At 65.6% G+C, this 225,557-nt stretch carries 204 protein-coding genes, 3 tRNA genes, 12 pseudogenes and 3 riboswitches (2 of these 222 cut by a window edge); of the genes and pseudogenes, 97 read left to right on the top strand and 122 right to left on the bottom strand.

Annotated features, from left to right (window positions below; all coding sequences use genetic code 11):
* Positions 1–448 carry the 3' portion of a hypothetical protein gene (locus ROSELON_RS02755; RefSeq protein ID WP_156945730.1) on the top strand. The gene continues 116 nt to the left of window position 1, outside the view, so 448 of the gene's 564 nt are visible here — the last part of the coding sequence; its start codon lies beyond the left edge, outside the window; it ends in the stop codon at positions 446–448.
* 334 nt (positions 449–782) lie between these two features.
* Here ROSELON_RS02755 and ROSELON_RS18050 read toward each other — a convergent pair whose 3' ends face one another.
* The 3 genes from ROSELON_RS18050 to ROSELON_RS02745 form a co-directional block, all read right to left on the bottom strand.
* Entirely contained in the window at positions 783–1,070 is a 288-nt protein-coding gene (locus ROSELON_RS18050) for a hypothetical protein (RefSeq protein WP_156945727.1), read from the bottom strand.
* Between the two features lie 117 nt (positions 1,071–1,187).
* Positions 1,188–2,654 (bottom strand): AMP-binding protein, encoded by a 1,467-nt coding sequence (locus tag ROSELON_RS02750; RefSeq protein ID WP_025310920.1) that lies wholly within the window; start codon positions 2,652–2,654, stop codon positions 1,188–1,190.
* Between the two features lie 238 nt (positions 2,655–2,892).
* Positions 2,893–3,852 carry a DUF4424 domain-containing protein gene (locus tag ROSELON_RS02745; protein WP_217520191.1) on the bottom strand — a complete coding sequence of 320 codons (960 nt, stop codon included), beginning with the start codon at positions 3,850–3,852 and terminating at the stop codon, positions 2,893–2,895.
* Between the two features lie 239 nt (positions 3,853–4,091).
* On the opposite strand from ROSELON_RS02745, the gene ROSELON_RS02740 reads away from it, so the two are divergent.
* The 3 genes from ROSELON_RS02740 to ROSELON_RS02730 all read left to right on the top strand — a co-directional run bounded on the left by ROSELON_RS02740 (position 4,092) and on the right by ROSELON_RS02730 (position 7,352).
* Entirely contained in the window at positions 4,092–4,817 is a 726-nt protein-coding gene (locus ROSELON_RS02740) for a hypothetical protein (RefSeq protein ID WP_025310918.1), read from the top strand.
* Positions 4,818–4,893: 76 nt separating this feature from the next.
* On the top strand, positions 4,894–5,907 hold the full coding sequence (locus ROSELON_RS02735; RefSeq protein WP_025310917.1) for a type I glyceraldehyde-3-phosphate dehydrogenase: 1,014 nt from the start codon (positions 4,894–4,896) through the stop codon (positions 5,905–5,907).
* The gene (locus ROSELON_RS02730) at positions 5,904–7,352 is read left to right on the top strand and encodes an NAD-dependent succinate-semialdehyde dehydrogenase (RefSeq protein WP_025310916.1); all 1,449 of its coding nucleotides are present in this window, start codon (positions 5,904–5,906) and stop codon (positions 7,350–7,352) included. Before ROSELON_RS02735 ends, ROSELON_RS02730 begins: the two co-directional genes overlap by 4 nt.
* 144 nt (positions 7,353–7,496) lie before the next feature.
* On the opposite strand, the gene ROSELON_RS17300 is transcribed toward ROSELON_RS02730, so the two are convergent.
* The 11 genes from ROSELON_RS17300 to ROSELON_RS02675 all read right to left on the bottom strand — a co-directional run bounded on the left by ROSELON_RS17300 (position 7,497) and on the right by ROSELON_RS02675 (position 20,846).
* Positions 7,497–8,186 (bottom strand): GntR family transcriptional regulator, encoded by a 690-nt coding sequence (locus tag ROSELON_RS17300; protein WP_025310915.1) that lies wholly within the window; start codon positions 8,184–8,186, stop codon positions 7,497–7,499.
* A gap of 47 nt (positions 8,187–8,233) precedes the next feature.
* Positions 8,234–10,240 carry a 3'-5' exonuclease gene (locus ROSELON_RS02720; RefSeq protein WP_025310914.1) on the bottom strand — a complete coding sequence of 669 codons (2,007 nt, stop codon included), beginning with the start codon at positions 10,238–10,240 and terminating at the stop codon, positions 8,234–8,236.
* 76 nt (positions 10,241–10,316) lie between these two features.
* On the bottom strand, positions 10,317–10,850 hold the full coding sequence (locus tag ROSELON_RS02715) for a hypothetical protein (RefSeq protein ID WP_025310913.1): 534 nt from the start codon (positions 10,848–10,850) through the stop codon (positions 10,317–10,319).
* Between the two features lie 16 nt (positions 10,851–10,866).
* Positions 10,867–12,681, bottom strand: coding sequence for a DUF294 nucleotidyltransferase-like domain-containing protein (locus ROSELON_RS02710; RefSeq protein WP_025310912.1), 1,815 nt, complete (start codon positions 12,679–12,681; stop codon positions 10,867–10,869).
* A gap of 103 nt (positions 12,682–12,784) precedes the next feature.
* A complete protein-coding gene (locus ROSELON_RS02705) occupies positions 12,785–14,566 on the bottom strand; it encodes a sodium:solute symporter family protein (RefSeq protein ID WP_025310911.1) in 1,782 nt (593 codons plus the stop codon).
* Positions 14,567–14,584: 18 nt separating this feature from the next.
* Positions 14,585–14,842: a DUF4212 domain-containing protein gene (locus ROSELON_RS02700; protein ID WP_025310910.1), complete on the bottom strand. Its 258-nt coding sequence runs from the start codon at positions 14,840–14,842 to the stop codon at positions 14,585–14,587.
* Between the two features lie 102 nt (positions 14,843–14,944).
* Positions 14,945–15,643 (bottom strand): adenylate kinase, encoded by a 699-nt coding sequence (locus ROSELON_RS02695; RefSeq protein ID WP_025310909.1) that lies wholly within the window; start codon positions 15,641–15,643, stop codon positions 14,945–14,947.
* A gap of 8 nt (positions 15,644–15,651) precedes the next feature.
* Positions 15,652–17,601: an acetate--CoA ligase gene (gene acs / locus ROSELON_RS02690; protein ID WP_025310908.1), complete on the bottom strand. Its 1,950-nt coding sequence runs from the start codon at positions 17,599–17,601 to the stop codon at positions 15,652–15,654.
* A 552-nt stretch (positions 17,602–18,153) separates the two neighbouring features.
* Entirely contained in the window at positions 18,154–19,125 is a 972-nt protein-coding gene (locus ROSELON_RS02685) for a LysR family transcriptional regulator (RefSeq protein WP_038650094.1), read from the bottom strand.
* 11 nt (positions 19,126–19,136) lie between these two features.
* Positions 19,137–19,847: an Ldh family oxidoreductase gene (locus ROSELON_RS17295; protein ID WP_156945721.1), complete on the bottom strand. Its 711-nt coding sequence runs from the start codon at positions 19,845–19,847 to the stop codon at positions 19,137–19,139.
* Positions 19,848–19,907: 60 nt separating this feature from the next.
* Complete coding sequence (locus ROSELON_RS02675; protein WP_025310905.1) at positions 19,908–20,846, bottom strand: hydrogen peroxide-inducible genes activator; 939 nt, start codon at positions 20,844–20,846, stop codon at positions 19,908–19,910.
* A gap of 522 nt (positions 20,847–21,368) precedes the next feature.
* Here ROSELON_RS02675 and ROSELON_RS02670 point away from each other — a divergent pair.
* From ROSELON_RS02670 to mnhG, 7 genes are read left to right on the top strand one after another with little or no spacing between them, the layout of a single operon-like run.
* Positions 21,369–23,618 carry a putative monovalent cation/H+ antiporter subunit A gene (locus ROSELON_RS02670; protein ID WP_038650796.1) on the top strand — a complete coding sequence of 750 codons (2,250 nt, stop codon included), beginning with the start codon at positions 21,369–21,371 and terminating at the stop codon, positions 23,616–23,618.
* 1 nt (position 23,619) lies between these two features.
* Entirely contained in the window at positions 23,620–24,042 is a 423-nt protein-coding gene (locus tag ROSELON_RS02665; RefSeq protein WP_038650093.1) for a Na+/H+ antiporter subunit B, read from the top strand.
* A complete protein-coding gene (locus ROSELON_RS02660) occupies positions 24,043–24,411 on the top strand; it encodes a Na+/H+ antiporter subunit C (RefSeq protein WP_025310902.1) in 369 nt (122 codons plus the stop codon). It begins immediately after the preceding gene.
* Positions 24,408–25,946: a Na+/H+ antiporter subunit D gene (locus ROSELON_RS02655; RefSeq protein ID WP_025310901.1), complete on the top strand. Its 1,539-nt coding sequence runs from the start codon at positions 24,408–24,410 to the stop codon at positions 25,944–25,946. The genes ROSELON_RS02660 and ROSELON_RS02655 overlap by 4 nt, the downstream gene beginning before the upstream one ends.
* On the top strand, positions 25,943–26,419 hold the full coding sequence (locus tag ROSELON_RS02650; protein WP_025310900.1) for a Na+/H+ antiporter subunit E: 477 nt from the start codon (positions 25,943–25,945) through the stop codon (positions 26,417–26,419). Before ROSELON_RS02655 ends, ROSELON_RS02650 begins: the two co-directional genes overlap by 4 nt.
* Positions 26,416–26,751 (top strand): monovalent cation/H+ antiporter complex subunit F, encoded by a 336-nt coding sequence (locus ROSELON_RS02645; RefSeq protein WP_051508344.1) that lies wholly within the window; start codon positions 26,416–26,418, stop codon positions 26,749–26,751. Before ROSELON_RS02650 ends, ROSELON_RS02645 begins: the two co-directional genes overlap by 4 nt.
* Positions 26,748–27,080: a monovalent cation/H(+) antiporter subunit G gene (gene mnhG / locus ROSELON_RS02640; protein ID WP_025310898.1), complete on the top strand. Its 333-nt coding sequence runs from the start codon at positions 26,748–26,750 to the stop codon at positions 27,078–27,080. Before ROSELON_RS02645 ends, mnhG begins: the two co-directional genes overlap by 4 nt.
* A 2-nt stretch (positions 27,081–27,082) precedes the next feature.
* Here the strand turns inward: mnhG and ROSELON_RS02635 are convergent, their stop codons facing one another.
* The 3 genes from ROSELON_RS02635 to ROSELON_RS02625 all read right to left on the bottom strand — a co-directional run bounded on the left by ROSELON_RS02635 (position 27,083) and on the right by ROSELON_RS02625 (position 31,186).
* Positions 27,083–27,901, bottom strand: coding sequence for a metallophosphoesterase family protein (locus ROSELON_RS02635; protein ID WP_025310897.1), 819 nt, complete (start codon positions 27,899–27,901; stop codon positions 27,083–27,085).
* Between the two features lie 67 nt (positions 27,902–27,968).
* The gene (locus tag ROSELON_RS02630) at positions 27,969–30,491 is read right to left on the bottom strand and encodes an ABC transporter permease (RefSeq protein ID WP_025310896.1); all 2,523 of its coding nucleotides are present in this window, start codon (positions 30,489–30,491) and stop codon (positions 27,969–27,971) included.
* On the bottom strand, positions 30,488–31,186 hold the full coding sequence (locus ROSELON_RS02625; RefSeq protein ID WP_025310895.1) for an ABC transporter ATP-binding protein: 699 nt from the start codon (positions 31,184–31,186) through the stop codon (positions 30,488–30,490). The genes ROSELON_RS02630 and ROSELON_RS02625 overlap by 4 nt, the downstream gene beginning before the upstream one ends.
* A gap of 43 nt (positions 31,187–31,229) precedes the next feature.
* On the opposite strand from ROSELON_RS02625, the gene ROSELON_RS02620 reads away from it, so the two are divergent.
* A complete protein-coding gene (locus tag ROSELON_RS02620; protein ID WP_025310894.1) occupies positions 31,230–31,889 on the top strand; it encodes an arylesterase in 660 nt (219 codons plus the stop codon).
* On the opposite strand, the gene ROSELON_RS02615 is transcribed toward ROSELON_RS02620, so the two are convergent.
* Positions 31,873–32,634, bottom strand: coding sequence for a DeoR/GlpR family DNA-binding transcription regulator (locus ROSELON_RS02615; RefSeq protein ID WP_025310893.1), 762 nt, complete (start codon positions 32,632–32,634; stop codon positions 31,873–31,875). The genes ROSELON_RS02620 and ROSELON_RS02615 overlap by 17 nt on opposite strands.
* A 102-nt stretch (positions 32,635–32,736) precedes the next feature.
* Between ROSELON_RS02615 and glpD the strand changes: the two genes are divergently transcribed.
* The 5 genes from glpD to ROSELON_RS02590 all read left to right on the top strand — a co-directional run bounded on the left by glpD (position 32,737) and on the right by ROSELON_RS02590 (position 38,347).
* Positions 32,737–34,308: a glycerol-3-phosphate dehydrogenase gene (glpD, locus tag ROSELON_RS02610; protein WP_025310892.1), complete on the top strand. Its 1,572-nt coding sequence runs from the start codon at positions 32,737–32,739 to the stop codon at positions 34,306–34,308.
* A 60-nt stretch (positions 34,309–34,368) separates the two neighbouring features.
* Positions 34,369–35,865, top strand: coding sequence for a glycerol kinase GlpK (gene glpK / locus ROSELON_RS02605; protein WP_025310891.1), 1,497 nt, complete (start codon positions 34,369–34,371; stop codon positions 35,863–35,865).
* Positions 35,858–36,697, top strand: a complete 840-nt coding sequence (locus ROSELON_RS02600; RefSeq protein ID WP_025310890.1) for a carbon-nitrogen hydrolase family protein — start codon at positions 35,858–35,860, stop codon at positions 36,695–36,697. Before glpK ends, ROSELON_RS02600 begins: the two co-directional genes overlap by 8 nt.
* A gap of 116 nt (positions 36,698–36,813) precedes the next feature.
* Positions 36,814–37,497 carry a fumarylacetoacetate hydrolase family protein gene (locus tag ROSELON_RS02595; RefSeq protein ID WP_025310889.1) on the top strand — a complete coding sequence of 228 codons (684 nt, stop codon included), beginning with the start codon at positions 36,814–36,816 and terminating at the stop codon, positions 37,495–37,497.
* A 58-nt stretch (positions 37,498–37,555) separates the two neighbouring features.
* Positions 37,556–38,347, top strand: a complete 792-nt coding sequence (locus tag ROSELON_RS02590) for an endonuclease/exonuclease/phosphatase family protein (RefSeq protein WP_025310888.1) — start codon at positions 37,556–37,558, stop codon at positions 38,345–38,347.
* A 16-nt stretch (positions 38,348–38,363) separates the two neighbouring features.
* Here ROSELON_RS02590 and ROSELON_RS02585 read toward each other — a convergent pair whose 3' ends face one another.
* The 3 genes from ROSELON_RS02585 to ROSELON_RS02575 all read right to left on the bottom strand — a co-directional run bounded on the left by ROSELON_RS02585 (position 38,364) and on the right by ROSELON_RS02575 (position 42,071).
* A complete protein-coding gene (locus ROSELON_RS02585; RefSeq protein WP_025310887.1) occupies positions 38,364–39,863 on the bottom strand; it encodes a glucan biosynthesis protein in 1,500 nt (499 codons plus the stop codon).
* Positions 39,863–41,428 (bottom strand): glucans biosynthesis glucosyltransferase MdoH, encoded by a 1,566-nt coding sequence (gene mdoH / locus ROSELON_RS02580; RefSeq protein WP_025310886.1) that lies wholly within the window; start codon positions 41,426–41,428, stop codon positions 39,863–39,865. Before mdoH ends, ROSELON_RS02585 begins: the two co-directional genes overlap by 1 nt.
* 85 nt (positions 41,429–41,513) lie before the next feature.
* Positions 41,514–42,071, bottom strand: coding sequence for a cytochrome b (locus tag ROSELON_RS02575; RefSeq protein WP_025310885.1), 558 nt, complete (start codon positions 42,069–42,071; stop codon positions 41,514–41,516).
* 198 nt (positions 42,072–42,269) lie between these two features.
* Between ROSELON_RS02575 and ROSELON_RS02570 the strand changes: the two genes are divergently transcribed.
* The 10 genes and pseudogenes from ROSELON_RS02570 to ROSELON_RS02520 all read left to right on the top strand — a co-directional run bounded on the left by ROSELON_RS02570 (position 42,270) and on the right by ROSELON_RS02520 (position 57,758).
* On the top strand, positions 42,270–42,923 hold the full coding sequence (locus ROSELON_RS02570) for a CDP-alcohol phosphatidyltransferase family protein (protein ID WP_245605403.1): 654 nt from the start codon (positions 42,270–42,272) through the stop codon (positions 42,921–42,923).
* An 80-nt stretch (positions 42,924–43,003) separates the two neighbouring features.
* Complete coding sequence (locus ROSELON_RS02565) at positions 43,004–44,581, top strand: sulfatase-like hydrolase/transferase (RefSeq protein ID WP_245605441.1); 1,578 nt, start codon at positions 43,004–43,006, stop codon at positions 44,579–44,581.
* Between the two features lie 5 nt (positions 44,582–44,586).
* Positions 44,587–45,573, top strand: coding sequence for a lysylphosphatidylglycerol synthase transmembrane domain-containing protein (locus tag ROSELON_RS02560; protein WP_084613610.1), 987 nt, complete (start codon positions 44,587–44,589; stop codon positions 45,571–45,573).
* 55 nt (positions 45,574–45,628) lie between these two features.
* Positions 45,629–46,630 carry an ABC transporter substrate-binding protein gene (locus ROSELON_RS02555; RefSeq protein WP_025310881.1) on the top strand — a complete coding sequence of 334 codons (1,002 nt, stop codon included), beginning with the start codon at positions 45,629–45,631 and terminating at the stop codon, positions 46,628–46,630.
* Positions 46,591–47,421 carry an ABC transporter ATP-binding protein gene (locus ROSELON_RS02550; RefSeq protein ID WP_025310880.1) on the top strand — a complete coding sequence of 277 codons (831 nt, stop codon included), beginning with the start codon at positions 46,591–46,593 and terminating at the stop codon, positions 47,419–47,421. Before ROSELON_RS02555 ends, ROSELON_RS02550 begins: the two co-directional genes overlap by 40 nt.
* 68 nt (positions 47,422–47,489) lie before the next feature.
* Positions 47,490–49,011: pseudogene (locus ROSELON_RS19155) on the top strand (ABC transporter permease).
* Entirely contained in the window at positions 49,008–50,051 is a 1,044-nt protein-coding gene (locus tag ROSELON_RS02540; protein ID WP_025310879.1) for a glycosyltransferase family 4 protein, read from the top strand. Before ROSELON_RS19155 ends, ROSELON_RS02540 begins: the two are co-directional and overlap by 4 nt.
* 1,269 nt (positions 50,052–51,320) lie before the next feature.
* Positions 51,321–52,337, top strand: coding sequence for an App1 family protein (locus ROSELON_RS02530; RefSeq protein WP_025310877.1), 1,017 nt, complete (start codon positions 51,321–51,323; stop codon positions 52,335–52,337).
* Between the two features lie 335 nt (positions 52,338–52,672).
* A complete protein-coding gene (locus ROSELON_RS17290; protein ID WP_025310876.1) occupies positions 52,673–57,394 on the top strand; it encodes a PAS domain-containing protein in 4,722 nt (1,573 codons plus the stop codon).
* Between the two features lie 4 nt (positions 57,395–57,398).
* The gene (locus tag ROSELON_RS02520) at positions 57,399–57,758 is read left to right on the top strand and encodes a response regulator (RefSeq protein ID WP_025310875.1); all 360 of its coding nucleotides are present in this window, start codon (positions 57,399–57,401) and stop codon (positions 57,756–57,758) included.
* A 280-nt stretch (positions 57,759–58,038) separates the two neighbouring features.
* On the opposite strand, the gene ROSELON_RS02515 is transcribed toward ROSELON_RS02520, so the two are convergent.
* Positions 58,039–58,926, bottom strand: a complete 888-nt coding sequence (locus ROSELON_RS02515) for a DUF1206 domain-containing protein (protein WP_025310874.1) — start codon at positions 58,924–58,926, stop codon at positions 58,039–58,041.
* A gap of 720 nt (positions 58,927–59,646) precedes the next feature.
* Between ROSELON_RS02515 and ROSELON_RS02510 the strand changes: the two genes are divergently transcribed.
* Together ROSELON_RS02510 and ROSELON_RS02500 are read left to right on the top strand one after the other, a co-directional pair.
* Positions 59,647–60,462: a DUF6538 domain-containing protein gene (locus ROSELON_RS02510; RefSeq protein ID WP_025310873.1), complete on the top strand. Its 816-nt coding sequence runs from the start codon at positions 59,647–59,649 to the stop codon at positions 60,460–60,462.
* A 29-nt stretch (positions 60,463–60,491) separates the two neighbouring features.
* A protein-coding gene (locus ROSELON_RS02500) for an IS3 family transposase (RefSeq protein ID WP_156945632.1) occupies positions 60,492–61,591 on the top strand; the annotation gives its coding sequence in 2 pieces (ribosomal slippage) (positions 60,492–60,744 and positions 60,744–61,591; 1,101 coding nt in all).
* A 104-nt stretch (positions 61,592–61,695) separates the two neighbouring features.
* On the opposite strand, the gene ROSELON_RS02495 is transcribed toward ROSELON_RS02500, so the two are convergent.
* The 12 genes from ROSELON_RS02495 to ROSELON_RS02440 form a co-directional block, all read right to left on the bottom strand.
* Entirely contained in the window at positions 61,696–64,797 is a 3,102-nt protein-coding gene (locus ROSELON_RS02495) for a type I restriction endonuclease subunit R (protein WP_025310872.1), read from the bottom strand.
* A complete protein-coding gene (locus ROSELON_RS02490; protein ID WP_025310871.1) occupies positions 64,794–65,771 on the bottom strand; it encodes a DUF4268 domain-containing protein in 978 nt (325 codons plus the stop codon). Before ROSELON_RS02490 ends, ROSELON_RS02495 begins: the two co-directional genes overlap by 4 nt.
* Positions 65,768–66,301 carry a hypothetical protein gene (locus ROSELON_RS02485; protein WP_025310870.1) on the bottom strand — a complete coding sequence of 178 codons (534 nt, stop codon included), beginning with the start codon at positions 66,299–66,301 and terminating at the stop codon, positions 65,768–65,770. Before ROSELON_RS02485 ends, ROSELON_RS02490 begins: the two co-directional genes overlap by 4 nt.
* A complete protein-coding gene (locus ROSELON_RS02480; protein WP_025310869.1) occupies positions 66,298–67,653 on the bottom strand; it encodes a restriction endonuclease subunit S in 1,356 nt (451 codons plus the stop codon). The genes ROSELON_RS02485 and ROSELON_RS02480 overlap by 4 nt, the downstream gene beginning before the upstream one ends.
* The gene (locus tag ROSELON_RS02475; RefSeq protein WP_025310868.1) at positions 67,650–69,710 is read right to left on the bottom strand and encodes a type I restriction-modification system subunit M; all 2,061 of its coding nucleotides are present in this window, start codon (positions 69,708–69,710) and stop codon (positions 67,650–67,652) included. The genes ROSELON_RS02480 and ROSELON_RS02475 overlap by 4 nt, the downstream gene beginning before the upstream one ends.
* Before the next feature lie 229 nt (positions 69,711–69,939).
* Positions 69,940–70,014, bottom strand: a tRNA-Gln gene (locus ROSELON_RS02470).
* Between the two features lie 87 nt (positions 70,015–70,101).
* Positions 70,102–71,448, bottom strand: coding sequence for a mechanosensitive ion channel domain-containing protein (locus ROSELON_RS02465; RefSeq protein WP_038650767.1), 1,347 nt, complete (start codon positions 71,446–71,448; stop codon positions 70,102–70,104).
* Positions 71,449–71,524: 76 nt separating this feature from the next.
* Complete coding sequence (gene kdsA, locus ROSELON_RS02460; RefSeq protein ID WP_025310866.1) at positions 71,525–72,358, bottom strand: 3-deoxy-8-phosphooctulonate synthase; 834 nt, start codon at positions 72,356–72,358, stop codon at positions 71,525–71,527.
* Positions 72,359–72,398: 40 nt separating this feature from the next.
* Entirely contained in the window at positions 72,399–74,192 is a 1,794-nt protein-coding gene (locus tag ROSELON_RS02455; protein WP_025310865.1) for a capsule biosynthesis protein, read from the bottom strand.
* A complete protein-coding gene (locus tag ROSELON_RS02450; RefSeq protein WP_025310864.1) occupies positions 74,170–74,829 on the bottom strand; it encodes an ABC transporter ATP-binding protein in 660 nt (219 codons plus the stop codon). Before ROSELON_RS02450 ends, ROSELON_RS02455 begins: the two co-directional genes overlap by 23 nt.
* A gap of 220 nt (positions 74,830–75,049) precedes the next feature.
* A complete protein-coding gene (locus ROSELON_RS02445; RefSeq protein ID WP_025310863.1) occupies positions 75,050–76,075 on the bottom strand; it encodes a permease in 1,026 nt (341 codons plus the stop codon).
* Positions 76,068–76,412 carry an ArsR/SmtB family transcription factor gene (locus ROSELON_RS02440; protein WP_025310862.1) on the bottom strand — a complete coding sequence of 115 codons (345 nt, stop codon included), beginning with the start codon at positions 76,410–76,412 and terminating at the stop codon, positions 76,068–76,070. Before ROSELON_RS02440 ends, ROSELON_RS02445 begins: the two co-directional genes overlap by 8 nt.
* Positions 76,413–76,488: 76 nt before the next feature.
* Between ROSELON_RS02440 and ROSELON_RS02435 the strand changes: the two are divergent.
* Both ROSELON_RS02435 and ROSELON_RS02430 read left to right on the top strand, forming a co-directional pair.
* A pseudogene (locus ROSELON_RS02435) lies at positions 76,489–77,081 on the top strand (uracil-DNA glycosylase family protein).
* Positions 77,078–77,851 (top strand): SseB family protein, encoded by a 774-nt coding sequence (locus ROSELON_RS02430; protein ID WP_025310861.1) that lies wholly within the window; start codon positions 77,078–77,080, stop codon positions 77,849–77,851. Before ROSELON_RS02435 ends, ROSELON_RS02430 begins: the two are co-directional and overlap by 4 nt.
* 115 nt (positions 77,852–77,966) lie before the next feature.
* On the opposite strand, the gene ROSELON_RS02425 is transcribed toward ROSELON_RS02430, so the two are convergent.
* The 7 genes and pseudogenes from ROSELON_RS02425 to ROSELON_RS02395 all read right to left on the bottom strand — a co-directional run bounded on the left by ROSELON_RS02425 (position 77,967) and on the right by ROSELON_RS02395 (position 86,439).
* The gene (locus tag ROSELON_RS02425; RefSeq protein ID WP_025310860.1) at positions 77,967–78,908 is read right to left on the bottom strand and encodes a 2-hydroxyacid dehydrogenase; all 942 of its coding nucleotides are present in this window, start codon (positions 78,906–78,908) and stop codon (positions 77,967–77,969) included.
* A 57-nt stretch (positions 78,909–78,965) separates the two neighbouring features.
* A pseudogene (rodA, locus tag ROSELON_RS02420) lies at positions 78,966–80,106 on the bottom strand (rod shape-determining protein RodA).
* Positions 80,103–82,076: a penicillin-binding protein 2 gene (mrdA, locus tag ROSELON_RS02415; protein WP_025310859.1), complete on the bottom strand. Its 1,974-nt coding sequence runs from the start codon at positions 82,074–82,076 to the stop codon at positions 80,103–80,105. Before mrdA ends, rodA begins: the two are co-directional and overlap by 4 nt.
* Before the next feature lie 19 nt (positions 82,077–82,095).
* Positions 82,096–82,626 (bottom strand): hypothetical protein, encoded by a 531-nt coding sequence (locus ROSELON_RS02410; RefSeq protein ID WP_025310858.1) that lies wholly within the window; start codon positions 82,624–82,626, stop codon positions 82,096–82,098.
* Positions 82,623–83,570 carry a rod shape-determining protein MreC gene (mreC, locus tag ROSELON_RS02405; RefSeq protein WP_025310857.1) on the bottom strand — a complete coding sequence of 316 codons (948 nt, stop codon included), beginning with the start codon at positions 83,568–83,570 and terminating at the stop codon, positions 82,623–82,625. Before mreC ends, ROSELON_RS02410 begins: the two co-directional genes overlap by 4 nt.
* A gap of 47 nt (positions 83,571–83,617) precedes the next feature.
* Positions 83,618–84,621 (bottom strand): annotated as a pseudogene (locus ROSELON_RS02400) (rod shape-determining protein).
* A gap of 255 nt (positions 84,622–84,876) precedes the next feature.
* Positions 84,877–86,439: a 2-isopropylmalate synthase gene (locus ROSELON_RS02395; RefSeq protein ID WP_025310856.1), complete on the bottom strand. Its 1,563-nt coding sequence runs from the start codon at positions 86,437–86,439 to the stop codon at positions 84,877–84,879.
* A 270-nt stretch (positions 86,440–86,709) separates the two neighbouring features.
* Between ROSELON_RS02395 and ROSELON_RS02390 the strand changes: the two genes are divergently transcribed.
* Entirely contained in the window at positions 86,710–87,375 is a 666-nt protein-coding gene (locus ROSELON_RS02390) for an SDR family NAD(P)-dependent oxidoreductase (RefSeq protein ID WP_025310855.1), read from the top strand.
* Positions 87,372–88,907 carry a cryptochrome/photolyase family protein gene (locus ROSELON_RS02385; RefSeq protein ID WP_025310854.1) on the top strand — a complete coding sequence of 512 codons (1,536 nt, stop codon included), beginning with the start codon at positions 87,372–87,374 and terminating at the stop codon, positions 88,905–88,907. Before ROSELON_RS02390 ends, ROSELON_RS02385 begins: the two co-directional genes overlap by 4 nt.
* A gap of 78 nt (positions 88,908–88,985) precedes the next feature.
* Here ROSELON_RS02385 and ROSELON_RS02380 read toward each other — a convergent pair whose 3' ends face one another.
* The gene (locus ROSELON_RS02380; RefSeq protein ID WP_025310853.1) at positions 88,986–89,402 is read right to left on the bottom strand and encodes a metallopeptidase family protein; all 417 of its coding nucleotides are present in this window, start codon (positions 89,400–89,402) and stop codon (positions 88,986–88,988) included.
* A 67-nt stretch (positions 89,403–89,469) separates the two neighbouring features.
* Between ROSELON_RS02380 and gltX the strand changes: the two genes are divergently transcribed.
* From gltX to ROSELON_RS02365, 3 genes are all read left to right on the top strand, one after another.
* Positions 89,470–90,792 (top strand): glutamate--tRNA ligase, encoded by a 1,323-nt coding sequence (gltX, locus tag ROSELON_RS02375; RefSeq protein ID WP_025310852.1) that lies wholly within the window; start codon positions 89,470–89,472, stop codon positions 90,790–90,792.
* A gap of 263 nt (positions 90,793–91,055) precedes the next feature.
* Complete coding sequence (locus tag ROSELON_RS02370) at positions 91,056–91,853, top strand: carbon-nitrogen hydrolase family protein (RefSeq protein ID WP_025310851.1); 798 nt, start codon at positions 91,056–91,058, stop codon at positions 91,851–91,853.
* 27 nt (positions 91,854–91,880) lie between these two features.
* Complete coding sequence (locus tag ROSELON_RS02365; RefSeq protein ID WP_245605402.1) at positions 91,881–92,585, top strand: MSMEG_1061 family FMN-dependent PPOX-type flavoprotein; 705 nt, start codon at positions 91,881–91,883, stop codon at positions 92,583–92,585.
* Positions 92,586–92,760: 175 nt separating this feature from the next.
* Here the strand turns inward: ROSELON_RS02365 and ROSELON_RS02360 are convergent, their stop codons facing one another.
* Complete coding sequence (locus tag ROSELON_RS02360) at positions 92,761–93,339, bottom strand: gamma-glutamylcyclotransferase family protein (protein WP_025310849.1); 579 nt, start codon at positions 93,337–93,339, stop codon at positions 92,761–92,763.
* 78 nt (positions 93,340–93,417) lie between these two features.
* A riboswitch (glycine riboswitch) is annotated at positions 93,418–93,516 on the top strand.
* 3 nt (positions 93,517–93,519) lie between these two features.
* A riboswitch (glycine riboswitch) is annotated at positions 93,520–93,585 on the top strand.
* A 46-nt stretch (positions 93,586–93,631) separates the two neighbouring features.
* Between ROSELON_RS02360 and gcvT the strand changes: the two genes are divergently transcribed.
* The 3 genes from gcvT to gcvP all read left to right on the top strand — a co-directional run bounded on the left by gcvT (position 93,632) and on the right by gcvP (position 98,147).
* The gene (gene gcvT / locus ROSELON_RS02355) at positions 93,632–94,780 is read left to right on the top strand and encodes a glycine cleavage system aminomethyltransferase GcvT (protein WP_245605401.1); all 1,149 of its coding nucleotides are present in this window, start codon (positions 93,632–93,634) and stop codon (positions 94,778–94,780) included.
* A 45-nt stretch (positions 94,781–94,825) separates the two neighbouring features.
* Positions 94,826–95,188: a glycine cleavage system protein GcvH gene (gene gcvH, locus ROSELON_RS02350; RefSeq protein ID WP_025310847.1), complete on the top strand. Its 363-nt coding sequence runs from the start codon at positions 94,826–94,828 to the stop codon at positions 95,186–95,188.
* Between the two features lie 121 nt (positions 95,189–95,309).
* Complete coding sequence (gene gcvP, locus ROSELON_RS02345) at positions 95,310–98,147, top strand: aminomethyl-transferring glycine dehydrogenase (RefSeq protein ID WP_025310846.1); 2,838 nt, start codon at positions 95,310–95,312, stop codon at positions 98,145–98,147.
* A 73-nt stretch (positions 98,148–98,220) separates the two neighbouring features.
* Here the strand turns inward: gcvP and rsgA are convergent, their stop codons facing one another.
* The gene (rsgA, locus tag ROSELON_RS02340) at positions 98,221–99,303 is read right to left on the bottom strand and encodes a ribosome small subunit-dependent GTPase A (RefSeq protein ID WP_025310845.1); all 1,083 of its coding nucleotides are present in this window, start codon (positions 99,301–99,303) and stop codon (positions 98,221–98,223) included.
* A 243-nt stretch (positions 99,304–99,546) separates the two neighbouring features.
* On the bottom strand, positions 99,547–100,086 hold the full coding sequence (locus ROSELON_RS02335) for a DUF4329 domain-containing protein (protein WP_025310844.1): 540 nt from the start codon (positions 100,084–100,086) through the stop codon (positions 99,547–99,549).
* Positions 100,087–100,234: 148 nt separating this feature from the next.
* Between ROSELON_RS02335 and ROSELON_RS18045 the strand changes: the two genes are divergently transcribed.
* The gene (locus ROSELON_RS18045; protein WP_156945715.1) at positions 100,235–100,399 is read left to right on the top strand and encodes a hypothetical protein; all 165 of its coding nucleotides are present in this window, start codon (positions 100,235–100,237) and stop codon (positions 100,397–100,399) included.
* Between the two features lie 234 nt (positions 100,400–100,633).
* Here the strand turns inward: ROSELON_RS18045 and ROSELON_RS02330 are convergent, their stop codons facing one another.
* From ROSELON_RS02330 to ROSELON_RS02315, 4 genes are all read right to left on the bottom strand, one after another.
* Positions 100,634–101,170, bottom strand: coding sequence for a histidine phosphatase family protein (locus ROSELON_RS02330; RefSeq protein WP_025310843.1), 537 nt, complete (start codon positions 101,168–101,170; stop codon positions 100,634–100,636).
* Positions 101,171–101,260: 90 nt separating this feature from the next.
* Positions 101,261–101,707, bottom strand: coding sequence for a thioredoxin family protein (locus ROSELON_RS02325; protein WP_025310842.1), 447 nt, complete (start codon positions 101,705–101,707; stop codon positions 101,261–101,263).
* Positions 101,708–101,843: 136 nt separating this feature from the next.
* Positions 101,844–102,050, bottom strand: a complete 207-nt coding sequence (locus ROSELON_RS02320; RefSeq protein ID WP_025310841.1) for a cold-shock protein — start codon at positions 102,048–102,050, stop codon at positions 101,844–101,846.
* A gap of 275 nt (positions 102,051–102,325) precedes the next feature.
* Positions 102,326–102,532, bottom strand: a complete 207-nt coding sequence (locus ROSELON_RS02315; protein ID WP_025310840.1) for a cold-shock protein — start codon at positions 102,530–102,532, stop codon at positions 102,326–102,328.
* Positions 102,533–102,819: 287 nt separating this feature from the next.
* Between ROSELON_RS02315 and ROSELON_RS02310 the strand changes: the two genes are divergently transcribed.
* On the top strand, positions 102,820–103,023 hold the full coding sequence (locus ROSELON_RS02310; protein WP_025310839.1) for a YgaP family membrane protein: 204 nt from the start codon (positions 102,820–102,822) through the stop codon (positions 103,021–103,023).
* Between the two features lie 24 nt (positions 103,024–103,047).
* Positions 103,048–103,668 (top strand): REP-associated tyrosine transposase, encoded by a 621-nt coding sequence (locus ROSELON_RS02305; protein WP_407059669.1) that lies wholly within the window; start codon positions 103,048–103,050, stop codon positions 103,666–103,668.
* A 135-nt stretch (positions 103,669–103,803) separates the two neighbouring features.
* Here the strand turns inward: ROSELON_RS02305 and ROSELON_RS18040 are convergent, their stop codons facing one another.
* The 3 genes from ROSELON_RS18040 to ROSELON_RS17285 form a co-directional block, all read right to left on the bottom strand.
* Complete coding sequence (locus ROSELON_RS18040) at positions 103,804–104,460, bottom strand: hypothetical protein (RefSeq protein WP_156945712.1); 657 nt, start codon at positions 104,458–104,460, stop codon at positions 103,804–103,806.
* 72 nt (positions 104,461–104,532) lie between these two features.
* Positions 104,533–106,188: an energy-dependent translational throttle protein EttA gene (gene ettA, locus ROSELON_RS02300; RefSeq protein WP_025310837.1), complete on the bottom strand. Its 1,656-nt coding sequence runs from the start codon at positions 106,186–106,188 to the stop codon at positions 104,533–104,535.
* A gap of 125 nt (positions 106,189–106,313) precedes the next feature.
* Entirely contained in the window at positions 106,314–106,715 is a 402-nt protein-coding gene (locus ROSELON_RS17285; protein ID WP_198020783.1) for a DUF2059 domain-containing protein, read from the bottom strand.
* 238 nt (positions 106,716–106,953) lie between these two features.
* On the opposite strand from ROSELON_RS17285, the gene ROSELON_RS02295 reads away from it, so the two are divergent.
* Positions 106,954–107,553 carry a nicotinate-nucleotide adenylyltransferase gene (locus ROSELON_RS02295; RefSeq protein ID WP_025310835.1) on the top strand — a complete coding sequence of 200 codons (600 nt, stop codon included), beginning with the start codon at positions 106,954–106,956 and terminating at the stop codon, positions 107,551–107,553.
* A gap of 137 nt (positions 107,554–107,690) precedes the next feature.
* Here the strand turns inward: ROSELON_RS02295 and ROSELON_RS02290 are convergent, their stop codons facing one another.
* The gene (locus ROSELON_RS02290) at positions 107,691–108,032 is read right to left on the bottom strand and encodes a hypothetical protein (RefSeq protein ID WP_025310834.1); all 342 of its coding nucleotides are present in this window, start codon (positions 108,030–108,032) and stop codon (positions 107,691–107,693) included.
* A 196-nt stretch (positions 108,033–108,228) separates the two neighbouring features.
* Here ROSELON_RS02290 and dacB point away from each other — a divergent pair, with 196 nt between their 5' ends.
* The gene (gene dacB, locus ROSELON_RS02285; protein ID WP_245605399.1) at positions 108,229–109,680 is read left to right on the top strand and encodes a D-alanyl-D-alanine carboxypeptidase/D-alanyl-D-alanine endopeptidase; all 1,452 of its coding nucleotides are present in this window, start codon (positions 108,229–108,231) and stop codon (positions 109,678–109,680) included.
* A 28-nt stretch (positions 109,681–109,708) separates the two neighbouring features.
* Here dacB and ROSELON_RS02280 read toward each other — a convergent pair whose 3' ends face one another.
* The 3 genes from ROSELON_RS02280 to ROSELON_RS02270 all read right to left on the bottom strand — a co-directional run bounded on the left by ROSELON_RS02280 (position 109,709) and on the right by ROSELON_RS02270 (position 112,694).
* On the bottom strand, positions 109,709–110,083 hold the full coding sequence (locus ROSELON_RS02280; RefSeq protein WP_025310832.1) for a hypothetical protein: 375 nt from the start codon (positions 110,081–110,083) through the stop codon (positions 109,709–109,711).
* 35 nt (positions 110,084–110,118) lie between these two features.
* Positions 110,119–110,321, bottom strand: a riboswitch (cobalamin riboswitch).
* A gap of 35 nt (positions 110,322–110,356) precedes the next feature.
* Positions 110,357–112,168 carry a PHA/PHB synthase family protein gene (locus ROSELON_RS02275; protein WP_025310831.1) on the bottom strand — a complete coding sequence of 604 codons (1,812 nt, stop codon included), beginning with the start codon at positions 112,166–112,168 and terminating at the stop codon, positions 110,357–110,359.
* Between the two features lie 106 nt (positions 112,169–112,274).
* Complete coding sequence (locus tag ROSELON_RS02270) at positions 112,275–112,694, bottom strand: tellurite resistance TerB family protein (RefSeq protein ID WP_025310830.1); 420 nt, start codon at positions 112,692–112,694, stop codon at positions 112,275–112,277.
* Positions 112,695–112,809: 115 nt separating this feature from the next.
* On the opposite strand from ROSELON_RS02270, the gene ROSELON_RS02265 reads away from it, so the two are divergent.
* From ROSELON_RS02265 to ROSELON_RS02250, 4 genes are all read left to right on the top strand, one after another.
* The gene (locus tag ROSELON_RS02265; RefSeq protein WP_025310829.1) at positions 112,810–114,456 is read left to right on the top strand and encodes a lysine--tRNA ligase; all 1,647 of its coding nucleotides are present in this window, start codon (positions 112,810–112,812) and stop codon (positions 114,454–114,456) included.
* A 3-nt stretch (positions 114,457–114,459) separates the two neighbouring features.
* Positions 114,460–115,191 carry a DUF4336 domain-containing protein gene (locus ROSELON_RS02260; protein ID WP_025310828.1) on the top strand — a complete coding sequence of 244 codons (732 nt, stop codon included), beginning with the start codon at positions 114,460–114,462 and terminating at the stop codon, positions 115,189–115,191.
* A 66-nt stretch (positions 115,192–115,257) separates the two neighbouring features.
* Complete coding sequence (locus tag ROSELON_RS02255; protein WP_038650079.1) at positions 115,258–115,674, top strand: DUF4864 domain-containing protein; 417 nt, start codon at positions 115,258–115,260, stop codon at positions 115,672–115,674.
* Between the two features lie 103 nt (positions 115,675–115,777).
* Positions 115,778–116,662: a homocysteine S-methyltransferase family protein gene (locus tag ROSELON_RS02250; RefSeq protein WP_025310826.1), complete on the top strand. Its 885-nt coding sequence runs from the start codon at positions 115,778–115,780 to the stop codon at positions 116,660–116,662.
* On the opposite strand, the gene ROSELON_RS18595 is transcribed toward ROSELON_RS02250, so the two are convergent.
* Both ROSELON_RS18595 and ROSELON_RS18590 read right to left on the bottom strand, forming a co-directional pair.
* Positions 116,640–117,092, bottom strand: a complete 453-nt coding sequence (locus tag ROSELON_RS18595) for a homocysteine S-methyltransferase family protein (RefSeq protein WP_245605440.1) — start codon at positions 117,090–117,092, stop codon at positions 116,640–116,642. The two genes, ROSELON_RS02250 and ROSELON_RS18595, sit on opposite strands and share 23 nt — an antisense overlap.
* Before the next feature lie 25 nt (positions 117,093–117,117).
* A complete protein-coding gene (locus ROSELON_RS18590) occupies positions 117,118–117,363 on the bottom strand; it encodes a hypothetical protein (protein WP_245605398.1) in 246 nt (81 codons plus the stop codon).
* A gap of 378 nt (positions 117,364–117,741) precedes the next feature.
* On the opposite strand from ROSELON_RS18590, the gene ROSELON_RS02235 reads away from it, so the two are divergent.
* Together ROSELON_RS02235 and ROSELON_RS02230 are read left to right on the top strand one after the other, a co-directional pair.
* Positions 117,742–120,033 carry a glycosyl hydrolase family 28-related protein gene (locus tag ROSELON_RS02235; RefSeq protein WP_025310823.1) on the top strand — a complete coding sequence of 764 codons (2,292 nt, stop codon included), beginning with the start codon at positions 117,742–117,744 and terminating at the stop codon, positions 120,031–120,033.
* Between the two features lie 268 nt (positions 120,034–120,301).
* On the top strand, positions 120,302–120,718 hold the full coding sequence (locus ROSELON_RS02230) for a DUF427 domain-containing protein (RefSeq protein ID WP_245605397.1): 417 nt from the start codon (positions 120,302–120,304) through the stop codon (positions 120,716–120,718).
* Positions 120,719–120,721: 3 nt separating this feature from the next.
* On the opposite strand, the gene ROSELON_RS02225 is transcribed toward ROSELON_RS02230, so the two are convergent.
* From ROSELON_RS02225 to ROSELON_RS02215, 3 genes are all read right to left on the bottom strand, one after another.
* Positions 120,722–121,267, bottom strand: a complete 546-nt coding sequence (locus ROSELON_RS02225) for a hypothetical protein (RefSeq protein WP_025310822.1) — start codon at positions 121,265–121,267, stop codon at positions 120,722–120,724.
* 72 nt (positions 121,268–121,339) lie between these two features.
* Positions 121,340–121,819 (bottom strand): HugZ family pyridoxamine 5'-phosphate oxidase, encoded by a 480-nt coding sequence (locus ROSELON_RS02220; RefSeq protein ID WP_025310821.1) that lies wholly within the window; start codon positions 121,817–121,819, stop codon positions 121,340–121,342.
* A 39-nt stretch (positions 121,820–121,858) separates the two neighbouring features.
* On the bottom strand, positions 121,859–122,545 hold the full coding sequence (locus tag ROSELON_RS02215; protein ID WP_156945706.1) for a hypothetical protein: 687 nt from the start codon (positions 122,543–122,545) through the stop codon (positions 121,859–121,861).
* Positions 122,546–122,765: 220 nt separating this feature from the next.
* Between ROSELON_RS02215 and ROSELON_RS02210 the strand changes: the two are divergent.
* The 6 genes and pseudogenes from ROSELON_RS02210 (at position 122,766) to ROSELON_RS02185 (ending at position 125,817) form a co-directional block, all read left to right on the top strand.
* Positions 122,766–123,634, top strand: a pseudogene (locus tag ROSELON_RS02210) (DUF6206 family protein).
* Entirely contained in the window at positions 123,627–124,127 is a 501-nt protein-coding gene (locus tag ROSELON_RS02205; protein WP_084613606.1) for a tRNA (cytidine(34)-2'-O)-methyltransferase, read from the top strand. The pseudogene ROSELON_RS02210 and the gene ROSELON_RS02205 overlap by 8 nt, the downstream one beginning before the upstream one ends.
* A 146-nt stretch (positions 124,128–124,273) precedes the next feature.
* Positions 124,274–124,744, top strand: coding sequence for a hypothetical protein (locus ROSELON_RS17710; protein ID WP_025310818.1), 471 nt, complete (start codon positions 124,274–124,276; stop codon positions 124,742–124,744).
* A gap of 132 nt (positions 124,745–124,876) precedes the next feature.
* Positions 124,877–125,203 carry an antibiotic biosynthesis monooxygenase family protein gene (locus ROSELON_RS02195; protein ID WP_025310817.1) on the top strand — a complete coding sequence of 109 codons (327 nt, stop codon included), beginning with the start codon at positions 124,877–124,879 and terminating at the stop codon, positions 125,201–125,203.
* An 88-nt stretch (positions 125,204–125,291) separates the two neighbouring features.
* Positions 125,292–125,549, top strand: coding sequence for a DUF5665 domain-containing protein (locus ROSELON_RS02190; protein WP_025310816.1), 258 nt, complete (start codon positions 125,292–125,294; stop codon positions 125,547–125,549).
* Between the two features lie 34 nt (positions 125,550–125,583).
* Entirely contained in the window at positions 125,584–125,817 is a 234-nt protein-coding gene (locus ROSELON_RS02185; RefSeq protein WP_025310815.1) for a TFIIB-type zinc ribbon-containing protein, read from the top strand.
* A gap of 52 nt (positions 125,818–125,869) precedes the next feature.
* Here the strand turns inward: ROSELON_RS02185 and ROSELON_RS02180 are convergent.
* Positions 125,870–125,945 (bottom strand) — tRNA-Ala (locus ROSELON_RS02180).
* Positions 125,946–126,091: 146 nt separating this feature from the next.
* Between ROSELON_RS02180 and ROSELON_RS02175 the strand changes: the two genes are divergently transcribed.
* The gene (locus ROSELON_RS02175) at positions 126,092–126,691 is read left to right on the top strand and encodes a rhodanese-like domain-containing protein (protein ID WP_025310814.1); all 600 of its coding nucleotides are present in this window, start codon (positions 126,092–126,094) and stop codon (positions 126,689–126,691) included.
* A 130-nt stretch (positions 126,692–126,821) separates the two neighbouring features.
* Here ROSELON_RS02175 and ROSELON_RS02170 read toward each other — a convergent pair whose 3' ends face one another.
* On the bottom strand, positions 126,822–127,394 hold the full coding sequence (locus tag ROSELON_RS02170) for a hypothetical protein (RefSeq protein WP_025310813.1): 573 nt from the start codon (positions 127,392–127,394) through the stop codon (positions 126,822–126,824).
* A gap of 238 nt (positions 127,395–127,632) precedes the next feature.
* Here ROSELON_RS02170 and ROSELON_RS02165 point away from each other — a divergent pair, with 238 nt between their 5' ends.
* Positions 127,633–127,983, top strand: a complete 351-nt coding sequence (locus tag ROSELON_RS02165) for an SH3 domain-containing protein (protein WP_025310812.1) — start codon at positions 127,633–127,635, stop codon at positions 127,981–127,983.
* A gap of 659 nt (positions 127,984–128,642) precedes the next feature.
* Here the strand turns inward: ROSELON_RS02165 and ROSELON_RS18035 are convergent.
* Complete coding sequence (locus ROSELON_RS18035) at positions 128,643–129,089, bottom strand: hypothetical protein (protein ID WP_156945704.1); 447 nt, start codon at positions 129,087–129,089, stop codon at positions 128,643–128,645.
* Positions 129,086–131,279 (bottom strand): annotated as a pseudogene (uvrB, locus tag ROSELON_RS02160) (excinuclease ABC subunit UvrB). Before uvrB ends, ROSELON_RS18035 begins: the two are co-directional and overlap by 4 nt.
* A gap of 376 nt (positions 131,280–131,655) precedes the next feature.
* Here uvrB and ROSELON_RS02155 point away from each other — a divergent pair.
* The 7 genes from ROSELON_RS02155 (at position 131,656) to trpB (ending at position 136,361) form a co-directional block, all read left to right on the top strand.
* Complete coding sequence (locus ROSELON_RS02155) at positions 131,656–131,967, top strand: ETC complex I subunit (protein WP_025310811.1); 312 nt, start codon at positions 131,656–131,658, stop codon at positions 131,965–131,967.
* 4 nt (positions 131,968–131,971) lie between these two features.
* The gene (locus tag ROSELON_RS02150) at positions 131,972–132,436 is read left to right on the top strand and encodes a GNAT family N-acetyltransferase (protein ID WP_025310810.1); all 465 of its coding nucleotides are present in this window, start codon (positions 131,972–131,974) and stop codon (positions 132,434–132,436) included.
* 266 nt (positions 132,437–132,702) lie between these two features.
* Positions 132,703–132,990, top strand: coding sequence for an integration host factor subunit beta (gene ihfB / locus ROSELON_RS02145; RefSeq protein WP_025310809.1), 288 nt, complete (start codon positions 132,703–132,705; stop codon positions 132,988–132,990).
* A 31-nt stretch (positions 132,991–133,021) separates the two neighbouring features.
* Positions 133,022–133,381 (top strand): LapA family protein, encoded by a 360-nt coding sequence (locus ROSELON_RS02140; RefSeq protein ID WP_025310808.1) that lies wholly within the window; start codon positions 133,022–133,024, stop codon positions 133,379–133,381.
* A gap of 11 nt (positions 133,382–133,392) precedes the next feature.
* On the top strand, positions 133,393–134,049 hold the full coding sequence (locus ROSELON_RS02135; RefSeq protein WP_025310807.1) for a phosphoribosylanthranilate isomerase: 657 nt from the start codon (positions 133,393–133,395) through the stop codon (positions 134,047–134,049).
* A gap of 26 nt (positions 134,050–134,075) precedes the next feature.
* Positions 134,076–135,053 carry a hypothetical protein gene (locus ROSELON_RS02130; RefSeq protein ID WP_025310806.1) on the top strand — a complete coding sequence of 326 codons (978 nt, stop codon included), beginning with the start codon at positions 134,076–134,078 and terminating at the stop codon, positions 135,051–135,053.
* 78 nt (positions 135,054–135,131) lie between these two features.
* Positions 135,132–136,361, top strand: a complete 1,230-nt coding sequence (trpB, locus tag ROSELON_RS02125; RefSeq protein WP_025310805.1) for a tryptophan synthase subunit beta — start codon at positions 135,132–135,134, stop codon at positions 136,359–136,361.
* Between the two features lie 66 nt (positions 136,362–136,427).
* Here trpB and ROSELON_RS02120 read toward each other — a convergent pair whose 3' ends face one another.
* The 3 genes and pseudogenes from ROSELON_RS02120 to pth all read right to left on the bottom strand — a co-directional run bounded on the left by ROSELON_RS02120 (position 136,428) and on the right by pth (position 138,623).
* The gene (locus tag ROSELON_RS02120) at positions 136,428–136,823 is read right to left on the bottom strand and encodes a DUF2237 family protein (protein WP_038650066.1); all 396 of its coding nucleotides are present in this window, start codon (positions 136,821–136,823) and stop codon (positions 136,428–136,430) included.
* Between the two features lie 120 nt (positions 136,824–136,943).
* Positions 136,944–137,852: pseudogene (locus ROSELON_RS17705) on the bottom strand (DUF2332 domain-containing protein); the annotation flags it as partial.
* Between the two features lie 80 nt (positions 137,853–137,932).
* A pseudogene (pth, locus tag ROSELON_RS02115) lies at positions 137,933–138,623 on the bottom strand (aminoacyl-tRNA hydrolase).
* Positions 138,624–138,747: 124 nt separating this feature from the next.
* On the opposite strand from pth, the gene ROSELON_RS02110 reads away from it, so the two are divergent.
* Together ROSELON_RS02110 and ROSELON_RS02105 are read left to right on the top strand one after the other, a co-directional pair.
* On the top strand, positions 138,748–139,785 hold the full coding sequence (locus ROSELON_RS02110) for an alcohol dehydrogenase catalytic domain-containing protein (protein WP_051508337.1): 1,038 nt from the start codon (positions 138,748–138,750) through the stop codon (positions 139,783–139,785).
* Positions 139,786–139,826: 41 nt separating this feature from the next.
* The gene (locus ROSELON_RS02105; protein WP_025310801.1) at positions 139,827–140,552 is read left to right on the top strand and encodes an FkbM family methyltransferase; all 726 of its coding nucleotides are present in this window, start codon (positions 139,827–139,829) and stop codon (positions 140,550–140,552) included.
* A 63-nt stretch (positions 140,553–140,615) separates the two neighbouring features.
* On the opposite strand, the gene ROSELON_RS02100 is transcribed toward ROSELON_RS02105, so the two are convergent.
* On the bottom strand, positions 140,616–141,248 hold the full coding sequence (locus ROSELON_RS02100; protein ID WP_025310800.1) for a 50S ribosomal protein L25/general stress protein Ctc: 633 nt from the start codon (positions 141,246–141,248) through the stop codon (positions 140,616–140,618).
* A gap of 112 nt (positions 141,249–141,360) precedes the next feature.
* Between ROSELON_RS02100 and ROSELON_RS18995 the strand changes: the two are divergent.
* Together ROSELON_RS18995 and ROSELON_RS18580 are read left to right on the top strand one after the other, a co-directional pair.
* Positions 141,361–141,939: pseudogene (locus ROSELON_RS18995) on the top strand (hypothetical protein); the annotation flags it as partial.
* A 112-nt stretch (positions 141,940–142,051) separates the two neighbouring features.
* Positions 142,052–142,579 (top strand): MFS transporter, encoded by a 528-nt coding sequence (locus ROSELON_RS18580; RefSeq protein WP_051508334.1) that lies wholly within the window; start codon positions 142,052–142,054, stop codon positions 142,577–142,579.
* Positions 142,580–142,688: 109 nt separating this feature from the next.
* Here ROSELON_RS18580 and ROSELON_RS02090 read toward each other — a convergent pair whose 3' ends face one another.
* From ROSELON_RS02090 to ROSELON_RS02080, 3 genes are all read right to left on the bottom strand, one after another.
* Entirely contained in the window at positions 142,689–143,852 is a 1,164-nt protein-coding gene (locus ROSELON_RS02090; protein ID WP_025310799.1) for an alpha-hydroxy acid oxidase, read from the bottom strand.
* Positions 143,853–143,945: 93 nt separating this feature from the next.
* On the bottom strand, positions 143,946–144,737 hold the full coding sequence (trpA, locus tag ROSELON_RS02085) for a tryptophan synthase subunit alpha (RefSeq protein WP_025310798.1): 792 nt from the start codon (positions 144,735–144,737) through the stop codon (positions 143,946–143,948).
* 71 nt (positions 144,738–144,808) lie between these two features.
* Positions 144,809–145,231 carry a VOC family protein gene (locus ROSELON_RS02080; RefSeq protein WP_025310797.1) on the bottom strand — a complete coding sequence of 141 codons (423 nt, stop codon included), beginning with the start codon at positions 145,229–145,231 and terminating at the stop codon, positions 144,809–144,811.
* Positions 145,232–145,331: 100 nt separating this feature from the next.
* Between ROSELON_RS02080 and ychF the strand changes: the two genes are divergently transcribed.
* Positions 145,332–146,429, top strand: coding sequence for a redox-regulated ATPase YchF (ychF, locus tag ROSELON_RS02075; protein ID WP_025310796.1), 1,098 nt, complete (start codon positions 145,332–145,334; stop codon positions 146,427–146,429).
* 17 nt (positions 146,430–146,446) lie between these two features.
* Here ychF and ROSELON_RS02070 read toward each other — a convergent pair whose 3' ends face one another.
* Positions 146,447–148,000 carry an ASPIC/UnbV domain-containing protein gene (locus ROSELON_RS02070; protein ID WP_156945702.1) on the bottom strand — a complete coding sequence of 518 codons (1,554 nt, stop codon included), beginning with the start codon at positions 147,998–148,000 and terminating at the stop codon, positions 146,447–146,449.
* 380 nt (positions 148,001–148,380) lie between these two features.
* Between ROSELON_RS02070 and ROSELON_RS02065 the strand changes: the two genes are divergently transcribed.
* Positions 148,381–148,470: transfer RNA gene (locus ROSELON_RS02065), tRNA-Ser, on the top strand.
* Between the two features lie 166 nt (positions 148,471–148,636).
* Positions 148,637–149,005, top strand: coding sequence for a putative periplasmic lipoprotein (locus ROSELON_RS02060; RefSeq protein ID WP_038650061.1), 369 nt, complete (start codon positions 148,637–148,639; stop codon positions 149,003–149,005).
* A 59-nt stretch (positions 149,006–149,064) separates the two neighbouring features.
* Here ROSELON_RS02060 and ROSELON_RS02055 read toward each other — a convergent pair whose 3' ends face one another.
* The 7 genes from ROSELON_RS02055 to ROSELON_RS17245 form a co-directional block, all read right to left on the bottom strand.
* Entirely contained in the window at positions 149,065–150,105 is a 1,041-nt protein-coding gene (locus ROSELON_RS02055; protein ID WP_025310793.1) for a L,D-transpeptidase, read from the bottom strand.
* A 26-nt stretch (positions 150,106–150,131) separates the two neighbouring features.
* Positions 150,132–150,437 carry a hypothetical protein gene (locus ROSELON_RS02050; protein WP_025310792.1) on the bottom strand — a complete coding sequence of 102 codons (306 nt, stop codon included), beginning with the start codon at positions 150,435–150,437 and terminating at the stop codon, positions 150,132–150,134.
* Positions 150,438–150,465: 28 nt separating this feature from the next.
* Positions 150,466–150,642, bottom strand: coding sequence for a hypothetical protein (locus ROSELON_RS18030; RefSeq protein ID WP_156945699.1), 177 nt, complete (start codon positions 150,640–150,642; stop codon positions 150,466–150,468).
* A complete protein-coding gene (locus ROSELON_RS02045; protein WP_025310791.1) occupies positions 150,639–150,911 on the bottom strand; it encodes a hypothetical protein in 273 nt (90 codons plus the stop codon). The genes ROSELON_RS18030 and ROSELON_RS02045 overlap by 4 nt, the downstream gene beginning before the upstream one ends.
* 76 nt (positions 150,912–150,987) lie before the next feature.
* Entirely contained in the window at positions 150,988–151,302 is a 315-nt protein-coding gene (locus ROSELON_RS17255) for a hypothetical protein (RefSeq protein ID WP_156945696.1), read from the bottom strand.
* A 39-nt stretch (positions 151,303–151,341) separates the two neighbouring features.
* A complete protein-coding gene (locus ROSELON_RS17250) occupies positions 151,342–152,274 on the bottom strand; it encodes a hypothetical protein (protein ID WP_025310789.1) in 933 nt (310 codons plus the stop codon).
* A gap of 81 nt (positions 152,275–152,355) precedes the next feature.
* The gene (locus ROSELON_RS17245; RefSeq protein ID WP_217520189.1) at positions 152,356–154,404 is read right to left on the bottom strand and encodes an SH3 domain-containing protein; all 2,049 of its coding nucleotides are present in this window, start codon (positions 154,402–154,404) and stop codon (positions 152,356–152,358) included.
* 335 nt (positions 154,405–154,739) lie between these two features.
* On the opposite strand from ROSELON_RS17245, the gene ROSELON_RS17240 reads away from it, so the two are divergent.
* The gene (locus tag ROSELON_RS17240) at positions 154,740–155,699 is read left to right on the top strand and encodes a helix-turn-helix transcriptional regulator (RefSeq protein WP_025310787.1); all 960 of its coding nucleotides are present in this window, start codon (positions 154,740–154,742) and stop codon (positions 155,697–155,699) included.
* Between the two features lie 67 nt (positions 155,700–155,766).
* Here the strand turns inward: ROSELON_RS17240 and gph are convergent, their stop codons facing one another.
* The 5 genes from gph to ROSELON_RS01995 all read right to left on the bottom strand — a co-directional run bounded on the left by gph (position 155,767) and on the right by ROSELON_RS01995 (position 159,433).
* Positions 155,767–156,423, bottom strand: a complete 657-nt coding sequence (gene gph, locus ROSELON_RS02015) for a phosphoglycolate phosphatase (protein ID WP_025310786.1) — start codon at positions 156,421–156,423, stop codon at positions 155,767–155,769.
* Positions 156,420–156,974 carry a thioredoxin family protein gene (locus ROSELON_RS02010; protein ID WP_025310785.1) on the bottom strand — a complete coding sequence of 185 codons (555 nt, stop codon included), beginning with the start codon at positions 156,972–156,974 and terminating at the stop codon, positions 156,420–156,422. Before ROSELON_RS02010 ends, gph begins: the two co-directional genes overlap by 4 nt.
* A gap of 81 nt (positions 156,975–157,055) precedes the next feature.
* Positions 157,056–157,742, bottom strand: a complete 687-nt coding sequence (gene rpe / locus ROSELON_RS02005) for a ribulose-phosphate 3-epimerase (protein ID WP_025310784.1) — start codon at positions 157,740–157,742, stop codon at positions 157,056–157,058.
* Positions 157,743–158,009: 267 nt separating this feature from the next.
* Entirely contained in the window at positions 158,010–158,975 is a 966-nt protein-coding gene (locus ROSELON_RS02000) for a murein L,D-transpeptidase catalytic domain-containing protein (RefSeq protein ID WP_025310783.1), read from the bottom strand.
* Between the two features lie 140 nt (positions 158,976–159,115).
* Positions 159,116–159,433, bottom strand: a complete 318-nt coding sequence (locus tag ROSELON_RS01995; RefSeq protein ID WP_198020782.1) for an alpha/beta fold hydrolase — start codon at positions 159,431–159,433, stop codon at positions 159,116–159,118.
* A gap of 116 nt (positions 159,434–159,549) precedes the next feature.
* On the opposite strand from ROSELON_RS01995, the gene ROSELON_RS01990 reads away from it, so the two are divergent.
* Both ROSELON_RS01990 and ROSELON_RS01985 read left to right on the top strand, forming a co-directional pair.
* Positions 159,550–160,467, top strand: coding sequence for a ring-cleaving dioxygenase (locus ROSELON_RS01990; protein WP_025310781.1), 918 nt, complete (start codon positions 159,550–159,552; stop codon positions 160,465–160,467).
* Positions 160,467–161,132: an alpha/beta hydrolase gene (locus ROSELON_RS01985; RefSeq protein ID WP_025310780.1), complete on the top strand. Its 666-nt coding sequence runs from the start codon at positions 160,467–160,469 to the stop codon at positions 161,130–161,132. The genes ROSELON_RS01990 and ROSELON_RS01985 overlap by 1 nt, the downstream gene beginning before the upstream one ends.
* Before the next feature lie 94 nt (positions 161,133–161,226).
* Here the strand turns inward: ROSELON_RS01985 and ROSELON_RS01980 are convergent, their stop codons facing one another.
* Complete coding sequence (locus ROSELON_RS01980; RefSeq protein ID WP_025310779.1) at positions 161,227–162,597, bottom strand: aspartate aminotransferase family protein; 1,371 nt, start codon at positions 162,595–162,597, stop codon at positions 161,227–161,229.
* Positions 162,598–162,840: 243 nt separating this feature from the next.
* On the opposite strand from ROSELON_RS01980, the gene ROSELON_RS01975 reads away from it, so the two are divergent.
* Genes ROSELON_RS01975 through ROSELON_RS01965 form a run of 3 tightly spaced genes read left to right on the top strand, consistent with a single transcriptional unit; the run spans position 162,841 to position 166,334 of the window.
* Positions 162,841–164,019, top strand: a complete 1,179-nt coding sequence (locus ROSELON_RS01975) for a M24 family metallopeptidase (RefSeq protein WP_025310778.1) — start codon at positions 162,841–162,843, stop codon at positions 164,017–164,019.
* A gap of 60 nt (positions 164,020–164,079) precedes the next feature.
* Positions 164,080–165,609: an ATP-dependent DNA helicase gene (locus ROSELON_RS01970; RefSeq protein ID WP_025310777.1), complete on the top strand. Its 1,530-nt coding sequence runs from the start codon at positions 164,080–164,082 to the stop codon at positions 165,607–165,609.
* A complete protein-coding gene (locus ROSELON_RS01965) occupies positions 165,606–166,334 on the top strand; it encodes an SDR family oxidoreductase (protein ID WP_025310776.1) in 729 nt (242 codons plus the stop codon). Before ROSELON_RS01970 ends, ROSELON_RS01965 begins: the two co-directional genes overlap by 4 nt.
* A gap of 68 nt (positions 166,335–166,402) precedes the next feature.
* Here the strand turns inward: ROSELON_RS01965 and ROSELON_RS01960 are convergent, their stop codons facing one another.
* The 15 genes and pseudogenes from ROSELON_RS01960 to trpS form a co-directional block, all read right to left on the bottom strand.
* Positions 166,403–167,161 carry a TIGR02186 family protein gene (locus tag ROSELON_RS01960; protein WP_025310775.1) on the bottom strand — a complete coding sequence of 253 codons (759 nt, stop codon included), beginning with the start codon at positions 167,159–167,161 and terminating at the stop codon, positions 166,403–166,405.
* Positions 167,161–168,081: a sulfite exporter TauE/SafE family protein gene (locus tag ROSELON_RS01955; RefSeq protein ID WP_025310774.1), complete on the bottom strand. Its 921-nt coding sequence runs from the start codon at positions 168,079–168,081 to the stop codon at positions 167,161–167,163. Before ROSELON_RS01955 ends, ROSELON_RS01960 begins: the two co-directional genes overlap by 1 nt.
* Positions 168,082–168,163: 82 nt before the next feature.
* Positions 168,164–169,129: an ABC transporter permease gene (locus tag ROSELON_RS01950; protein ID WP_025310773.1), complete on the bottom strand. Its 966-nt coding sequence runs from the start codon at positions 169,127–169,129 to the stop codon at positions 168,164–168,166.
* Complete coding sequence (locus ROSELON_RS01945; protein ID WP_156945690.1) at positions 169,129–169,545, bottom strand: hypothetical protein; 417 nt, start codon at positions 169,543–169,545, stop codon at positions 169,129–169,131. The genes ROSELON_RS01950 and ROSELON_RS01945 overlap by 1 nt, the downstream gene beginning before the upstream one ends.
* A 5-nt stretch (positions 169,546–169,550) precedes the next feature.
* Entirely contained in the window at positions 169,551–170,720 is a 1,170-nt protein-coding gene (locus ROSELON_RS01940) for an ABC transporter permease (protein WP_025310771.1), read from the bottom strand.
* A 3-nt stretch (positions 170,721–170,723) separates the two neighbouring features.
* Entirely contained in the window at positions 170,724–172,262 is a 1,539-nt protein-coding gene (locus tag ROSELON_RS01935) for an ABC transporter ATP-binding protein (RefSeq protein ID WP_025310770.1), read from the bottom strand.
* A gap of 130 nt (positions 172,263–172,392) precedes the next feature.
* Positions 172,393–173,388, bottom strand: a complete 996-nt coding sequence (locus ROSELON_RS01930; protein ID WP_025310769.1) for a BMP family lipoprotein — start codon at positions 173,386–173,388, stop codon at positions 172,393–172,395.
* Between the two features lie 171 nt (positions 173,389–173,559).
* Positions 173,560–174,000 (bottom strand): GNAT family N-acetyltransferase, encoded by a 441-nt coding sequence (locus tag ROSELON_RS01925; protein ID WP_038650056.1) that lies wholly within the window; start codon positions 173,998–174,000, stop codon positions 173,560–173,562.
* Positions 173,997–174,635, bottom strand: coding sequence for a tRNA (adenosine(37)-N6)-threonylcarbamoyltransferase complex dimerization subunit type 1 TsaB (gene tsaB, locus ROSELON_RS01920; RefSeq protein WP_342665328.1), 639 nt, complete (start codon positions 174,633–174,635; stop codon positions 173,997–173,999). Before tsaB ends, ROSELON_RS01925 begins: the two co-directional genes overlap by 4 nt.
* Before the next feature lie 10 nt (positions 174,636–174,645).
* Complete coding sequence (locus tag ROSELON_RS01915) at positions 174,646–175,209, bottom strand: NifU family protein (RefSeq protein ID WP_025310766.1); 564 nt, start codon at positions 175,207–175,209, stop codon at positions 174,646–174,648.
* 78 nt (positions 175,210–175,287) lie between these two features.
* A complete protein-coding gene (locus ROSELON_RS17235; RefSeq protein ID WP_217520187.1) occupies positions 175,288–176,781 on the bottom strand; it encodes a S1C family serine protease in 1,494 nt (497 codons plus the stop codon).
* 27 nt (positions 176,782–176,808) lie between these two features.
* Entirely contained in the window at positions 176,809–177,264 is a 456-nt protein-coding gene (locus ROSELON_RS01905) for a universal stress protein (RefSeq protein ID WP_025310764.1), read from the bottom strand.
* 70 nt (positions 177,265–177,334) lie between these two features.
* The gene (locus ROSELON_RS01900) at positions 177,335–178,198 is read right to left on the bottom strand and encodes a branched-chain amino acid aminotransferase (RefSeq protein WP_025310763.1); all 864 of its coding nucleotides are present in this window, start codon (positions 178,196–178,198) and stop codon (positions 177,335–177,337) included.
* A 38-nt stretch (positions 178,199–178,236) separates the two neighbouring features.
* A complete protein-coding gene (locus ROSELON_RS01895) occupies positions 178,237–178,440 on the bottom strand; it encodes a hypothetical protein (protein ID WP_025310762.1) in 204 nt (67 codons plus the stop codon).
* A 203-nt stretch (positions 178,441–178,643) separates the two neighbouring features.
* Positions 178,644–179,670 (bottom strand): annotated as a pseudogene (trpS, locus tag ROSELON_RS01890) (tryptophan--tRNA ligase).
* Positions 179,671–179,748: 78 nt separating this feature from the next.
* Between trpS and ROSELON_RS01885 the strand changes: the two are divergent.
* Complete coding sequence (locus tag ROSELON_RS01885) at positions 179,749–180,459, top strand: rhomboid family intramembrane serine protease (RefSeq protein ID WP_245605396.1); 711 nt, start codon at positions 179,749–179,751, stop codon at positions 180,457–180,459.
* On the opposite strand, the gene murJ is transcribed toward ROSELON_RS01885, so the two are convergent.
* The 3 genes from murJ to ROSELON_RS01870 are packed head-to-tail and all read right to left on the bottom strand — an operon-like array spanning position 180,456 to position 186,030.
* Complete coding sequence (gene murJ / locus ROSELON_RS01880; RefSeq protein WP_025310760.1) at positions 180,456–182,066, bottom strand: murein biosynthesis integral membrane protein MurJ; 1,611 nt, start codon at positions 182,064–182,066, stop codon at positions 180,456–180,458. The genes ROSELON_RS01885 and murJ overlap by 4 nt on opposite strands.
* A gap of 2 nt (positions 182,067–182,068) precedes the next feature.
* Positions 182,069–184,837 (bottom strand): [protein-PII] uridylyltransferase, encoded by a 2,769-nt coding sequence (locus ROSELON_RS01875; RefSeq protein WP_051508333.1) that lies wholly within the window; start codon positions 184,835–184,837, stop codon positions 182,069–182,071.
* Positions 184,813–186,030, bottom strand: coding sequence for a penicillin-binding protein activator (locus tag ROSELON_RS01870; protein WP_025310758.1), 1,218 nt, complete (start codon positions 186,028–186,030; stop codon positions 184,813–184,815). The genes ROSELON_RS01875 and ROSELON_RS01870 overlap by 25 nt, the downstream gene beginning before the upstream one ends.
* A gap of 130 nt (positions 186,031–186,160) precedes the next feature.
* On the opposite strand from ROSELON_RS01870, the gene rsmI reads away from it, so the two are divergent.
* The 3 genes from rsmI to gshB all read left to right on the top strand — a co-directional run bounded on the left by rsmI (position 186,161) and on the right by gshB (position 188,633).
* Positions 186,161–187,090, top strand: a complete 930-nt coding sequence (gene rsmI / locus ROSELON_RS01865; RefSeq protein WP_025310757.1) for a 16S rRNA (cytidine(1402)-2'-O)-methyltransferase — start codon at positions 186,161–186,163, stop codon at positions 187,088–187,090.
* Positions 187,091–187,218: 128 nt separating this feature from the next.
* Positions 187,219–187,611 carry a YraN family protein gene (locus ROSELON_RS01860; RefSeq protein ID WP_025310756.1) on the top strand — a complete coding sequence of 131 codons (393 nt, stop codon included), beginning with the start codon at positions 187,219–187,221 and terminating at the stop codon, positions 187,609–187,611.
* Positions 187,612–187,691: 80 nt separating this feature from the next.
* Complete coding sequence (gene gshB / locus ROSELON_RS01855) at positions 187,692–188,633, top strand: glutathione synthase (protein ID WP_025310755.1); 942 nt, start codon at positions 187,692–187,694, stop codon at positions 188,631–188,633.
* 4 nt (positions 188,634–188,637) lie between these two features.
* On the opposite strand, the gene ROSELON_RS01850 is transcribed toward gshB, so the two are convergent.
* The 4 genes from ROSELON_RS01850 to cobU all read right to left on the bottom strand — a co-directional run bounded on the left by ROSELON_RS01850 (position 188,638) and on the right by cobU (position 192,164).
* Positions 188,638–190,179, bottom strand: a complete 1,542-nt coding sequence (locus ROSELON_RS01850) for a YifB family Mg chelatase-like AAA ATPase (RefSeq protein ID WP_025310754.1) — start codon at positions 190,177–190,179, stop codon at positions 188,638–188,640.
* 117 nt (positions 190,180–190,296) lie between these two features.
* Positions 190,297–190,977, bottom strand: a complete 681-nt coding sequence (locus tag ROSELON_RS01845) for a glutathione S-transferase (RefSeq protein ID WP_025310753.1) — start codon at positions 190,975–190,977, stop codon at positions 190,297–190,299.
* A 57-nt stretch (positions 190,978–191,034) separates the two neighbouring features.
* Entirely contained in the window at positions 191,035–191,613 is a 579-nt protein-coding gene (locus ROSELON_RS01840; protein ID WP_025310752.1) for a histidine phosphatase family protein, read from the bottom strand.
* Entirely contained in the window at positions 191,607–192,164 is a 558-nt protein-coding gene (gene cobU / locus ROSELON_RS01835; protein ID WP_025310751.1) for a bifunctional adenosylcobinamide kinase/adenosylcobinamide-phosphate guanylyltransferase, read from the bottom strand. Before cobU ends, ROSELON_RS01840 begins: the two co-directional genes overlap by 7 nt.
* A gap of 102 nt (positions 192,165–192,266) precedes the next feature.
* Between cobU and ROSELON_RS01830 the strand changes: the two genes are divergently transcribed.
* From ROSELON_RS01830 to ROSELON_RS01795, 9 genes are all read left to right on the top strand, one after another.
* Complete coding sequence (locus tag ROSELON_RS01830; protein ID WP_025310750.1) at positions 192,267–193,148, top strand: RNA polymerase factor sigma-32; 882 nt, start codon at positions 192,267–192,269, stop codon at positions 193,146–193,148.
* Positions 193,145–193,315 (top strand): hypothetical protein, encoded by a 171-nt coding sequence (locus tag ROSELON_RS18025; RefSeq protein ID WP_156945687.1) that lies wholly within the window; start codon positions 193,145–193,147, stop codon positions 193,313–193,315. Before ROSELON_RS01830 ends, ROSELON_RS18025 begins: the two co-directional genes overlap by 4 nt.
* Before the next feature lie 101 nt (positions 193,316–193,416).
* Positions 193,417–194,229, top strand: a complete 813-nt coding sequence (locus tag ROSELON_RS01825; RefSeq protein ID WP_025310749.1) for a ChaN family lipoprotein — start codon at positions 193,417–193,419, stop codon at positions 194,227–194,229.
* 15 nt (positions 194,230–194,244) lie between these two features.
* Positions 194,245–195,009 carry a hypothetical protein gene (locus ROSELON_RS01820; protein ID WP_025310748.1) on the top strand — a complete coding sequence of 255 codons (765 nt, stop codon included), beginning with the start codon at positions 194,245–194,247 and terminating at the stop codon, positions 195,007–195,009.
* 29 nt (positions 195,010–195,038) lie between these two features.
* Positions 195,039–196,235, top strand: a complete 1,197-nt coding sequence (gene coaBC, locus ROSELON_RS01815; protein ID WP_025310747.1) for a bifunctional phosphopantothenoylcysteine decarboxylase/phosphopantothenate--cysteine ligase CoaBC — start codon at positions 195,039–195,041, stop codon at positions 196,233–196,235.
* 37 nt (positions 196,236–196,272) lie between these two features.
* Complete coding sequence (gene dut, locus ROSELON_RS01810) at positions 196,273–196,740, top strand: dUTP diphosphatase (RefSeq protein ID WP_025310746.1); 468 nt, start codon at positions 196,273–196,275, stop codon at positions 196,738–196,740.
* The gene (locus ROSELON_RS01805) at positions 196,740–197,798 is read left to right on the top strand and encodes a HesA/MoeB/ThiF family protein (RefSeq protein ID WP_025310745.1); all 1,059 of its coding nucleotides are present in this window, start codon (positions 196,740–196,742) and stop codon (positions 197,796–197,798) included. The genes dut and ROSELON_RS01805 overlap by 1 nt, the downstream gene beginning before the upstream one ends.
* Before the next feature lie 173 nt (positions 197,799–197,971).
* Entirely contained in the window at positions 197,972–198,406 is a 435-nt protein-coding gene (locus ROSELON_RS01800) for a DUF4399 domain-containing protein (protein ID WP_025310744.1), read from the top strand.
* 75 nt (positions 198,407–198,481) lie between these two features.
* The gene (locus ROSELON_RS01795) at positions 198,482–200,500 is read left to right on the top strand and encodes a M3 family metallopeptidase (protein ID WP_025310743.1); all 2,019 of its coding nucleotides are present in this window, start codon (positions 198,482–198,484) and stop codon (positions 200,498–200,500) included.
* A 91-nt stretch (positions 200,501–200,591) separates the two neighbouring features.
* Here ROSELON_RS01795 and ROSELON_RS01790 read toward each other — a convergent pair whose 3' ends face one another.
* On the bottom strand, positions 200,592–201,083 hold the full coding sequence (locus ROSELON_RS01790; RefSeq protein WP_038650708.1) for an SH3 domain-containing protein: 492 nt from the start codon (positions 201,081–201,083) through the stop codon (positions 200,592–200,594).
* Positions 201,084–201,373: 290 nt separating this feature from the next.
* Between ROSELON_RS01790 and ROSELON_RS01785 the strand changes: the two genes are divergently transcribed.
* The 4 genes from ROSELON_RS01785 to ROSELON_RS17230 all read left to right on the top strand — a co-directional run bounded on the left by ROSELON_RS01785 (position 201,374) and on the right by ROSELON_RS17230 (position 206,303).
* Positions 201,374–202,360 (top strand): 2-hydroxyacid dehydrogenase, encoded by a 987-nt coding sequence (locus tag ROSELON_RS01785; RefSeq protein ID WP_025310741.1) that lies wholly within the window; start codon positions 201,374–201,376, stop codon positions 202,358–202,360.
* Positions 202,357–203,241 carry a hypothetical protein gene (locus tag ROSELON_RS01780; RefSeq protein WP_025310740.1) on the top strand — a complete coding sequence of 295 codons (885 nt, stop codon included), beginning with the start codon at positions 202,357–202,359 and terminating at the stop codon, positions 203,239–203,241. Before ROSELON_RS01785 ends, ROSELON_RS01780 begins: the two co-directional genes overlap by 4 nt.
* A gap of 121 nt (positions 203,242–203,362) precedes the next feature.
* Entirely contained in the window at positions 203,363–205,876 is a 2,514-nt protein-coding gene (locus tag ROSELON_RS01775; RefSeq protein ID WP_025310739.1) for a GcvT family protein, read from the top strand.
* A gap of 43 nt (positions 205,877–205,919) precedes the next feature.
* Positions 205,920–206,303 (top strand): hypothetical protein, encoded by a 384-nt coding sequence (locus ROSELON_RS17230; protein WP_025310738.1) that lies wholly within the window; start codon positions 205,920–205,922, stop codon positions 206,301–206,303.
* On the opposite strand, the gene ROSELON_RS01765 is transcribed toward ROSELON_RS17230, so the two are convergent.
* From ROSELON_RS01765 to xdhA, 13 genes and pseudogenes are all read right to left on the bottom strand, one after another.
* Positions 206,304–208,115: a patatin-like phospholipase family protein gene (locus ROSELON_RS01765; RefSeq protein WP_025310737.1), complete on the bottom strand. Its 1,812-nt coding sequence runs from the start codon at positions 208,113–208,115 to the stop codon at positions 206,304–206,306.
* A 141-nt stretch (positions 208,116–208,256) separates the two neighbouring features.
* Positions 208,257–208,595 (bottom strand): carboxymuconolactone decarboxylase family protein, encoded by a 339-nt coding sequence (locus tag ROSELON_RS01760; RefSeq protein ID WP_025310736.1) that lies wholly within the window; start codon positions 208,593–208,595, stop codon positions 208,257–208,259.
* 77 nt (positions 208,596–208,672) lie between these two features.
* The gene (locus ROSELON_RS01755) at positions 208,673–209,329 is read right to left on the bottom strand and encodes a DUF938 domain-containing protein (RefSeq protein ID WP_025310735.1); all 657 of its coding nucleotides are present in this window, start codon (positions 209,327–209,329) and stop codon (positions 208,673–208,675) included.
* Positions 209,330–209,338: 9 nt separating this feature from the next.
* On the bottom strand, positions 209,339–209,800 hold the full coding sequence (locus ROSELON_RS01750; protein WP_025310734.1) for a hypothetical protein: 462 nt from the start codon (positions 209,798–209,800) through the stop codon (positions 209,339–209,341).
* Between the two features lie 58 nt (positions 209,801–209,858).
* Positions 209,859–210,962: an NAD(P)/FAD-dependent oxidoreductase gene (locus ROSELON_RS01745; protein WP_025310733.1), complete on the bottom strand. Its 1,104-nt coding sequence runs from the start codon at positions 210,960–210,962 to the stop codon at positions 209,859–209,861.
* A gap of 217 nt (positions 210,963–211,179) precedes the next feature.
* Entirely contained in the window at positions 211,180–212,262 is a 1,083-nt protein-coding gene (locus ROSELON_RS01740) for a BMP family ABC transporter substrate-binding protein (RefSeq protein WP_025310732.1), read from the bottom strand.
* Positions 212,259–213,032, bottom strand: a complete 774-nt coding sequence (locus ROSELON_RS01735) for an ion transporter (RefSeq protein WP_025310731.1) — start codon at positions 213,030–213,032, stop codon at positions 212,259–212,261. Before ROSELON_RS01735 ends, ROSELON_RS01740 begins: the two co-directional genes overlap by 4 nt.
* Positions 213,033–213,093: 61 nt before the next feature.
* Complete coding sequence (locus ROSELON_RS01730; protein WP_025310730.1) at positions 213,094–214,017, bottom strand: ABC transporter permease; 924 nt, start codon at positions 214,015–214,017, stop codon at positions 213,094–213,096.
* Positions 214,014–215,101, bottom strand: a pseudogene (locus ROSELON_RS01725) (ABC transporter permease). Before ROSELON_RS01725 ends, ROSELON_RS01730 begins: the two are co-directional and overlap by 4 nt.
* Entirely contained in the window at positions 215,098–216,618 is a 1,521-nt protein-coding gene (locus ROSELON_RS01720; protein WP_025310729.1) for an ABC transporter ATP-binding protein, read from the bottom strand. Before ROSELON_RS01720 ends, ROSELON_RS01725 begins: the two are co-directional and overlap by 4 nt.
* Before the next feature lie 13 nt (positions 216,619–216,631).
* On the bottom strand, positions 216,632–217,399 hold the full coding sequence (xdhC, locus tag ROSELON_RS01715; protein ID WP_025310728.1) for a xanthine dehydrogenase accessory protein XdhC: 768 nt from the start codon (positions 217,397–217,399) through the stop codon (positions 216,632–216,634).
* Positions 217,396–219,834, bottom strand: coding sequence for a xanthine dehydrogenase molybdopterin binding subunit (xdhB, locus tag ROSELON_RS01710; protein ID WP_025310727.1), 2,439 nt, complete (start codon positions 219,832–219,834; stop codon positions 217,396–217,398). Before xdhB ends, xdhC begins: the two co-directional genes overlap by 4 nt.
* A pseudogene (xdhA, locus tag ROSELON_RS01705) lies at positions 219,831–221,203 on the bottom strand (xanthine dehydrogenase small subunit). Before xdhA ends, xdhB begins: the two are co-directional and overlap by 4 nt.
* Before the next feature lie 272 nt (positions 221,204–221,475).
* Here xdhA and ROSELON_RS17225 point away from each other — a divergent pair.
* A complete protein-coding gene (locus ROSELON_RS17225; RefSeq protein ID WP_156945684.1) occupies positions 221,476–222,276 on the top strand; it encodes a DUF6544 family protein in 801 nt (266 codons plus the stop codon).
* Between the two features lie 104 nt (positions 222,277–222,380).
* A protein-coding gene (dnaE, locus tag ROSELON_RS01695; RefSeq protein ID WP_025310725.1) for a DNA polymerase III subunit alpha crosses the window boundary here: on the top strand, positions 222,381–225,557 show its 5' portion. 354 nt of this gene lie beyond the right edge of the window; the window shows 3,177 of its 3,531 coding nt (coding positions 1–3,177); it begins with the start codon at positions 222,381–222,383; the stop codon falls past the right edge of the window.

The raw sequence follows: 225,557 nt of genomic DNA, 5'->3' as shown, positions 1-225,557 counted from the left end.
CGCCGTTCTGAGCTACAGGGAACAGGTAAATCAAGCCAAGCGCGAAGCGGCTTTCCAGTTCGTCGCGGCATTCAACGATGGTGCCCTGCTTGACGCACAGCGCCGCTTCGGGGCGGAAATGGCACGGGTCGATATCCGAGGGCTGCGGGACGTGACAGTCCCCCGCGAGACGATGGCCACGATCATCGACCAAATGGTGGACACCAGCAGCTCCCCGAACACGCTACAGCAGGACATCATTTCCATCATCGGCTATTTCGACAGCGCACAGGTCTGTATCGACAGTGATACATGCGATGGCGCCATCATCTTGGGCAACCTGACCGAGATCGGAGGTCGCTACGCGTGTCTCCTGCTGCCCTATTCCGACCTCATCAGCCGTGACTCCCTGTTCGACGGGTTAGGTGACGGCTTGCGCCGGCTCATCGACTACGAGACTCGGTGTTGACTGGGGTGCCTGGCCGATAGCGCCGAACACGGCGTCCGGGGCCTTAGGCGCCACGATAGGGCCCCGGTGGAACTGCTGCGCGATGCGCTCCGCCGACGGCCATGCCCGAGCCGCGCGCGAGCGACGAGGGCCTGTGGATCGCGTTGGGGGGTTGCTCTTGCCGACAGGTCGAACGGGATCAGGCCGCCGACTGTAGTGGCTGCAGCGAAGACCCTTGAGGTATAGTCACGGCAGCCGGCGACCGATGCCCCTGTGGCTAAATGGTGGAATCGTCGGATGCCGTGCTCTACGCCATCCGCGAGCGTTCGCCCTGGCGCAGAGGGACCCCGAGCAATTACACCGTCGCATCAAAGTCCAGACGGGTGGGGTGCGCCACGGTTGCCGTTGGTTGCGGGGTAGTAACAGGAGAACTGCGGAATGGCCAATTGCTGCGACGCGGGGTGTGATATTTCGCCTGCCGTATGCGCTCAACCGCATCCGTCCGATCGATTTCAACCATCGGGCGCGCCCTCCAGATCGTTTGGGTCATGAACGGACGGTAGTTCGAAGTGACCCCGGAACAGCGCTTCCGGTCCTTGCCCTTTTCTCCGAACGTCTCAAGCTGGATGATCTCTTCGGCCAAGCGTTCACGTCGAGGGCTTCGCCTTCAATCAGGAAGTAGCGATCAGGCAGACCAGAGGCGCGGGGCGCGCGCGCGACGTTTTTCCTGCGCTTCGCGGGGCCATGCAACGATCCGGAATTAGCTCTGTTCGGCCGCCTCCTTGCGCAGTTCGGCTTTCTGGACCTTGCCCATGGCGTTGCGCGGAAGCTCTGGCATGATCCGTATGCTGCGCGGGATCTTGAAGCGGGCCAGTCGCCCTGACAGCGCCGAGATGATCTGCGCGGCGTCGGTCCGGGCCCCTGGTTCCAGAACCACCGCTGCGGCAACGGCCTCGCCAAGGTCGGGATCGGGTGCGCCGTAGACGGCGCTTTCCACCACACCGGGCAAGGCGTCGATTTCGGTCTCGACCTCTTTGGGGTAGATGTTGAAACCGCCCGAGATCACCAGATCCTTCGCGCGCCCCACGATCGAGAGATAGCCGTCATCGTCGAATTGCCCCAGATCGCCGGTGATGAACCAGCCATCCTCGGTGAAGCTTTCGGCAGTTTTCTCGGCGTTCTGCCAGTAGCCTGGTGTCACATTCGGGCCCTTGACCTCGATGCCGCCGATGCCCTGATCGTCGGGATCGACAAGGCGCACCGAGACCCCGGGCAAGGGGTGGCCGACCGTCCCGGCGCGGCGCGGGCCATCATAGGGGTTGGTCGTGATCATGTTGGTTTCCGTCATGCCGTAGCGTTCCAGAATGGCATGGCCGGTGCGCGTTTCGAACGCGGCATGCGTCTCGGCCAAAAGGGGCGCCGAGCCCGACACGATCAACCGCATATGGGCCAGGGCCGCCCGGTCGAAGCGGTCATCCCCGAGCATCCGGCTGTAGAAGGTGGGCACACCCATGATGGCGGTCGCACGCGGCAGGTCACGGGCGATCTGATCGAGATCGAAGCGCTGATGAAAGATCATGCTCGACCCCGACAACAGGGCGATATTCGTCGCGACGAACAGCCCGTGGGTATGAAAGACCGGCAGCGCATGCAGCAAGACGTCCGAGCGTTCGAAGCGCCAGGCATCGCACAGGGTTTTTGCGTTCGAGATCAGGTTTTCATGGGTCAGCATCGCCCCTTTCGAGCGGCCCGTGGTGCCGGATGTATACAGGATCGCGGCGAGATCGTCCGACTTGCGCGCAAGCGGGTCGGACAAGGGCGCACTGTCCAGAGCCATCAACTCCGACGCGGTGACAACCGCGACGCCGCGCGCGTCGGCTACGGGGCGGGCCCCGGCGGTGCTGTCATCGACAACCAGCAGCACGGGGGCGGCATCGTCAAGGAAATAGGCCAACTCGACCGGGGTGTAGGCCGTATTGAGCGGGATGAAGACGCCGCCGGCGATGGCCGTGGCAAGGTACAGGATCAGCGCTTGCGGCGATTTCTCGATCTGGCACAGGACGCGATCGCCCGGGCCCATGCCTTGCGCCTGCAGGGCGCCTGCCATCTGCGCGACCCTGGCGCGCAGCCCGCCATAGGTCAATGTCCCGCCATCGGGCGTCATCAGAAACGGGTCGCCTTCGGGCTGACCGGTCAGAAAGGCCTCGTGAATCGGGTTTGTCGCCATCGCTCGTTGTCTCCGTTCGTGCCGTCGTTCCCATGCGCGGCGATGGTGCCGACGGCCACGCAGGGCACGGGAAAGGCGCGGCTTGCCGCAGGTTCCCTAGGCATCGTCGCGGGATCGACCGGGGTCAAGCGGGGAAGGGCCGTGATCTGCGGGGCGCTGCCCCGGTCGCATGATGCGCGCCCGGTTGAACGGGGCGTGACGACTTGCGGTTGCCCGAGTGGTCGCACGCAACGATCCGTTACTCCGCCGGGAGCTGAACTGCCCTGTAGACATACACCTCGAGGTCATCATCGGGGACGAAGTTATCGGCTTCAAACTCGGCGCGAGATTGCGACACGTAGCGGACGCCGGGCAGACACAGCGACACCATGTCCGCGTCGCTTTCGCCTTCGACGACCAGTGAAAACCGCCCGATGGGACCGGCCCAGTTTCGCCCCGTTGTCAGGATATAAGGGATTTCCGAGCTGATATAGGTCACCTCGGCCTCTATATCGGGGATGCCCTGCGCCAGGCGTGCGTCGCGGGCGGCCATGGCCTCATCCCAGCAATAGCGATCGCTGACCGCCACTTGCCAGTCGGCCTCGGGCGCGGTGCGGTCGAACCCGGGATCCAGCGGTGGCCCGAGGCTGACGCCCGCGACAGGCGTATAGCGATGTTCGATGGTGATATCGCGTCCAACCGGAAAGGTCTGCTCGCGCAGAAAGGTCGCCCTGAGTTCCCATTGGGGAAAAAACCCCTCCCAATCGAGCATGCCGGCCGCTTGCAGCCGCGCGACATCCTCGACCGGCAGCGCCTCGAGCGCATCGATCGTCGCCCAGTAGACAGGGATGGGCGGAATGCCCAACTCGGTCAGAAGGTCGGCGTGATCCTCGCCATCGACCAACGCCTCGACATGCGGCGTCAACTCGACCTGTTGTCCATCGACATGGGTGGTGAAGCCCACGAAATTCGTCTGATCCGGTAGCGGGATCGTGGGGTTGAAGTCATCGCTGAAATCGGCCAGCGGCGGCAGGGGGAAGCCCACCGTCAACGTCACGGGGGCATCGGTCAGATTGCGCATGACATAGGTGACACGCACTTCATCAGGGCTCAGGTAAAGCTCTTCCGATACCATGGCGACGCGGTCGGTCTCGGCAAACTCCAACCCGCCCATGCGCAGCATCACGGAACTGTCGTTCGCAGCGCTTTGGCCGGCCATCATGAGGCCCGCCCCGGCGGCAACAAGTGATTTGGCTAAGGTGGGGTTCATTTCGGTTCTCGCTGAATGCGCCCGCTCAACAGGGACGCGGTATCATCCCGCGCCGACCAGCGTGGCGTCAACAGTTGCCCGGAGCAAGTGCTTTTGGCCCCGACCCGTTGCGGCGGCGGGTTCGACAATGCCGTTGCGGCGGTGTAGGTCAGTGCGAAAGGCCGTTTTCCTGCCCCGAGTGTCCCGCCGTGATCTACCTGACCGCGCCCAAAATCCTGTTTCTCAAGCCGCGCAAGGTTGCGGGCACCTCGCTCGAGATCGCGTTGTCGCGCTTTGCCGGACCGGATGACATCATCACGCCGATCACCAGCACCGACGAAAAGGCCCGTCGTGCCCGCGGCTTTCGCGGGGCGCAGAACTATGCCTGCAAGATCGGGGAAATCGCCAGCGACCCCAAGGGGCTGCGGCGCGTGGTCACGAAACTGGAATGGCCCCGGAAGTACCGCAACCATATAGGGGCATCCGATATCCGTGACCGGCTGGGTGCGGCTGCGTTCGACGGGGCCTTCAAACTGTCCATCGTGCGCAATCCGTTCGATACGATCGTTTCGAAATACTACTGGTCCAACCGCCACGAAACCGTTGGCCTCGGTTTCGACGACTGGATCCTGTCCGAGCGTGCGACCAAGTGCCTGGAACAGAACGAGGCGCAGTACTTCATCGGGGACCACATCGTCGTCGACTTCTTCCTGCGCTATGAGGCATTTGCCGAGGACATCGCCGAACTCGAAAGACAGCGGCCCGCGTTGGCCGGGCTTGGCGAAACTTTTGCCAGCACGCGCGCCAAGGGCGGGCATCGTCCCAAAAAGGCCACACCGGCCGAGATGTTCGCCCCCCATCCGCAGCGTGTCGCCGAGATCCGCGCGCGGTTCGCCTGGATGTTCGAGCGCTTCGGCTATCGCGACACACCCTGATCCTGCGCCCGCCCTTGCAGGTCACCCGGCGGCGGGGCAGTGTGCGCGCAACGAGATCCGAGGGGCAGGGGGCGGCATGACCATCCGCGTAGCAATCAATGGGTTTGGCCGCATCGGCCGCTCGGTTCTGCGGGCATGGGCCGGCGCGCCGTCTGCCTGGCCCGAGGTCGAGATCGTCGCCATCAACGATATCGCCCCGTTGGACACCTGCGCCTACCTGTTCGAATACGACAGCGTCTTCGGCCCCTGGCGCGGCTCCGTCGCGTCGCGGGGCGATGCCCTGATCGTCGACGGGCATGTTCTCCGCTTCAGTACGGAACGCGATCCGTCACGGATCGACCTGAGCGGTATCGACGTTCTCATGGAATGCACGGGCCGTGCCACCGACCGCAGCTTTGCCGAGGCCGGACTGGCCGCCGGGGCCGGTCGCGTCCTTGTCTCCGGGCCATCGCCAAAGGCCGATCTGACCGTTGTTCTGGGGGCGAATGACGACCGCCTCGCGTCAGAGCATCGGATCGTTTCCAACGCCTCTTGCACGACCAATGCCATTGCGCCGCTCGTTCGCCTGATCGACGAGGAATGGGGGCTCGATTCCGCTCTGATGACGACGGTGCATTGCTATACCGGCAGCCAGCCAACGGTGGACACGCCCATGGCCACGCCCGCGCGGTCCCGCGCCGCGGCGCTGTCGATGGTGCCCACCACCACCAGCGCCGAAAAGCTGGTCGATGTCGTCCTGCCGCATCTTGCGGGGCGGGTCACCGGGTCGGCCGTGCGGGTGCCATCGGCCAGCGTCTCCTGCGTGGATCTCGCCGTGATGACGCGGGACCGCCCCGCGGTGGAGGCGGCCCGCGCCCATCTCGCACAGCGGGCCGGCCCGGTCATCGGTTGGACGGACAAGCCACTGGTCAGCAGCGATCTGCGTGCCCGGCCCGAGAGCCTGATCATCGCCGGGCCCGAGATCAAGCGGTCCAAGGGCGGCATGCTGCGCGTTTTCGGGTGGTATGACAACGAATGGGGTTTTTCCTGCCGCATGCTCGACGTGGCCACACGCATGGGCCGGCAGATGACAGAGGAGGGAACGACATGAGCGACTGGACAACCCGGATGCGCGAGGCGAATTTCGTCGGCGGCGCATGGGTCGCCGCCGATAGCGGCGCAACGATCGAGGTCACCAACCCCGCCACCGACGAGGTGATCGGCACCGTCCCGGCATCGGGCGAGGCCGAGACGATGCGCGCCATCGATGCCGCCGCCGCCGCCTTCCCCGATTTCGCCGCGATGGATCTGATGAGCCGCGTGGGCCTTTTGTGGAAACTGCATGACGCGCTGATGGACAACCAGCAGGCGCTGGCCGAGTTGCTGACCATCGAGATGGGCAAACCCATCACCGAGGCCAAGGGCGAGATCGCCATCGGCGCGCAATATGTCCGCTGGTTCGCCGAAGAAGCCCGCCGCGCCAAGGGCGAGATCGTGCCCGCCGGCGTCAACGGCCGCCGCATCCTGGTCACGAAACACCCCGTGGGCGTCGTGGGCATGATCACGCCGTGGAATTTCCCCTCCTCCATGCTGGCGCGCAAGGTCGCGCCGGCGCTCGCCGTGGGCTGCCCCATCGTCGCCAAACCGGCCACCGCCACCCCCTATTCGGGCCTCGCCTGGGGGGCGTTGGCCGAAGAGGTGGGCTACCCCAAGGGCACGGTGAACGTGGTCACCGGCTCGGCCCGCAAGATCGCGGGGGCCATGATGGCGCGCGAGGAAGTGCGCAAGATCACCTTCACCGGCTCGACCGAGGTCGGAAAGGAGTTGATCCGGCAGTCTGCGGATACCGTCAAGAAGGTGTCGATGGAACTGGGCGGCAACGCACCCTTCATCGTCTTCGACGACGCCGATCTCGACAAGGCCGCCGAGGGCGCCATCGTCTCGAAATACCGCAATTCCGGCCAGACCTGCGTCTGCGCCAACCGCATCTACGTGCAGGCGGGTGTCCATGACGCCTTTGTCGAGAAACTGGTCGAAAAGACCCGCGAGTTGAAGGTCGGCGATGGCCGGAACGCGGACGTGGCGCAAGGCCCGTTGATCGACACCGACGCCGTGAAGAAGGTCGAGGAACTGCTCGACGACGCCAAATCCAAAGGCGCCGAGGTTGCGCTGGGCGGCTCGCGCCATCAGCTTGGCGGCACCTTCTTCCAGCCCACCATCCTGACCGGGGCGACGCAGGACATGGCCTTCGCCAAGGAAGAAATCTTCGGCCCGCTCGCCCCCGTCTTCAGGTTCGAGACCGAGGAAGACGCCGTGCGCATGGCAAATGACACCGTGTTTGGTCTTGCCTCCTACGTCTACACGCAGGATCTGTCCCGCGCCTTCCGCCTGAACGAGGCGCTGAATTACGGCATGATCGGCATCAATTCGGGCCTCATCACCACGGTCGAGGCCCCCTTTGGCGGCGTCAAGGAGTCCGGCCTCGGAAAAGAGGGCGGCAGCCAGGGGCTCGAGGATTACCTCGACACCAAATACGTCTGCATCGACGGGATCTGATCGCGCGGGGTGGGGCCGTGACGGACCCGCCCCCATCTTTATCCTTCAAATATGCAGCTGCGACAGCAGCCGCTTTGGCGGGGGCTCGATGCCCCCGCCAAAGCGCCCCACGGCGACGGCAAAGCCGGCGCAAACCCTCCGGATTCACCCCCCCGGTCGATACTCAAGGTCCGGATCGGCCACGCGCAACACCTGCCGTCCGATCACGGCCCCGTCGCCACCCCGCGCCACACGTCTCAAGACCATCAGCGGCGTGTGCCGGTCACATGACAGGGTCACCGACTCGCCCATCGTGGTCATCGACACGCCGAGCGCATCCTCGATCCGAGCGACCGACAAGGCGTGCGCGGACAGGAAATCGTGCAAATCCACCGGGGCGTCCTCGTCGAGGGCCGGGGCCAGCGCCTCGGGGACTGCGATTTCGTCCAGCGCGGCGCGGTCGCCGCCCAGTCGCAATACACGTTCGCACACCGCAAGGCGGGCTGTCCCGAACAGGGCCACCTCGTCGCTGTCGGCGGCGCGGGTCAGGGCCTTGGCGCGGTAGATCTCGAATTGCGGGGGCGTTCCGTCCGGCGTCACCAGACCGCCGGATGGGCTGCCATCCGCCCGTGCGCCGGAGGCCTCGGCCACGATCGTCCCGCGTCCGGGCTTGCGGCTCAGCAATCCCATAGCTTCCAGCGTCATCAACGCGCGCCGCATGGTGCCCTGGCTTACGCCGAACTCCTCGGCCAGTTGGAACTCGTTCCCCAGACGGGTGCCGACAGGCCAGACGCCGTGTTCGATGCGTCGGATCATTTCGGTTTCGGCGGCCTTGTAAAGCGGCGTGCGGGCCATGGCGGATATCCCTTTTGCTCAAGCGCTCCGCGTCTCGGGCGCTGCGGTCAATTCAGATGTTCGATCAATCTGGTGTGCCGGTCGAAAGCCTGGATCAATGCCCCCAGATTGGGCAGCTCTGCCGCTTCCAGCATCGGGATCATCTTGCGAAAGGCCTCGCCGGTGCCGATGGCATCGCCGATGGCCGTGTGCCGTGCCTCGTCGGGGATGGACACGCCCAGCCGTGTGGACAGCGCATCCAGCGTGTGTTCCGCCGATTGGCCGTACAGGATCGCCGAACACAGAACCGTATCGAGGATCGGCTGGTCGAAGCGCTTGCCGATTTCCCGTTCCCGTCGCCGCAGGAAGCTCATGTCGAACGGCGCGTTATGCGCCACGAGGACCGAGCCGTCGGCAAAGGCGTGAAACCTCTCGATCGCCTCGGAGACATCCACAGCGTCCGCAACCATCGCATCCGTGATGTGGTGCACCGCGGTCGAGGCGGCGGGGATCTTGCGCCCCGGATTCACCAGCATGTCGAAGCGTTCGCCATCCACGAGACGCCCGTTGACGACCCGCACGGCGGCGATCTGGCAGATCTCGTCGACCTGCGGGTTCAACCCCGTCGTCTCGGTGTCGAAGATGACATAGGACAGATCCCGCAAGGCCGCCGCCGCCAGATCGTCGGGAATGGCCGCATTCAGCAGCTCGAAATCGTACAGAACCACCCGCGAGGGGACTGGCGGTTTGGGATCCGCCAAGGGCAGCCTGAGGCGCAGCGCGGCGTGGCCGGGCCCGGCCGGTTCCGGCAACAGGCGCGTGCCATGCGAGGTCAGCACATCGCGCCCGGAGAACCGCGTCAGACCGGGGGACAGGGGGGTCTCCAGCCAGTCGGCGACCTCGGCCTTCGCGGGCGCGTCGCCCGCGGCCTCGAGGCTGAGGACGACATGATCGGGCGCTTCGGCGACGATGCGCAGGCTCAGGTCCTTGCCACCGATGCCGGACCATTCCAGCGCCAGCCGCTCCAACAGGCGCGTGATCGCGAACCCGTCACAGCGCACGCCGGTGTCGCCCAGGGCATTGTCCAGGGACAGGCCCTTGCGTGTAAGACGGGTCGACAAGGCGGTGCCCAGATCGCGCGCGCTCAGCGCCTCCATCGGCCACCATTGCGTATCCGTCGGTGCTTTGCGGCGGTCGGTCTCCTCGGTCAGGGTGGCCAACCGATCCCGCGCCATCCCCTCGGGCAGGTCGGGCAGGGTGTCTTTGACACCGTCGAGGAACGTGTCGAACAGATGCGCCCGCTCGGCATGGGTGGCCAGATCCGTCGTCAGGTCGCGCAGGGTCAGGACATAGCCCGGTGTCTCGGTTTCCTGCCCCTCGAGGCGGAGCAGGCGCATGCGTGCCTCGAGCAACCGTGCCCCCGCCCGCGTTGTCACCAAAAGGTCGGTGCCGTCCTCGGCCTCACCATCCACAAGGCGGGCATAGGCCTGCTCGATCGGGCCGGGCTTCAGCAACCCCATGACCGAACGGCCCAGGCCCACGGCCTCGGTTTCGCCAAGAATGTCGCGGCAATGGCCGTTATAAAGGGCGATCCGGTGATCCGGCGTGCAGAACAGCACCCCGTCCGGCATCTCGGCCAACAGGGTTTCCAGCCGTGTCTTCTCGGTCGTCAGCCGCGCGGTTTCGCGCCCGACCGCCAGGGCCATGGCATTGCGCGTTTCAGTCAGGTTCGAGGCGACGGCCGCCGCGGCCGAGCCCAGATCGCCCAGGAACTTCGCCTCGCCATGGTCGATCTCGCCCTCGACATCGGCATGGGCGCGGGCGCGCATTTCGGCGGCCAGCCGTTCCACGGGTTTGGCCACGTTCTCGTCGAACAGCACCCAGACCCATGTCGTCAGGGCAAAGATCGCAAGAACGGCGATCACGCCCGCGATCACGAAGGCCGAAAGCGCGTGCGCCTCGCCCAGCCGTGAATAGCCAAGCGCCAGTCCCGCGATCGCCAGGATCGAACTGGCCATTGCGAGAAAGGCGAAGAACAGGAATATGCGCAAACGCAGGGACAATCTGGTCAACATGTCTCGGGGCCTCCTCCTTGCCCCTGGTCTTGCCAGGCCGTCTTGGGGTGGTCGCGCCTCACCCCGTCGGGCGGTTTCAGGTCTCGTCCGCGGCCTCCCCGCCGCAGACGCTGCTCAGGATCGGGTCGTCTCCCGCGACCGTCAGCCATTCGGCACCGGCAATGGTGCCGTCCTCGGAAAAACTCACCTCGTCCGTGATCTCGGCCCGTGCGCCCGCGCCGCAATCAATGAGGACGGGCAGCACGATGGCGGGTTGCCAGCGTTCCATTACCTGCATCTGGACCACGTAAATGCCCGAGTCCGCGCCGATCTCGACCGTTTCCGCAGGGTCATAGGCCACGAAGCCGCGGGTAAAGGGGCGCAGGTAGGTCCAAGGTTGCCACCAGGCCTGTTGTTCGCGGGTCTGGATGACGGTGACATCCCCCATCGTGGCGCGGGCGCTGCCGAACCAGCCGTATTCCTGCCCGATGGTTGCGGCCAGCATGAAGCCGCCCGCGAAAACAGGCGTGATCCATTTCGGCAGGCGACGGCCTGTCGCGCGATTAAGCAGCATCGCGATGCCGGCCCCGGCAAGGCCGGCGAGTAGGGTTGCGATCAGCGACCAGAACATTGGCGGTCGGTTCCTTTCAGTTCAGTATGCCACGGCCCGAGCCGGCCGCGCTCTGCATGGTTTTGATGACGACGAAGGCGTCGCGCAGGTGGCTGCGCTCGAAATCGCTCAGGTCGCTTGGGGCCATGTAATTGTCGGGCGCCGCGCCCTTGCGGATCTGGGCGGCCTGATGGGCCAGCCGGGTTTCGGCGATCATGTCATAGGCATCGAGCAGGTCGCGCCCCCCGGTGCTTGAAACGGCCCCGGCCTCGATGGCGGCCTGCAGCCGGGCGCGGGTGTTCACCTCGGTCAAGCCGCCTTGCAGCGCATAGATCCGGCCAAGGTCAACCACCGGCACGACGCCGTTCATCTTCAGGTCGATCTGGTTCTTGTGCTCGCCCGAGCGCACGGTGGCAAAGCCCCGGAACAGGCCCAGGGGCGGATGATGCTTGAGCGAGTTGGCGATCATATGCGCCACGAAGATCGAATTCTTGCCCGCCGCCTCCAGCGTCTCGGCCTGGAGGTTGGAGAACAGGCTGAAATCGCCGCCGATCGGGCGCAGGTCGAACATGACGCTGGCCAGCATCTGCGCCTCGGGATTGGGGGTGTTGATCCAGCCGCGGAAATAGTCGCGCCAGACCCGCAGGGGTTGGCGCCACTTGATGTTGGTCGCCATCATGTCGCCGGGGCAGTAGAAATACCCGGCCTCGTCCAGCCCGTCCGACACGAATTTCGCCAGCTCCGCGAAATAGGCGTCGTCGGGGGGTGTGGCCGCATCGTCGAGGATCAGGCAATTGTCCTGGTCGCTGACGCCGGTCTGTTCCTGCCGCCCCTGGCTGCCGCAGGCCAGCCACAGGTAGGGCACCGGCGGTGGGCCCAGTTTCTCCTCGGCCAGCGCCAGCAGGCGGCGCGTCGCGGCATCGGCGATGTCGGTGATCAGGCGTGTGACCACCTGGTGCGCGTTCTGCTGCGCGACGAGTTGCACGAGCAATTCTGGAATACGCCCCACGAAACCGGCCAAGGCCGTGCTGTCGGGGGCGCGCGCGATGTCCTGGATCAGCGCCGCGGAGGAGGTCGCCTGGAACCGGATCAGGTCGGTCTGAGTCAGAATGCCGGTCAGTTTGCCGGCATCGACCACCGGCATGTGGGTGATGCCGCGCTCCATCATCGTGTGCAGGACATCCGCCACCAGCGAACTGGAGGGCAGGGTCACCGGACCGCGCGTCATGACCTCGCGCACCGGGGTTTCATAGGGCACGCCCTCGGCGAGGACGCGGTTGGTCAGGTCGCGCGCGGTCAGGATGCCGGCGACCTTGCCGCTGTCGGTCACGATGATGCACGACACCCTGAGATCGCGCATCTTGCGCGCGGCCTCGATCAGGGGCGTCTCGGGCGGGCAGGTCAGGGGGTTGGGTGTCATCAACTCGGCCAGCGCCATCGTGGTCACGTCCTTGCGGCGCGGCCGGGCGGGGCGGGTGCGGTCGAAGAAGCGGTTGATCTCGGGGTGTTCCTTGACCAGTTGGTGGAAGATCTCGGCCGGGATGGTCAGCAGGCGGCAATCCTCGGCGGCCTTGGCGGTCACCGCGGCGATCCCGTCGCGCATCAGACCCCGTTCGCCGAAGGAATTGCGCGGCCCGAGGATCGACAGCACCTCGCCGTTCGCATCGGTGATATCGACGCGTCCCGACAGGATCAGGAACAACTCGGCCTGGGGGGCGCCCTGTTCATAGATCGTCTGACCTGCGGCGATCTCTTCCAGACCGACCTTGGCGGCCAGCGTGGTGCGTTCGGCCTCGGTCAGCACGTCATAAGGGTGTGTATGGGACAGGAGGGCTTCGATATCGAGTGCCATGGCGGGACCCCAGGAAAGTGAAACGGCGCACCCCGAAGGTGTCGGGATGCGCCGGTGTCGTGAACAGGGCCCGCGGTGTCGCAGGCCCCGTCTTTGTCAGGTCTCAGTGACCCGTGGCGGCACCGGCACCGCGCGGCACGCGGATCGATTCCACCAGGTCCTGGATTTCCTGCGGCGGCTCGGCGGTGGCCTTGGACACCAGGTAGGCGACGACGAAGTTCGCCAGCGCGCCGATCGGGCCGAAGGATGCCGGCGGGATGCCGAACAGGTAGTTCGAGGCGGTGTTCTCCAGCATGTTGGTGCCGGGGATGAAGAACCAGCCAAGGTAGGTGAAGAGATACAGGCAGGTCGTCAACAGACCGGCCAACATCCCCCAGGTTGCCCCGGCCGAGTTCATCCGCTTGGAGAAGATGCCCATCATCAGCGTCGGGAAGAGCGATGCCGCCGCAAGGCCGAAGGCCAGCGCCACGGTCTGCGCCGCAAAGCCCGGCGGGTTCAGACCCAGCCATGTGGCCACCGCGATGGCCCCGATCATCGAGATCCGTGCGGCCAGAAGTTCGCTCTTTTCCGAGATGTTGGGGTTCAGCGTGGACTTGATGAGGTCGTGGCTGATGGCCGACGAGATCGCCAGCAACAGACCCGCCGCCGTTGACAGCGCCGCTGCGATACCGCCCGCCGCGATCAGCGCGATCACCCAGCTGGGCAGTTGCGCAATCTCGGGGTTGGCCAGCACGAGAATGTCACGGTTGAAGGTGACAAGTTCGTTGCCTTCCCAGCCACGCTCGGCAGCCATTGCAGCCATCTCTTCCGAGCTTTCGTTGTAGTACTGGATGCGGCCGTCGCCGTTCTTGTCCTCGACCGCCAGAAGGCCGGTCACGGACCAGGTTTCGAACCAGTCGGGCAGGTCTTCCTGTGCAACGGCTTCGCCTTCGACGCCTTGGGGCCACATGGTGGTCATGATGTTCAGGCGGGCCATCGCACCAACAGCCGGGGCCGTCAGATAGAGAAGCGCGATGAAGACCAGCGCCCAACCGGCGGACCAGCGTGCGTCGGCCACTTTCGGCACGGTGAAGAAGCGGATGATCACGTGCGGCAGACCGGCGGTGCCGATCATCAGCGACAGCGTGAACAGCGCCATGTTCACCGGGCTGGTGCCCTCGGTGTACTGGTTGAAGCCCAGATCGGTCAGCAGACCGTTCAGGGTGACCAACAGGGGCTCGCCCGCGCCGGTGGTGCCTTCGGACATGTTCGAGAACAGGCCCAGACCCGGGATCGGGTTGCCGGTCAGTTGCAGCGAGATGAAGATCGCCGGGATGGTGTAGGCGATGATCAGAACGCAATACTGCGCCACCTGCGTGTAGGTGATGCCCTTCATGCCGCCCAGCACCGCGTAGACCAGCACGACGCCGGCCGCGATGAAGAGGCCCAGGTCCCGGTCCACTTCGAGGAAGCGGGCAAAGGCCACGCCAGCGCCCGACATCTGGCCGATCACGTAGGTGATCGAGATGACGATCAGGCAGACCACCGCCACGATGCGCGCGGTGGTCGAATAGTAGCGGTCACCGATGAATTCGGGCACCGTGAACTTGCCGAACTTCCGCAGGTAGGGGGCAAGCAACAGCGCCATCAGCACGTAGCCGCCAGTCCAGCCCATCAGGAAGGACGAGTTGTTGTAGCCGACAAAGGCAATCAGGCCCGCCATCGAGATGAACGAGGCCGCCGACATCCAGTCGGCCGCCGTGGCCATGCCGTTGACGACGGGGTTCACGCCGCGGCCTGCGGCGTAGAATTCACTGGTCGAGCCCGCGCGCGCCCAGATCGCGATACCGAAGTAGAGCGCGAATGACAGCCCCACGACGATGATATTGAGTGTTGTCTGATCCATTGTTCCGATCGTCCCTTCTTACTCGTCCACGCCGTGTTCGCGGTCGATCTTGTTCATGCGCCAGGCGTAGAAAAAGATCAGGACCAGGAAGACGAGGATCGATCCCTGCTGGGCAAACCAGAAGCCCAGATCGGTGCCGCCCACCGCGATGCCCGAAAGCAGCGGACGCAGCAGGATCGCAAAGCCGTACGAGACAAGCGCCCAGATCACCAGACAGTAGGTGACAAGACGAATGTTCGCAGACCAGTACGCATTGTTGTTCGGCTGTTCTGCCATTGAGGTTCTCCCTTCGAGTAGGCCCGGACGTAAATCTGTGTCCCCGCCGGGTATGGACCCGCCGCCGCCCGACCCCTCTGTCGGACGGCGGCGAATTTTGTGTTACGCGTCCGTCGTCTGACCCGTATGCGTGCCGACGATGGCGGCAAGCCGGGCAGCGATCTGATCGATGTCGCCCATGGCGGGCACCTCGGTCAGGGCGCCACGGGCGCGGTAGTAATCGATCAGCGGCGCGGTTTGCGCGTGATAGGCCTCAAGGCGCGTGCGCACCGTTTCGGCATTGTCGTCGGGGCGACGTTTCATTTCCGTCCCGCCGCATTTGTCGCAGACGCCGGCGACCTTGGGTTGCTTGAACTGGTCGTGATAGCCCTCGCCGCAGGCCGCGCAGGTATAGCGGCCCGACACGCGGGCGATCATCGCCTCATCCTCGACCTCGAGGCTGATGGCCGCGTCGATCGTCTGCCCCCGCTCGGCCAGAAGCGCATCCAGCGCCTCGGCCTGTGCGGCGGTGCGCGGAAAGCCATCGAGGATGGTTCCCGCCGCCACGTCCGGTGCATCCAGCCGGTCTTTCAATACGGCCAGCACGATCTCGTCCGAGACCAGTTCGCCTGCTTCCATCACGGCCTTGGCGGCCTTGCCGGCCTCGGTGCCCGCGGCAACGGCGCCGCGCAGCAGATCGCCCGTGGACAGCTGGACGAGGCCAAAGCGCTCCTCCAGCATGCGGGCCTGCGTGCCCTTGCCGGCCCCCGGAGGGCCCAGCAGGATCAGGTTGACGGCGCGTGTTTCGGTCATGTCCCCCATGGCCCCGCTCACTTGTTCGCGCGGTTTTCGATGAGGTCATCGACGACCGAAGGGTCGGCGAGGGTCGACGTGTCGCCGAGGCTGCCGAAATCGTTCTCGGCGATCTTGCGCAGGATGCGGCGCATGATCTTGCCCGAGCGCGTCTTGGGCAGGCCAGGGGCGAACTGGATGACATCGGGTTTCGCAATCGGGCCGATTTCCTTGCGGACCCAGGTCTGAAGCTCTTTCACCAGCTCATCCGAGGGCGTCTCGTCCGACATCAGGGTCACGTAGCAGTAGATGCCCTGGCCCTTCAGTTCGTGCGGATAGCCGACCACGGCGGCCTCGGAGACGGCGTCATGGGCGACCAGCGCCGATTCAACCTCGGCCGTGCCCATGCGATGGCCGGACACGTTGATGACGTCATCGACGCGGCCCGTGATCCAGTAATACCCATCGGCATCCCGGCGACAGCCGTCACCGGTGAAGTAATAGCCTTTGTAGTCGCTGAAATAGGCCTGAACAAAGCGTTCGGGGTCGCCCCACAACGTGCGCATCTGCCCCGGCCAGCTGTCTTTCATGCACAGGACGCCCTCGGCCTCGGTCTCGTGGATTTCCTCACCGCTCGTCGCATCCAGCAGCACGGGCTGCACGCCGAAGAACGGCTTGGTGGCCGAGCCGGGTTTCAGATCCGTCGCGCCGGGCAGCGGGGTGATCAGGTGGCCGCCGGTTTCCGTCTGCCACCAGGTGTCGACGATGGGGCATTTCCCCTTGCCGACCACCTCGTTGTACCAGTTCCAGGCTTCGGGGTTGATCGGCTCGCCGACCGAGCCCAGCAGTTTCAGGCTGGACAGGTCGTACTTGGTCACGAACTCGTCCGACTGGCCCATCAGCAGGCGAATGGCCGTGGGCGCGGTGTAGAACTGGTTGACCTTGTGTTTTTCGCACACGGCCCAGAAGCGGCCCGCATCGGGGTAGGTCGGAACACCCTCGAACATCAGCGTGGTCGCGCCATTGGCCAGCGGACCATAGACGATATAGCTGTGGCCCGTGACCCAACCCACGTCGGCCGTGCACCAGAACACGTCGCCGTCATGGTAATCGAACGTGTATTGATGGGTCATTGCCGCATAGGCGAGGTACCCGCCCGAGGTATGGACCACGCCCTTGGGTTTGCCGGTCGAGCCCGAGGTATAAAGGATGAACAGCGGGTCCTCTGCGCCGACCTCGGCCGCGTGGCAGAAGGTCGAGACATTGGCCGCGATGTCGTCATACCACACGTCGCGCCCCGCGACCCAGGCGACCTGCTGGCCGGTGCGCTTGACGACAAGGCATTTGACGTGGTCGTCGCAATGCAGCAGCGCCTTGTTCACGTTGTCCTTCAGCTCGGTGACGCGGCCGCCGCGCGGCGCGCCGTCCGAGGTCACGACGACCTTGGCCTGCGAGTCGTTCACCCGGCTCGACAGGGCGTCGGGCGAGAAGCCGGCGAACACGACCGAGTGGATTGCGCCGAGGCGCGCGCAGGCCAGCATGGCATAGGCCGCTTCGGGGATCATCGGCAGGTAGAGGACGACACGATCGCCCTTTTCCACGCCCAGTTCCTTGAGCACGTTGGCAAAGCGGCCGACTTCTTCGTGCAGCTGCTTGTAGGTGATGTGCTGGGCCTCTTCGTCGGGGCTGTCCGGCTCGAAGATGATGGCGGGCTGGTCGGCCTTGGTGGCCAGGTGACGGTCGATGCAGTTCTCGGCCACGTTCAGCGTGCCGTCCTCGAACCAGCGCACATGCACGTCGTCATGGGCAAAGGACGTGTCCTTCACCTTGGTAAAGGGCTTGATCCAGTCCAGGCGCTTGCCGTGTTCGGCCCAGAAAGCTTCGGGGTTTTCGATCGAGTCCGCATACATGCGGTCATAGGCGGCTGCGTCCACATGCGCGCCAGCCAGAAGATCGGGGTGGGTGGTCGTATCCTTGGGCAAGGTCATTCCTCCGCTGAGACGGCCCTCTTGCCATCGGCGTGGACGCACCGAGCCGCCCGTGGGGTCCCGAAGGGATCCCGCGCGTCCTGCCGATCTGCCTCGGCATTCCGGGCGCGAATGGGCCGGAACGCGTCTGGCGACGGATCACCCCAAAAGGTGGGGCGTATGATGTCGGGTCAGCCTCCCCCAACCAAGTGCCGCTCGCCTGTGACGGGAATACCCTTGCGCGCTCCTGTTCCCTTCGCGTCCGGTCCGTCACCAGCTTTGGCCTACTGGTATGCGCTGGGCAAGGCACGAGTCGCACGCCCCGGCCGCAGCGCAATTGCAAGATGACAGGGAAATGCCCGACTCTGAACAGTTTCCTGTGAGGAGGGTCTCATTCTGTCACGGGTTTTCACGAGGTCGGGATATCGGTGAAAAGAAATTTTCTGACGGCGCATATGGCAATGATAACAATATGAATTTTTGGACCGTTCGCATTGTCAACGAGTCGTTTGGCATAGCGGGCGTGGCGCATGCCTGCGACAATTTCACCTGACGCGATCGGCAAACCGCGCGTCAGTCACCCCCCAAAACGGCAAAGCGGTGCCCAAGCCACGGCATCCGGGCATGGGCGTCGGCCACGAAATGCGCCTCGATCAACTCACGGGCGAGTGACGCGATCTGGGCCGGGATCGCGCCGGACCAGTCCGCGCCGGCCAGAAGCACGATGTCGCGCGCGATGTCCGCATCCGGCAGCGGGTGCGCATCGATGCCGCCGGCAAAGCGGCCGGCGCGCAGCAGGCTGAGCGGAGTCGTGATCGTCCAGCCGGTGCCGCTGGCCACCAGTGCACTGATCGACTGGTTCGAATCCATCTCGAAGCGCTGTGGCAGGTCCAGCTGCACACGGGTCAGGTAGGTCTCGATCTGGCGGCCCATGACCTGGGTCAGGTCGCGCCGCAGAAACACCAGGTGCGACAACCCGGTCAATCCGCCGGTCATGTCGGTGCCTTGGGGCACCGCGACGATATAGGGATCGGTGAGGATCGGATACGCTGTCGTGCCGCCGGGATGTGCGCCCGGACTGGCGCACATCGCCATGTCGAGGTCGCGCGCGACGACGCCGGCCACCAGGTTGTGGCTGGCGCCGGTGCGCAGGCGAAAGGCGCATTGGCTTAGCGCTTCGGCCAGGCGGGCGGCAAGGCGCGGCGTCACCTCGTTCTCGAAATCCTCGATCACCCCGAGGGAAAGCGCGCTCAGCCCGCTCAGGTCCAGCGCGGTCAGGTCGCGTTGGCCACTGCGCAGGGCGCTCAGCGCCGCTTCGGCCCGCGGCAGAAAAAGGCGCCCCGCGGGGGTGGGGATCATCGGTCGCCGGGAATGGTCGATCAGATCGACGCCAAGGACCTGCGCAAGGTTCTTCATCTGTTGCGAGACGGCGGGCGCCGACATGCCCAGTTCCGCCGCCGTGGCGGCGACCGAGCCGGTGCGCGCCAGGGCTTCGAACACCTCCAGTCCGCGCAAGGTCAGGCCTTTGTGCAAGGGCGCCGGCATGGCGGGTGTCCTCAACTGGTAACGATCTGTGCCAGAAGGTCGGTGGGCAATGCGACGCGCGGTGCCGGGGGTTCCATGCTGCCGGTTGGCAACTCGCCGATCAGGTGAACCAGTCCGGTCGTGTTGGGATCGGCGGCCAGAAACCAGCCGCGATGCGCGACCGGGTCGCCCAGGGGGCTGTCGGGCGGGCTGTCCTGATCCTCCAGCACGCCCAGCAAAACCGCAAGGGCCGGACGCGCCGGTGTCAGGACGGGCCGTGGCGCGGGGTGGTCCGGGCTGGCCATGCGGGCGCTGCCGTCCTCGGTCATCGAAACGGCCAGCATGCCGTCGGCGGCGGTATCCTTGAGCGCCCCGAACAGGCCGGCGGGGTCGCTGGCGTTTTCCAGCCGCAACAGCGCCAGACCGCTTTGCCGGGCCATGCCTGTCAGATCCGACCGCACGTGATCGAGCGCTGCGGCCGCGAACCCGTGCCGCGCATCGACCTTGAGCACCGTGGGGGCCGTCGGGGTGATGTCGGGCACGGCCGTGGGCCGCAACCGCCCGTATCGGATCAGCCGCAAGTCGCGCAGCAGCGCCTCGAGGCCATGGGCGCGGTCGCCCCGCGCCTCGGCGGCGACGACATCGCGAGAGACGCATCGCGCGACGGTGTGCGGAACCCCGGCGCGCGTAAGGCAGTCTGTGGCGAGCGCCTCGAGGTCCTCAAGGCTGAGGGCTTCGGTCATGTCGGCCAGTTTTGACACAGGGTCTGCGGGCGTCAATGCGCAAAGCTGCGCTCGGCGTGTCTATGCCTCAATGACAAGTTCGGGAAACCGGCGCGCCGTGGCGCGGATGGCGTCGGCCAGCTTGTCATATGACGGACCCGCGCCGGACGAGGCGCGCCACACCAGCCCGATCGACCGCGAAAAACGGCGGCGCCGAAAGGGGCGCACGATGACATCCTGTGCCCGCCCTTCGATTTCCGAGCGCACGTAGAGCGCCGGCAGAAAGGTCAGGCCCATATCCATGGCGACCATCTGCCTGAGCGCATCGAGCGACGTGCCCTCATAGTCGCGCGAGACATCGGCGCCGATGTCGTTGCACAAGGCCGCGATCTGGTCGTGCAGGGCATAGGCCGGCGACAGCGACAGCACGGTCTGGCCGGCCAGGTCGGGGGCGTCCAGCTCGGGCCGGTCGGCCAGGGCATGATCCGTTGGCAGGGCAACGGCCAGCGGCTCGCGGAACAAGCGGGCGCTCGACAGGCGCGCGCCGGGAACGGGCAGTTGCGTCAGGATCAGGTCATGCGTGCCGTCCTGCAATTCGCGCAACAGGTCGCGCGGCGCGGCCTCGCGGATATAGAGGCGCAGATCGGGGTGGGTACGGTGCAGGTCGCCGACGACATGCGGCATCAGGTAGGGCCCCAGCGTCGCAGACGTGCCCAGCCGGATCGTTCCGCCCAAGCCCGATTTCAGCGTGACCGACAGATCGAGAATGCCTTGTCCGGCATCCAGCATCTCGCGGCCGCGCCGCGCCACCTCGCGTCCCGCAAGGGTCAGGCGTACCGGGCCGCGCCCGCGCTCGACAAGCACAAGGTCAAGCGCCTCTTCCAGGGTCTTGATCTGAACCGAGAGCGAAGGTTGCGAGATGCCGCAGCTTTCCGCCGCCTCGCGGAAATGGCCGGTCTCTTCCAGCGCGGTCAGATACCGCAACTGACGGAGCGTGAAGGGAAGGATGGCATTCTGCATGCGTAGCCCCTGTGATGATCCCATGACAATAGCTTTTTCCAATCGAAAAATAAAGTAGCGCCGCCTTTTCCCTATTCAACAGCCGCACTAATTGTGTGGCACCGAAGAACAAGGATCGGCGGTTCATGGGCACGCATGGACGCCGCTGGCCGCTCTGCCAAGCTGGATGCAGTCCCGTTCAGCGATCACGGACAGGCAGAGAGGGCTTCCCGGTCGGTCGCGCCACGGGTCTTGCCGTCAACCGTGGTGCGATCGACCGGGTCTTCGGGTTTGTCGCAACGGGTGGTCGCGGATCGCTCGGCCGCAACAGGTGGTCGCGCCGAGCGGTGCGGCTGGTAAAAATGAAGGGCTTGTCTTGGGTGGGCAGGTCTGGACGGGCTTGCCCCGTGATACAGTTAATGGTGACAAGGTGCGACCGCAGCCGTCCGGCCGCGCGTGCCGAAGTCAGGGAAGAAGGGTAAGCGAGGGTGGCCAGCAACACGAACGAGGTGCCCCGCACGGCCGGGGGGCCGTGCGGGGTGGATATCGGTAGCGATTCCGATCGCCCTGTTTCTTTGGTTTGCGCAGTTCGCGCCCTCTGTGGCGGCGGGACAGCCGGTGCTCTTGGGCATCGACTGGGTGCCGTCGATGGATATTCGGCTGTCGGTTCTGATCGACGGCCTGTCGCTGACCTTTGCCTTGCTGATCACGGGGATCGGGGCGTTGGTGACGCTCTATTCGACGGCATATCTGGGCAAGCATCCTGACTATCCGCGATTCGTCCTGTTCCTGATGATGTTCATGGTGGGGATGTTGGGCCTGGTTCTGTCCGATAACCTGATCGCGCTGTTCGTCTTCTGGGAAGTCACGACCATCTCGTCCTACCTTCTGATCGGGTTCGACAACGGCAGCGCGAAATCGCGTCGTTCGGCGCTTCAGGCGCTGTTGCTGACGGGAACGGGGGGGCTGGCCCTGTTGGCGGGGATGATCCTGCTGGGCAATGTGGCAGGCACGTTCGAGTTGTCCGAGATCCTCCAGCGTGGCGAGGTGATCCACAACGATCCCCTGTATGTGCCCATCATGATCCTGTTCCTGGCCGGGGCCTTCACGAAATCGGCTCAGTTTCCGTTTCATTTCTGGCTGCCCAACGCCATGGCCGCACCGACGCCTGTGTCGGCCTATCTGCACTCGGCCACCATGGTGAAGGCCGGCGTCTATCTGATGGCGCGCGTGAATCCCGTGCTGGGCGATAGCGAGCTGTGGTTCTGGACACTGGTGCTGGCGGGCGGGTTCACCACCGTCTTCGCCTCGGTGCTGGCGGTGCGCCAGACCGATATCAAGCAGGTCCTGGCCTACACCACGCTGATGGCGCTGGGCGCACTGACCCTGTTCATCGGCACCGGGTCGCCCGACGCGATCAAGGGCATGATGGCCTTTCTCGTGGTCCATTCGCTCTACAAGGCGGCGCTGTTTCTGATGATCGGCATCGTCGATCACGAAACCGGCACGCGTGACGTGGACCGGCTGCGCGGACTGGGCCGAAAGATGCCGCTGACCTTCCTCGGGGGTGCCTTGGCCGCGATTTCGATGGCGGGTATTCCGCCCTTCGTCGGCTTTATCGGCAAGGAGTTCCTCTACAAGGCGGGCCTGGGGCACGAGCAGGCGACGTTCTGGATCACCGGCACGATCTTTGCGGCCTCGGCGCTGATGTTCGTGGCGGCGGGCATCTCGGTCCTGCGTCCCTTTCTGGGAAAGCCGGGCGATACGCCCAAGCCCGCGCATGAGGGGCCGTGGGTCATGTGGATTGGGCCGATCATCCTGGGGGCCTTTTCGCTGGGCTTCGGCCTGTTTCCCAACACGGTCGAGGCGTGGCTGGTCGCACCGGGCACCTGGGCCGTGTACGGCGATTACGATTATACCGTCGATCTGTACCTCTTCCGCGAGGTGAACGCCGCCTTCCTGCTGTCGCTGGCCACCTTTGCCACGGGCACGGTCCTGTACCTCGTGCATCGTCCGATGCGAAACTGGCTGGGCCGCGTGTTCGAGGCCAACCCGATCAAGTTCGATCCGGGGTGGGACCGGGTGCTGGACGGGGTCAAGGCGCTGGCGGCGTGGCAGACCCGGCACCTGCAATCGGGGGTGCTGCAACGCTATCTGCTGATCGTCTTCGTCACCCTGACCGTGGCCGTAGGGGGCACGATCTGGGCCCAGGATGCGCTGGATTTTCGCATCGATTTCGCCGCCCAGATGGACGGGCTGCTGTTCAAGCACTGGGCCGTGCTGATCTTTGTCACCGCCGGGGCCCTGCTGACCGCCTATACCGGCAGCCGCATGACGGCGATCGCAGCTTTGGGCGTCGTGGGCATCGGGGTTGCGCTGATCTTCATCATGTTCAGCGCGCCGGACGTGGCCATCACGCAGTTGCTTGTGGAAACGCTGGTCGTGGTGCTGGTCGCGGTGGCGATGCTGAAACTGCCGAACCTCAATCTCGGGGACGAGCCGCGCCGACCGGGTCATGCCGTTCTGTCCATCGCGACGGGGGCCGTGGTCACCGCAGTTCTGATCGGTGTGCTGCAAAGCGATCTCGACCGGCGCATCACCGACTATTTCGAGGTCGCCAGTTGGCCCGATGCCTATGGGCGCAACATCGTCAACGTGATTCTGGTCGATTTCCGCGCCCTCGACACCTTCGGCGAGATCGCCGTGGTCGTGATCGCGGCGCTGGCGGCCTATGCGCTGCTGCGGGGCACGCGCTATGGCGGGGATGCCGCCGACAAGGACGGGGGGCGCTGAGATGGTGAACTCGATCATTCTGAATGCAGCCACGCGGCTCTTGGTGGCGCTGTTGCTGCTCTTTTCGGTCTTCATGCTGCTGCGCGGTCACAACCTGCCCGGGGGCGGCTTTATCGGCGGGCTGATCGGCTCGACCGGGTTCATCCTCTACGCGATTGCGCAAGGGGCCGAGGCGACGCGCGCCGCCCTCCGGGTCGAGCCGCAGAATATCGCGATGATAGGGCTGGGCATCGCGCTGTGTGCCGGTGGCTATGCGGTGTTCTTCGGCGATGCCTTCTTTACCGGCCAATGGTGGTTCATCGGCGAGACCGAGGATGACAAGGGCCTGCCGATCAGCAGCGTCCTTGTCTTTGACATCGGCGTGTATCTGGTGGTGTTCGGGTCGATCCTGACCCTTGTTCTGGCCCTTGAGGAGGAAGTCTGAATGGAGCTGATGGTGGCCATCATGGTTGGCGTCCTCACGGCCGCAGCGGTGCATCTGATGCTGGCGCGCAACGTGTTGCGATTCCTGTTCGGGCTTATCCTGATCTCGAACGCGGCGAACCTGACCATCTTCGTGGCGGGGCGGCTGACGCCACAGGCCCCGCCCCTGATCCCCGAGGGGGCGGATGCGCCCATTGGCGACGTGGCCAATGCCCTGCCGCAGGCGCTGGTGCTGACCGCCATCGTGATCGGTTTTGGCCTTTTTGCCTTTGCGCTGACGCTGGTCTATCGCACCTACCAGAACCTCGGCACGCTCGATTCCGACGAGATGCGTCTGGCCGAGCCGCGTGAGGCGGAGGACAAGGCATGAGCTGGGTTCTCGCCTCGCCCATCATCATCCCGTTTGCCACGGCGGTGTTATCCTTCCTGTTCCGCAAGGGGCCCGAGGGGCGCTGGCTGTCGGTTCTGGGGTCGGCCGCGCTGCTGATTGCGTCGGGCATCCTCATGGCCGAAGTACTGGCCGAGGGCGTGATCGCCGCGCAGATGGGCCAATGGGCCGCGCCCTTCGGCATCACGCTGGTGGCCGATCTGCTGAGCGCGGTGATGGTCGTCATCACCGGCATCACCGGTCTGGCGGTGTCGATCTATGCGCTGGCCGATATAGACGAACGCAAAGAGGCGCTGGGCTATCATGCCCTGTTCCAGGTGCTGCTGGCCGGTGTCGTGGGGGCCTTCCTGACGGGGGACCTGTTCAACCTCTATGTCTGGTTCGAGGTCATGCTGATTTCCAGCTTCGGCCTGCTGATCCTGGGCGGCCAGCGGGTGCAACTGGACGGCGGCATCAAGTACGTCACGCTGAATCTGGTCTCGACAATCCTGTTCCTCGCCGGTGTTGGCCTGCTCTATGGCATGACCGGCACGCTGAACATGGCGGACCTGCACGGCGCCGTGCAGGACATCGAAAACCAGGGCCTGCTGGTCGTGGTGGCCGTGATGTTCATGGTCGCTTTCGGGGTGAAGGCGGCGGTGTTCCCGCTGTTTTTCTGGCTGCCGGCCAGCTACCACACGCCGGCGTTCAGCGTGTCCGCCATCTTTGCCGGCCTGCTGACCAAGGTGGGGGTCTATGCCCTGATCCGGACCTTCACGCTGATCTTCACCAGCGACATCGCGTTCACGCACACGATCCTTTTGTGGGTGGCCGGGTTCACGATGGTGACGGGCGTTCTGGGCGCCGCGGCGATGAACGATTTTCGCCGCATCCTGTCGTTCCACATCGTCAGCCAGATCGGCTACATGATCCTTGGCCTCGCGCTGTTCACGCCCTTGGCGATAGTGGGGGCGGTATTCTACCTCGTCCACCACATCATCGTGAAGGCGAACCTGTTCCTTGTCGCCGGTGTGGCCAAGCGGATCGCAGGCTCGACGGAACTGTCGGCGATCGGCGGCCTTTACAAAACGGCGCCGTTCCTGGCGGTCCTGTTCCTGATCCCGGCCTTTTCGCTGGCGGGGTTTCCGCCGCTGTCGGGGTTCTGGGCGAAATACGTTCTGGTCAAGGCGTCCCTTGATATCGAGGCCTACTGGATTGCCGGTATCGCCCTGGCGGTGGGCCTGATGACGATCTATTCGATGACCAAGATCTGGGGCGCGGCCTTTTGGACACCCCACCCAACCGGGGTCGAGCCGAGCCTGAGCAGCCTGCCCGCCCGCGATCGTGCCGCCCTCCTGGTGCCGATCGCATCGCTGGCGGTCCTGACCTGCATCATCGGCTTCTACCCCGAGCCTTTCGTGGCCTTTGCCGAGCGTTCGGCCGCGCAGTTGCTGGACCCCAGCCAATACGTGGCCACGGTTCTGGGTGAGGCGCCGATGGTGGCAAGCGGTCTGGCGCAGTTGGAGGGCGGCCAATGAATATCTTCACCCTCAACATCGCCCTTGCCGTGGCCTGGGCCGCGCTGACGGGCAATATCACGCTGTCGGGGCTGGCGGTGGGCTTTGCGCTCGGCTCGGCCGCGCTGTTCGTGACCAAGCCCCTGTTTCCGGGGTGTGATCGCTATTTCAAACGCGTCTGGCGGTGGTTCAAGCTTTGCGTGCTGTTCCTCTACGAACTGGTGGTCAGCTCGATCCAGGTCGTTTGGGATGTTCTGACGCCGACGCACAAGGCGCGCCCGGGCATCATCTCGATGCAGTTGGAAGCCAAGGGCGAGATGGAGATCCTGCTCGTCACCAACCTGATCTCGCTTACGCCGGGCACGCTCAGCCTCGATGTGACCGAGGACTGCAACACGCTGTATATTCACGCCATGTTCGCGGACAATCCCGAAGAGATCCGGCAACAGATCCGGGACGGCATGGAGCGTTGGGTCATGGAGGCCATGGAATGACCGAGTTCAACATTCTCGAAATCGCGGTCGACGTGTCGTTCGTGCTGGTCATGCTGGGCGTCGCCTTTGGCTTTGTCCGGCTGATCAAGGGCCCCAGCCTGCCCGACCGGATCGTGGCGCTGGACATGATGACGGTCCTGATCGTCAGCTTCTGCGGCCTTTATGCGCTCCTGTCGGGCGACACGGCGTTCGTTGATGTGGCGATCGTGCTGGCGTTGGTGGGCTTCCTGGCGACGGTGGCCCTGGCCCGGTTCGTCGACCGCCGCCGGTCCGGGATCGGGGATGCCGGGCCGACGACCATGCGTGACCACAGCGAAAGGCAGAAACCATGATCCTCGACTATGTGATGGCGGCGCTGGTCCTGCTGGGCGGCTTTTTCTGTTTCGTGGCCGGTCTGGGGGTGTTGCGCCTGCCCGACGTGCTGATCCGGATGCATGCCTCGACCAAGGCCGGAACGCTGGGCGCCGGCCTGATCCTGGGGGCGGTGGCGCTCTATTTCGGAGATACGGGCGTTGTCACGCGGGCCTTGGCCACGATCCTGTTCCTGCTGATCACCGCGCCGGTCGCGGCCCATATGATGGGGCGGGCGGCCTTCCGCGCGGGGGTCGATCTTTGGAACACCACCGTCGAGGACGGGGCCGAGACGCGGCTGAAGCGGTAGGGTCAGGTCTGCAGGAAATCGTGGCGTCCGTCGGGCCGGATCGCACAGGCTGTCAGGCGGCCTGACGACCAGGCTGCCGTGTCCACCGCGATGCGCCCATCGCGGGCGTGGGGCAGTTCCGCCTCGACATGGCCATGTACGATCCAGACGCCATCGCCGCGCGGGTCGCTTTCGAATTCGGGATGGCCCCACAGCAGCACGCGCGCCGATTGATCCTGCATAGGGTGGGCCGGATCGGCACCGGCATGGACCACCCACAGGTTCCCGGAATGCCAGGACAGGGGCAGATCGCTCAGCCACGCCTCGTGCCCCTCGGGCAAGGCATCGCGTAATTGCCGGCCCACCGCGCGGTAGGTGTCGGGGGATGTCCCAGACCCGAGCGGGGTCGGGTCGATGCCGAAACTGGCCAGCGTTCGCGTGCCGCCCGCGCGCAGCCAGCGCGGGCCGCGCGTGGCCGGATCCTTCAGGAAATCCAGCATCATGCGGTCGTGATTTCCCATGAGGCAGGTCACATTCCGGGGTAGATCCCGCGTCAGTTCGCGCAGGCGCAACAGAACCTCGGCACTGTCGGGGCCGCGATCGACATAATCGCCCACGAAAACCAGCCGTGGGTCGCGCGCCCCCGTGCCACCGATATGGGCGTCGATCAGTTCCAGCATCAGTTCCAGCAGGTCCGCACGGCCGTGAATATCGCCCACGACATAGGTCGGGCTATCGGGGCGGGGGGCGTCCGCATCCCTGCGCGCGGTCGCTTCGGGCGCCTCGGTCGCGGGAACGGGGCGGTCCTTGCGGCCCAGAAGTGAACGAACGGAACGGAGCATACCTGTCAGGTGCGACTTGGCGGCCCGCTTGGCAAGGGGGAAAGGCGCATGCGTCGCCCCGCGGCTGCTATTCGCGTGCGCGCAGCACACGCGCCGGGCGCGCGGACAGGGGACGCCACGCGAAACTGAGGCCAGCCAACAAGGTGGCGAGGGCGCCGCCGATCACGATGGCCCCGGCCGAGACCGGTTCGAACGTATAGCTTGCGTCCATCACGAAGGTCAGCACCGCCCACCCCCCCAGCGCGCCGGCGGCTATCGCGACGATGCCGGCCGCGGCCCCCAACAGGGCGGTTCTCAGGGCAAAACTGCCCAGGATGGTGCGCCGCGATGCGCCGATGGTCTTGAGCACGGCGGCCTCGTAGACGCGTCCACGCTCGCCCGCGGCCGCCGCCCCGATCAAGACGACGAACCCGGTCACCAGGGTGGCGGCCGCGCCATAGGACGTGGCCGCCGCCAGACTGCGAAGCGCCTCGGCCACCCGATCGATCGCATCGCGCACCCGGATCGCGGTGATATTGGGCGCGGCGCCGGCCACGTCACGCAGGATCGCGGCCTCGGCCTCGGGCGCGGCGTAGACGGTGGCGATATGGGTGTGCGGTGCCCCGCGCAGGGCGTTGGGCGACATCGTCAGGATAAAGCCGATGCCGGCATTCTCGAATTCCACCTGTCGAAAGGCCGTGACCTCGGCGGTGATATCGCGGCCAAGGATGCTGACCGTGATCGTATCGCCCAGTTGCAGGCCGATCTCCATGGCTTCCTCGGCGGCGAAGGCCACTTGCGGCGGGCCGTCATAGCCCTCGGGCCACCACGCCCCTGCCGTGATCTCGCCGTCCGGGGGGGCGGTGTCGAGATAGGTCACGCCCCTGTCCCCCTGTATGACCCAGTGATCGCCCGCCACCTCGGCGGCCGGGCGGTCGTTGATGCGCGTGATGACGCCGCGCAACATGGGCGCGGTGTCGACGCGGCTGACGGCGGGATCGGTCTCGACCCGGTCGAGAAAGGGTTGCAGCTGATCGGGCTGAATATCGACGAAGAAATAGGTCGGCGCGACCTGCGGAAGATCGCGTTGAATGGCTGCGCGCAGGTTGGCGTCAATCTGGCCCACGGCGGCAAGCACGGTGAGGCCCAACCCGAGGGAAAGGACGACGCTCGTCGCCTCGGAGCCCGGTCCGCCCACCGCCCCGAGGGCCATGCGCAGCGCACTGCGCCCCCGGATGGCACGGGCGCGGGCAAGCCGCCGGGCCCCGGACTTGATCCCCAAGGCCGCAAGGGTCAACAGCAAGAGGGCGACCAGAATGCCCCCGGCGGTGCCAAGGGCGGTTTGGGGAATGCCCGACAAGAGGACAGCGGTGCCCACCAGCGCGACAACGAGCAGGGCCATGACGATCAGGTAGGGCGCACGCGGCCAGGCGCGTGGTCCCGCAGCGTCGCGGAACAGGGTCGCCGCGCGTACCTGTTCACTGCGCGCCAAAGGCCAGAGCGTGAAGATCAGCGCCGTCAGCAGGCCATATCCCGCCGCTTCGGCCAACGGCCCGGGGTAGACCGAGATGGCCACCGGTACGGGCAACTGGGCCTCAATCAATGGCGAGAACCCGATGGGCAGCAGCGCGCCTAGGATCACGCCCAAGCCGATGCCGATCAGCGTCAACAACCCCACTTGGGCGAAATAGATGGCAAAGATCGTCCGGCTTTCGGCCCCCAGCGTCTTGAGCGTGGCGATGGTGGCGATCTTGCCTTCGAGATAGGCGCGCACGGCGGCGGATACGCCCACACCGCCCACGGCCAACCCGGCAAGACCCACCAGCACAAGAAACGCCCCGATCCTTTCGACAAAGGTCTGCACCCCCGGCGCGCCGTTGCGCGCATCGCGCCAGCGCATGCCCTGTTCTGCAAACAGCCCCTCGGCCTCGTCCTTGACGTTGGCAAGGTCCGTGCCCTCGGGCAGGGCAAGACGATAGTCGCTGTCATACAGCGTGCCGGGCTGGATCAGGCCCGAGCCGGACAGCCCCTCAAGCGACACGATCGTGCGCGGCCCGAGATTGAAACCGCCACCTGCGCCATCTGGTTCAACGGTCAACTCGGCGCGCAGCTCGAAGCTTTGCGTGCCAAGGCGGAAGGTGTCGCCGATCTCCAGCGCCAATCGGTCGATCAACAGGCGCTGCATCACCGCACCGGGCAGGTCGCGTGTCTCCAGCGCTTGTGAGATGGGCATTTGAGGGGACAGGCCAACCGTCCCGTAAAGCGGATAGGCGTCGTCGACCCCGCGCACTTGTGTCAGGGCGCGCTCGGGTCCGTCGGGTCCGTCAATCACCACCATGGACCGGAAATCGACGGTTTCCGAGATGCGGGTGGCGTTGTCCTGCATCCAATTCAGTTCGGCCTCGGAGGCGCGGCGAAAGGGAAAGGCCATTTGCGCATCGCCGCCAAGGATCACCGCACCCTCGCGGGTCAGCCCCTCTTGGATCGAGCTGCGGACCGAGCCGACGGCAGCGATCGCCGCCACGCCAAGCGCCAGGCATGCAAGGAAGATGCGAAACCCCTTAAGCCCGCCACGCAGTTCACGCCGGGCGATCCGCAGCGCGACGCTCACTCGGCGGCCTCTTGTGCGGGGGCGGTCATGTCCAGCCGTCCGTCACGCAGCCGGATCTCGCGGTCGCAGCGCTGCGCAAGGTCTGGGGCATGGGTGACCAGCACCAGGGTCGCGCCGTGCTGCGCCGACAGGTTCATCAGCATGTCCATGATGGCCGCGCCATTCACCCCGTCGAGGTTGCCGGTCGGCTCGTCCGCCAGCAGGATTTCGGGGTTCGGGGCCAGCGCACGGGCAAGGGCGACGCGCTGTTGCTCGCCGCCCGACATCTGGGTCGGGTAGTGACCCGCGCGATGGGCCAGGCCCACGGCGCCCAGTTCCGCCTCGGCCCGGTCGAACGCGTCGGGGTGGCCGGCCAGTTCCAGCGGCGTTGCGACATTTTCCAGCGCGGTCATCGTCGGGATCAGGTGGAAGGATTGGAACACCACCCCCATATGTTGCCGGCGAAAACGGGCAAGCTGGTCTTCGTTCATCGCGGTCAGGTCGTGGCCAAGGGCCTTGACCGACCCGCCGGTGGCACGCTCCAGACCGCCCATCAGCATCAGGAGAGACGATTTGCCCGATCCAGACGGCCCCGTCAGCGCCACCGCCTCGCCCCGGTTCACGGACAGCGTGATGCCGTGCAGGATATCGACACGCCCCGCATTGCCGGACAGCGACAGGCGGGCATCGGTCAGCGACAGGACGGGATCGGACATGGCTAAACGCCTCGGTTCACTTTGCTACAGGGCATATGGGGCCATGCGCATCTGGGGCAAGGCCGCCATCCTGGCCCTTGCCGTCGCAGGGCCGGTGGCCGCGCAGGATCGGCCGGTCAGCATCGTGGCACTGGGCGACAGCCTGACGCAAGGGTATGGGCTGATGGATGGGGACGGGTTCGTGCCGCAGTTGCAGGCCTGGCTGACGGATCGCGGGCATGCCGTGCGCATCGAGAACCATGGCGTGTCGGGCGATACCACGGCGGGCGGCCTGGCGCGGATCGGATGGGCTTTGGGCACAGGGGTCGACGCCATGATCGTGGCGCTGGGGGGCAACGACCTGTTGCGCGGCATCCCGCCCGAGGCGAGCCGCGCGAACCTTGCCGGGATTCTCGACGAGGCGGCGGCGCAAGGCATCGAGGTGCTGCTGGTGGGGTTGCGCGCGCCGGGCAACTACGGGCCTGAGTATCAACAGGCGTTCAACGCCATGTATCCCGAGTTGGCGCAGGAGTATGGCACGCTGTACGTCGAAAGCTTTCTCGCGCCCCTCAGCGCGGCGGCCGAAACCGATCCGAACGGCGCGCGCGCGGCCTATATGCAAAGCGATGGCATCCACCCGAATGCGCAGGGCGTTGCGGTGATCGTCGAGGCCCTTGGCCCGGAGGTTCAGGCATTGATCGAGCGGGTCAGCCCGCAATCGTGATTTCGGTCTCGTTCTCGAGGCAGCGCTCGAGCAGTGCGTCGGGCGGCTCCGCATTGGTCACCCAACGGTCGAGATTGGCAAGATTGGCGATGCGAACGGGGGCGTTCCGGGCCAGTTTGCTGTCGTCGGCGACCAGGATCGTGCTGCGTGCCTTGGACAGAAAAGCCCGGCTGACGCGCACCTCCTCCGGGTCGAAGTCCAGAAGCTCGCCATCCAGATCGACGCCCGAACAGCCGAGCACGGCAAGATCCGCCTTGAACTGGTTGATGGTCGCCGTCGCCCTTTCGCCAACAAGGCCGTTGTCGGCCCGGCGCAACCGCCCGCCGGACACGATCACCTCGGCCGAGGGGTGACCCGAGAGAATATGCGCGACGTTGAGGTTGTTGGTCACGACCAGAAGGTTGGACACATCGCGCAAGGCCCGTGCGACAGCTTCGGTCGTGGTGCCGATGTTGAGGAAAACGCAGGCGCCCGGCGGGATCAGGGCCGCGGCGGTGCGTCCGATCGCGTCCTTCGCACCGGCAGCGGTCCGACGGCGCTCTTCGTAACCGATATTCGTGATGCCGGAGGGCAGAACGGCGCCGCCATGCACGCGGTCGAGCAGACCCGCCTCGCACAGATCGGTCAAATCGCGGCGGATCGTCTGCACCGTAACCTCGAAGCGGGTCGCCAGGTCCTCGACATTGACTCGGCCGGATTCGCGGGCAGCGCGCAGGATATCATCTTGTCGGATCGAAATGGGCATGATCCTGCATCATATCGAAAGAAAGCGAGTATGAAAATTGACAAATCGAACATGAGATGAAAATAACTCGAACCACTGCGGACTCGACGCGCGAGGCCACCCATGAACGACCAGACCTACGACGTCTTTGTGATCGGCGGCGGCATCAATGGCTGTGGCATCGCTCGTGATGCGGCCGGGCGCGGCCTGTCGGTGTGCCTGGCCGAGATGGGCGACCTTGCCGGCGCGACCAGTTCGGCCTCGACCAAGCTGTTTCATGGCGGGCTGCGGTACCTCGAGTTTTTCGAGTTCGGCCTCGTGCGCCATGCCCTGGCCGAACGCGAGACGCTGCTGCGCGCGATGCCGCATATTTCCTGGCCCATGCGGTTTGTCCTGCCGTTGTCGCGCGACATGCGGTTCGATTCCGAGACGCCGACCTCGCGCATTCTGACCGCCATCATGCCGTGGATGAAGGGGCGGCGGCCCGACTGGCTGATCCGGATGGGGCTGTTTCTTTATGACCATCTGGGCGGGCGCAAGATTTTGCCCGGCACATCGACCTTGCGCCTGCAGGGGACGCCCGAGGGCAAGGGGCTCAAGCCGAAATTCGCAAAGGCCTTTGAATACTCGGATTGCTGGGTCGAGGATGCGCGCCTTGTCGTGCTGAACGCCCGCGATGCCCAGGCGCGTGGTGCAACGATCCTCACGCGGACACGGGTGATATCGGCCACGCGCGAGGGTGATCTGTGGCGCGTGACGGTCGAGCGGGAGGGCGTGCGGTCCGATCATCTGGCCCGCGCGCTGGTCAATGCCGGGGGGCCATGGGTGGCCGATATCGTGCGGAATGTGGCGCGGCAAAACTCCAGCGAAAACGTCCGCCTCGTGCGTGGCAGCCATATCTTGACGCGCCGCCTGTTCGACCACGACAAATGCTATTTCTTTCAGGGTTCGGACGGGCGCATCATCTTTGCCATCCCCTATGAGACGGATTTCACCCTGATCGGCACCACCGACCAGGAACATCACGGCGACGCGACCGAGGCCGTCTGCACACCCGAAGAGCGTGATTACCTGATCCGGTTCATCAACGACTACCTCGCCGATCCGATCAGCGCCGAGGATGTCGTCTGGACCTACTCTGGCGTGCGGCCCCTCTATGACGACGGGGCGAAAAGCGCCACGGCGGCGACGCGCGACTACGTGCTGTCGCTGGACGATGCGGGCGCGCCGATGCTGAACGTCTTTGGCGGCAAGATCACCACCTATCGCAAGTTGGCCGAGGATGCGCTGGCCAAGATCGCGCCCTTCTTTCCCAAGGCGGGCGGTGTCTGGACGGCGGGGGTGCCGCTGCCGGGTGGGGAATTCCCGGTCGACGGGGTGGCGCGGCTGGTGGCCGACCTGCGCGCGACGTATCCGTTCCTGACCGAGCGGTGGGCGCTGCGCCTGGTGCGCGCCTATGGGACCGAGGCGGCGCAGATCATGGGCGACGCGCAGAGTGCCGAGGATCTCGGGCGTGATTTCGGCGCGACCCTGACCAAGGCGGAGTTGCGCTGGCTGATGACGCGGGAATATGCCCAAGTGGCCGAGGACGTGGTCTGGCGGCGCTCGAAGCTGGGCCTGCGGTTGAGCGCCGCGCAGATCGCCGCCATCGACGCCTGGATGCGGACCGAGCGGCAGGCGAACGCCGCCGAATGACTTGCAGACCGGCCCATGGCCAGTAGGCTGATTATTCGTGACGACGAGGGGAGGCACGGCATGACGCAGGTTCTGGCGATCGACCAGGGAACGACTTCGACGCGGGCCATCGTCTTTGGTCCCGATCACCGGCCCGTGGACTCGTCCCAGCAGGAATTCACCCAGCATTTCCCGGCCTCGGGCTGGGTGGAACATGACGCGATGGAGATCTGGGACACGGTTTTGTCCACCGTGCGCGGCGCGTTGGACAAGGCCGGGACCAGCGCCGAAAAGATCGCCGCCATCGGCATCACCAACCAACGCGAAACGGTTGTCCTGTGGGACCGCGAGACCGGCCAGCCGGTGCATCGCGCCATCGTCTGGCAGGATCGGCGCACGGCGGCCATGACCGCCAAGCTGCGCGACGCCGGGCACGAGCCGATGGTGCAGGACAAGACCGGCCTGCTGCTCGACCCGTATTTCTCGGGCTCGAAACTGGCGTGGCTCTTGGAGAACGTCGACGGTGCGCGCGCAAAGGCCGAGGCAGGAAAGCTTGCCTTCGGCACGATCGACAGCTGGCTGATCTGGCATTTGACGGGCGGTCAGCGGCACGTAACCGATGCCACCAACGCGGCCCGCACACTCTTGTACAATATCCGCGAGGGGCAGTGGGACGAGGACATCCTGCGCCTTTTCGACATCCCGCGCGCCCTTCTGCCCGAGGTTTTGGATTGCGGGGCCGAGTTCGGCACGACCGACCCCGCGCTGTTCGGGGCCGGGATCGCGATTCGCGGGGTGGCGGGCGACCAGCAGGCCGCGACGCTGGGCCAGGCCTGTTTCCAACCGGGGATGCTGAAGTCGACCTATGGCACGGGCTGCTTTGCGCTGCTCAATACCGGCGACACGCTGGTCAGTTCGCAAAACCGGATGCTGGGCACCATCGCCTACCAGTTCGATGGCAGGCCGACCTACGCGCTGGAAGGGTCGATTTTCGTGGCCGGGGCGGTGGTGCAATGGCTGCGCGACGGGTTGCGGTGCATCGACGCCGCCGCCGACAGCCAGGCCCTGGCCGAGGCCGCCGATCCGTCGCAAACGATCTACCTCGTCCCCGCCTTCACCGGGCTGGGCGCGCCCTATTGGGACCCCGATTGCCGCGGCGCGATCTATGGTCTGACCCGCAACACCGGGCCGAACGAGATCGCGCGCGCCGCGCTGGAATCAGTCGGCTACCAGACCCGCGACCTGTGGCAGGCGATGGAGGCCGACTGGCAAGGCGCAGGCGGGGCCGAAAACGTGCTGCGCGTCGATGGCGGCATGACCGCCTCGGACTGGACGATGCAGTTTCTCGCCGACATCCTGGGGGCCGATGTGGACCGGCCCGAGGTTCTGGAGACAACGGCGCTTGGCGTGGCCTGGGTTGCGGGGATGCAGGCGGGCGTCTACCCCGGCTTCGACGCTTTCGCCGCGGATTGGGCGCTGGAGCGCACCTTCAAACCGCAGATGGACGCCGCTACGCGCGAGGCGCGTTATGCGGGCTGGAAAGACGCCGTGTCGCGCACGCTCAGCACCCGTGGCTGAGCGCGATACCCTCCGTGTCGCTCTGGCGCAGATGTGTTCGGCCGATACCCATGCCGAGAACATCGCCACCGTGACCGACCTGGCCGCGCGCGCGGCGGCCGAGGGGGCAGACCTGCTGTGCCTGCCCGAGGTGGCGGGGCTGATGAACCGCAACGCGGCTGTGGCCCGTGCCCAGGTCGTGCCGGCAGCCGATGATCCCTTTCTGCTGGCCTGCCGCGATCTGGCCGCCGCACATGGTGTGTGGATCCACGCGGGCTCGACCCCCGTTCTGGCGCCGGACGGGCGGTTTCTGAACCACTCGGCCGTCATCGACGACACCGGGGCGATCCGGGCGGCCTATGACAAGGTGCACCTGTTTGACGTGGCCATCGAGGGGCAGGCCCCCATCGGCGAGTCGAAGCGCTTTGCCCCCGGCGAGGCGGCGGTGATGCTGGACACGCCTTGGGGGGCTTGGGGTCTGTCGATCTGCTATGATCTGCGCTTTCCCCATTTCTATCGCCGCTACGCGCAGGCGGGCGCGTGCGTCCTTTTCATTCCCTCCGCCTTCACCGTTCCGACCGGCCGCGCGCATTGGGAGGTTCTGCTGCGTGCCCGCGCCATCGAGACCGGCGCCTTCGTTCTTGCCGCCGCACAGGCCGGCGCGCATGCGGACGGTCGCCAAACCTGGGGTCACGCCATGGCGGTCGACCCGTGGGGCGGGGTCCTGGCCGATCTCGGGCAAGAGGCGCCGCGCATGCAGATTGTCGATCTGGACCTGTCCCGCGTCACCGCCGCACGTGATCAGATCCCGTCGTTGAGAACCGGCCGCGATGTGCCCTTGCGGCGTGTCTGAGCCGGCAGCGCGATGGTTGCGGGCCGCGGCGTCGCGCGCCGCTCGGCACAGGATGCAAGGGGTGGTATACGCACCTGTCGCCACTGCTCCGACCCTGTTTCTTCGAGAGGAATTCCATGTCCAACCATGTCATCCCCGCACCGGCGCCTTGCGTGATCCCGACATCGGGCGGCGGCACATTTCCGGTGCGGCGTGTCTATTGCATCGGGCGCAACTTTGCCGCGCATGCTGTCGAGATGGGGCACGACCCGGATCGTGAGCCGCCTTTCTTCTTTCAGAAAAACCCGGAAAACCTGGATGCATCGGGCGAATTTCCCTATCCGCCACACAGCACCGATGTGCATCACGAGGTCGAGCTTTTGATCGCCTTGAAAACAGGTGGCCGCCAGATTCCCGTCAGCACCGCGCTGGACCATGTCTGGGGGTATGGCGTGGCGCTGGACATGACGCGGCGCGATCTTCAGGGCGCAGCCAAGAAAGCGGGCCGCCCGTGGGAAATCGGCAAGGCGTTCGAGCGGTCGGCGCCGGTCGGCGCTTTGCGCCCGGTGGCCGAGGTGGGGCACCCGGACCACGGGCGTATCGCCCTGACGGTGAATGGCGCGCTGCGGCAAGAGGGTGATCTGAACCAGATGATCTGGAAAGTGCCTGACATGATTGCCTACCTGTCGGACTATTTCGACCTTGCCCCCGGCGATGTGATCATGGGCGGCACGCCGTCGGGCGTTGGCGCGGTTCAGGCCGGCGACGAGATGGTGGCGCGCATCGACGGTCTGGGGGATTTGACGGTTCGGGTGATCTGATCCGGCGGCCGATCAGCCAAGGGCCATCGAACCGGGTGCCCCGAGTCATGTGCACCCTATGTTTCGGCGCAGCGCCGTGCGGGCAGGCCGGTTTCAAACAGCGAGACATCTTCTGACACATCTGTCGATCACCAGTTGGAATATCCACCGGGGGCGTGGCGAAGACGGCCGGATCGACGCCGCGCGCACGGCCGATGTGCTCTGCCATGAGGTTTTTGCGCGCCCTGCCGATATCCTTGTCCTGCAGGAGGCCGACGCGGAACACCCGCCGCATGGCGGCATCCTGGATCTGGCCGATGTCGAGATCCGCACCGGGTTGCGCCATGTTCATCGCGACCGGACCCGGCGCTGGGGCAATGACAGCCACGGTTTTCTTGGCGTCCTGTTCCTGGCCGGGGCGGGGGTCGAGGTCGAAGACCTGACGTTGCTGGATCTGCCGGGGCATTGCCATCGCGGTGCCGTCATTGCCGATATCCGAAAGGATGGATGCCCAATGCGCATCGTGGGAACGCATCTGTCGCTGTCGCAAGTCTTGCGGATCGTGCAGATGCGGACGCTGGGGCAGCATCTCTTGCGCCGAAGCGCCCGCCCGACCGTGCTGTGCGGTGACCTGAACGAATGGCGGCCATGGGGTGGCTTCGCCTTTTCGCGGGCCGTGCTGGGCGGGGCCTACACCGGGCCGGCGCCGCGCACCTTTCCGGTGCGGCGCCCGATACTGCCGCTGGACCGTGTTCTTGCTGGCGGCGGGGCGCGTGTGGTTGCGGCACAGGTTCTTGACGGGGCGGGCATCCGCATGGCGTCGGACCATCGGCCGCTGCATGCCAGGATCGAGGTCGCGGCATCGCGCTAGGTCAAACCCGGGGCGCCTAGACCCCCCCGTCGCGCGCCCGGGTCCAGCGATGGACCCAGACCGGGGGCGGGGTGCGGCCGCCGTCGTCTCGCAGGACGATCCGGATATCGGCGACCTCGGCCATGCCCGGTGTCAAAAGGAAAGTCAGGCGCGTGTCCTGCCCGCCCGGCAGGGCGAACAGGCTGATCCCGTCGATCTGCACCGGGCCTTGGCTGGTGATCTCGGGCGCAAGGCTGCCCGGCTGTCCGCTGATGTCGATCACATAGCGCCGTGCGCCTGGACGGTCGTGCTCGCGTCCACTGCGGCTTTGGAGGATCGCGCGACCCGGATGCGCGCTGGGCGCTGTGCGTGTCCATGCGATCGAATAGGAAAACCGGTGGACGCTGCCCGCCGCGAGCGGTGTTTCGGGCCGCCAGAAGGCGACGACATTGTCCATGAATTCGTCGCCGGTGGGGATTTCCACCAGGATCACCGCGCCGCGCCCCCAGGCCCCGGACGGGCGCACGACCGCCGATGGCCTGTCGTGATAGCGCGCCTCGGTATCCTCGAAATCGGCAAAGTCGCGGCGGGTCTGATAGAGGCCGAAGCTGACCGGCCCATCGTCGAGAAACGCCGATGCCTCGACCCGTGCAGGGTTCGAGATGGGGCGCCAAATGCGTTCGCCCGCGCCATTCTCGATCAAGAGCAGGTCGCTGTCATGGACACGCGGGCGAAAATCATCGCTGACCGAGGCGCGCAGCGGCCCCTTGAGATACATCGATGTCAGCGGCGCAACGCCGATATCGGCGATCTCGCGCCGCGGGAAAAGGGTGACGGCCATGTCGGTGACCGTGTCCTGACCCGGGCGCAGCGTCATATCGAGATGTCCCGCCAGCGAGGGGCTGTCGATCACCCCTTCGATCCGCAAGGTTGCGCCCCGGGCGGGATGCAGACGCAGGTGGGTAAAGCGCGGGAACTCTTCGGGGCCGGGGCGGCCGGTCCCCAGCGCCACGGTACGGGCCGACAGGCCATAGACCATCGCCTGCCCGATGGCGCGAAAATAACTCGCGCCCTGCATCACCAGCAATTCGTCCATCCGGTCCGCAGCGTTCAGCGGGTGACGCACCCGCAGGCCCGAAAACCCCGCGCCGGGGGCGGTCTGCGGGATGGTGCCGAAATACCGGTCGTCGAACGCGAACAGATCCGGCGCAAAGGCGATCTCCTGCGGGCCATTTCCGGTGTCGCGGTCGATGCGCACGGGATCGGGAAAGAACAGGCCGGGCGGCAGCAGATCGACCCTGAACTCGGCCCCATGATCCAGCATCGCCGCGCGGCCCGGAATCGGGCGGATGCCGCGATAGGCATCATAGCTCAGACCGGCGAACGGGGGCGGCAGGGGGGGCGATGCATCATCAAACGGGCGCGCGGCCAGCCGGCGTGCCGCATCCAGCAGGGTCGGCGCGGCGTCGGCCCTGACCGGGCGCGGCCGCAGAAGGCCCGCCGCTGCGACCCCGGCCATGAAACTGCGCCGTCGCATCAGGCCGGCGCATCCAGAACGCGCACGATCACGGGCGCGAGACACAAGGGAAGGGCCAGCGGCGCCAGCCAGAGGGCCGATGGGCCCGAGATGACCACGGCCGCGCCCACAAGGGCCCATCCGCCCATCGCTTCGGCAAAGCCGGGCAGGAGCGAAAACCGCGGCCCGTGCCCCGTTTTCCATCCGCAGTCGCGCCCCAGGCATACGGCAAAAACGGCCATGGCTTGCCGCAGCATCACAAGGGGGGCGATGACGCTGGAGGTGGCGAGTTCCCCGATCGTGGCCCGCAAGACGATTCTGCGGCGGCGCGATGTCCGGGCCGAACGCCACCAGCCCGCCAGCGCGCAGAGCTTCGGCAAGAGCAGCACCGCCGCCACCATCGCCAGTGGCAGCAGTCCAACCAAGGGCACGCCGCCAAAGGCCATCAATGCCACGAGGACCAGCCAGACGGGGGCCACCAGATAGCTGACCACGCCCATCACAAGGTGAAGGCGGCTGATAGGTGAAAGGCCCGGTTCGGCGATCAGGCGCAAGTGCTGCAGGTTGCCTTGGCACCAACGCCGGTCGCGTGCGTGAAAGGCGTGCAATTTCTGCGGGGCTTCTTCCGCGCTGCCGCCGGTGGCGGGATCGAGGGCCACCGCCCAGCCCGCGCGCCGGATCCACGCGGCCTCGATGAAATCGTGGCTGAGGATCGAGCCACCCCAAGGGGCCTTGCCCGGCAGAAGCGGCAAGGCGGTCGCGGCACGGAAGGCGGCGATCCGAATGATCGCATTATGCCCCCAGTAATTCCCGCTATCCCCTGTCCAGGCGGCAAAGCCGGGCCCGAATCCGCGCGACAGCAGTCGTGCGGCCACCCGCTGATGGCGGCCGAACCGGGTCTCTCCCGGTCTGAGGGCGATGCCTGCCTGCAAAAGCCCCAGATCGCCGCGCCGTTCCATCTGCGCGATCATGTGGCGGATACGCCGGGGTGTCATGCGGCTGTCTGCGTCGAGCACCAGCATATGATCGAAGGCCGAGCCGTGCCGTCCGACCCATTCAGCGATATTTCCAGGCTTTCGGCCCGTGTTCCGGGGCCGGCGCCGATAGGTCAGACGCCCTGCCGCGTGCAGGGGACGAAACGCGGCCTCTTCCACTTCGACAAGGTCGGGGCCTTGGGTATCGGACAGCACGAAAACCTCGGTCGCCGCGCCAAGTCCCGCGCGGATCAACCCCGCGCGCAGCGCATCGAGATGGGTGGCCAGAGGCTGCGGTTCCTCCTTGCAGATCGTCACCAGGATCGCCGTGCGGCTGGCAGGGCGCCATGTCTCGGGCGGCGTGGGTGACGGTTCAGCGGGTCGGATCAGCCCCAAAAGGGCCGTCGCCGCGCCGCCCGAAATCCACATCGCGGTCAGGGCCACCAGTGGCAGCGCGCCAAGGGCGGCCGGTGTCCATGCGGCGATACTGAACGCAAAGGCCAGAACGATGCCGAGCGTCAGCGCGACCGCCAAAGTGGCGGCCAGGGCACGCGGGCCATGCCAGCGGGGCCGCGCAATCGGCACCGTCAGGTGGGGTTCTGCAAGCGACATGGTGGGGCCTGCGCCTTTCCAATAGGGTCAACCGATCCCCGGTCACCCTTTCAGCTATCGCATGCATCCGACAGGACAAGGCACCTTAGCCACCGTGTTTGGCAAAGGGCGGCCACATGCGCGAAAATACGCCATCGCGGCGGATGATGCCGTGATAGGCAGCAGCCGCGATATGCGTTGCGATCAGCAGGGCGAGCGCGATCCCGCCGAAATAGTGAACCGTCTTCGCCACCTCGGCCAGCGCATCCGACCGTGGCACCAACGAGGGTACGCCCAGCCAGTCCAGCGTTTCGATGGGAAAGCCACCGGCCATCACGCGGATATAGCCGGCGATCGGCACCAGAAAGAGCAATGCGTAGAGCGCGACATGTGACACCCCGGCGGCGCGGTGCTGCCATGCCGGAAGATCGCCGGGCAGCGGCGCGGGCGGGTGACGCCAGCGATAGAGGGCGCGCAGCACGATCAGCAGGAGCAACACCACCCCGACGTTCTTGTGAAACAGGAATAGCGCATTCTGGACGGATCGCTCGATACCGGGCTGAACCATCGCCACGCCGGCCGGGATCATGCCGAGAACCAGGATGGCCATGGCCCAGTGAATCAGGCGCGCGGTGCGGCGATATCGCGTGTCGGGGTTGGGCACAGGACTACCTCGTCGTTGGGCATGAGCTAGGCTCCGCTTGTCGGCCTTCAAGTCCATGTATGGTGGGTTGACTGTTTCTGATGCGCGTTAGTTGATTATCCGATGGCATTTACACGCACTCATACTCACAGGCGCTGGCCCCACGGCTTACAGCACTTCATCAGCGTGCCGCTGGGGGAATGGGCCCTGTCGACATTCATGTTCGCAGGCGTGGTTGCCGCCCTGACGTTGGTCCCACTCGGGACCGATGTCGGCCCGAGCCTTGCGGCCCTGCTTGTGTTCGGCACGGGCGCGGTCATCGCAGGGCGGGCGCTGCAGCTGGGCTACCCGCACGCGCATTTGGGCCTGTGCAACGTCATCACCCTTTTTCGACTGGCTTTGACCGCTGCCCTTGTCGCGCCGCTTTTGATGGCGAGCGGGCCATCCTGGGCGGTCTTTGCCATCGCCTTGGTCGCCTTGAGCCTGGACGGGGTCGACGGATGGTTTGCGCGGCGGCAGGGGTATGTGTCGCGTTTTGGCGCGCGTTTCGACATGGAGGTCGACAGCCTGCTCGCGCTGGTCCTGGCCCTTGGTGCGGCGATATCGGGGGGGGTGGGTCCGCTTGCCATTCTCCTCGGCCTGCCACGCTATGCTTTTGCGTTGGGGGCGTGGCGCCTGTCCTGGATGCGCCGCGACCTGCCCGAACGACAAAGTCGCAAGACTGTCTGCGTCATCCAACTTGGCGTGTTGATCGCGCTTCAGGCTCCGATCGTGCCTTGGGGCCTTGCCGTGGTCCTGGTGGCTGTGGCTTCGGGCGCGCTTGTCTGGTCCTTCGCCCGCGACCTGATCTGGCTGTGGCGACGGCGCGGATGACGACGCTGGGTGCCCCCGTTCAGGCCGCCTCAGCCCCCCGGCAAACAGTGCGTTTGGTACTGGCGGGGCTCGTGCTGCATATGGTTCTGATCCAGCCCAACCACCCCGCTGCGATGACATGGGCCGCCTTGTTGGTCTTTCCGCTTGAATTGCCGGCCATCCTGCTGGGGCTGATCGCCATGCCGCGTCGGGGATGGGGGCGGCTGTTGCGCGCCGCGCTCGTGGTGGTTCTCACGCTGATCGCGGTGCTGAAGGCGGCGGATTTCGCGATGTTCGTCGCGCTTGGGCGCGGTTTCAACCCGGTGGCGGACCTCGCCTTGATTGAGGCGGCGTTCCGGCTGAGCACCGGGGCGATCGGGCTGTTGCCCAGCATCGCCGCTGCATGCGCCGCCCTGATCGCGGTGGTCGGTGTGGGGCGTGCCCTGTGGTGGGCGACCGGGGTCTGGGCAGGTATCGCGCCGCCGTCGCATATGGCCAAGGGGCTGGCTGTGGCCGGGATCCTGTGCGCCGGTGTGGCTGTGGCCGAGATTGGACATGCCATGGGGCGCTGGACCCTGACGCTCCCGCCGCCGGGGGCGGCCTTTACCGCCCGCGTGGGCGTCGAGCGGGTTCAGATGGCCCGTGCGACGCTGGCGGATCTGCGCGCCTTCGAGGCCGCGGCTGCAAACGACCCCTATGCCGGGCGCGATACCCTGCTGCGCGGTATCGACCGGGACGTTCTGGTCGTGTTCGTCGAAAGCTATGGCCGCACAAGCCTCGACACGCCCTTTTATACCGACACCCATCTGGCCACGTTGCGCCGCGCGCAGGACCGTCTTGCTGCACAAGGCCTTTCCATGCGGTCGGGGTTTCTTGCGGCCCCCACACGCGGCGGGCAAAGCTGGCTCAGCCATGCTACCTTTGCCAACGGCCTCTGGATTGCGGATCAGACAAGTTACGGTGCCGTGCTGGCCAGTGGCCGGCAGTCGCTGTTTCATCTCGCCTCGGAGGCGGGGTTTCGAACCGCCGCGGTGATGCCACAGATCACGTTGGATTGGCCCGAGGCCGCGTTGATGGGCTTCGAAACCGTTCTGGCCGCCGAGGATCTGGGATATGCGGGACTGCCGTTCAACTGGGTGACGATGCCCGATCAGTTCACCTTCGCCGCGCTGGATCGCCTGCTGCGCGATGGCCGCGATGACCGGCCGCTTTTCGCGCAACTTGCGCTTGGCTCGTCGCACGCGCCCTGGGTGCCGGTGCCAGACCTCGTCGCCTGGGACGAGATTGGAGACGGGACGGTCTTCAACGCCATGGCCCTGTCCGGCGACCCGCCCGAAGTTGTCTGGCGCGACCGCGACCGGGTGCGGGATCAATATCGCCAGGCCGTCGACTATGCGCTGCGCGTCGTCTTCGACTATGTGGCCCGCCATGCCGACACCCCTCCGCTGATCTTCGTGATCGGCGATCATCAGGCGGCCGGTTTCGTCGCCCTGGATGACCGCCCCGATGTGCCGGTCCATGTGATCGGGCCCGACCATCTGGTGGCCGAGACCGCGCTGTGGGGCTGGTCCGAGGGTCTGATCCCCGATGCCGAGACCGAGGTTCGGTCGATGGCCGACATGCGCAATCTGATCCTGGACTCCTATTCCCATCCGCCGCGACCGGGGGGCGGCAGTTGAGCGGTGTGCGCCTGCATATCCCCCGTTGGGTCGTCAGGCTGTTGCAGGGTCTGGTGGCGGTCGGCCTGCTTGCGCTGTTGTGGAGGGCGGCCGACGGGCCGGATGCCGCCCGCCGCCTCGCTACCGCGGATTGGCGGTGGCTCGCCCTCGGGTTTCTTGCCCTCAGCGCGCAGACGCTTTTGTCGGCGTTGCGTTGGCGGCTGACCGCCCGCCAACTGGGTATCGCACTGGGCAAGGCGCAGGCCATATCCGAGTATTATCTGTCGCAGATCGTGAACCAGTCGCTGCCGGGCGGCGTGATCGGCGATGCCGGTCGCGCGCTGCGCTCGCGCGGGCAGGCGGGGTTGATGGCTGCAGGGCAGGCGGTGGTGTTCGAGCGTCTTGCCGGTCAAATCGCGATGTTCCTCATGCTGGCCACCGCGTTTGTTGCCACGCTGGTGGTTCCGGGCGGGTTGGATTGGCCGCGCTGGCTGGCCTGGCCGGTGGCGATCTTTCTGGCGTGCGGGGCGTGCCTGCCGCTGCTGGCCATGGCGGCGACGCATCTGCCCGGGGCTGCGGGTCGCAGCGGGCGCAGCCTTTGGCAGGCCCTTCACAGGGCGCTGGCCGCCCGTGGGGCGCTGTTGGGTCAGGTCCTGCTGAGCGTTGGGACGACCGTTTGCAATCTGGCTGCCTTTGCCTTCTGCGCGCGCGCGGTCGGGATCGACCTTGGGCTTGCGGCGATTGCGGCGCTGGTGCCTCTGATCCTGTTCACGATGCTCGTGCCGATCTCGATCTCGGGCTGGGGTCTGCGCGAAGGCGCGGCGGCCGCGCTTTTTCCGCTGGCCGGCGCCACGGCAAGCGGTGGTCTGGCCACCAGCGTCGCTTTCGGCCTGACCTTTGCCGCCGCCGTGCTGCCGGGGTTTCTGATGCTGCTGCTCGGACCGCGGGCAAAGCGGTGGAAAACCGGGCAAGAGCGTACGGAGGACCCCAACGGGACGATGCGACGCGCTTAACCGGGTTGTTTCTGATCAGCCCGCCTTTAGCCTTGGGTCATCACGCGAAAAGGACATGACCATGCGACCGACCTTGACCCGAAGAACCCTGCTCGGCACGGGGGCCGCGGCCCTTGGTGCCGGAACGCTTGGCCTGAGCACGCGCCCCGCGCTGGCGCAAACAGCCGTCAGCCTGCAGCTTTCATGGCTCCACTCGGCGCAGTTCGCGGGCAGCTACATCGCGCTGGATCGCGGATTGTGGTCGGAAAACGGGCTTGCGGTTTCGCTATTGCCCGGCGGGCCGAACGCGCCGGTCGAGCCGCCCGTCGTCTCGGGGTCGGCGCTGGTCGGGATTTCCGCCGCCGACTACACGGCCGCCGCCGTCGAACAGGGGGCCCCGTTCAAGATTCTGGGCGTGGCGATGCAGAAGAACCCGTTTGTCGTCGCATCGCTACCGGCCAACCCGGTGAACGAGCCCGCCGATCTGGTGGGCAAACGCATCGGCATGGCGTTGGCGAATACACCGGTTCTGCAGGCGCTGTGCACGCTGAACGGCGTCGATATCGACGGGATCGAGATCGTGCCGACGCAGTATTCGGCGCAGCCGCTCTTGGCCGGAGAGGTCGATTGCCTGCTGTGCTGGGAAACCGACCTGCCCGTGGCGATGGCGATGCAGGGCGTCGAAAGCCTGACGATGCTGATGGCCGACCACGGCTATGCCGTGCATTCGCAGACATACATCGCGACCGAAGACAGCCTTGCCAACCGCCGGTCGGACCTGGTCGCGCTGATGTCGGGCGAGGTGCGGGGATGGGAAGCCTATCGCGAAGACACCGACGCGGCGGCGGAACTGACCCTCGAGATGTATCCCGATGCCGGTCTCGATCTCGAGACACAAAAGCTTCAGGCCGCCCGACAGGTGCCGCTGATGTTCTCCGATCTGACCGATGCCAATGGCTTTGGCTGGTGGACCGATAACACCGTGGCCGCGAATATCGAGACCCTTGCGCTTCTGGGCCGGACGGTCACCCCAGACCTGTGGGATCGCTCGATCCTCGAAGAGGTCCATGGCACCTGACGTCACGCCCCCCGCCCGAGGTCATCTGCACCTCGCTGGCCAAGACCTTCGCCGGGGGAACCGAAGCGGTGCGCCCGGTCGATCTGACCTTTTCGGCGGGCCGGACGACGGCGCTGGTCGGCCCGTCGGGCTGTGGCAAGTCGACCCTTCTGCGCATGATCGCCGGCCTGGAAACGCCAAGCGCGGGGGCGATCGAAATCGGGGGCGAGCCGCCCTCGCAAACGCTTCGAAAGGCGGGGCTTTCGGTCGCGTTTCAGGATCCGTCGCTGCTGCCGTGGCGCAGCGTGCGCGGAAACATCGAGCTTGCGCTGGGGCTTGCGCGGCGCAGGCCGGGGCCCGACGAGGTCGATCAACTCATCACGCTGGTGGGGCTGGACGGGTTCGGCGATGCCCGTCCCGCGGAACTGTCGGGCGGCATGCGTCAACGCGCGGCCATTGCGCGTGCGCTGGCCACGCGACCCGGCCTGTTGCTGTTGGATGAACCCTTTGGCGCGGTCGATGAACTGACCCGGACCCAGTTGGCGCAGGATCTGCCCCGCATCTGGGAGGCGCGAGGCACCACCACGATCCTCGTGACCCATTCCGTCAGCGAGGCGGTGCATCTGTCCGACCGGGTGATCGTCCTGTCGCCGCGCCCGGCCGAGATCGTCGATGACATTGCCATCGACCTGCCCCGTCCCCGCCCCGAGACTGCAACGCGCAGTGACGAGGCCGCGGCCCTGGTTGATCGTGTCTTTGCGGGTCTGGCCAAGGGGATGGCCATGGATCGCCCGACGCTGGCTGCGCAATGACACAGGCGGCGCGCGTGCGGGTCCCACCGGCGGGGGTGCGACCGGGCGGGTCTGTCAGGTATGGCCCCATGATCGGGGTTGCCCTGATCCTCGCCGGGTGGGAACTGGCCGCGCGGCTCTTGACCGAAGCCTATGTGCTGGCCGCGCCGACGGAGGTCACCGCCTACCTGATAGACGACTGGGCCCTGATGTTGCGCGCGCTTGGCGTGACGCTGGGCAATGCGGCCGCCGGGTTCGTCCTTGGCAACCTTGCGGCCTTGCTTCTGGCGGGGATCGCCCTGGTCTGGCCGCGATCCGAGCGCGTGATTACCGGGCTGGCCCTGTTGGTGTTCTGTTTGCCGCTGGTGGCCACGGGCCCGATCCTGCGCGTCCTTTTCGGCCCGGGTCCGGGGCCGCAAATCGTGCTGGCGGCGCTGGCGGTGTATTACACGACGCTGATCCCCCTGTTGGTAGGCTTGCGCGCCGCCCCCGAGAGCTGGTTCGACCTTGTCCGCAGCTACGGGCGCGGGCGCATGGCGGCGCTTGTGCATGTGCGGGCCATGGCGGCGCTGCCCTATCTTTTCGCGGGGCTGCAGATCGCGGCGCCGGCGGCGTTTCTGGGGGCCATGGTCGGCGAGTTCACCGGCGCCGAGCGCGGCAGTGGGGGTCTTGACGATCCGGGCCATCCGGGCGCTGGATGTCGAGATGACCTGGGGGCTGGCGACAGTGGCGACGGCGGTGTCGATCCTGGCCTATGTCGCCATCGGCGCGCTGGCCCGCCGCGTTTTGCTGGATGCCCCCCCGGTGATCCTGGCGGCCCCGTCGTCCACCGGTCGGCGTTCGGCTGTGTGGCTGGATTCGCTTCTCGTGCCGGGCTTGGCCCTTGGGGCCTGGGCGGGGACGATCTGGCTATTCGATCTGAATCCGTTCTTTGCGAAGGGGCCGGGCGATGTCTTGGCCGCCCTCGTTTCGGCCCCGGACGCGGGGGAGACGCGCGCGACCATCGCCACCGCCTTGGGCGAGACGGCGCTCTTTCTCTTGCCCGGTTATTTTGCCGGCCTCGTGGCGGGTGCGGCCTTGGCGATGCTGCTGGTTCTCGTGCCGTCGCTGGCCGGAACGGCCATGCCGCTGGCCATCGCGTTGCGCTCGGTTCCCATTGTCACGACGGCGCCGCTCGTGGTGCTGTTGATCGGGCGTGGCGCACTGGGAACCATCGTTCTGGTGGCGGTCATGGTTTTCTTCCCGACCTTCGTTGCCTGCCTGCAAGGCCTGCGGCAAGCGCCGGGCCAGATCATGGCGGTGCTCGACAGTTACGCGGCGGGGCCTGTCACGCGTCTGATCCGCGTGCGTGTTCCGGCCATGCTGCCGGCCTTTTTCGCATCCGCGCGGATGGCCGTCCCGGCCTCGGTGCTTGCGGTCACGGTGGTTGAATGGCTGGCTACGGGATCGGGGATCGGCAGCCTGATGGCTCTGTCGGCCTCGCTATCCGACTATGACATGCTGTGGTCGTCGGTGGTGTTGGTCGCGGTGCTCTCGGCGCTCAGCTATCTTGCCGTCGGGTGGGTCGAGCGGCGCATTCTGGCGCGCTATGCCCCGGAGCAGCTGGCATGACCCTGCGGCGCGCGGCCTTTGCGATTCCGGGCGACCTTTCGACCCCGACCGGCGGGTATATCTATGAACGCCGCCTGCTGGAGGGGTTGCGCGCACAGGGGCGCGACATGCGCTATCTCAAGCTCGGCCCCTCGTTCCCCGACGCGACGCCAAAGGACATGGCCGACGCGATCGCGCAACTGGCCAGCCTCGAACCCGACCGGGCGGTGATCCTGGACGGGTTCATTTCGGCCACGCTCGAGACGCGGGCCCTGGCCGCGCTGCATGTCCCTAGCTTGGCGATGGTGCATCATCCCCTCGCGCTGGAGTCGGGGCTGGATCAGGCGCGCCGCGACCATCTCTACCGGCTGGAACGGGCCAACCTGGCCCATGTCAGCCATGTCCTGGTTCCCAGCCCGGCCACGGCCGCCATGCTAGTCGCCTCCTACGGCGTGACAGCCGAGCGCATCACCATCGCCCGCCCGGGCACCGACCGACCGACCCACCCCCGCGCGCCGGTCTCGCCGCCGCTGATCCTGTCGGTCGGCATTCAGCATCCGCGCAAGGGGCATGACATCCTGCTCAAGGCGCTGGCGCGGCTAACGCATCTGGAATGGACCGCCGTGATCGCGGGAAAGGTCTATGATGCGGACCACGCGGAAGAGCTGGCGCGCCTGCATCGGGATCTCGGCCTTTCCGGGCGCGTCCGGCTGGCAGGCTACGTGTCGGATGCGGACCTTGCCGCGCTATATGCGTCGGCCTCGGTGTTCGCCCTTGCGACCCGCTACGAGGGGTATGGGCTGGTCTTTGACGAGGCGCTGGTGAACGGCCTGCCGATCGTCAGTTGCCAAACCGGCGCGGTGCCCGACACGGTCCCCGCAGATGCCGGCCGCCTTGTCCCCACCGATGACGCGCAAGCCTTCGCCGACGCATTGGCGGGCCTGCTGGAAAGTGAGACCACCTATGCCCGCTGCGCCCAGGCGGCCAGGGCCGCGGGGCAGACGCTGCCCGATTGGGCGGACACGGCAGAAACGGTTGGCCGCGTGATCGACCGGATCTGAGACGAAGGCCCCATGGGATGCACCGTTAAGCGGCATGCCGTCCACTTCATCGATGGTCAGCGAGGCAAGTTCGACGGCCTCGGTGACTTCGGGCAGATCGCCCATGGTGCCACCATTGGCCTCGGTCGATGATGCATCGGCCGTCCTTTCGCTGTCGGTCATGCGGGTGTCGTCGTCAGCGCCTGCATCGGCTTGTGCGAACTCATCGTTGACTTTGCCTTCGATGGCCTCACCCGCGGTATCGGCCGCCGTCGCGACGCCTTCGGCACTTTGCTCCAAGGTGTTTTCGGCTTCGGCCAGTTCGGAAACCATGCCGTCATCGCCGTTCATCGGCATCGCACCATCTGCGTTGGCCTCGTCGAAATCCTCGCCAGCTTCACCGGACCGGCGGATCGTCACCGTCGGGTCACCCACCGACGTGAACTCGATCGTCGGTTCGCCCGCTTGTGTGAAGTTCAGCTGCGGTTCGGCGCGTTCATAGTTGATGGTCGGCTCTGCGCGGCTGATGGTGACGTTCGCGTCGTCTTCGTCACCAGCTTCTTCCATGCGGATGATCGGCTCCGCGCGAGCCACGCCTACGTTGGCCTCTTCTTTCGGCATTTCGCGGGTTTCGCCCATGGCGAAACCTTCGCCGGTGGTACGGTCTTCGACCTTGCCCCCCCACGAGGTTTCGGGGGCTTCCGCGATCTGCAACTCAAGATCGATCGAGGGCGAGCCTTGGGTGACTTTAACCGTCACGTCTGCATGACGCATTTCGATCTGCGGCTCGGCATTGGCCACGTCGACGCCGGGTTCGGGCATGGTGATGACGATTTCCGGTGCCGGCTGCGCCATCTCGATGAACACTGTGGCAGGCTGTTCCCGCACGGTGATCTGCGCGGCCTATTCCGTTACATCAACCGAGGGCTGACCGCACGTGACCATCACTTCGGGCAAGGTGGTCTCTCTCTCTCTCTCTCTCTCTCGTTGCGGGAGCCTGCTAAACGGCAGGTCGGCAGATGTGGTTCCATCGCTCGGGTCGGGCCATGTCCTGACGTCCCCGCCCCGCGTCACGGACAACCACCGACAAAGGCCAGTTGGACATGGGTTGACGCGCGGTCCCAACGTCATTTCGTAGTCCGGATTGATGATGAACACATGTAAACGGAACGGGCATTGGCCGAGAGCGTTAACGTCAGGAAACCGGGACCGGGTGTGCGGTGGCAAAAGCGCTGCGCCGGTCGGACCCACGCCTGTCATCCTGCCCTCAGCGGCCAACTGATCCTGCCCATGCGACTGATCCACACCCTCATTTACAAGCTCGATTCCGCGTTCGGCAGACACCGGGCCAGAACACCCGGCGCCATCGACCCTCATATCGGCTATGCCACCGAGACCGGGATCGTTCTGCGCGGCCGGGTTCTTGCGCGGGAGCCGAAGCGCGTTCGAACAGGCAAGTCCGGACGTTTGGGCAACCTGCGCGCGATGGTGGGGCTTTTCCGCACGAAAGAGGTGTCCGCGGTTACCGTGGCTTGCGGCGGTCGAACGACGGTCACTGACGAGGAAGGGTATTTCAGTCTGACCGTGCCCCGCGACCATGCTGCCGGCTGGCATACGGCCAGCGTTGCGCTGCCCGACGGGACCGAGACGCCCTGTCCCTTTTTCGTCCCCGACCCGGACGCGCCTGCCATTCTGATCAGCGATATCGACGACACCGTCCTTGAAACCGGGGCATGGTCCCTGTTTCGGAACCTCTGGACGACGTTCACCGGCAACGTCGAGACGCGGCGCATTTACCGCGATGCGGTTGATGTCTACACCAAGCTGCGCAAGGCCGCGAACATCCCCGTTTTCTTTGTCAGTTCCTCGCCGTGGAACATTCACGGGTTTCTGCTTGCCATTTTCGAACGCACAGGCCTGCCCAGGGGGCCTCTCTTCCTGCGCGATTTCGGCGTCGACCGGGACAAATTCATCACCGCCGGTCACGGCGATCACAAAGGCAATGCGATTGACCTGATCCTGCAAGCCAATCCCGGATGCCCGGCGGTCCTTGCCGGCGATACGGGGCAGGAGGATGCCCGCATTTATCGCGCCGCAATCGCGCGGTACCCTGGGCGCATCAAAGCCGTGATTTTGCGCACGCCAAAGCCGGGGGTCGATCCCCGAACCGAAAGAGACCTTGACGCGCTGCGCGCCACGGGCGTTCCGGTCTTCGCCGGGCGCGACTTCACCGCATTTGGAACGGAGTTGCAGCGATCGCTGCGTGACCAACCCGTGCCTGCGGGCAATCGTCATCGCCGGCGCTAGAAAAAGTACGCGCTTGTCACGCCTACGGGGACGAGGGGGCGCAAGCCCCAGCGCGGCCATATCGGTGGTAGGCGCCAGCATGGCGGGGTGAATGATGCCCGAGGGCAGGGCCTTCGGAAGACCGATACAGCGACCGGGCGCGAGTTCGGGCGGGGCAAATCTCCGAGCCTTCGGTCGATCCGAGGCCCTTGGCCGCCGCGCCTTGCGCGTCCCCCGAGGGCGCAGGACGCGGTGTTCGATTGCAGCGGCTCAACACCCTGCGCAGGGGGCGAAGCCAGCCCAGGGAAGGCGAAATCAAGCCTTGTCGCGACGTGTTGTCCTGATACGCTTTTTCGATGGATGATACTTTCCCCATCGTCGGGATCGGCGCATCGGCCGGCGGGCTCGAGGCGTTGCAGTTACTTGTCCGGGCGATTCCGACGGACAGCGGCCTGGCTTATGTCATCGTCCAGCACCTCGCGCCCGAGCATCCGTCGATCATGGACAAGCTGCTGGGCGAACATACCGCCATTCCCGTCACCCGCATCGAAGACGGCGAGCCGGTTGAACCCGACCATATCTATGTCATTCCGCCGGGTCCGTTCCTGACGATCGAAGGCGGAAGGTTCCGGCTTGAGGATCATGGCCGCGAAACCGGGGTCCGCACGCCGATCAATCGGTTTTTCACGTCGCTCGCCCATGAATGCGGACGCGATGCCTTTGCGGTGGTTCTGTCGGGGACCGGGTCGGACGGCACGCTGGGGGTGCGGGCAATCAAGATGGCGGGCGGCGTCGCGATTGTTCAGGAGAGCCAAAGCGCGCGCTTTCCCGGCATGCCGGACAGCGCGGCGGCGACAGGACTGGTGGACCTGATCCTGCCGCCCGACGCGATGCCCGCCCGAATTCTCGATATCCTCGATCACAGGCGCGGCCTGATCGGCGCGTCGTCGGGCGAGTCGATGCAGGACAGGATCGACCAGCGTCTGTCCGATGTTCTGGCCGCGCTCGATCCCGAGGCTGCGCACGGGTTCGAGAACTACAAGACACCGACACTGGTCCGCCGCGTCCTGCGCCGGATGAGCCTTTTGCGCATGTCCGGCGTCGACGCCTATATCGACCTGCTGCGCAACGATGCCGGCGAAGCCGATACGCTGCGCAACGATTTCCTGATCGGCGTCACAGAGTTCTTCCGCGATCCCGAGGTCTACGCCGCCGTCGAAAGAGAGGTCGTCGCGCGCCTTGTGGCCGCCGACGAGAAGGGCGACACGATCCGCGTCTGGGTGCCGGGTTGCGCCACCGGCGAAGAGGCCTACTCGCTGGCCATGCTGCTGGTCGAAGAGATGGAGCGCACGGGTTTGCACCGCGCGTGCCAGGTCTTTGGCACCGATATCGACATGACCGCGCTGCGCCATGCGCGGTCGGGCATATACAGCGCCGCGGCGGTTTCTCACCTGTCCGACGAGCGGCGAAAACGCTTCTTCCACGAGGACAGCGGCAGCTTCACGATCCTGCCGGCGCTGCGCGAGATGTGCATCTTCGCCCCGCATGACATCCTGAGCGATCCGCCGTTTTCCCGGCTCGACATGATCTCGTGCCGCAACGTGATGATCTATCTGACGGGCGACGCGCAGCACGGGATCCTGCCGCGGTTTCACTATGGGCTTCGGCCCGGGGGCTACCTGCTGCTGGGGCCATCGGAATCGCTTGGCCGCAACGACGGGCTGTTCGATACGGTGGATCGAAACGCGCGGCTGTTCCAGCGCAACGATCGCGCGCGGCCAGGCTACTCGGTTCTGAGCAACGGGGCGGCGCGCCCGCCGAAACCGGCGCTCGAACGGGCCACGCCCGCAGAGGCGTGGGGCGTTGCCGCGCCCGGCTTGAACGATGCGTCGAACCTCGAAACCCAGGCCGAGCAGGCCTTTCTGACCCATGCCGCCGCGCCGTTCGCCGTGATCGATGCGCAAGGTACGATGCTTTACCTGTCGGAGGGGATGACGCGCTACGTTCGGCCTACGCGCGGCAGGCCCGATATGGGTGTCGACAGTTTCCTCGACCGGGCCCTACGGCTGCCCGTGCAGGCGGCCCTGGCGGAGGCGCGCGATACCGGGCAAGCGGCCGAAGTGCATAACGTCGTGATCGAGATCGATGGAGAACGCTTGTTGTTCGACGTGGTCGCCACGCCGATGCCCGACGCAGGCGGTGCGACGCTTGTCGTTCTGCAAGAGGTTCGCCTCCGCGACAGCGCGGATATCGTGCCGACCGAGGACCGGGCCGCCGATGCGGAATATGTCGAGCGCAAGCTGGACCTCGCGAACCGTCAACTTGCCATGATGGAACGGGAATACTCGGGCACCGAGCAGCAGCTGCGCAGTGCCAACGAGGAACTCCTTTCGATGAACGAGGAGCTGCAAAGCTCGAACGAGGAGCTCGAGACCAGCCGTGAGGAATTGCAGTCGATCAACGAGGAGCTCGAGACGATCAATGCCGAGTTGACCGAGAACAACCGGCAGCTGTCGCGCGCCAACAGCGACATGCGCAACCTTCTTGAAAGCACCGATATCGCGACCCTGTTCCTCGATCCGCAGCGAAGGGTGCGTTTGTTCACGCCCAAGCTTACCGAACTGTACGGTATCCGCGAACGTGATATCGGGCGCCCGATCGCGGATCTGGCAACGCGGATTTCGTACCCCGAACTGGCCGAGGATTCCGAGCAGGTGATGCAGACGCTGCAACCCGTCGAGCGTGAGGCGGAGGTGGCGGTCACCGGCCAGATCTTCGCGGTCAGCGTGCGTCCCTATCGCACCATCGACGACCGTATCGATGGAACGGTGATCACCTTCATCGACGTGACCGCCCGGCGCCGCGGCGAACGCCAGCTGGAAGAAAACGCACGGATCCTGCGCGAGCAGTTTGCCGAGTTGGAGACGCTCTATGACAGCATTCCGGTCGGCCTGTCGTTGGTTGATCGCGATCTGCGGTACTTGCGGATCAATCCGTCTCTGGCCGAGATCAACGGCTTTCCGCCCGCCGACCATATCGGCAAGCGGCAGGAAGACCTGATCCCCGATATCGATCAGCGCGTTCGCGACCTCCAGCATCAAGTCCTTGAAACCGGCACACCGGTGCGCGGCCTCGAGGTAACCGGGCAAACGCCCAGTCAGCCGGGGGTGGAGCGGACCTGGCTGGTCGATTTCTACCCGGTGTTCGACGACGGATATATCTTTGCCGTCGGGTCCTGCGTGATTGAAGTCACCGAGCAACGCGCACTGGAACTGAAGGCCGCGCGCGCTGCCGCCGCGGTCATCGAAAGCGAGGCGCGCCTCAAACGGCTATTCGACAACGTGCCGGTCCTGATTTCGATGCATGAGGGGCCCGATCACGTCTATGTCTATTCCAACCCGGCCAATGATGCGATGATCGGGCAATTGAAGCCCATCGGCAAACCGTTCGCAGAGGTGTTCGGTACCGAAACGTCCAAGTACATCCTGCGCGCCCTCGACGAGGTCTTCGAAACAGGCAAGCCGGTCACGCGCGACGAGGTACACAGCGAGCGCTTGGACGAAGACGGCAATCCGACGGGCGAAACGGTGCAATTTTTCCACTCGGCCGTACCCTATTTCGACGACGAGCAGCGCGTCCTTGGCGTGATGAGCTTTGCCTATGACATCACCGAACACGTCGAAGCGCGAAAGCAGGTCGAGGACATCGCCATACGTCTGACCGAAAGCGAGGCGCGCATGGCACGGCTGTTCGACCATGCGCCGGCGATCATCTCGATCTTCGAAGGGCCGGAGTTCCGATATTCCTACGTGAACCCCGAACACGACCGCGCAACCGGCAAGGCCGGCGATACCCTGATCGGCCGCCCCCTGCGCGAGGCGATGCCGAAACTGGCCGGGCAGGGCATCATGGAACGATACGAGCAGGTCTACGAAACCGCCAAGGCGCAGGTCACCGATGAACTGGCCGCACAGGTCGACGGCCCCGGGGGCAGGACGACCTACTACAAGCAGATCATCGAACCGTGGTATCAGGGCGACGGCTCGGTCGGCGGGGTCATGTCGTTCAACTACGACATCACCGAGCTGGTCGAGGCGCGCGAGAGCGTTCGGACGGGCGAGCGGCGGTTGCGGACGATCCAGGACAGCCTGCGGTCCTTTGTCGGGCTGCTCGATACCGAGGGCACCCTTTTGGAGGTCAACGAACTGGCCCTGACACGGGCCGGGTTGCACCGGGACGATGTCATCGGCAAGCCGTTCTGGGATTGCTACTGGTGGGGCCATGACGCCGACTTGCAGGCGCGGTTGCGCGGCTGGTTCGACGCTGCCCTGTCCGGCGAAACGATCCGCGAGGAATGCCAGGTGCGCATGGCCGAGGGTGTGCTGATCACCATCGACTTCAACTTGATGCCGTCGCGCGACGAGACCGGCCGCGTCGTCGAGGTGATCCCTTCGGGGATCGATGTGACCGACTGGCGCGCCGCGGAGGAACGCAAGGACACGCTTTTGGGCGAGTTGCAGCACCGAGTGAAGAACTCGCTGGCGACGGTGCAGTCCATCATGCGGTTCAGCGCCCGCACCGCGGCCACCAAGGAGGTGCTGATCGAAAGCCTGCAGGACCGGCTGGCCGCAATTTCGCGGACGCATGATGCGCTGACCCGCAGCGATTGGTCGGGCAAATCGCTGCACGAAATCATCTCGGAAGAAGTCGCGCCCTATGCCGACGCAGTATCCGAACGACTGCGGATTGACGGCCCCGATGTTCTTTTGCCGCCCGATATGGCGCTGTCTGTCGGCCTCGCGATCCACGAAATGACCACCAACGCCGCGAAATACGGGGCGCTTTCGGCGGCATCGGGAACTGTTTTCGTGACCACCGAGGCGGAAAACGGACGTCTGACATCGCTCGAGTGGCGTGAACGGGGCGGACCGCCGGTAAACAAGCCTGAAACCAAGGGGTTCGGGTCGTTCCTCCTTGAACGCGTTCTGACAAACGATTTGGAGTCGACGGTGGATATGCAGTATGCTCCCGATGGGTTGCGATGCAGGATAGCCTTCGATCACGAGCGGGAGCAGTAGTCTGATGTCTTTGCGGCGCAAGGTTTTGATCGTCGAAGACGAGATTCTCGTCGGCATGGACCTTGCGATGTCGATCGAGGATGCAGGGTTCGTGGTGTCGGGGCCTTACAAATCGTCCGCCAAGGCCTTGGCTGCGCTCGAGGCGGACGAACCGGATCTTGCGGTTCTGGACCTGAACCTTGGGCGTGACGAGACCAGCGAAAAGGTCGCCGAGCGGCTGGAGCAGTTGGGCCGCCCGTTCGTGTTTTTGACGGGCTACAGCGCCGCGTCCCATCCCGTCACGCGGCGCTTCCCGCGCGCGCAATGCCTGTCGAAGCCGGTGCGGATGGACGCGGTGACCGCCTTCTTGCGCCAGGCGTATTGACGCCCGTCACGCGGCGCGCATCAGGACCAATGCTTACTGCCATAAAACGGGCAGGGTCTGGTCGTATAGGTGCGAGTTCGGGCCCATTGTCCAGGTGCTGCTGTCGAGCCACGCGAGGCGATTTCCTGGCAATAGGCGGCGACTTCGCGCATGAGGCTGACGGCGGTTTCATCGGTCGAGAGGACGCCCCGGATTGATCCCTCCAACCTGAGAGACAAGGGCGATACCGAAGGTTCCGGGGAGTCCCCGCGTTTTCGGGGGAAACGCGGGCGTCGGGCGGTTACGACGTCGCGCGCTTGAGATGTGCGGCCAGCGTCTCGCCCGAGCCGTCATAGGCTTTCGGGACAATGCGATAGACCGCGTTGACGGCGCAAAAGATGGCGAAGGCGACGAGGCCGACGCAAAGAACGATCACCAGGATCCGACCGAATGCCTGGCTGCGCAACCATTCGAATGCGGCGTCCAAACCAACGGATTGGCTCGCATCGGCCTGAAGCGCCGCATACAGGATCAGGATGCCGATGATGCCGACAACCACGCCTTGCGCGATCACTCCTGCCTTGAGGATCGTGTTCCAACGGGTGGTGAACCTGTTGGCCACAAGGTGCGCGCGGTATTTGCCCTTGATGCCTTTGTCAAAATAGTAGGCTGACGCACAAAGCGTCAAAGCGCCTGCAGCCCCGATGATCCAGCGCCCACCTTCGAGTTGCATCACCGTCGCAACGATGCCGCCGGTCCCTCCGCCCGACGATGATCCGATAAGCGTCCCCAACGCAAGAAGCCCGATGCCGAGGTGAATGACGCCGGTCACCAGCATGCCCGCGCGCGCGATCAGCCCCTTGCCGTCCGTACCGTAGGCTTCGAGGTCGGCCAGACTGTCGATGAGACGCCAGATCGCATAGGCGGCCATGCCAACGGCGATCAGCACCAGAATTGGCCAGCCGCTTCCGGTAAGCGACTCCATGACGCTTTTTGTCCCCTCCGCCTGGCCGCCCTGGGCGATGGACCAAAGCGAAAAGCCCGCGACGACGACATAGACCAGTGCACGTCCGGCATAGCCGGCACGCATGAACGGGATGGCCCATTTGAAGTCATTCGGGTTGACGTCTTCGAGACGTTTTGCCCGGATGGAATTGCTGTCGAGGGCCAATGCATCCGAAATCGCCATTTTGTCTCTCCAAGCAACAGGTGTGTGGAAAGAACGGCCATCCTGCGCATGGGTTCCATGAGTTGCGGTGTCCGGCAGAGCGTTCACGGTATTGCAGATACGCGCGGCGGCCACCGGCCGCGCCCCGACGGGACAGGCGGCCGAGTCGCCCCCAGTCGCACGCGACGCAGCCGCTTTGGCTGGTCAATCCACTGTCCAGGCGCCCGTCATCACCGGCTTTTTCCTCGGCAAAGGTCCATGCGGCCTCGGCCTCGCTGGCGTCGCCTGCGGGGACGACGACTGGCATCACCTTGTCGGACCATTCAAGCATTGCTGCCCCGCGTCGGGCGCACCGATGACGGCACCGCACCGGGGAGGACATCGGCACGAAGCGAGACGGCAATGAATGGTGGGGGCCGATATTTCCGAAAGACGCTGGCCAACACCGCCGAAAGGACAAGATTCCATTTCTGCGGATAAGGCGAAGACCTCATTTCCAGCCCGCAGGCGCCCGTTTGCGGGGCGCGATGATAAGCAGTGTGTTGCAAACAGGAGGGGAGGCCACCTAATCAGCGGCTAATCCACCGGTAAATACGGTCTGGTCTTTCTGTGCGAATTTGGCTGGGGTGGTAGGAGGAAAAGTAGCGCGACCTCCAACCTGCTGAAAGCAAACAGACTTGTTGATCTTCAATGGGTTGCGTGCCATCTGGTTGTACCATCAACCTGTACCATCGAGGCGCTATGGCTGGCAGTCTGCACTACCTCAAGAAACGTGGTCACACTTGGTACTTCCAGCGAGCCGTGCCGCGTGACCTTCGTCAGAAGTTGGGCCGCGATCAGATCGTCGAGACGCTCCGGACCCGAGATGTAAGCGAGGCGATGTCCAGAAGGACAGAAAGGGCGGCGCATTGGGAGGCTGTCTTCTCGCAGCTACGCGGTTCTTTGCGCCCCGATGCGAGTGTGTCGCCTAGGGAAGTGTATCAGGACACCATTGGCTACCTCAGAAGCGCCGACGTCGATGTTGAAGCAGCCAACGCCAACCGCTCGCCGGACGACGAGCAGTTTACCGAATACGACCTTCTTCAGGATCGTCTTCTTACCGAAGCTGGTGATCAGCATGGTCTGGACGAGGAGGGACGGCCCTTGGCTATGTCTCCAGTCCAACAGGCAAGGTGGGATGCTCTTCAGGACTACCGGCGTGAGCGACGGGGCAAGCCGCTGCAAGCAGAGAGCCGCTATGGTCTGAAGATCACGGAGGCGCGTGATCGCTACCTTGCCCGTGCCTCGCTGGACGGAGACGAGCAGACGATCCGCCAACACAGGACCACGCTTTCGCGTCTCGCTGAGTTCCTATCTGATAAACCCTTGCAAGCTGTGACGAAGGCAGATGTTGGGCGTTTCATGGGTGCGCTGGAGACACTCGATCCGAAATGGGGGAAGTCTCCAAGCGACAGCGAGAGATCATTCGAAGAGATCCGTCAGCGTTACAGCGGTACTGGGCGGCAGCTTTCTGATGCCACTGACCTGAGACCCGTTTCCTCATCCATTTTGAGGTAGAGTCCGTCCCAACGAAGGAGACGGACGGAATGAAGAGATCACGGTTCAGCGAAGAGCAGATTATCGCGATCCTGAAGCAGCAGGAGAGCGGCCTGGCGACGGCGGATGTGTGCCGGGAACATGGGATCAGCTCGGCCACGTTCTACAAATGGAAAGCGAAGTTTGGTGGGCTCGAAGTGTCGGATGCCCGGAAGCTGAAGGCGCTTGAGGACGAGAACACAAAGCTGAAGAAGCTGTTGGCCGAGCAGATGCTGGACAACGCGATGCTGCGAGACGTTGCATCAAAAAAATGGTGACGCCCGCGGCCAGGCGGGAAGCCGTGGCGCATCTGTGCGAAGCGCACCAGGTGAGCCAGCGGCGGGCGTGTTCAGTTGTCGGGGCGGATCGGTCGAGCGTACGCTATCAAAGCGTGCGCCCGGACGATGCCGATCTACGCAAGGCGATGAAGGCTGTGGCGGCCGAGCGCCGTCGGTTCGGCTATCGGCGGGTGCATGTGATGCTGGAACGACAAGGCTGGCAAGTGAACCTGAAGAAGCTGAGGCGGCTTTACCGCGAGGAGAAGCTGCAGGTGAGGAAGCGCGGCGGTCGCAAACGGGCGCTCGGGACACGCAGGCCGATGCTGGTTCCGGAACGGCCCAATGAGCGCTGGAGCCTGGATTTCGTCTCGGACGCCTTTACAGATGGACGCAGGTTCCGGGTTTTGGCCATCGTGGACGACTTCAGTCGCGAATGTCTGGCATTGGTTGCGGACACTTCGCTTTCGGGGCTGCGGGTCACACGAGAGCTGTCAGCGATCATGGCCAGACGCGGACGACCCAGAACGATTGTCAGCGACAACGGCACGGAACTAACCAGTATGGCGGTGCTCAGATGGTGCCAGGAAACGCGGATCGGCTGGCACTACATCGCGCCGGGAAAGCCGATGCAGAACGGCTTCATCGAATCGTTCAACGGCAGCTTCCGGGACGAGCTCTTGAACGAGACCCTGTTCTCAACGCTGGCCGAAGCCCGTGAAAAGATCGGCGCATGGAAGGAGGACTACAACCGAAACAGACCCCACTCATCCCTGGGCAATCTCACGCCGCAGGAGTTTGCAATGAAATCGAGACTGGAAACGAAGGCCGCATGAGGCCAGAAATCAACCGACGGATTCTCCTGAAGGCTGGAGGGAAGTCGGGTCTCAGGTCAGGACGAAGACGCCTTCGTAATTCTATCGTTGGTTTTCGGATCGACCTAGCGAGCCGCTTCACGGAGCTTATCCCAGAGTTGCCCGGGTCCGAGCAAAATGTCCTTTATCCTCTCACGAACCTTCTCGCTGTCCAATGCTTGCTTGCTCATAGCGGTGTGGGCGGCGAAGGAGTCTATGATTGCGTTCAGTAACTCCTCTGACAGGTTCGGCGAGGCCGCAAACTGCTCCTTGCTGTTGTTGCGCGCCTGTTGGGCAAGGACCTCGGACTCCATCAGCTTCTTGCGCAGGACCTCGTTGACGTAGACGAGCTTGTCGGCGTCGGTGAGGTCGCCCTCGAACAGGTCATTCACCCGCTCAATGATCTCGGCGAGCCGCACCTTTTCGGGATCGCCGGCCTGACCTGACCCAAGTTCGGTCGCAGGTTTCAGCTTGGTGTCCTCGCCATCTGGTGACAGTGAACGCCCGCCCTTGGACGACAGCTTGTGGTGGGTAAGCACGACCTTGGACAGATCAACCTCTTCTCGTTCTCTCCCGAACTCCAAGAGCTTCACGAGGTACCTGAAGAAGATCGCCCGCTTCTCGACTGCCGTATTCCCGTAGTCGAAGATCTGCGAGAGGAACGCGTAGACTCTGAGGTAGGTCTGCATGTCGCCCTTGAGCAGCTCCAGACTGCTCATGGTGTCCCGTGCCTCTTTCTCGACTGCCTCGTCCTTCTTGGACCTGGCTTCAATCCAGCGACGCTTCGCTTCTGCGTAGGTCTTCACGATGCGCTGGGCGACTGGCTCAACCGCCTTCACAAGGTCGCTCTGCTTGGATGCCGGGTCGAGTTCCGCACGGACGACGCGGTCGACCTCGAACTCGTCGTAGTGACCAGAACCGTCCAGCTTCGCCTTGAGATCGTAGATCAGGTTGGGGTCGGTCACGTCTTCCAACTCGGCGCGACCGTAGTACTGGCTGAACGCCTTCAGCACTTCCTCTGAGCTGTCCGAGAAATCGAGGACATACGTTGTATCCTTGACCACGCCACCCTTTGAGTAGGCCCGGTTCAGACGCGACAGGGTCTGTACTGCCTGTACGCCCGCGAGCCGTCGATCCACGTACATGGCACAGAGTAGAGGTTGATCGAAGCCGGTCTGGAACTTGTTCGCCACGAGAAGGATGTGGAAGCCGTCGGTGTCGAACGCTTCCTTGATGTCACGCCCCCGCAGATCCGGGTTCATCGATGCGCCGGTCTCGCTGAACGGTTCCGGCCCGCTCTCCTTGTCGTTAACCTCGCCGGAGAACGCGACCAGTGTCCCGATCGGGTATCCTTGGTCCTTGATGTACTTGTCGATCGCGAGCTTCCAGCGAACGGCTTCCTTCCGCGACTGAAGCACGACCATGGCCTTAGCGCGACCGTCGAGGAGGTGGGTGACGTTCGCCCGGTAGTGTTCAACGACGATCTTCACCTTCTGGCTGATGTTGTGGGGATGCAGCCGTACCCAGCTCATCAGGCCCCGCATGGCCGCGTCACGTTCAACTTGGTCGCTTTCCAGTTCCTTCCCTTCTGACGCGAGTCGGAAGGCGAGGCTGTAGGGCGTGTAGTTCTGCAAGACGTCGAGGATGAAACCCTCCTCGATGGCTTGACGCATCGAGTAGACGTGGAATGGCTCCGGGAGGTTGTCTTTGCCCGTAGGTGCGTTCGGATCGGGACGACGCCCGAACAGCTCCATGGTCTTCGCCTTCGGCGTGGCCGTGAAGGCAACGTAGGTCACGCCCTTATCGCTGGCCCGTGCCTTCATTTGTGCAGCGAGGATGTCCTCGCTGCTGTACTCCCCGCCGTCCTTGAGGTCTTCCAGCTCTTCTGGCGACAACGCCGCCTTGAGCTTCGACGCAGCCTCGCCGGTCTGGGAGCTATGGGCTTCGTCTGCGATCACAGCGAAGGTCTTGCCCTGAGACGCTGAAAGCCGCCTCACCTCGTCAAGCGCGAAGGGAAAGGTCTGGATCGTACAGACGACGATCTTCTTTCCGTCTGCCAGGGCTTGGGCAAGTTGCCCACTCTTGCTACCTCCATCGCCCTTGATCGTCTCGACAACGCCGAGCGTTCTCTCGAAACTGAAGATCGCCTCCTGAAGCTGTCCGTCAATGACCCGTCGGTCGGACACGACGATCACCGTATCGAACATCTTTCGCTTGGACGCATCGTGGAGATCCGCCAGGAAGTGTGCCGACCATGCGATCGAGTTCGTCTTCCCAGATCCAGCCGAGTGCTGGATCAGGTACTTCTGCCCCGGCCCTTCCTGCAGAACTGTGCGAACCAGTTGCCGGGTGGCGTCAAGCTGGTGGTACCGGGGGAAGATCAGCGCGCTCGGCTGACCTTTCTTGTCCTTCTGGGCGATGATGTAGCGACCGATCAGCTCCAGCCAGCTTTCGCGCTCCCAGACTTCTTCCCAGAGATAGGAGGTCCGATGCCCGTTCGGGTTCAGCGGGTTCCCAGCGCCGCCTTCATCGCCCTTGTTGAACGGCAGGAAACGGGTGGACTTGCTGTCCAATCGGGTGGTCATGAACACTTCCGCGTTGCTCACCGCGAAGTGGACCAAGGCCCCGCTTGGGAAGCTCAGGAGCGGCTCGGTCCGGCCACCGTGTCTTGGAGGGCGATCGTATCGGTACTGATCGACAGCATCACCGACGCTCTGTGTGAAGTCGGTCTTCAGCTCTGCTGTGGCCACAGGGATGCCGTTGACGAACAGGACGAGGTCGATCGAGTTCTCGTTTGCCGTCGAGTACTTCACCTGCCGAACGACCCGCAGCCGATTCGCCTGATATCGCGCAACGATCTCGGGGTTCTCTGCCAGTGCGGGCTTGAACTCGGCGAGCTTCAGAGTGCCGCGAAAGCCGATCATGTCGATGCCGTGCCGTAGGACATCGAGAGTTCCCCGCGCGTCGATCTGCTTGCGTACCCGGTCGAGAAGAGCGGCTTCTCCAGATCCGGCGATGGCCTCCCATGCCTTGGGCTGAGACGTCTTCACCCATTCGATGAGGTCAGGGGCATAGAGCGCCCGCACCCTGTCGTACCGCTTCGCATCCTCGCGATCGTGGAGCCAGCCATGAGCGGCGAGGTACTCGCAGATCTCGTCCTCGAAGCTGATCTCCTTATGGATGTTCATCCGAGGGTCTCGGAGTTCACACCGCCCATCTCCCCACCGCCATCAAGGATTTTCACGGCTTTCAGGTGCGGACGGACGGCGTTGACCAACCTGTTCATCGCGTCCGTCATCCGATCATGGGTCGCGGCCCAAGTGGTCTCGGGGTCACGGAAGCCGCCGCCGACTTTCGCGCTGATCCGACAGGCCCTCCGGCCTTCAAGACGCTCCCACGTGAGGGAACCGCCGAAGGCTTCTTCAATGGCATCCTTCTTCGCATAGAGCTGGTCGAAGATCTGGAGGTTCTCGTCGTTCATGTCCTTCCCGCGATCGATGTAGACCTCCGCCTGTGCACCACCCTTCGACACGGCGTAATTGAAACTGACGCCACGGATGATGCCCGAACTTACGCCCTGCCAAGTGTGTCGTCCCGGTGTCGTATGTGCGTGGAGCTTGGCATTCGGATGTTCAATAAGCTGCGTCCAGAAGCGAAGCCGCTCGTGATCTCGCTCGCTCATCTCCGCTTTGCTGCGCCCGATTGACTTGCCTTCTTCCGATGGCCCCACGATCAGTGTCAGCAAAGGGGCCGGAGGGGAGTTCTCAATCCGGATCGCTTCGAGCTTCAGCAAGAAGAAATCCGCGTTGGTGGACTCGTTCAGCCATGCCAGCGCTGCCACATGCTCAGGGCGCGGCTCGGCAACGATCCAGACAGCCGTGTTGGCTTGCATGGCTGTCAGGTAGGTGATGAGCTTGCCGAGGTGGTCGTGGTTGCTCTTCTCGAGCTGGTTCTCGATGATGATGGCGGACCCGGCCTCGTCCTCGCCGACGAGATCCACGCTGAAGGTACTCTCGGTCTTCTTCTCACGCTCCACGTTCACGATGTTGCGGTCGATCGCATCACTCAGGACATCGATGTTCTCTTCGAGCCATTGGGTGAAGTCATAGGCCTCGTGCGGCCAGACCTCGCGCAGCGGAACACGTTCGATCTTCGCGATCATGGCTTCTCCTTGGTGGCTATGCCCAGCTCCGCGAAGGCAGCGACAACATCAGGCTTCAGGGTGAACAGTGAACCGTTTGGATCGAATTCCGCGAGGATGCCTGAGTAGAAGCTGGCTTCGCGTTTTTCCGATCGCTCGGCTGGCCAGAGGTAGACTTCCCGATCGAAGCACATCTTGCCGAAATGCATGTGCCACGCTTGGCCCTTCCAGCCTATTGCCGCACTGAGGGTCGCAGAGGTGGAACTTGGGTTGTCCAATAGGGCGCGGACCACCTTGACGTCAGTCTCGCTGGGCGGGAGCGCCCGAAACGCCTCGACCACCCTTGCGGCGGCGGGCAGATCCTTCAGCCGATCGTAGAGGGCCTTGAGTTCCGCTTCAGCCGCTCTATCGAGTGCCGCAAGGAGCTTCTCGGCGTCCGTCTTCTGCTGGGCCGTGCCGGTCTCGCTCAGACGCTTGGCGTTTTCACGCATCTTGTCCCGGTCGGCCTCGGACTTTTCGGGGATCGAGGCGATGATCCTATCGATGCTCATGCCGCCTCCGTCGTCTCGGGGACTTCGCCATGCACGTCGATCTTGCCGGTGACGGCGGCGGAGATCAGGGCGCTACGGCGTTCTTGTAGGAGGGCGATGGCCTTTTCGGCTTCGGACACCAAAGCATCGAGCTTGGTGGTCTCTATCCCGACAAACTCAAGAACCTTGACTTGTTCAGCTTCGGGAGGGACTGGCACGTGCAGTGAGGTCCACGCGTCCATCCTCAAGGCTTTCGTTCCATGCCCAGCTTCGTCCACTCGCGCCAAAGACACGTCAGACAGACCACGCAACGCGAGTGCGAGGTAGTCATTCGAGATCGAACTGTTGCTGTTAAGGGCTTTTAAGTCTTGATTGATCGCCATTGGCCGTCCAGCAAGACAGACGGGGAATGTGTGAGCAAGGGTCATGCCTCGCACAAGCACAACAACGGAACCCTGTGGAACAAGATTTGCGGCCCCCGAAGACACAGCGTGCTCGGTGATCTGCAACGTGCTGTCATTAATCGTCTCGCTTTTGAGATCCCGCGCCGAAACCCATGGGACATCGCCGTCCCAGTAGTCCGGGTTGCTCTTGTCAGGAGTTCCGCCGCTTCTGAAGGTAACGAGGTACTTCAGCGGCGTTGCTTCCCAATGCACTGGGATCTCGCCTAGCCACTCCACCGCCGATTCTTTCATCCGGACATCCGGATCGAGACCCTTGGTAACGGCGTGGGAGATGACGGCCTGGCGCTTTTCCTTCAGAAGCGCGATCAACCGCCGCTGCGCCTCCACCAGCGCATCGATCTTCCCCGTCTCCCGGTCAAGAAACGCCGCGATGGCGCGTTGTTCGGGGAGGGGTGGGACAGGGGCGATGAAGTCGCGTACGAAACTGTCCGGTACGCGCTTCTGCCCTCCAGCGCCGTACATACTGGCCTCGCCAAGAAGCCTGAACTCCGGGGCAGAGATCAGCCAGAAGACAAAATCGCTCTCTGTGATCCCGGCGCGAGGGCGCAGCACGGTCAGCTCGGTCGTCCCGAAACCGCAGCCGCTGACCAAGCCACGCATGATGGCCCGCTTGCCATTCTCGAAGCATGGCGTGATCTTCGCGAACGTTACGTCCCCGTCTCTGAAGTAGGTGTAGCCGTTCTCGACCTCAGCAATCGGTCGCACACGATTAAGGGCGAGTTCCCCCTGTTCTCCAACCGCCTCCATTGGGATGAAGGACACAACGTCATCGCGGTCGAACTCGGCGATCTCCGACTTCGAGGGGTTCAGCGTCACCAAGAAGCGTAGACGAGCAGTAGCCCAAGTGCTCGGGATGTCTCCAAGCCACGCAACACCACTGTCGGTGTAGCTTGGGTGGCTCTGGCTCATGCCGCCAGCTCCGCCAGCATTCGTTGGATGTTGCGCGTAACCTGCTCCAGTTCCGCATCGATCTCCTCCAGATCACGCGGCCGCTGGAAAACGTAGAAATGCCGGTTGAACGGGATCTCATAGCCGATCTTGGTCTTGTCGTTATCGACCCAGGCATCGGGGACGTGGGGTACCACTTCGCGCTTGAAATAGGCCTCCACTTCCTCTGCCAGAGGCACGATCTCGGTGTCTCTCAGCTTGGGGTTAGGCTTGGGCTGTCCGCGTGTGTCTCTTGCGACCTCGCCTTCATCATCCGGCACCTCGGAAAGTCGCAGAATGGTCCGCTTTAGGGACTGAGAGAGAAGTGGACCCTGCATCACCGACCCGCTTGAGAGGTCCTTCAGGAATGAACGCTTGTCCAGATACCGTGCGCCGTACATCCGGTCCGAGAGTAGCTGGGCAAGCATGTCTTGCTCGGCATAGTCCAGTTCCTCGAACTGGCGAAGCGCCTGCAGTCGGGGAAAACTGCTGTCATTCCACTCGTAGGCAACCCTGAGTGGGCGCTCGACGGTGATCTGACGGTAACCGAATGCGTTGTTGGGCAGCAGGAGTGACAGTGGCATCACCCTTACTTTCCCTCCGTCGGGGCAGTCGGGCGCAGGTTCATCGCCCGTCAAGATCTCCGACGCCTGAACATCGCCGTTCGAGTCGAGGACGGTGGCGTGTCGCGCCTCGGCGCAATCACCGAAAAGGCGGGTGACGATTGAAATGCCCTCGTCACTGATCTCGCGCCGTTTGGACCCGAGGGACTTGCGCATCTTCTGCCAGAGTGAACTAGCGTCGATCAGCTGCACGAGGCCTTTGCGATGCTCGGGCTTACGGTTTGACAGGACCCAGACATACGTCGCGATCCCGGTGTTGTAGAAGAGGTCGGTCGGCAGTCCGATGATCGCTTCGACAAGGTCGTTCTCCAGCACGTACCTGCGGATCTCGCTCTCGCCCGACCCGGCGCCCCCGGTGAAGAGTGGGGAGCCGTTCAGGACGATCGCGAAGCGCGAGCCACCGTCCTTCGTGGCGCGCATCTTGGACAGGAGATGCATGAGGAACAGGAGTGACCCGTCCGAGACGCGGGGAAGGCCGGGGCCGAAGCGACCATTGAAGCCTTCAATTTCGTGTTCCCGTTTCACCTCCTTTTGGACCTTCTTCCACTCCACGCCGAAGGGCGGGTTGGACAGCATGTAGTCGAACTTGGTGTCGGGGTGGCCATCGTCTGAAAGGGTGTTGCCCGCGACGATGTTGCGAACGTCCTGTCCCTTGATCAGCATGTCAGCCTTGCAGATCGCGTAGGAGAGGTCGTTCAACTCCTGCCCGTACATGGTGAGGCGGGCATCGGGGTTGTGTTCGGACAGGTACTCGTCGGCCACCGAGAGCATCCCGCCAGTCCCCGCTGTGGGATCATAGATCGTGCGGACGACACCTGGATTGGACAGAACATCGTCATCCTCGACGAAGAGGAGATTGACCATGAGCCGGATGACCTCGCGCGGAGTGAAGTGTTCCCCTGCGGTGTCGTTCGAGGCCTCGGCGAACTTGCGGATCAACTCCTCGAAGATCAGGCCCATCTGCATGTTCGACACGCGGCCCGGATGCAGGTCCAAGCCCGCGAACTTCTCGGTGACGAGGTAGAGGAGCTTGTTCTTGGTGAGCCGATCGATCTGCTCGGCGAAGGCGAAACGGTCGAAGATGTCCTTCACCTCGGGTGAGAAGCTCTCGACGTAGGACAGGAGGTTCGGCCCGATGTTGTCCTGGTCTCCGACAAGGCGGCGCATGTCGAGGGATGAGGCGTTGTAGAAGGCGGCCCCGGAGACACGGCGCATGAAGGGGTCGGGGTTGATACCTTCTTTTGCCTTCTCCTCCTTCTCGCGGAGGACGGCTTCCTTGGTCGGCTCAAGGACGCAGTCGAGGCGGCGCAGGACGGTGAAGGGGAGGATGACGCGCCCGTATTCTGACTGCCGGTAGTCACCTCGCAGAAGATCAGCGACAGACCAAATCAGCGAAGAGAGCTCCGATTGTGACATACTCGACACCGTCCAACGAATAGAGAAACAATGATTTTTCGTGAGGGTACGGTTCTGTGGCTTCAAGCTCAAGTCGTATGGCGCTGGGCTTAGGGGCCCCAGCGCAGACTCGTTTGTTCTTAAGGCGTGCTGAATGGGAAATCAGTGCCAAGCAGCTGTACCAGATCCCTGTACCATCACGCGCCGCTCTCGGCACGTAAGATATTGATTTTAAATGTAAATGGAGAACTGGCTGGGGTGGTAGGATTCGAACCTACGGTACACGGTACCAAAAACCGCTGCCTTACCGCTTGGCTACACCCCAACCGTGCCGCGCTAGGTATCCAATAGGCGCGGGGGGATCAAGTGCCATCCCGCACTTTTTGTGTCGATACTACGCGCGATGATCGGGCTATTCTTGCGGGGCTTCGCGTTGCAGCAGGTCTTCGCCCGGCAAGGCCTCGCGTTCGGCTTCAATGATGTCTTGCAAGGCGCGTGTTTCGCCGACCCCGACCTGTTGGGCCTCGACGGGTTCGGCGCCGGCAGGGGGTGGTGTCGGTATCGGTCGGGTCGGCTGATCGGTGATGATCGTCTCGATCGAGCCGGTGCCGGTCAGACGATAGGTCGGTTCGGGCAGGGTGATCCCTTCGGCCTCGAGGCGGGCCTTGACGACGCGAATCGTCTCTCCCTTGGCCATGCCGATCGATGTCTTGTGCTGCAGGATCCAGGCCGCGGCGGTGATGTCGATGGTCGAGGCGCCCAGCCCTTCGACCCAGACGGCGGGGGGCGGCGTCTCGAGCGTGAAGGGCAACTCGTTCAAGGCATCCAGGACGATCTGCTGGGCGCGCGCGATATCGGCATCGGGATGCACCCCAAGAAGAAAGGTGAAACGGCGTTCGTCATTGCGCGTGTAGTTGATGATCTTGGCCTTGAAGACCATCGAGTTCGGCAGACGAATATGGTTACCATCAAGGCTGAGCAGGATCGTCGCACGACTGGTCAGGCGGATGACGTGGCCCATCTCGCCCTCGATCTCGACCAGGTCCTTGGGGCGAAAGGGTTGGCGGATCGACAGCATGATCGACGAGATGAAGTTCTCGACCGTGTCGCGCACGGCAAACCCGATGGCGAGGCCGACGATACCGGCCGCCCCGAGGATCGTCCCCAGCAACGCCGTCAGGTTCAGCAGATCCAGCGTCAGGACGATCCCGCCGATCACAAAGACCAGGCGGATGATCTGGCGGTAGATATCGGCGATGAAGGCATTGGGCGCGATCCTGTCCCAGGGCCAGCGCCGCCGCGCCAGAAAGAACCCCAGATACATGACGAACAGACCGGCGGTCGCCGCGACGATTATCAGGGGCAGGAAGGCGACGAATTGCGCGATCCGCCCCTCGATGCGCTCGATGGCGGGGCTCAGGCGTTCGACGACATCGGTGGATTCGACCACCTCGTTCTCGATCGCCACGACGCCCTCGACACGCCCGACAAGCCCGTTGAGCGCATCGACCTGCGCGGCCTCGAGCACGGTGCCCCGCAGCGTCACGATTCCATCGGCGACCGAGACCGACACATCCCGATAGCCATCCAACTGGCGCAGGATATCGCGGATGCGTTCGGCCATGGCGGTGTCCTGGCCGATATCGCTGTCCACGGATATGGCGCCACCGGGCTGGTCGGCGCTTTCCTGGGCGGTGACAATTGCCGGCAGGCTTGCCGCCAGGCCGATCACCAGAAGAAAGGCAAGAACACGTATCATGACCAGAACCGAAAAAACTCGCGCCATCGGTGCAGGTTAGGCGCGTTTGCCCGGGGTCGAAAGCCCCTGGTGCGGCCTAAAGGCGGATCGGGTCGGCCTTGGCCAGGCGGTCGAACGCCATCAGGCCCTGCACCAGCGCTGCCATCTGATCCAGCGGGATCATGTTCGGCCCGTCCGAGGGGGCGGTGTCGGGCGCTTCGTGGGTCTCGATAAAGACCGCCGCGATGCCCAGGCTGACGGCGGCGCGGGCCATGACGGGGGCAAACTCGCGCTGCCCGCCCGACGATCCGCCCTGGCCGCCGGGTTGCTGAACCGAATGGGTCGCATCCATCACGACCGGATAGCCGGTTTTCATCATTTCCAGCAGGCCACGCATGTCGGCAACCAGCGTGTTGTAGCCGAAACTGGTGCCGCGTTCGGTCAACAGGATGCGGTCATTCCCGGTTGCGGCGACCTTGTCGGCGACATTCGCCATGTCCCAAGGCGCAAGGAACTGGCCCTTTTTGACATTGATCGCCGCGCCGGTTTCCCCGGCGGCCAGCAAAAGGTCGGTCTGACGGCACAAGAAGGCGGGGATCTGAAGAATGTCGCAGACCTGCGCGGCGGGTGCGCATTGTTCGGCGGTATGCACATCGGTCAGGACCGGGCAGCCGATCTCGGCCTTCACGGCGGCCAGGATCTCGAGGCCCGCCGCCATGCCGACGCCCCGCTTGCCGGTCAGGCTGGTGCGGTTCGCCTTGTCATAGCTGGCCTTGAAGACGTAGCCCGCCCCGGCCTTGGCGCAGACCCCGGCCATGTGCCGCGCGATCATCAGCGCGTGGTCGAGGCTTTCCAACTGACATGGCCCGGCAATCACGGTCAGCGGGCGGTCATTGCCCACGGTCAGCGGGCCGATATCGAACTCGTGCATGGGGGGCCTTTCGATGCAGGCGGTCGGTGGGTCTGCGCGATCAGGAGGAGACCTGTTCGCGCAGCACCGATACCGTCATCGAGACCATGAGGTAAATGCCCGAGAAGATCAGCAGCGCCAGAAGCGTGTTTTCGAAGGCGCGCGGATAGGCCGGTGCATCGGGCGGAATCGGATAGACCCCCATCGACAGGTAGAGCGACTGGCGGTTTGCCTCGAGACGCGAGGTTTCCATCTGTTGCAGCGCCTGCGCCAGCATCATCTGCCGGGTTTCCAGATCCGCCTGCGCGATCAGCAATTCGGACTGGATGCGCGCCAACGAGGCCGATCCATCCGACGCCTCGGTCAGGCCCGCGCGCAGATCCTCGATCAAGGCTTCGAGCCGCGCGATGTTGCGTTCGGCCACCTCGACGCGCGTCTGGTTCGGGCGGGTGACCGACAGCATCTCGTCCAAACGCAGCCGCTCTTCCTGCAATTGCATCTCAAAGCTCGAGATCTGACCAAAAACGGTCGAGACCTCGGCCTCGGTGTTCAGCACGCCCCGGCGTTCCTGCAACTCGAGCACGCGGGCCTGGGCGTCGATGACACGCGCTTCGGCGTCTTCATAGCTTTCCCGCGCGCCGGCCATCTGGTCCTCGCGCAGGCGCTGGCTCATCTGGTCCACCCGTTCTTCGGCGTAGCGGATCAGCGCCTCGGAAAAGGCCTGGCTCACTTGCGGGTCGGCGGCGGCCACTTCCATCCGCACCAGTCCTTCGGTCGGGTCGTAGCCGATCTGCAGGTGGCGGCGATAGACGGAATAGACATCCTCGACGCTGGCATCCTCGGGGATGCGGGTCAGCGGGTCGATGTCGGGCGCCGAAAAATGCGCCCGAAAGCCCAGTTCTTCCTCCAGCCGCAGCATGGCCTCGCGGCTTTCCAGATAGGCCTGAACGGTGATGCTTTCCTGCACGGTGGCGAAACTGGACCCGCCCAGCAGACTGCCCAGGCCGCCGCCCGTGCCGCCGCTCTCGGCCTTCTGGATCACGAACTCGGTGTTGGTGGCATAAAGCGGCGTCGCCACGCGGTAGTAGTAATACGCCACCAGCAGCGTCGGCAGCAGCACGAAAAACGCGAGGCGGGTGGCCAGCAGAACGAGGCGTTTGCGCCTGCGGCGCGCGATGTCGCGCTGCACGCGCATGATCTCGTTCGCGCGTTCATCCTCGCTCATCGGGGGCAGGCGGCCCGGCGGGGTGGCGGCGGGCTGTCGGGCGGGCTGTGTCTGGCGCGCCTGTGCGGGCAGGTTGCGCGCACCGCCACCGTCCATCGTCACGAGGGCGCCGGAATCTGCGCCGCGCCCGCCGCCGCCCTGCTGCGCCTGTTTCGCGCTTTCATCGACCACCAGTTCCAGCATGGTCGAGCGGGTGAACGGATCGATGCCGCGCGCCCGCAACAGGCGGACGGCGTCGAAATCCGAGCTTGGCGACAGGCCATGCTTCTGGGCGGTCCGGCGCGCCATGCGCAGTTGGCGGCCCGTCAGCCCTTCGGCACGGATTGCAGCCAGTTCCTGCTCGACACTTGGGGTGCCGGCCGGTTGTGGCGGCGCCTGCCGTTGGGTGGCCTGTTGCTGACGGTCATGGGCCGCAGACCCGGGAAAGGGCGCATCCCCGAACCCGTCTTCGACGCGGCGTCGCGTCGGTTCCAGAATGGCAGGCGCAGCGGCAGGGGCAGCGCCGGCGGCCTCCGGCCGAACGTCCGCAGCCACCGCACCATCGTCGATGGTGCCGCGGCCGAGGTCGGACGACCCCAAGCCGTCGCTGCGGCGGATGCGGAATTTCCTAGCCTTGGGTTTCGTAGTCATAAAGCTGCTTTGCCTCTTCGAGCGTGTCGAATTGCACCAATTGGCCGTTCACCAGCACCGCGGCACGGCGGGCGAATTTCTCCAAGGTTTCGGCCTGGTGCGAAACGATGATCACGGTCGAGTTCTTAAGTCGTTCTGCCAGAATGCTGCCTGCTCTGCGGTTGAATTCCGCATCGGTCGATGCGGGCATTCCCTCGTCGATCAAGTATACGTCGAATTCCAGGGCCAGCAGGAGCGAAAAATTGAAGCGTGACCGCATCCCGGAGGAATAGGTCCCAAGCGGCATGTCGAAATATTCGTCGATCCCGCAGACCCACCGGCTGAAAGCTTCGACATAATCGGGGTCCAGCCCGTAAAGCTGGGCGATGTAGCGGGCGTTTTCCGTGCCGGTCAGCTTGGAAATGACGCCACCCATGAACCCCAGCGGAAAGGACACGCGGCAATTGCGATAGATCTTGCCCTCGTCGGGTTTCTCGAGGCCTGCCATCATCTTGATGAGCGTCGTCTTGCCCGTCCCGTTGGGGGCCATCACGCCCAGCGAATAGCCCAGATCGACGCGGAAAGAGGCCCGGTCGAGGATCACCTTGCGGCGTTCCCCGGTCCAGAACGACTTGGAGACATCGACAAATTCGAGCATGTTCGCCCTTCTGCTCAGATCCTTGGTTCGCTGGTGCTGCGATCGCGGTCTTGGTGCCGCGCGTGATGTCAGCACGCTAGTGGATCAATGGGGCGGCATTGTGTCGAGATGACCGGCGAAATCCAGACATTTTTCTGAAACTGGCCTAGATCGACGGCACCGCGATTCCGGTCCTGTCGTCGCGGTGGCCGTGCGCCCGCGTCGGACGCCCGCAGCGCCATCAGGCAATGGCGGACCAAGCCAGCCCTGCCAGAACCGCGCCCACGAACGCAAACCCGAGATAGGCGGCGAAGACGCGCGGCTTGACCAGGGCCCAGACCGCGACGGCGGCCGGAATGCTGCTCACGCCACCCGCAATGACAAAGGCCATACCGGCCCCGGGGTTCATCCCCTGCTCCAGAAGCCCTGCAATCAGCGGTACGGCGGCATAGCCGTTGAGATAGGCAGGCGCCCCGACAAGCGCGGCCAGCAGCACCGGGCCAATCCCCTCGCCGCCGATGACGCGGGCGATCAGATCGGCGGGGACGTAGCGGATCAAAAGCGCCTGCAGCAGATAGGCGAACAGCAACCATTTCCCGAGGAAAAGCATGTTTTCCAGGGCCGCGTCCCCAAAGATGCGGCGGCGCTCGCCCTCCTGCCAGAAACGCCAGTTGAGCGTCAGTTTCTTGGCAGAACAGCATCCTCCGATCTTGGGCTGTGTCCTGAGCGGGTCGGCAAACAGCGCCGACTGGCTCAGCAGTTTGACGCTCAGACCCCCGCCGATCCCGAGAGCGACGGCGGCCACGGTCTTGGCGATGGCGAATTCGGGGCTGATCCCGCCGGCCGTGATCGCGAACATCGCCGGATCCATCAGCGGCGAGGCCAGCCAGAAGGCCATGACGGCCGAAAGCGGCGCCCCCGCGGCCAGAAGGGCCGCGATGAAGGGGATCACCTGGCACGAGCAAAAGGGCGAGAGCCCGCCCACCACCGCCCCGAGCAGGATCATCCGCCCCTCGCGCCCCTGAAAGGCCCCGTCCAGCAGCCGTTCCGAGCCGCTGGCCCTCATGATTGCAATGGCGGCGACGGCGAACAGGATGAAGGGCAATGTGCCCATGAAGTGCTCGCCCATCTCGACCAGGGTCGGCGGCACGGCCGGCGCGTCGAACGCAAACTGGATCAGGACGATCGCGATCCCCGTCAGCAGGACCTTGTCGATGCGGGCCCAGACGGTGCCGAGGGGACGAAGCGTTGTGGACAGGTCAGTCATGGGGGTCATCCGGTATCACATGCCCGCCAAGGTCGGCGCAGCATTCATCAAGGAGAAAGCGAGACAGGTCTTCGACCCGCGCATGATCGATCGAGCACAGGATCCGGCGTCCATCGCGCCGCTGCACCACCAGACCGGCGGAGACCAGTTGCTTCAGATGATGGGTCAGAACCGAGCCGGTCACCCCCACATCCTCGCCGAGTTGTCCGATGGGCAGACCCTTTGGGCCCGCGCGCACAAGACGGCGCAGGATCGCCAGCCGGGCCTCGGACCCCAAGGCCGCAAAGGCCGTCGCGGCCAGTGTGAGTCGGGAAAGGGATGGGTCGCTCTGTTTCATCATTCTATATTTATAGAAATATCGAGTATGCGTCCAGTCCTTTTCCTTTCTCCCGCACGCGCCTAGCTGCGGGGGTATGGATGCATCGACCTTGCTAGACGACATCGCGGCCTGCAGGCTTTGCGCCGACCGCTTTGCGGCCACCGCGACGGGCCATCGGCCCAACCCTGTGGTGTGGTTTCGGCCCGGCGCGCGGGTGCTGATCGCCAGCCAGGCCCCCGGTCTGCGCGTGCATCAGGCCAATACCCCGTTCTGGGATCGCTCGGGTCAGCGGCTGCGCGACTGGATGGGGGGTGGACGAGGGGGACATTCTACGACCGCAGCCGGGTGGCGATCGTGCCCATGGCTTTTTGCTTTCCGGGCTATGACGCCGCGGGCAGCGACCTGCCGCCGCCCAGGATCTGTGCCCAGACCTGGCGTGCGCGGGCGATGGCGGCCCTGGAGGGGATCGAGTTGACGCTACTGATCGGGGCCTATGCGCAGAGCTGGCATTTGGGCGGCCGCAAGGGCGTGACCGAGCGCGTCGCCGCATGGCGCGACCATGCGCCCGAGGTCTTTGCCTTGCCGCACCCGTCCTGGCGCAATACCGCATGGCTGAAGAAGAACCCGTGGTTCGAGGCCGAGGTGCTGCCGGTCCTGCGCAGCCGGGTCAAGGAGGTGCTGACATGACGACCCCGCTGGATCAGGCCCATGCCGACATGCAGGCCGCGCCCGACGACGACGCGGCGCGGCTGACCTATTATGATCGGCTTGCGGCCTCGGAACTGTTCCTGCTGCTCGCGGAGGAGGCATCGGGCGACCGCATCCGTCCGCGCGTCTTTCCAACGGCCGAGGCGCAGCTTGTCCTGGCGTTCGATCGCGAGGAGCGGCTGTCGGCCTTTGCCGGGGCCGCGGCGCCCTATGCGGCGCTATCCGGGCGCGCCCTGGCGGGGCTGTTGGCCGGGCAGGGTCTGGGTCTTGCGGTGAACCTGGATGCTCCGTCGGAAACGGTTCTGGATGATGCGGCGCTGGGCTGGCTGGCGGAAACGCTGGAAAACCGTCCCGAAGAGGTCGAAGAACGCCCCGAAGAGATCACCGCGCCCGCCGGCCTGCCGGATCGGTTGCTGGCCGCGTTGGACCGGCGCTTGGCCGCGGCCGAGGGGTTGGCGCGCATGGCGTATCTGGTGGGCGTCACTTACGGCAATGGCCGCCGCGCGCATCTGTTGGGGTTTGTCGATCCGATCCCGGGGGCAGAGCCGTCGCTGGCCCGCGCGGTGGGCGAGGCGCTGACCTTTTCGGGGCTGGAGGCCGGGGTGCTGGATGTGGGGTTTTTCCGACCCTCCGACCCGGTTTGCGCCCGCTTCGCCCGTGTTGGCCTGCGCTTTGATCTGCCGGCGGCGCCGGTCAATGCCGGGGCGAACCCTGGCAGGGACCCCGACAGGCCACCGAAACTGCGCTAAGGTGTTGCGCCGCGCTGTCGCGCGTCGCCCGGGGGCAAGCGCGACAAGGGGCATCGAGCCCCTTGCCGCGCTGACGCCTCCGGCGGGCATATTTTCGGGATAAAGAGGGGGCGGGTCAGTAGCCCAGGTCACGGTCCACGAGGTGCAGCAAGGGTTCGCCCGCCTCGCCTCGGCGGATGTTTTCGGCAATCACGCGGCTGGCCGAGGCGGCGCGTGTTTCCGAGGCGATATGAGGGGTCACCGTCACCTTGGGGTGCGTCCAGAACGGATGCTCGGGCGGCAGCGGTTCGGTGCGGAACACATCCAGCGTGGCATGGCCGATCCGGCCGGTATCGAGGGCTGCCAGCAAAGCGTCGTCGTCGATCAGCGGCCCGCGTCCGGGATTCACGACGATGGCGCCAGTGGGCATCAGGGCGAGCGTGTCTGCGTTCAGCACGTTCTGCGTATCGGACGTATCGGGCAGCAACAGGACAATGATTTCGGCCTTGCCGAGGGCGTCAGCCAACCCCGCTTTGCCGCTGTGGGTGGTGATGCCGTCGATGGTCTTGGGGCTGCGCGACCAGCCATGCACGTCGAAATTCAGCGCCGCAAGCGCCCCCGCGCACGCCGCGCCGAGCGCGCCGAGCCCAAGGATCGTGACGCTGCGGTCGCGGGCCAGCGGCGGCACGATGCCGGCCCGCCAGACCCCATCCTGTCCATGGATATGCGCATCCATCCCGAGATGATGGCGCAGGACATGGCCGGTGACCCATTCCACCATACCCTCGGTCAGGCCGTGATCCACCATGCGCGCAAGGGGGACGCGCAAGGTGTCGTTGCCCACGACATCCTCGACCCCGGCCCAGAGGTTCAGAACCGCCTTGAGACGCGTGTAGGGCGTGAAATCCTGCATGCGGCTGTTGGGCGCATAGACGATGTAGTCGACCGTTTCGGGGGCGGCCTGCGTGGTCAGCACCGCATCGGACAGTCCGACCTCGGACAAAGCGGTGCGCAGGGGATGTTCGTACTGATCCCAGCGTTCCGATTTCGCGGCGAACAGGATGACGGGGCCGGGCATGGCGATCTCCTTGGGGCGAGGGTTGGCCCGAGGGCTAGCAGCGCCTCGTGATCGCGTCTAGCGGGGGCGATGGACATGGGCCGATTGCACCAGGCCGAAGGCCGCCATCAGCACCAGCATCGCCGACCCGCCGTAACTGACGAGGGGGAGTGGTACACCAACCACCGGCGCCAGCCCCATGACCATGGCCATGTTGATCGCGAAATAGAGAAAAAAGGACCACAGCGATGCCCATGACCAACAACGAGGCGTAGCGGTCGCGCGCCGTGATCGCGGTCACAATGCAGAAGGCCAGAATGAGGATGTAGAGCAACAGGAGAGAGGCCGCGCCGACAAAGCCGAACTCCTCGGCCAGTGTGGTGAAGATGAAATCGGTATGCTTCTCGGGCAGGAAATTCAGGCGTGATTGCGTACCTTCCATGAAGCCGCGCCCCGTCCAGCCGCCCGACCCGAGCGCGATCTGGCTTTGCGTGATGTGATAGCCCGCGCCGAGCGGGTCGGATGTCGGATCAAGAAAGGTGTCGATGCGCCGGTACTGGTAATCCTGCAACAGCTGCCACGAGGTCCCGCGCGAGGCAAAGACAGCCCCGACCGCCCCCGCCCCGGCCGCGATCACCACCGCGAAATAGGCCCAGTGGACGCCGGCGATGAACATGACCGCGCCCCCACCCATCAACAAAAGCAGCGCCGTGCCGAGATCGGGCTGTCGCAGCGTCAGATATGTGGGCACGGCGATCAGCACCAAGGGCAGGGCGACGTAGACGGGGCGCGAGACCTTGTCGAGATCGAGCCAGTCGTAATAGGCCGCAAGGATCATCACGAGGGTGATCTTGGTCAGTTCCGAGGGTTGCAGGCGCATGAACCCCAGGTCGATCCAGCGTTGTGCGCCCATGCCGACCGTCCCGAAGAACTCGACATAGAGCAGCAGCAGGATCGACAGGCCAAAGGCCACGCCCGACATGTTGCGCCAGAACCAGATCGGCACCATCGCCACCGCGATCATGGCGACCAGCCCAAGGCCGAAGCGCTGCATCTGGGGTTCGGCCCAAGGCGTCATCGAGCCGCCCGCAACCGAGTAGAGCATCAGAAACCCGACGCTGGCCACAGTGGTCAACAGCAGGATCAGCGCCCAGTTCAGGTGCAGGATCTTGCGCCAGCCCGTCGGCGTGGATTTGACGTTGTATTCCAGAAAGCTCATGCGCGATCCCCTTGGGGCGGCGTGCGGCGTGTCGCCTCGCGGCCCGAGGGGCGCGGCGGCTCGGGCAGGATCGGCAGGCGGCGGTGCATCTCCTCGATCTCGCGGCGCTGGCTGACGGGGTAAAGCGCGGGTGGCGGCACGTCACCGACCTGCGCGCGCAGCAGGATATCGCGGGCGATGGGCGCGGCGACGGCGGCCCCGCCGCCGCCATGTTCCACCACCACCGAGACGGCATAGCGCGGCGTTTCGGAGGGGGCATAGCCCACGTAAAGGGCGTGGTCGCGGCGTTCCCAGGGCAGGTCTTCGTTCGCGATCACGCCCGCGGCGCGTTCGGCGGCCGTAATGTTGCGGACCTGGCTGGTTCCGGTCTTGCCGGCGACCGCGTAGGCGTCTTCCATCACGCGGCTGCCAAAGGCGGTGCCGCGCCGGTCGTTGGTGGCCGCCCACATGCCGCGATGGATGAGCGCCAGGTTCTCAGCCGACAGGCCCAGATCGGCCGCCTCGGGGCGCGGTTCGGGAACACCGTCGATCGACCGGACCAACCAGGGCGTGATGGCCCGCCCCGTGGCCAGGCGCGCCGTCATCACCGCCAGTTGCAGGGGCGACGTCAAGACGAAACCCTGCCCGATCGAGGCATTCAACGTATCGCCCACCACCCAGTCGGCGCCGCGGTTGGCGCGTTTCCAGGCCATGGTGGGGGCCAGCCCCTCGGCGATGCCGGACAGGGGCAGATCGTGGCGGATGCCGCACCCGAGCCGCACCGCCATGGCCGAGATCGCCTCGATCCCGACGCGTTGCGCAAGGTCGTAGTAGAAGACATCGCAGCTTTGCGAGAGGCTTTCGATCAGATTGACACGGCCGTGGCCGCCGCGCTTCCAGCAATGGAAACGGCGGTTGCCAAGCTCGATGCTGCCGGTGCAGGTCACCGTTTCATCGGGGTCCAGCACACCGGCCTCGAGCCCGGCCAGGGCGACGATCATCTTGTAGGTCGATCCGGGCGGGTAAAGGCCCTGCGTCGCCTTGTTGGCCAGCGGGCGATAGGGGTCCTCGTTCAGGCCGCGCCATTGCGTGGTCGAGATGCCGCGCACGAACAGGTTGGGGTCGAAGGTCGGGGCCGAGGCCACGGCCAGAACCTCGCCCGTCTGGCAGTCCATGACCACGGCACCGGCGCTCTGGTCCGACAGCCGCGCCTCGACATAGTTCTGCAGCCCCGCATCGATGGTCAGTTGCACGTCCGAACCCGGCGTGGCCGGGTCGCGGTCCAACTCGCGCATGACGCGGCCGCCGGCATTCACCTCGACCCGCCGGCTGCCCGCGCTGCCGCGCAGGGGTTGCTCCAGCCGCGCCTCGACATTGTAGCGGCCGACCTGGAAATCTGGGATCTGCAGCACCGGGTCGGTGTCCCCGGTCTGATCGAGATAGTAATCGCTGACCGGGCCGACATAGCCGACCACATGGGCGAAATCAGCGCCCATCGGGTAGACGCGGCTCAGGCCGACCTCGGGGTTCACGCCGGGCAGGGCCGGGGCGTTCACCGCGACCGAGGACAGCTCTTCCCAACTCAGCCGGTCGGCGACCGTCACCGGCACGAATGGCGGGCGGCGGGAGATTTCCTCGCGGGCCCGTTCCAGCGCCACGAGATCGAGGTTCACGACGCGCCCCAGTTCCGCCAGCACGGCGTCCACGTCGCCAGCATCCTCGCGCACCAGCGTGATGCGGTAATTCTGTTCGTTGCCCGCCAGCAGCACGCCCGAGCGGTCGAAAATCAGGCCACGGGCCGGGGGAAGCAGGCGGATGTTGATCCGGTTCTCTTCGGCCAGCAGGCGGAAGTCATCGGCACGCTCGACCTGAAGATGTCGCATGCGCGCGGCCAGGATCCCGCCCGTCGCCACGAAAAGGCCGCCCAGAACGACACTGCGGCGCCCGATGGTGCGGGCGCTGAATTCCATCTCGCCTTGGGTGCGTTTCATGGGCGGTGCCCCCCGACAGTCAGAGCGGTTCAAGCTCGGCCGGGCCGAGTTTACGCAAACCGAACAGATATTTCGAGATCGCCACGACCAACGGGTAGATCGCAACGGTTACGATTGCGTGAGCCAGCGTCAGGCCAAGCGGGTCGAGATCCACCATCAGGACCCACAGGATAAGGCGTTCGACCACCACCATGGCAAAGACCGTGCCGCCAATGGCCGACCATTCCACGAGGAACGGAAACTCGGTCATTTGCAGGCGTCGTCGACGCAGGCTTTCCGAGCCGAGGATCACCATCAGGGTCCACAGGCCCGGCGGCCGCTGTAGCAGAAAATCCGCCAAAAGAAACACCATCAGAATCGACAGGATCGGCACCACCGCCGGCTGCCGGATAAGCCAGGCAAAGGTCAGTGCCACCAACAGGTCAGGGCCGGGCAGGCCCGTATCGGCCAGTCCCAGCGGCAAGAGCCGCCCGATCACGATCGCCCCGCACAACGCAAGAAAGATCACGCGATAGGCCCAGATATGACGCGCCGAGGTGGCCGCACTCATTGCGACACCCCTGCGCCGTCTTCGGCGGCGACGGATTCAGGATCGATCACCAGGCGCTCTGCGGCCTCGGTCGCCTGGCCGGGCAGGGGCCAGGGCGGGCCGATCAGGTCGCCGGGGTCATCCAGTGCCGTGCCGGGATGGCTGCGCATCACGCGCAGAAACCGCAGGCGCGCCAGGTCGGCGGCCAGTCGCGCGCGCAGGCGTCGGTCGGAGGTGACGATCACCTGTCCCACCAACAGGCCGGGGGGAAACAGCCCGCCATCGCCCGATGTGATGATGCGGTCGCCGGCATTGATGTCTTCGGGCGCTTCGAGGAAATCCAGCAGCGGGGTTTGCGAATTGTCGCCCATCAAGAGCGCCTGTTGCCCGGACGGCTGGATCGTCACCGGGATACGGCTGTTCGAATCGGTCAGCAGCAAGACCCGCGCCGTGCGCTCGCCCACGCCTGAGATTCGGCCGACGACGCCAAGGCCGTCCATCGTCGCCCAACCATCCAGAATGCCGTCGCGGGCGCCGACATTCAGCAGGACCGACCGGCGAAAGGGGCTGCCGGAATCGGCCAGGACGATGCCGGTGACAAAGGTCAGTTCCGGGTTCAATTGCACCCGGTTGAGATCGAGCAGGCGGGCGTTCTCCTGCTCCAGTTGCAAGGCCGCTTCGCGCCACGCGCGCATCTGCTGAAGGTCGCGGCGCAACTGCTGGTTCTGTTCGAACAGGCGCGAATAGCTCTGGAATTCGTCCAGCATGCGGCCCATGCCGGTGATCGGCGACATGGCCCATTCCATGTTGGGCACGACGCGGTCGGTGATCGCGGCGCGGATGCGTTCGACGCGCGGATTGTCGATGCGCCAGACCAGAACCAGCGCGATCAACAGCAGGATGAGCACCGCCAGAACCAGGCGACGCACCGGCCGGCCGTAACTGTCATAGCGTTCGCGTGCCATGGCGCTCCCTCAGATGCGCCTTGCGGCATCCGCCGCAGGAAAGGACGTCAGCTGTCGTAATCAATGGCGTGCCGCAGGAGCTTTTCATACTCCAGCGCCTTGCCAGTGCCCAGTGCGACACAGTTCAGGCTTTCATCGGCGACCGATATGGCAAGGCCGGTCTGTTCGCGCAGGGCCAAGTCCAGTTCGCCCAACAGCGCGCCGCCGCCGGTCAGCATGACACCGCGATCCACGATGTCGGCGGCCAGATCGGGCGGCGTCGCCTCGAGCGCGCCCATCACGGCCTCGCAGATCTGTTGTACAGGTTCGGCCAGCGCCTCGGCCACCTGGGCCTGGCTGATCTCGGTTTCCTTGGGCACGCCGTTCAGCAGGTCGCGGCCGCGGATGCGCATCGACGCGCCGCGCCCGTCATCGGGCATGCGTGCCGTGCCGATCGACGTCTTGATGCGTTCGGCCGTCGCCTCGCCGATCAGAAGGTTATGCTGGCGACGCAGGTAGCTGATGATCGCCTCGTCCATGCGGTCGCCGCCGACACGGACCGATCGGGCATAGACGATATCGGCCAGCGACAGGACCGCCACCTCGGTGGTGCCGCCGCCGATATCGACGACCATGGACCCGGTCGGGTCGGTGATCGGCATGCCCGCGCCGATGGCCGCGGCGATGGGTTCGGCGATCAGGCCCGCCTTGCGCGCGCCCGCGCCCAGAACCGACTGGCGAATGGCGCGCTTTTCCACGGGTGTCGCGCCATGCGGGACGCAGACGATGATCTGGGTTTGGTGAAGGTCGTGCGCTTGTGAACCTTGCGGATGAAGTGCTTGATCATCTCTTCGGCCACGTCGAAATCGGCGATGACCCCGTCGCGCATGGGCCGGATGGCCTGGATGGACCCGGGCGTGCGGCCCAGCATCAGCTTGGCATCCTCGCCAAAGGCGAGCGCCTTTTTGACGCCGTCCTTGACCTGGTAGGCCACCACCGACGGCTCGTTCAGGATGACGCCACGCCCCTTCACATAGACCAGCGTATTCGCCGTCCCGAGGTCGATCGCCATGTCCGACGAAAAGAGATTGCCCAACAAGCCGACCATTTGGAACCCGCCTACCTTCATTCAAAGCGGGCGCCCTGACTCAGCAGGCCGCCCGATAGAGAGTCGCATATAGACGCCGTGCCCCCCGCGCGGCAAGGGGGCGTGGCGCGCGCAATCAGCGCGTTTTCGCCACTTTGGGCCGAACGGGGTGTTAAAGGGGAACTGCAGGAAAACTCGAGTTTTCCTGTCCGAAAAACTCGAGTTTTTCGGTTTCCTGTCTCAGCCAACGTCCTTGTAGGAGACTTCCTTGACGTCCGAGCCCAGCTTTTCGCGGCGCACCTTCAGGCGGTTGAGCGCGTTCACATAGGCCTTGACGCTGGCCACCACGGTGTCGGTATCGGCGGACTGGCCCGTGGCGATGCGGCCCTCTTCCTCCATGCGGACCGAGACGGTGGCCTGGGCATCGGTGCCTTCGGTAACGGCATGCACCTGGTAGACCTGCAGCCTTGCGCTGTGGGGGTAGAGCGCCTTGACCGCGTTGAAGGCCGCATCCACCGGCCCGTCGCCCTTGGCGGTCACCTGCTTGTCCTCGCTGCCCACGCGCAGGGTCAGATCGGCCGATTGCGGGGCCTCGGTGCCGCAGATGACGCGCAGGAATTTCAGCTCGAGGTGATCGGCCTGATCGGCGGCGGCGGCATCGGTGACCAGCGCGATCAGATCGTCGTCAAAGACCTCTTTCTTGCGGTCGGCCAGCGCCTTGAACCGCACGAACAGGTCGTTGAGCTGGTTGTCCACCATGTCGAAGCCCAGATCCTTCAGCTTCGCACGCAGCGCAGCGCGGCCCGAATGCTTGCCCAGCGGCAGCGAGGTGCCGGCCAGGCCCACATCCTCGGGGCGCATGATCTCGAACGTGTCGGCCGATTTCAGCATCCCGTCCTGGTGGATGCCGGATTCGTGTGCAAAGGCGTTCTTGCCGACGATGGCCTTGTTGGGCTGCACGTTGAACCCCGACACCGTGCTGACGCGGCGCGAGATATGCATGATCTTGGTGGTGTCGATGCCGGTGGTGAACGGCATGATGTCACCCCGCACGCGTATCGCCATCACCACCTCTTCCAGCGCGGTGTTGCCCGCGCGTTCGCCCAGACCGTTGATCGTGCATTCGATCTGCCGCGCGCCGCCCTCGACCGCAGCCAGCGCGTTGGCCGTCGCCATGCCCAGGTCATTGTGGCAATGGGTGGCGAAAACCACCTCGTCCGCGCCGGGCACCTCGGCGATCAGGCGGCGGATCAGATCGGCGCTTTCACGCGGGGCGGTGTAGCCCACCGTGTCGGGGATGTTGATCGTGGTGGCGCCCGCCTTGATCGCGATCTCGACGACGCGACGCAGATAATCCCACTCGGTCCGTGTAGCATCCATCGGCGACCACTGCACGTTGTCGCAGAGGTTGCGGGCATGGGTGACCGTGTCGTGGATGCGATCGGCCATCTCGTCCATGCTGAGATTCGGGATGGCCCGGTGCTGCGGCGAGGTGCCGATGAAGGTATGGATGCGCGGGGATTTCGCGTGTTTCACCGCCTCCCAGCAGCGGTCGATATCCTTGAAATTGGCGCGTGCAAGGCCGCAGATCGTGGCGGATTTCGCCAGTCCGGCGATCTCGGACACGGCTGCGAAATCGCCCTCCGAGGCAATGGGAAAGCCGGCCTCGATGATGTCGACGCCCATCTCGTCGAGCAGGGCGGCGATCTCCAGTTTCTCGTCATGGCTCATCGTTGCGCCGGGCGACTGTTCGCCATCGCGCAGGGTGGTGTCGAAGATCAGGACACGGTTCTTGTCGGTCATTGTCTGGATTTCCTTAGCTGAGTGCATGTCTCCGGCGCTGTCCCTCCCCTGAGCGGTCGCGCCGAATGGCACGCTCAGAGGCGGCTAAGGAGAAGCAGGCCAAGCAGGGCGAGCCGCGCGCGGGGCGCGGCGAGGGTCGTCGTATGGGCCTGCATGATCATGGGGTGGAGAATACGCATCCCGCCGCCGTTGAAAACCCCAAATGAAGGTCAACGCATTTGACCTGCCGAGCGACTGGACGTGCCCGCCGGCCGCCTTACCTGACCGGCCATGATTGATGCTCTCGTGATAGGTGCCTCGGGCGGGATCGGCCGCGCGATGTCGGATGAAATGCGCGCCCGCGGTGGTCATGTCACGGCCCTGTCGCGCTCGGAGAACGGGTTGGACGTGACCGACCCGGCCGCGGTCGCGCGCGTGATGGGGGGGCTCGAGGGGTCGTTCCAGACCGTGTTCGTTTCGGTCGGCATCCTGGCGCCCGAGGGCGTATCGCCCGAAAAACAACTGTCGGCCATAGACCCCGCCGAGATGGCCCGCGTCTTTGCCGTCAACACCGTCGGCGTGGCGCATCTGCTGTCATACTTGCCGCGGCTTCTGCCGAAACAGGGCCGCTCGGTCACGGGGGTCCTGACCGCGCGCGTCGGCTCCATCGGCGACAACCGGATCGGCGGCTGGCATTCCTACCGCGCGTCCAAGGCCGCGTTGAACCAGATCGTGCATGGCGCCGCGATCGAACTGAAACGCTCGCACCGCGACGCGATCGTGGCCGCGCTGCACCCCGGCACCGTCGCCACGCCCTTCACCCAAGGCTACGATCCCAAGCACGGCAAGCTGGCGCCCGAAGAGGCCGCGCGAAATCTCTGCGATGTGATGGAGCGGCTGACCCGGGACCAGTCCGGCGGGTTCTACGACTATGCCGGCAAGGAGATCGTCTGGTGAGCGACACCCCCCGCCTGATCCTTGTGCTGGGCGACCAGCTTTCGCCCGAGCTGTCCGCCCTGGCCGAGGCGGATAAATCTCGCGACGTGGTCGTGATGGCCGAGGTCGCGGACGAGGCCTCTTACGTCCCGCACCACCCCAAAAAGATCGCCTTTCTCTTCGCCGCCATGCGCAAATTCGCGGCGCAACTGCGCGATGACGGCTGGCGGGTCGAATACACGCGCCTTGATGATGCGCAGAATACCGGCTCCATCCCCGGCGAGCTTCTGCGCCATGCCGAAGGGATCGGCGCCAAGGAGGTGTTGGCCACCGAGCCGGGCGAGTTTCGCCTGATCGCCGCGCTGGAAGAGTGCCCCATCCCCGTCCACCAGTTCCCCGACACGCGCTTCCTCGCCTCGCATGGCGAGTTCGAAGAGTGGGCCGAAGGCCGCAAGGACCTCAGGATGGAGTGGTTCTACCGCGAGATGCGGCGCAAGACCGGCCTCTTGATGGACGGCGACAAGCCCGAGGGCGGCAAGTGGAATTACGACCACGATAACCGCAAACCAGCGCCCGACAAGATCACCTTCGGCGGCCCGATGCAGTTCACCTCCGACGACACCGTCGAGGAGGTTCTGGACCTGGTCGAGCGCCGTTTCGATAACAATTTTGGAGAGCTGCGCCCCTTCTGGTTCGCCACCGACCGGGGGCAGGCACGGCAGGCGCTCTCGCATTTCATCCGCAACGCGCTGCCCGATTTCGGCGACTTCCAGGATGCGATGCTTGCCGAGAACCGGTTCCTCTACCACTCGGTCATCTCGATGTACCTGAACGCGGGCCTGCTGACATGGCAAGAAATCTGCGATGCGGCGGCCGACGCCTACGCCAAGGGCGACGCGCCGCTCAACGCGGTCGAGGGGTTCATCCGCCAGATCATCGGCTGGCGCGAATACATGCGCGGCATCTATTTCCGTGAAGGCCCCGACTACACGCGCAAGAACTGGCTGAACCACCAGCGCAAGCTGCCTGGGTTCTACTGGGATGCGCAGACCGACATGCTCTGTGTCGCCAAGGCGGTCGAGCAGACGCGGGACGAGGCCTATGCCCACCACATCCAGCGCCTGATGGTGACGGGCAATTTCGCGCTGCTTGCCGGGATCGACCCGCATCAGGTGCATGAATGGTATCTGGCCGTCTATGCCGATGCCTATGAATGGGTCGAGGCCCCGAACGTGATCGGGATGAGCCAGTTCGCCGATGGCGGCATCGTCGGGTCGAAACCCTACGTCTCGGGCGGGAACTACATCAACAAGATGTCGAACTACTGCAAATCCTGCCGCTACGATGTCGCCGTCAAGACGGGCGAGGGGGGCTGCCCCTTCAACTACCTCTACTGGGGCTTCCTGCACCGCCACCGCGACCGGTTCGGCAAGAACCCCCGCATGGCCCAGATGTATCGCACCTGGTCGCGCATGTCGGATGACAAGCGTCAGGCCACGCTCGACAGCGCCGAGCGATTTCTCCAGCGGATGTCGCAGGGCGACCGTGTCTGACGGGCCGAGCGCCCGCCCCTGGCATCTTTATCCTGAAAAAATGCATCGCGCGCCACGCGCCACGCCGCCTTGGCGCGCCTAGTCCCACCATGGATCGACGCGGGCGATATCCGCGTCGGACCATCCGAAATGGTGCGCCAGTTCATGGACCAGAACATGCGTCACCAGCTCGCCCAGCGTCACGTTCCCCCGCTCGACCCATTCATCCAGGATCGGACGGCGAAACAGCCAGATCGTGTCCGGTCCCATGGGTTGATCCATCACCGATTTTTCGGTCAGCGGGATGCCCTCGTAAAGACCCGTCAACTCGAACGGGCTGTCCATCTCCATCTCTCGCAGCATCTCCTCGGGCGCAAAGTCCTCGACCCGCAGGACAACCGCGCGCGCAGCCGCCGCGTAGACGCCGGGCAGCGCCGCGATGGCGGCCAGCGCCAGCGCCTCGATCTCGCCCAATCCGGGCGCCTGCCAATCGGCGATATCCGACCCCTCGCTCATGCCCGACTTATGGACTCTGGCGCGCGCATGTGAAAGAGGACGCAGCGTTCCAATACGAGGCCCCGAGATGACCGTCACCCGCTTTGCGCCCTCGCCCACCGGCTATATCCATGTCGGCAACCTGCGCACCGCGCTGTTCAACTTCCTGATCGCGAAAAAGGCGGGCGGAACATTCATCCTGCGCCTCGACGATACCGACCCGGACCGCTCCAAGCCCGAATATGCCGACGCCATCCAGGAAGACCTCGAATGGCTGGGCCTGACCTGGGATCGGTTGGAACGTCAGTCCGACCGCCTCGACCGCTACGCCGCCGCCGCGGACGAGCTGCGTGAAAAGGGCCGTTTCTACGAGGCGTGGGAGACACCGACCGAGCTGGACCTCAAGCGCAAGAAGCAGCTGAACATGGGCCAGCCGCCGGTCTATGACCGCGCCGCGCTGAAGCTGTCGGACGAGGACAAGGCCCGCCTGCGCGCCGAGCGGGGGGCCGGTGTCTGGCGCTTCAAGCTCGATCACGAGCGGATCGAGTGGGAGGATGGCATCCTCGGCCCGCTCTCCATCGACGCGGCCAGCGTGTCCGACCCGGTGCTGATCCGCGCCGACGGGCAGGTGCTTTATACCATCGCCTCGGTCGTCGATGACACCGATATGGGGATCACCCATGTCGTACGCGGCTCGGATCACGTGACCAACACCGCGACGCAGATCCAGATCATGGCAGCGCTTGGCCATGACGCCCCGAATTTTGCCCACCATTCGCTGCTGACCGGCCCGCAGGGCGAGGCGTTGTCGAAGCGCCTCGGCACGCTGTCCCTGCGCGATCTGCGCGCGGCGGGGATGGAGCCGATGGCGCTGCTATCGCACATGGCGCGGATCGGATCATCGCAGCCCGTGGACCTGGCCCGGTCCATTGACGAACTGGCCGAGGGTTTTGATCTCGGTCATTTCGGCTCGGCCCCCACCAAGTTCGATGTCGATGACATCTGGCCACTCTCGGCGCGCTACCTGCACGGGCTGGAGTTCGAGGCGGTGAAGGACGAGATCGCGGCGCTGGGCGTGCCCGCCCCCCTCGCGCCGACCTTCTGGGACGTGGCGCGCGCCAATATCGCCACCCGCGCCGATCTGCCCGGTTGGTGGGCGCTGTTCCGCGATGGGGCGGAGCCGCTCGTTGCCGAGGAGGATCGCGAGTTCGTGGCCCAGGCCTTCGCCATGCTGCCCGAGCCGCCCTATGACGAGACGACGTGGGCCACCTGGACCGCAGCGGTGAAAGAGGCGACAGGCCGCAAGGGCAAGGGCCTTTTCATGCCATTGCGCAAGGCCGTGACGGGCCTGGAGCGCGGCCCCGAAATGGCCGACGTGATGCCCCTGCTGCAGAAAAAGCCCAGCCTCTGAGACCCGCGCCTGGGCCGGATGCATCGTCTTGCCGTTGGCACCTGCGCATCTGCAAAAAAGCCCACTGTCCGCCACGTGCGAGGGGGTGTCCGGCAATGTCTGCCCTGCCAGGCAAGGCGGGATCTACAGCGCTTTTTTATGGCTTTTCCCGCCTCTGGGGGGCAAGCTGGCTGCCATCCAGAGGGTTGCCGTGTGACGACATTGGCTTTGGTGTTCGCTCGAGAACCCAATCATGCACGCCGAGCCGCACATTGGAGAAGCAGATGAAAATCAGTGTCGTGCAGCATAATCCACAAGACGATCTGAGCGCATCCCTGAACGTTCTGTTCGAAACTGTAAAACGCGCGGCCGATGACCGCCCCGACCTCATCGCCCTTCCCGAATATTTCGCCTATATGGGAGACGGATCGAAGAGCCTCGCGGCGAGTGGCGCCTGGTTCGATGACATCAACGTGCAGGTTTCGGAGCTTGCAAAGACCCTGGGGATAGCAATCCACGCAGGCTCGCTCGCGGAAAAACGCGAAACCGGCACGTTCAACACCACGGTCGTCCACGGAGCGGATGGTTCCGAGATTGCGCGGTACTCCAAAATTCACCTCTTCGATGTCGACTTGGCCGATGGGACCCAGTTCAGGGAGTCGGATCTGATTTCAGCCGGGTCCAGCGTCGAGGTTTATGAACTCAATGGTTGGAAGATTGGCTGTACCATCTGCTACGATCTCCGCTTTCCCGAGCTGTTTCGCCGCCTTCGCGATATGGGGGCAGAACTCATCCTCGTTCCTGCAGCCTTCATGCGCGAAACCGGTCGCGCGCATTGGGAGGTCTTGCTGCGTGCGCGCGCCATCGAGACGGGAACATATATCGCGGCGCCGGCCCAGGTGTTCTCGTTCAACGATGGCAAGGGGCATTGCTACGGTCACAGTCTGATCTGCGATCCTTGGGGCAACGTCCTTGCGAACGCGTCGGATGTCTTGGGGCATGTCGATGCCCGGCTCGACAAGGACTATCTCAACGATGTCAGGGCGCGCGTCCCCGTCCATCTGCACCATGTCTTGACATGATCCAAAGCCTTGCTCCGGGGGCCGAGCATGCCGAGGAACAGCTATTCCGCGACCGCCATCCGAAGAGGGCGCGGAGCGGACCACAGGGAGAAAGGGATCATGTACGAACCAAGCGATGTCGTGACGTCAGAGGCCGAAATTCGCGCCGTCATCCCCGGCACGATCGAGCGGCAGGTCCGCAAGGTCATCGATCACATTGACGACCATGTCCGTATCTGGATCGAGCACTCGCCGTTCATGACAATGGCGACGTATTCGTCGACAGGTGCCATTGACGTTTCCCCCAAAGGCGACCCGCCGGGCTTCGTGAAGGTTCTCGACACAAAGACGCTGGCCATTCCCGATCGGCCCGGAAATCATCGATTCGACAGTTTCCTCAATATCCTGGAAACCGGCCGGGTGGGCCTGATGTTCCTGGTGCCAAACCGGCTTGAAGTCGTGCGGGTCAGCGGTCGTGCGCAGGTGGTGCGTGATGCCGCGCTGCGCGAAACCATGGCCGTTGACGGAAAGATCCCGGATTTCGCCATCGTCGTGTATGTTGAAGAAGCCTTTTATCATTGCGGCAAAGCGGTCATCCGGTCGGCCTTGTGGGAGCCCGACAAGGCCATCTCCGTAGAGAACTTGCCGACCTACGGCCGCGCGTTGAAAGACCATGGGGCTTTGGAAACACCGCTCGAAGAGGTTGAGCGCCTGACGCAAGACAATCTGAAGTATCGGCTATACGACGAATAGTCTGGTCGTTGAGCCTGAACGCGCCTTCGCCACGGGCCGATCGCGGGCACCTCGCCAAGCCGTGAAGGTCGGTGTTGGGCGGCGCAGTGCCGCACATCTGGAAAGGGGCCCGTCCGGTATGCGCGGTGTTTGAAATCTGGGAAAACGGCCCGAACACCGCGCGTTTTCCGCCTGCCTAGAGGCGGGTCAGCCGCCGCACGCCCAACGCGCGCAGGGCGTCGTCCACGAACAGGGTCTCGTCGGGCGACAGCCGTTGGTGACGCGGATAGACCGGCGCGGCACGGTCGTCGAAGACCGGGGCCTCCCATCCATGCGTCGTCTCGAAGAACCGCTGCGCGCCCGCCTCTCCGAACTCGCGCAGATAGCCCTGTACCACCGTGTCGAGATAGCTCAGCAGGACGGGGTGCTCTTCGGAGGCATCGGTATGATGCTCGGGCTTGGTGGCGTAGATCTGGACCGTGACGGGATGGGGGTGATCGTGATCGACCCGCTCGACCCCGTGGCGGTCATAGGCATATTCGCGCGCGTCCAGCGTGGCCCAATCGGCGCCGGGAACCGCCGCGATCAGCCCCTCGATCATGGCGCCGTCGTCGCGCACGGCGGTCAGGAACGCCACCTTGCGCAGGCGCGTGCGTTTCCAGGTGCGGGCCCAGCCGGTGACGCGGGCGCGCGCGGCGCGCGGAAAGTCATGCGTGGCGCGGTTCACAAGGCTGCCGTAGCCGAAGAAGAACGGGTCAGGGGGGCTGTCGGACATGGTCGTATCTGTGGCCCAATGCGTCGAGTCTGTGCAAGCCCCCTTGCGGGGGCGCGCATTCCCGCTATTGTGCCCCCCATCCGCGCGAGGGAGACGCTGCCCCCCAGATCATCGGGGTCAGGGCCGAAGGAGCAACCGCCCCGGTAAACTCTCAGGCAAAGGGACCTTGGCGGACCAAGACTCTGGAGAGAGGCGTGCCGCGACACGTCCGCCGAAGGGATAACGATCTCAGGCGAAGGGACAGAGGGGGCATCGGGCGGGCGCATCAGCGCCCTGCGAAACGGTGCCGGGCATGTCCCGGAGAGATGGGGGCGACATGGCCGAAACCGGGACCGCGACCGGGGTCGATCCGAGGCAATTGCCACTCAGGGCGCTCCATGCCGAGCACGGGGCCAAATTCGTGCCCTTCGCCGGGTGGGAGATGCCGGTGCAATTCGCCGCCGGGGTCATGGCCGAACACCTGTGGTGCCGCGAAAAGGCGGGGCTGTTCGACGTCAGCCACATGGGACAGCTGCGCCTGCCGCTGTCGGCTGATGCGGCGCTGGAAACCCTTGTTCCGGTCGATGTGCTGGATCTGGCGCAAGGCCGCCAGCGCTATGCGTTCTTCACCAACGAAACGGGCGGGGTGCTGGACGACCTGATGATCGCGCGGCGCGCCGACGACCTGTTTCTTGTCGTGAACGCGGCCTGCCGCGAGGCCGACATCGCCCATCTGCGCGCCCATATCGACGGGGTCGAGGAAATCGCCGACCGTGCGCTGCTGGCCTTGCAAGGGCCGATGGCCGAGGCCGCCTTGGCCGCGCTGATGCCGGGTGTTGCGGGCATGCGTTTCATGGATGTGGCGGTGATCGAATGGCAGGGCGTGGCGCTCTGGATCTCGCGCTCGGGCTATACGGGCGAGGACGGGTTCGAAATCTCCGTGCCGGCCGAGATGGCCGAGGCTTTCGCCCGTGCGCTTCTGGCCGATGACCGGGTTGCGCCCATCGGTCTTGGCGCGCGCGATTCGCTGCGGCTCGAGGCCGGCCTGCCGCTGTATGGGCAGGAGATGACGCCCAACATTTCGCCGGTCGAGGCAGGGCAGGGCTGGGCCATCCAGAAGGTGCGCCGCACGGGCGGTGCGCGCGCCGGGGGCTTCCCAGGTGCCAAGGTGATCCTCGACCAGCTTGCCCATGGCGCGCCGCGCCGCCGCACGGGCCTGTTGCCCGAGGGGCGCGCGCCGATGCGGGCGGGCACCCCCGTTTTCGACAGCGCCGATGGTGGCGCGCAGGTGGGCACCGTCACCTCGGGCGGGTTCGGCCCCTCGCTGGGCGGGCCCATCGCGCTGGCCCTGATCGAGGCCGCCGTGCCCACGGACGCGCGCCTTTGGGGCGAAGTCCGGGGTAAACGCCTGCCTGCGACCCAAGCGCAGCTGCCCTTCGTGACACCCGGCTACAAACGCTGAGATCGATCATCCTTTTGCCCCAACCCCAATCCAGATGAGGGACAGATGAAGTTTACCGAAGATCATGAATGGCTCCGCCCCGATGGTGACGTGATCGTCGTCGGCATCACCGAACACGCCGCGACCCAGCTGGGCGACGTGGTGTTCGTCGAATTGCCCGAGATCGAGACGCAGGTCGCCAAGGGCGACGAGATCGTGGTGATCGAAAGCGTCAAGGCCGCCTCCGACATCGTGGCGCCACTGGACGGCGAGATCGTCGCGGTGAACGAGGCGCTGACCGATACGCCCGGACTGGTGAACGAGGATCCGCTGGGCGAGGCGTGGTTCTTCAAGATCAAGGTCGATGACATGTCCGCGCTGGACGCATTCATGACCGAGGATGAATACAAGGACCACGTCGGCGCGTGACACCGGCCGTCGCGCCGCCGGGGGCCAGCCCCCGGACCCCCGGCATATTTCAAGGATAAAGATGGGGGCGAATGCGCCCGCATCGCCCCCGCACCCCGCCAGACCCGAGGATGACCGGCCCATGCCCTGGACGCTTTCAGACTACGCCCCGACCGATTTCGCAAACCGCCGCCATATCGGCCCCTCGCCGCAGGAAATGGACGAGATGCTGTCGGTCGTTGGCGCCGACAGCCTCGACACGCTGATCGAGCAGACCCTGCCGGGTTCGATCCGGCAAAAGGCCCCACTGGAATGGGACCCGATGTCCGAGGCCGAGTTGCTGGATCACATGCGTTCCATCGCAGCCAAGAACAAGCCGATGGTGTCGATGATCGGACAGGGGTATTACGGCACCCACACGCCGCCCGCGATCCAGCGCAACATCCTGGAAAACCCCGCCTGGTACACGGCCTACACGCCCTACCAGCCCGAGATCGCGCAAGGACGGCTTGAGGCGCTGCTCAACTACCAGACGATGGTGGCCGACCTGACGGGGCTGGAGGTGGCCAACGGCTCGCTGCTGGACGAGGCGACGGCCTGCGCCGAGGCGATGGTCATGGCCGAGCGCGTGGCGAAATCCAAGGCACGCGGGTTCTTCATCGACCGCAACTGCCATCCGCAGAACATCGCGGTGATGCAGACGCGCGCGGCACCGCTTGGGATCGAGGTGATCGTCGGCGACCCGGCCGATCTGGAACCTGACGCCGTCTTTGGCGCGATTTTCCAGTATCCGGGCACCTATGGACATGTCGCCGACCCGACCGATCAGATCGCGGCCCTGCATGCGGCCAAGGCCATCGGCATCGTCGCCACCGATCTGTTGGCGCTGACGCTGCTGAAAGAGCCGGGCGCGATGGGGGCCGATATCGCCGTGGGCAGCGCGCAGCGCTTTGGCGTGCCGATGGGCTATGGCGGGCCGCACGCGGCTTTCATCGCGTGCCATGACAAGATCAAGCGCGCGCTGCCCGGGCGCATCATCGGCGTGTCGGTGGACAGCAACGGCAACCCGGCTTACCGGCTGTCGCTGCAAACGCGCGAGCAGCATATCCGCCGCGAGAAAGCCACGTCGAACGTCTGCACGGCGCAGGCTTTGCTGGCCGTCATGGCGGGTTTCTTTGCGGTGTTCCACGGGCCCAAGGGCCTGCATGCCATCGCGCAGCATGTGCATCTGAAGGCCGCACGGCTGGCCGCCAGCCTGCGGGCCGGGGGCTTTGCGCCCGAGAACGGCGCGTTTTTCGACACGATCACCGTGCCGGTCGGTGGCAAGCAACACCGTATCATGGCCGCCGCGGTGGCGCGCGGGATCAACCTGCGCGATGTGGGCGCGGACAAGATTGGGATCTCGGTCGATGAAACCACGACCGAGGATCAGCTCGAGGCGGTGTGCCGCGCCTTCGGCGTGCTGTTCGCCGGGCCGCAGACGCTGCCCGCCATTCCCGACGCACTGCTGCGCGACAGCAGATACCTGACACATCCGGTCTTTCACATGAACCGATCCGAGGCCGAGATGACGCGGTACATGCGCCGTCTGGCCGACCGCGACCTGGCGCTGGACCGCGCCATGATCCCGCTGGGGTCCTGCACGATGAAGCTGAACGCCGCGGTCGAGATGATGCCGATCACCTGGCCCGAGTTCGCCTCGCTCCATCCGTTCTGCCCCGCTGACCAGGCCGAGGGCTATGCCGAGATGCTCGAGGACCTGTCCGCGAAACTCTGCGAGATCACCGGCTATGACGCCATGTCGATGCAGCCCAATTCGGGCGCGCAGGGCGAATATGCCGGGCTGCTGACGATCTCGGCCTATCACCGGGCGCGCGGCGACATGGATCGCGATGTCTGCCTGATCCCGGTCTCGGCGCATGGCACCAACCCGGCCTCGGCCCATATGGCGGGGATGGAGGTGGTTGTCGTGCAGGCCGCCGATAACGGCGATATCGACCTCGAAGATTTCCGCGCCAAGGCCGCTGCCGCGGGCGAGCGCCTGGCGGCCTGCATGATCACCTACCCCTCGACCCATGGCGTGTTCGAGCGCACCGCGCGCGAGGTCTGCGAGATCACGCATGCCCATGGCGGGCAGGTCTATCTGGATGGGGCTAACCTGAACGCGATGGTGGGCCTGTCGAAACCCGGCGAGATCGGGGCCGATGTCAGCCACCTGAACCTGCACAAGACGTTCTGCATCCCCCATGGCGGGGGCGGCCCCGGCATGGGGCCGATCGGGGTCAAGGCGCATCTGGCGCCCTTCCTGCCCGGCCATCCCGAAACCGGCGGGACCGAGGGGCCGGTCTCGGGCGCGCCCTTTGGGTCGGCATCGATCCTGCCGATCTCCTACGCCTATATCCGGCTGATGGGGGGCGAGGGGATCACGCAGGCGACCAAGGTGGCGATCCTCAATGCCAACTACCTGGCCGCGCGGCTGTGCGAGGCCTACCCGGTGCTTTATACCGGCAAGTCGAACCATGTGGCGCATGAGCTGATCCTCGACACCCGCCCGATGGCCGAGTGTGGCGTCACCGTGGACGATATCGCCAAGCGGCTTATGGATTACGGCTTCCACGCACCGACGATGAGCTGGCCGGTCGCGGGCACGTTGATGATCGAGCCGACCGAGTCCGAGCCCAAGGCCGAACTGGACCGCTTCGTCACCGCGATGCTGTCGATCCGCGAGGAGGCCCGCGCCATCGCGCAAGGCAAGATCGCGGTCGAGGACAGCCCCCTGCGCCACGCCCCCCACACGATGGAGGATCTGGTGCAGGACTGGACCCGGGCCTATAGCCGGGAAGAGGCCTGTTTCCCGCCGGGTGCCTTCCGCGAGGACAAATATTGGCCCCCGGTCAACCGCGTCGACAACGCCTATGGCGACCGGAATCTGGTCTGCACCTGCCCGCCCATGGCCACATACATGAACGCCGCCGAGTAGGTCGCGCGCAAGGGCCCCACCGAAACGGGGCCATCCCAGACCGGGGCGGCCCCTTTGTCATGCGCGGGACAGATCACTTGCCCAGCTTGCGGTGCAGCGCCTTGACGTTGCGCACCATCTTGCCAAAGGATCTGTCCCCGGCGCGACGCTCGGCCAACGTGGCCGAGTTGAAGCGATCCTCTGCCGCCAGCTTGCGCCACCGCACCAACCGGGCCGGGTCGATCTCGCCGGCCTCGACCGCGGCCAGAACGGCGCAGCCGGGTTCGCTCTGGTGCTGGCAATCGTTGAACTTGCACCGCGTCGCCAAGTCCGCGATGTCGGCGAAGACATCGTCGATCCCATCGCGGGCGTCGGTCAATTGCAACTCGCGCATACCGGGCGTGTCCAGCACGGCGCAGCCCCCGGGCGTGATGTGCAGCTCGCGCCGGGTCGTGGTGTGGCGCCCCTTGCTGTCATCCTCGCGGATGGCTTGCGTGGCGGCCCGGTCCGCATGGAACAGCCCGTTCACCAGCGTGGATTTTCCCACACCGGACGACCCCAGAAAGGCGACGGTCTGACCGTGTTTGCACCAGTCGGCCAGCGCCTCGGCCGGCTGATCGCCGCGCGCGTTCAAGGCGATGACCTGCACCCGGTCCGAGATCGCGCGCGCCGCGGCCAGATACCGGGCCACATCCGCGCAGAGATCGGTTTTGGTCAGCACGATGACCGGCACGGCCCCGGCCTCGAAACTCAGGGCGACGTAGCGTTCCAGACGCGCGGTGTTGAAGTCGTGATTGCACGATGAGACGAGAAAGGCCGTGTCGATATTCGCGGCGATCAACTGCACCTTGCGCGCGGTGCCGGGGGCGCGCCGCTTGAACAGGCTGAGGCGGCGCAACACGCGGCTTTTGCTCGGCACATCGCGGTCGAACAGCAGCCAGTCGCCCACCGTCGCGTCGGGGCCGGTCGGGATCAGTGTCTCGATGTCGTCGCCCATGACCTGCAGGCCATTGCGATGCACGGCCATCACGCGCACCGGCGGGGTCGTGGCCATGTCCTCGACAGCGATCTGTTGGGCAAGACCCGGCCGCCAACCCAGCGCACCGAGGCGCGAGGCAGGCTTTGTTCGTGGGTTTTCGGCGGTGTTTGGAAGGAATTGGGAATAGTCCCGAACCATTGTCTTGCTCTTTCATGGGCAGACCCGGCATATCCGGGCGTCGTAACAGGTGAGGCGATGGCACAGGACATGTGGGCGCTGCCGCCAGGCGGTCGCGCGCATGTGCAGTGCCGTGTATCGGGAGGCCGCGTGCCTCCCCGCTTCACCGGGCCATGAAATCTCCGTGGTTCGTGGCTGCAGGGATATGAGACGCCGCGTGAGCCGTCAATTCCCGTAGAGACCGTTGCTGTGGCGCGGGCGGCTTCAGCGCGACCGGCCGAACCGCGCATACAATCCGTCCAGCGTATAGGTCTGGTTGGGAGCGCTGTGCACCTCGTTGACCGAGGCCGGATCACTGGGCAGGCAATCGGGGCCGCAGACCTGGCGGATGGTGCCGCTGCGGCCATGCACGAACCACAATCGGCCGCCGGGTGTGCCGACCCACCCATTGACCCCCATGCGCATGTCGCCTTCGACATCCTGGATCGACGGCACCTCGTTGTCATATTGCCGCGCCCAGGCCGCATGCGTGTGCCATGACGAGACAACGGTCGCGCCTTGTTGCAACGGCAGTGACGCGCAGGACGCATGCCCCCCCCAGCTGACTTTGGTCGAGCTGAAATTCCCCGCGTCATCCACCAGAACAAAGCCGCAGACCTCGCGATTGAAGCGCACGGACAGTTGGTTCATCGCTTCCATCAGGCCCATCATGAACTCGGTTTCCGCCTCGCTCTGGGCGGTGGCGGCCATCGGCACGGGCAGCGCCATCGCAGCGGCAAGGGCGAGGGTGGCAAGTCGGCGCATCGGTGTCTCCTTCGCTGGTCGCACAACGATGATAGCCGACAATCGGCGGTGTGCCAGCAAAAGAGCGCGCTGTTGATCCAGATCACTGGACGTCGCGACACGCCGCGCTAGATTGAGTCTTCGTGTGTAATCTGGAGGCTTAGACAACATGTCCCGAACAGAAGTGTTCGATCAGGCCGCCCCCGTCACTGACGAGGACGACGATCTCATCGAGAAATGGAATGCCCTTGGCCGCATGGCTATGTTTTTCTGCATGTGGGCTGCCATGGCTATTCCGGTTCTTCTCGTCATCTACGCGCGGCTTTCCGGTTGACGCAAACCGCCATTGACGGCATTCACATCTCGCCCGTTCGGGAACGGTCTGGCGGCGCAGTCTGATCTGCGCCTTGGCCTTTTCCGGGCGGGCGTTTTCTTGGCCAATCCGATCCGCACACGCCTTGCCCAAGCCCCCCCTTCTGGTGATGGGGCACGGGGGACAGGTCGCGCACCCTGCAGCGGCCTTTCCCGGCATGTGCCGAATGGCCTGCAGATGCCGCCGTTTGGTGCGTCAGTCGGTGCTTGGCCGGGGTCCGAAGCGCCGGCGCTCGACGGTCAGGCGACGGGCGGGGGCAGCCTCGACAACGGCAATGTCGCCATAGCCAAGGCGGGGGGGGGCGCCCGGCAGCGACAGGACATTCCAGATCTCGGCGAGGTTGCCCCTGTTTCCAACCCAGATGATCGACCGTCCCGCCGCCAGTCCAGGCAGCGACCCTGGCGCACGATCGAGGTCGATCAGCGTCATCTCGATCGCCCTGGCCTGGGCGAGGGGCCGCGCGCTATCGACATTGCGCCGCAGATCGTGCGTGTAGATGTCATCGAGCGGAATATCGGCGATCGCCGCGACCAGATCCTGGGCACGCTGCAGCCCCATCGCGTTCAGCGTGCCATTGTCGCGGTCCATGTGGCGGACAAGAACGATCCGGCTTCCTTCGGGCAGATCGCTGGCGATGCCCGTGCCTGCGCCGCCGATCGGGGTGCAGGCCGCCATCCCTGCCGCCGCCGCCAGCCCTGGCGCCAGTGCGGCGCGTCGCGTGACCCCTGCCATCACATCACGTCTTTCCCAACATCAGGTCGGCCCATCACAGCCCGGCGTCGGGCTAGCACCCCGCGGGCCGTTCCGAAAACCTTTTCCGCGTCAGGCCGTGGGCGCGGCGACGTGCCCCTGCACAAACGCGACGATGTCGCGGCTGGCGCGGGCCCCCGCGATCCGTCCGCGTTCCTGCCCGTTCTGGAACAGGATCAACGCCGGAATGCCCCGGATGCCGTAGTGTTGCGTCGCATCGGCATGGATCTGCGTGTTGATCTTGGCCAGGCGCGCGGTCGGCACCAGCGCCTTGGCGGCGGCCTCGAAGTGCGGCGCCATCATCCGGCAGGGGCCGCACCACGGGGCCCAGAAATCGACCAGCAACGGCAGGCTGTCGGTTCTTTCCGCCTTGCGCAGCGTGGCGCTGTCGATGTCGCGCACGCGGGCCTCCATCAGCTTGGTGCCGCAGGTGCCGCATTTCGGATGCGCCGACATCTTGTCTGCGGGCACGCGGTTCACGCTGGCGCAGGTCAGGCAGGTCAGCTTGTGATCGGCCATGGCGGGCCTCCTTTGATTGACTTAGTCAATATATTGGGTGCCGCCGTGCCCGTGCAAGAGGTCTGCGTAGCGGGCATGAAAAAGGGGCGCTGCCCGGCCCGGGCGCGCCCCTTCGAATTCGATGCGACTGCCGACCTTACTGGGCCTGCAGGTTCACCGCGCTTTCGCGGCCGTCGCGGCCGGCTTCGAGGTCATAGCTGACCTTCTGGTTGTCGGCGAGGCCGGTCAGGCCCGACCGCTCGACAGCCGAGATATGGACGAAAACGTCCTTGCCGCCGCCATCGGGTGCGATGAAGCCGTAGCCTTTGGTGGTGTTGAACCATTTCACGGTGCCAGTGGCCATATCCGTGGTCTCCTAGTCTTTTGTTCTCCGCCCGCGAGATTGCGGCGGCGTGGCGTCAGTCGGTAGCAGGGTCGAGACTGAAGCCTTGTGTAGAGGAGACAGTTGGTCGAGTGCGGTAACGATCGCAGTGTTGATATGGGAGGAGTCGCACGCAAAAGCAAGGAAAAGCTGTGTCCGTCCGGCCTGTCGGCGCGGTTTGGGACAGGAAAAAAGGGCAGCCGCGGCCGCCCTTTCCCAAGCTTGATCGGCGGCGCGCTGCACCGCCCCGGCAGGCTTCAGGCCAGTGCCAGGTTGACGGCGCTTTCGCGCCCGTCACGGCCGGCTTCCAGGTCATAGGTGACCTTCTGCCCGTCCGACAGACCCGTCAGGCCCGAGCGCTCGACGCCCGAGATATGCACGAACACGTCCTTGTGGCCGTTTTCGGGCTCGATGAAGCCGAAGCCTTTGGTGGTGTTGAACCATTTCACGGTGCCTGTGGCCATCGTGAGATCTCCTCAATGAATGCCGCCCGCGGAATGCGGCGGCCCGGCTCAGTCAGTGCAAGATCGAAAGACTGTGGCCGGTGAGGGAGAACAGCAGGTCGAAAGAGAATAACAGTGCACCCGCTATATGGACGTCGCGCGCCCGAAACACAAGCGATAGTTGAACCCGTAGCAAAGATTTCGCCATCTCTACTGAGCACAGTTAAAAGTTGACATAAGCAAACAAAAAGCGCATCTTCGTGCGTCCTCGGGTCTTGCCCGACCACCAGACAGGAGATCGACCGACCATGAGCCTCGACCGTGCCGTTCTCGCCTTTGCCGGCGTGATGATCCTTCTCAGCGTGGCCCTGACCGTCTGGGTCAGCCCGCTGTTCATGTGGTTCACCGTCTTCATCGGACTGAACATGCTGCAATCGGCCTTCACCGGCTGGTGCCCGGCGGTGATCGTGTTCAAGAAGCTCGGCGTGAAAGAGGGCCACGCGTTCAGCTGAAGCGTTTACGGCGCATTAACCGGCATGGGGCAAATTCCCCCCATGCCGAATTATCGCCGCCCCAGCCCGTCGACCATGCCCGTGTTTTTCACGGTATGCCTTGTGCAGCAGGGGTCGACGGCGCTCATCGACCATCTCGATATCCTGCGAGAGGCCGTGCGCCTGACCCTCAGGGATCGCCCCTTCGACATCCTCGCCTGGGTCGTCCTGCCCGATCACATGCTCGCGGTCTGGCGCTTGCCGGAAAGCGATCCGAACTATTCGCAGCGTTGGGGGCGGATCAAATCGCGGTTCACCAGGGATTTGCGCGTGCGATTGCGTAGACCGGGCCTTGGCCCGGAGTCGTTTCCAACCGAGTTTCCGGAAATTTCAAAGGGCAGGTTTGCCGGACTGAAGCCCGGTCTACGGACGGACAAGCGCGAGCAGGCGGTGTGGCAACGCCGGTTCTGGGAACACCATTGCCGCGACGACCGCGACCTTGAGGCGCACATCCGCTATTGCTGGGGCAACCCGGTCAAGCACGGGTTTGTCACCCGTCCTGCGGACTGGCCTGCATCCTCGATCCACCGCGACATCCGCTTGGGCCGGGTGGAGCCGGAATGGAGCGGGGTTGAGCCTGTGGGGGCGTTTGGAGAGATGGCGTAGACCGGGCCTTGGCCCGGGTTTGTGGCGGAGGGGTTCCCGGGCCAAGGCCCGGTTCCTGGTCCGTAGGATTTTGCCGACGCAAGACGAGCAATAAAGAAAGAAAGTTCCAGCCCGACAGAGGAGTTCGCGGTCGCGCTACAAGCACTCGGAGAGTATTCCCACCTCATGTTCTAGATATCGAAATCCATGAGAATTCAAGTTCCTCAAAACCGCCATTCGTTCAACGAACAGTGTGATGTTGAGATTTGACCGTAATAGTTGTCTCGTGAGCTCATATACATCAGCAGAAGGTGTCAATACGACCCCTGGCGCAGTAGATGTAAATCCAAACGGTGTGCCGCCTATTCTATCAATAACGCGCATCGGAACGTTTACCACGACGCCATTAGAAAGATGAAACGCAAAATCGAGATATTCAGAGCCACCTTGCCTGTCGAGCGTGGCTCTGGCTAGAAGCGCGCGACTAACATTGCTTCTCAGATCAAAAAAAGATGTCAGAACAATAACTTCATCGTGGCAAGCGAACATCAAATGCGGCTCATCCGCGGCATGGCGATTTCCGATGGAAGAATACGGGGCCTCAAGGTCGAGGAACCATTGTTGCTCAGTCGGCGCACTTATTGGTTGGGTGCCGTTTGAAGTCGCTGATTGATCAGATAGCTTAGCACTGACCATTCCCGACAATCCCAATACCAACAATGCAAATGCCGTAACCCGCACGAGCGGCAGAGCATTTATTTGATCGCTAAGAAAGTTGATCCATCTTAGTCGGTTCCCGACAGCGATTGCCAAGATTACAAACGATATCCCTGTCAGGATTGACCATAAGGCAGTTGGAACGCTTGATAGCCAATCGAGCAAAATCTACCGCACGAACTTCTTGTACTTCACCCGCTTGGGCTCCAGCGCATCCGGGCCGAGGCGACGCTTCTTGTCTTCCTCGTAATCCTCGAAATTGCCCTCGAACCACTCCACATGCGCCTCGCCCTCGAAAGCAAGGATATGGGTGCACAGACGGTCGAGGAAGAAGCGGTCGTGGCTGATGATCACGGCGCAGCCCGCGAAATTCTCCAGCGCGTCTTCCAACGCGCGCAGGGTCTCGACATCTAGGTCGTTGGTCGGCTCGTCGAGCAGCAGGACATTGCCGCCCGATTTCAGCAGCTTGGCCATATGCACGCGGTTGCGTTCCCCGCCCGAAAGCAGGCCGACCTTCTTCTGCTGGTCACCGCCCTTGAAGTTGAAGGCCGAGCAATAGGCGCGCGAATTCATCGTCGCGTCGCCCAGTTCGATCACCTCGGCCCCGCCCGAGATCTCTTCCCAGACGGTCTTGTCGGCATCCAGCGCATCGCGCGACTGGTCCACGTAGGACAGTTTCACCGTGTCGCCGTATTCCAGCGTGCCGTCATCGGGCTGTTCCTGCCCGGTAAGCATGCGGAACAGCGTGGATTTCCCCGCGCCGTTCGGGCCGATCACGCCGACGATCCCGCCCGGCGGCAGGGAAAAGGTCAGATCCTCGATCAAGAGCGTGTCGCCATAGCCCTTTTTCAGGTTCTCGACCTCGATCACCCGGTTGCCCAGGCGCGGGCCGTTGGGGATGACGATCTGAGCGCGCGTGACCTTTTCGCGCTCGGACTGGCTGGCCAGTTCCTCATAGGCGTTGATCCGGGCCTTTTGCTTGGCCTGCCGCGCCTTGGCACCGGCGCGGATCCATTCCAGCTCACGCTCCAGCGTCTTCTGCTTGGACTTGTCCTCGCGCGCTTCCTGTTCAAGCCGCTTGGCCTTCTGCTCCAGCCAGCTTGAATAATTCCCCTCGTAGGGAATGCCGCGGCCGCGATCCAACTCCAGGATCCAGCCGGTGATGTCATCCAGGAAATAGCGGTCATGGGTGACGATCAGGCAGGTGCCCTTGTAGTCTATCAGATGCTGTTGCAGCCACGCGATCGTTTCCGCGTCCAGGTGGTTGGTCGGCTCGTCCAAGAGCAGCATGTCGGGCGCTTCGAGCAGCAGCTTGCACAGCGCGACTCGGCGCGCCTCACCGCCCGACAGGTTGGCAGGGCTGGCATCGTCGGGGGGGCAGCGCAGCGCCTCCATCGCGACGTCGATCTGGCTGTCGAGATCCCACAGGTTGTTGCTGTCGATCTCGTCCTGCAACTGCGCCATCTCGTCGGCGGTTTCGTCGCTGTAGTTCATCGCCAGCTCGTTGAACCGGTCCAGCTTGGCCTTCTTATCGGCCACGCCCAGCATCACGTTCTCGCGCACCGTCAGGCTTTCGTCCAGCTGCGGTTCCTGCGGAAGGTAGCCCACATGCGCGCCCTCGGCGGCCCAGGCCTCGCCGGTGAAATCCTTGTCCCAGCCGGCCATGATGCGCAGCAGCGTGGATTTGCCCGCGCCGTTCACGCCCACGACGCCGATCTTCACGCCGGGAAGGAAGCTCAGACGGATGTTTTCGAAGCATTTCTTGCCGCCGGGATATGTCTTGGAGACGCCATCCATGTGATAGACGTATTGGTAGGAGGCCATGCGTAGCTCCGCTCGCTGAAAGTCAGGGTTTGGACGTATGTAGCCATGCCGCGCGGGATGGGCAATCGCAGGAAAGGCCGAATTGGCCCCCGTCACCGAACCACCGGCTCCGGGGCAGGGCGCGCTCAGCGCAGGCTGTCGATCAGGCGCTGGTTCATCGCCGGGTCGGTGGTCAACTGGATGCCTTCGGCCTGCAGACGCGCGGCGATGCGCGGTCCGAGCGTCTGGCCCAGTTCCGTCCCGACGCGTCCGCCAATCACCGCGCCTTGTTGTGTCAGCATCGGGGTGGCGGCCAACAGGGCGCGGCCGGTCTCTGACTCGTAGAAGGCGACGATCCCGGCCAGATCCTCGGGGGAAAAGGCATTCAGATAGAGCGGCGCGGTTTCCGCCCGCATGCGGGTGGTGAACTCGGCCAGCATCTCCTCGGTCAGGATCTCGGTAAAGCGTTGCGGATCGGAAAGGTCGATCCCCTGCATGCGCAGGTTGTTCTGCAGCGCCGAGGCGATGATCGGCGCCTGCGAACTCATGACCGCGGCGAACATCTCTTCGGTCAGGGTCAATTCGGCAATGCGGCGGGCATCCGCGGCGGGATCGGCCTGCGAGGGGGGCGGCCAGGCACAGCGACAGGGCAAGGGCGGAAAGCGAAAGGCGCGTCATGAAAACTCCGGACCAAAGGGATTGGTATCCCACCTTCGCGTCCATCCCGCAGATGTCAACGCGCGCCGGACCTTCCGCGCGCGGGCCAAACCCTTTATGGGGCAGGCGATGCAGCGTCATGTGATGCCATATACCGCGCCCGGACAGGTGATCGGGCTTTTTGGGGGGTCGTTCGATCCACCCCATGCCGGGCATCTGCATGTCAGCCGCGAGGCGCTGAAGCGATTTGACCTCGACCGGCTGTGGTGGCTGGTCAGCCCCGGCAATCCGCTCAAGGAAAATGGCCCCGCGCCGCTGGATCGGCGGATGCAGGCGGCCCGTGCATTGGTCGATCATCCGCGCATCGACGTCACCGATATCGAGGCGCATCTGCGCACCCGCTACACAGCCGAAACGCTGGCGGCACTCTTTGCACGCGCGCCCGGTGTGCGGTTCGTCTGGCTGATGGGGGCCGACAACCTCGCGCAGTTTCACCGCTGGCAGCACTGGCGCTGGATCATGGAAAACGTGCCCATCGGGGTGTTGGCCCGTCCGGGTCAGCGCATCTCGGCACGCACGGCCAAGGCGGCGCAGATCTATCGCGCGGCGAAACGGCCCGCCTCGGCAGCGCCTGTCCTGGCCTATGCCCGGACCCCCGCCTGGTGCTTTCTGAATCTGCCCATGGTCGATCTGTCCTCGACCGAGATCCGCGAACGTGGCGAGTGGTAGCGTCACGCCCGCGACCCGGCGCGACCCGGTCAGGAAGCCGCCACGGAAAATCCCTGCCAGCACCGCAATGCCCGCACCCGGCGTCATGCCAAAGCCCGGTTTCGCACCCAAAGTGACGCAAAGGAAACCGATGCGGATCAGCCCGAGCCGCCCCACAAGGCCGGGCCGCGCCGCAGCCATATGGACAGGAGGCCGGACAGGATGAGCCCGATAAAGACCGCAGCGACCCCGTTTGCGCTCGGGTCGGTCCGTCGCCTTGCCCGGATCGGGGCGATATCCCCCGTGACTGCCCGCCGGCGCAGCCAGACGCGCCAGTCCCGCGGCAGGCACGCCGCGCCAAGGGCGAATCGGCTGAACGCCAGCCAGTGGGGCACCACCCCGTCGCCGCCGATCCGCAGCTTTCCCGCCAAGCCCCCGGCATGGACCAGCGCCAAGGCCAGCGTCATCAAAGCCCGCGCGCGCGCCCTGTCTGACGGCATGGCCACCGCCCTTATCGCGTTGACAGGGCGTCGGAAACACACGCTCTTGCCAAGGCGGCGGCTGCGCCATGGCGGCGATCGCCGCAATGGGCAGGGCTTGAGACGAATCCGCCTGTCTGCTTAACCTCTCGGCAAGTTATGGATATTTGACCAAATGGTTTCGAGACGCGCATTCTTGAACGGGGCGGTTGCCGCGATGGGCAGCACCGTTGCGGGTGGTGCCTTTGCCGGCGCGCCCGACAGGTCCCTGCGTCCGCTGATCCGGCCGGACGGGATTTTCGAACGCTCCATCCCCGAGGCCGCCGATCTGATCGCGCGCGCCGAGCTCGGGGGGCGGGTCGGGTTCGCCGTGGCCGATGCCGCGACCGGCCGGATGCTGGAAGTGGCCCATCCCCTGTTCGGCCTGCCGCCGGCCTCGGTGGCCAAGGCGGTCACCACGGCCTATGCGCTCGACCGGCTGGGGCCGGGATACCGGTTTCGCACGCGGCTGGTGACCGATGGCACTCTGACCGATGGCCGTCTCGATGGCGATCTGTGGCTTGTGGGGTCGGGCGACCCTGTCTTCGATACCGACGCGTTGGCAGGGATGGCCGGCGCGCTGGCCGATGCCGGCGTGCGCGAGGTCACGGGGCAGTTGCGGCTGGCCACCGATGCGCTGCCTTTCATCTATCAGATCGATCCGGGCCAGTTGCCGCATGCCGGCTACAACCCGTCGATTTCGGCACTGAACCTCAACTTCAACCGTGTCCATTTCGAATGGACGCGCGAAAACGGCGATTACGCGGTCACGATGCAGGCGCGGTCGTCCAGCTATTCGCCCGGCGTGCAATCCTCGCAAATGACCGTCGAGGACCGCGATTTCCCCGTCTACACCTTCGAGGCCACCGATGCGCGCGACGTCTGGACCGTGGCGCGCGGCGCCCTGGGCAATGGCGGGGCGCGCTGGCTGCCGACGCGGCGGCCCGCCGTCTATGTGGCCGAGGTTTTCCAGACGCTGGCGCGCAGCTACGGCATCGTTCTGGATGGCCCGGCCTTCTCGGAAAGCGCCCCGATGGGGGCCGCTGTGCTAGCCGAACATGTCTCGGATCCGCTCGAGGATATTCTGCGCGGCATGATGCGCTGGTCCACCAACCTGACGGCCGAGGTCGTGGGCCTGCTGGCCACGCAGGCGGGGGGCGTGCGCCCGGCCAGTCTGGCCGAAAGCGGGGCCGAAATGGCGGCCTGGATGGAGGACCGTCTGGGCGCGCGTCACGCGCGCTTCGTCGATCATTCCGGCCTGGGCGTCGACAGCCGCCTGCGCCCGCAGGACATGACCAGCGCCCTTGTCACCGCAGGGCCGAACGGCCTGTTGCGCGACCTGATGAAGGACATCCCGATGCGGGACGATGCGGGGAATGCGATACCGGATCACCCCCTGTCGGTGGTGGCCAAGACCGGCACGCTGAACTTCGTGTCGTCGCTGGCGGGCTATGTGCGTCTGCCCACGGGGCGCGATCTGGCCTTTGCGATCTTCTGCGCCGATCTCGACCGCCGCGCCGCCCTGACCCAGGCCCAGATGGAGCGCCCGCCCGGCGGCCGCAGCTACAATGGCCGCGCCAAACGGTTGCAACAGGCGCTGATCGAGCGCTGGGGCGCCGTCTACGCCTGAACAGACCGGTGGGCGTCGGGGGCGGGCATCAGGCGGTCGGGCGCGCTTCGAGCAGCGCCAGCGGCCGCTGTGGCAGGGCCGCCGCCGATACCGGGCCACCATGCCCTGCCGCCCCGAACATCGCATCGGCCAGGGCGTCCAGCGGGGCCATGGCGCTGTCGGCCTCGACGCCGCAGAACAGGCGCACGCGCGCATGCGTCGCGATGAACCGCGCACTACAGGTATCGCTGCAGCCCTCAAGGCGGCCAAAGCCCGCGACCTCGAAATCGGGTTGCGTGAACGCACGGGCCTCGGCCACGCTGCGGGCCAGTTGCGCGACCAGGCACGCCGCCTCGGGGCAGGCCTTGCCGATCCGCGGGCACATGGTGGCTTGATAGGAATGGGTCTCGTCGGACCAGATCATCGCATGTCTCCTGTTCCGGGGCACCCCGCCCGGGCTTGGGTGAATGGACGATGGCAGGTCTCCTGACTTGCGGAGTTTTGCGCCCCCGGCCTTCCCGGACCTTTCGGCCCAGTGGCATTTCGGGGGGGGCACGCCGCCTACAGTTGCGGGGGCAGTCGCGGACTTGGGGCAGGGCCCCGCACCGCATTCCCTTTTCACCCCGCACGCGATGCGGGGCACCATCACCCATAGGGGTAGGCGCGCGGGCCTGTCGCGGTCAAGGCCGGACGACGCCTAGACCTGATGCACGTAGTCGCCCGGGGCGTCGCAGATCGGGGCATGGCCGTCGGCCCCCATGGCGGGGGGTGGCCCCTCGCCGCTGGATTGTTCGGCCAGCCAATCGGCCCAGGCGATCCACCAGCTGCCCGGAATCGGGTCGTGATCGGCCAGCCAAGTATCGGGGTCCATGTAGAAGGCACCGGGTTCGCGATGGCCCAGGCGGTAATGCTTGCGCGGGTGGCCGGGCTCGCTGACGATGCCGCCATTGTGGCCGCCCTTGACCAGGCAGAACCGGAAATCGCCATCGGTGAACAGCTTGGCCTTGTAGACAGACCGCCAAGGCGCGATGTGATCGTTCTCGGTGCCGACGACGAACATGGGGGCCTTGATGTCCTTGAGCGCGATCACCCGGCCGTCAACCGCGTAACGCCCCGCCGTCAAACGGTTTTCCAGGAACAGACCGCGCAGGTATTCGGCATGCATCCGGGCCGGCATCCGCGTGGTGTCGTTGTTCCACACGCCCAGATCGCTGGGCATGTCGGGCCGGCCCAGGAAATAGCGCTGCACCGCGCGCGAATAGATCAGGTCCTCGGCCCGCATCGTGGCGAAGGTGCGCGTCATCTGCGGCCGGTCCAGATAGCCCTGATCCCACATCAGATCCTCGATGAAGGCGACCTGCGACTCGTCGGTGAACAGCAGCAATTCGCCCGCTTCGGCGAAATCGGTCTGCGCCGCCATCAGCGTGACCGAGGCCAGCCGGTCGTCGCCATCGCGCGCCATGGTCGCCGCCGCGATCGACAAGAGCGTCCCGCCCAGGCAGTAGCCATTGGCATGCACCTTTTGCCCCGGCACGATGGCGCTGATCGCGTCCAGCGCGGCCATCACGCCCATCCGGCGGTAATCGTCGAGGCCCAGATCGGCCATCTCGGCGCCGGGGTTGCGCCAGGACAGCATGAAGACGGTAAAGCCCTGTTCGACCAGGTAGCGCACCATCGAGTTATGGGGCGACAGGTCGAGGATATAGTATTTCATGATCCAGGCCGGCACGATCAGCACCGGCTCGGATTTCACCGTTTCGGTCTCGGGCGCGTACTGGATCAATTCGCAGATCTCGTTGCGCATCACGACCTTGCCCGGTGTTGCGGCCAGATCCTCGCCCACGCGGTATCCTTCGGGCTGGCTCTGATGCTCTTGCGTCAGGATATGCATCAGGTCTTCGAAATAGTGTTCCGCGCCGTCGGCGATGTTCCTGCCGTCCTGCCGGATCGTTTCTTCGATGATCTGCGGGTTCATCCACGGAAAGTTCGCCGGCGAAAACAGGTCGAGCGTCTGGCGCGCGATGAAACGGGCGCGATCGGCATTGTCGGGGCGCAGGCCGCGGATTCGTCCGGTGGCCATGTCCCACCAATCCTGCGTGGCCAGAAAGCTTTGTTGCCACAGCGCATAGGGCAGTTTCTGCCATGACGGATGCGTGAACCGGTGATCATAGGCCTTCGGCGCGAACGGGGCGGGGGGGTGCCCTTCCTCGGTCAGGGCGCGCAGCGTGTAGGCCCCCAGCTTTACCGCGTTTTCGGCGGCGTGTTCGGCCAAGGCCATCTGCCGCCCCGGCGCGCGGCTGAGATGCACCGCCCAATCGGTCCAGGATTCCAGCAAGGCAAAGGGCGACACGCCCCCGGTCATCCGCGCCAATGCGGCGCGCGTGGCCCGGTCCAGCGTATCGTAGCTGTGGCTGGCCGGGCGCGGGGGCGCCGCGGGCAGGCGGGGCTGCGGGCGTGGGGCGGGCAGGGCGGCCTTGGTCGGAAGGGGGGTCGGTGCAGGGTCTGACATGACATGGGTCCGGGGCTGGGGCGGATGCGCTCAGGGTGTGCCGCCATCGTCGGACACGCCTTGACCCACGTCAATCGCTGCGGTGCAGCATTCTGCCGCGTGTGACCTACAGCGTCATGTGCCGCGCCCGCGCGCCGCGTTCGATGGCGGCCGCCGCCAGCCGATCGATATCGAGCGCATAGCGCAATTCCATCAGGAACCGCAGTTCGATCTGATCCAGCCGGCCGTCGGCCGCGGCCACGTCACAGGCCAGCGCATAGGCCGTTTCATACAGCCGGTCGGGCAGGGCCTGTTCCACCAGTCCGAAAAGCGCGTCCAGCCCGTCCTCTTCCTCGAACAGGTCGAAAACCAGGGTCGCCATCGTTTTCAGATGATCCGCGTCATAATCGGCAAAGACCGGCAGGTTGTTCACAAGCCCGTGGATCTTGACCAGTTCCGAGGTCTGGATCGCCTCGTCCGAGACCGAAACGGCCACCATGATGGCCACCAGGGCATCCTCGGGGGATAGGGTTGTGCGGTCTGGCATTGCGACGCTCCTTGAATTCGCCTTGCGCTGTATTTATTGACCCGGCCTTGGCCCCGCAATAGGTGCGGGGACGCAGGGGAATGGATGCCCCGCGCGAGTTTCAGGGTGAAAGACGATGACCGATCTGCGTGACGCCGCGATGACCTCCAAGGCCTGGCCCTTCGAAGAGGCGCGCGCGGTGCTGAAACGCTATGAAAAACAGCCGCCCGAAAAGGGCTACGTGCTGTTCGAAACCGGCTACGGCCCCTCGGGTCTGCCGCATATCGGCACCTTCGGCGAGGTTCTGCGCACCACGATGATCCGCCGCGCGTTTCAGGTGATCTCGGACATCCCCACGCGGCTGATCTGTTTTTCCGACGATCTGGACGGCATGCGCAAGGTGCCCGGCAACGTCCCCAACCAGGACATGCTGCGCGAGCACCTGCAAAAGCCGCTGACCAGTGTGCCCGACCCGTTCGGCACCCATGACAGTTTCGGCGACCACAACAACGCCATGCTGCGCCGTTTCCTCGACACCTTCGGGTTCGAGTACGAGTTCTATTCCGCGACCGAGTTCTACCGCTCGGGCCAGTTCGACACGGTGCTGAAACGCGCCGCCGAACGCTATGACGACATCATGAAGGTGATGCTGAAATCGCTGCGCGAGGAACGCCGCCAGACCTACTCGATCTTTCTGCCGATCCACCCCGAAACCGGCCGCGTCCTCTACGTCCCGATGAAAGAGGTGAACGCGACCGACCACACCGTCACCTTCGATGACGAGGACGGGCGCGAATGGACCCTGCCGGTCACGGGCGGCAACGTGAAACTGCAATGGAAGCCCGATTTCGGCGCCCGTTGGGCCGCGCTCGGCGTCGATTTCGAGATGTATGGAAAGGATCATTCGACCAACACGCCGATCTACGATGCGATCTGCGAGATCCTCGGCCATCCCGCGCCCGAGCATTTCACCTACGAACTGTTCCTCGACGAGACAGGACAAAAGATCTCCAAATCTTCCGGCAACGGAATCTCGATCGACGAATGGTTGACCTATGCCTCGACCGAATCCTTGAGCTATTTCATGTTCCTGAAGCCGAAAACGGCCAAGCGGCTCTATTTCGACGTGATCCCCAAGGCGGTGGACGAATACCACCAGCAATTGCGCGCCTATGCCAAGCAGGACACCGCGCAGCGTCTGGCCAACCCCGTCTATCACATCCACGGCCACAACGTGCCCGAGTCGACCATGGTCGTGCCCTTCGCGATGCTTCTGAACCTCGTGTCCGTCTCCGGGGCCGAGGAAAAGGACAAGCTCTGGGGCTTCATCCGCCGCTACGCGCCCGATGCCTCGCCCGAACATAACCCCGATCTTGACCAGGCTGCGGGCTTTGCCATTCGCTACTACAATGATTTCGTCAAACCGACGCGCTCCTTCCGCCTGCCGACCGATCAGGAATGTGCGGCGATGGAGGAACTTTCGGCCTGCCTCGGCGATGCGGACCGCGCACTGGATGTCATCGCCCGCAAGAACGCGCAGGAAGGCAAGGACGTGGCGCTGCCCGCCGTCGACTGGCACGATGATGAATTCCTGCAATCCATCGTTTTCGCCATCGGAAAGACGCATGGGTTCGACCCGCTGCGCAGCTGGTTCTCGGCGCTTTACGAGGTGCTTCTGGGCGCGTCGCAGGGTCCGCGCTTTGGCGGCTTCATCGCGCTTTACGGCATCGACGAGACCAAGGACCTGATCGCCGACGGCCTGGCGGGCAAGCTGGCCGCTTGAACCATGGCGGCGGAGGGCACATATCCGCCGCTCTTCACGCTCAAGCCCGTCGACGACGATATCTGGATCGTCGACGGCCCCGAGATCGACTTCTACCGGATGGACTTCCCCACGCGGATGACCGTCGTGCGGCTGTCCTCCGGCGATCTCTGGCTGCATTCGCCCATCGCCTTCGATGCCGATCTTCTAGCAAAACTGCAGGCGCTCGGTGCCATCCGGCACCTGATCGCCCCGAACTGGATTCACTACGCCCATATCCAGGATTGGGCCGATGCAGTGCCTGCCGCAGAAACCTGGGTCGCGCCGGGCGTCCGCGAGCGCGCCAAGGATCGCGACGTCCGCCTGCGCGCCGATCACCTGCTGAGCAATGACGCCCCGCCCGCATGGTCCGGCGATCTGGACCAGATGATCGTCCCCGGCTCGCATATCCACCGCGAGGCAGTATTCTTTCATAAGAAGTCCCACAGCCTGATCCTGACCGACCTGATCGAGAATTTCGAACCGTCGAAACTGCCGTGGCACATGCGCCTTTTCACCAAGGTCGCGGGCAACCAGGACCCCGACGGCTCCATGCCGCGCGACATGCGCCTAGTGTTCGACAAGCCCAAGTTGCGCCGCGCCATCGGTCGCATGATCGCGTGGGAGCCACAGCGCATCCTGCTGGCCCATGGCCGCTGGTATCCCGAAAACGCCGTGGCCGAGTTGAAACGCGCCTTCCGCTTCCTCGATCCCTGATCGCGTGAAACCATTCGCCCGCGCGCTACGTCACTTCTGAAAGGACAAACGACAGGAGACCCCGACATGCTGCGTGCCATCCTTGCCGCCCTTACCCTCGGCCTCGCCACGCTCAGCGCGCAGGCGCAACAGGTGCTCGACCCCAATCCCGAGATCGAAAGCGTGATCGGCGGTCAGTTCGACGCCTTCCGCGCCGAGGATGTCGACACGGCATGGGAGTTCGCCAGCCCCACCATCCAGCGCCTTTTCGGCACGCCCGAGAATTTCGCCGCCATGGTCGAACAGGGCTATCCGATGGTCTGGACGCCGGGGGCGGTCCGCTTCATCGACCTGCAATCGCTGGGCCGCGTCCTCGTCCAGCGGGTCGAGGTCTTCGACCAGGCGGGGCGCGTGCATTATCTGGGATACCAGATGATCCAGACCGACGAGGGCTGGCGCATCAACGGTGTCCAGATTCTCGAGGCCCCCAGCGTCGCTGCCTGAGGCACCTAAAAAAATTGCGGGTTCTTTTGCCCGCCGTAATTCGGGCTCGACGTGATGGTCCGCGCGGCTATATCGCGCCTGTACGTTCACGCGGGGAAGCGACATGGACATCACCATTCTCGACGGCGGCCTGGGGCAGGAACTGGTGCATCGCGCCGGGCGGGCCACGCCGCTTTGGTCCCTGCAGGCGCTGGTGGATGCGCCCGATCTGGTCGCCGATGTGCACCGCGATTTCTTCGGTGCCGGGGCGGATGTCGCCACCACCAACACCTATGCCGTGCTGCCCGACCGGCTGGCGGCGTTCGGCATGAGCGATCGTCTGCACGAGTTGACCGAGATCGCCTGCCGCCTCGCCTGTCAGGCGCGGGACGGTGCCGGTCACGGCCTTGTGGCCGGGTCGCTGGGGCCGATCGGGTTCTCCTATCGGCCCGACAATGCGCCCACGGCCGAAATCGCCGCCGATATCTACGCGCAGGTCGCCCGGACTCAGGCGCGCCTTGTCGATGTGCTGCTGCTGGAAACCATGTCCTCGGTCGATCAGGCGCGCGGTGGGCTCATGGGCGCCCAGGGCCTCGGCAAACCCGTCTGGCTGGCACTCAGCGTCGATGACGGCGATGGCACGCGCCTGCGCTCGGGCGAGGCGCTGGCCGATCTCGCGCCGCTGTTGGCCGAGTACGCACCCGCGCGGGTTCTGCTGAACTGTTCCCGCCCCGAGGCCGTGTCGCAGGGCCTGCCGATCCTTGCGGCGTTGCACGATCATGTCGGCGGCTACGCCAACGGCTTCACCCGGATCGATCCGCGCTTCGACAAGATCGGGGCCACAACCGACCTGCTGAGCGCCCGCCAGGATATCGGGCCAGCCGCCTATGCCGGCTTTGCCGAAACCTGGGCCGCGCACGGCGCGCGCACCATCGGCGGCTGCTGCGAGATCGGGCCGGCCCATATCGCGGAACTGGCGCGTCGCTTCAAACACGGTGTCGCCGCCTGAAGGCGGACGGATACCGCGCCTTTTCCGGGGGTATGGCCTGGACACAATGGGGCGTTCGGCGTCCAGCCGAAGCGGCGGCGCTGGCGATCTCTGCCATATGCCGCATATCGGTGCTGCACCATCCGCCCAGCACCTCGGCAGCGTCAAGCTCGGCATGGCTGCATCTCGACGCGTTGGCGACGATCCCCCGGACGCGCCGGGCCCAAGGCCGATCTTCCAGCACCGAAGCGACATGATCGGGATGCGCACCGTTGATCATGACATGGGCCGCGACATCATCCGTCGCCGCATCCAGTTGCAAGATCGCGTTTTTCAGAGATATCCCGGTCGGAAGGCGTCCATCCGTCTTTACCGTGACGGCGATTACCACGGGCAAGCCGACACGCCGCGCGGCCCGCACGATGCCGATGGCTTCGGCCGGGTAGGCCAGTGTGTTGCCGCTGATGACATCGACCTCAGTATCGGTCAGCGCCGAGATCGGCCGCCCGATCGCGGTTGGCGACCCAGGGGAAGCCGAGCGCGATTATGTCGACCATGTATCCCGTCAGAACATCGCGCCCCTCAGGGGTTTCGAGTAGCGGAAAGGACGCGAAACCGGGCAGGTCCACGCCGCGATTGAAGATCAGATCGGTCTCCATCCCGAGATAGGCCAACAGAAGGTCGGCGGTCACGTCCGGAAACCTGCCGCTCTTGCGCGTCATGGCCGCCGCCTCCCCATAGGTGCCTCGGCGAAGCCTGGCATAGGGACGCGCCGCTTTCACCGCCGAGAGGGGCCGCCCCTGTCTTGCGGCCCTGAAAACCGCCCCTGTCCCACCCGCGGATCGACGTGAAGGCCGGCTGCGGTCGGGCCGCCGCCCCGCTCCGGTTTCGGGCCGCGCAGGTTTTCGCGCCCCCTTAACCCGATGTTAACGTCTCTGCCGTAGAACCGTATCCAGCCCGGCGAAAACCGGCGTTTTTTCACACATCGCTCAACAATCGAGGTGGCCAGTTTCGGGGCGCCTCGGGTTCCCTGTTCTGGTCCGATCTTCATGGCGCGCCTGCGGTCCTGTCCGACCCTTGCGCGGGAAAAGGGGACTGACATGAATCAGGTGATCACCGACGGTCTGGTGCTGATGCCGCCCGCCTTTGCGGAGGGGCTGGGGGTGTGGTCGCGGGGCGATGGCACGCCCGGCTCGGACACCTGGGCCAGCGCCGCCAATGCGGCCCTGGTGCCTGCCGATCCCGATTTCGGCGACTGCCTCGAACTCCTCAAGACCGAGACGCTGACCAAGCTGCGCTTCATGGGCCAGACCCCGATCCTGCCGGGCACCTACCTGCGGATCAGCGCGCGGCTCAAGGTCCTGTCGGGCAACCTGCCCACGGTGCGGGTCGCCGCCTGGGCCGGGGATGCGGGCGACAACCCCGTCACCGGCATTGCGCTGACCGGCCCCGAAACCACCCTGACCGCCTATGGCGAGATCGTGACGGTCTCGGCCATCGTGGGCACCGGCGCGCGTGGCGGCGTTGACATGCCCTGGGGCGACACGCCCGATTACGGGTATTTCGGCCTCGATTTCACCGGGCCGAATTCGGGACAGATCCGCATCGAAAGCCTCGTGATCGAGGATGTCACCCATGTCTTCCATCGCAAGATGATGGATTGGGTCGATGTGCGCGATTTCGGCGCGATGGGCGATGGCGTCACCGATGACCGGTCGGCCTTTTTCGCCGCCGATGCCGCCGCCGCCGGGCGCGAGGTGCTGGTCCCCGCGGGCACGTTCTACATCTCGGCCAACCTGACCATGAACAACCCCGTGCGCTTCGAGGGCAAACTGGTCATGCCCGATGCCGCGCGCCTGTCTCTGAACGAGAATTTCGATCTCAAGGGCTATTCCGAGGCGTTCGGCGACGATGTGCTGGGGCTTAAGAAAGGTCTGCAACAGCTGTTCAATCAATCCGACCACGAGGCGTTCGACCTGTGCGGGCGGCGGGTTCTGCTGGACGCACCTTTGGACGTGCAACAGATCGTGGGCAACCGCAACACCTATGCCAACCGTCGCGTGATCCGCAACGGCCAGCTTTCGGCCGAGGAGTCCACCGCCTGGCAGGACGAGGTGCATACCCGCAGCGGCAATTGGGTCAACACCGACGGCACGACCCTGACCGGCGTCGCCAATGCCGGCGACATCCCGGTGGGGGCGCTGGTGACGGGGCCCACGGGCGTGGGCCGCGAGGTCTATGTCACCGGCGTGAATGCCGCGCAGCAAAAGGTGTTCCTGTCCAGCCCGCTCTGGGGCGCGCCGTCGCAGCAGACCTACACCTTCACCCGGTTCAAGTACCTGCTGGATTTCTCGGGGTTCCTGAACCTGCAACGCTTCGTGGTGTCGGATATCGAGTTTCTGTGCGCCGGGCGGTGTTCGGGCCTGATGCTGGCGCGCGACGGGCTTGTGTTCCAGGTGCAGGACTGTTTCTTCACCGGCCCGAAGGATCGCGGCATCACCTCCTGCGACGAGGGGTGCCAGGGCATGCAGATCGACCGGTGCCAGTTCCTGTCGAACGAACAGACCGCCCGCGTGCAGGACCGCGTCTCGATCGCGTTCAACACCAATTCCTCGGATGTGAAGATCCGCGACAACCGCGCGGTCAAGTTCCTGCATTTCGCCGTGATGGGCGGCACCGGCAATATCGTCACCGGCAACCACTTTTTCCAGGGCGACAGCGAGACCGACGGGTTGCGCTCGCCCGGCCTGGTGATCACCGGCACCAATTGCAAGATGACCTTCACCGGCAATTACGTGGACAACTGTTATATCGAGTGGGGCAACGAGCATGACCCCAACCCCGAGATGCAGGGCGAATACTCGTTCCACGGGCTGACGGTGAATTCCAACATCTTCTTCGCCACCGGGGCAGGGCCGTGGATGAAATACATCGTCATCAAGCCCTATGGACCCGACCACTACATCAACGGGCTGTCCGTCTGCGACAACCTCTTCAAGAAGACGGGGGGCGCGGCGCTCGAGGCGGTCGAGGGGGTGGATGACAGTATCGCGCCGCTCGACACGGGCCGCGCGACGGACCTGCTGTTCACCGGCAACACGTTCCACGGCATCACCAAGCGCACCGAAAACCCGGTGATCCGCCGCCATACCGAGGCGACGCCGGTCAGCGTGTGGAACATCGACCTGTCGGATGTGCTGCCCTTCGGCTTGCAGGCGATGTCGGCGCTGTCGGTCCTGCCCGAGGGGGCCGTGCGCTCGGTCTCGAACGTGGCGATCTACACCATGCCCTATGCCACCACGCGGCACGGGGTGGGGCGGCAGACGATCCGCCTGAACTGGTCGCAGGATGTGCGGGGCACGGTCAACATGACCGCGCGCTGCGACACCTGATGCCGCCCGCGCCGCCGGCCCCCGCCCAAGGGTGCGGCCGGCGGGACGCAGGGCGCATGCTGGGCGGGGGGAGGGGCCGCGCCGGTTTTACCGGCCAGTCGGCCACCCCCGCCCCGGACTGCGGCATCGTGCGGGGGCGCGCGGGGTTTTGCTTTGGCATCCCGCGCGCTAGCTCTCGCGCAGACCCTGAAACACCCGGAGCGCCCCATGACCGCCTTGCCCGTCGAATGCGTGCAGGATTATCCCCGCCCCCCCACGGCTAGACCCCGTGGCCGAGCGGTTGCGCGTGGTCCTGGCCGGGATACCCATCGCCGACAGCGAGGCGGCGTTTCGCGTGCTCGAAACCCATCACGCGCCCACCTACTACATCCCGCAATCCGACATCCTGATGTCGGCGCTGGTTCCCGCGTCGCGGGAAACCTGGTGTGAATGGAAAGGGCGCGCGGCCTATTTCGACCTGGTCCTGAACGGGCGTCGGGTGCGCAACGCGGCGTGGTGCTATCCCGCGCCCACGGCCCGCTTCGCGCAGATTCGCGATTTCGTCAGCTTCTATGCCGGATCTGTGGACGAGGCCTGGGTCGGCGAGATGCGCGTGCGCCCACAACCGGGCGATTTCTACGGCGGATGGGTGACGCCGAACCTGACCGGCCAGATCAAGGGCGCGGCCGGCACGATGCACTGGTAGCCGCTATCCGGCCCCAGACATCCGTTCGAGCCGCGCCAGGCTGACATAGCGGGTCAACTCGGTCCATCTGTCGGGGTCGAGCACCCGCCAGATCCCGTCTTCTACCGTGTAGCCGTACCGAAGCGCCTGCGGCGCGCCCAGGCCGGTGGCGGCATCTGGGCCGGTGCGAAAGGTCAGATGCGCGCCGTCGGTGGTTATCGTGGCGCGATCCTCGCACAGCCACAGGCTGTCACCGCCATCGCGCAGCGACCACATCCCGGTTTCGGTCACGCCATCGGCATTTACGGAATAGGATTGATCCTGCCCGAAGGCCCAGATATCGCGCGTCTCGACATCCGACCAGCCGCCGACCGGCGTCTCGCCCGAGCCGACCTGGCGGATCAGCCGCCGCGCGCCGAATGTCATGATCCGGCCGTCCTCCTCGTAGGCCAGGGGCTCTTCGGGGTCGGCCACGTGAAAAACGCCGTCGGGCGACACCTCGTAGGTCTGTGGCTGTCCGGGGACGATCCAGATGCCAATCAGGTCGGGGTCGAGGGGCGCATCGCTCATCCTGCCATGATGTCAGCTTGCGGCGCGCTTGCCCATGACGAACTGACGGGGCGGGTCGGGGATGCCCCCGCCTTACGGTGCCAGATCGGCCGCCGACAAGCGGTAGGCGCGGCCGAACCCGCCATTCAGCAGCGCCATGTCGGGGGTAAAGCGGACAAGCTGGAAGTCGCTGAAATCGTAATAGAGCCGCGCCTTGGGATAGAGTGACAGGTAGTGGTCCTTGAGCGCCGATTTATCGGCGGCCTCGGCCCGGGCCTGCAGGGTCAGGCGCGGATGGGTCAGCGGGTCGCCGCGTGGCCCTGGCTCGCCAATGAGGAGCGAACAGGCCGGGTTTGCCTGCAGCGCGCCGGTATGGCTGGACAGGGTCGAGATCAGGCTGAGCGGCACGCCATCGGGCCCCGGCACCAGCGCGATGCGGGTGACCATCGGCGCGCCGGTGTCGGCTGCGCTGACCCCCAGCGCGGCATGGCGGGCGGTGGCGATCAGGTCGCGGGCAAGGGCGCGCGCCTCGTCATCGGTGGGGCGGATCGGGTCGGTCTGGCGCTCGGTCATCTGGGCAGTCTAGCAGGCGTCGCGCGCCGGTGGCAGGGCCTAGAATTCCTGCCACAGCGAAAAGGACAGGCCGACCGCGTCCGACCCCTGCACGGCCATATGTGCGCCCAGTTGCACGGCGGTGCGGTCGGTGAAGGAATAGATGACCGAGGGGCGCGCCGAAACGGTCAGATCGGCCTCGGGCCAGTCCTCGGCCTTGAGGGCCAGGGCGATGCGCAGCCGGTCGGCCATGTGCAGCCCGATGGTGGCCTCGCCCTGCCAGATCGTATCGCCGGTCTCGGGGTCGGTCAGGGTGGTGGCGTCCAGCGTCATCCAGCCGCCCTGATGGCCCAGCGGCAGCCAATCGGCCCCGATCTGCCAGCCGCCGAACCCATAGCCGAGCGCCGCCCCTAGACGCAGGAGCGGCACCGGATCGGCCCCGTCCTGCCATCGCCCGGCGATGCCGGCATCCAGCGCGACCTGCCAGCGGCTGTCGGGGGCGGTCAGGGTGCGGCGCAGATAGGCAGCGGCCATCTGTGCGGTTTCGCCCCAACCCAGATCCAGCCCGGCGGTCAGCCGATGGCCCAACCCGTATTCGGCATAGATCGAGGCGTGGCGATCCGGCACGACCTCGCCCAATACCAGATCGGTCTGCGTTTCCTCGCCCGAGATCGAGAAGGACAGGAACAGGTCGCCATCCTCCCGCGCCCAGGGGCCGGCGAGGCCGGGGGCGGACAGGCACGGCATCAGGGCGCAAACCCCGGCAATCGTGGCGGCACGGCAACGCATGTGGATAGAATTGCGCCGCTTTGGTTAAGAAACCCCTAATGGCGTTGCGTAAAGCGTCGATTCTAGGCACGTTTTGTTCTCTGGCCAAAGGGCCATTGGGGAGATGTCACAAGGTCGGGTCGTGCCGCGTAACTGCGCGCGACGTCTAGGCCATGTGTGACCTGACAAGGTGTGTTCGATGAGCGAACTGGTGGGACAGGTGCGTGCTGCGCTTGATGCCCGGCGTGGACTGCCGGTGCGTCGGCTTGGCTATTTCTGCGCCCCGTTCCAGCCAGCCGAGGGCCCGCTTTCGGACCGGGTGATCAAGGCCTACCGCGCGGGCGCGACCCGGCCCTGCTGGAACAGGCCGCCCGGCGCCACGAGGCGTATGTGGATTGCCTGGAGCTGGCCGGATTGCGCGTGCCCGACACACGGTTTCTGTTGCTGAACGAGCATGGGTTCCTGCGCCCCGTCATCGTGCAGGCGGCCATGGGCCAGGACACGACCGCGCCTGCACCCGTGAGCGCGGCCAGCCTGCTGAGCGCGTGGCTGCCGCAGGTGGATGCCGATACCGCGCTCAGCGCGCTGGAGGAGGTGGCCGGCGCGGTGGCCGGGTTCTGGCGCGGTGTTGCACAGCGGCCCGAGCGGATCGGATTGCACGCCGCGCCGCGCAACTTCGCGCTGGACGATCACGGGCCGGTCTTTCTCGATACCTTTCCGCCGCTGATCGGCTATAGCCGCGAAGATATGGGCCGGTTGATCCTGCGGTTCTCGGAATCGGGCCTGATCCGGGGGATCGGCACGGTCCTGCCCGGTCGCGTCCGCGAGATCCAGGATGCCTGGTACACACCGGCCGGCAGCCTTCTGACGCTGATCGAGGGCGCGATGGCCCTGCGCCCGGCGGCCGAGGCCCCGGCCCTGAAAGACTGGGCCACAGGGTTTGCCGCAGCCCGCCTGCCCGAGGCCGACCGCGCCGCCCTGGTCGAGGGGCTGACCCGGCCACGGCCGATCCTGCGGCCATCCCGGCGCGGCTTGCGCGTTGGGTCGAACCTGCGCCCAAATGCCTGACATCGACACCGGCGCGGACGATCCGCGCGCCGACATGAAGATCGTGCTGGTGGCGCCCGAGATTCCCGGAAACACCGGCACGATCGGGCGCACCTGCGTGGCGCTCGACATGGAACTGATCCTGATCCGACCCTACGGCTTCGATTTGTCGGACAAATCCGTGCGGCGGGCGGGGCTGGACTATTGGAAACATGTCCGTCTCAGCGAATATGACAGTTGGGCGGCCTTCGTCGCGGCGCGCAGACCGGACCGTGCGCAGCTGTTCCTGTTCGAGGATGACGGCCAGGCGGGCACGGTGTATGACCCGGTCTATCCGCCGTCCGCCTATCTGGTCTTTGGGCGTGAGACCAAGGGCCTGCCGCCGGACCTTGTGCAGGCCCATGCCGACCGCCTGTATCGCCTGCCGATGCGCAGCGCCCATATCCGGTCGCTGAACCTTGCGAATGCGGCCACGGCGGTCGCCTATCATGCGATGGCCGCCTATCTGCGCTGAGGGCTTGGCGGCGGGCCGGCGGCCCGCTGTCCTGGCCGCCCCGTCAAGAAGATACCGCAATCAAGACCGGGCGATGCCCTTGTTCCGCCATGCGCCGCGGCAACCCTGACGCAGGGTAAGCAATGCGCAAACAGGAGACTTCAGAGATGAGCATCAAACGGTATCTGTCATCCGACAGCGGGGCGGTGACCGTCGATTGGGTGGTTCTGACGGCCACGCTCGTCGGTCTGGGGCTGGCGGTGATCGCAGTCGTGTCCGGCGGCACCTCGGATCTGTCCAGCGATGTCGATATCTTCCTTGCCAGCACCGATATCAGCGAGGTCCATGACTGGGCCGCGCAGGCAGGCAGCGGCTGGGGCGATTTCCCGCTGGTGAATGTCGTCGGGTTCGACATGGCCCATTATCAGGAATTCGCGACCCGCGCCGGCACGACCGAGGCCGCGATGCTGGGCCAGTTGAACGAGGCGTATCAGGCCTATCTCGCGGGCACCTGGCCCGAGGGCGACGCCATCGACGCCATCGGCGCGACTCAGGCGGCGATGCTCGAGGCCGGCTATGCCCTGCCCGAGGGGATGCCCGCCTATGCCGAACTGTATCAGCAGAATTACGGGTCTTGATCGGCGCATGCGGGGGGTGTCACCGCGCCCCCCACCGATGGCGCGCGCGCAAACCGCAGGGGGGGGCGGCGCAGGGGTGCTAGGCGCGGGGCGGCGGGCTTGCTAGGCTTGGACCATCAGGAGGATGTACCCATGCCCAGTATTGCCAAGGACACCCAGCTTCAGACCGTCATCACCACGTTCGAGACGTCGCCAGGGTCCTGCTCCGATCTGCTCGATGACCTGCAGGCGGCCTATGACCAGTTCATTTCCCATCAGCCGGGTTTCATCGCGGCGGCGCTGCATGTGAACGATGCCCAGACACGGGTGGTCAACTACTCGCAATGGACCCGGCGCGAGGATTTTCAGGCGATGCTGCGCAGCGACGAGATGCGCCGCCGCAATCGCAAGATCAACGAGTTGTGCCGCAGTTTCGAGCCGGTGATGATCGACGTGGTCAAGACCTATGATCCCGAATGACGCGCGCGACGGTTGAGGCGGACCGCGAGCCCCGCCGGCCGAGGGCCGGTCGGGCGACGCGGGCGGTGCGGCGGACCTGGCCGAGGAGGTGCGCGCCCTGCGCGAGGAACTGGCGCATCTGCGCGCACACAAGATGGTCTATGTGTATCAATCCGTGCCCCGCGTCATGCTGTTCCGCTTTGCGATCGGCATGGCGGTGGGGCTGGGGACGGTGATCGGGGCATCGGTTCTGTTGTCCTTGATCATCTGGGCCTTGAGCCAGATCGAATTCATCCCGATCATCGGGGATTGGGCGGTCGGGATCGCGAACGAGATCCAGGCCCTGACCGACGGCGAAGCGGAATGACCGGCGTCCGTCCAGAACCAAAGGAGGCCCGGCTATGAAATGCCCGGTGGACGGAACGACGCTGCAGATGGCCGAACGCCAGGGGGTCGAGATCGACTATTGCCCGCATTGCCGTGGCGTGTGGCTGGACCGGGGCGAGTTGGACAAGATCATCGAACGCTCTGCGCCCGGCCCGGCCGAGACGCGGCAGGCCCGGCCAGCCCCCGAGGACCGGGCCGAGGACGGCAAACGCCCGTGGTCCTTTCTGGACGACATCTTCGACTTTTGAAAGCGACGCGCACGGCGCCGCGCGCGGCCATCGGAGGATCGGGTGGGCAGGCTGGTGGAGCCGAGGGGAATCGAACCCCTGACCTCGTCATTGCGAACGACGCGCTCTCCCAACTGAGCTACGGCCCCGCCTGGGGCGGGATGTGATAGGTTTTCGTATGCACCGCAATAGGCATTTCCGTCGCATCCCGAGGCTCGGCAAGGCTTGGAACGGCGCGCGACACGGCCTAGGGTGGACATGGGAGAGGACGACACAACCCCAGGGAGGAAACACGATGCGCACAGCGCTAATGACGCTTTGCATGGTCGCGCTGGCCAGCCCCGCGCTGGCCGAGAACGAGGTCGGGATCACGCCCGAGGTGATGAGCGTGACGGTCGAAACCGACGCCGGCCCCGTCGAGATCATGCGAAATCAGGATACCTCGGCCACGGTCGGCGCATTCTGGCAACAGACCTCGCGCCCCTGTCCCGATTTCTGCATTCAGCCGATGGTGCCCGCGCCGGGTGTCACCCCGGTGGGCGAATTGGAGGTGCTTGAGTTCCTCGAATCGGGCGAGGCGCTGCTGGTCGATGGCCGCATCCGCCCGCAATACGAAGAGGGGACCATCCCCGGCGCCATCAGCATGCCCTATACCGAGGCCGCCGACCGGTTGGGCGAGCTGGGCTGCGAGGTGGATTTCGACGGCTGGATCTGCGAGGGCGACGATATCGCCACGGTGGTCTTGTTCTGCAACGGCCCGTGGTGCGGCCAGTCGCCCACGGCCGCGCGCCGCATGATCGAGGCGGGCTTTCCGGCCGAAAACATCCACTACTATCGTGGCGGCATGCAGAACTGGAACATGCTGGGTCTGACGGTGGCGCCGGGCACGTCCTGACGCGATCCGGCTGACACGATCTGCCGCGAAAAGCGACAGGCGCCGCGCCCCTGCGGATCGGGCGCGGCGCGTTGTCGGGCCGGGATCGGGCGTCCCGCGCCCGCGCCTGCGCAGACTGATGCTCGCCAGCTCAGTTCGATGGCGGCAGGGGCAGGGTAAGGTTTGGGGCCGGCGAGATGACGTAATCGGCCTGCATCTCCATCCCGTTCAATGTGTAGTCGTAGGTCAGGTGTGTGACCTGCCCGCTCGTCGCGTCGACGAGGTAGGCGACGGCGAGGCTTGGCCCGAATGTCGGGGTTTCGCCGAGCAGTCCGCTGATGCGCTCCATCATCCGGCCGTCGCGGGTTTCGGTGGTGCACCTGGCGTTTTCGACCGCCGCGGCCATCGCCTGACGTTGGGCGACCATGCCGGCGGCCGCCTCCTCGGCCGGGATCTGCCAGGCCAGGGTCCAGCCGCCCGCGCCGTCCGCGGTCCAGGCCCCGCCATCGTAATGGAGCGTATCCGGCATGCCTGCCGGCTCCAGCTGTTCGACCAGAAAATGCGTGTCCGACACGAAATGCTGGCGAAAGACCTGCCGCATGCCCGCGACCATGTTCACGTTCTCGGCGATGTAGGGGCCTTCGGCGGTCAGGCTGGTGGCGAGTAGCTGGGACAGCCGCGCGGCGCAGTCATCGGCCAGCACGGGGGCGGCGGGCAGGGTCATTAGAAGGACAAGGAAGGATCGCATGGCAAAGGCTCGGGTCCGTGGAAAACGCATGCCCCCAGCATAGCACGAGAGCGGGGGTGGTGCGGGAGTGGGGATTTCCCGACGCCGGATCAGGGGCGGCGTCCACGGCGTGGGCCGGCCATTGACCCATGTCATGCCCGTATCCGCGGCGGTGAACTAGACTGCGCGGCATGACGGCCGCCTGTCGCGGCACCGGGGTCGAGGAGGGGATCCGATGACATTGAGGAAGATCGCAGCACTGGCATTGGCGGCCGCCGCACTTGTCGCGCCGCAGGCGGCGCTGGCGGGGGATTGCACGGGTTATGTGACCGGCATCCGGCCGGTTTCGTCCTACAATCACGCCGCGGGCAACGGGTTTCTGGCCGTGCGCAGCGGGCCGGGCACCGGGTATCAACAGATCGGCGAGTTGTATCTGGGCGACGAGATCTCGGTCTGGGCACGGTCCGGCAACTGGTACCAGGTGCAATGCATGACCGGCCGGTGCCAGACGCCGCTCTGGGGGCAGGCGAACCCCAATGGCTGGGTCTATGGGCGGTATTTGTCGATTGGGGGCGTGTGTCCGTAGGGCGGGATTGATCCCGCCAACCGGGGGCGGCGGGACAAGTCCCGCCCTACAGCGGAGGCTGCGCCATAGGGAGTGCGCCACGCATAGGCCGCGTGGGCGACGATGCGCGTGGGTGAAGACCGGTCCGCGTAGCGGCAAACGCTCTGGTGGAGCGTTTGAGGTCTGAACAGACAGAGCCCCGGCGAGGTGCGACCCAGTGCAACGTGTGGTCAGTTCGCAAGCCGCGCGAGGGACGACGCGCGCGGAGGCGCTGCGACGGGTGGTCTGGGGCGGTTTATGGTTGCCGTGTCATTGCTACGTTCGAGCGGGGTGCCTGTGGCTGCCCAAAGCGCCGCCGCGTGGTCGGGTGAACCCCGGTCCGGCCAAAGGCCGGTGATCGCTCCAGTGGAGCGATCAAGGGGTGAACGGGCGACGCCCCGGCGAGGCGCGAGCCAGTGCAACGCGTGGCCGATGCGCAAGCCGCGCGAGGGACGACGCGCGCGGGGGCGCTGCGACGTGTGGTCTGGTGCGGTTTATGGTTGCCGTGTCATTGCTGGGTTTGAGCGGGGTGCCTGTGGCAGCCAAAGCGCCGCCGCGTGGGGGCGCGTCGGCGCTCGCGCGGCGCCTTCGGCGCTATTCGCGCGAGATTAAAACGAACCTCAATCATGCGATCAGAAAACCTACACCCATTGGTCAGAGAACAGTACCAATAGCATTGCCTGGTAGCTCCGTTTTGCATCACCCTCAAGGGCTTCGTCGTAAGCGTTGGTGTAGCATTTAAGATCTGTAGAGGCTGTCTTGCGTTTGATATGTGCCCAGTCGTTCCGCGTGCGCCTCAACCAATGCAGTTCGTTCTTTGGCGTTTCAGCCAGGGTCGAAGAGTCAATTAGCTCTATGAACCTTGATTTAAAGTCGTTGGCTTCGGTCCTAAGATGGGTTTCGCATGCAGATGAACACAGGATTATGGTGGCGATGTCGGCGCCAGCCACAAAGGCAGTATGTGCTTCAAATGACATGAGGGTTGCCCACTCAGAGAACGCCGCTCCACCAACAAGCAATTCTTCCTCGATCCGAATGGCCCATTGATCCCGTTCTTGCGCTGACGAGCGTTTGACTTCTCCGTTCACCGTCCCCGCCTCTTCACACCACCCCTTTGCCCCGGCCGCCCAGCCGTGCTCCGCCCCTTCATCTTCTGCGCATCCTCAACGGCGGCCTCGACCACGGACTGACGCGCCAAGGGATCATCCGACACCGCCAGGTCCACCGCTTCCAGCCGCTTGACCTCATCCCGCAACCGCGCGGCCTCTTCGAACTCGAGGTTCTCGGCGGCCTTGCGCATCTGGTCGCGCAGGCCGTTCAGGTGCGCTTCCAAATTCGCGCCGTGCAGGGGCTTGTCGATCTTGGCGGTGACGCGGTTCATGTCCACGTCGCCCTTGTAGAGGCCGGCCAAGATATCCTCGACGTTCTTTTTCACCGTCGCAGGCGTGATGCCGTGTTCCTCGTTATAGGCGATCTGCTTGGCGCGGCGGCGGTCGGTTTCGCGCATGGCGCGTTCCATGCTGCCGGTGATCTTGTCGGCATACATGATGACGCGCCCCTCGGCGTTGCGCGCGGCGCGACCGATGGTCTGTATCAGCGAGGTTTCCGAACGCAGGAACCCCTCCTTGTCCGCATCGAGGATCGCGACCAGCCCGCATTCGGGAATATCCAACCCCTCGCGCAGCAGGTTGATGCCGATCAGCACGTCGAACGCCCCCAGCCGCAGGTCGCGCAGGATCTCGATACGTTCGATCGTGTCGATGTCGGAATGCATGTAGCGCACGCGGATGCCCTGTTCGTGCAGGTATTCGGTCAGATCCTCGGCCATGCGTTTGGTCAGCACGGTGCAGAGCGTGCGATACCCGTCGGCGGCGACGCGGCGGATCTCATCAAGCAGATCATCGACCTGCATCTCGACCGGGCGGATCTCGACCTTGGGGTCGAGCAGGCCCGTGGGGCGGATGATCTGTTCGGTAAAGACGCCGCCGGATTGCTCAAGCTCCCAATTGGCGGGGGTGGCCGACACGAAGACGGATTGCGGGCGCATGGCGTCCCATTCCTCGAACTTCAGCGGACGGTTGTCCATGCAGGAGGGCAGGCGGAACCCGTGTTCGGCCAGCGTGAACTTGCGCCGGTAGTCGCCGCGATACATGCCGCCGATCTGGGGCACCGAGACGTGGCTCTCGTCGGCGAAGACGATGGCATTGTCGGGGATGTATTCAAAAAGGGTGGGGGGCGGGCTCACCGGGGGCGCGGCCGGTCAGGTAGCGGGAGTAATTCTCGATCCCGTTGCAGACGCCGGTCGCCTCGAGCATTTCGAGATCGAAATTCGTGCGCTGTTCGAGGCGCTGCGCCTCGAGCAGTTTGCCCTCGCCCACCAGTTGGTCGAGACGTTGCTGAAGCTCGGCCTTGATGCCCTTCATCGCCTGCTGCATCGTCGGTCGTGGCGTGACGTAATGGCTGTTCGCATAGACGCGGATCTTTTCGAAATTGTCCGTTTTCTGGCCGGTCAGCGGGTCAAACTCGGTGATGCTCTCCAGTTCCTCGCCGAAAAACGAAAGTTTCCACGCCCGATCTTCGAGGTGCGCGGGCCAGATCTCCAGGCTGTCGCCCCGCACGCGGAAACTGCCGCGCTGGAAGGCCGCGTCGTTGCGGCGGTATTGCTGGGCGACCAGATCGGCCATGACCTTGCGCTGGTCGTAGTCCCGCCCGGCGAACAGATCCTGCGTCATCGCGCCGTAGGTTTCGACCGAGCCGATGCCGTAGATGCACGACACCGAGGCCACGATGATCACGTCGTCGCGTTCCAGAAGCGCCCGCGTGGCCGAGTGGCGCATGCGGTCGATCTGTTCGTTGATCTGGCTTTCCTTCTCGATATAGGTGTCCGAGCGGGGGACATAGGCCTCGGGCTGGTAGTAGTCGTAGTAGCTGACGAAATACTCGACGGCATTGTCGGGGAAGAAGCCCTTGAACTCGCCATATAGTTGCGCGGCCAGCGTCTTGTTCGGGGCGAGGATGATGGCAGGGCGCTGGGTTTCCTCGATCACCTTGGCCATGGTGAAGGTCTTGCCGGTGCCGGTCGCGCCCAACAGCACCTGGTTCTGATCGCCCGAGAGAACCCCCGCGCTCAACTCCGCGATGGCCGTGGGCTGGTCGCCGGCCGGCTTGAATTCGGACTGCATGACAAAGCGTTTGCCGCCCTCCAGCTTGGGTCGGGCGCGCACCACGTCGATGGACAGGCCCGTGTCGGGCATCTGTTCGGGGGAATTGTTGTGCATGTTGGGCCTCCACTCGCCCCTTTGAGATTGACCGCAAGACACCCGCGTTCAAGGGGGCACGTGTCGGCGCGTCTTCCGGTGACGACAAGGGTTAACGGGGTCTTGAGGAAACGAGTCCAATTTGTACAACTTTAAGGCGAAAAAAGTGTTGCGAGGAATCGACCCGTTGCGTAGCTTTCTAGGGCAAGCAGCAGAAGCGGTTGCCGGTGTGGGCCGTACCACCCACCCACCCCTCGCTCCCTCGGCCCATGCCGGCAACCCACTGCTTGCTTCGTGAAATCGATGCGGCTTTGGGCTCTGTGCCATCTTGGCCTGTTGCCAAAACGCCGTGCGTTTCCCATAAGCCAAGTGCCAGATCAGACAGAGGGGGTGGCCCATGCGTGCACGTATCTACCGGCCGGCGAAATCCGCGATGTCCTCGGGCATGGCCAAAACCCAGGAATGGGTGTTGGAATTCACGCGGGACAGCGCACGCCAGATCGACCCGCTGATGGGGTGGACCAGTTCGTCCGACATGAACAGCCAAGTGCGCCTGCGCTTCGACACGCTCGAGGCGGCCCGCGACTACGCCGAGGAGCATGAGATCGACGCGATTGTCGTGCAGCCCAAACCGCGCAAGCCGAACATCCGGCCCGGCGGCTACGGCGACAATTTTGCCACAAATCGGCGGACGGTCTGGACGCATTAGGGCCATGGCCCTGCACATTGCCGAGGTGACAGGGCCGGACGCCGCCGCCGATGCGCTTTTGGCGGCGCATGAGGCGTCGATGCGCGCACTTTCCCCCGCCGAGAGTTGCCACGTGCTGTCGGCTGAACAGCTGCGCGCCGCCGGGGCGCGGGTGTTCCTTGGTCGCGACGAAACCGGGGGCGGTGTGGCGATCGGGGCAGTGGCACCGCTCGGCCCTGGCGCGGCCGAACTGAAATCCATGCACTGCGCGGCGACGGCACGCGGTCGCGGCCACGGCCGCGCCCTTTTGCGGCATCTGATGCAGATCGCCCGTGAGGGCGGCCTTTTGACGCTCTGGCTCGAGACCGGGTCGAGCGAGGCCTTCGCCCCGGCGCGGCGTCTCTATCGGTCCGAGGGTTTCGTGGAATGCCCCTCCTTCGGCAGCTATCGCCCGGACCCCGCCAGCGTGTTCATGACGCGCGGGCTGTGATGCCGCAGGTCTGGCCGCGATCCCGCCTCGGGTGCGCGTTGCGGCGGCCCGGTGATGACATGGGGCGCCGCGAATCGGTATTTCCCGCACAGGCCAAGGGCACGCGTCTGCCGGACCCAAAGGCGCCAGCAGTGCGCAAAAGGGCACCGTTTACAGGCCCTTGGGCGCCTTTGCGCCGGGTTTGACCCAGCATTGGCGGTATCCACACAAGGGGAAACCCCGTATAGTAAACGCCGAGCAGAGCTGCCCTGCCGGAAGGAAGATTCATGATACGCTCCGAACTCATTCAGAAGCTGGCGGATGAAAACCCGCATCTCTACCAACGGGATGTCGAGCGGATCGTGAACGCGATTTTCGAAGAGATCATCGAAGCCATGGCCAACGGAAACCGTGTCGAGTTGCGCGGCTTCGGGGCGTTTTCGGTGAAGAAACGCGACGCGCGCGTCGGCCGCAATCCGCGGACGGGCGAAAGCGTTCAGGTCGATGAAAAACACGTCCCTTTCTTCAAGGCCGGGAAGCTGCTACGCGACAGGTTGAACGGCCAAGACGCGTGAGTGCATATAACCGGGGGTGGGGATGAAACTTATCCGCTATATCAAGTACCTGTTTCTTGTTCTGGTGGCGATCGGACTGGTCGTGCTGGCCATGGCGAACCGTGATCCGGTGACGCTGACCATCCTGCCGGCCGAACTGGCGCTGTGGACCGGCGTGGATTACGCCATCGAACTGCCGTTGTTCCTCGTCATCCTTGGCGGTGTGGTCACAGGCGTGCTTCTGGGTTTTGTGTGGGAGTGGCTGCGCGAGCATCGCCACCGGGCCGAGGCGGCCACCAACAAGCGCGAAGCGCGCAAGCTGGAGCGTGAGGTGAAGGCGCTCAAGGGTCGCGACAACGAAGGCAAGGACGAGGTCCTCGCGCTTGTCGAAGACGCGGGCACGGCGCGCTGACACCCCGGCCCATGGCGATTGCAGTCAAGGTGTGCGGCCTGACACGGCCCGAGGACGTGCTGGCCGCGGCCAACGCCGGCGCGCGGTATGTCGGGTTCGTGTTCTTTCCGAAATCGCCGCGGCACCTGTCGCTCGACGATGCGCGCGCCCTTGCCGGCGAGGTGCCGGTCGGCATCGCCAAGGTGGCCCTTACCGTCGATGCCGACGACGCCTTGCTGGATGCGATCACCGAGGCGGTGCCGCTGGACATGGTGCAACTGCACGGGCATGAGACACCAGATAGGGTGGCCGAGGTTCGGTCGCGCTACGGGCTGCCGGTGATGAAGGCCATCGGGGTCCGCGACGCCGCCGACCTGTCCGAAATCGATCGCTACGCGGGCGTGGCCGATCAACTGTTGATCGATGCCAAGCCGCCCGAGGGCGCGGTTCTGCCTGGCGGCAACGGTCTGGCGTTCGACTGGCGCCTGTTGTCGGGGCGGAAATACTGGACGGTTCCGTGGATGCTGGCCGGTGGGCTGACGCCCGACAATGTGGCCGAAGCGATCCGCCTGACCGGCGCGCGGCAGGTCGATGTCTCTTCGGGGGTCGAGGCCGCGCCGGGACGCAAGGATGCAGAGCGCGTCGCACAATTCGTCGCGTCCGCCGAAAGTGCGCACAGCCCGTCTTGAGCCGGACCCTTCACATACATCTCGGTTTGCTCAAGACCGGCTCGACGACGATACAACATGCGTTCAGCGGTTATGACGATGGCCGGCTCCACTATCCGGGGATTGGTCAGAACAACCATTTCCCTCTGCTCGCTAATCTGGGGCGGTCGCTGGTCGGGGACCCGCTGGAGCCGATGCACCACAAGGGGGGCACGCTGGACCCGGCGCCTTTGGTGCATGACCTGCTGGCCCTGATCGAGCGCGACGACAGGTCAATGATCTTGTCGGGGGAAACCCTGGCCAGTGGCCGATTGCGCCCGCCTCACTTCGAGGCCTTGATGGAGGTGTTCCATCGTCATTTCGACGTGATCCATGCCATCGCCTATATCCGCGAGCCAGTGTCGATGATCCGCAGCATCATGCAACAAGCGATCAAGACGGGGCCACGCCCCTTCGATCCGGGCGGCTTCTATCCGAACTACCGCGCGCGTTTGGGCCGATGGGTCGATGCGATCGGGGCCGCGCAATGCGACGTCATCCCGTTCGATGCCGCCAATCTGCACGATGGCGACCTGTTGCGGGATTTCGCCGCGCGTGTCGGCGCCGATGGCCCCGTGCGGGCCGAACCCGCGCGTAACAGATCCCTGTCCGCCGAGGGGTTCGCGCTGCTCTGGGCGATCAATCCAAGGCTCGCGCGGCACACACAGGCCCATCGAAAGGAGATCCTGCGCAAGCTGCTTGGCTACGGCGACACCCCGTTCGAGATCGACCCCGACGCCTGCGCTCGGGTGATCGCGGCCAGGCGGCCGGATATCGACTGGATCGAAAGTGCCATGGGATGCCCGTTGCCGCCCTATCGGCCCATTCCCGACGCGGTGATCTTTCGGTCCGAGGATGAGATCCTTGGATATGCCGATGGGCTGGGCGTGGATCTGGACGCGCTGGCGCAGGGCAAGGCGTTGCGCCGGCATTCGCTGGTCCAGCGGGTCAAGCGCCGGCTGACAGGTGCCGCGCGGTCGCGATAGGCGTCTGGGCCCTTCTGCCCATGGTCAACACCGCCCGACTGCCCTAGAAAGAGAGCAACACCAGACACGAGGACCGAGATGGCCAACGACCTGTTCAACTCTTTCATGACCGGCCCCGATGAAAAGGGGCGGTTCGGCGATTTTGGCGGCCGCTTTGTCAGCGAAACGCTGATGCCGCTGATCCTTGAGTTGGAGGCGCAGTACGAACATGCCAAGACCGACCAGAGCTTCTGGGACGAGATGGATTTCCTGTGGACGCATTATGTCGGCCGCCCCAGCCCGCTGTATTTCGCGGAACGTCTGACCGAACGTCTGGGCGGGGCCAAGGTCTATTTCAAGCGCGACGAGCTGAACCATACCGGCGCGCACAAGATCAACAACGTGCTGGGCCAGATCATCCTGGCGCGGCGCATGGGCAAGACCCGGATCATCGCCGAGACCGGCGCGGGGCAGCACGGGGTGGCCACCGCCACCGTCTGCGCCAAGTTCGGGCTGAAATGCGTCGTCTACATGGGGGCGACCGATGTCGAGCGTCAGGCGCCCAACGTGTTCCGCATGAAACTGCTGGGGGCCGAGGTCGTGCCGGTCACCTCGGGGCGCGGCACGCTGAAGGACGCGATGAACGACGCGCTGCGTGACTGGGTAACCAATGTGCGCGACACGTTCTACTGCATCGGTACAGTGGCGGGCCCACACCCATACCCCGCGATGGTGCGCGATTTCCAGGCGATCATCGGCAAGGAAACCCGCGAACAGATGATGGCGGCCGAGGGGCGTCTGCCCGATACGATCATCGCGGCGATCGGCGGCGGGTCGAATGCGATGGGCCTGTTCTACCCGTTCCTCGATGACAAGGATGTGCGGATCATCGGCGTCGAGGCCGGCGGCCATGGCGTGAACGAGAAGATGGAACATTGCGCCAGCCTGACAGGTGGTCGGCCGGGCGTGCTGCATGGCAACCGTACGTATCTTCTACAAGATGACGATGGTCAGATCCTTGAAGGGCATTCGATCTCGGCGGGACTGGATTACCCCGGCATCGGCCCCGAGCATTCCTGGCTGCACGATATCGGACGGGCCGAGTATGTCTCGATCACCGATGCCGAGGCGCTGGAGGCGTTCCAGTTGTCCTGCGAGACCGAGGGTATCATCCCCGCGCTGGAGCCCAGCCACGCGCTCGCCCATGTGGCCAAGATCGCGCCCGAACTGCCGTCGGACCACCTGATCGTGATGAACATGTGCGGTCGTGGCGACAAGGATATCTTCACCGTGGCCCGCGCGCTGGGTTGGGAGATGGAGGGCGGCTGAGCGGCGCCGTTCCCGTCCGGCGGTCCGACGCGATCACGCGGCCCGCGATCCGGCCCGAGCGGCGTTTCAGGCCGGGTCGGAGGGCGCGTCCAGCGCGTAACGCTCCAGCACCTCGAGCGGCACGGTGTCGAGCGTGCGCTCATGGGTGGCGTCCATGTTCACGCGCGGCGCGCAGCCGTCGTCATGGGCCTGCAGGAACCGGGTGGCGCACAGGCACCAGGAATCGCCGGGTTTCAGCCCCGGAAAGCTGAATTCGGGGCGCGGCGTCGACAGGTCGTTGCCGACGTATTTCGAAAAGGCCAGGAATTCCTCGGTCATCACCGCACAGACGGTGTGCGCGCCCGAATCCTCGGCGCAGGTGTCACAGGTTCCCGTGCGGAAGAAGCCGGTCATCGGGTCGCGTGAGCAAGATTGCAGCGTCCCGCCGCGCACATTGACGGACGGGTCCATTTCGAATGACATGCGGCTGGCCCCTGTTGTGATTGCGTGGCGCTTCGCGGGTCACGCTATCAGGGCCGCGCAGGGGGCGCGAGGGTTAACCGCGCCAATCTATCCATCGGCCATGAAAATCGGCGCGGGCGATCACGCGCGGCGCGGGGGCGTCGGGCCAATGCGCAGGCTCAGCGCGGCGCCATCGCGGGCGCCATCGGCCTCGAGCATCAGAAGGGCGAGGGGCGATGTCCGGCTGGCGCGCGCGCCGGCGGCCTCGACCGCGGCGGTCGCGGCGGATTGCGTCTCGGGCGAAAAGTACTGCCACGCAATCGTGGTGTAGACGACATGCAGGCGGTCGGGCCATGCGCCCGACAGGCGCGCGGCCAGCCATCCGGCGGCATCGCCCGCCTGCGGGGCGGGACCGGCCAGCGCGATGGCCCCGCGCGTAAGGCTCAGGCGGTGCGGCTGATCCGGCCAGAGATAGGCCATCAGCCGCAGCGCATCGGCGGGGTCGTGCGGGTCCAGCGGGTTGCGATCGACCCCGGCGCGGTCCGTGACGTGCAACGTCCGGGCGCGAGGCGGGGCCGTGCCGCGCCACTGGGGGGCCAGGTGCACCGGGCTGTCGGCGGGGCCGCCGGCCTCATCGGGGGCCTGCAGGCGGAACCGATCGAGCGACAGGTTCAGGCCGGCACTCGCCCCGGCCTCGGACAGGATCAGGGGCAGGCCATACACATCGTCGAGATGCCAAAGCGCCGGCAGCAGGGCGGCGGCGCGGCGCACCTCGTTCGTTTGCGGGAACTGGTCCAGCCAGGCCATCAGACGCGCCTCGTGTCGTGTCATCGCGCCGTGAACGGCCCGCCAAAGCGTGTCGTCATCGACCGCGTTCGGGGGGTAGGTCGCCACGAGGGCGTCGTCGAGCCCCTCCAGAACAAGGCCATGCAGGGCGCCGGTCAGACGCAAGGGGATGGATTGGCCCGCCGGCCCGATATCGCCGGGCCAGGACAGCACACGCGCCCCGACCGCTGTCGTGTCGTCAAGCCGCGCCGCAATCAGCGGCATCAGCCGCCCCATGAAGGGTGAGCCCAGCATGTCGCAGCTTATGCCCTGGCTGCGAAAGGCGCCGCGCACCCTCTCGGCGGTCATTTGAAGCGATCCACCAGCTTTTGAAGGGGGCGTGCGGGTGTCGTCCTGGGGCGGGGTGGCCGCCTTGTCTGCCGTGTCACGCGCCTTGGGCGGTGTCGCGCTGGATGTCGAGGATCGCGGCGGCGCGGTGCGCAGGGCGACGGCATTCTGGAACCGGCCGGTATCGTCGCCGGCAAGGGCCGCCGCGCCGTCCGAGACGCCGCGCAGCACATCGTCCAGCCAGGTCTGATCGGCCTTGGCGAAATCCGACAGAACATAGCCCGCGACTCGATCCTTGTGGCCGGGATGGCCGATCCCCAGCCGGATGCGCCGATACGCCTCGCCGATATGCTGGTGGATCGAGCGCAGGCCGTTGTGGCCCGCAGGGCCGCCCCCCTGTTTGACCCGCACCTTGCCGGGGGCAAGGTCCAACTCGTCGTGAAACACCGTCACGTCATCCGGCGTCAGCTTGTAGAACCGCATCGCCTCACCCACCGACTGCCCCGAGAGGTTCATGAAGGTCTCGGGCCGCAACAGGATCACCTTTTCGCCGTCCAGCACGCCTTCGGTGACGCTGCCCTGGAACTTGGACCGCCATGGGGCAAAGCCGTGATCCTCGGCGATCCGCTCGACGGCCATCCAACCGATATTGTGCCGGTTGCCTGCGTATTTCCGCCCCGGATTTCCGAGACCCACCCAGAGTTTCATGGCCACCTCTCCCGTCGCTTGCGCAGGGTGATGCCAGCCACAGGGCCATTTGCCAAGTGGATGCGCGGCCCGGCCTGTGCCAGACTGCCGCGCAGACGCCCGTTGCGACAACCGGAGGCCCCCGATGAGCGACCTGCCACACCAGATGCGCGCCCTTGTGCTGAACGCGCCGGATGCGCTGTCGCTGGACATGCGCCCAGTGCCGCGCCCCGGCCCGGGCGAGGTTCTGGTGCGTCTGGCGGCCTCGCCGGTCAATCCGTCCGACCTGATGACGCTCAAGGGGCAATACGGCATCACCGCCCCCTATCCGTTGATCCCGGGCCTCGAGGCGGCGGGCACGGTCGTCGCGGCGGCACCGGGCCTGATGGGGCGCTACCTGATGGGGCGCAAGGTGGCCTGTGCCTCGGGGCAGGGGGGAATGTGGGCCGAATATGCGGTCGTGCCGGTCACCGCCTGTGTGCCCTTGCCCAAGCAGGTGCCCTTGGGCGCGGGGGCGATGTCGGCGGTCAACCCGCTGACGGCGATCGCGTTGATCTCGCTGGCGCGGCGCGGCGGGCATTGGTCGGCCATCAGTACGGCCGCGGGCGGCCAATTGGGGCGCATGATCCGCCGCCGGGCCAGGGACAAGGGCCTCAAGATCATCAACGTGGTGCGCAAACAGGCGCAGGTCGAGGCCCTGCGGGCCGAGGGGGCGCGCTATGTCCTGAACGAGACGGCCCCCGATTTCGACGCCGAACTGGCCGATCTGTGCAAGACGCTGCGCTGCCGGATGGCCTTTGATGCCGTGGGCGGCGCCATGACCTATCGCCTGACCGAGGCGTTGCGCCCGCAAGCCGAGATCCTCGTCTACGGGGCGTTGGCCGAAAAGGCGGTCTCGGTCCATCCTGGCACGCTGATCTTCAAAGAGGTCACGATCCGCGGCTTCTGGCTGTCGAAATGGTTGCCGCGCAAGACCCTTCCCGAGATCCTCCTGCATATGCGCGCGGCGACGAACGGGTTGCGCGACGGGTTTGCCGAAAGCACGGTGGCCCGCATCGCCCCGCTGGACGAGGCCGAGGCCGCCATTGCCGCCTACGCATCGGGGATGAGTGCGGGCAAGACCCTGCTGCGTCTGGGCCCCGATGATCTGGGCGTGACGGTACCCGGCGGCGGGACGGCCTGAGTGCCGCGATTTCGCCATGGTCAGCGGCTAAGGCGTTCGCCATGACAGGTGACATGCAGCATTCGGGCCGGGTGGGCGATACGCTGGCCTTTCACATCAACGGTGTCGATCTCGTGGTGCCGGCGGGCCTGGCCTCGGCCGAGATTGTCGAGAAGCTGCGCGCCGGCAGTTACGAGGCCGACGAGGCGCGCGCCGCCGATCGCTGTGTGAAATCTGGGTTCCGCGTTCTGGAACTGGGCACGGGGCTTGGCTATGTGGCGACGCTCGCGGCGCAGCGCACGGCGCCCGAGCATGTTCTGTCGGTCGAGGCGAACCCCGATCTTCTGCCCGTGATCGAGGGCAACCTTTCCCGAAACGGGTGCAGCGGGGTTAGCCTGCTGCACGGGGCCGTCGCCGGCCAGGCAGAAGAAGACGAAACCGTCTGCTTCCACATTTCCGAGGGTTTCACCGGGTCGCGCCTGGGGGCGCGGGGCGGGCGGCAGGTCGAGGTGCCGCTGATCGGTTTTCACGACCTGATCAGGGCCCATCGCCCCCATGTCGTGCTGATGGATGTCGAAGGGGCCGAAGCGGGTTTCTTTGACCGCCCGTGGAAATGCCCGCTGCGCTTTTGCGCGATGGAACTGCATCCGCGGCAATATGGCCCCGCCACGATCAAGAAAATCGTCGACGCCATGTCCGCCATGGGCATGACCTATGACCCCGTGGTGTCCAGCCGCAAGATCCTGGGGTTTCGCAAGGTCTGGGGCGAGGCCGACACAGGCGCATGAAAAAACGCCGCCCGGCTATTGGGGCGGCGTTCGATCGGTGCGCGAAAGGGCAGGCAGATGGGCTTATGCCTCTTCTGCGGGGGCCTCCTCGGCTTCGTCCTCGGCGGCATTCTCCGAGCTGACCAGGCCCGACGGGGCCGTGATGTTGGCGATCACGAAATCACGGTCGATCGTCGGCTTGGCGCCTTCGGGCAGCGTCACGTCCGAAATGTGGATCACGTCGCCGATCTCGCGGCTCGACACGTCGATGGTGATGTGATCGGGAATGTCGCCCGCCGTCACGACCAGTTCGACCTCGGGGCGGACCATCGTCAGCACGCCACCCTTTTTCAGGCCGGGGGCCTGTTCCTCGCCGATCACTTCGACGGGGATGAACAGGTTGACCTTCGAGGTGCGGCGCAGGCGCATGAAATCGACATGCGTCGGCAGGTCCTTGACCACGTCGCGCTGAACGCCGCGGCAGATCACGCGCACATCGTCCTGACCCTCGACCTTGAGGTTGAACAGCGTCGACAGGAACCGGCCCTGCTTGAGGCGCTTCAGCAGCACGTTGAAGGGGAGCTGAATCGGAAGCGGATCGGCGCCGCCGCCATACACGATACCGGGCACCATGCCATCACGGCGAGCTTGACGAGCGGCCCCCTTGCCTGTCCCCGTCCGTGCCTCAGCGATAAGATCAGGAATCTCACCAGCCATAGCTATATCTCCATAGGTTAGGGGGCCGCCTCCAAGGGTGTCGGCCCCGATGAAGGCGCCCTGTTAGCGCCGAATCCCGCTTTTGGCCAGAGGAAAACGGCCGCCCGTCGCCATGGCGCAGATATCGGGGGGCTTGCCCGTCCGAACCGGGCGGGGTAGCGGCGGGGTGACCCGCCTGTCCGCCCTGTTGACCGCCGCGATCCTGTCGCGGGCGCCGATCGCCGCCTTGGCCGCGATCGGGGTCTTCTGGGGCGGCACGGCGGCCTATATCCCCGACCTCAAGGCGCGGATCGGAGCCGGCGACGCCCTGTTCGGCATGATCCTTCTGGCTTCGTCCGGTGGGGCGCTGATCGCGATGGCGATGGCGCCGCGCCTCGACGCCCGGCTGCCGCGTGCGGGGCTGGTTCTGTCGGTCATCGCGATGGCGGCCGCGGCCGCCCCGCTGGGTTGGGCGGCGAGCGTCGTCTTGTTCAGCATCGCCATGGTGGCGGTGGGCATGACGACGGGTTTGGCCGACATCCTTGCCAATGCGCGGATCGCACGGCTCGAGGCGCGGCATGACATGGCGCTGATGAACCTCAACCATGCCTGCTATTCCTTTGCCTACGCCGCCAGTGCGGCCCTGACCGGCATCGCCCGCGAGGCGGCGCTGTCGCCTGCGCTCTGGTTCGTCCTGATCGCGGCCGTGACGCTGATGCTGGCGGCCTTCACATGGCCGCGCCCTGTCGCCCATTCGGCGGGCGAGGCCCCGCAGGTCAGCCGGGGCCGATGTCGGTCGGCATGCCTGGATTGCGGGCTTCGTCGTGCTGATCGCCTTTTTCGTCGAGAACGCGACCGAGGGGTGGTCGGCCCTGCATGTCGAGCGGACCCTGGGTGGCGGCGCGGCCGAGGGCGCCCTCGGCCCCGCGATGTTGGGCCTGACGATGGGGGTCGGGCGGCTGCTGGGGCAGATGGTGACCCTGCGCGGCAGCGAGATGGCGGTGCTGCGGGGCGCCGCGATGCTGGCGGCGGCCGGGCTGGTCATCGCCGCCGCGGCCCCGGCGCCGTTGATTGCCTATCTCGGCTTTGGGCTATTGGGGCTGGGCGTGTCGGTGGTGGCGCCGCTGGCCCTTGCCCTCGCCGGTGTCCATGCCGCGCCCGAGCGGCGCACGCTGGCCGTGTCGCGGGCCGCGATGATCGGGTATTTCGGCTTTTTCATCGGACCGCCGCTGATGGGCTTTCTGTCCGAAGGGTTCGGGCTGCGTGCGGCCTTTGCCGTGGGCGCCGCATTGCTCCTGATCGTGCCACTGATGCTGTTGCCACGGTTGCGCGCAGCCGCGCGACCCCTGTAGCGACAACTCTTCTTCTTGGGTGAAATACTCCGGGGAGCGCGAGGGATTGTCCCTTGTCCGCCATTGGTCCGAGGACAATGGACGATGCCCCTCGCCCCTCAAAGGCAGATCAGCGCCAGCGCGTTTCGAAATCCTCGGGCATCAGCAGGTTGTGCCGCCCAAGGTCCTTCACGTCGCGTTCGCCGCACAGCGCCATGGTCGTGTCGAGTTCCTTGTGCAGGACGTCGAGCGACTTTTTCACCCCCTCCTGCCCCATGGCGCCCAGCCCATAGACAAAGGCGCGGCCCACCATCGTGCCCTTGGCCCCCAGGGCGACGGCCTTGAGGATGTCCTGGCCCGAGCGGATGCCGCTGTCGAGATGCACCTCGGTCTTGTCGCCGACGGCATCCATGATCCGGGGCAGCATGCGGATCGAGCTGAGCGCACCGTCCAGTTGCCGCCCGCCATGGTTCGAGACGACGATGGCATCGGCGCCAACATTGATGGCCTGTTTGGCATCCTCCTCGTCGAGGATGCCCTTGAGGATCACGGGGCCGTCCCACCAGTCGCGGAACTGCTTGATCCGCGCCCAGTCGAGCGACGGGTCGAACGCCTCGGCCGTCCACGACCCGAGCGAGGAAGGGTCTTTCACCCCCTTTGCATGGCCGATGATATTGCCGAAAAAGCGCCGCTTGGTCTGTAGCATCTCGAGGCCCCACGGCACCTTGGTCGCCAGGTTTGCGATCGAGGCCGGCGTCAGTTTCGGCGGGGCGGACAGGCCGTTTTTCACGTCCCTGTGACGCTGACCCATGACCTGAAGGTCCACGGTGATGACCAGCGCCGAGCATTTGGCCTCTTTTGCGCGGGCAAAGAGACGCTTCATGAAGTCGTCGTCTTTCAGCGTGTAGACCTGAAACCAGAACGGTTTCGAGGTGTGGCTGGCGACGTCTTCGATCGAACAGATGGACATGGTGGACAGCGTGAAGGGCACGCCGAACTGCTCGGCGGCGCGGGCGGCCTTGATCTCACCATCGGCCGATTGCATCCCAAGCAGGCCGACGGGGGCCAGCGCGACGGGCATCGCCACGTCCTCGCCCACCAGTTGCGTGGCGGTCGAGCGCCCGGCCATGTCCACGGCGATGCGTTGGCGCAGGCGGATTTCTTCGAAATCCGATGTGTTCTCGCGGAAGGTCTGTTCCGTCCAACTGCCCGACTCGGCGTAGTCGTAGAACATCTTGGGCACGCGGCGGCGGTAGATGCGGCGCAGGTCTTCGATTTCGGTGATGACGGGCATGGCGGCCTCCCCCAGTCCGCGGAAATTGGTTTGTTTTTCTTACCGCCCGAGCGTCCCCCTGTCCATTGTGGCGTCCGCGACCGAATGTCGGCGTCAGGCCCGGTGCGCGCCGTCGGCCAGCCCCTTGACGAAGTCCAGCACCTCGGCGGGTGATTTGCCGGCCGCGATCTCGCCCACGATGGCCGAGCCGACGACGCAGCCATCCGCGATACTGGCGATGCCCTCGGCCGAGGCGGGCGTCTTGATGCCGAAACCGACGATCACGGGCAGGTCGGTCTGGGCCTTGATGCGCGCGACCTCGGGGGCGACCTCGGCGGCCTGCGCCTCGGCCGCGCCGGTGATCCCGGTGATCGAGACGTAATAGACAAAGCCGCTGGTGTTCTGCAGCACCTTGGGCAGTCGCTTGTCATCGGTCGTGGGCGTGGCCAGCCGGATGAAATTCAGCCCGGCCTTTTGCGCCGGGATGCACAACTCGTCGTCTTCCTCGGGGGGCAGGTCGACCACGATCAACCCGTCGATCCCGGCCTCTTTCGCGTCCGTCAGGAACTTGTCCACGCCGCGCGAATAGATCGGGTTGTAATAGCCCATCATCACGATCGGGGTCGTGTCGTCACCCTTGCGCAATTCGCGGGCGATCTGCAGCGTCTTTTCCAGCGTCTGCCCGCCTTCCAGCGCGCGCTGGCCGGCCAACTGGATCGTGGGGCCATCGGCCATCGGATCGGTAAAGGGCATGCCCAGTTCGATGATGTCGACACCGGCGGCGGGCAGGCCGCGCACCACCTCAAGCGAGGTGTCGTAGTCGGGATCGCCCGCCATGACATAGGCGACAAAGGCCTTTTTCCCCTCGGCCCGCAGCCGCGCGAAGGTGTCGTCGATACGTGTCATGGGGACCCCCTTGGAAATACCGCAGACGGGTTTGGGGCAAAGGGGCCGGGAAATCAATGGGGCGTGAGGGATCAGGCCACGACACCCTCTTCGACCGACACCATCCACCGGATGCCGAAGCGGTCCTGCACCGTGCCGAATGCCGGCGTCCAGAAGGTTGCGCCCATCGGCATGCCGACCTCTCCGCCATCGGCCAGCGCGTGAAAGACGCGGTGCGCCTCGGCCACGCTGTCCATCGCAAGGTGCAGCGAGGCGCCGGCCATGCCCGCCTCGTCCCCCGGTCCGCCGTCCGAGGCGAGGATCTCGAGATCGCCGTGGCGCAGCGTTGCGTTCATGACCGTCGCGTCGGCCACGCCCGGCATGTTGGCGCGGTCCTCGGCCGGCATATCGGCGAAACGCAGGATCTCGGGCGGCGATGCGCCCAGCATCTCGGCATAGAAGGTCAGGGCCGTCTCGCAGGTGCCGGGAAAGAACAGATAGGGCGTGACATGCATGGGCGATCTCCTGTTGGCGCTGCCAGTCTAGCACATTCGGTTGCCCCGCGCGCCCGCGCGCCGTAGAAGGCGGCGAATTTCCAAGGCATGAGGTCGAGAGATGGGGTTCAAGGTCGGAATCGTGGGGCTGCCGAATGTTGGCAAATCCACCTTGTTCAACGCGCTGACCAAGACGGCCGCCGCGCAGGCCGCCAATTTTCCCTTTTGCACGATCGAGCCCAATGTGGGCGAGGTTGCGGTCCCCGATGCAAGGCTGGACAGATTGGCCGGGATCGCCAAGTCCAAGCAGATCATTCCGGCGCGCATGACCTTCGTCGACATCGCGGGCCTGGTGAAAGGCGCGTCCAAGGGCGAGGGCCTGGGCAACCAGTTTCTCGCCAACATCCGCGAGGTCGACGCCATCGCCCATGTGCTGCGCTGTTTCGAGGATGACGACGTCACCCATGTCGAGGGGCGCGTCGACCCGGTCGAGGATGCCGAAACGATCGAGACGGAACTGATGCTGGCCGACCTCGAGTCGATCGAAAAGCGTCTGCAGAACATCGTGCGCAAGGTGCGCGGTGGCGACAAGGAAGCCGTCCAGCAGGAACGCCTGATGAAAGAGGCCAAGGCCATGCTGGAAGAGGGCAAGCCTGCCCGTCTCGTGGATGTGGACGCCGAGGACTCAAAGGCGTGGAAAGGGCTGCAACTGCTGACCACCAAGCCGGTGCTCTATGTCTGCAACGTCGATGAGGGCGAGGCGGCGACGGGGAACGCCCTGTCGGACAAGGTCGCCGCGATGGCGGCCGAGCAGGGGGCCGGTCATGTGGTGATCTCGGCCAAGATCGAGGAAGAGATCAGCCAGCTGGATCCGGACGAGGCGCAGATGTTCCTTGAGGAACTGGGCCTGCAGGAGGCCGGCCTCGATAGGTTGATCCGCGCGGGCTACGACCTGCTGGGCCTTGAAACCTACTTCACCGTCGGCCCGAAGGAGGCCCGCGCCTGGACCATCCGGCGCGGCACCATGGCCCCGCAGGCCGCCGGCGTCATTCACGGCGATTTCGAACGCGGGTTCATCCGGGCCGAAACCATCGCCTATGACGACTTCGTCAGCCTGGGCGGCGAACAGGCCGCCAAGGATGCCGGCAAGATGCGGGTCGAGGGCAAGGGGTACGAGGTCAAGGACGGCGACGTCCTGCATTTCCTGTTCAACGCCTGACGCGCGATCGCGCCGGATCAGTCGGCGGAAACGCCGGGATGCGTCAGGGTCACAAGGCGGTTTGCCGCCGTGGCATGGCGCGTGGTGGTGCCATCGGGCCATGACACCTCGAGCGCTACCTGGTCCTGCCGGCCCAGACCTACATGCAGGCGCACGTGATCCTGTGCGGCCCAATGGCCCCCGCCCGTTTGGCCGAGCGTCTGCACCTGCCCGCCTGCCGTGACACGGATGCGCGCGCCTAGCCCATCCAGCGACCACGGATCGCGCAAGTCGATCTGTAGCCAATTTCCAGCCGGCGCGCGCCCCATGAGCAGCGTGTAGGACGACCGCTCGGTTCCGCCCGCGTCACCGATCACAAGGTCGAGCGTGCCATCGAGGTCAAGATCGCCGCTGGTGATGCCGATCGGCGCAGCCGCGCCCCCATGGGGCAGGCGATGGGCCCGAAACCGCCCTGCGCCGTCGTTTTCCCAAAAGATCAGGCCCCAGCCGCCGCTGTCATCCTGGACCAGGGACATGACGTCCACGTCCATGTCATTATCGAAATCCCCCCGTGTCACCCCGTAGGAGGCCGCACCGGGCGCCGGGCCGTCAAACGGCTGCCACCCGGTCGCGGCCGTGTCGGTGCAGCAGACCAGAACGGTATCGTACCACGGCGCAAGGCGGCGGTTCCTTTGGGTCAGCCACACACGATCCGGCGCCGCGGCCACGCCCGGCACGGCGACACCATCGGTCGGCCAGCTTGGCATCAGGTCTTCGCCGGTGGTGATGAAATACCCATCCGGCGTGCCGCGAAACAGTACGGTATGCGGCGGCCACGCGTTCTGCGACAGGATCAGGTCGATCGTGTCGTCGTCATCGAAGAAGCCCGGTATGGCCAGCCGGTAGGTCGCGATGCTGGCCACCATCCCGGTGCGGTGGCCCACGCGAAACCGTTCGGGCTCGGGCGCGAAGCTGCCGTCATCTTGCTGGACGTAGAGGGCCGTCGGGTACCGCGTGTCCGGCCGTGGCAAAACGCCAAAGATCAGGCCAAGCCGCCCGCCGAGATGGAGCGCCGTCACCGCATAGGTTCTGCCTAACTCGTGAGACAGCCCAAGCTCGGCGGCGATGTTTTCATCGATGAAACCGTCGGGTGTGTTGCGAAACACCCGGTTGGATGTCCGGTCGCGGTGCTCCCATGTCGCCTCTGCGAGGTTGCCGCCGCTGGCTTCGACGATATCGCGGTCTCCATCGCCGTCGATGTCGATCAGCACCGCGCCATGCTGGTCCCAGGCGGTCAGGGTCTGCCATCCGGTCGGGCCGTTTGCGTGGCCCGGGTCGAGGATGACATGCGCATCGGGGAAGGTGGCGGCGGCCGGGATCCAGCGGTGGTGGTGATTGAGGTAAAGGTCGGGCAGGGGCCGCCCCCCCATATCGCCGATCACGAGTGCGAAAGCCTCGCCGGTGAAGGGCCGTCGAACACCGTCGCGGTCGGGCAGGTGCAGGCGGTCCGAGCGGTCTTCGAACGCGATGGCTGGCACGTCCCCCTGCGCCTGCGCCGCGCGCGCGCCCGGCGGCACGGCGATGACGGCCACCGCGCAGACTTGCACCGCCAAACGGGCAAGCCGCCGGGAAAAAGCCTGACACCCGCGCCGGCGATATGGCCATGTCCGACCGTTCATCTGTCCTGCCCGTCCTTGGGATTGCCGATTGCGGCACCCACTTAACGCCCGTTTTCCCCCGGCTGTAAACCGCGCGTTCACGCCCGTCCGCGGCAATGCTGCACAGGGTGGCACGGCGGGCCCCAGCCCATATCGCCGGTGCGGGCCCTCGGGGCCACGGCGCCATGCCCTGACCCGTAGGCATGCAGGTCGTCCCATTACAGGGCCACGCCGGCCGCTGCCGATTCCGCCCGATCTCCCAAGCCCGCGGAACCCGCTTGCACCTCAGGGCATTGCTGCGTATCAGGGTCGACGGAGACGTGGCCGAGTGGTCGAAGGCGCTCCCCTGCTAAGGGAGTAGGCGGGAAACCGTCTCGAGGGTTCGAATCCCTTCGTCTCCGCCACCCAAAACCGCACGTCCGTGAAATCCATTCGATCTATAGATCAAGCGGGGCGTGCGTCCCCGCCTTTGCCTCGCAAAGCGCACAGATGGTCGCGTCTTTTGTCAAGCCCTTGTTTCCAGATCAAAAAATGGCAGACTGCGCTCAGTAGAGAGTAACGGAGTGTGTCGTGCGTCGCGTATCGATCGTGTTTGCAGCTGCTTTTCTTCTTTCAGGCTGCGCCAGTCAAATCATGGAATCCTATGTGGGTGGGTCCATCCAGGAACCGATTCTGGACTATGGCCCGCCAGCCATCGTTCTGGACCTCGAAGATGGTCGTCGGGCCTATCAGTGGCGGATGACGTCATCGGGGGTCATGCCGATGACCTCGCCCACCACGGCAACGGTTTTTGGATCTGGTGGATACGCCACCGCCTACGGCACCAGCACGACATATGTTCCCTATTCACAGGAATGCCTGTACACCCTGACAGCCGTGCAGCAGGGGGCAAGGTGGATCGTGGATGGGTTCCGCGACCCCGGCTTCTGGTGTGAGTGACGTCAGGGCGCGCGTCCCGGCAAAAGCTGCCCGGAGGCGCTCTTCCTGACGCGCATCGGTCATTCGGTCGGCATCTGCCTCGGGTTCATCGGGGGAATCGGGGATGTCAGCAACGCGCCGGTCATGATGACGAAGTCGCGGCCGGATTGACGGTCTGGCGTTGCGGCGAGGTCCGAGACGACCATCACGAGACCGGGGTGCAATCTGCTGGTCAGAAGCGTTGAGAACTCGGCCGGCACGCGCAGCCGGTTCAGGACTTGTTCTTCCGGCCAGAGCGGGTGGTCCGGGTCCGGGTGGTGAGTGAGGCCCGTCCAGTGCAGGCCGGTGTCGCGCGTCCCCTGCATGACGAGGACGTGTTCGCCGAAGGGACGATCGTCGATCACCTCGATGCTGCCTTCATAAACCTTTCGACCATCTTGCATGAGGATGATCTTGCGATCCTCGCGGGTGGCCAGAATGGCGGTCACGGGGTAGTCGGTACCGTCGGTCCAATCGGCGGGATGCGACCTCTGGTCGAGACCGGCGACGGCATCCTCCATGTCGTTTTCGGCAAGGCCGCTGAGCACGAGGCCGGGGTGGATCAGCTCCCACGGGTCATTGCGCGCGCCCGAGATGATGACGGGCGTGCCGATATGGGTCACCTCGAACAGGTGTTCCGAGAATTCCAAGGGCAGGCGGATGCAGCCATGGCTGGCCGGATAGCCGGGCAGGTTTCCGGCATGAAGCGCGATGCCGCCCCAGGTCAGGCGGTTCATGTTCGGCATCGGCGCGTTGTTGTAGGTCGACGAGCGGTGGTCGGCGTCTTTTTGCAGCACGGTGAAGACGCCCGTGGGCGTTTCATGCCCGGGCCGCCCGGTGGAACAGGTCGAGACGCCGATGCGGATGCCATTGCGGTAGACATGCACGCGCTGCTCGGGGATCGAGCAGATGACCGCGACGGCGCCTTGCGGCTCTCGCTCGGGGTGCCAGGTGAAATCGCCGGGCAGCATGTTGGCGATGTCAAACACGACCTCCTGGTCCTGCTGCGCCCAGATCGGCATGACCGGCAGCCCGAGGGCCGCGGCCAGCGACAAGGTGACGGTTCTGCGGTCGGTTTTCATGTGCGTCCCTCCGAAAGTGTGCCGCGTCAGGTGTCGCTCTCGCTCATCAGCTCCTGCATGAACGCCTCGCATTGCGCGACGGTTGTCGCCTCGGGCGTGGCGTCCATGGTTCCGCCCAGATCGGTCGCGGCGCGGGCCATGACCTGTTCCACCTGCTCGTCGGTCAGAAGACCCTCTTCGCTGGCGGCGATGACGGTGGCGCAAACGCCGGTCGTCATGCCGGTCGCGATCCCGATGCCGGCCGCAGACCCGCCCAGGATCGCGCCGCCGAACAGCGCGCCGCCGATCAGGCCCAGGATCAGGCCGATGATGCCGAAAAGAATACGTCCCATGACGCGTGCCTTTCTTGTATGTCCGGCCCTATGGCCAGATGAGGTTGAAGATCAGGACGACCACGAAGATCGCGAGGAGTAGGGGCCAGCTGAACCGCGGGCCGCCTTTCTTGTGGGGGACATAAAGACCCGCCCGTTCCATCCCGATGATTGTCAGGAAGATCAGGACGCAGGTCACCAGGGCATGGGCGATGTCGAAGGTCATGCGGAGCGTCCTTTCATGAAGTGGCATAGGCCCCAGAGGATGGCGATGTTGAGCAGCGGGGTGAGGGCGACAAGCACCGGCGCCGCCGTGTCACCAGCGCCGTCCAGCATCAGGACCCAGGGAAGGCCGAGGGGCAGGATGAAGACCCAGGACAGCGGGTCGCGGTCCTGGCCGAACCAGCCATAGGTGCCGATCAGCCCGATGGCCAAGGCCGCCAGGTAAAGCAGGATCAGGACGATCATCAGGGTTCTGCAGATGCGGTGGCCCATCCGTGGCCCTCACTGATGCCGGTGAAGGTGCACGGCCCCGGAGACGAGGGACCCCGGGTCCGTGCGGAGCGTCATGTCAGAGGAACCCTTCGTTGGTCATCGACATGATGCCGGTGGTGGTGCCGTCGCGATAGGCGATGCAGCGCCATGTGCCTGTGCCGCCGACCAGCATGATGACCTCGGTGCCGGCTTCGGAGAAGGACGAGCTTTGGACCCGCACATCGGGGTTTCCTGTCGTGGCGCGCGTATCACGCACACAGGCGGCCCGTGCGTCGGCCTCGGCCGAGTTGCCGGGGCCGGGATCCGTGCCCATGCCGCCGCCCATGTCAACGCATCCGGTCAGTGCAAACATCCCGACCGTCGCTGCGGCCAGTGTCATCTTGGTGTTCATCTTGGGTCTCCTTTGGGTGTCGATCATGGCGCGGCCCGATCACTCGATGCCGAAAATGACGTTGTAGGGCACGGTTTGGTTGGTGCGGTTGATCACCTCGACCACGTGATCGCCGTCCTGCCAAAGCTGGCCGCGGTGCTCCTGCCGGGAGGGGACCATGTCTTGCAGGAACGACCCGTCGGGGTTGAAGATCTGGTAGTCCAGCGATCCGCTCCACGGCGCGACGCGCACGTAAAGGAACTGGCCGTCGCCCGCGCCGAGCACGTAGCGGCGGCTGGCGCCGGGGGGCAGGTTGTCGCTGAGCTCGGTGCCACTGGCGCCCCGGTCGAATTGAACTCTGACGGTATCCGTCTCGCCCGCCCCGGGCGTGCCGCTGGCCGTGCCGCCGCCGCCCGATCCGCCACCGGAGCCGCTGGCCGTGATCTCGCAGAACCCGCCCGCGCTGCCCGGCGGCTGGTAGCTGACCTGCAGGCCGCTGCCATCGTCGTTCTGGCTGATCGAATAGGTGATGCCGCGGGCGTAGACCTCGAAGTAGTTGCGGTTGAAGACGGTCACGCTGGCCACCGACCCGTTGACGCGCACGGTGCCGTAGCGGTCCGCGTCGATGGTGTTGCCTTGCGGGCATTGCGCGGCGAAGACCGGCATGCTCGAGGTGCCGCCGCTGGCCGTCACGAAAGAGGACTGGTCATCGCCGTCGACGAAGAACTCGGTCATCCGCAGGCTGCCGCGGCTGAAGGCACAGGCGATGTAGGGCGCGCGACCATTGAGGTAGATCTCGCCGCCGACCGTTTCGGTGCCGTCCACGCGGGCGCCGTTGTAGCGCATGTTGGTCTGGGCACCGTTGGCATTGAAGAAACTGCGCGCGGTGTTGGCGCATTGGTCGAGGATCGAGCCGATATCGGCCTGGGCCTGGGCGGGAACGGGCGCTGCAAGCGTCAGGGCGAGCGCGGCGAGGGCAGAACGTGTCAACATGGGGTTTGAGCTTTCTGTTCGCGTGAAGGGATGTGTGGGTCCGCCGGGCGCGGGCGCCCGGCGGATCGGTACGGGCAAAGGTCAGCCGCCGGTGATCAAGGCTTCGGGGATCACGAAGCGCGCCTCGCCCACGAAGACGATGAACTCGTCGCGGTCGTTCCGCGTGACGCTCATCTCGGCGCCGCCATCGGCCTCGGCCTGGTCGTAGTGGTGCGGGCGATCGTTCTGGAAGTAGATGACGCGGCTGCCGCCCTCGGGCCAGGACACTTGGATGTAGCCGCTGCCACCGCCTTCGCGGACGACGCCGGCCTCGCACATGGCCTCGGCGGCATCGCGGTCACGCACGCAGGGGATCTGCGCGGTGGCGTTGAAGGTGGTGCCCGGCACGGTGGCATCCTCCTCCATCGGTGGCGGCGCCAGCGGCAGCTGGGTGGCCACGCCCATGTCCTGGTGCGGCTGGAACAGCGACACCGGGATCTCGAAGCGCGCGTCGCCGATGAAGACGATCCACAGATCGCCCTGCCGAGACACGTTCATCGTGATGTCGCCATCGGCCTGGCTTTGATCGAAATAGGCGGGAACACCGGCCTCGAAGGTGATCGTCCGGCCGCCATATCCGCCCTCGGTGATCTGGAGATAGCCGTTGCCCGAGCCTTCGTGCACGGCGCCAAAGCTGCACTCGGACATGCCTGCATCGCGGTCGGCATAGCAGGTGATCGCGCCCGTCGTATCATAGGCCGGTCCAAGGGCCTGCGGCGTCGGCGCGGCTGGAGCGGTCGGCGCAACAGGGGCCTGCGGCACCGGGGTCGGCAGATGGGTCGCCACGCCGGGGGCCGACCCTTCGCGCAGGAAGTCGCCCGCGACCCAGCCCGTGACATCGCCCGAGACCGAGCTGACGTAGCACCAGCGCCGCCCCTCGCTCATCCGGCACCCATCCGCGTTGCGCAGGGTCGCACCGTCATGGAAGCGCGCAAAGATGGGCGCATGGGTGGAAGGCCGGGTGTGGACGCGCAGCGCGCTGCCCGACCGGTTGAGGTCGACCTGCCACCAGTCGGGTCCGCCCGCCATGCCATCGGCAAAGTCGGTCGTGACCGGGCGCGGCGCGCCGGTGCGCGTCGTCATGGTTGCGGCCGGGGGATGGCCGTCGCGCAGGTAGTCCGCTGCGACCCAGCCCGAGACACCGCCGCCGGCCTGCATCACGTCGCACCAGGTCCGGCCGGCCGACATCAGGCAGCCGCCGATATTGCGCAGATCCGCGCCGTCGGGCAGGCGCCCGACCCGGACCGAGGCCGTGGAGGGCTCGGCATGCACATTCAGATGCCCGCCCGGGTTGGCCAGATGCACATGGAACCAGTCCGACGTGGTCGTGATGCCCGCGCGCGTGGGGGTCGGCGGCGTTTGGGGCAGGGCGGAACCGCGGCGCGGCGGCGTCACCGGCGCAGCCCCGTGATGGCGCGACACCGGCGCCAGGAACTCGCGCGCGACAAAGCCGGCAAGCCCGCCGTCATAGGCCATCACCTCGCACCAGTCGCGACCGCCATTCTGTTCGCAGCCGCCGATGTCACGCAGGACGGCGCCGTTGTCGTAGCGCCCGACACGGGGCGCATCGACCGACGGGCCCGTGTGCACGTTCAGATGCCCTCCGCGCGAGCGTGTGCGCACCTGGTAGTAGCGCAAGGCCGCATCCGGATCGTCGGCATCGGTGGGTTGCAGCATGTCGAACTCGATGGAGTACGGGGCCGCTTCGTCCCGCCGCGCGGCGGCGCGCACCATGTAGACGACGACCTCGTAGATGCCCGTCTCGGGAAGCGTGCCCGAAAACTGGTTGAGGTCCAGAACCGGGCCGCCGATCAGGCTGCTGTTGGCAAGCGCTTCGTCGCCGGGGCCGTTGCCCGGCGTGTAGACATTGAAATAGGTGCCGGTATGCGGCGTGTTCAGGCGGATGGTCAGCGTGTTCCCCGCCACGCCTTGCAACTCATAGCGGTCAAAATCGCGCCCGACGATCTCCCCGTCGATCGCCGTTCCCGTCCAACCCGCGAAATCAACGTGATGCCGTCCAGACATGGGTTGAGCCAAGGCCGCCGAGGCCGAAAGCAATAGTGCCAAACCGGCACTGAGCACCCTGTTCATTATGTCAAACTCCCTGTGTCAGGTTCAGTTATGGGCCAGGTGTGGTCCTGGCTTCGAAAGGGCCGCTTCCGACTGCCGCCATGGTTTTCCAAGGCCGCGCGCCGTGTGTGTCGTTACCGTCATCCGCGCGCCGACTCGGCGACGGGTCCGGTCCTTGCCGCCCGTTTGAGACAAGGATTGCGATCAAACGGCAATCTGTCTATCCAGAAACCGCAGCGGATATCCGATTACGGCCATCAAACATGCTCAATGCTACATCGCATGCGCCAAACCCGCTGGACTGGGCGTCTGCGGACGCGCCGGGTGAAAGCGCGCACAGTCAGGTTCCAAGGGGCGTGGGGGCATTCCGCCTGAGTGCCTATTACGCCGCCGACCAATCGAGGCTTTCGCGGCGCCAGTTCACGGGGAAAACGGCCCTGGATCTGCATGATCCGGAAAATGGGCGTGCCATCGTAGCCATTGGCGATATCGGTTTGATGAGCCTGGCCTATGTCAGATCGACAGGACACGATGTCATCGTGTCCGAGTTGCAACGGCCCAACCTTTTGGTCGTCGTCTCGGGCGCGCTGACGACCGCGAACGAAAACACCCGCTTCGAAAGTGCCGATCGGCCCTGGCTGCTGACTGGTCGCGGAACGCGCGAAACGACGGTCGTTCCGACGACGCAAGACGCGTACGAGGCCTATGTCCTCTCGATGCCGCCACAGTTTCTGGGCCATCGGCTTGCACGGGTCGAGGCGCGAGGTGGCATGATCTGGGGCGATGCCGCGCGGGCGGCGGACGGGCATCTGGCCCAACTCACGCTCGCCCTTGCCACGCAGTTGACATTGTCGCGGGACCTTGCGGTGGACAGACGCCTGGCGGATGCGTGGACCACGGTTCTTGTCGAACACCTGAACGGATGTCTCGATACCTGCCTTGGCGTCGAATTGCCCCGCATGCCGGACCATGTGCATGAACTGGCCCTGCGCCATGTACGTGCGGCCGAGGAACTGATCTACGACCGACCCGACGAAATCGGCAGCATCCGCGATATCGCACGACATGTTGATGTCTCGGAACGCACGCTACAGACCGCATTCCGAAAAGTGCGCGGCGTGACGCCGAAACAGGTGTTGGCGCAGGCAAGGCTGCATCGCGCGAGGCGCGCCTTGCTCGACCGCGATGGCCCCCGCACCGTGTCCGAGGTCTGCCGCCTGTGCGGGATCGAGCATCACGGTCGCTTCAGCAAGCAGTACAAGGAAGCGTTTGGGGAAAACCCCGTCGCCACCCTGAACGCGCGCCGGAGACGGTAATGGCATCGCCCGTATTGGGCCGGACGGAACGGGGGCATTGACCGGCTGCCGCGATGGCGGCGTCGCGTCAGGCCGGCGAGAGCGCGTCGACCTGCGCGGGAAGGGATGCGAAATCGTCGAAGACGAAGGTGCTCGGCAACGCCTCGACCGGGGTTTTCCGGTATCCCCCTGCGAAGAGGCCAAAGCGGATGCCCGCACGACGGGCCGTTTCCGCGTCAACCTCGCTGTCCCCGACATACAGGGCCGGGTCGGCCCCCAGTTCGGCGAAGGCGGCCAATAGGGGGGCGGGATCGGGCTTTGTCACGGGCAGGCTGTCGCCGCCGATCACCACGTCGAAAAAGCGGCTCAGATCCAGTGCATCGAGAATGCGGATCGCGGGGGTAAGGGTCTTGTTGGTGCAGACGCCAAGGGCATATTCGGCCTGTTTCAGCGTTGTCAGGGCATTGACCACACCGTCATAAGGTCGGCTCAGATCGGCGGGCTGTGCATTGTAGTGGGCCAGCATGCGCTGGATCATCTGCGCCTCTTGCGAGCTGGGAAGGCCCCGCGCCGTCATCACGCGGCGCACCAGGGTTGGAATACCGTTGCCGATGAAGCCGATGATCGTCTCGAGAGACAGCGGCAAGGCGCCGTGCTCGGCCAGCATGCGGTTGACGGCGGCGTGCAGATCGGGGGCGCTGTCGACCAGCGTTCCGTCAAGGTCGAAAACGATGGCACCCGTCATGTGGACGTCCACTTGATGGAACAGCCCATGGACGGGATCTGATCGCGCGGGCCGTGGCCCGTTTCCGCGACCTGTTTCATCGCCTCGAACAAATCGCGCGGGGCGTCGGGCGGGGCGGCGCGAGCCCCCGACGCATCCAGGCGTCCCCGGTATTGCAGCCCGCCCGTCGCATCGAGGCCGAAGAAATCCGGCGTGCAGGCCGCGCCCCATGCGCGCGCGACCTCTTGCGTCTCGTCATGCAGATAGGGAAAGGAAAGCCCGTGTGTTTCGGCCATTTCCGCCATCTTGTCGAAGCTGTCGGCGGGATAGGCCGTGGCATCGTTCGAGCAGATGGCCGCGACGCCGATGCCCAGTTTCTGCAAATCGGCCGCGTCGCGTTGGATGCGGTCCAGCACGGCCAGCACATAGGGGCAGTGATTGCAGATGAACATGATCAGAGTGCCCTTCGGCCCCGCGATATCGGCCAGCGTGTAGGTCTTGGCATCCGTGGCCGGCAGGGCGAAATCAGGCGCTTGCCAGCCAAAGGCGCAGACGGGCGGAGATACGGCCATGGTCGATCCTTTCCTGGAATGACGCGGCGCGGGGCAGGGGCACCGCCGCGCCGCTTTGTGTCAGGCGGGCATCGGGGCGCCTCATGCCCCGTTCGCGGCCGCCCGGATTGCCGCGATGTTGCGGCCATAGACCTCGGGGGTGTCGACCGAGCCGCCCTTGAACACGGCCGAACCGGCCACCAGCACATCGGCCCCCGCCGCGACCACCAGGGGCGCGGTCTCGGGCGTGATACCGCCGTCGATCTGGATATGGATGGGCCTGTCGCCGATCATCTGACGCACGCGGCGGGTCTTTTCGACACCGGAATGGATGAATTTCTGACCGCCGAAGCCGGGGTTGACCGTCATGATCAGCACCATGTCGCACAGGTCGAGCACATGCTCGATCGCCTCGGCCGGTGTGCCGGGGTTCAGCACCACGCCCGATTTCACGCCCTGCGCGCGGATCGCCTGAAGCGTGCGGTGGATGTGGGGGCCGGCCTCGACATGGGCGGTGATCATGTCCGCGCCGGCCTCGGCATAGGCTTCGATATAGGGGTCGACGGGCGCGATCATCAAATGCACGTCCATGAAGGTCTTCACATGCGGGCGGAACGCCTTGATCGCCGGCGGGCCAAAGGTGAGGTTCGGCACGAAATGCCCGTCCATCACGTCGACATGGACCCAATCGGCGCCCTGCTGCTCGATGGCGCGGATCTCGGCCCCGAAATTGGCGAAATCGGCGGAAAGGATCGACGGGGCGATCTTGACGGTGCGATCGAAGGTCATGCGGGGGTCTCCATAGCAAGGGGCCGGAGCGTCGGACCCAGGCCCGACGCTGTCGCGATACCTGGGCGGCGCGGCCCCGCTGTCGTCATGTTTGAGGGTGGCGTCAAGGTCGGTCGCCGTGTTTTCTGTGGTGCCGCGCCATCCGTCCGGGTGGTGACATCTGGCGCGCCTTGAAAATTGCGGATCGCCCGCATCGGGGATTTGCCAAGAGCCTGCCCTCGACCCCCGCGATGCGAGGGCCCAGCCGCGCGGCCCGACGGTCGGTCGTCAGGGGCAGATCGGCAGTTCGAGGGGCGGCTGCTGGGGCAGGGATTGCCGCCATGCGTTTATGATCGGTTGCAGGGTTTCGCGCGGCCAGAACCGTGGTGTCCCGATGGCGCCGAGGCAGGTGGCGTTCCAATACGGTCCTTCGCCGGACAGCGCCGCGCCGTTGGCCACGGCCTCGGCTACCGCCGCGATGTCGCGGGACTCGGGGTAGATGTAGAGGGTCGTCGGATCCCCCTCGACCAAGTCGATGATGTCTCGCGACACGTCCTCGGACCATGTCGTGCAGCCGTTGCTGCGGCCGCCGGTATAATTCACCAACCGTCCATAGGGCACAAAGCCATCGGCATCGGCATTCGGGCTGTCAGGGTTGCTGAAGCGACATTGCCAGCGCAGGAACATCGCCATGTGCCCCCCAATCGCGCGTTCGCGGGCATTGTCGGTTTCGCCCATGCCATCGAACAGAAGAAAGGTGCGGTGGAACGGCACGCGTTCACCGGCCTCGCTGAAATAGCCTTTGAACGATGTCCGCGTCTCGGCCGTCAGATAGGCCCCGCCCATCGTCAGGTTCGAGCCTTCGGCATTGCTAAAATTCTCGGCGCATTCACGTTCGTTCGAGAAATCGGCCTGCGGCAGGGACCGGCCGCTGCCATACCCGGAGGACACCGCGCGGAAGGATTCCTCGGCCTCGCAAATCACGTAAAAGCGCGGGTTGGGCGCACCGCTGGACGACGTGCTTGGGCGTGTCGCATCCATGGCCAGGTAGCAGGGGTTGGTGATGCCGGCCTCGCGCACCTGATCCTGATAGAGCGCGCGCGCCCTCTGCAGCACGATCGGGGCGATCTGACCCTCGTCCGTTCCGACATGCTGATCAAGCCAGGCCGGGATGTCGGCGGTCACAGGCGTCGCGAAGGTTGCGGTCAAGGCCATCGAGATTGCGATTCGCAGGCGCAGCGACAGGCAGGTCATCAGGAAACTCCCCCTCGAACAACATCGCCCCAGCCTAGCAAAAAAGATGGCGGCGATGGAAAATTTCCGGCGGAACCTGTCGGTTTCCTGCGCGCCCGAGCGGCCCGTGACAGATCGGCAGGGTCCGGGGCGCCCCCTGCTCAGGCGCGAATGCCGTCGGTAAAGGCGGCCAGGTGCGACGCGAACCGATCCGGCTGTTCCAGGAAGGGCGCATGCCCGACGCCGGGGTAGGGCAGATGACGGCCCTGCGCCATCAGGTCGGCAGCGACGCGGCCGACCTCGGGCGTGACCACCGTGTCGCTATCGCCGTGGATGACCAGGCCGGGACAGCGCATGGCCCGGTAGACGGGCCTCAGGTCGACATCTGCGGCGAAAAGGGCGCGGCGCACATGCGCCGGACACAGCATGTTGGCCCCGACCAAGGCAATAGCGCCGCGCGGCGGCGGTCCTGGCGCCATGTTCTTCGCCCTGATGCACAGCACCCTTGCGCGGATGTGCATTGAGGCAGGGGCAAGCAGGCCCACCTTTGCACCCAAGGGCCACAAGGCCATTCATCCATGAAAGGAGGCGCACCATGTCCAAGGTCATTCCCGGAATTCATCACGTCACGGCCATTTCCGGCCCACCCCAACCCAATGTCGACTTTTTCACCGGCACGCTGGGCCAGCGGCTGGTCAAGAAGACCGTGAATTTCGACGCGCCCGACACCTATCACCTGTATTACGGTGATGATGCTGGCGCGCCGGGCACGATCCTGACCTTCTTTCCCTTCGCCGATGCAGGCCCCGGCCGCGCGGGCCCCGGAATGGCCAGCGCCTATGCTTATGCCGTGCCCAAGGGCAAATTCGACGGCTGGATGGAAAAGCTTGCGCTGGATGCCGTCGATTTCGACGGACCGGCCGAGCGTTTCGGGCAGCGCGTGCTGACGCTGCGCGATCCCGACGGCGCACCGGTCGAACTGATCGAGACCGAGCGTGACAGCGCTCGGGCCCTCGACGGGTTTCATTCCGTCACCCTGTGGGAGCGCGATCTGGCCCCAACGGCCCGGCTGTTGACCGATATCTTCGGGTATCAGGAACAGGGTCATGAAAACCATGACGGCGTCGAGCGCCTGCGCCTTGCGGTGCCGGGTGATGCGCGCGGGACGGTCGTCGACCTGATGCGCTCCGACGCCCCGTCGATCGCTCGGCAGGGTGTGGGCACGATTCATCACGTGGCCTTCCGCGCCGAGGATGACGCGACCCAGATGGAGTGGCGCGAGGCGCTGGCATCGTCCGGGTTCGACGTGACGCCGCAAATCGATCGCCAGTATTTCAACGCGATCTATTTCCGCGAGCCGGGTGGCGTCCTGTTCGAGATCGCCACCGATCCGCCGGGCTTTTCCGTGGATGAACCGACTGAGACCATGGGCGAAGCGCTGAAATTGCCGCCGCAATACGAGGCGATGCGCGACCGGATCGAGGCGGTTCTTCCGCCGCTTCAGGTGGCGTGATGGCTGCGACAGATCAGACCCCGCTGCGCGTCGGCGGGGTTAACCCCGCCATGGCGCGGATGGGGCTGGTGCTGCTTAATGGGCGCGGTGGAACGGCCGAGGATATCCTGGGGCTGGGGGACGCGCTGGGGTTGCCGGATATCGCCACGATTGCACCGGAGGCACCAGGTAACAGCTGGTGGCCAAGTTCGTTTCTGGCGCCGCTGGGGCAGATGCGCCCGTTTCTCCAGGCCGGGATGGCGGCCGTGGATGGCGCGATCGCGGCGCTGGTCGAGGGCGGTCTGCCGCGCGACCGCATCGTGCTGGCCGGGTTCAGCCAGGGTGGGTGCCTTGCGCTTGAATATGCGGCGCGCCATGGCGGCATTCGGGCGGTGGCGGGCCTGTCGGCCGGTCTGGTCGGCACGCGGGACATGATGGGCGGGCCTTTGCCGTCGCTTTACGGGTATCCAGCCAAGGCGTTCGACTACCAGACGGATCTGACCGGGATGACGGTCGAGATCACCGTGCATGAACGCGATCCCCATATCCCGCTGGTCCGGGCCCATGACAGTGTCGATGTGTTCGACCGGCTGGGCGCGCAGGCGCGGCTGCAGGTCGATCCGGGCGCGGGGCATGGGATCACCGAGGCCGGTTTCTCGGCGCTGCGAACGCTGGTGTCGGATTGACGATGGCCAAGCCCAAACGCGGTCACGGCCGAATGACCGGATGGTCCGCGCAAGGGAAGGCGATGTCCGCCTTCCCCGTGTCGGGCTGGATGGTTTAGCCCAACACCTCCTTGATCGCGTCGGCGGTCACCTGAACCACGGTGTCCGCTTCGTCGCGCGACAGGCAAAGCGGCGGGGCGTAGCCGATGATATCGCCCTGCGGCATGGCGCGGGCGACGACACCGCGACGGCCCATCGCCGCGACCACTTGCGGGGTGATCTTGTCGGCGGCGTCAAAGAAGGTGCGGCTGTCGCGATCCCTGACCAGTTCGACCGCGGTCAGCATGCCTTCGCCACGCACCTCGCCGACATGGGCGTGATCGCCCAAGGTTTCGGCCATTTGCGCGGTCAGATAGGGGCCGACCTCGCCCGCGTTCTGCACAAGGTTCAGGCTGTCCAGCAGCTTGAGGTTCGCCACACCGGCGGCCGCCCCGATCGGGTGGGCCGAATAGGTCCAGCCGTGGCCGATGGGGCCGTTCTCGTCGGTGCCCTGCTCCAGTACCGTCCAGACCTTGTCCGACAGGATCGAGCCGGACAGCGGCGCATAGGCGCTGGTCAGGCCCTTGGCGATGGTCATGATGTCGGGCGTGATGCCGTAATGCGGGCTACCGAACATGCTGCCCAGGCGGCCGAAGCCGGTGACGACCTCGTCCGCGATCAGCAGGATGTCATGCTTGCGCAGGATCGGCTCGATCGCCTGCCAATAGCCTGCCGGCGGCGGGACGATGCCCCCGGTGCCCAACATCGGCTCGGCGATGAAGGCGGCGATGGTGTCCGCGCCTTCGCGTTCGATCATCTCTTCCAGATCGGCGGCGCATTTGGCGGTGAACTGTTCCTCGGACAGGGACAGGTCATCGCGGCGGTAGTAATAGGGCGACGTGGTGTGCAGCACCGTGTCCAGCGGCAGGTCGAATTTCTGGTGGAACAGTGTCAGGCCGGTCAGCGAGCCCGACATCAGCCCCGAGCCATGATAACCGCGCCAGCGCGAGATGATCTTTTTCTTCTGCGGCAGGCCGCGGATGTTGTTGTAATACCAGACCAGCTTGATGTTGGTCTCGTTCGCATCCGACCCGCCAAGGCCGAAATAGACCTTGGACATATGCGCGGGCGCACGCTCCATCACCATATGGGCCAGCGTGACCGACGCCTCGGTGCCGTGGCCGACATAAGCGTGGTAATAGGCCAGTTCGCGCGCCTGATCGGCGATGGCCTCGGCCACCTCCTGGCGACCGTAGCCGATATTCACGCAGTAAAGCCCGGCAAAGGCATCCAGCATCCGATTGCCGTCACGATCGGTGATATGGCAGCCCTCGGCGGTCTGGATGATCTTGCCCGGTGCCTCGCCGCGCGCGTGCTGCGCCAGATGGGTCGAGGGGTGCATGAAGCTGTCGCGATCCCATTTCGCGAGTTCGTCATTGGTCAGCATAGGGGCGACTCCTTTCGATTTGGGCGCAGTCAAACGTGAGGCTGGGGCGAAAGGCAACCCGGCCCGGCGCATGTGCCGCAAGTCGCACGATACACGGGCAGCACGCCCGCCGATTGGGCAAACCGCCCGTCGCCCGCGCAAAGGTCGCGCATGGGCGGGGGGCGGTCGGCTTTGGCATTGCGCGGGGGGGCGTTCCGCGCTGATTTGAGCGGACCACCGACACGACCCGAAAAAGGCGCGCGCATGGTCTCTCGCATAGACAACTTCCCGACGGAAGAATACCTGATCCGCATCGCGCGCACCCGCGCCGAGATGGAAAAACGCGGCCTCGACTGGATGGTGATCACCGATCCGTCGAACATGGCCTGGGTGTCGGGCTATGACGGGTGGTCGTTCTACGTGCATCAGGCGGTGCTGCTGGGCCTGTCGGGCGACCCGCTGTGGTGGGGCCGCGAGATGGACACGCGCGGCGCGCTGCGCACCGTCTGGATGCCGGATGAGGCCGTGCACGGCTATGACGATACCTATGTGCAGAACCCCGAAAAGCACGCGCATGAAACCCTGGCCGACCTGATCCGCCAGCAGGGTGGCGGCAAGGCGCGCATCGGCGTCGAGATGGAAAACTACTACTACTCCGCCGCGGCGCATCGGGCGTTGTCTGCGGCCTTGCCCGAGGCCGACTTGATCGACGCCACGGGCCTGGTGAACTGGCAGCGCGCCGTGAAATCCCCGGCCGAAATCGAGTACATGCGCCGCGCGGCCCGCATCGTCGAGCATATGCACCAGACAATCCTGGAGGTTGCCGAACCCGGTCTGCCCAAGAACCGTCTGGTGGCCGAGATCATGCGCGCCGGCATCGAAGGGGCCGAGGGGCATTGGGGCGACTACCCCGCCATCGTGCCCATGACCCCCTCGGGGATCGATGCAACCGCGCCCCATCTGACATGGGACGAACAGCCCATGCGCGAGGGCGAAGCGACCTTTTTCGAAATCGCCGGCTGCTACCGCCGCTACCATTGCCCGCAATCGCGCACGCTGTTTCTGGGCCACATCCCCGACAAGTTCCGCGAGGCCGAAAAGGCCGTGGTCGAAGCCACCGAAATGGCGCTCGAGGCCGCCAAACCCAGCAACACCTGCGAGGATATCGCCATCGCCTTCAACACCACGCTCAACCGGCTGGGTTTCGAAAAGGACGGACGCTGCGGATATGCCATCGGTCTCAGCTATCCGCCCGACTGGGGCGAGCGGACGATGAGTTTCCGGCGCGGCGACAAGACCGTGCTGGAACCGGGGATGACGTTCCATTTCATGCCCGCGCTCTGGCTGGACGATGGCGGGATCGAGATCACCGAACCTATCGCGATCACCGAACAGGGCCACGAATGCTTCTCGTCCCTGCCACGGGAATTGAACGTGAAGTGAGCTAGGCCGCGACGCGTTTCGCCCTCGCGCCCGCGGCCGCGCTTGGGTAGGGTCCGGCGCATGACCGTGCCCATGCCTTTCTCCGAGGATCAGGCCCATGCCCATGACCGTATCGCCGAGGCGCTGCGCGGGATGGGCGTAGACCTCGATCACGAAACGCTGACGCCTGCCGTCGACGGGAAAACCACTGTGCTGGCCGTGGTGGGCAAGGCCGGATCGGGCAAGACGCTGCTGCTGGCAGAACTGGTCAAAAGCCTTGAGGCGGCGGGCGTCGATATCGTGTCCGGCGATTGGGAGGGCAAACGCCGGCGCGAGCGGCGCACCGTTGCCGTTCTGGCCCCCACCAACAAGGCCGCCAGCGTGTTGCGCCTGCGTGGGGTGCCCGCGACCACGATCCACCGGATCCTTTATACCCCCGTCTACGACCCCGAATACGAGAAGGTCGCGGAATGGCTGGCCGGGCAGGGCGATCGCCCCGAGATCGAGGCGCTGACCGACGAGGCGCTCGACCGCGCCAAGGCCGTCTACGAGGTGCATAAATCCGTGCCCGCCGCGCTGGCCGCCGCGGGCCTGCGCGGATCCGATTTCATCACCGGCTGGAAACGGCGCGACGACCCGCTCGATATCGGATTGATCGACGAATCCTCGATGCTGGATGAAAAACAGTTCGAGGATCTGTGCGAGATCTTTCCAATGCTGGTCCTGTTCGGCGACCCGGCGCAGTTGGCCCCGGTTGGCCAATCGGGACAGATGGTGTTCGACCGCTTCGGTCCCGGAAAAAAGCTGGAACTGCGTCGCATCCACCGGCAGGACGCCGACAACCCCATCCTCGATCTCGCCCATGCCTTGGGCGACCCGGAGCTGAGTTTCGAGCGGTTCGAGCGCATGATCGAAGACGCCGCCGCCCGCGATGGCCGCGTGCAGGTGGCGCCGCGCGTCGATAGCGGCATGATGGCCCGCAGCCCGGTGCTGGTCTGGCGCAACGCGACCCGCATCCGGCTGATCGCGGCCTTCCGCGCGGCCCATGGCGCGCCCGAGGATGCACTGTTGCCCGGCGAGCCGCTGATCTGCGACGGGATCGAATTGCCCCTGAAACACCGCAAGAAACGCATCGACCTCGAGGCGCGCGGCCTGATCAAGGGCGCGCCGGTGATCTATCTCGGGCCGGGGTCGAAACCTGGGTTTTCCCGGCTGCATGTCATCGGGGCCGAGAACCCGCGCTTTTCCGCCGCCTCGATCGTCAAGATCGAGAAACCGGACGAGGAAGAACCCTTCATCCCCTACGCGGCCCGCATGGGCGCGGCCTTTCTGCACGGGGCGGCGGTGACCATCCACAAGGCGCAAGGCTCGCAATGGCCCGAGGTGCAGGTCTTTGCCCCCGATCTCTACGCCGCCTCGCGCGCGGGCCGGATGGAGGCGGGGCAGGCGCTGTGGAAACGGTTGGCCTATGTTGCCATCACCCGCGCCGAAGAGCGCCTGATCTGGGTCACGCGCTACCGCCTGTCGCGCCCCAAGGCCGAGTTGCGCACCGATGACCTCGTCGCGCCGGCCGCCCCGTTGGCCTTCGAAGTGCAGGAGGACACCCCATGAAAACCGCCATCGTCACAGGGGCAAGTGCCGGGATCGGCCGCGCCGTGGCCGAAACCTTGCTTGACGCAGGCTGGGCCGTGGGGCTGATCGCGCGCCGCGCCGACCTGCTGAACCAGATGGCCGCGGCGCACGACACGGCCACCGCACTGCCCTGCGACGTGACCGATCCTGATGCCATCCAGGTCGCCTTTCACGATTTCACCGAAGGACAGGGGCGACTGGATCTGTTGTTCAACAATGCGGGCATCTTCACCCCGGCCGCGCCCATCGACGAAATCGCCGTCGAAGATTGGCGTCGCGCCGTCGACGTGAACCTGACGGGCATGTTCCTGTGTGCGCGCATGGCGTTTCGCCTGATGCGGCGGCAGGACCCGCAGGGCGGGCGCATCATCAACAACGGCTCGATCTCGGCCCATGTCCCGCGTGAAGGCGCCGCGCCCTACACCGCCACCAAACACGCGATCACGGGCCTGACGAAACAGGTCGCGCTCGATGGCCGCCCGTTCGACATCGCCTGCGGGCAGATCGATATCGGCAATGCCGAAACGGACCTGTTGCGCGACATCGCCCGTGCGGCCGTCGCAGCGGGCAAGACGCCGCCACCGATGATGGATGTCGCCCATGTGGCCGAGGCCGTCCGCGCCATGGCCGAGCTGCCGCTATCGGCCAATGTCCTGTTCCAGACCATCATGGCGACCAACATGCCCTATGTCGGGCGCGGCTAGGCGGGCGCCGCCCCTTCATCTTGGCTGAAAAACTCCGGGGGTACGGGGGCAGAGCCCCCGCTGTGCCCTCAATTCCTCAAAAAGCGGAACGCCGCCGAGGCGCCCCAGCCGGCAGCAATCGCGATGATCAACGACAGGATTCCGTATACCAGCGGCTGTTGATGCGCGAGGTTGTAGATCCAGCGTTCCAACCCGACCTTCCGCACGGCGATATCCGTCTCGAAAGCGTCGATCACTTGGCCGTCGCGCGTCAGGAAGATGCGGGTGCGATAATCGCCCTCGGTCAGGTTCGCGGGCAGGCGGATCGACGTATCGAACAGCGTGTCGTCGCGCAGCGTCACCGCACCCTCGTTCAACTGGTACAGAAACTCGTCCATCCGCAGGCGGATCAGGGCCTCGGTGTAGTTCTCCAGATCGCCCACCCCGGTGCCCACCGCCCGGATTGCGCGCGGGATGGACACCTGGTGGCGCAGATCCTCGGTCTGCGTCAGCGCAATGAGCAGCGGCGCGGTCGAGGCGACGGCATAGAAGGTCGGGGCCGAGTCGACCTCAATGGCCTCGGTGTTCATCCAGATGCCGAACCGTCGTTCCTTGCGGCGCACGGTGACGGGCTGGCTCGGGCCCTGGACGGTGATGATGACCTCCAGCGGCGGTCCTTCGGGGGCGGGGGCCTCGCGCCTCACCGCGCCAAAGATCAGGATCTCGGAGCCTTCGAAATTGGTGGTGATCGAAATCGCGTCACGGCTGAGCCCGGCCACGACCCGTTCTGCCAGCGCGGCGCTGCCCGAGGCGACCAGCAGCAAAAGGGCAAGGGACAGGCGGCGGATCACCGGATCACCTCGGCCAAGCTGTAGAGATCGGTCGGCCGCAACAGCAGGTCGAGCGCGATCTTGCCGCACACCGCCAAAACCAGCAGCGCCAGAAGGATGCGCAACTGTTCGGCCTTCATCTTCACCCCGATCCGCGTGCCGACCTGCGCCCCGACCACCCCGCCGATGATCAGCAGAAGCGCCAGGATCATGTCGACGGTATAGTTCGTCGTGGCATGCATGATCGTGGCAAATCCGGTGACAAAGATGATCTGGAACAGCGACGTGCCGACCACCACCTTGGTCGGCATCCCCAAAAGGTAGATCATCGCGGGCACCATTATGAACCCGCCCCCGACGCCCATCACGGCCGCCAGAACCCCGACCAGCAATCCCACCACAAGGGGCGGGATGACCGAGATATACAGCCCCGAGGTGCGAAACCGCATCTTGAAGGGCAGGCCGTGGATCCAGGCCTTGTGCTTGCGCTTGGGCGGGGGCGGCGCGTTGGGATCGCGCGCGCGTTTCAGGGCGCGCAGGCTTTCGATCAGCATCAGGCCGCCGATAATTCCCAGGAACACGACGTAGCACAGCTGTACCGCCAGATCGACCTGGCCCAAACGGGTCAGGAGCGCAAAGATCTGAACCCCCGCCCCGGCGCCCACAAGGCCCCCGATCAGCAGCACGATCCCCATTTTCAGATCGACGGTCTTGCGTTTGAAATGCGCCAGAACCCCCGAGATGGACGAGGCGACGATCTGGTTCGACTGCGTCGCCACCGCCACGGCGGGCGGAATGCCGATGAAAAACAGCAAAGGCGTGAGCAGAAAGCCGCCCCCGACACCGAACATGCCCGACAGGATGCCCACAAGCCCGCCCAACCCAAGCAGGAGGAACGCGTTCACGCTGACCTCGGCGATGGGAAGGTAGACTTGCATGGGCGGTTTCCGTGTTGCGCCCGGTCAGGTTAGCGTGCGGGACCGCCTCTTGCCAGAACGGCCTTGCGCGCGCGACACAAGTTCACCGTTCCTTCACATAGGGCTCGCCCCCCGCGCGGGGCGGGATGGCCCGCCCGACAAAGCCCGCAAGGATCACCACCGTCAGGATGTAGGGCAGGGCCTGCATGAACTGCACGGGGATCACGAAATCGCCCATCTGGATGTTCTGATAGCGGTTGCCGACCGCGTCCAGCAGGCCGAAAAGCAGACAGGCCATCAGCGCGTACCACGGCCGCCATTTCGAGAAGATCAGAGCCGCCAGCGCGATGAACCCGCGTCCCGCGCTCATATCCTTGACGAAGCCCGCCGACAGAGCGGTGGCCAGATAGGCCCCCGCGATCCCACACAGAACGCCGCAGATCAGCACGGCCGCATAGCGCAGACCCACGACCGAGATGCCGGCGGTATCCACGGCGGCGGGGTTTTCCCCCACGGCGCGCAGGCGCAGGCCGAACCGGGTGCGGAACAGTATCCACCATGTCAGCGGCACGATCAGCAGCGCGACATAGACAAGGATGGAATGGCCCGAGATCAGGTTGGCGTAGATCGGCCCGATCACCGGCACGTCCGCGACCGCGTCGGCGAAAGGCAGGGTTATCTCGGTAAAGCGGGCATCGCCGGTCAGTGCGGGCGTGCGGCCGCCCTGGCGGAACGCGGTTTGCGCGATCACCACCGACAGGCCCGCCGCAAGGAAGTTGATCGCAACGCCCGAAATCAGCTGGTTCCCGCGAAAGGTGATCGACGCCACGCCATGCAGCAGCGCCAGGATCATCGAGGCCCCGATGCCGGCGGCCAATCCGGCCCAGGCGCTGCCGGTGACGAAGGCAATCGCCGCCGAGGCAAAGGCCGCGGCGAGCATCTTGCCCTCCAGCCCGATGTCGAAAATGCCCGAGCGTTCCGAAAACAGACCGGCCAGGCAGGCCAGCAGCAGCGGGGTGGCCAGTCGCACGGTCGAGTCGAGGATCTGGAGGATGGTCATGAAATCCATCAGGCGGCCTCCGGCAGGGTGAGGAAGGGGAAGGTGCGCAGAAACCGCGCGGGCACCTCGGGATGGCGAGAGAGCAGGGCGCGCGCGGCCTTCGCGCTCATCCCCGCGTCGTCGGGCCGATGCGTGCCCCGCAGGGCGGTGATGCCCCAGATCGCCCTCTGAGCGCCATCGTCGCATTCTGTGTCGCGGGGCACGAACCCGATCGTCTCGGCGATGAAGGCGGTCACGTCGCGGCGCTCTTCGGCCATCATCAGATCGATCATGTGCGGCGGCAGATACTCGGCAGGCAGCAGCGTGATGACATGTTCGGCCCAGGCGCGGAACTCGTCGAAGGTGACAGCCCCCGCCAGCAGGCACTGCCATGCGAAGGCGAGATCGGCAGACCCGTGTTTCGAGACGCGCGGAAGATCTGCCATCGTTGTCATTCCCGCGTGTCGGCGCCGGGCGCGCCGTGATGCGCCGGATCGGGCTTGGGGTCGTGGGCGGCGGCGGCCTCGGCCGCTTCGCGGCGGCGGTGACGGGCGAGGAAGACCGCCTCCATCGGCATGCGCACCATGTTGTCGAGCGCCCCGGTGAACAGGATCACCAGCGCCTGGATCACCACGATCATCTCGCGGCTGACGGCCGGCATCTCGAATTCCAGTTCTGCGCCGCCCTGGTAGAGCACCCCGAAGAGCAACGCGGCGAGAAACACGCCAACCGGGTGCGACCGGCCCATCAGGGCCACGGCGATGCCGACGAAGCCTGCGCCTTGCACATGGTCGATCACCAGCCGCTCGGCCTCGCCCATGACGCTGTTGGTCGCCATCATGCCGGCCAGCCCGCCCGAGATCAGCATCGAGATCATCACGATCTTCACCGGGTGGATACCGGCATAAACGGCCGCCGTTTCTGAATGGCCAAAGGCCCGGATCTCGTAGCCCAGACGGGTGCGCCAGATCAGTAGCCAGACGAAGACGCAGGCCAGGATCGCCACGAAAAAGGACACGTTGAGCGGCGTCGAAGGGCGAAAGCCCAGGAACCCCGCGAATTGCGACGCATTGGGCAGGTGCACGGCCTCGGGAAAGCGGGCGGTTTCAGGCGCCATCGAGCCCGGAACGCGGAACACGTTGACCAGCAGATAGACCAGCAGCGCCGAAGCGATGAAGTTGAACATGATCGTGGTGATCACGATATGGCTGCCACGCTTGGCTTGCAGATAAGCCGGGATCGCGGCCCAGGCCGCGCCGAAAACGGCAGACCCGATCACGGCGGCCAGCAGCGCGACGGACCAGTGCGGCCATGGGATCGTCAGGCAGATGATCGCCACGCCAAGGCCGCCAAGCGCCGCCTGCCCCTCGCCCCCGATGTTGAACATCTTGGCATGGAAGGCCACGGCCACGGCCAACCCGGTGAAGATGAAATTCGTGGTGTAGAACAGCGTATAGCCCCAGCCATAGGCACTGCCGAACGCGCCGCGGATCATGATCTGCATCGCTTCGATCGGGCTTTCGCCGATGAAGATCACCACCAGCCCCGACACAAGCAGCGCCAGCACAACACTGATCAACGGGATAAGGACGATGTCGGCCCATTTAGGCATCTTGTCCATGGGTTACGCGGCCCCCTTGGTCATGCCGGCCATCATCAGGCCCAGCTCGTTTTCGTCTGTCTGGTCGGGCAGACGTTCGCCCATGATCTGGCCATCGAACATGACCGCGATGCGGTCGGACAGGCCCATGATCTCGTCCAGTTCCACTGACACCAGCAAGATCGCCTTGCCCTGATCGCGCAAGGCGATGATCTGGCGGTGGATGAATTCGATGGCGCCGATGTCGACGCCGCGCGTCGGCTGGCCGACCAGCAACAGGTCGGGGTTGCGCTCCATCTCGCGGGCGACGACGATCTTTTGCTGGTTGCCGCCCGAGAAATTGCGCGCCGGCAGGCGCGGGTTGCGCGGGCGCACGTCGTAGCGTTCCATCTTTTCGGCGGTATCGGCCTTGATGGTGGCGTTGTTCATCAGGAACCTGTTGGCCTGATAGGCCGGGTCGTGATGATAGCCGAAGGCCATGTTCTCCCACGCCTCGTAAGGCATGATCAGGCCCTCGGACTGGCGATCCTCGGGGACATGGGCGATGCCACGGGCGCGGCGCGACTGGCCATCGGATTTCGCGCCGGTCAGGTCGATCTCGTCGCCATTGACACGCACCACGCCGCCTTGTGCCGGGATCATCCCGCCCAACACCTCCAGCAGTTCGGATTGCCCGTTGCCCGCGACCCCCGCAATCCCGAGGATCTCGCCCGCGCGGATCTGAAACGAGATGCCCTTGAGCTTTTCGACCCCGTGATGGCGCACATGCAGGTTGTCGACCTCCAACACGACCTGGCCCGGCTGTGCCGGCGCCTTGTCGACCCTGAGCAGCACCTTGCGGCCAACCATCAGTTCGGCCAGTTCGGCGGGCGAGGTTTCGGCGGTCTTGACGGTGGCGGTCATCTGCCCGCGCCGCATGACCGAGACCGTATCGGTCACCTCCATGATTTCGCGCAGCTTGTGGGTGATCAGGATGATGGTCTTTCCCTCTTCCTTCAGCCGTTCGAGGATGCGGAAGAGTTGATCGGCCTCGGCCGGGGTCAGAACGCCCGTAGGCTCGTCGAGGATCAGGATATCGGCCTGGCGGTACAGCTGCTTGAGGATTTCGACGCGCTGCTGGTGGCCCACCGACAGATCCTCGATCCGGGTGTCGGGATTGACTTCGAGCCCGTATTCCTTGGCGAGGTCGGTCAACAGTTTGCGAGCCTTGGCGATCGAGGGTTGCAGCATGGCCCCATCCTCGGCCCCGAGGATGACGTTTTCGACCACGGTGAAATTCTCGACCAGCTTGAAATGCTGGTGCACCATCCCGATGCCGGCGCGGATGGCGGCCTGGCTATCGGGGATCGGGGTGAGGGTGCCGTTGATGTAGATCTCGCCCTTGTCGGCCTTGTAGAACCCATAGAGGATCGACATCAGCGTGGATTTTCCCGCGCCATTCTCGCCCACGATGCCGTGGATCGTGCCCGGCTGGACGGAAATCGAGATGTCTTTGTTGGCCTGCACCGGGCCAAAGGCCTTGGAGATGCCGCGAAGCTCGATGGCGGGGGGCGTGCTGGTCATGGGCAACCCTTTGGCGGATGGGGCATGTTTCTATGGGAAACGGGCCGCGGGCGTGTCCTGCCGCGGCCCGGTCCGGTTTTTCGGTGGATGCGCCGGCGGGGGCAAGCCCTGCCGGTGCGTCATCCGGTCCTTACTGCATCTGCACGGGGCAGGTGCCGTCATCCGAGAAATTATGCACCGCGATTTCGCCGGAGATGATCGCATCGCGCGCGGCGTTGACGGCGGCCATCATGTCTTCGGTGATGAGCTCTTCGTTGAACTCGTCCAGCGCATAGCCCACGCCCTCTTCCTCGAGGCCAAGCACGACAACGCCGGGTTCGATCTCTTCGCCGGCCATGAACGAGTTGTAGACGGCCACGTCAACGCGCTTGAGCATCGAGGTCAGCATCGCGCCCGGGTGCAGGTAGTTCTGGTTCGAGTCGACCCCGATGCCGAAGACGCCCGCGTCGGCGGCCGCCTGCAGCACGCCGATGCCGGTGCCGCCGGCCGCGGCATAGATCACGTCGGCGCCACGCTCGATCTGGCCGCGCGCCAGTTCACCGCCGCGCACGGGGTCGTTCCAGGCCGCGGGCGTGGTGCCCGTCATGTTGGCGTAGACGGTTGCATCGGGGTTGGTGGCGACGACGCCCTGCGCATAACCGCAGGCAAAGCGCGAGATCAGCGGAATGTCCATGCCGCCGACAAAGCCGACGCTGCCGCTTTCCGAGGCCATCGCGGCCAGCACGCCCACGAGGTACGAACCCTCGTGTTCCTGGAAGATGATCGACTGGACGTTGGGCTGGTCGACCACGGCGTCAATGATGACAAAGCTGGTGTCGGGATATTCCGGCGCGATCACGTCCAGCGTCGAGCCAAAGGCGAAGCCGGCCATGACGATCGGGTTCGACCCGGCCTCGGCCAGGCGGCGCAGCGCCTGCTCGCGCTGGGCGTCGTTCTGCAACTCGATCTCGCGGTAGCTGCCGCCGGTTTCCTCGGCCCACATCTCGGCCCCGTTGAAGGCAGCCTCGTTGAAGGAGCGGTCGAATTTCCCGCCGAGGTCGAAGACCAGCGCCGGATCGGCAAGGGCGCCCGTCGCGGACATCGCCAGCGCGGCGGCCGCGCCGTAGAGGGACTTCATCATGTTCATCTGTATCTCCCGGTTGGTTGCGGGGCCACGCATTGAGGGCGGTGGCCGTTTCGCGGAAAAGATCGTGACGATCCTCGGGGGAAATAAGGGCAAAGGCGCGGCCAAGGGTCAACCGGATTCTGCCGGGGCTGCCCGCTGTTGACTGGTGCGGCAGACCGACCTTGCGTCAATTCAGGCGGGCGGCTTTGGGCCAAGCGCGACCCGAAGCATCAGCGCGTCCGATCTGTGTCCGTCGGCATGGGCATAATAGCCCCGCCGCAGGCCCGAGCGCGTGAAACCGGCGGCGGCGTAAAGGGCGCAGGCGCGCGTGTTTTCCGCATCGACCTCCAGGAAAAGGGACGTGGCCGCCAGGGCGCGGGCCGTTGCCATGGCCTGGTGCAGCAAGGTGCGCCCGTACCCCTTGCCTTGATGATCGGGGGCAACGGCGATGGTCAGCAGTTCCGCGTCGGGGGCGATGATCTGCAGCAGGGCAAAACCATACGGGGTGCTGGCGGCCTGCACCGTGGGCTGGCTCAGCAGATCCGCGATCTCGGCCTCGGACCATGGCCGGCTGTCTGCAAAGGCCGCCGCATGCAAGGCCGCCATCTCGGCCGGGCGCAGGGGAGTCGTCATGCCGGCAGGATGACCGGCCCCCGTTCGCGCGAAGGGGCGGCATCGGCGGGACGGATGTAGAGCGGGGCCGGGCGCGGCAGGCCGGGGGCCTGATGACGGCGCGCGGCAAGGCGCGCGATGGCGGGCGCCGGCGAGGCGGCGGGCGGTGTATGCCGCACGCCCAGCCACTCCGCAATCTCCGCGTCCTTGTGGCCGGTCACGGTCAGGTCGGGCATGGCCCATTCCATGACCTCGGCCAAGGGCACCCAGGCGGGGCCGCGATCCGCCTCGTCGCCGAACCGCTGCAGGTAGACACTGTCGCGGCGGGCGTCGATGCAGGCCAGGGTCGGGCGCGGCGCGTCCAATGCAAGCGCGTCGAGACGCGAAACCCCCACAGCCGGGATGCCGAGCGCAAGCGCCAGCCCGCGCGCCGCCGAAACAGAGATCCGGATGCCGGTGAAATTGCCCGGGCCTATGCCGACGCCGATCGCGGTCAGGTCGCCCGGACACGCACCGCCCGCCGCCAGCGTGTCCTCGATCAGGGGGATGAGGCGTTCGGCCTGCCCCTTGGCCATGTCTTCGTGCGCTTCGGCAAGTATGCGATCGCCCGACAGCAAAGCGGCCGCGCAATGCGCGGCCGATGTGTCGAAGCCCAGGATCAGAGGATCAGACCGTGACAGGGCGCACCTCCACCACCTCGGGGATGTAGTGGCGCAGCAAGTTCTCGATGCCCATCTTCAGCGTCAGGGTCGACGAGGGACAGCCGGCGCAGGCCCCCTGCATGTGCAGGTAGACCACGCCGCGATCAAACCCGTGGAAGGTGATGTCGCCGCCATCCTGTGCCACGGCCGGGCGCACGCGGGTATCGAGCAGCGTCTTGATCTGGGTCACGATCTCGGCGTCCTCGCCGTCATGCTCGGCATGGCCGCCGGCGGCCTGACCTTCGCCGTCCATCACCGGGGCGCCGGACTGGAAATGCTCCATGATGGCGCCAAGGATCGCGGGTTTGACGTGGTCCCACTCGACCCCTTCGGCTTTCGTCACGGTGACGAAATCGGTGCCGAAAAATACACCCGTCACGCCCTCGACCGCGAAGATACGGCGCGCAAGCGGCGATTTTTCCCCCGCCTCGGGCGTCGGGAAATCCGCTGTGCCCGCTTCCAGCACGGCCTGACCGGGAAGGAATTTCAACGTGGCGGGGTTCGGGGTGGATTCAGTCTGAATGAACATGGGACGAGATCCTTATCGGTTTCGTCAGATATGCGGACCCGGCGACGTGAAGTCAAGGTTTGGAATGATTCTAAAACTTCACCGGCACAGAATTGGCACCACTGCCTCGGCGACCGTATCGGGCAGGCCGTTCTCGATATTGAAGGGCGGATTGTCCGGATCGGGCAGCAACACGAGGTTTTCGCGCAGGAACCGGACCAGCGAGGTCACGGATGTGGCAAAATTCATGTTCTGTGGAATCGTGCCCGTCGCATCGAGTATGGCCAGATCGTCGAGGCGCGACACGATGACCCCAAGCACCGTGCCGTCGGCCGAGACCAGCGGCCCGCCGCTGTTGCCGGGCTGCACGGGCGCGGACAGCATGATGCGGTGACCGGGGTCATGCGCGCGTCCCAGCGCGCTGATGTTTCCGCTGGTCACCGAAAGCCCGCTGTCGATCAGCCCGCGATAGGGGTAGCCGAGGGCATAGGCCGTCTGGCCCAGGCGCGGCCCGGTATTCTGCGCCACGCCCAGCCAGTTCGGTGACCGGACCGGCGAGGCCAGCACGGCAAGGTCCAGCACCCGGTCGCTTTCGATCAGCCGAAGCTCCGTCCCGTCTTCGAGCGTAAGCCTGTTGCATCCTTCGATGACGTGACGGGCCGTCACGATGTCGGACGGGTTGACGAAAAACCCCGTGCCGCTGCCCTGAATGCGATCCGGTTGGCCGGGGCCGGGTGTGTGCGGCGTCGGGCGCGGCGGCGTCGGGGCGGCGGGCTGCGGCGGGGGCGGCATCGGGCGCTGGCCGCCCTCGGTGGCGGCAAGACGTGCCAGTTGCCCGCCGCGCGGCAGGGTAAAGGCGGGTTGCGGCATCCTTGAAATGCTGGCGGCCATCAGCCCCAGCCGGCCATTCGACGACGCGCGCGAGATCAGGATCAGCGTCACATGCCGCCCGTTGTGCCGGTGGCTATAGGCATAGCTGCGCCCGCCATCGGCCTGCTGCACGGCCGTGATCTGCCGGCCATCGGCGTTGACGCTGTAGACCTCGGTGTTGCGCGCGGCCCGCTCGGCCATCCAGTCGTGAATACCGGCCGCGCGAACCCGGCTGGAGGTCAGGGCGTCGAGGAACAGGGTGTCGTCCTCGGCCACGAAACGATGAAGTACATCGCCCTCCTCGGCGCGGACGGCGCGCATGAAATGGATCGGGACGGCGACATGCAGCCCGGTGCCATCGAGGGGGATAGGGCGCCAGCCCTCGGCGTCGCGGCGGGCGATGAACCGCTGCAACAGATCGGCCAACGCCTCGGCGCCGCGGCCCCGGTATCGAAAGGTCGCGGCATCCAGCGCCGACTGGCTTAGCCCGCCCCACTCCCCGTCGATCAGCCCTTGATAGTAACCTTCCAGCGACAAGGCCGCCTGCAGCGTGCGCTGTTCCAGCGGTGTCAGATCGGCGATGCGAAATGGCAGGTTGGGGCTTTGTGCCTGCCCCGGCCCGAGATGGAGCAAGAGCGCGAGGATGACCAGGCGACCCAGCCGCGCCGCGCGTGTCAGACCAGACCGGACCAGAAAACCGGGGTCACGGCCCCAACGAAACATGTAAAATGAATGCGGCATGGCAGTGCCCTAGGTAATCTGCTCCAACTGTTCCTTGCTCAGTTCCACGGGAACGACGGTGATCGGCACGGGCAGGCTGCCGGCGGTTTTGGTAAGCTTGGTCACCAGTGGCCCCGGCCCGCCCTTGTCCGACCCCGCGCCCAGGACAAGCACGCCGATTTCGGGCGTTTCGCGGATATGGGCCAGGATCTCGTCCACGGGTTCGCCTTCGCGGATCACCAGCGTGGGGTCGACCCCCTGCTTGTCGCGCATCCATTTGGCGAAGACGTTGAAATGCGCCTCGATCCGCTCGCGGGCCTCGGCACGCATGACTTCGCCGACGCCGATCCAGTGGTTGAATTCATCGGGGGGGATGACCGACAGGATCTCGACCCCGCCATGGGTGGCGGCGGCCCGCATCGCGGCAAAGCGCATGGCGTTGAGACATTCGCGGGTATCGTCGAGCACGACGAGAAACTTGCGCATGGGTCCATCCCTTCCCCTCCCCCGAGCATGGCGCGGGGGTGGGGGCGTTGCAACGGCCATCTTGCCGCGATCAGGCGGTGGTGCGCGCCCAGTCCCAGTAAAGCTCGTAGGCGCGTTTCGCGACCGCGCCATGCTGGTAATGGGTGCCGTCGAATTCGGACACAGGCGTGACCTTGTTGAGGTTGCCGGTCAGAAACACCTCGTCCGCCGCGCGGAAATCATCGAAGGTCAGAACGGTTTCGACCACCTGATGCCCATCGGCGCGCAGCAGGTCTATATGGCGCTTGCGGGTGATGCCGGGCAGGAAGGTGCCGTTCGGAATGGGTGTGTAAACGGTGCCATCGCGCACCATGAAGACATTGGCGCTGGCGCTTTCGGCCACATTGCCCATCGCGTCGGCCACCAGCGCGTTGTCGTAGCCTTTCGACATCGCTTCGGCCAGCATGCGGGCGTTGTTGGGGTAAAGGCAGCCCGCCTTGGCGTTGCACACGTTGTCGGCCAGAACGGGACGGCGGAACTGCGTCGTGGTCAGGCGCACGGTCTTGTTGGGGTCAGCCATCGGGATCTCTTCAAGCGACACACAGAACCCCGCCGGCGTTTCGGCCGGAAGGATCCCGAGCGCGCCGCCGTCGATGCCCCAGAACATCGGGCGGATATAGACCGGGGTGCCGTCGGGGTAGCGTTTCACACCATCCCAGACGATATCGTGGATCTCTTGCGGGGTCTGGGCGGGGTGCAGCATCAGCGCGCGGGCCGAGGCGACGACCCGCTCGCAATGGGCCATCAGGTCGGGCGCAAGGCCATCGACATAGCGCGCGCCGTCGAACACCGTCGTGCCCAGCCATGCGCCATGATCGGCGGCCCGCATGATGGGAACGTCCGCATCATGCCATGAGCCTTCGAAAAATGTCTTGATATTCGTCCCGGTTGCCATCTCGCCCTCCGATTTTCGGGGGCGAGACTAGGCCCGGATCAGGCGGAAGGTCCAGAGGTGAAACCCTGCTGGTATTCCATGGACGCACCGCTGTCATGCGTCTCGGTCTTGGTGGCCGGGCGTTTCACCGGGCGCGATTGGACACGGGCCACACCGGCGCGCGCATCGAGGGCGGCGGTCCGGGTGGGGCGGGTCATGATGCGGTCAGCCGGGCGGCGACCGGTGGGCACGTGGGTGCTCATGGCGGTACTCCCCAAAAGGATCGTCGATTTCAGGATGGGAGCAGCATATCCGCCCGCTTGAAAAAGTCAAACAAAAGTGGTGGCGCTAACGCCGCGCCGCCGTAACGACGTCGCGTCACGACTCGGCCGGAAGACCCGGGAAAGGCCAAGCGTTGCGGGTTTTCCGGGGCGGCCGGGGGAAAGGCGCAACCGGCGCGGCGCGCTTAGCTGCGCAACATGCCCACGATATCGTAGGTCTGGTTCAGGATCGGGGCGGCGATCTCGCGGGCGCGTTCGGCCCCGCGACCCAAAAGTGCGGTCGATCTCGGCCGGGTCGTTCTTGAGGCGGGCCATCTCGGTCGAGATCGGGGCCAGCTTGTCGACCGCGATATCGGCCAGCGCCACCTTGAAATGCCCGAACAGCGCGCCTGCGTGCTGGTCCAGCACCTGTTGCGGCGTGGTGTCGGCCAGCGCGGCGTAGATGTTCACGAGGTTGCGTGCATCCGGCCGCCCCTCGAGGTCCGCAGCGGCCTCGGGCAGGGGGTCGGGGTCGGTCTTGGCCTTGCGGATTTTCCTGGCGATGGCGTCGGCGCTGTCGGTCAGGTTGATGCGCGTCTTGTCCGAGGGGTCGGACTTGGACATCTTCTTGGTGCCGTCCTGCAGGTTCATCACGCGGGTTGCGGCCCCCTCGATCACCGGCTCGGTGATGGGAAAGAACGCGACCCCGTAATCGTGGTTGAACTTGGCGGCGATGTCGCGCGTCAATTCGAGATGCTGCTTCTGGTCGTCGCCCACCGGCACATGCGTGGCGTGGTAGATCAGGATGTCGGCGGCCATCAGGGCCGGGTAGGCGAACAGGCCAAGGCTGGCGGCCTCGGCGTTCTTGCCGGCCTTGTCCTTCCACTGGGTCATGCGGCCCATCCAGCCCATGCGCGCGACGCAGTTGAAGATCCAGGCCAATTGCGTGTGCTCGGGCACCTGGGACTGATTGAACAGGATGCTTTTCTCGGGGTCGATGCCCGCCGCGATGAAGCCGGCGCACAACTCGCGCGTGTTGTCGCGCAATTCCGCCGGATCCAGCAGCTTGGCGGTGATCGCGTGCAGATCGACCATGCAATACACCGTCTCGTGCGTGCCCGCGTCCTGCATCGTCACAAAGCGTTTCATCGCGCCCAGGTAATTGCCCAGGGTCAGGCCGCCGGACGGCTGGATGCCGGAAAAGACGCGGGGGGTGAACTGGGTCTCGGGCATGGGCGGGCTCATTCCTTCAGGGACGCGGCGCAAGGCCCTCTGGCCAAGCATCGTCGCTTCGCTTACCCACGGCGTCAGATGGCGTCAACCGAGGGCAACCCCGCTATGGAAGACCACAACGTTTCCCCCTTCAACGCGATCCCGCCCGTTGTCATTGCGCTGGCCGTGGTGATCGGCGGGCTTGAACTGTTGTTTCAGGCTGCCGGCGCCGGGTTTCTGGGCGGTCAGGGGGGCATCGGATGGCGGATCGCCGCGGTGCAGGACTACGCGGTGGTGGATCAGGTCGCCGACTGGATGTGGGAAAACCAGAGTTTTCCGCCCGAACAGATGCTGCGGTTTCTGACCTATCCCTTGATCCATGGCGGGTTTGCGCACGCGGCCTTTGTCGTCGTGTTCATCCTCGCCATCGGCAAGATGGTGGCCGAGGTGTTCTCGCCCATGGCCTTCGTCGCGGTTTTCTGGCTGTCCGCGATCGGCGGGGCGCTGGTCTATGTGACTGCCCTCGACAGTGCCTATCCTCTGATCGGGGGCTATCCGGGCGTCTATGGCCTGATCGGCGCGTTCACCTTTCTGATGTGGGTGGATCTTGGCCACCGGGGCAGCAGCCGCGCGCGCGCCTTCGTCCTGATCGGGGCGCTTCTGGGCATCCAGATCCTGTTCGGCGCGATCCAGGGCGAGTTCGGCAATGTGGTTGCCGATCTTTCCGGGTTCATCACCGGGTTCGTCCTGTCCTTTGTCGTCAGCCCCGGCGGATGGCGGCGGGTGCTGGCCCGTCTGCGCCAACGCTAGCCACGGCGCAAGGCGCTGCGGAACTCGGCCACGCGGAAGGCGCCCAGCATCTGCCCCAGGGCGAAATAGACGACCCCGCCCCCCAGAACCAGGATGGCCAGGGCGAGGTAGCGCCAGCCCGACGTGCCGAAAAGCGGCCCGAGGGTCAGCGCGCCGATCCACAACACAACCCCCATCAACACCGAGGCGATCACGATGCGCGGAATGCGACGGCGGAACCGGTCGTCGAAGCGGGCGACCTCGCCCATGCCCTGTTTGCCGCGCAGCAGCAGCCAGACCATCGTCCAGGCAGCCAGCGTCGTGCCCAGGGCCGCGCCGACAAACCCGATGACATAGGCGAGCCCGACCGCCATCACGGCGTTCACGACCATCGCAACCAGCGCATATCGGAAGGGCGTGCGGGTATCCTCGCGCGCGAAATAGAGCGGTTGCAGCACCTTCTGCATCACGAAGGCCGGCAGGCCCAGCCCATAGGCCGCCAGCGCCAGCGCGGTGGCCGCGCTGTCATCGGCGGTGAAGGCGCCGCGTTCGAACAGCACCGAAATCAGAGGGACGGGCACCACGACCAGCGCCACCGCCGCCGGGAACGTCAGGGCGAGGCAAATCTCGCCGGCGCGCGACAGGGTATGGCGCCCGCCCTCGGCATCCCCGGCGCGCAGGCGGCGCGACAGATCCGGCAACAGCACGACGCCAATCGCGATCCCCACTACGCCAAGCGGCAGTTGGTAGAGCCTGTCGGCAAAGGACAGCCACACGACCGCGCCGTCAAAGAAACTGGCGACCTGGCGCCCGACCAGCAGATTGATCTGCACGACCCCGCCGGCCAGCATTGCCGGCAGCATGATGACCGCCAGTTTCTTCATGTCGGGGGTCAGGCGCGGCCAATGCGGGATCAGGCGAAAGCCCGCCCGCGCCGCGGCGATCCAGACCAGCGCCATTTGCGCCACGCCGGCCAGCAGGATACCCCAAACCAGCACGGTGCCATGGTTCAACCCCAGCAGATCGGCGCTGCCGTCGCCGCTGTCCACATCGACTGTGACGCCGCGCAGCAGGCCGTAATCCGTGGCGATCAGGAGACAGATCAGGATCACGTTCAGCAGGATGGGGGCCGCCGCCGCGGCCGCAAAGCGCCCGGTGGCATTCAGCAGCCCCGACAATAGCGCCGCCAGCGAGATGAAGACGATGTAGCCAAAGGCGATGCGACCGAAATCGACCGCCAGGTCAAATCGCACGTCCCCCGCAAAGCCCGAGGCCATGGCCAGCACCAACCACGGCATCGCCACTTGCGCCACCAGGGTCAGGCCGATCAGGACCGTCGCCAACAGCGAAAAGGCGTCGCGGGCAAAAACCTTCGGGTCCTCGGCGCCCTCGAGTTTCTTGGAAAACATCGGCACGAAGGCGGTGTTGAACGCGCCTTCGGCAAAAAAGCGGCGAAACAGGTTGGGCAGCGAAAAGGCGATGAAGAACGCCTCGGACACGGGCCCGACCCCCATGAAGGCGGCAATCAGGATGTCGCGGACAAACCCCAGGATGCGGCTGCCGAGCGTCCAGCCGCCAACGGTGATGAACCCCGCGATCAGGCGGATCGGACGCGCGACCGAACTCACCGTCAGGCCCCGGCCCGTTCGGCCACCCGCGCGATGGCGTCGCGCAGCTTGCGCTCGAGGCTGTCCTGCTTGGATTTCGTGTGCAGTTTCAGACCGAACATGTCCTTCACGTAAAAGGTATCGACCACCTGCACCCCGTAGGTCGCGATCACCGCATGGGCGATGTAGATGTTGTTGTTGGCCATGGTCTTGGTCAGATCATAGAGCAGGCCGGGCCGGTCGCGCGTGTCCACCTCGATGATCGTGTAGATTTCCGAGCCCTCGTTGTCGAAGGCGATATTGGTGGGCACGTCGAAGGGGCGTTCACGCTTCTTGATCTTGTCGCGGCCTTCCAGCGCGCGCGAGGCCACGACCTCGCCTCTCAGGGTCTTGTCGATCATGCCCTTCAGGCGCGGCAGGCGCGCGGCCTCATAGGGACTGCCCTCGGCATCCTGCACCCAGAATACAGCCGTCGCATAGCCGTCCTTGGTGGTATAGGTCCGGGCGTCCACGACATTCGCGCCCACAAGGCTGAGCGCCCCGGCCAGCCGCGAGAAGATGCCGGGATGATCCGACAGGGCAAAGCAGACGCGCGTGGCGTCGCGGTCTTCGTCCTCGCGCGTGTCGATGCAGATTTCGTCAGGGTCGAGATCGCGCAGCATATGCGCGAAATCCACCTGCGTGGTCAGGTCCAGCCCCTGCCAATAGGGTCCGTAATGGCGGTCGATCTCGGCCTTGATCTGCGATTTGCTCCAATCCTCGGACAGGGCCGCGCGCAGGGTGCGCTTGGCCTCGCCTTCCAGGTTCTCTCGGTTCAGGTCCTCGAGCCCCGTCTCCAGCGCCGAGGCCGTGGCGCGGTACAGCCCGCGCAAAAGCGTCGCCTTCCAGTTGTTCCAGACACCGGGGCCGACACCGCGAATGTCGCAGACTGTCAGCACGGTCAGCAGGTCCAGGCGGTCGCGGGTCTTCACCGCCTTGGCGAAATCGCGCACGGTACGCGGGTCGGCGATGTCACGTTTCTGCGCCATGTCGGACATCAGCAGGTGATAGCGCACCAGCCATTCGACCGTCTCGCATTCGGCCGGTTTTAGCCCCAGCCGCGGGCAGACCGCGCGCGCGATCCGCGCGCCGACGATCGAATGATCCTCTTTCCGGCCCTTGCCGATGTCGTGCAGCAGGCAGGCGACATACAGCACCTTGCGGTTCACGCCCCGCTCGAGGATGCCCGAGGCGACGGGCAGTTCCTCTTCCAACTCGCCGCGTTCGATCTGGGCAAGGTGCGAGATCACCTGGATCGTGTGCTCGTCCACCGTGTAGCTATGGTACATGTTGAACTGCATCATCGCGACCACGGGCGCGAATTCCGGCAGGAAGGTCGCCAGCACCCCCAACTCGTTCATGCGCCTGAGCGAGCGTTCCGGGTTGCCGTGTTTCAACATCAGGTCCAGGAAAATCCGGCATGCCTCGGGGTCGCGGCGCATCTCGTCGTCGATCAGGGTCAGCCGCGCCGAGACCTCGCGCATGGCGTCGGGATGGATCAGGTAGCCGGTGCGCAGCGCCTCTTCGAACAGCCGCAGGATATTCAGCTTGTCGGCAAAGAACGCCTCGGGGTCGTCGAGATCGAGGCGGTTTTGCTTGAGCGTATAGCCCGGCTTGAGCTTTTTTCGGCGCGAGCGGCCGCGCAGAAAGCCCAGGATGCCCGGCTCCTGCTTGACATGGGCGGCTTCCAGCGCCGTCAGGAAAATGCGCGTCAACTCGCCCACCTGCGTGGCGTGGCGGAAATAGTCCTGCATGAAATGCTCGACCGCGCGGCGGCCCGAATGGTCCCGATAGCCGAGCCGGTCGGCCACGGCGACCTGATTGTCAAAGGTCAACTGGTCCTGCGCGCGCCCCGCGATCAGGTGCAAATGACACCGCACGGCCCACAGAAAGCGTTCGGCCGCGTCGAAGGCGGCGAATTCCTCGGGGCGGAAGACGCCGATGGTCACAAGCTCGGCGGCGCGTTCGACGCCATGCTGGTACTTCGCGATCCAGTACAGGGTTTGCAGGTCTCGCAGCCCGCCCTTGCCCTCTTTCACGTTGGGTTCCAGCATGTAGCGCTGGCCGCCCTGCTTGCGGTGGCGCGTGCTGCGTTCGTCCAGCTTGGCCTCGACGAATTCGCTGAGCGTACTGGCAAAAAGCTGCTCGCGCAGGGCGGTGTGCAGGTCGTCCGCGATCGCCTGTTCGCCGCCGATGAACCGCATCTCCAGCAGCGATGTGCGAATGGTGATGTCATCCCGCCCGAGGCGCAGGCATTCCTTTACCGTCCGGCTTGCGTGGCCCACCTTCATGTGCAGGTCCCACAACATGTAAAGCGTCGCCTCGATCACCGTTTCGATGGCGGGCGTCATTTTCCATGGCGTGACGAAAAGCAGGTCGACGTCGGAATAAGGTGCCATTTCACCGCGCCCATAGCCGCCCACGGCCATCACCGCCATCCGGTCCGAAGCGCCCGGCAGCGCGTTGGGGTGGAGATGCGTTTGTGCCACATGCAGCACCTCGCGCACCAATTGATCCGTCAGGTGGGCATAGGCGCGCGTGGCGCGCCGCGCCGCCAGCGGTGAGGTGCCGATGGCCGCGGCGATGGCCGTCCGCCCGGCCTCTTGCGCGGTCTGCAGCACGGCGACCACCGCATTGCGCAGGGCCGCGGGGTCGGATGTGTCCGCCACGATGGCCTCGACCCGTGCGCGCAAGTCGACGGGATCGAGAATGGCCGTTTCAGGGAGGATCAGCTCCCCCGGTTCGGACGGAATGGGAAGGCGCGGGTTCCGGTCAGAAACCGGGAGCGCCGAGACGTCTTGGGGCGGGGTCGAATGATGGCCACCTGATTGTCCGTGATCTGGGCGATGGCCATGGCGCGCGAGATCGTGCCATCGGCCAAGAGGCGGAACACACCGTTCGCCCCCTGATATTCCCCCGCTGTCAATTCGGCCGCGCCGAGGCGTCCGGCATTGGCCGCCGTCTCGGCGGCGGCGCGCAGGCCGTCATAGCCAAGGGCTGCGATGTTGTGGGGCGGCTCGCCATAGGTCGCCTGATAGCGCGCCTCGAAATCGGCCGTGGCCGACGGGTCGGGCAGGGCGAACCATCCCCCTTGCAATCCCGCGAATTCAAGCGTCTGCGGGGGAATGTCCCACCGGGTCAGGCCCATGACCCGCACGGCCTCGGTGTCGAGGCCGTTTTCCGGCAGCAACTGGGCAAAGAAGGGCAGGGCACCTGCCGAGTCCGAGGTCAGGATCAACCCGTTCGAACCGTATTCGCGCACCGCCTCCACGACCTGCGGCACCACGTTGATGACGCCCGTCTGCGAAAACTCGTAGGGGATCGTCGCGGCGACCGTCGCCCCCGAGCGCCCCGCGGCCGTGCGCACCGCGTCACGGGCGACCTCTCCGGCCAGGTTCGAGGCATGCACCAGAACGATATTGCCGTTGCCGCGCTGCGCGGCGAAGCTGACCATGCGGTTGGCCGTGTTGGCGAAGGTATGCCCCAGCACGAAGACATTGCTACCGGCCACCTCGGTGTTGTTGGAAAAGCTCAAGACGCTGACATTCGAGTTCGCGACCGCAACGCCCACGGCTGCCGCCGCGTCCGACCGCAGGGGGCCCAGGATGATGTCGGCCCCGTCCGAGACCGCCTGGCGGGCGACGCCTGCGGCGGTGGCGGCCTGACCGGCCGTGTCATAGACGCTGATCTCGATCGTCATGCCCGACATCTCGGCCGCGGCCATGCGGGCGGCGTTCTCCAGCCCGCGGGCCACGATGGCGTCACCGCCCTGCGACGAACTGAGCGGAAGCAGCATCGCCACCTGCACGCTCTGCCCGCTGACCCGAGGCCCCGACGCGCCGCCAAGGCCGACATTGCCCACCTGACACGCGGCCAGCAGCGCCGTGGCGACAAGCAGGCCCAAAAGGCGGAGCGGGTTGCGCAGGGCGCGGAAAGCGGAAATCATCGGGCGTCGTCCTCCGTGAGGCACAGAAAAAGCAAACTGGCAGCCATGCGCCGCGATACCGCAGGCTAAAGACTATGGCTGCTCAAGTAAACGCCGCCCAAGCGCGGGCGTCTCAAAGGGGTCATGGCCCATGCCCGAGGGCGAAAGCAAGCATCAGTTGCAGAAATCCGACCCGGCAGGCGGAGAGGTGCCGGTCACCGCGGCCCCGGCGGCGGCGGCATTGGCACCGGGCCTGCACCTTGTCGCCACGCCCATCGGGACGGCGCGCGATATCACGCTGCGCGCGCTGGACACGTTGCGTACCGCCGATGTCATCGCCGCCGAGGATACGCGAACGGCGCGGCATCTGATGGAGATCCATGGCATTGCGTTGGCCGGGCGTCCCTTGCTGGCCTATCACGATCACAACGGGGCCGAAATGCGCCCGCGCCTGCTGGGTTTTCTGCGCGAGGGGCGGCGTGTGGCCTATGTCTCGGACGCGGGCACGCCATTGGTGGCGGATCCCGGATACCAACTCGCCCGCGCCGCGATCGATGCGGGCCTGCCGGTGACCGCCGCGCCGGGCCCCTCGGCATCGCTGGTCGCCCTCAGCCTGTCAGGCCTGCCATCCGACCGGTTTCTGTTTGCCGGGTTCCCGCCATCGCAGGCCGGCCCCCGCAAGACATGGATTGCCGGGTTGGACGCTGCCGGCGCGACCGTGATCCTGTTCGAAAGCCCCAAGCGCATTAAACGGTTGTTAGGGGAATTGTGCGAGTCTCTGGGTGAGACGCGACAGGCGGCGCTCTGTCGTGAGTTGACGAAAAGATTCGAGGAGGTTCGGCGCGGCACTCTGGCCGAGTTGCGGGATGGCGCGGACGCGGTGCCGCCGAAAGGCGAAATCGTCCTCGTGGTCGATCGACGTCACGAAAGGGCCGCAAGCGACGCGGATATCGACGCCGCCCTGCAAGAGGCGCTTGGGCGATTGCGGGTCAAGGACGCGGCGGCCGAGGTGGCGGCCCGCCTGAATGTGCCGCGGCGCGACCTTTATCAACGGGCGCTGGCCCTGAAGGAGGGATCCTGAGGTCGGGATCGCCGCCCTGTCGAAGAATAAGGAACCTGTGCGAAGGTAAACTCGGGCAAAAGCGAACAAGATCGAGCAATAATCGCGTCCCTGCCCCCGGCAGGGGCCATGTAAGAAAAGGACAAGTCATGCCCCATGACGGGTCTGGTCCCGACACGCTCCGCCGCGACCGCGGCCGGCGCAGTTTCCTCGCGGGGCAAGCTGCGGAAGAGCAGGTGGCGCGGGCCTATGAGCGTGCGGGCCACACCATCAGGGCGCGGCGCTGGCGTGGACCCTTGGGGGAACTCGATATCGTGGCGGAACGCGACGGCGAGATGGTTTTTGTTGAGGTGAAGTCAGCCGCGACAGCCGCACGCGCGGCCGAGGCGCTGACACAGCGTCAGATCCAGCGCCTGATGCGCAGTGCCGAGCATTTTCTTGGCACCTGTCCAAAGGGTGCGCTGACGCCAATGCGCTTCGACGTCGCGCTGGTCGATGGCCGCGGGCGTATCGAGATTGTGCGCAACGCCCTGATGGCCTGAGCGCTTTCGCGACGGCGGGCATTGTCACGCCGCCGGCCGCGCGCCATGTATGGCGCCGACAGCATGCGCGGAGGACAGCGATGAAAGTGGCATTCCAGATGGACCCGATCGGTTCCGTCGATATCGAGGCAGACAGCACCTTTCGCCTGGCCGAAGAAGCGCAGGCGCGCGGCCATGACATGTGGATCTATACGCCCGATCACCTCTCCTACCGCGAGGGGCACATCATGGCCCGAGCCCAGAGCCTCACGGTGCAGCGCGTGCAGGGGGACCATGCCAAACTGGGCGCGGTCGAGGATGTCGACCTGGGCGGCATGGATGTGGTCTGGCTGCGCCAGGATCCGCCCTTCGACATGGGCTACATCACCACGACGCATCTGCTGGACCGGCTGAAAGGGCAGGCGCTGGTGGTGAACGACCCGTTCTGGGTGCGCAATTCGCCCGAGAAACTGCTGGTTCTCGATTTCCCCGACCTGACCCCGCCCACCGCCATCGCCCGCGATATCGAGGTGCTGCGCGAATTCAAGGCCCGCCACGGCGACATCATCCTCAAGCCGCTGTACGGCAATGGCGGCGCCGGGGTGTTCCGTCTGGATCCGAACGACCGCAATCTGACCTCGCTGCACGAACTGTTCACCGGCATGAGCCGCGAACCCCTGATCGTGCAGAAATTCCTGCCGGATGTCTCGGCCGGGGACAAACGGATCATTCTGGTCGATGGCGAGCCGGTGGGCGGCATCAACCGGGTGCCCGCCAAGGGCGAGACACGCTCGAACATGCATGTCGGCGGTCGCCCCGAAAAGACCGGCCTGACCGAGCGCGAACGCGAGATCTGCGCCATCATCGGCCCCCGGCTGAAGGAGATGGGCCAGGTCTTCGTCGGGATCGACGTGATCGGCGGCTACCTGACGGAAATCAACGTGACCTCGCCCACCGGCATCCAGGAGCTTGAGCGCTTCGACGGGATCAACGTCGCCGGCCGTATCTGGGAAGCGATCGAGGCCCGCTTCAAAAACGGCTAGCCCGTCACAGGCCCGGCGCCCCGATCAGACGATAGCCCACCGCCTCGGCGATGTGGTCCTGACCGACCGCGTCGATGCCATCGAGATCGGCAATAGTCCGGGCCAGCCGCAGCACGCGGTGATAACCGCGCGCGGTGAGGCGAAATTTTTCGGCTGCACGCAGCAACAGCGCCTTGCCCGCGGCATCAGGGGTCGCGATCCGGTCCAGCAGCGCGCCCTCGGCATCGGCATTGACACGCGCCGTCGCCCCGATCTGGGCGAACCGGGAAGTCTGGATGTCACGGGCGCGGGCCACGCGCTGCGCGATCTCGGCCGAGGTCTCGCCCGTGGGCGGCAGGTCGAGATCGGCATAACTCACCGGCGGCACTTCGAGCCGCAGGTCGAACCGGTCCATCAGGGGCCCCGAGATCTTGCCCATGTAGTCCGCACCGCATTGCGGGGCGCGCCCGCAGGCCTGATCGGCATCGAAGAGATGACCGCAGCGGCAGGGGTTGGCCGCCGCGATCAGAAGAAACCGGCAGGGATATGTGACGTGGGCGTTGGCGCGCGCCACCACCACCTCGCCGGTTTCGATCGGTTGACGCAGGGTTTCCAGAACCGTGCGGGCATATTCCGGCAATTCGTCCAGGAAAAGCACGCCGTTATGCGCCAGGCTGATCTCGCCGGGTTTGGCGCCGCGACCGCCGCCGACAACCGCCGCCATCGAGGCCGTGTGATGCGGCGCGCGGTAGGGCCGCGTGCGGGAAATGCCGCCTTCGTCGAGGATGCCGGCCAGCGAGTGGATCATCGAGGTTTCCAGCGCCTCGCCCGCCGACAGCGGCGGCAGGATGCCGGGCAGACGGGCGGCGAGCATGGATTTGCCCGAGCCCGGTGCGCCGATCATCAACAGATGGTGCCGCCCGGCCGCCGCGATTTCCAACGCGCGCTTTGCGCGTTCCTGTCCCCGCACCTCCGACAGGCAGCCGGCCGGGGTATCGGCGCGGATCTCGCCTGGGCGGGAGGGGTCGATCGGCGTGCGATCGGTCAGATGGGCGATCAGGTCGGCCAGGGTCCGGGCGGCGAAGACTGGAGTGGCCCCTACCCAGGCCGCTTCGGGGCCGCACCCGGCGGGGCACAGCATCACACGGTCGTCTTCGCCGGCGGCCAGCGCCGTGGGAAGGGCCCCGATCACCGGGACCAGCCGTCCGTCCAGTGACAACTCGCCCAGGGCCATCGCCTCTTCGACGCGCTCATGCGGCAAGATGCCAAGCGCGGCCAGCAAGGCCAGCGCGATGGGCAGGTCGAAATGCGAGCCTTCCTTGGGCAGATCGGCCGGCGCAAGGTTCACGGTGATCCGCTTGGACGGCAGGGCGATGGCCATGGCCTGCAGTGCGGTGCGCACCCGTTCGCGGGCCTCGGACACGGCCTTGTCGGGCAATCCGACAATGGCAAATCCCGGCAGGCCCGCGGTGACCGCGCATTGCACCTCGACCCGTCGCGCATCGAGCCCTTCGAAGGCGACGGTATGGCACCGCGCAAGCGCGTCTGGACTGGGGCTGTCGAACATGCCCCGAGCCATGGCGCAGCTTGGTTAGGAATTGGTTAACGCGCTACCGCGCCGCCGCGTCTTTTCAGCTCCGGCCCCGTCGAAAAGCAGCCCGAGGCCTGGTGCGGGGCCTGTGCGTCAGACAGGCATCGGGAAGGGGCGCCGCGGCAAGCCCATGTCGTATTTCGCCACCTCCGCATCCTCGGCCAGCCCGGCCTCCCGCCAAAGGGTGATGGCGGGATGCGCCAGCTGCGCGGTGACGTAACTCTGGGCCAGCGGCCCGACCGGCAGGCCGTAGCCCGCGATGCGGATCGCGACGGGGGCAAAGAACACGTCCGCCAGCGAATACGCCCCGAAAAGATAGGGGCCGCCCGATTGCGCCAGCGCGTCCGACCACAGCCCCTCGAGCCGGGTCAGGTCATGGCGGACCGCGTCCGTCACGGCGCCCCCCTCCCACGCGGTGCGCAGGTTCATCGGGCAGGCCGACCGCAAGGCGACGAAACCGGAATGCATCTCGGCAATCAGGCTCTGCGCCTCGGCCCGCTGTATCGGGTCGCTCGGCAACAGGCCCTTGTCCGGGAACGCCTCGGTCAGGTGCCAGGCGATGGCCAGGCTGTCGGTCAGGATGCCGCCGGTTGGCGTGCGGAGCACGGGCACGGTTTCGCCGCCGCCGAACCGGGCGACATCTGCGGAAAACGCCTCGGAATAGATGACGGTCGAGGTCACTTCGACCGGGATGTCGAAGGCTGCGAAAGGGAGCCAGCCGCGCAGCGACCACGAGGAATAGCTGCGTTGCCCGATAAGCAGGGAATATGTCATGCGCCATAGGCGCAGGCGCGGGGACCCGCGTCAAACGGGTTTCGGTGATCCGGGGGATCACGGGTGATGATTGATCGCGGCAATGCGCCATCCGTCGGGCAACAGGTGCAACTCCGTGACTGACAGCGTATCGATACGGTGCGACAGTGCCGCCTTCGCGGCGATGCCGCCCGCCTGGCTGAGATGCGTCAGGATGGCCCCGAAATGGCTGACCGCCACAAGGTCGCCGGGCACATCGGTCATCAGCCGTGCGATGGTTGCCGACACGCGCGCCGCGACGGCATTCCAGCTTTCGCCGTCGGGGGGGGCCGTTTCGCCGGGCTCTTCCCAGAAACGGCGCGACAGGTTCGGATCGCGGGCGGTGATGGTGTCGAAATGCAATCCGTCCCAGGCCCCGAAATCGAACTCGCGCAGGTCGCGTTCATGCGCCAGACGCGGCCGTGCGCCGCCGATCGCGTCGGCCGTCGTCACGGCGCGGGTCAGATCGGACGAGACCAGATGCGCATCCGCGGGCAGGTGCGCCGACAGGCGTGCGATCGCATCGGTGTCAGACAGGTCCGCGGGAACATCCCGCCACCCGGTGCAGGCGGTTTGATGCGTCGGCCCGTGCCGGACCCAGAAAAGACGTTTTACCATAAGCTCGCGCGGTCGGTGTCCGATGTCGGTGCCGTGCCCTTCAGGATCAGCGGCAGCCCCGCGGTGACCTGTACGACAAGGTCGGCCTGGGCGGCAAGCTGCTGGTTCAGCCGCCCCAATTCGCGCTGAAGGGCGCGGGCAGGCGCGCTGTCGGGCACCAGACCGCCGCCGACATCGTTGCTGACCAGTACGACCGGCGCGGGCAGTTGGTCCAGCACATCGGACAGCAGGTCGCGTTCCTCGTCCAGGTCGGTGTCGGACAGCATAAGGTTCGACAGCCACAGCGTCATGCAATCGACAAGGGCGACCTCTTCGGCGTCGATCTGGGCCAGGGCACGGGCAAGGTCGCGCGGCGCCTCGACCGTGCGCCAGCCCTGCCCGCTGCGCCGTTTGCGATGGATCGCGATACGCTCGGCCGTTTCGCTGTCATGCGCCTCGGCGGTTGCCAGATAGACCTTGGCCAGACGCGAGACCCGCACGAGGCGTTCGGCGAATGCCGATTTGCCGGATGCCGTGCCGCCTAGAACAAGCGTGATGGGGGGCAGTTGCAATTTTCTTTCCCCAGAAGTGATCCGAACGCAAGACCGTCCCGTAACCCTGATAATCGCTTGCTGAGGGCGAAATAGCAAAACCAATGAACCGGGGGGTTCGAAATGGCTTTTGACATGGGTGGAGAACAGTCTCTGTCGCGGCGCGCCATGAAGGCCGAGCTGCTGGATGCGGAGACGGAACTGAAACTGGCTTACGCATGGCGCGATCACCGCGACGAAGAGGCCCTGCATCGCCTGATTACCGCGTATATGCGTCTGGCGATCTCGATGGCGGCTAAGTTCAAGCGCTATGGCGCGCCGATGAACGACCTGATCCAAGAGGCCGGATTGGGCCTGATGAAGGCCGCCGACAAATTCGACCCCGACCGGGGCGTGCGGTTTTCGACCTATGCGGTCTGGTGGATCAAGGCGTCGATCCAGGATTACGTGATGCGCAACTGGTCGATGGTGCGCACCGGGTCGACCTCGTCGCAGAAATCGCTGTTCTTCAACATGCGCCGTGTTCAGGCCCGGCTCGAGCGTGAGGCCAGCGCGCGGGGTGAGACGCTCGACCGTCACCAGTTGCGGCAGTTGATCGCGACCGAGGTTGGCGTGCCCCTGCATGATGTCGAGATGATGGAAGGGCGGCTGGCCGGATCGGACTATTCCCTGAATGCCACGCAGTCGGTGGATGACGAAGGCCGCGAATGGATCGACGCGCTGGAAGATGACGGCGCGCAGGCCGCCGATCTGGTGCAGGACAGCCACGACAACGCGCAGTTGCGTGAATGGCTGATCACCGCCATGCAGGCGTTGAACGAGCGCGAACGTTTTATCGTGCGCGAACGCAAGCTGCGCGAAGAGCCGCGCACGCTGGAAAGCCTGGGCAATGAACTGGGCCTGTCCAAGGAAAGAGTCCGGCAACTCGAAGCGGCCGCTTTTTCGAAGATGCGCAAGACCCTCGAGGCGCAGTCGAAGGAGGTTCTGACATTCTTCGCCGCGTGATCCTCCACGCGCCGCTTGCCCTGATTGCCGGTCTGTTTGCGGTCACGGTTCTGTGGATCACCCCGCAGGGCGGTCTGCAAACCGCACCGACCGGCATCGTGGCCCAGGCGGCGCAGGGCCCGTCCCTTTGGTCCGACGGGACCGAACGGTTCGCCCTTTTTGACTGACGACTCACCCCGGGCGGGGCCGTCCCTTGCACGCCGCCGCCCGAATGGGCATCTGGCCCTGACACGGGCCCTCTTTACGCGGGCCAAGACCCGAGGTCCGCATGATCCGTTTGACACTCGCCCTGATCCTGGCGCTGCTTGCGCCGCAAGCCGGTGCCGAACAGGTGCAATCGGCCACGGCGGTTGCCCGTGCGGCGCAAGGCGCCGATATCGTCATCCTTGGCGAGGTTCACGACAACCCCGCCCATCACCGCCTGCAGGCCGAGGTGGTCGAGGCGCTCGCGCCCACCGCGCTGGTCTTCGAGATGTTGACCGAGGACGGCGCGCGGCGTGTCACCCCCGACCTCGCCGCCGATCCCGTCGCGCTGGAAGAGGTGTTGATGTGGTCCGAAAGCGGATGGCCCGATTTCGCCATGTACTATCCCTTGATCGCCTATGCGCAAACCGGGCCGATCTATGGCGCGCAAGTGGTGCGCGAGGCGGCACAAGGGGCTTTTGCCAACGGGGCCGCGGCGACCTTCGGCGCGGGGGCCGCGCGGTTCGGCCTCGACCGTCCCCTGCCGGAGGAAGAGCAGGCCGCGCGCGAGGCCGCACAACTGGCCGCCCATTGCGATGCCCTGCCACCCGAGATCCTGCCCGGCTTCGTCGAAGCGCAACGCCTGCGCGACGCGGTTCTTGCCCGGGTCGCGCTGGATGCGCTGGCCCGGCATGGCGCGCCGGTGGCGATCATCACCGGCAATGGCCATGCGCGCCGGGATTGGGGCATTCCCGCCCTCCTTGCCGTGGCCGCACCCGAGCTTGAGGTGGTCAGCCTCGGACAGTTCGAGGCACCGCCCGACGCAGACACGCCCTTTGATCTTTGGGCGCTCGCCGATCCGGTTGCACGGCCCGATCCCTGTGCCGCCTTTCGCTGAGCCTCGGGCGCGCCGATGAGCTATGCGCGCATGGTTCGGTGGGTGTTCCGGTTCAGCGTGACCGCCTTTGCGCTGGTCCTGTCGATCTATCTCGCCACGGTGGCGTTGATCGCATGGCCCGCGCCCCTGTTTTCCCATGAACGGCAGGGGGGCGCGCTGACCTTTCATGCGCAGGCGCCGCTTCCGGGATCGGCCGAACGGATGGGGCAGGAGGTGACGGCGCTTTTGGCGGCCTCGCCCCTTGGCCCGCCCGAGGATATGCATGTCTGGCTGGTCGAGGGCGGGTTGGCCCTGCGCGTGTTCTTTGTCGGCTCGACCCGGGCCTCGGGCTTGACCTACCCGGTCGCCTCGCGCGCCAACATCTTTCTGCGCCACGCCGATTTCGACCAGAACCGTCTGGTCCGGGCCGGGCAGGCGGTGCCGCCGCCGCGCACCCTCAGTTACTACCTCGTGCATGAGGCCACGCATCTGCAACTGGTGCATCATGCGGGGCGTCTGGCGATCACGCGCATTCCGCACTGGATCAACGAAGGCTTCGCCGACTACGTGGCGCTTGGGCCGGCGCCCCCGGTGATGGTGGCCCTTGCGGCGGCCGGCCGGCCCCTGCCGCGCGATCTGTTCGGCACCTATCCGCGGGAACGGGTCTGCGTGACGCTGGCCCTGGAATGGCTGGGCGGCGATCTGGACGCGCTTTTGGCCATGCGCGCCGAGATGGGGCCCGAAGGGGCGTGCCCCCTTGTGCCGCAATTCGCCATTGCCCCGGCCCATGGGGGCACCTAACCTGCCGCGCGGCAGACGGGGACGGGATCATGCTGACGGACAAGAGAATTCTGCTGATCATCAGCGGCGGTATTGCGGCGTTCAAATCGCTGGATCTGATCCGGCGGCTGCGCGACCGCGGCGCGACCGTCACCCCCGTGCTGACGCGGGCGGCCGAGCAGTTCGTGACCCCCCTCTCGGCCTCGGCGCTGGCCGGTGCAAAGGTCTATCGCGACCTGTTCGATCTGACCGACGAGGCCGAGATGGGCCATATCGAGCTGAGCCGCGCCGCGGATCTGGTCGTGGTAGCCCCCGCCACCGCCGATCTGATGGGCAAGATGGCCGCGGGGCTGGCCAACGATCTGGCCTCGACCCTACTGATGGCGACCGACAAGCGCGTGCTCATCGCGCCCGCGATGAATGTGCGCATGTGGGATCACCCGGCCACACAGCGCAATCTGGCCACGTTGCAGGGCGACGGTGTGATGGTCGTCGGCCCGAACGAGGGCGCCATGGCCTGTGGCGAGTTCGGGCCCGGCCGCATGGCCGAGATGCCCGAGATCGTCGCAGCCATCGAACGCGCGCTGGGCGACGGACCGCTCAGGGGCAAACATGTGCTGGTCACCTCGGGGCCGACTCATGAACCGATCGACCCGGTGCGCTATATCGCCAACCGCTCCTCGGGGGCGCAGGGCACCGCGATTGCGGCCGCGCTGCGCGATCTGGGCGCGCGGGTCAGTTTCGTCACCGGCCCGGCCGATGTTCCGCCGCCGGCCGGGGTCGAGGTGATCCCCGTCGAAACCGCGCAGGAGATGGCCGAGGCCGTCAACACGGTCCTGCCCGCCGATGCCGCCGTTTTCGCCGCCGCGGTCGCCGACTGGCGCGTCGCCAATGCGGCCGCACAGAAGATGAAGAAGGACGGCAGCGGCAGCCTGCCGGTTCTGGACTTCGCCGAAAACCCCGACATTCTGGCCAGCGTCAGCAAACTGGAAACAGGGCGGCCGGGGCTGGTGGTGGGTTTCGCCGCCGAAACCCATGATGTCGCGCGGCACGCGACAGAGAAACGCGCGCGGAAGGGCTGCGACTGGATCGTGGCCAATGATGTCTCGCCCGCGACGGGCATCATGGGCGGATCCGAGAACGCGGTGACCCTGATCACCGCCGACGGGGCCGAGGCATGGCCGCGCCTGTCGAAAGACGAGACAGCGCGCCGTCTGGCCCTACGTATCGCCGAGGCTTTGGCCTGAGGCCAGGGCGGTGTCACTGCAAGGATGGGATGAACGGGTGAGCGTTACCGTCGAGATCATGCGCGAGGACTGGGCCGATGCCGGGATCGCGCTGCCCGACTATGCCACAGCCGGGGCTGCGGGCGCCGATCTGCGCGCGAATTTCGAGCCCGAGCGCCGTGCGGACGGGCTGGCCCTGCGCCCGATGGGCCGCGCCCTCGTGCCGACCGGCCTGCGGCTGGCCATCCCACCGGGCTACGAGATGCAGCTGCGGCCACGCTCGGGCCTTGCGCTGAAGCATGGGGTGACGCTGTTGAATACGCCGGGCACGATCGACAGCGACTATCGCGGGCCCCTCGGGGTGATCGTGATCAACCTTGGGGACGCCCCCTTTCGGATCGGCCATGGCGACCGGATCGCACAGGCCGTGATCGCCCCTGTCGTGCAGGGTCGCTTTGCCGTCGTTGACACCCTGTCCGCCACCGCGCGTGGCGCGGGCGGGTTCGGATCGACCGGGGTCGGCTGATGCTGTTCGTTTTCATTCTTGCGGGCGCGCTCTGGGGCTTGGGCGCGATGATGAAGACACCCGTTCAGGCGCGGCTCTACATGCTGGGCCTGCTTTATGTGGCGGTTCTGGGGGTTCAGGTGGCGCTGCCTGCGGGCCACCCCTTGCGCGAACTGACGGGCGGCTCGCCTGCCTTGTGGTTGCTGTTTGGCGGCGGTCTGGTGCTGGTGCTGCTGTATCGTGCGGGGTTGAACCGGCTGCGCGGTCGGGCCGAAACGGCCCAGGCAAGGCGCGAGGAACGCGTGCCGCCGGCCGCGTCCGACGGCCCCTTCACCGGCGAAGAGCTGGAGCGCTACGCCCGCCACATCACGCTGCCCGACATCGGCGGCGGCGGGCAACTGGCGCTGAAAAACGCCAAGGTGCTGGTAGTCGGGGCCGGGGGGCTGGGCGCGCCGGCGCTGCTGTATCTGGCGGCGGCGGGTGTGGGCCGGCTCGGGGTGATCGATCATGACGTGGTCAGCCTGTCCAACCTGCAACGCCAGGTGATCCACACGGATGCACGGCAGGACATGCCCAAGGTCTTTTCGGCCGAGATGACCCTGAAGGCGCTTAACCCGCGGATCGATGTGCGGCCCTATAACCGGGAACTGACCGAGGCGATCGCCGAGGACCTGTTCGCCGATTACGACCTCATCCTGGATGGCACCGACAGTTTCGCGGTGCGCGCGCTGGTCAATCGTGCAGCCGTGGCGGCCGGACGCCCGGTGATCGCCGGGGCGATTTCCGCCTGGGAGGGTCAGGTGACGCTGTATGATCCGGCGGGTGGCGCGCCCTGCATGGCCTGCGTCTTTCCCGAGGCCCCGGCGGCGGCTCTGTCGGCCACCTGCGCCGAGACCGGCGTGATCGGGGCGCTGCCGGGGGTGGTCGGGTCGATGATGGCGCTGGAAGCGGTCAAGGAGATCTGTGGCGCGGGCGCGGGGCTGCGCGGCCGGATGCTGATCTATGATGCCCTGCACGCCGAGACGCGCACGGTCCGGATGCAGCGGCGGGCGGATTGCCCTGTCTGCGGCGACCTCTAGGCCTCGCGGCGCGGGGCGCGCACGCGGTTGCGCCACCTCTGACAAGGCCCAGCACCCCGGGCAGGCGACCGTCGCGATGTCTTGTCAGATGCCCGCCAGTCGTGGCGGAAAATTCCGGGCGTGACTTTCTGTCGCGGCCCCCTAGCTTCCCAAGGGTAAAGGGAGGATCAGCCATGAAACATATTCTCATCGCATCGCTGCTTGCTGTCGCCAGCCCCGCCTTCGGGCAGGGCATGCCCGCCCCCGAGGGGGCCGAGGTCTATTTCATCGGGTTGGAGGACGGCGCGACCGTCTCCTCGCCCCTGACGGTGCGGTTCGGCCTGAGCGGCATGGGTGTCGCGCCCGCGGGCACCGATGCCGAACATACCGGGCATCATCACCTGCTGGTGGACCGGGCGCCCCTGGGCGAGGGCCCGGACGGCGAGGAAGAGTTGCTCTACCCGCTGCCCGCCGACGACAATCACCGTCATTTCGGCGCCGGCCAGACCGAGGTGACGCTGGATCTGCAACCGGGCGAGCACACGCTGCAACTGGTTCTGGGCGACATGAACCACGTTCCGCATACGCCACCCGTAACCAGCGACCGGATCACGGTCACCGTCGAGTAAATCGGTCATGGGCGCTCGTCGCCGCCGCGACGGGCGCCTATGTTGGGGGCAAAGGAGTTTGCCGCCATGACCGATCTGACCAATCCGCTACTGACCGACTGGAATACGCCGTTCGATCTGCCACCCTTCGGCCAGATCGAGGATTCCCATTTCGCCCCAGCGATGGAGGCCGCGCTGGACGACGGGCGTGCCGCCATTCGCGCCATCGCCGACAACCCCGCGCCGCCGACTTTTGCCAACACGATCGAGGCGCTGGAACTGGCCGACGCGACGCTCGATCGGGTGGCGGGCGTGTTCTTCAACCTCGCCGGGTCGGACTCGAACCCCAAGCGGCAGGAATTGCAGCGCGACTTCGCGCCGAAACTGTCGGCCTATTCCTCGGAAATCGTGAACAACACCGCGCTGTTCCGCCGGGTCGACGACCTGTGGCAGCGCCGCGACGACCTGGGCCTGAGCGCCGAGCAGATGCGCGTGCTCTACCTGACCCATCGCGGGTTCGTGCGGTCGGGCGCGGCGCTGGAAGGGGCCGCGCGAGACCGTTTGACCGAGGTAAAAAGCCGCCTGTCGGTTCTGGGCACCGAATTCACGCAGAATCTGCTGGCCGATGAGGCAGGCTGGTTCATGGAGCTGACCGAAGACGACCTTGAGGGGCTGCCCGATTTCGTCGTGTCCGCCGCACGCGCGGCGGGCTCGGAAAAGGGCGCCGAGGGTCCGGTCGTGACCCTGTCGCGGTCGCTGATCGTCCCGTTCCTGCAATTCTCGCCCCGGCGCGACCTCCGCGAGAAAGCCTACCGGGCCTGGGCCGCGCGCGGGATGAACGGGGGCGAGACCGACAACCGGGGCATCGCGACCGAGGTCCTGGCCCTGCGCGACGAACGCGCCAAACTGCTCGGCTATGACAGTTTCGCGGCCTACAAGCTGGAAACCGAGATGGCCGGAACGCCCGAGGCGGTGCGCGATCTGCTGATGGCCGTCTGGTCACCGGCCAAGGCCGCGGCCGAGGCCGATGCGGATATCCTGGCGAAAATGATGGCCGAGGATGGGGTGAACGGCCCGCTGGAACCGTGGGATTGGCGCTATTACGCGGAAAAGCGGCGGCTGGCCGAGCATGACCTCGATGAGGCCGAGCTGAAGCCCTATTTCCAACTCGACGCGATGATCGAGGCGGCGTTCGATTGCGCGAACCGGCTGTTCGGGCTGGAGTTCCGCCCGCTCGACGTGACGCTCTACCATCCCGACGCGCGGGCCTGGGAGGTGATGCGCAACGACCAGCACATGGCGGTGTTCATCGGAGATTATTTCGCGCGCGGGTCGAAACGGTCGGGCGCGTGGTGTTCGGCCATGCGCAGCCAGAAAAAACTGGGCGGCGATGTGCGGCCCATCGTGGTGAACGTGTGCAACTTCGCCAAGGGCGACCCGGCGCTGTTGTCTTATGACGACGCGCGCACGTTGTTCCACGAGTTTGGCCACGCGCTGCACCAGATGCTGTCGGATGTGACCTATGCCTCGATCAGCGGCACGTCCGTCGCGCGCGATTTCGTGGAACTGCCCAGCCAACTGTATGAACACTGGCTGGAAGTGCCCGAGGTGCTGGAAAAACACGCCCGCCACGCGACAACGGGCAAGGCGATGCCGCGCGATCTGCTGGATCGGCTGCTTGCGGCACAGACCTATGACATGGGGTTTCAGACGGTCGAATATGTCGCCAGCGCGCTGGTCGATCTCGATTTCCACGATGGGGCCGCCCCCGCCGACCCGATGGCGGCACAGGCCGAAACGCTGGCGCGGATCGGGATGCCGCATGCCATCGGCATGCGCCACGCGACACCGCATTTCGCCCATGTCTTTGCCGGTGACGGCTATTCCAGCGGCTATTACAGCTACATGTGGTCCGAGGTGATGGATGCCGACGCCTTCGCCGCCTTCGAAGAGGTCGGCGACCCGTTCGACGCCACCCTCGCCGCCAAGCTGGAACACCATGTTCTGTCCGCTGGCGGCTCGGCCGAGGCGGATGCGCTCTACACCGCCTTTCGGGGGCGCATGCCGGGGGTCGAGGCGCTGCTCAAAGGGCGCGGGCTGTTGGACGCCGCCTGAGGACAACATCCGACACGCCACCCGACAGAAAGGGCCGCCCCCCGGCAGGATCAGGCGGCCCGGTTTTTTCAACTGTCGGACCGTGCCGTGTTCAGTCGAAGCTTTCGCCCGGCTCCACACCCCAAAGCGCGGCACTGCGCACCCAGCCACGGTAGCCGGCCACCTCCATCAGGCACCAGTCGGGCTGGCATTCCCGCAACCGGCCGATCACGCCCAACTCGGCGCGGGCGCGCACGGGGCTGGCGGGGTCGGGCCGCGCATGAAGCGACAGCATGTCTTGCTCGACGATGGCGGTGCGCACCCCCGACAGCAGCGAATAGTGCATCCAGCCACCCGCGCCGTCGCGGTCCACCACGCGCCGCCAGTGTCCGTGCTCGGCCACGACCATCACCGGCATGCCACGTCGCTGGAACACCCAGTCGATGCGATGGCTGCGCGACGGTCCCCGGCGGGCATTCCCCTCGGAGGCGCCCATGGACACGAACCGCGGCATGGGAAAGCCGGTGACAGGGCCCGTGCGCTGCGGCGTCGCGCGGACCGCCGTCGCCTCGGCCGCGGCGGGCGTCGCCTCGGGGCGCAGCATGGGTTGAATGGCGGGGGGAAAGCGGCTGCCTTGCGCGCCGGCGTCCTGCGCGCTGACAGGCGGGGGGCTGGCCATGCCCAGACACACGGCGATCCCGATCGCCGCCATCCTGCGAAATCTCGTCACGCTCTCTGCCTCCTTGGCGTGGCCCCGTTCTTTGACGCGAGGTCCATGCAAGTGCTGGTTTTTTTGCCGCATGCGTCGCGGGTTCGGAGTGATGCCTTGCACCCCCCGGTCGGATCGGAGAGTGTCACGGGCAACGCCCGAATGCCAGAGAAGGGATGGTGGCCATGCCCAGTCAGCGCCTGAGTGTTGTCGTTACGCGACGGTTGCCCGAAGCGGTCGAGACACGGATGAAGGAATTGTTCGATGTCGAGTTGAACGAGGACGACCATCCCATGACCAAGGGCGAGCTTGTCGCCGCCATGAGCCGGGCCGACGTTCTGGTGCCTTGCATCGCCGACCGGATCGATGGCGCGATGCTGGCGCAGGCGGGCGAGCGTCTGAAGCTGATCGCGAATTACGGCGCCGGGGTGGACCATATCGACGTATCGACGGCCCGGCAGCGCGGGGTGCTGGTGACCAACACGCCGGGCGTGATGACCGATGACACGGCCGATATGGTCATGGCCCTGATCCTGTCGGTGCTGCGCCGCGTGCCCGAGGGTATGGCGATCATGCAGTCGGGCAACTGGACGGGTTGGTCCCCCACGGCCTTCATGGGCGGGCGCGTGGCCGGCAAACGCCTTGGCATTCTGGGCATGGGGCGGATCGGGCAGGCCGTCGCGCGGCGGGCCCAGGTCTTTGGCATGCAGGTGCATTATCACAACCGCCGCCGCCTGCACGCGGATGTCGAGGGCGCGCTCGAGGCGACCTATTGGGAAAGTCTCGATCAGATGATCGCACGGATGGACGTCATTTCGATCAACTGCCCGCACACGCCGTCGACCTTTCACCTGATGAACGCGCGGCGCCTCAAGCTGTTGAAACCCGAAGCGGTGATCGTGAACACCTCGCGCGGCGAGGTGATCGACGAAAACGCCCTGACCCGCATGCTGCGCGCGGGCGAGATTGCGGGCGCGGGCCTCGACGTGTTCGAAAAGGGCCGCGAGGTGAACCCGCGCCTGCGTGAATTGCCCAATGTCGTGCTCTTGCCGCATATGGGCTCGGCCACGCGCGAGGGGCGCATCGAGATGGGCGAGAAGGTGCTGATCAACATCAAGACCTTCGCCGATGGCCACCGCGCCCCCGACATGGTCGTCCCGAGCATGCTGTGACGCGGCGGGCGATCCTCGTCGCGATTGCCGGGCTGTTGGCCTTGGCCATCGGGGTCGCGGGATTGCTGGGACGCGGCACCTGGAACCCGGCCATTCACCCCGCCGAGGCCGCGGCCGAAGAGATCGCGCTGTCCACGGCGACCGTCTATATCTCGTTGAGGGCCATCAACGCCGCCCTTTCGGTCGCGCAGGATATCGAACTTGGCGCATCGCTTGGGGCGCAGGCCAGCCTGCAACCGCTGAAGGTCCTGGAACCCGTGGATGACACGGTCGAACGGGTGGCCAGCGTGGTCTTCACCGTGGCCGCCGGGGCGGCGCTGGCCTCGGTCGGGTTGGCGCCGGTGGCGTCCATCGGCTTGATCCTGTTGGGGCTGGGCCTGTTGGCTCGGGTGGGTCGTTTGCTTTTCCCGGAACGCGCCGATGGGCTTCTGCCCTATGGCCGTCAGGCCGAGCGGGTCGGGGCGACGCTTGGGCTGATCCTGCCGCTGGTGTTCGCGCTGGGCGTCAACCTTGGCGAGGTGGTGACGCAACCGCAATGGCAGACCGCCATGGCGGATCTGCGCAGTATGACGGAGGAGGCCAATATCCTCATTGGCGCAGGCGCCTCTGATGTCCCCGATGCGGCTGACGCGGGCAACCCGGGTGCGGGGGTGTTCCAGCGTCTTGGCGACTGGGTGGATGGCATGGGGGACGGGGTCGGTGCCGCGTTCGAGTCGAGCCAGCGGTATCTGGCCGCCGCCCAGGTCTTTCTGGACGAGGCCGATGATCTGTTCCGCGCCTCCCTGACCATCATCGGCATCTTCGCGCTGCGCATGGTGGTGCTGCCCGCGCTGCTGCTGTGGGGAGCCTTGGCCCTGATGCGGCGCAGTGTGGCGGGCTGAGCCCGGCAATGGCGACGTCCATGTCGCTTTCGCGCGACATTGTGTCGATTGGGCGAGGCGTTTTCTTCCGCGCTCGGGCAGGTAGGGTCAGACGCGGATTCCCTGCTCGGAGCGGCCCAAGATGAAGACCCAGGTCAAAGCCCTTGTCGTCGGCGGCGGTGCCGTCGGCACCTCGATCGCCTATCACCTCGCGCGCGCGGGGTGGGAGGACGTGATGCTTCTGGAACGCGACGAGTTGACCTCCGGCTCCACCTGGCATGCCGCGGGCCTCTTGCCGCTGTTCAACATGTCCTATGCAACCAGCCACATCCACGACTACAGCGTGAAGTTCTACAAGACGCTGGAAGAAGAGACCGGGCTGAACGCGGGCTTTGCCGTGGTGGGCAACCTGCGCATGGCGCAGACGCAGGACCGCATGGATGAATACATGCTTTATGCCTCGACCGCCGAGACGGTGGGCATCCCCTATGAATGGATGACGCCCGATCAGATCAAGGCGCGTTGGCCACTGGTGCGGACCGAGGATCTGAAGGGCGCGATCTACCACCCGACCGACGGCTACATCAATCCCGCCGACGTCACGATGGCCATGGCCAAGGGCGCGCGCCAGCGCGGCGTGATGATCGAGCGCAAGTGGCAGGTCGATGGCTACGACTGGGCGGGCGATCACTGGAAGGTCACCTGCACGAAGATGGGCGAGAAGGGCGGCAACCTGATCCCGACCGATGAGACCATCGTCATCGCGGCCGAGCATGTCGTCACCGCCACCGGCAATCACGCGCAGCGCACCGCGCGGATGCTGGGCATCAAGATCCCCGCGATCCCGGTGGAACACCAGTTTATCGTGACCGAACCCGACCCCGCCATTGTCGCCTGGCGCAAGGACGGCAACGCCGAGCACCCGGTTCTGCGCGATGCCGACGCCAAGTGGTACGTGCGCGAGGAACGCGGCGGCTGGATCCTTGGCCCTTACGAGCGCAACGCGCCCGCGCGCTTTCTCTACGATGTGCCCGACAGTTTCCGCGCCGATCTTTTCCCGCTCGACCTGGAGCGGATCGAAGAGGAATACATGTCGATGATCCATCGCTTGCCCAGTTCGGAAGAGGTGGGCCTGAAAGACGATTACAACGGCCCGATCTGCTACACCCCCGATGGCAACCCGCTGGTGGGCCCCGCGCCGGGCCTGCGCAACATGTGGCTGGCCGAGGGCTTCAGCTTCGGCATCACGGCGGCCGGCGGCACCGGCTATTACCTCGCCCAGATGATGGTCGAGGGCGAGGCCGAGATCGACATGGCGTCGCTTGACCCCAAACGCTACGGCGACTGGATGACGACCGAGTATGCCGCCCGCAAGAACGAGGAATGCTACGAACACGTCTACATCCTTCACCACCCTGACGAAGAGCGCGAGGCCTGCCGCCCGCTGCGCACCGCGCCGGCCTATGATCGGCAAAAGGCGCTCGGGGCGCAGTTCGGCTGCGTGAACGGGTGGGAACGGCCCAACTACTACGGGCCGCTGGATGCGCCCGACAGTTTCGATCACGACGCCCGTAGCTTCCGCCGTGGCGGATGGTGGCAATACGCCAAGGCCGAGGCCCGCGCGATCCGCGAGGGGGCGGGCCTGATCGACGCGACCGCCTTTGCCAAGCATCGCGTGTTCGGCCCCGGCGCGACCCCGTTTCTCGACTGGTTCACCACCAACAAGCTGCCCAAGGTCGGGCGCATCAACCTGACCTATGCCCTGACCGCCGCGGGTACGACGCGAACGGAATACACCATCGTCCGCGTGGCCGAGGATGACTATTACCTCATCTCCGCCGGCGCGTGGGAGGCCTATGACAGCGATTTCCTCAGCAAGGCCGAGGAAGACTGGTGGGCCGCCAATGCCGGCCCCGACAACTGGATGGGGATCGAGAACGTCACCACAAAATGGGGCGTCTTCGCCATCGCCGGGCCGAAATCGCGCGACGTGCTGCGCGAGATCGTCAAGGATGCCGACCCCGATACGGTGCTGTCGAACAAGCGTTTCCCGTGGCTGTCCATGCGCAATATCGAGTTGGGCATGTGCCCGGTGCGCGCCGTGCGCGTGGCCTATACCGGCGAGTTGGGGTGGGAGTTGCACCACCCGATGGAGATGCAGAATTACCTGTGGGACCAGTTGATGTCGGCGGGCGAAAAGCACGGGCTGACACCGGTGGGCGCGCGGGCGCAGAACTGGCTGCGGCAGGAAAAATCCTACCGCGCCTTCGGCACCGAACTGGGCCGGGACGCCACGCCGCTCGAGGCGGGTCTCGACCGGTTCGTCGATCTCGACAAGGCGTTCCACGGCAAGGCCGCGATGCTGGACACCGGAATCCGGTCGAAATGCGTGACCCTGCTGATCGACGGGCCCGAGGGTGCCGACCCCTGGGGGCGCGAGGCGCTTTATGACGGCGACACCAAGGTGGGCCGCCTGACCTCGGGCGGTTATTCAGTGGCGTTCGGCAAATCCATCGGCATGGGCTATGTGCGGCCCGATCTGGCCGAGGTGGGGACCAGGTTGAAGGTGCGGATGTTCGACCAGCCGTGGCAGGCCGAGGTGGTTCAGGACAGCCCCTACGATCCGACCAATGCCGCGATCCGCAAGGATGGCTGAGGGTCGCATGTGACGCCGTCGCCGCCCGTGCTATCGGGGCGGCATGGTGACGATCATTGCATATTTCGCCCTCGCGGGATTTGGCTGGCTGGCGCTGTTCCAGATTGCCCTCGCCCTCGGGACGCCCTGGGGCAACATGGCGTGGGGCGGGGCGCGGCGCGTCCTGCCGCCCGCGCTGCGGCTGGGCAGCCTTGCCGTGGCGGTCTTGGCGGTGTTCGGCGTCGCGGTCGCCTTGCAGGCGGGCGACATCGCCCAGATGGGCCTGCCGCGGGACGTGTTGCGCCCGGCCCTCGGGGCCTTCGCCATCCTGTTTTCCGTGTCCTTTGTCGGTAACGCCCTCAGCCGCAGCCGGGTCGAACGGCGCCATGGCGTGCCGCTGACCATCACGCTCGCGCTCAGTTCCGCCCTGCTGTTCGTCCTGCTCTGATCAGCCCGGTCGCGCCGCCGTCGTCAGCGCGGCAAAGGCCGGATCGCCCGCGGCCTCGAGCTCGGCAAAGGTGTCGGTCGCGAATTGATACGCCATCTCGTAGAACAGCCGATGCCGGTTCCAAGCCAGGAACCCGGCCCCTTTCAGGCCCGGGGGCCTGAGCATCAGGTCGGTCGGGTTCATCGCCTTCAGCATGTCCGACTGCCCGACAAGAAGGCTGCGCATCACGGTGGAAATGACGCCCGGCGCGCGGGGCGCCCCCTTGCCGAAAGGCATCACCGTGCGTTTCAGCAACTCGGCCCGGCCGGGCAGCTTGGCGTAATCCACATGATAGCGGGTGCCGGTTTCCTTCTGGACATTGGACACCAGGTTCGGGCCGGTCTTGAGCCGGTGCATGGTGCGAAACGGCATGTTGTCGATGCAGCCGCCATCGGTCAGCATCTGCCCGGCGCTGGTGAAAAAGGCCGGCAGGATCCCGGGGATCGCGGACGAGGCGCGCACGGCCTCCCACAAGGGGCCGCGCCGGATCTCGATCTTGTCCATCGCCGACAGGTCGGCGGCCACGGCGTAATAGGGCAGCCACAGATCCTCGATCGGATCGTCGCCGTAATGCTTCTGCAGGGCGGCATCCAGCACCTTGTGATCCAGAAACCCGTATTTCGGGACCGTGACGCGCCGCATCGCCCCTGACCGGACAAAAATGTCCTCGACGCGCGGGCCTATCTCTTCGGGGGGGACATCCAGGGCGATGGCCCCGGCCATTGCCGCCCCGACCGAGGTGCCCCCGACAATATCCAGCGGCAGGCCCGCCTCGCGCAGGGCGCGCCAGATGCCCACATGCGCGACGCCGAACGCCCCGCCGCCCGACAGCACCATGCCGATGGCCTGCCCGGACAGAAACCGCCCAAGCCGCGCGATATCCTCGGCGTCATCGGTCAGGGCGACGTGGTGATGCAGAAAGACGGGGCGCGAGTCCAGCCACCGCGCCGTGCCGGTGGCGTGCTGCATTCGGTGCGGATGAATCAGCACGAGGCGTCTCTGATCCTGCGGCAACAGATCGAGTGCCATCGCCTCGAGTTGCGAGGGCGGCTCGAACCGGATGGCCTGTGCCACGATCACCGCCTGATCGGCCTGTTTCAGCGCGGCGCGCGACCACTCCTCGGCCTCGGGGGTGGCGACGAACAGGACGATATCGGCGGCGCGTTCCTGCGCGTTCAGCCATGTGATCGCCTCGGGGCTGTCGGGGGCGGTCCCGGCGGGCAGGGCCGCCCGGAAATCCGCCTCGGTCACCGTTGCGACGCTGTGATAGGTGCCGATCACCTTGGCAAGTTCCGGCACGAAACGCGCGGGCAGGGGGGCGTGCGCGGCCGGAACGAGACAGAAGGTCCGGGCCGGGGGGCGCCCCGGATCGGGCACCACGCGCGCCGAGGTGGCGGCAAGCCGCCGTGCCAGTTCCGCGCTGATGGCATGGGCAAGGTCGGGCACCGCGTCGCACAGGGCGTCATAGGTGGCGCGGTCGATCTCCACGACGACCGAGTCGCGCGCGGCGATCACATCGGCGCTGCGGGTCTGGCCGGTGAAAAACGCGATCTCGCCCAGCACGCCGCCCGCCCCGATTTCGGCCAGCGGGATGCCGTCGCGCTCGACGCGGAACCGCCCGGTCTCGACCAGGTACATGGCGCGCGCTTCGGTCCCCTCGGCGATCAGCCTTGTGCCGCGCGGCACGGGGCGGCGCGCAAGCTCTGCAAGGGGGCCGGCCTCTTCGAGGACTGCAAAAAGACCCTCGGGGGCAAACGCGTCGGTCACGGCCATGCAAACATCCCTCAAAACGGAAATCCCGGCGCGACCATACGGGACGCGCCGGGAATTGCGAACAGTTTCCTTGCGTTAGGGCCTTTGCGCGCGCACCCTCTGTTCCCCCCTTCGGTTTGCGCGCCTATGGGCCGCCGCCGATCAGGTGCCGGTCATCTCGTCATAGACCGCCAGCGCCTTGGCGGCATACATCAGCGACGGGCCCCCGCCCATCTGCACGGCCATGGCCAGAACATCGCCCAGTTCCTCGCGCGTGGTGCCGGCGTTGATCGCGGCCTCGACGTGAAAGATGATGCAGGGCTCGCAGCGCACCGCGATCGAGATGCCAAGGGCTACGAATTCCTTGGTTTTCAGGTCGAGAACGCCGTTTTCCTTCACCGCTTTGGACAGGGTGCCGAACCCCTTGGTCGCGTCGGGAATGGTGCGGTTTAGCGCGCGCAGATCGTTGCGCATGTCTTTGGCCTTGTCGGTCCATGTCATTTCGGGGGACTCCATCACGAAAAGGATAAGGATGGCCGGCCTTTAACAGCCCTTTGCCCCGTCAACTTTGACCGGTGTCAAACACGCTCGACCGCCAGCAGCAGGTTGTTGGCGGGCATGCGCACGGTGTCGACCACGCGCAGCCCGCGATCCACCAGAAAGGACAGCACCCAGATCACGTCCTTGTAGCCGATCGCCGGGTCCTGGGCGCGCAACCGCGCGTCAAAGGCCGCATCGCCGTCGCTGGTGGCCGTGCCGTCGCGCAGAAACGGGCCATAGATCAGCGCGACGCCGCCGGGGGCCAGCGCCTGGGCGATGCCGGTCAGCACGCCTTCGGCGGCCGGGGTCGAGATCAGGTGCAGCAGGTTGGACAGGAAGATGACCTCGACCGGCCCCATCTCGGTCCCCCAACCGGGACGCGCGGCGTCAAGGTCGCGGGGTGGCAGCATGTTCGCCACACCCTCGGCCTCTGCCCAGGCTGTGATCGAGGCACGCCGCGCCGGGTCGGGATCGGTCGGTTGCCATATCAGGCCGGGGGTGGCGGCGGCAAAACGCACGATGTGTTCGCCCGTCCCCGAGGCGATCTCAAGCGCGCGGCCGCGGGCCGGCGCAAAGCGCGTCAGGTGGTCCAGGATCGCATCGCGGTTGCGCAGGGCCGAGGGCGCCGACAGGCGCGCATCGTCCGAGCCTGCGGCACCGGGCAGTTCGCCCGGTGCAGATCGCTCGCGGGTCATGGGTCGGCCTTATTGACCGCTTTCCATTATGACAGAAAACGCACCGGACTCCGCAAAACGCATCATCAAGGCTTGGTTGAGACCACATTCGCTGTCGATATTTTGCAGCTGCTGATCGGACAAACCGTCAGGTAATGTCGGCTGAAAAGCACCGCTTTCTTGCATCAACGAAGTAGCGTCAACTCCTTGCATCGCTGCCTCCATGTTGTCTAGCAACGTATTGACGCCTTCATCGCCGACTTCATCGCGGACACCGTCCAAGAAGCATTCGCCAGCGACCCGCATTGCTTGGTTCCATTCAGGTGCGGGCAAGTTGCCCACAAGTTGAGGTGTCTGAGCAGCCATCGCCTCAAAGATAAGCGTTTCGATCTGTTCGTTTAGCACCTCGAAACGCTCCAGCGCGGATTGGGCGTTGGCGGCCATGGGCAGGGCCAGGGCAACGGCCGAGGCAAGGATCAGGCGGATGGTCATCGGGGGGTCTCCCTTGAGTCGGATGTCGTGGGTCAACCTATCGGTTCGGGGTCGCGCTTCAAGCGCGGGGATTCCCGACCGGGCGCAATCTTGCCGGCGACAGTGCGGCGACGAGTTCGGGGCCCAGTTCCGGCATGCGTCCGGCGACTAGGTCCGCCAGAAGGCGGCTGGCGGCGGGCGCGGTCTGAAACCCGTAGCCGCCCTGACCGGCAAACCACAGGAAATCGCGGCGTCCCGGCTCGGGGCCGATCACCAGGCAGCGGTCGGGCGCAAAGCTGCGCAACCCGGCCCAACTCGCGGTCAGGCGCGTGACCTCTTCGGTGACGAAGGGCTGATAGCGCGCAATGCCTTCGGCCAGCACCATGTCGTCGGCCCAGGCGTCGTGGGGTTCGGTCACCGGGTCCTCTTCGGCCGGCGAGACCAGCCAGGCCCCCGCGTCGGGCTTGGCATACCATGTCTCGCCCACCCCGATCAGCATCGGCCAGCGCGAAACGTCATGCCCCCCCGGCGCGGGCATGCGCGCCATTGACCGGCGCAGGGGACGCAGGCCGATCGGCGCGATCCCTGCCATGGTCGCGATCCGATCCGCCCAGGCCCCGGCGGCATTCACAATCGTTGCGCCCGCGTGGGTTTCATCGCCCACGCTGACATGCCAAAGCTTCTTTTGACGGGCGATCTGGGTGACGCGGGCGTTGGTTTGGACGCTGCCGCCATGGGCGCGGATCTGTCTGGCAAAGACCTGCACCATACGGTCGGTGTCAATATCCCACGCCGCGTCATGCCAGGCTGCGCGACGTACATGGTCGCGGTTCAGGATCGGCACCAGATCGCAGGCGGCGTCGAGATCGATTTCCTCAAGCTCCATCGTGGCGACATCATCGGGGAAACGGCCCTCGTCCCCCGGACCGGCCAGCACCATCAACCCGCGCGGCGACAGCAGCCCGCCATCGATTTGCTCATGCTCGGTGCGCGAGGCGCGGTTGAGCGCGACCGTGACCGGGTGGCCGTAGTTTTCCTCGAAAAGCGCAGCGGACCGGCCCGAGGCGTGATAGGCCAGCGCCGGTTCCGCCTCGAGCACCAGAACACGCCCCAGTTCGGACAGGCGCGCGCCGGCCGAGGTGCCGGCGATACCGCCGCCGATGATCACGAAATCATAATCCATTTCAGTCTGGTTGCATGGGATGTGGGGCGTTGCAAGGGGGGCTGGGCGCGCCACGCGGGGCATCGAGCCCCTTGCGACGCCGGCGCTGTCGCGCCGTTGCATATTTGAGGGATAAAGATGGGGCGGGGCTGCGCGACAGCCGGCGGCGCGTGCCCGGACCCAAAAAAGGCCCGCGACGGGCGCGGGCCTTTCTGCCTGTGTGAACGCGCTGCCGGGGTCAGTTCGGGATTTCGCCGGTCAGACCCTCGACATAGAAATCCATGCCGATGAGGGTTGCGTCATCGGCCACTTCACCCTCGGCCAGCCAGGCGGTGCCGTCCTGGCGATTGATCGGGCCGGTGAAGGGGTGGTACTCGCCCGCCCCGATCGCGTCGATCATGGCCTGGGCCGAGGCGCGGACGTCTTCGGGAATGACCTCGGTCATTTCGCCGATCACGACCATCCCGGTGTCGATGCCGCCAAAGGTGTCGGTGCTTTCCCAGGTGCCGTCCATCGCGGCACCGACGCGCTCGATATAATAGGGCGACCAGTTGTCGATGATCGAGGCGACGCGCGGGCGCGGTGCGAACTGGATCATGTCGGAGGCCTGGCCGAAGGACAGGATGCCGGCCTCTTGCGCGACGGTTTGCGGCGCGGTCGAGTCGGTGTGCTGCATCAGCACGTCCACGCCCGCATCGATCAGGGCCTGGGCGGCGTCGGCCTCGGCGGCCGGGTCGAACCAGGTGTAGACCCAGACGACGCGCATCTCGACATCGGGGTTCACCTCGCGGGCGTGCAGGAAGGCCGAGTTGATGCCGCGGATGACCTCGGGGATCGGGTAGGAGGCGATGTAGCCGATCGTGTTCGTTTCGGTCAGATGACCCGCGATATGGCCGATCACGGCGCGGCCTTCGTAGAAGCGCGACGAGTAGGTCGAGACGTTGGGGGTGTCACGGCGATAGCCAGTGGCATGCTCGAAATACACGTCGGGGAAGCGGGCCGCGACATTGTTGGTGGCGTCCATGAAGCCGAAGGAGGTGGTGAAGATCATGTCGGCGCCGCCCAGGATCATCTGGGTGATCACGCGCTCGGCATCGGCGCCCTCGGGGACGTTCTCGACAAAGGTGGTTTCGACCGCGTCGCCGAAATGCTCCTCGACGGCCTGTCGGCCCTGGTCGTGTTCGTAGGTCCAGCCGTAATCGCCCGTCGCGCCGACATAGACAAAGCCGATCTCGAACGGATCGTCCTGGGCCATGGCCGCGCCCGTCAAGGTCGCGGTGGCCAGTGCGGCACTGGCCAGCAGTTTGGTCATGGATTTCATGTCAGTTCATCCTCCGTGTTGGATTGCGGGGTTTCGTCTTGCGGGGGTCGGGCGGCCCGTGCCGCCTGTTCCTCGTGCGTCTGTTCGATCAGGGCCACGGTGATCAGGCCGGCGGGCACGGCCACGACGCCGAGGCCCACCAGCAGAACACAGCCGGTGAAGATGCGCCCGCCCGTGGTGACCGGGTAGACATCGCCGTAGCCCACCGTGGTCAGCGTCGAGAGCGCCCACCACAGGCTGGCGGGAATCGAGCCGAAGAACTCGGGCTGTGCCTCGCGCTCGAAATGGTAGATGCCGACGGCGGCGAGATACAGGATCACGGTCGAGACGAAGCTGAAGATCAGCAGCTCGGCCTTGGTCTGTTCGAAGGCGCGCGCGATCCGGTCGAGCGCCCGGTTCGCCTTGAACAGCTTGAGCAGGCGCACAAGGCGCAAAAGCCGCAGCGCGCGGACCGTGATGAGATCGGGAAACAGGAACAGCACCGCCGGCACGATGGCGATGAAATCGATGATGCCCCAGAAACTGACCGCGTAATGCTGTGGCCGGGGCGAGCAGATCAGCCGCGTGACGTATTCCACCGCAAACAGCGCCAGGATCGCGGCCTCGCCCCAGCGCAGCAGCTGTCGAAACTCGGGCGACAGCGCGGGCAGGGTTTCCAGCGCGATGATCACGGCCGAGATCACGATAAGCGCATAGATCGCCAGCGCCACGCGCCGACCGACACGCGGATGCGTGCCGTCGAGGATCTCGATGATGTCGCTGCGATGCATGGGCGCTATGGGTCAGCCTTTCGCTTTTGTCTTGGTGACGGGACAGGGGGCATGGTCAAGTCTAGCTCGAGGCGTGGAAGACGCGGCCAAGGGCTGCAGGCGCATTCAGTGCCGCGCGCGAGCGGTCCGACGAAATCAGGACAAGCACGAGGATCGTCACGAGGTAGGGCGAGGCATCCAGCAGCGCGACGGGCACACCGATCTCGGCGGCTTGCAGGCGCAGTTGCAGCGCCGCGATGCCGCCGAACAGGTAGGCCCCAAACAGCACACGCCACGGTTTCCAGCTGGCAAACACCACCAGCGCCAGCGCGATCCAGCCCGCGCCCGCCGTCATCCCCTCGATCCAGTTCTGCACGCGCACCACCGACAGGAAGGCCCCGCCAAGGCCCGCGCAGGCGCCCCCGAACAGGATGGCGAGGATGCGGATGCGCACCACCTTGTAGCCCAGGGCATGAGCGGCCTCGTGGCTTTCTCCGGTGGCGCGCAGGATCAGGCCGGTGCGCGTATGGGCCAGCACATACCAGACGCCCGCGACCAGCAGGACCGACAGGTAGGTGATCAGCGAATGGCCGAACAGGATCGGGCCGATCACCGGGATCTCGGCCATCGCGGCGGGGAACGGATCGGCCACGGACGGGACGCTGGCACCGGGATAGCCCACCCCCAGCAGCGCCGACAGGCCAAGCCCGAAGAGCGTGAGGGCAAGCCCCGTCGCCACCTGGTTCGACAGCAGCACCTGCGTCAGGACGGCAAAGATCAGCGACAGCGCCATGCCGCCCCCCATACCGGCCAAAAAGGCCAGCATCGGCGATCCGGTCTCGACCGCGGTGATGAACCCCACCACCGCGCCGGTGATCATCATCCCCTCGACGCCCAGGTTCAGGACGCCCGATTTCTCGACCACCAATTCCCCGATCGCGGCCAGCAGCACAGGCGTGGAGACGGTGATCAGCGCCACGATCAGGGCGACAAGGTCGATGCTCATGCGGCGGCCCTCCCCGTGCCGAAGCGGATGCGGAAATTCGACAGAACGTCGAGTGCCAGCAGGAAGAACAGCAGCATCCCCTGGAAAGCCTGGATCGCCGGGGCGGGCACGCCCAGCATCAGCTGCGCCAGTTCACCGCCGATATAGGTCAGCGCCATCAACAGCCCCGCCATCAGGATGCCCACCGGATGCAGCCGCCCCAGGAAGGCCACGATGATCGCGGTGAACCCGTAGCCCGAGTTGAAATCGATGCTGATCTGGCCCGCGGGCCCCGACACTTCGAACAGGCCTGCGATGCCGGCCATTGCGCCCGACACCCCAAGGCACAGCAGCACCAGGCGCGCAGGCTCGACCCCGGCAAAGCGCGCGGCGCGGGGGCCTGGCCCGCCAGCTTGATCTGGTAACCCAGCACGTGACGGTTCAGCAGCACGTAGGCCCCGATCACGGCGATGAAGGCGGCGACGACGCCCCAATGCATGCCCGTGCCTGCGATCAGTTCGGGATTGTCGGTGCCGGGATGACGGGCCAGGTTGCGGCTGCCCGGAAAGCCGCGCGCCTCGGGGTTGCGCAACCAGCTTGTCGCGGCCGAGGCGAGGATCGCTTCGGCCACGTAAACCAGCAGCAGCGAAACGAGGATCTCGTTGGTGCGAAACCGCGTTTTCAGAACGCCGGGGATCATCGCCCAGGCCCAGCCGCCAAGCGCACCGATGATGACCATGCCAGGGAAGATCAGGACATTCTCGGACGGGTAGAGCGCCAGGCCAAAGGCCGCGCCGCAGATCGCACCGATGATGTACTGCCCTTCGGCCCCGATATTCCAGATGCCCGCGCGAAACCCCAGCGACAGGCCGATGGCGATCAGGATCAGCGGCCCGGCTTTCACCAGCAGTTGCGGCCGCGAATAGCTGGCGAATTGCGGGTGAAACAGCGGGTCCCAAAAGATGACGCGGATCGCCTCGACCGGGTCCTGCCCGAGGGCCGCGAACATCAGCCCGCCCGCGATCATGGTCAGCAGGACGGCGATGACAGGGGTCGATAGCGTCCAGAAGCGCGAGGGCGTGGGGCGTTTTTCAAGGCGGATCATGGCGCGGCCTCCACCTCGTGCATGTCATGGGCCCCGCCCAGCATCAGGCCGATCTCCTCCATCGACAGGTCGCGTGCCGGGCGCGGGGCCGACAGCCGCCCCTCGTTCAGCGCGCAGAACCGGTCCGAGATTTCCAGCAACTCGTCCAGATCCTGGCTGATGACGATCACCGCAGCACCACCCTGCGCCAGATCCAGCAGCGCCTGCCGGATCGCGGCGGCCGCGCTGGCATCCACGCCCCATGTGGGCTGGTTCACCACCAGAACGTCAGGGTCTTGCAGGATCTCACGCCCGATCACGTATTTCTGCAGGTTCCCCCCCGACAGTGCGCGCGCGGCCACGTCCGGGCCGGGGGTGCGCACGTCGAACTGCGCGATGATATCCTCGGCAAAGCCTCGCGCCTTGGCCCAGCCGACAAAGCCGTTGCGATCCAGCGCCTTGCGGGTGCGCGCCGTCAGCACGGCATTCTCGGTCAGGCTCATGTCGGGGGCGGCGGCATGGCCCAGGCGTTCCTCGGGCGCGCAGAGCAGCCCCAGCTTGCGCCGCGCCTCGGGGTCCGTGTCGCCGATGGGCGCGCCCTTGAACTCGATCGCGCCCGGTGCGCTGCGCCGCTCGCCCGACAGCGCGGCCAGCAATTCATCCTGCCCGTTTCCCGCGACACCGCCGATGCCCAGCACCTCGCCCGCCCGCACCTCGAGGCCCACATGGCGCAGCGGCGTGCCGAAGGGGCTGGTCGGCTCCAGCGACAGGCCCGCGACGGTCAACAACACTTTGCCCGGTTCGGCCGTTTCCCGCGCCGGTTGGCTGAGCGATTTGCCCACCATCATCTCGGCCATCTGCGCCGCCGACACCTCGCGCGGGGTGCACTCGCCCACCACCTTGCCCAGCCGCAGGATCGTTGCCGCGTCGCACAGGGTGCGGATCTCCTCGAGCTTGTGGCTGATATAGAGGATCGCCGTGCCCTCGGACGACAGCTTGCGCAGGGTGTGAAACAGGATCTCGACCTCTTGCGGGGTCAGAACGCTGGTCGGCTCGTCCATGATCAGCAGCTTGGGGTCCTGCAAAAGGCAGCGGATGATCTCGACCCGCTGACGTTCCCCTGCGCTGAGGTCGCCCACCAGACGCGCGGGGTCGAGCGGCAGGCCATAGGCGCGGCTGACATCGTGGATGCGCTGCGCAAGGTCGCGCGGTTTGGGTGGGTTTTCCATGCCAAGCGCGATGTTCTCGGCGACGCTCAGCGCCTCGAACAGGCTGAAATGCTGGAACACCATCGCCACGCCTGCGGCGCGGGCGGCGCGCGGCTCGCTCGGGGCATAGGGCGCGCCGTTAAGCGTCATCGTCCCGGCATCGGGCCGTACCAGCCCGTAGATCATCTTGACAAGCGTGGATTTGCCCGCGCCGTTCTCGCCCAGCAGGGCATGCACCTCGCCCGGTTGAATCGCGAAGGACACGTCGTCATTCGCGACGACGCCGGGATAGGCCTTGGTCAGCCCCTTGATCTCAAGGAGTGCGCTCAAAGGTGGCGTCCCTTCATGTCCCCTGATGTCCCCCGTCCGGCCGTTCTGCCGAATCCTTGTGCATTTGCCCTTTCAGTAGCCTTGCAGCGACCCCAACGGCAATGGCCTGGGGGTGTTTCCCCAGGCTCGGGTCGCCAATCGGGCAGTCAATGCGCGAAATTTCAGCATCTGCATGCCCCAAGGCGCCAAGGCGCGTGCGAAATCGCGCCCATTTTGTTCCTGAGCCGATCAGCCCGCACCGCGCGAACCCGTGGGTCAGCGCCGCATGGCATAGCGCGAGGTCGATCTCGTGGCTGTAGGTCAGGATCAGATGATGCGCCTGCACCGGTGCATGGGCCATCGCACGCGGTGGCTCGGCGGCGATCAGGCGCGTGACGTCGTGGGGGATTTCCGCAGGGAAGCGGTCGGTTGCCGTGTCGATCCAGGTGATCGCGACATGGGGCAGCGGGGCGAGGGTCGCCACGATGGCGCGCCCCACATGTCCCGCGCCCCAGACCCAGAGGGGCACGCCGGGGGGCGGGTCGATCCCCTCGGCCGTCTCGAAGCGCAGCGTGACCACCCCGCCGCAGCACTGGCCAAGCGCGGGGCCAAGCGCGATGGTGCGTTCCGCCCGCGCCTCACCGTCGGCGATCATGCGCCGGGCGATGTCCATCGCCTGCCATTCCAGCGCGCCGCCACCGATCGTCCCAAGGGTCCTGTCCGCAAAGACCAGCATCGCCGCCCCGACCTCGCGCGGGGCGGACCCGCGCGTGCCCGTCACCGTGACGCGAATGCCGCTCACGCCGCGCCCTTGGCCCGCTTGACGGCGGCCAGCACGGCCTCGGGCGTGGCGGGGGCTTGCAGGTCGGGAAACTGCGGGCCGCAGGCCGCGCAGGCGTTCCCAAGCGCTGAAAACACACTGATCCCCAGCATGAAGGGTGGCTCGCCCACGGCCTTCGAGCGATAGATCGTGTCCTCGCGGTTCGGATCGTCCCAAAGCGCGACGTTGAACAGCTCGGGGCGATCCGAACAGGCCGGGATCTTGTAGGTCGAGGGCGCATGGGTGCGCAGCCGGCCCGCATCGTCCCAGACCAGTTCCTCCATTGTCAGCCAGCCCGCGCCCTGGACGAACCCGCCCTCGATCTGCCCAATGTCCAGCGCCGGGTTCAGCGAGGCGCCCGCATCATGCAGGATATCGGTGCGCAGCACCCGGTTCTCGCCGGTCAGCGTGTCGATCACCACCTCGGAACAGGCGACGCCATAGGCGAAATAGAAGAACGGCCGCCCCTGTCCCTTGATCCGGTCCCACGCGATCTTGGGCGTCTTGTAATACCCCGTCGCCGACAGGCTGACGCGCGCCATGTAGGTGCGCTTCACCGCCTCGTCGAAGGGCATCGAGGCCCCGCCCGCAACCACCTGACCGTCCTCGAACACCACGCTGGCCGGGTCGGCCTGCAATTCCTCGGCCACCACACCGGCGATCCGGCCCCGGATCTCGTCACAGGCGGCCTTGACGGCCATGCCGTTCAAATCGCTGCCGGAACTGGCCGCCGTGGCCGAGGTGTTGGGCACCTTGCCCGTATCGGTGGCCGTGATCCTCACGCGGTCCATCCCCACGCCGAACCGGTCGGCGGCCACCTGTGCCACCTTCTGGAACAGGCCCTGTCCCATCTCGGTCCCGCCGTGGTTCATGTGGATCGAGCCGTCCTGGTAGACATGCACAAGCGCGCCCGCCTGGTTCAGGTGGGTCAGGGTGAAGGAGATGCCGAATTTCACCGGCGTCATCGCGATGCCGCGTTTCAGCACCGGGTTTTCGGCGTTCCACTCTGCCACCTGCGCGCGGCGTCCTTCGTAATCGCACGCATCGGCCAGCGCCTCGGTCATCGGGTGCAGGATGAAATCCTCGACCTTCATGCCATAGGGCGTCGTGTTGCCGAGTTCCACACTTGGCACCGGCGAATGCGCCCCGCCAAAGCGCTTGGCATGGCCTGCGCCGGTCTCGACCTTGACCGAGCCGCGCCCAGCCAGATCGGCCGTGTCCAGCCGCCCGCCCGGTGTCGCAACGGCGGCCTCGCCGTCCTTCGCAGTCCCCTTGGCCGGTGCATAGTAATTCAGGCGGCGCAATGCCAACGGGTCCATCCCAAGGCTGTGGGCGATATGGTCCATGACCCGCTCGATCCCCACCATCCCCTGCGGCCCGCCAAAGCCGCGAAACGCCGTGGCGCTTTGCGTGTTGGTCTTCAGCCGGTGCGAGGTGATCCGCGCCGCCGGCAACAGGTAAGCATTGTCGGCATGCAGCATCGCCCGGTCGGCCACCGGCAGCGACAGGTCCATCGCCCAGCCGCAGCGGATGTAATGGGTGAAATCGATGCCCGTGATCTTCCCTTCGGCATCCACCCCCGCGCGATAGGCGATCCGCGCATCGTGGCGTTTGCCTGTCACGACGAAATCGTCGTCGCGGTCATAGCGCATCTTGGCGGGGCACCCGGTGCGCGCGGCCACCAGCGCGCAGGCGATGGCCAGGTGATTGCCCTGGCTTTCCTTGCCGCCGAACCCGCCGCCCATGCGGCGCACCTCGACCCGGACGGCATGCATCGGGACCCCCAGCGCATCGGCCACCTTGTGCTGGATCTCGGTCGGGTGCTGGGACGAGGACTGCACGACCATATCGCCGCCTTCCTGGGGCAGGGCGAGGGCGGATTGCCCTTCGAGGTAGAAATGTTCCTGCCCTCCGATCTCGATGCGCCCCTCGACGACATGCGCCGCACGGGCCAGAGCGGCCTCGACATCGCCCTTGGCATAGATGCGCGGCCCGTCCTCGAAGCGGCTGTCGGCGGCTATCGCCTCGTCGATGGTCAGGATCGGCGTGTCTCCCGCGATCTCGATCCGGGCCTTCGCGGCGGCCTTGCGCGCCAACAGATGCGAGGTCGCCGCGACAAGGAAGATCGGCTGGCCCGCATAATGGATCGTGCCGTCGGACAAGAGCGGCTCGTCATGGTTTGACGGGCTGCAATCGGGGTTGGGGCTCAGATCCTCGGCAGATAGGACCGCGACAACCCCTTCGGCGGCGCGCACAGCGTCCAGATCCAGCGCCGTGATCCGCCCCTTCGCCACCGTAGACAGGCCAAAGGCCAGGTGCAGGCAATCGACCGGTGTCGGGATGTCATCGACATAGCGCGCCGCGCCCGTCACATGCAGGCGGGCGGCGTCATGGGGCAGGGGCTTGTGCACGCTCATGGCCGCACCCCCAGCACCGAGGCGGGCACGCCCGCGCTGTCGTGATAGGCCCGCCACAGCATGTTCTGCGCTGTCTCCAGCCGGTAGGCGGCCGAGGCGCGCATGTCGCTCATCGGGGTGTAATCCAGCGCGAATGCGGGCAGGGCGGCGGTGATCGTCGCCTCGGTCCACGGCTGGCCGGTCAGGGCCGCCTCCACACGGGCGGCGCGTTTCGGCGTCCCCCCCATGCCGCCAAAGGCGATGCGCACGGCGGTGACGGTGCCCCCGTCGACCACGATGTTGAACGCACCGCAGACGGCAGAAATGTCCTGATCGAACCGTTTCGACAGTTTGTAGACCCGTACCGCGTCGGGCTGGACCGGAATACTGACGGCCTCGACGAACTCCCCCGGCGCCCGGTCCTGCTTGCCGTAATCGACAAAGAACTCCTCCAGCGGCAGGCTGCGCCCGGTCCCCCCCTTTCGCGCAGATGCAGCGTGGCCCCCAGCGCGATCAGCGCTGGCGGGCTGTCCCCGATGGGCGACCCATTGGCGATATTGCCCCCTATGGTCGCGGCATTGCGCACCTGGACCGAGCCGTAGCGGCGGATCATCTCGGCCAGGCTCGGGTGTCGGTCGGCAATGAACGCTCCGAACTCGGCCAGGGTGGTCATCGCGCCGACGCAGATTGTTTCCTGATTGGCAACAATCCCTTTCAAATCCTCGCATTGGTTCAGAAACGCCACGGGGGACAGGTCGCGCAACCCCTTGGTCACCCACAGCCCCACATCGGTTGCCCCGGCGATCAGCGTCGCCTCGGGGTTGGCCGCGTACCACTCGGCCAGATTGTCCGAGGTCCGGGGAATGAAGGGCGTTTCCGCTGCGGGCGCATCCGACAGCGCGGCCAGATCCTCGTGCATCCAGGCGGGCACGGGGGCGTCCGCGGCGGCCTCGGCGGCGCGGATGATCGGCGCATAGCCCGTGCAACGGCAGAGATTCCCGGCGAGTTGGTCGTCGTGATCCGTCCGCCCGTTCAGATGCGCGGTCGCCATCGAGACGACGAAGCCCGGCGTGCAGAACCCGCATTGCGACCCGTGATGGTCGATCATCGCCTGTTGCACCGGGTGCAGCGTGCCGTCGGCCCCCGCGATCCCCTCGACCGTGCGCACGGCCTTGCCGTCGAGTTGCGGCAGAAACAGGATGCAGGCGTTCAGCGCCCGTGCGCCACCCTGATCCGTCACCATCACCGTGCAGGCACCGCAATCGCCCTCGTTGCAGCCTTCCTTGGTGCCGGTCAGGCGACGCGCCTCGCGCAGCCAGTCCAGCAGCGTGACCGTCGGGTCGGCCTCCACCACCTGTGCCTCGCCATTCAGCAGAAACCGGATCGCCATGGATGTCATCCGCCGCGCTACCGTGTCGGGGTGGTCGTCCGGCCCTCGATGCGGCGTAGAGGGCGGCCCCGGTCCGATTTTGACCGGATGACAGAAAACCGGGGATGGGCGGGGTTGGCAAGCCTTGCGCGACGCGCCCGCACCGATCCCGCCGCGCCTGCCCGCAATTCGGGCAATCGGTAGCGTTTGTTCTGGGTCAAGGCGGTTTTCGCGACACCGTGGCAACGCTCGGCCAGACCTCGACCGACAAGGGTTCGACATGAAAATCCTGCTTGTCCTCGTGGCCGGCCTCGTCCTTCTGGCGATCGCGGCCCAACTGGTCGGCGCGGGCGCGGTTCCGGGCCTACAGCGGCGCGCTTGTGTCCGAGTTGTCGGCCGCGCCGCCTGCGACGGCCCACGACCTGCCCGCCGCCCTGCGCCGCTTTGCCGAGCGCAACGGCGGCGACCCGGATGGCCCCCACAGAACCGCGACCCTTCTGCAGGATGTGACGTTTCGCCAGGCGCAGGACGCCGCCTGGGGGCCGATGGAGGGCCGCCACCACATGGCGATCGGCCAGCCCGGCTTCGTCTGGGAAGGGCGGTCGCCGGGCGTTGTGCTGCCGCGGGTCGTCGTAATCGACGCCTTCGTCGCGGGGGCGGGGCAATTGCGTGTCTTTCTGCTCGGCGCGATTCCGGTGGCCCATGCCCAAGGGCCGGTGATCGACCGGGCCGAGGCGATGCGCTACCTGGCCGAAATCGTCTGGTCGCCCGACGCCATTCTGCGCAATCCCGCCATCCAATGGACGCAAACGGCCCCCGACGCGGTCGAAGCCGCGCTTGACCTGCCCTCGGGCCGCGCCGTGGTGACGCTGCTTTTCGATGACGCGGGCGACATTGTCGAGATGCAGGCCGAACGCCCCGATGCCGGACCGGACGGGGTCGAGCGGCTGCGCAGCTGGCGCGGGTATTTTCGCAACTACGACTGGATCGGCGACCGGCGGATCCCCCTCGACGGTGAGGTGGGTTACGTCGATGACGGTGTCTACTGGGCCTATTGGCGGGGCCGGATCACGGACTATCGCCTGCACGACTGACGCGATCGCTCAGCCGCGATGCCCCCTCGCGCGGCCGGTCGGGCCCCACAAGATCGGGTGGATGATCTCTGGATCGCCGCAACCGCTTGCGGTAGCGTGACGCCATGGCCGATCCCCGATTCATTCACCTCAGACTGCATACCGAGTATTCGCTGCTGGAAGGCGCGATGCGGGTCAAGAAACTGCCCGGCATGGTGGCCGAGGCCGGCATGCCCGCCGTCGCCGTGACCGACACGAACAACATGTTCTGCGCGCTGGAATTTTCCGAAACGGCGGCCAAGGCCGGCGTGCAGCCCATCATCGGGTGCCAGATCGATGTGGATTACGCCCCGGTTCAGCCCGGCGAACGGCCCAACCCGCCTGCCGCCATCGTCCTGCTGGCCCAGCACGAGGCCGGCTACAAGAACTTGATGAAGCTGAATTCGGCGCTTTACCTGCGCGGCGATGGCAGCCTGCCGCATGTCACGCTCGAGGAACTGGCCCGGCATGGCGAGGGGCTGATCTGCCTGTCTGGCGGGCCCGAGGGGCCGGTGGGTCAATTCCTGCAGGCGGGCAATACGGGACGCGCCCGCGCGCTTCTGGAACGGATGGCCGCGATCTATTCCGACCGTCTTTATGTCGAGTTGCAGCGCCATCCGGGCGAAGGCGGCCTGCCCGAGGGCGAGGCGCGGACCGAACGCGGCCATGTCGAGCTGGCCTACGAGTTGAACCTGCCGCTGGTCGCCACCAACGATGTCTATTTCCCCAAGCCCGAGATGTACGAGGCGCATGACGCGCTGATCTGCATCGCCGAAGGGGCCTATATCGACCAGTCGGAACCGCGCCGCCGCCTGACCCCGCAGCATCATTTCAAGACGCCCGAGGAGATGGCCGCGCTTTTCGCCGATCTGCCCGAGGCGCTGGAAAACACCGTCGAGATCGCGCGGCGCTGCGCGTTTCGCGCACGCACGCACCCGCCGATCCTGCCGCGCTTCGCCGATGACGAGGTCGAGGAATTGCGCCGTCAGGCGCATGAGGGCCTGCATGCCCGCCTTGCCGTCATCCCCCATGCGGATACCGTCGAGGCGTATGAAGAACGGCTTGAATTCGAGCTGGGCATCATCGAGGGGATGGGCTTTCCCGGCTATTTCCTGATCGTGGCCGATTTCATCAAATGGGCCAAGGATCACGATATTCCCGTCGGGCCGGGGCGCGGCTCGGGCGCCGGGTCGCTCGTCGCCTATGCACTGACGATCACCGATCTCGATCCGCTGCGCTATTCGCTGCTCTTCGAACGCTTCCTGAACCCCGAACGCGTGTCGATGCCCGACTTCGACATCGACTTTTGCATGGACCGCCGCGAAGAGGTGATCCGCTACGTCCAAGAGCATTATGGCCGCGACAAGGTGGGCCAGATCATCACCTTCGGCGCGCTTCTGTCCAAGGCCGCCGTGCGCGACGTGGGGCGCGTGTTGCAAATGCCGTTCGGGCAGGTCGATCGCCTGTCCAAAATGATCCCGGTCGAGGGGGTGAAGCCCGTCTCGATCGCGCAGGCCATCAAGGATGAGCCGCGTTTCATCGAGGAAATGCGCGAGACCGAGCAGGACAAGCGCGATGGCCGCGTGAACCCCACGCGCCGCTTGATGGATTACGCCGAGAAGATCGAAGGCCTGCTGCGCAATGCCTCGACCCACGCAGCGGGTGTGGTCATCGGCGACCGCCCGCTGGACGAGCTTGTGCCGCTCTACCGCGATCCGCGCTCCGACATGCCGGCCACGCAGTTCAACATGAAGTGGGTCGAACCTGCGGGGCTGGTGAAGTTCGACTTCCTGGGCCTCAAGACCCTGACCGTGGTGCAGAACGCCATCGACCTGATCCATGCCTCGGGCCGGCAGTTGCACGAAGCGCCGGACGGCAGCACCATCTACCAGCCGCCCGAGGGGGCCGAGAACCAGATCAACGCCATCCCGCTGGATGACCCCGCCACCTACGCCCTTTATGCCAGCGCCAAGACGGTTGCCGTGTTCCAGGTGGAAAGCTCGGGCATGATGGATGCGCTGCGGCGCATGAAACCCACCTGCATCGAGGATATCGTGGCCCTCGTGGCGCTCTACCGCCCCGGCCCGATGGAGAACATCCCGAAATACTGCGAGGTGAAGAACGGCATTTCCGATCGCGACCGCCTGCATCCCCTGATCGACCATATCCTCGACGAGACGCAGGGCATCATCGTCTACCAGGAACAGGTGATGCAGATCGCGCAGGAAATGGCGGGTTACAGCCTTGGCGGCGCCGACCTGCTGCGCCGCGCCATGGGCAAGAAGATCAAGGAGGCGATGGACGCCGAACGCCCCAAGTTCCTGGAAGGCGCGGCCAAGAACGGGGTGGACGAGGCCAAGGCGCTCGAGGTCTGGAACCTGCTCGAGAAATTCGCCAATTACGGCTTCAACAAGTCCCACGCCGCCGCCTATGCCGTGGTCAGCTACCAGACCGCGTGGCTCAAGGCGAACCATCCGGTCGAGTTCATGGCAGCCGTCATGAATTGCGACATCCACCTCACCGACAAGCTGGGCATCTACAAGCAAGAGGTCGACCGCCTCGGCATCGACACGGTGCCGCCCTGCGTGAACCGCTCGGCCGCGAGTTTCACCGTCAAGGATGGCAAGATCCTCTATGCGCTGGGCGCGCTCAAGAACGTGGGCGTCGACGCGATGCGCCTGATCGTCGAGGCGCGCCAGACCGAGCGCGGGGAAAAACCTTTTGCCACGCTCTTCGATTTCGCCCGCCGCGTTGACCTGAAACGCGTCGGCAAACGCTCTCTGGAAATGCTCGCCCGCGCCGGGGCCTTCGACGATCTCGACCGCAACCGCGCGCGGGTCTTTGCCGCGCTCGACGCTCTGACGGCCTATTCCGCCGCGATCCACGAGCAGAAGGCCAGCAACCAGGTCAGCCTCTTCGGCGAAGCGGGCGAGGACCTGCCCGAGCCGCGCCTGCCCGAAGCCAGCGACTGGATGCCCAATGAACGGCTGGCCAACGAGCATCAGGCGGTCGGATTCTACTTCTCGGGCCACCCGCTGGACGATTACATGCCTGCCCTGAAACGGCGCGGGGTGCTGACCCTGCACGAGGTCGAACAGCGCGTGCAGGGTGGCGCCTTCGTCACCAAGATGGCCGGCGCCGTCTCGGTCCGGCAGGAACGCAAAAGCCAGCGCGGCAACCGTTTCGCCTTCGTCTCGCTCTCGGACCCGTCCGGCCTTTACGAGGTCACCGTCTTCTCCGACGTGCTCGAGGCCAGCCGCCAG

The organism is Roseibacterium elongatum DSM 19469, from assembly GCF_000590925.1.
Lineage (GTDB): Bacteria > Pseudomonadota > Alphaproteobacteria > Rhodobacterales > Rhodobacteraceae > Roseibacterium > Roseibacterium elongatum.
The sequence above is the reverse complement of the archived record's forward strand: the minus strand, read 5'-3'. Positions and strand labels throughout refer to the sequence as shown.

What these genes read in the sequence shown, in the direction of transcription:
- ROSELON_RS17300 (WP_025310915.1), bottom strand. Translation starts at nt 8,186, where the DNA reads ATGGCCCGCACGCCGCTTTACAAGGCCGCCGAAACCGAAATGATCCGA.
- mrdA (WP_025310859.1), bottom strand. Translation starts at nt 82,076, where the DNA reads ATGAAACGCACCCAAGGCGAGATGGAATTCAGCGCCCGCACCATCGGG.
- ROSELON_RS02325 (WP_025310842.1), bottom strand. Translation starts at nt 101,707, where the DNA reads ATGGCCGATCACAAGCTGACCTGCCTGACCTGCGCCAGCGTGAACCGC.
- ROSELON_RS02295 (WP_025310835.1), top strand. Translation starts at nt 106,954, where the DNA reads ATGCAGCGTCATGTGATGCCATATACCGCGCCCGGACAGGTGATCGGG.
- ROSELON_RS17290 (WP_025310876.1), top strand. Translation starts at nt 52,673, where the DNA reads ATGGATGATACTTTCCCCATCGTCGGGATCGGCGCATCGGCCGGCGGG.
- ihfB (WP_025310809.1), top strand. Translation starts at nt 132,703, where the DNA reads ATGATACGCTCCGAACTCATTCAGAAGCTGGCGGATGAAAACCCGCAT.
- glpD (WP_025310892.1), top strand. Translation starts at nt 32,737, where the DNA reads ATGAACGACCAGACCTACGACGTCTTTGTGATCGGCGGCGGCATCAAT.
- acs (WP_025310908.1), bottom strand. Translation starts at nt 17,601, where the DNA reads ATGACCTTGCCCAAGGATACGACCACCCACCCCGATCTTCTGGCTGGC.
- ROSELON_RS02620 (WP_025310894.1), top strand. Translation starts at nt 31,230, where the DNA reads ATGCGCATCTGGGGCAAGGCCGCCATCCTGGCCCTTGCCGTCGCAGGG.
- mdoH (WP_025310886.1), bottom strand. Translation starts at nt 41,428, where the DNA reads ATGTCGCTTGCAGAACCCCACCTGACGGTGCCGATTGCGCGGCCCCGC.
- ROSELON_RS02270 (WP_025310830.1), bottom strand. Translation starts at nt 112,694, where the DNA reads ATGCCAGACCGCACAACCCTATCCCCCGAGGATGCCCTGGTGGCCATC.
- gltX (WP_025310852.1), top strand. Translation starts at nt 89,470, where the DNA reads ATGACCGTCACCCGCTTTGCGCCCTCGCCCACCGGCTATATCCATGTC.
- ROSELON_RS02615 (WP_025310893.1), bottom strand. Translation starts at nt 32,634, where the DNA reads ATGCCCATTTCGATCCGACAAGATGATATCCTGCGCGCTGCCCGCGAA.
- ROSELON_RS01965 (WP_025310776.1), top strand. Translation starts at nt 165,606, where the DNA reads ATGAAAACCGCCATCGTCACAGGGGCAAGTGCCGGGATCGGCCGCGCC.
- ROSELON_RS01775 (WP_025310739.1), top strand. Translation starts at nt 203,363, where the DNA reads ATGAAGACCCAGGTCAAAGCCCTTGTCGTCGGCGGCGGTGCCGTCGGC.
- ROSELON_RS01735 (WP_025310731.1), bottom strand. Translation starts at nt 213,032, where the DNA reads ATGCATCGCAGCGACATCATCGAGATCCTCGACGGCACGCATCCGCGT.
- ROSELON_RS02080 (WP_025310797.1), bottom strand. Translation starts at nt 145,231, where the DNA reads ATGCATGTCACGCCCTATCTGTTCTTTCCCGGCACCTGCGAGACGGCC.
- ROSELON_RS01740 (WP_025310732.1), bottom strand. Translation starts at nt 212,262, where the DNA reads ATGAAATCCATGACCAAACTGCTGGCCAGTGCCGCACTGGCCACCGCG.
- ROSELON_RS02410 (WP_025310858.1), bottom strand. Translation starts at nt 82,626, where the DNA reads ATGAGTGCGGCCACCTCGGCGCGTCATATCTGGGCCTATCGCGTGATC.
- ROSELON_RS02220 (WP_025310821.1), bottom strand. Translation starts at nt 121,819, where the DNA reads ATGACCGAGCGCCAGACCGACCCGATCCGCCCCACCGATGACGAGGCG.
- ROSELON_RS02710 (WP_025310912.1), bottom strand. Translation starts at nt 12,681, where the DNA reads ATGGCACTCGATATCGAAGCCCTCCTGTCCCATACACACCCTTATGAC.
- ROSELON_RS02645 (WP_051508344.1), top strand. Translation starts at nt 26,416, where the DNA reads ATGACCGAGTTCAACATTCTCGAAATCGCGGTCGACGTGTCGTTCGTG.
- ROSELON_RS02480 (WP_025310869.1), bottom strand. Translation starts at nt 67,653, where the DNA reads ATGAGCCAGAGCCACCCAAGCTACACCGACAGTGGTGTTGCGTGGCTT.
- ROSELON_RS02155 (WP_025310811.1), top strand. Translation starts at nt 131,656, where the DNA reads ATGCGTGCACGTATCTACCGGCCGGCGAAATCCGCGATGTCCTCGGGC.
- ROSELON_RS02235 (WP_025310823.1), top strand. Translation starts at nt 117,742, where the DNA reads ATGAATCAGGTGATCACCGACGGTCTGGTGCTGATGCCGCCCGCCTTT.
- ROSELON_RS02185 (WP_025310815.1), top strand. Translation starts at nt 125,584, where the DNA reads ATGAAATGCCCGGTGGACGGAACGACGCTGCAGATGGCCGAACGCCAG.
- xdhB (WP_025310727.1), bottom strand. Translation starts at nt 219,834, where the DNA reads ATGAGCGTGCACAAGCCCCTGCCCCATGACGCCGCCCGCCTGCATGTG.
- ROSELON_RS02010 (WP_025310785.1), bottom strand. Translation starts at nt 156,974, where the DNA reads ATGGCCGTATCTCCGCCCGTCTGCGCCTTTGGCTGGCAAGCGCCTGAT.
- ROSELON_RS02320 (WP_025310841.1), bottom strand. Translation starts at nt 102,050, where the DNA reads ATGGCCACTGGCACCGTGAAATGGTTCAACACCACCAAAGGCTACGGC.
- ROSELON_RS17285 (WP_198020783.1), bottom strand. Translation starts at nt 106,715, where the DNA reads ATGAGTTCGCAGGCGCCGATCATCGCCTCGGCGCTGCAGAACAACCTG.
- ROSELON_RS17295 (WP_156945721.1), bottom strand. Translation starts at nt 19,847, where the DNA reads ATGACCGAAGCCCTCAGCCTTGAGGACCTCGAGGCGCTCGCCACAGAC.
- ROSELON_RS01940 (WP_025310771.1), bottom strand. Translation starts at nt 170,720, where the DNA reads ATGGACAAGATGCCTAAATGGGCCGACATCGTCCTTATCCCGTTGATC.
- ROSELON_RS01930 (WP_025310769.1), bottom strand. Translation starts at nt 173,388, where the DNA reads ATGAACATGATGAAGTCCCTCTACGGCGCGGCCGCCGCGCTGGCGATG.
- ROSELON_RS02510 (WP_025310873.1), top strand. Translation starts at nt 59,647, where the DNA reads ATGGCTGGCAGTCTGCACTACCTCAAGAAACGTGGTCACACTTGGTAC.
- ROSELON_RS02310 (WP_025310839.1), top strand. Translation starts at nt 102,820, where the DNA reads ATGAGCCTCGACCGTGCCGTTCTCGCCTTTGCCGGCGTGATGATCCTT.
- ROSELON_RS02685 (WP_038650094.1), bottom strand. Translation starts at nt 19,125, where the DNA reads ATGCCGGCGCCCTTGCACAAAGGCCTGACCTTGCGCGGACTGGAGGTG.
- dacB (WP_245605399.1), top strand. Translation starts at nt 108,229, where the DNA reads ATGGGCAGCACCGTTGCGGGTGGTGCCTTTGCCGGCGCGCCCGACAGG.
- ROSELON_RS01765 (WP_025310737.1), bottom strand. Translation starts at nt 208,115, where the DNA reads ATGGCCGTGACCGACGCGTTTGCCCCCGAGGGTCTTTTTGCAGTCCTC.
- ROSELON_RS02390 (WP_025310855.1), top strand. Translation starts at nt 86,710, where the DNA reads ATGATTGATGCTCTCGTGATAGGTGCCTCGGGCGGGATCGGCCGCGCG.
- ROSELON_RS01980 (WP_025310779.1), bottom strand. Translation starts at nt 162,597, where the DNA reads ATGCTGACCAATGACGAACTCGCGAAATGGGATCGCGACAGCTTCATG.
- ROSELON_RS02425 (WP_025310860.1), bottom strand. Translation starts at nt 78,908, where the DNA reads ATGCCCGGCCCCGTCATCCTGTTCGCCGCGAAATCGGAACGCTGGGAT.
- ROSELON_RS01950 (WP_025310773.1), bottom strand. Translation starts at nt 169,129, where the DNA reads ATGGATTTCATGACCATCCTCCAGATCCTCGACTCGACCGTGCGACTG.
- ROSELON_RS01975 (WP_025310778.1), top strand. Translation starts at nt 162,841, where the DNA reads ATGGTCTCTCGCATAGACAACTTCCCGACGGAAGAATACCTGATCCGC.
- gcvH (WP_025310847.1), top strand. Translation starts at nt 94,826, where the DNA reads ATGAAGTTTACCGAAGATCATGAATGGCTCCGCCCCGATGGTGACGTG.
- ROSELON_RS02735 (WP_025310917.1), top strand. Translation starts at nt 4,894, where the DNA reads ATGACCATCCGCGTAGCAATCAATGGGTTTGGCCGCATCGGCCGCTCG.
- ROSELON_RS02635 (WP_025310897.1), bottom strand. Translation starts at nt 27,901, where the DNA reads ATGCTCCGTTCCGTTCGTTCACTTCTGGGCCGCAAGGACCGCCCCGTT.
- ROSELON_RS02315 (WP_025310840.1), bottom strand. Translation starts at nt 102,532, where the DNA reads ATGGCCACAGGCACCGTGAAATGGTTCAACACCACCAAAGGCTTCGGC.
- ROSELON_RS17710 (WP_025310818.1), top strand. Translation starts at nt 124,274, where the DNA reads ATGAGCATCAAACGGTATCTGTCATCCGACAGCGGGGCGGTGACCGTC.
- glpK (WP_025310891.1), top strand. Translation starts at nt 34,369, where the DNA reads ATGACGCAGGTTCTGGCGATCGACCAGGGAACGACTTCGACGCGGGCC.
- ROSELON_RS02120 (WP_038650066.1), bottom strand. Translation starts at nt 136,823, where the DNA reads ATGTCATTCGAAATGGACCCGTCCGTCAATGTGCGCGGCGGGACGCTG.
- ROSELON_RS01900 (WP_025310763.1), bottom strand. Translation starts at nt 178,198, where the DNA reads ATGGCAACCGGGACGAATATCAAGACATTTTTCGAAGGCTCATGGCAT.
- ROSELON_RS02110 (WP_051508337.1), top strand. Translation starts at nt 138,748, where the DNA reads ATGAGCGACCTGCCACACCAGATGCGCGCCCTTGTGCTGAACGCGCCG.
- gcvP (WP_025310846.1), top strand. Translation starts at nt 95,310, where the DNA reads ATGCCCTGGACGCTTTCAGACTACGCCCCGACCGATTTCGCAAACCGC.
- ROSELON_RS02265 (WP_025310829.1), top strand. Translation starts at nt 112,810, where the DNA reads ATGACCGATCTGCGTGACGCCGCGATGACCTCCAAGGCCTGGCCCTTC.
- ROSELON_RS02695 (WP_025310909.1), bottom strand. Translation starts at nt 15,643, where the DNA reads ATGGGGGACATGACCGAAACACGCGCCGTCAACCTGATCCTGCTGGGC.
- ROSELON_RS02655 (WP_025310901.1), top strand. Translation starts at nt 24,408, where the DNA reads ATGAGCTGGGTTCTCGCCTCGCCCATCATCATCCCGTTTGCCACGGCG.
- ROSELON_RS02165 (WP_025310812.1), top strand. Translation starts at nt 127,633, where the DNA reads ATGACATTGAGGAAGATCGCAGCACTGGCATTGGCGGCCGCCGCACTT.
- ROSELON_RS01790 (WP_038650708.1), bottom strand. Translation starts at nt 201,083, where the DNA reads ATGCTGCGCCCCGAGGCGACGCCCGCCGCGGCCGAGGCGACGGCGGTC.
- ROSELON_RS02105 (WP_025310801.1), top strand. Translation starts at nt 139,827, where the DNA reads ATGACAGGTGACATGCAGCATTCGGGCCGGGTGGGCGATACGCTGGCC.
- ROSELON_RS01955 (WP_025310774.1), bottom strand. Translation starts at nt 168,081, where the DNA reads ATGCAAGTCTACCTTCCCATCGCCGAGGTCAGCGTGAACGCGTTCCTC.
- ROSELON_RS02215 (WP_156945706.1), bottom strand. Translation starts at nt 122,545, where the DNA reads ATGCCGTGCCTGTCCGCCCCCGGCCTCGCCGGCCCCTGGGCGCGGGAG.
- ROSELON_RS02675 (WP_025310905.1), bottom strand. Translation starts at nt 20,846, where the DNA reads ATGCAGAATGCCATCCTTCCCTTCACGCTCCGTCAGTTGCGGTATCTG.
- gcvT (WP_245605401.1), top strand. Translation starts at nt 93,632, where the DNA reads ATGTCCCGGAGAGATGGGGGCGACATGGCCGAAACCGGGACCGCGACC.
- ROSELON_RS02665 (WP_038650093.1), top strand. Translation starts at nt 23,620, where the DNA reads ATGGTGAACTCGATCATTCTGAATGCAGCCACGCGGCTCTTGGTGGCG.
- ROSELON_RS02250 (WP_025310826.1), top strand. Translation starts at nt 115,778, where the DNA reads ATGGACATCACCATTCTCGACGGCGGCCTGGGGCAGGAACTGGTGCAT.
- ROSELON_RS17255 (WP_156945696.1), bottom strand. Translation starts at nt 151,302, where the DNA reads ATGAACACCAAGATGACACTGGCCGCAGCGACGGTCGGGATGTTTGCA.
- ROSELON_RS02370 (WP_025310851.1), top strand. Translation starts at nt 91,056, where the DNA reads ATGAAAATCAGTGTCGTGCAGCATAATCCACAAGACGATCTGAGCGCA.
- ROSELON_RS17250 (WP_025310789.1), bottom strand. Translation starts at nt 152,274, where the DNA reads ATGTTGACACGTTCTGCCCTCGCCGCGCTCGCCCTGACGCTTGCAGCG.
- ROSELON_RS02485 (WP_025310870.1), bottom strand. Translation starts at nt 66,301, where the DNA reads ATGAGCATCGATAGGATCATCGCCTCGATCCCCGAAAAGTCCGAGGCC.
- ROSELON_RS17235 (WP_217520187.1), bottom strand. Translation starts at nt 176,781, where the DNA reads ATGTTTCGTTGGGGCCGTGACCCCGGTTTTCTGGTCCGGTCTGGTCTG.
- trpA (WP_025310798.1), bottom strand. Translation starts at nt 144,737, where the DNA reads ATGACACGTATCGACGACACCTTCGCGCGGCTGCGGGCCGAGGGGAAA.
- ROSELON_RS01915 (WP_025310766.1), bottom strand. Translation starts at nt 175,209, where the DNA reads ATGTTCATTCAGACTGAATCCACCCCGAACCCCGCCACGTTGAAATTC.
- ROSELON_RS02050 (WP_025310792.1), bottom strand. Translation starts at nt 150,437, where the DNA reads ATGGGACGTATTCTTTTCGGCATCATCGGCCTGATCCTGGGCCTGATC.
- ettA (WP_025310837.1), bottom strand. Translation starts at nt 106,188, where the DNA reads ATGGCCTCCTACCAATACGTCTATCACATGGATGGCGTCTCCAAGACA.
- ROSELON_RS02395 (WP_025310856.1), bottom strand. Translation starts at nt 86,439, where the DNA reads ATGACCGACAAGAACCGTGTCCTGATCTTCGACACCACCCTGCGCGAT.
- ROSELON_RS02045 (WP_025310791.1), bottom strand. Translation starts at nt 150,911, where the DNA reads ATGGGCCACCGCATCTGCAGAACCCTGATGATCGTCCTGATCCTGCTT.
- ROSELON_RS01985 (WP_025310780.1), top strand. Translation starts at nt 160,467, where the DNA reads ATGGCTGCGACAGATCAGACCCCGCTGCGCGTCGGCGGGGTTAACCCC.
- ROSELON_RS17230 (WP_025310738.1), top strand. Translation starts at nt 205,920, where the DNA reads ATGGTGACGATCATTGCATATTTCGCCCTCGCGGGATTTGGCTGGCTG.
- ROSELON_RS02700 (WP_025310910.1), bottom strand. Translation starts at nt 14,842, where the DNA reads ATGGCAGAACAGCCGAACAACAATGCGTACTGGTCTGCGAACATTCGT.
- ROSELON_RS02360 (WP_025310849.1), bottom strand. Translation starts at nt 93,339, where the DNA reads ATGTCCGACAGCCCCCCTGACCCGTTCTTCTTCGGCTACGGCAGCCTT.
- gshB (WP_025310755.1), top strand. Translation starts at nt 187,692, where the DNA reads ATGAAAGTGGCATTCCAGATGGACCCGATCGGTTCCGTCGATATCGAG.
- ROSELON_RS02715 (WP_025310913.1), bottom strand. Translation starts at nt 10,850, where the DNA reads ATGTTCTGGTCGCTGATCGCAACCCTACTCGCCGGCCTTGCCGGGGCC.
- mreC (WP_025310857.1), bottom strand. Translation starts at nt 83,570, where the DNA reads ATGGCACGCGAACGCTATGACAGTTACGGCCGGCCGGTGCGTCGCCTG.
- ROSELON_RS02475 (WP_025310868.1), bottom strand. Translation starts at nt 69,710, where the DNA reads ATGTCACAATCGGAGCTCTCTTCGCTGATTTGGTCTGTCGCTGATCTT.
- mnhG (WP_025310898.1), top strand. Translation starts at nt 26,748, where the DNA reads ATGATCCTCGACTATGTGATGGCGGCGCTGGTCCTGCTGGGCGGCTTT.
- ROSELON_RS01755 (WP_025310735.1), bottom strand. Translation starts at nt 209,329, where the DNA reads ATGACCCGCGAGCGATCTGCACCGGGCGAACTGCCCGGTGCCGCAGGC.
- coaBC (WP_025310747.1), top strand. Translation starts at nt 195,039, where the DNA reads ATGCTGACGGACAAGAGAATTCTGCTGATCATCAGCGGCGGTATTGCG.
- ROSELON_RS02280 (WP_025310832.1), bottom strand. Translation starts at nt 110,083, where the DNA reads ATGATCTGGTCCGACGAGACCCATTCCTATCAAGCCACCATGTGCCCG.
- ychF (WP_025310796.1), top strand. Translation starts at nt 145,332, where the DNA reads ATGGGGTTCAAGGTCGGAATCGTGGGGCTGCCGAATGTTGGCAAATCC.
- ROSELON_RS02705 (WP_025310911.1), bottom strand. Translation starts at nt 14,566, where the DNA reads ATGGATCAGACAACACTCAATATCATCGTCGTGGGGCTGTCATTCGCG.
- ROSELON_RS01730 (WP_025310730.1), bottom strand. Translation starts at nt 214,017, where the DNA reads ATGAGCATCGACCTTGTCGCCCTGATCGTGGCGCTGATCACCGTCTCC.
- ROSELON_RS02495 (WP_025310872.1), bottom strand. Translation starts at nt 64,797, where the DNA reads ATGAACATCCATAAGGAGATCAGCTTCGAGGACGAGATCTGCGAGTAC.
- trpB (WP_025310805.1), top strand. Translation starts at nt 135,132, where the DNA reads ATGGCCAACGACCTGTTCAACTCTTTCATGACCGGCCCCGATGAAAAG.
- ROSELON_RS01860 (WP_025310756.1), top strand. Translation starts at nt 187,219, where the DNA reads ATGCCCCATGACGGGTCTGGTCCCGACACGCTCCGCCGCGACCGCGGC.
- gph (WP_025310786.1), bottom strand. Translation starts at nt 156,423, where the DNA reads ATGACGGGTGCCATCGTTTTCGACCTTGACGGAACGCTGGTCGACAGC.
- ROSELON_RS01805 (WP_025310745.1), top strand. Translation starts at nt 196,740, where the DNA reads ATGCTGTTCGTTTTCATTCTTGCGGGCGCGCTCTGGGGCTTGGGCGCG.
- ROSELON_RS02335 (WP_025310844.1), bottom strand. Translation starts at nt 100,086, where the DNA reads ATGCGCCGACTTGCCACCCTCGCCCTTGCCGCTGCGATGGCGCTGCCC.
- ROSELON_RS02515 (WP_025310874.1), bottom strand. Translation starts at nt 58,926, where the DNA reads ATGGCGATTTCGGATGCATTGGCCCTCGACAGCAATTCCATCCGGGCA.
- ROSELON_RS02150 (WP_025310810.1), top strand. Translation starts at nt 131,972, where the DNA reads ATGGCCCTGCACATTGCCGAGGTGACAGGGCCGGACGCCGCCGCCGAT.
- ROSELON_RS02595 (WP_025310889.1), top strand. Translation starts at nt 36,814, where the DNA reads ATGTCCAACCATGTCATCCCCGCACCGGCGCCTTGCGTGATCCCGACA.
- ROSELON_RS02430 (WP_025310861.1), top strand. Translation starts at nt 77,078, where the DNA reads ATGACGACCCCGCTGGATCAGGCCCATGCCGACATGCAGGCCGCGCCC.
- ROSELON_RS02330 (WP_025310843.1), bottom strand. Translation starts at nt 101,170, where the DNA reads ATGGCAGGGGTCACGCGACGCGCCGCACTGGCGCCAGGGCTGGCGGCG.
- ROSELON_RS02225 (WP_025310822.1), bottom strand. Translation starts at nt 121,267, where the DNA reads ATGAGCGATGCGCCCCTCGACCCCGACCTGATTGGCATCTGGATCGTC.
- ROSELON_RS02380 (WP_025310853.1), bottom strand. Translation starts at nt 89,402, where the DNA reads ATGAGCGAGGGGTCGGATATCGCCGATTGGCAGGCGCCCGGATTGGGC.
- ROSELON_RS02195 (WP_025310817.1), top strand. Translation starts at nt 124,877, where the DNA reads ATGCCCAGTATTGCCAAGGACACCCAGCTTCAGACCGTCATCACCACG.
- ROSELON_RS02290 (WP_025310834.1), bottom strand. Translation starts at nt 108,032, where the DNA reads ATGCCGTCAGACAGGGCGCGCGCGCGGGCTTTGATGACGCTGGCCTTG.
- ROSELON_RS01995 (WP_198020782.1), bottom strand. Translation starts at nt 159,433, where the DNA reads ATGGCGCCAGGACCGCCGCCGCGCGGCGCTATTGCCTTGGTCGGGGCC.
- rsmI (WP_025310757.1), top strand. Translation starts at nt 186,161, where the DNA reads ATGCCCGAGGGCGAAAGCAAGCATCAGTTGCAGAAATCCGACCCGGCA.
- ROSELON_RS02260 (WP_025310828.1), top strand. Translation starts at nt 114,460, where the DNA reads ATGGCGGCGGAGGGCACATATCCGCCGCTCTTCACGCTCAAGCCCGTC.
- ROSELON_RS01945 (WP_156945690.1), bottom strand. Translation starts at nt 169,545, where the DNA reads ATGGCAGATCTTCCGCGCGTCTCGAAACACGGGTCTGCCGATCTCGCC.
- ROSELON_RS01820 (WP_025310748.1), top strand. Translation starts at nt 194,245, where the DNA reads ATGAGCTATGCGCGCATGGTTCGGTGGGTGTTCCGGTTCAGCGTGACC.
- ROSELON_RS01825 (WP_025310749.1), top strand. Translation starts at nt 193,417, where the DNA reads ATGATCCGTTTGACACTCGCCCTGATCCTGGCGCTGCTTGCGCCGCAA.
- ROSELON_RS02720 (WP_025310914.1), bottom strand. Translation starts at nt 10,240, where the DNA reads ATGTTGACCAGATTGTCCCTGCGTTTGCGCATATTCCTGTTCTTCGCC.
- ROSELON_RS18030 (WP_156945699.1), bottom strand. Translation starts at nt 150,642, where the DNA reads ATGACCTTCGACATCGCCCATGCCCTGGTGACCTGCGTCCTGATCTTC.
- ROSELON_RS02090 (WP_025310799.1), bottom strand. Translation starts at nt 143,852, where the DNA reads ATGCCCGTCATCACCGAAATCGAAGACCTGCGCCGCATCTACCGCCGC.
- ROSELON_RS02555 (WP_025310881.1), top strand. Translation starts at nt 45,629, where the DNA reads ATGACCATGCGACCGACCTTGACCCGAAGAACCCTGCTCGGCACGGGG.
- ROSELON_RS02055 (WP_025310793.1), bottom strand. Translation starts at nt 150,105, where the DNA reads ATGAAAACCGACCGCAGAACCGTCACCTTGTCGCTGGCCGCGGCCCTC.
- ROSELON_RS02530 (WP_025310877.1), top strand. Translation starts at nt 51,321, where the DNA reads ATGCGACTGATCCACACCCTCATTTACAAGCTCGATTCCGCGTTCGGC.
- ROSELON_RS01800 (WP_025310744.1), top strand. Translation starts at nt 197,972, where the DNA reads ATGAAACATATTCTCATCGCATCGCTGCTTGCTGTCGCCAGCCCCGCC.
- ROSELON_RS02135 (WP_025310807.1), top strand. Translation starts at nt 133,393, where the DNA reads ATGGCGATTGCAGTCAAGGTGTGCGGCCTGACACGGCCCGAGGACGTG.
- ROSELON_RS18045 (WP_156945715.1), top strand. Translation starts at nt 100,235, where the DNA reads ATGTCCCGAACAGAAGTGTTCGATCAGGCCGCCCCCGTCACTGACGAG.
- rsgA (WP_025310845.1), bottom strand. Translation starts at nt 99,303, where the DNA reads ATGGTTCGGGACTATTCCCAATTCCTTCCAAACACCGCCGAAAACCCA.
- ROSELON_RS02450 (WP_025310864.1), bottom strand. Translation starts at nt 74,829, where the DNA reads ATGCTCGAATTTGTCGATGTCTCCAAGTCGTTCTGGACCGGGGAACGC.
- ROSELON_RS01830 (WP_025310750.1), top strand. Translation starts at nt 192,267, where the DNA reads ATGGCTTTTGACATGGGTGGAGAACAGTCTCTGTCGCGGCGCGCCATG.
- ROSELON_RS02275 (WP_025310831.1), bottom strand. Translation starts at nt 112,168, where the DNA reads ATGTCAGACCCTGCACCGACCCCCCTTCCGACCAAGGCCGCCCTGCCC.
- ROSELON_RS02440 (WP_025310862.1), bottom strand. Translation starts at nt 76,412, where the DNA reads ATGAAACAGAGCGACCCATCCCTTTCCCGACTCACACTGGCCGCGACG.
- rpe (WP_025310784.1), bottom strand. Translation starts at nt 157,742, where the DNA reads ATGACCTTCGATCGCACCGTCAAGATCGCCCCGTCGATCCTTTCCGCC.
- ROSELON_RS02205 (WP_084613606.1), top strand. Translation starts at nt 123,627, where the DNA reads ATGCCTGACATCGACACCGGCGCGGACGATCCGCGCGCCGACATGAAG.
- ROSELON_RS02170 (WP_025310813.1), bottom strand. Translation starts at nt 127,394, where the DNA reads ATGACCCTGCCCGCCGCCCCCGTGCTGGCCGATGACTGCGCCGCGCGG.
- ROSELON_RS02000 (WP_025310783.1), bottom strand. Translation starts at nt 158,975, where the DNA reads ATGACCTGCCTGTCGCTGCGCCTGCGAATCGCAATCTCGATGGCCTTG.
- ROSELON_RS02520 (WP_025310875.1), top strand. Translation starts at nt 57,399, where the DNA reads ATGTCTTTGCGGCGCAAGGTTTTGATCGTCGAAGACGAGATTCTCGTC.
- ROSELON_RS02540 (WP_025310879.1), top strand. Translation starts at nt 49,008, where the DNA reads ATGACCCTGCGGCGCGCGGCCTTTGCGATTCCGGGCGACCTTTCGACC.
- ROSELON_RS01905 (WP_025310764.1), bottom strand. Translation starts at nt 177,264, where the DNA reads ATGCGCAAGTTTCTCGTCGTGCTCGACGATACCCGCGAATGTCTCAAC.
- ROSELON_RS02585 (WP_025310887.1), bottom strand. Translation starts at nt 39,863, where the DNA reads ATGCGACGGCGCAGTTTCATGGCCGGGGTCGCAGCGGCGGGCCTTCTG.
- ROSELON_RS01990 (WP_025310781.1), top strand. Translation starts at nt 159,550, where the DNA reads ATGTCCAAGGTCATTCCCGGAATTCATCACGTCACGGCCATTTCCGGC.
- ROSELON_RS01870 (WP_025310758.1), bottom strand. Translation starts at nt 186,030, where the DNA reads ATGATTTCCGCTTTCCGCGCCCTGCGCAACCCGCTCCGCCTTTTGGGC.
- ROSELON_RS02490 (WP_025310871.1), bottom strand. Translation starts at nt 65,771, where the DNA reads ATGATCGCGAAGATCGAACGTGTTCCGCTGCGCGAGGTCTGGCCGCAC.
- ROSELON_RS02305 (WP_407059669.1), top strand. Translation starts at nt 103,048, where the DNA reads ATGGGGCAAATTCCCCCCATGCCGAATTATCGCCGCCCCAGCCCGTCG.
- ROSELON_RS01895 (WP_025310762.1), bottom strand. Translation starts at nt 178,440, where the DNA reads ATGAGCACCCACGTGCCCACCGGTCGCCGCCCGGCTGACCGCATCATG.
- ROSELON_RS02455 (WP_025310865.1), bottom strand. Translation starts at nt 74,192, where the DNA reads ATGACTACGAAACCCAAGGCTAGGAAATTCCGCATCCGCCGCAGCGAC.
- ROSELON_RS01750 (WP_025310734.1), bottom strand. Translation starts at nt 209,800, where the DNA reads ATGACCATCCGCCTGATCCTTGCCTCGGCCGTTGCCCTGGCCCTGCCC.
- kdsA (WP_025310866.1), bottom strand. Translation starts at nt 72,358, where the DNA reads ATGCACGAGTTCGATATCGGCCCGCTGACCGTGGGCAATGACCGCCCG.
- ROSELON_RS01970 (WP_025310777.1), top strand. Translation starts at nt 164,080, where the DNA reads ATGACCGTGCCCATGCCTTTCTCCGAGGATCAGGCCCATGCCCATGAC.
- ROSELON_RS01850 (WP_025310754.1), bottom strand. Translation starts at nt 190,179, where the DNA reads ATGTTCGACAGCCCCAGTCCAGACGCGCTTGCGCGGTGCCATACCGTC.
- ROSELON_RS02100 (WP_025310800.1), bottom strand. Translation starts at nt 141,248, where the DNA reads ATGGCTGGTGAGATTCCTGATCTTATCGCTGAGGCACGGACGGGGACA.
- ROSELON_RS18590 (WP_245605398.1), bottom strand. Translation starts at nt 117,363, where the DNA reads ATGACGCGCAAGAGCGGCAGGTTTCCGGACGTGACCGCCGACCTTCTG.
- ROSELON_RS02175 (WP_025310814.1), top strand. Translation starts at nt 126,092, where the DNA reads ATGCGCACAGCGCTAATGACGCTTTGCATGGTCGCGCTGGCCAGCCCC.
- ROSELON_RS02745 (WP_217520191.1), bottom strand. Translation starts at nt 3,852, where the DNA reads ATGGCCGGCCAAAGCGCTGCGAACGACAGTTCCGTGATGCTGCGCATG.
- ROSELON_RS01785 (WP_025310741.1), top strand. Translation starts at nt 201,374, where the DNA reads ATGCCCAGTCAGCGCCTGAGTGTTGTCGTTACGCGACGGTTGCCCGAA.
- ROSELON_RS01845 (WP_025310753.1), bottom strand. Translation starts at nt 190,977, where the DNA reads ATGACATATTCCCTGCTTATCGGGCAACGCAGCTATTCCTCGTGGTCG.
- ROSELON_RS02565 (WP_245605441.1), top strand. Translation starts at nt 43,004, where the DNA reads ATGGTTCTGATCCAGCCCAACCACCCCGCTGCGATGACATGGGCCGCC.
- ROSELON_RS02625 (WP_025310895.1), bottom strand. Translation starts at nt 31,186, where the DNA reads ATGTCCGATCCCGTCCTGTCGCTGACCGATGCCCGCCTGTCGCTGTCC.
- ROSELON_RS02590 (WP_025310888.1), top strand. Translation starts at nt 37,556, where the DNA reads ATGTTTCGGCGCAGCGCCGTGCGGGCAGGCCGGTTTCAAACAGCGAGA.
- ROSELON_RS02650 (WP_025310900.1), top strand. Translation starts at nt 25,943, where the DNA reads ATGAATATCTTCACCCTCAACATCGCCCTTGCCGTGGCCTGGGCCGCG.
- ROSELON_RS02750 (WP_025310920.1), bottom strand. Translation starts at nt 2,654, where the DNA reads ATGGCGACAAACCCGATTCACGAGGCCTTTCTGACCGGTCAGCCCGAA.
- ROSELON_RS02465 (WP_038650767.1), bottom strand. Translation starts at nt 71,448, where the DNA reads ATGATACGTGTTCTTGCCTTTCTTCTGGTGATCGGCCTGGCGGCAAGC.
- ROSELON_RS01840 (WP_025310752.1), bottom strand. Translation starts at nt 191,613, where the DNA reads ATGGTAAAACGTCTTTTCTGGGTCCGGCACGGGCCGACGCATCAAACC.
- ROSELON_RS01760 (WP_025310736.1), bottom strand. Translation starts at nt 208,595, where the DNA reads ATGACATGGACCGACAAGGCCAAAGACATGCGCAACGATCTGCGCGCG.
- ROSELON_RS17245 (WP_217520189.1), bottom strand. Translation starts at nt 154,404, where the DNA reads ATGAACAGGGTGCTCAGTGCCGGTTTGGCACTATTGCTTTCGGCCTCG.
- ROSELON_RS02255 (WP_038650079.1), top strand. Translation starts at nt 115,258, where the DNA reads ATGCTGCGTGCCATCCTTGCCGCCCTTACCCTCGGCCTCGCCACGCTC.
- ROSELON_RS01925 (WP_038650056.1), bottom strand. Translation starts at nt 174,000, where the DNA reads ATGACGACTCCCCTGCGCCCGGCCGAGATGGCGGCCTTGCATGCGGCG.
- ROSELON_RS01935 (WP_025310770.1), bottom strand. Translation starts at nt 172,262, where the DNA reads ATGACCAGCACGCCCCCCGCCATCGAGCTTCGCGGCATCTCCAAGGCC.
- ROSELON_RS02365 (WP_245605402.1), top strand. Translation starts at nt 91,881, where the DNA reads ATGCCGAGGAACAGCTATTCCGCGACCGCCATCCGAAGAGGGCGCGGA.
- ROSELON_RS02660 (WP_025310902.1), top strand. Translation starts at nt 24,043, where the DNA reads ATGGAGCTGATGGTGGCCATCATGGTTGGCGTCCTCACGGCCGCAGCG.
- ROSELON_RS01885 (WP_245605396.1), top strand. Translation starts at nt 179,749, where the DNA reads ATGGCGTCAACCGAGGGCAACCCCGCTATGGAAGACCACAACGTTTCC.
- ROSELON_RS01745 (WP_025310733.1), bottom strand. Translation starts at nt 210,962, where the DNA reads ATGGATTATGATTTCGTGATCATCGGCGGCGGTATCGCCGGCACCTCG.
- ROSELON_RS02445 (WP_025310863.1), bottom strand. Translation starts at nt 76,075, where the DNA reads ATGACTGACCTGTCCACAACGCTTCGTCCCCTCGGCACCGTCTGGGCC.
- ROSELON_RS02570 (WP_245605403.1), top strand. Translation starts at nt 42,270, where the DNA reads ATGTTCGCAGGCGTGGTTGCCGCCCTGACGTTGGTCCCACTCGGGACC.
- ROSELON_RS02730 (WP_025310916.1), top strand. Translation starts at nt 5,904, where the DNA reads ATGAGCGACTGGACAACCCGGATGCGCGAGGCGAATTTCGTCGGCGGC.